Annotated in this window: 217 protein-coding genes and 2 pseudogenes (2 of these 219 only partly in view); 62 read left to right on the forward strand and 157 right to left on the reverse strand. The window is 65.1% G+C overall.

The annotated features are described in order from the left end of the window. The 10 genes from WJ542_RS12215 to uriH form a co-directional block, all read right to left on the reverse strand. Positions 1 to 315, reverse strand: partial view of a DoxX family protein gene (locus tag WJ542_RS12215; RefSeq protein ID WP_411189541.1) — the 5' portion only. The gene continues 207 nt to the left of window position 1, outside the view; the window shows 315 of its 522 coding nt (coding positions 1-315); its start codon is at positions 313 to 315; its stop codon lies beyond the left edge, outside the window. 266 nt (positions 316 to 581) lie between these two features. Continuing rightward, positions 582 to 968, reverse strand: a complete 387-nt coding sequence (locus tag WJ542_RS12220) for a potassium channel family protein (RefSeq protein WP_411189542.1) — start codon at positions 966 to 968, stop codon at positions 582 to 584. Between the two features lie 4 nt (positions 969 to 972). Further along, positions 973 to 1,770, reverse strand: coding sequence for a c-type cytochrome (locus tag WJ542_RS12225; RefSeq protein WP_411189543.1), 798 nt, complete (start codon positions 1,768 to 1,770; stop codon positions 973 to 975). Beyond that, positions 1,767 to 3,389: a b(o/a)3-type cytochrome-c oxidase subunit 1 gene (locus WJ542_RS12230; protein WP_411189544.1), complete on the reverse strand. Its 1,623-nt coding sequence runs from the start codon at positions 3,387 to 3,389 to the stop codon at positions 1,767 to 1,769. The genes WJ542_RS12225 and WJ542_RS12230 overlap by 4 nt, the downstream gene beginning before the upstream one ends. After that, a complete protein-coding gene (locus WJ542_RS12235; RefSeq protein WP_411189545.1) occupies positions 3,379 to 3,948 on the reverse strand; it encodes a cupredoxin domain-containing protein in 570 nt (189 codons plus the stop codon). The genes WJ542_RS12230 and WJ542_RS12235 overlap by 11 nt, the downstream gene beginning before the upstream one ends. A 17-nt stretch (positions 3,949 to 3,965) precedes the next feature. After that, a complete protein-coding gene (locus WJ542_RS12240) occupies positions 3,966 to 4,157 on the reverse strand; it encodes a hypothetical protein (RefSeq protein ID WP_411189546.1) in 192 nt (63 codons plus the stop codon). Positions 4,158 to 4,164: 7 nt separating this feature from the next. Continuing rightward, positions 4,165 to 5,478 (reverse strand): c-type cytochrome, encoded by a 1,314-nt coding sequence (locus WJ542_RS12245; RefSeq protein WP_411189547.1) that lies wholly within the window; start codon positions 5,476 to 5,478, stop codon positions 4,165 to 4,167. 13 nt (positions 5,479 to 5,491) lie between these two features. Then, on the reverse strand, positions 5,492 to 6,103 hold the full coding sequence (locus tag WJ542_RS12250) for a c-type cytochrome (protein ID WP_411190540.1): 612 nt from the start codon (positions 6,101 to 6,103) through the stop codon (positions 5,492 to 5,494). A 402-nt stretch (positions 6,104 to 6,505) separates the two neighbouring features. Continuing rightward, positions 6,506 to 7,936, reverse strand: a complete 1,431-nt coding sequence (uriT, locus tag WJ542_RS12255) for a uridine transporter UriT (RefSeq protein WP_411189548.1) — start codon at positions 7,934 to 7,936, stop codon at positions 6,506 to 6,508. After that, on the reverse strand, positions 7,933 to 8,889 hold the full coding sequence (uriH, locus tag WJ542_RS12260) for a uridine-preferring nucleoside hydrolase UriH (RefSeq protein ID WP_411189549.1): 957 nt from the start codon (positions 8,887 to 8,889) through the stop codon (positions 7,933 to 7,935). Before uriH ends, uriT begins: the two co-directional genes overlap by 4 nt. 189 nt (positions 8,890 to 9,078) lie before the next feature. On the opposite strand from uriH, the gene WJ542_RS12265 reads away from it, so the two are divergent. Then, a complete protein-coding gene (locus tag WJ542_RS12265) occupies positions 9,079 to 10,161 on the forward strand; it encodes a LacI family DNA-binding transcriptional regulator (RefSeq protein WP_411189550.1) in 1,083 nt (360 codons plus the stop codon). Between the two features lie 39 nt (positions 10,162 to 10,200). On the opposite strand, the gene zigA is transcribed toward WJ542_RS12265, so the two are convergent. Next, entirely contained in the window at positions 10,201 to 11,421 is a 1,221-nt protein-coding gene (zigA, locus tag WJ542_RS12270) for a zinc metallochaperone GTPase ZigA (protein ID WP_411189551.1), read from the reverse strand. Positions 11,422 to 11,755: 334 nt separating this feature from the next. On the opposite strand from zigA, the gene zwf reads away from it, so the two are divergent. Together zwf and WJ542_RS12280 are read left to right on the forward strand one after the other, a co-directional pair. After that, complete coding sequence (gene zwf, locus WJ542_RS12275; protein ID WP_411189552.1) at positions 11,756 to 13,399, forward strand: glucose-6-phosphate dehydrogenase; 1,644 nt, start codon at positions 11,756 to 11,758, stop codon at positions 13,397 to 13,399. Positions 13,400 to 13,503: 104 nt separating this feature from the next. Beyond that, positions 13,504 to 14,286 (forward strand): ROK family protein, encoded by a 783-nt coding sequence (locus WJ542_RS12280; RefSeq protein ID WP_411190541.1) that lies wholly within the window; start codon positions 13,504 to 13,506, stop codon positions 14,284 to 14,286. A gap of 36 nt (positions 14,287 to 14,322) precedes the next feature. On the opposite strand, the gene WJ542_RS12285 is transcribed toward WJ542_RS12280, so the two are convergent. Both WJ542_RS12285 and WJ542_RS12290 read right to left on the reverse strand, forming a co-directional pair. Next, the gene (locus WJ542_RS12285) at positions 14,323 to 14,667 is read right to left on the reverse strand and encodes a DUF1634 domain-containing protein (RefSeq protein WP_411189553.1); all 345 of its coding nucleotides are present in this window, start codon (positions 14,665 to 14,667) and stop codon (positions 14,323 to 14,325) included. Between the two features lie 10 nt (positions 14,668 to 14,677). Next, the gene (locus tag WJ542_RS12290; RefSeq protein ID WP_411189554.1) at positions 14,678 to 15,466 is read right to left on the reverse strand and encodes a sulfite exporter TauE/SafE family protein; all 789 of its coding nucleotides are present in this window, start codon (positions 15,464 to 15,466) and stop codon (positions 14,678 to 14,680) included. A gap of 316 nt (positions 15,467 to 15,782) precedes the next feature. Here WJ542_RS12290 and WJ542_RS12295 point away from each other — a divergent pair, with 316 nt between their 5' ends. From WJ542_RS12295 to cobA, 4 genes are all read left to right on the forward strand, one after another. Beyond that, the gene (locus tag WJ542_RS12295) at positions 15,783 to 16,568 is read left to right on the forward strand and encodes a GntR family transcriptional regulator (RefSeq protein WP_411189555.1); all 786 of its coding nucleotides are present in this window, start codon (positions 15,783 to 15,785) and stop codon (positions 16,566 to 16,568) included. Between the two features lie 31 nt (positions 16,569 to 16,599). Then, the gene (locus tag WJ542_RS12300; RefSeq protein WP_411189556.1) at positions 16,600 to 17,580 is read left to right on the forward strand and encodes a LysR family transcriptional regulator; all 981 of its coding nucleotides are present in this window, start codon (positions 16,600 to 16,602) and stop codon (positions 17,578 to 17,580) included. 265 nt (positions 17,581 to 17,845) lie between these two features. Then, on the forward strand, positions 17,846 to 18,178 hold the full coding sequence (locus WJ542_RS12305; RefSeq protein WP_411190542.1) for a DUF4148 domain-containing protein: 333 nt from the start codon (positions 17,846 to 17,848) through the stop codon (positions 18,176 to 18,178). Beyond that, entirely contained in the window at positions 18,178 to 18,900 is a 723-nt protein-coding gene (cobA, locus tag WJ542_RS12310; protein ID WP_411189557.1) for a uroporphyrinogen-III C-methyltransferase, read from the forward strand. The genes WJ542_RS12305 and cobA overlap by 1 nt, the downstream gene beginning before the upstream one ends. 42 nt (positions 18,901 to 18,942) lie before the next feature. On the opposite strand, the gene WJ542_RS12315 is transcribed toward cobA, so the two are convergent. The 5 genes from WJ542_RS12315 to WJ542_RS12335 all read right to left on the reverse strand — a co-directional run bounded on the left by WJ542_RS12315 (position 18,943) and on the right by WJ542_RS12335 (position 23,693). Continuing rightward, entirely contained in the window at positions 18,943 to 19,464 is a 522-nt protein-coding gene (locus WJ542_RS12315; RefSeq protein ID WP_411189558.1) for a DUF934 domain-containing protein, read from the reverse strand. Positions 19,465 to 19,497: 33 nt separating this feature from the next. Continuing rightward, a complete protein-coding gene (locus WJ542_RS12320; protein WP_411189559.1) occupies positions 19,498 to 21,177 on the reverse strand; it encodes a nitrite/sulfite reductase in 1,680 nt (559 codons plus the stop codon). Positions 21,178 to 21,229: 52 nt separating this feature from the next. Further along, the gene (locus tag WJ542_RS12325) at positions 21,230 to 22,264 is read right to left on the reverse strand and encodes a substrate-binding domain-containing protein (protein ID WP_411189560.1); all 1,035 of its coding nucleotides are present in this window, start codon (positions 22,262 to 22,264) and stop codon (positions 21,230 to 21,232) included. 24 nt (positions 22,265 to 22,288) lie between these two features. Beyond that, complete coding sequence (locus WJ542_RS12330) at positions 22,289 to 22,855, reverse strand: DsrE family protein (protein WP_411189561.1); 567 nt, start codon at positions 22,853 to 22,855, stop codon at positions 22,289 to 22,291. Between the two features lie 67 nt (positions 22,856 to 22,922). Then, positions 22,923 to 23,693: a ferredoxin--NADP reductase gene (locus WJ542_RS12335; RefSeq protein ID WP_411189562.1), complete on the reverse strand. Its 771-nt coding sequence runs from the start codon at positions 23,691 to 23,693 to the stop codon at positions 22,923 to 22,925. 302 nt (positions 23,694 to 23,995) lie between these two features. On the opposite strand from WJ542_RS12335, the gene WJ542_RS12340 reads away from it, so the two are divergent. Next, positions 23,996 to 25,156 carry a TQO small subunit DoxD gene (locus WJ542_RS12340; RefSeq protein ID WP_411189563.1) on the forward strand — a complete coding sequence of 387 codons (1,161 nt, stop codon included), beginning with the start codon at positions 23,996 to 23,998 and terminating at the stop codon, positions 25,154 to 25,156. Between the two features lie 54 nt (positions 25,157 to 25,210). Here the strand turns inward: WJ542_RS12340 and WJ542_RS12345 are convergent, their stop codons facing one another. The 19 genes and pseudogenes from WJ542_RS12345 to WJ542_RS12435 form a co-directional block, all read right to left on the reverse strand. After that, positions 25,211 to 26,191 (reverse strand): hypothetical protein, encoded by a 981-nt coding sequence (locus tag WJ542_RS12345; RefSeq protein ID WP_411189564.1) that lies wholly within the window; start codon positions 26,189 to 26,191, stop codon positions 25,211 to 25,213. A gap of 211 nt (positions 26,192 to 26,402) precedes the next feature. Next, positions 26,403 to 26,525: pseudogene (locus tag WJ542_RS12350) on the reverse strand (class A beta-lactamase); the annotation flags it as partial. A 248-nt stretch (positions 26,526 to 26,773) separates the two neighbouring features. Then, a complete protein-coding gene (locus WJ542_RS12355; protein WP_411189565.1) occupies positions 26,774 to 26,965 on the reverse strand; it encodes a hypothetical protein in 192 nt (63 codons plus the stop codon). 99 nt (positions 26,966 to 27,064) lie between these two features. After that, complete coding sequence (locus WJ542_RS12360) at positions 27,065 to 28,072, reverse strand: LacI family DNA-binding transcriptional regulator (protein WP_411189566.1); 1,008 nt, start codon at positions 28,070 to 28,072, stop codon at positions 27,065 to 27,067. Between the two features lie 32 nt (positions 28,073 to 28,104). Beyond that, positions 28,105 to 29,202, reverse strand: a complete 1,098-nt coding sequence (locus tag WJ542_RS12365; protein WP_411189567.1) for an ABC transporter ATP-binding protein — start codon at positions 29,200 to 29,202, stop codon at positions 28,105 to 28,107. Positions 29,203 to 29,215: 13 nt separating this feature from the next. After that, positions 29,216 to 30,133, reverse strand: coding sequence for a carbohydrate ABC transporter permease (locus tag WJ542_RS12370; protein ID WP_411189568.1), 918 nt, complete (start codon positions 30,131 to 30,133; stop codon positions 29,216 to 29,218). Beyond that, on the reverse strand, positions 30,130 to 31,065 hold the full coding sequence (locus WJ542_RS12375; protein ID WP_411189569.1) for a carbohydrate ABC transporter permease: 936 nt from the start codon (positions 31,063 to 31,065) through the stop codon (positions 30,130 to 30,132). The genes WJ542_RS12370 and WJ542_RS12375 overlap by 4 nt, the downstream gene beginning before the upstream one ends. Positions 31,066 to 31,073: 8 nt before the next feature. Beyond that, a complete protein-coding gene (locus tag WJ542_RS12380; RefSeq protein WP_411189570.1) occupies positions 31,074 to 32,315 on the reverse strand; it encodes an ABC transporter substrate-binding protein in 1,242 nt (413 codons plus the stop codon). Between the two features lie 110 nt (positions 32,316 to 32,425). Beyond that, on the reverse strand, positions 32,426 to 33,838 hold the full coding sequence (locus WJ542_RS12385) for a GH1 family beta-glucosidase (protein WP_411189571.1): 1,413 nt from the start codon (positions 33,836 to 33,838) through the stop codon (positions 32,426 to 32,428). Between the two features lie 262 nt (positions 33,839 to 34,100). Next, on the reverse strand, positions 34,101 to 35,777 hold the full coding sequence (locus WJ542_RS12390; protein ID WP_411189572.1) for a SulP family inorganic anion transporter: 1,677 nt from the start codon (positions 35,775 to 35,777) through the stop codon (positions 34,101 to 34,103). A gap of 182 nt (positions 35,778 to 35,959) precedes the next feature. Beyond that, on the reverse strand, positions 35,960 to 37,672 hold the full coding sequence (locus WJ542_RS12395) for a SpoVR family protein (protein ID WP_411189573.1): 1,713 nt from the start codon (positions 37,670 to 37,672) through the stop codon (positions 35,960 to 35,962). Next, positions 37,669 to 38,937, reverse strand: a complete 1,269-nt coding sequence (locus WJ542_RS12400) for a YeaH/YhbH family protein (protein WP_027793789.1) — start codon at positions 38,935 to 38,937, stop codon at positions 37,669 to 37,671. The genes WJ542_RS12395 and WJ542_RS12400 overlap by 4 nt, the downstream gene beginning before the upstream one ends. A gap of 186 nt (positions 38,938 to 39,123) precedes the next feature. Next, positions 39,124 to 41,046, reverse strand: a complete 1,923-nt coding sequence (locus WJ542_RS12405; RefSeq protein WP_411189574.1) for a PrkA family serine protein kinase — start codon at positions 41,044 to 41,046, stop codon at positions 39,124 to 39,126. 510 nt (positions 41,047 to 41,556) lie between these two features. Then, positions 41,557 to 42,318, reverse strand: coding sequence for a 2-keto-4-pentenoate hydratase (locus WJ542_RS12410; RefSeq protein ID WP_411189575.1), 762 nt, complete (start codon positions 42,316 to 42,318; stop codon positions 41,557 to 41,559). A gap of 360 nt (positions 42,319 to 42,678) precedes the next feature. Continuing rightward, positions 42,679 to 44,496 carry a methyl-accepting chemotaxis protein gene (locus tag WJ542_RS12415; protein WP_411189576.1) on the reverse strand — a complete coding sequence of 606 codons (1,818 nt, stop codon included), beginning with the start codon at positions 44,494 to 44,496 and terminating at the stop codon, positions 42,679 to 42,681. A gap of 215 nt (positions 44,497 to 44,711) precedes the next feature. After that, entirely contained in the window at positions 44,712 to 45,752 is a 1,041-nt protein-coding gene (locus WJ542_RS12420) for a LacI family DNA-binding transcriptional regulator (RefSeq protein WP_411189577.1), read from the reverse strand. Positions 45,753 to 45,987: 235 nt separating this feature from the next. Beyond that, a pseudogene (locus WJ542_RS12425) lies at positions 45,988 to 46,305 on the reverse strand (ATP-binding cassette domain-containing protein); the annotation flags it as partial. Positions 46,306 to 46,573: 268 nt separating this feature from the next. After that, a complete protein-coding gene (gene corA, locus WJ542_RS12430; RefSeq protein WP_411189578.1) occupies positions 46,574 to 47,551 on the reverse strand; it encodes a magnesium/cobalt transporter CorA in 978 nt (325 codons plus the stop codon). 128 nt (positions 47,552 to 47,679) lie between these two features. Further along, positions 47,680 to 48,129: a hypothetical protein gene (locus WJ542_RS12435; RefSeq protein WP_411189579.1), complete on the reverse strand. Its 450-nt coding sequence runs from the start codon at positions 48,127 to 48,129 to the stop codon at positions 47,680 to 47,682. 196 nt (positions 48,130 to 48,325) lie between these two features. Between WJ542_RS12435 and cydX the strand changes: the two genes are divergently transcribed. Beyond that, on the forward strand, positions 48,326 to 48,484 hold the full coding sequence (gene cydX / locus WJ542_RS12440; protein ID WP_411189580.1) for a cytochrome bd-I oxidase subunit CydX: 159 nt from the start codon (positions 48,326 to 48,328) through the stop codon (positions 48,482 to 48,484). Continuing rightward, a complete protein-coding gene (locus WJ542_RS12445) occupies positions 48,481 to 49,074 on the forward strand; it encodes a P-loop nucleotide/nucleoside kinase family protein (protein ID WP_411189581.1) in 594 nt (197 codons plus the stop codon). Before cydX ends, WJ542_RS12445 begins: the two co-directional genes overlap by 4 nt. Positions 49,075 to 49,152: 78 nt before the next feature. On the opposite strand, the gene WJ542_RS12450 is transcribed toward WJ542_RS12445, so the two are convergent. Both WJ542_RS12450 and WJ542_RS12455 read right to left on the reverse strand, forming a co-directional pair. Further along, the gene (locus tag WJ542_RS12450) at positions 49,153 to 50,265 is read right to left on the reverse strand and encodes a saccharopine dehydrogenase family protein (RefSeq protein ID WP_411189582.1); all 1,113 of its coding nucleotides are present in this window, start codon (positions 50,263 to 50,265) and stop codon (positions 49,153 to 49,155) included. Between the two features lie 201 nt (positions 50,266 to 50,466). Further along, complete coding sequence (locus WJ542_RS12455) at positions 50,467 to 50,931, reverse strand: Lrp/AsnC family transcriptional regulator (protein ID WP_411189583.1); 465 nt, start codon at positions 50,929 to 50,931, stop codon at positions 50,467 to 50,469. 264 nt (positions 50,932 to 51,195) lie between these two features. On the opposite strand from WJ542_RS12455, the gene WJ542_RS12460 reads away from it, so the two are divergent. Both WJ542_RS12460 and WJ542_RS12465 read left to right on the forward strand, forming a co-directional pair. Continuing rightward, positions 51,196 to 51,726: a Spy/CpxP family protein refolding chaperone gene (locus WJ542_RS12460; protein WP_411189584.1), complete on the forward strand. Its 531-nt coding sequence runs from the start codon at positions 51,196 to 51,198 to the stop codon at positions 51,724 to 51,726. A gap of 105 nt (positions 51,727 to 51,831) precedes the next feature. Further along, positions 51,832 to 52,266, forward strand: coding sequence for a PGDYG domain-containing protein (locus tag WJ542_RS12465; RefSeq protein ID WP_411189585.1), 435 nt, complete (start codon positions 51,832 to 51,834; stop codon positions 52,264 to 52,266). 61 nt (positions 52,267 to 52,327) lie between these two features. Here WJ542_RS12465 and WJ542_RS12470 read toward each other — a convergent pair whose 3' ends face one another. The 6 genes from WJ542_RS12470 to WJ542_RS12495 form a co-directional block, all read right to left on the reverse strand. Beyond that, positions 52,328 to 52,693: a DUF3022 domain-containing protein gene (locus WJ542_RS12470; protein WP_411189586.1), complete on the reverse strand. Its 366-nt coding sequence runs from the start codon at positions 52,691 to 52,693 to the stop codon at positions 52,328 to 52,330. A gap of 57 nt (positions 52,694 to 52,750) precedes the next feature. Then, entirely contained in the window at positions 52,751 to 53,560 is an 810-nt protein-coding gene (locus WJ542_RS12475) for a YhfC family intramembrane metalloprotease (protein ID WP_411189587.1), read from the reverse strand. A 127-nt stretch (positions 53,561 to 53,687) separates the two neighbouring features. Continuing rightward, complete coding sequence (locus tag WJ542_RS12480) at positions 53,688 to 54,749, reverse strand: LacI family DNA-binding transcriptional regulator (RefSeq protein WP_411189588.1); 1,062 nt, start codon at positions 54,747 to 54,749, stop codon at positions 53,688 to 53,690. Then, positions 54,746 to 55,711 carry an NAD(P)-dependent oxidoreductase gene (locus WJ542_RS12485; RefSeq protein ID WP_411189589.1) on the reverse strand — a complete coding sequence of 322 codons (966 nt, stop codon included), beginning with the start codon at positions 55,709 to 55,711 and terminating at the stop codon, positions 54,746 to 54,748. The genes WJ542_RS12480 and WJ542_RS12485 overlap by 4 nt, the downstream gene beginning before the upstream one ends. Positions 55,712 to 55,738: 27 nt before the next feature. Further along, a complete protein-coding gene (locus WJ542_RS12490) occupies positions 55,739 to 56,725 on the reverse strand; it encodes a sugar kinase (protein WP_411189590.1) in 987 nt (328 codons plus the stop codon). A 166-nt stretch (positions 56,726 to 56,891) separates the two neighbouring features. After that, on the reverse strand, positions 56,892 to 57,818 hold the full coding sequence (locus WJ542_RS12495; RefSeq protein ID WP_411189591.1) for a LysR substrate-binding domain-containing protein: 927 nt from the start codon (positions 57,816 to 57,818) through the stop codon (positions 56,892 to 56,894). A 124-nt stretch (positions 57,819 to 57,942) separates the two neighbouring features. Between WJ542_RS12495 and WJ542_RS12500 the strand changes: the two genes are divergently transcribed. The 5 genes from WJ542_RS12500 (at position 57,943) to WJ542_RS12520 (ending at position 62,798) form a co-directional block, all read left to right on the forward strand. Further along, positions 57,943 to 59,016: a YeiH family protein gene (locus WJ542_RS12500; protein WP_411189592.1), complete on the forward strand. Its 1,074-nt coding sequence runs from the start codon at positions 57,943 to 57,945 to the stop codon at positions 59,014 to 59,016. A gap of 109 nt (positions 59,017 to 59,125) precedes the next feature. Next, a complete protein-coding gene (locus tag WJ542_RS12505) occupies positions 59,126 to 59,863 on the forward strand; it encodes a glutathione S-transferase (RefSeq protein WP_411189593.1) in 738 nt (245 codons plus the stop codon). Between the two features lie 134 nt (positions 59,864 to 59,997). After that, positions 59,998 to 61,743 carry a ClcB-like voltage-gated chloride channel protein gene (locus tag WJ542_RS12510; protein WP_411190543.1) on the forward strand — a complete coding sequence of 582 codons (1,746 nt, stop codon included), beginning with the start codon at positions 59,998 to 60,000 and terminating at the stop codon, positions 61,741 to 61,743. A 390-nt stretch (positions 61,744 to 62,133) separates the two neighbouring features. Further along, positions 62,134 to 62,394: a hypothetical protein gene (locus WJ542_RS12515; RefSeq protein WP_411189594.1), complete on the forward strand. Its 261-nt coding sequence runs from the start codon at positions 62,134 to 62,136 to the stop codon at positions 62,392 to 62,394. 173 nt (positions 62,395 to 62,567) lie between these two features. Then, a complete protein-coding gene (locus WJ542_RS12520) occupies positions 62,568 to 62,798 on the forward strand; it encodes a DUF2795 domain-containing protein (protein WP_411189595.1) in 231 nt (76 codons plus the stop codon). Between the two features lie 20 nt (positions 62,799 to 62,818). Here WJ542_RS12520 and WJ542_RS12525 read toward each other — a convergent pair whose 3' ends face one another. Further along, positions 62,819 to 63,436: a TetR/AcrR family transcriptional regulator gene (locus WJ542_RS12525; protein WP_411189596.1), complete on the reverse strand. Its 618-nt coding sequence runs from the start codon at positions 63,434 to 63,436 to the stop codon at positions 62,819 to 62,821. A 253-nt stretch (positions 63,437 to 63,689) separates the two neighbouring features. Here WJ542_RS12525 and WJ542_RS12530 point away from each other — a divergent pair, with 253 nt between their 5' ends. From WJ542_RS12530 to WJ542_RS12540, 3 genes are all read left to right on the forward strand, one after another. Continuing rightward, entirely contained in the window at positions 63,690 to 64,823 is a 1,134-nt protein-coding gene (locus WJ542_RS12530) for an efflux RND transporter periplasmic adaptor subunit (RefSeq protein ID WP_411190545.1), read from the forward strand. Then, positions 64,820 to 67,948, forward strand: a complete 3,129-nt coding sequence (locus tag WJ542_RS12535) for an efflux RND transporter permease subunit (protein ID WP_411189597.1) — start codon at positions 64,820 to 64,822, stop codon at positions 67,946 to 67,948. The genes WJ542_RS12530 and WJ542_RS12535 overlap by 4 nt, the downstream gene beginning before the upstream one ends. Positions 67,949 to 68,043: 95 nt before the next feature. Continuing rightward, positions 68,044 to 69,543 (forward strand): efflux transporter outer membrane subunit, encoded by a 1,500-nt coding sequence (locus tag WJ542_RS12540; protein ID WP_411190546.1) that lies wholly within the window; start codon positions 68,044 to 68,046, stop codon positions 69,541 to 69,543. 94 nt (positions 69,544 to 69,637) lie between these two features. Here the strand turns inward: WJ542_RS12540 and WJ542_RS12545 are convergent, their stop codons facing one another. Further along, positions 69,638 to 72,154, reverse strand: coding sequence for a penicillin-binding protein 1A (locus WJ542_RS12545; protein WP_411189598.1), 2,517 nt, complete (start codon positions 72,152 to 72,154; stop codon positions 69,638 to 69,640). A 626-nt stretch (positions 72,155 to 72,780) separates the two neighbouring features. Here WJ542_RS12545 and WJ542_RS12550 point away from each other — a divergent pair. The 6 genes from WJ542_RS12550 (at position 72,781) to WJ542_RS12575 (ending at position 78,273) form a co-directional block, all read left to right on the forward strand. Next, entirely contained in the window at positions 72,781 to 73,443 is a 663-nt protein-coding gene (locus tag WJ542_RS12550) for a hypothetical protein (protein ID WP_411189599.1), read from the forward strand. A gap of 387 nt (positions 73,444 to 73,830) precedes the next feature. Then, complete coding sequence (locus WJ542_RS12555; protein ID WP_411189600.1) at positions 73,831 to 74,511, forward strand: PspA/IM30 family protein; 681 nt, start codon at positions 73,831 to 73,833, stop codon at positions 74,509 to 74,511. Positions 74,512 to 74,624: 113 nt separating this feature from the next. Then, a complete protein-coding gene (locus tag WJ542_RS12560; protein ID WP_411189601.1) occupies positions 74,625 to 75,794 on the forward strand; it encodes a tetratricopeptide repeat protein in 1,170 nt (389 codons plus the stop codon). 125 nt (positions 75,795 to 75,919) lie between these two features. Beyond that, the gene (locus WJ542_RS12565) at positions 75,920 to 77,407 is read left to right on the forward strand and encodes a flavin-containing monooxygenase (protein ID WP_411189602.1); all 1,488 of its coding nucleotides are present in this window, start codon (positions 75,920 to 75,922) and stop codon (positions 77,405 to 77,407) included. Between the two features lie 175 nt (positions 77,408 to 77,582). Then, positions 77,583 to 77,948, forward strand: coding sequence for a type II toxin-antitoxin system RelE/ParE family toxin (locus WJ542_RS12570; protein WP_411189603.1), 366 nt, complete (start codon positions 77,583 to 77,585; stop codon positions 77,946 to 77,948). Next, on the forward strand, positions 77,941 to 78,273 hold the full coding sequence (locus tag WJ542_RS12575; protein WP_411189604.1) for a helix-turn-helix domain-containing protein: 333 nt from the start codon (positions 77,941 to 77,943) through the stop codon (positions 78,271 to 78,273). Before WJ542_RS12570 ends, WJ542_RS12575 begins: the two co-directional genes overlap by 8 nt. Positions 78,274 to 78,303: 30 nt before the next feature. Here the strand turns inward: WJ542_RS12575 and WJ542_RS12580 are convergent, their stop codons facing one another. Further along, positions 78,304 to 78,477: a hypothetical protein gene (locus WJ542_RS12580; RefSeq protein WP_411189605.1), complete on the reverse strand. Its 174-nt coding sequence runs from the start codon at positions 78,475 to 78,477 to the stop codon at positions 78,304 to 78,306. A 122-nt stretch (positions 78,478 to 78,599) separates the two neighbouring features. Here WJ542_RS12580 and WJ542_RS12585 point away from each other — a divergent pair, with 122 nt between their 5' ends. After that, on the forward strand, positions 78,600 to 80,018 hold the full coding sequence (locus WJ542_RS12585) for a methyl-accepting chemotaxis protein (RefSeq protein WP_411189606.1): 1,419 nt from the start codon (positions 78,600 to 78,602) through the stop codon (positions 80,016 to 80,018). Positions 80,019 to 80,114: 96 nt separating this feature from the next. On the opposite strand, the gene WJ542_RS12590 is transcribed toward WJ542_RS12585, so the two are convergent. From WJ542_RS12590 to WJ542_RS12605, 4 genes are all read right to left on the reverse strand, one after another. Then, complete coding sequence (locus WJ542_RS12590; RefSeq protein WP_411189607.1) at positions 80,115 to 80,933, reverse strand: ABC transporter permease subunit; 819 nt, start codon at positions 80,931 to 80,933, stop codon at positions 80,115 to 80,117. Continuing rightward, complete coding sequence (locus WJ542_RS12595) at positions 80,930 to 81,862, reverse strand: ABC transporter permease subunit (protein WP_411189608.1); 933 nt, start codon at positions 81,860 to 81,862, stop codon at positions 80,930 to 80,932. The genes WJ542_RS12590 and WJ542_RS12595 overlap by 4 nt, the downstream gene beginning before the upstream one ends. After that, entirely contained in the window at positions 81,859 to 83,019 is a 1,161-nt protein-coding gene (locus WJ542_RS12600; RefSeq protein ID WP_411189609.1) for an ABC transporter ATP-binding protein, read from the reverse strand. Before WJ542_RS12600 ends, WJ542_RS12595 begins: the two co-directional genes overlap by 4 nt. A gap of 102 nt (positions 83,020 to 83,121) precedes the next feature. Further along, positions 83,122 to 84,222 (reverse strand): polyamine ABC transporter substrate-binding protein, encoded by a 1,101-nt coding sequence (locus WJ542_RS12605; RefSeq protein WP_411189610.1) that lies wholly within the window; start codon positions 84,220 to 84,222, stop codon positions 83,122 to 83,124. A gap of 452 nt (positions 84,223 to 84,674) precedes the next feature. On the opposite strand from WJ542_RS12605, the gene WJ542_RS12610 reads away from it, so the two are divergent. After that, positions 84,675 to 84,884 carry a DUF1289 domain-containing protein gene (locus WJ542_RS12610; RefSeq protein ID WP_411189611.1) on the forward strand — a complete coding sequence of 70 codons (210 nt, stop codon included), beginning with the start codon at positions 84,675 to 84,677 and terminating at the stop codon, positions 84,882 to 84,884. 133 nt (positions 84,885 to 85,017) lie between these two features. Here the strand turns inward: WJ542_RS12610 and WJ542_RS12615 are convergent, their stop codons facing one another. Together WJ542_RS12615 and WJ542_RS12620 are read right to left on the reverse strand one after the other, a co-directional pair. Next, a complete protein-coding gene (locus WJ542_RS12615) occupies positions 85,018 to 86,208 on the reverse strand; it encodes an NAD(P)H-dependent flavin oxidoreductase (protein WP_411189612.1) in 1,191 nt (396 codons plus the stop codon). A 167-nt stretch (positions 86,209 to 86,375) separates the two neighbouring features. Next, positions 86,376 to 87,809: an aldehyde dehydrogenase family protein gene (locus tag WJ542_RS12620; protein ID WP_411189613.1), complete on the reverse strand. Its 1,434-nt coding sequence runs from the start codon at positions 87,807 to 87,809 to the stop codon at positions 86,376 to 86,378. A gap of 230 nt (positions 87,810 to 88,039) precedes the next feature. Here WJ542_RS12620 and WJ542_RS12625 point away from each other — a divergent pair, with 230 nt between their 5' ends. Then, complete coding sequence (locus tag WJ542_RS12625; protein WP_411189614.1) at positions 88,040 to 88,780, forward strand: PA3715 family protein; 741 nt, start codon at positions 88,040 to 88,042, stop codon at positions 88,778 to 88,780. Between the two features lie 86 nt (positions 88,781 to 88,866). On the opposite strand, the gene WJ542_RS12630 is transcribed toward WJ542_RS12625, so the two are convergent. Together WJ542_RS12630 and WJ542_RS12635 are read right to left on the reverse strand one after the other, a co-directional pair. Further along, positions 88,867 to 90,459: an ABC-F family ATPase gene (locus tag WJ542_RS12630; protein ID WP_411189615.1), complete on the reverse strand. Its 1,593-nt coding sequence runs from the start codon at positions 90,457 to 90,459 to the stop codon at positions 88,867 to 88,869. Between the two features lie 209 nt (positions 90,460 to 90,668). After that, entirely contained in the window at positions 90,669 to 91,574 is a 906-nt protein-coding gene (locus tag WJ542_RS12635; RefSeq protein WP_411189616.1) for an NAD(P)-dependent oxidoreductase, read from the reverse strand. A 122-nt stretch (positions 91,575 to 91,696) separates the two neighbouring features. Between WJ542_RS12635 and WJ542_RS12640 the strand changes: the two genes are divergently transcribed. Beyond that, complete coding sequence (locus WJ542_RS12640) at positions 91,697 to 91,906, forward strand: dodecin (protein WP_027793744.1); 210 nt, start codon at positions 91,697 to 91,699, stop codon at positions 91,904 to 91,906. A 116-nt stretch (positions 91,907 to 92,022) separates the two neighbouring features. Here the strand turns inward: WJ542_RS12640 and WJ542_RS12645 are convergent, their stop codons facing one another. From WJ542_RS12645 to WJ542_RS12660, 4 genes are all read right to left on the reverse strand, one after another. Then, entirely contained in the window at positions 92,023 to 93,108 is a 1,086-nt protein-coding gene (locus WJ542_RS12645) for a BMP family ABC transporter substrate-binding protein (protein ID WP_411189617.1), read from the reverse strand. A gap of 48 nt (positions 93,109 to 93,156) precedes the next feature. Continuing rightward, positions 93,157 to 94,086, reverse strand: coding sequence for an ABC transporter permease (locus WJ542_RS12650; protein ID WP_411189618.1), 930 nt, complete (start codon positions 94,084 to 94,086; stop codon positions 93,157 to 93,159). A gap of 30 nt (positions 94,087 to 94,116) precedes the next feature. Next, on the reverse strand, positions 94,117 to 95,223 hold the full coding sequence (locus tag WJ542_RS12655) for an ABC transporter permease (RefSeq protein WP_411189619.1): 1,107 nt from the start codon (positions 95,221 to 95,223) through the stop codon (positions 94,117 to 94,119). 62 nt (positions 95,224 to 95,285) lie between these two features. Then, positions 95,286 to 96,929, reverse strand: coding sequence for an ABC transporter ATP-binding protein (locus tag WJ542_RS12660; RefSeq protein WP_411189620.1), 1,644 nt, complete (start codon positions 96,927 to 96,929; stop codon positions 95,286 to 95,288). Between the two features lie 270 nt (positions 96,930 to 97,199). Here WJ542_RS12660 and WJ542_RS12665 point away from each other — a divergent pair, with 270 nt between their 5' ends. Next, positions 97,200 to 98,132 carry a LysR substrate-binding domain-containing protein gene (locus WJ542_RS12665; protein WP_411189621.1) on the forward strand — a complete coding sequence of 311 codons (933 nt, stop codon included), beginning with the start codon at positions 97,200 to 97,202 and terminating at the stop codon, positions 98,130 to 98,132. A 75-nt stretch (positions 98,133 to 98,207) separates the two neighbouring features. Here WJ542_RS12665 and WJ542_RS12670 read toward each other — a convergent pair whose 3' ends face one another. Further along, the gene (locus WJ542_RS12670) at positions 98,208 to 99,614 is read right to left on the reverse strand and encodes an 8-oxoguanine deaminase (protein WP_411189622.1); all 1,407 of its coding nucleotides are present in this window, start codon (positions 99,612 to 99,614) and stop codon (positions 98,208 to 98,210) included. 578 nt (positions 99,615 to 100,192) lie between these two features. On the opposite strand from WJ542_RS12670, the gene uraH reads away from it, so the two are divergent. Together uraH and WJ542_RS12680 are read left to right on the forward strand one after the other, a co-directional pair. Then, a complete protein-coding gene (gene uraH / locus WJ542_RS12675; protein ID WP_411189623.1) occupies positions 100,193 to 100,546 on the forward strand; it encodes a hydroxyisourate hydrolase in 354 nt (117 codons plus the stop codon). Positions 100,547 to 100,687: 141 nt separating this feature from the next. Beyond that, a complete protein-coding gene (locus tag WJ542_RS12680; protein WP_411189624.1) occupies positions 100,688 to 101,881 on the forward strand; it encodes a urate hydroxylase PuuD in 1,194 nt (397 codons plus the stop codon). Between the two features lie 443 nt (positions 101,882 to 102,324). Here WJ542_RS12680 and WJ542_RS12685 read toward each other — a convergent pair whose 3' ends face one another. The 12 genes from WJ542_RS12685 to WJ542_RS12740 all read right to left on the reverse strand — a co-directional run bounded on the left by WJ542_RS12685 (position 102,325) and on the right by WJ542_RS12740 (position 114,100). After that, a complete protein-coding gene (locus WJ542_RS12685; RefSeq protein WP_411189625.1) occupies positions 102,325 to 102,849 on the reverse strand; it encodes an ureidoglycolate lyase in 525 nt (174 codons plus the stop codon). A gap of 20 nt (positions 102,850 to 102,869) precedes the next feature. Continuing rightward, the gene (gene alc / locus WJ542_RS12690) at positions 102,870 to 103,880 is read right to left on the reverse strand and encodes an allantoicase (protein WP_411189626.1); all 1,011 of its coding nucleotides are present in this window, start codon (positions 103,878 to 103,880) and stop codon (positions 102,870 to 102,872) included. An 80-nt stretch (positions 103,881 to 103,960) separates the two neighbouring features. Next, a complete protein-coding gene (gene uraD / locus WJ542_RS12695; RefSeq protein ID WP_411189627.1) occupies positions 103,961 to 104,482 on the reverse strand; it encodes a 2-oxo-4-hydroxy-4-carboxy-5-ureidoimidazoline decarboxylase in 522 nt (173 codons plus the stop codon). Next, positions 104,479 to 105,438 carry an allantoinase PuuE gene (gene puuE, locus WJ542_RS12700; RefSeq protein WP_411189628.1) on the reverse strand — a complete coding sequence of 320 codons (960 nt, stop codon included), beginning with the start codon at positions 105,436 to 105,438 and terminating at the stop codon, positions 104,479 to 104,481. The genes uraD and puuE overlap by 4 nt, the downstream gene beginning before the upstream one ends. Positions 105,439 to 105,707: 269 nt before the next feature. After that, positions 105,708 to 106,499, reverse strand: a complete 792-nt coding sequence (locus WJ542_RS12705; RefSeq protein WP_411189629.1) for an aspartate/glutamate racemase family protein — start codon at positions 106,497 to 106,499, stop codon at positions 105,708 to 105,710. A 30-nt stretch (positions 106,500 to 106,529) separates the two neighbouring features. Beyond that, positions 106,530 to 108,035, reverse strand: coding sequence for an NCS1 family nucleobase:cation symporter-1 (locus WJ542_RS12710; RefSeq protein WP_411189630.1), 1,506 nt, complete (start codon positions 108,033 to 108,035; stop codon positions 106,530 to 106,532). 263 nt (positions 108,036 to 108,298) lie between these two features. Beyond that, on the reverse strand, positions 108,299 to 109,021 hold the full coding sequence (locus tag WJ542_RS12715) for a GntR family transcriptional regulator (RefSeq protein WP_411189631.1): 723 nt from the start codon (positions 109,019 to 109,021) through the stop codon (positions 108,299 to 108,301). A 306-nt stretch (positions 109,022 to 109,327) separates the two neighbouring features. Continuing rightward, entirely contained in the window at positions 109,328 to 110,254 is a 927-nt protein-coding gene (gene ldcA / locus WJ542_RS12720) for a muramoyltetrapeptide carboxypeptidase (RefSeq protein WP_411189632.1), read from the reverse strand. After that, positions 110,251 to 110,886, reverse strand: coding sequence for a tRNA adenosine(34) deaminase TadA (tadA, locus tag WJ542_RS12725; protein WP_411190547.1), 636 nt, complete (start codon positions 110,884 to 110,886; stop codon positions 110,251 to 110,253). Before tadA ends, ldcA begins: the two co-directional genes overlap by 4 nt. Positions 110,887 to 110,911: 25 nt before the next feature. Continuing rightward, positions 110,912 to 111,310, reverse strand: a complete 399-nt coding sequence (locus WJ542_RS12730) for a DnaJ family domain-containing protein (protein WP_411189633.1) — start codon at positions 111,308 to 111,310, stop codon at positions 110,912 to 110,914. 150 nt (positions 111,311 to 111,460) lie between these two features. Further along, positions 111,461 to 112,657 carry an amino acid aminotransferase gene (locus WJ542_RS12735; protein ID WP_411189634.1) on the reverse strand — a complete coding sequence of 399 codons (1,197 nt, stop codon included), beginning with the start codon at positions 112,655 to 112,657 and terminating at the stop codon, positions 111,461 to 111,463. Positions 112,658 to 112,714: 57 nt separating this feature from the next. Continuing rightward, positions 112,715 to 114,100, reverse strand: a complete 1,386-nt coding sequence (locus tag WJ542_RS12740; protein ID WP_411189635.1) for an amino acid permease — start codon at positions 114,098 to 114,100, stop codon at positions 112,715 to 112,717. A 242-nt stretch (positions 114,101 to 114,342) separates the two neighbouring features. Here WJ542_RS12740 and WJ542_RS12745 point away from each other — a divergent pair, with 242 nt between their 5' ends. Next, positions 114,343 to 114,816, forward strand: a complete 474-nt coding sequence (locus WJ542_RS12745; protein WP_411189636.1) for an Lrp/AsnC family transcriptional regulator — start codon at positions 114,343 to 114,345, stop codon at positions 114,814 to 114,816. A 128-nt stretch (positions 114,817 to 114,944) separates the two neighbouring features. Here the strand turns inward: WJ542_RS12745 and WJ542_RS12750 are convergent, their stop codons facing one another. The 6 genes from WJ542_RS12750 to WJ542_RS12775 all read right to left on the reverse strand — a co-directional run bounded on the left by WJ542_RS12750 (position 114,945) and on the right by WJ542_RS12775 (position 119,688). After that, a complete protein-coding gene (locus tag WJ542_RS12750; RefSeq protein ID WP_411189637.1) occupies positions 114,945 to 115,526 on the reverse strand; it encodes a 2'-5' RNA ligase family protein in 582 nt (193 codons plus the stop codon). Positions 115,527 to 115,598: 72 nt separating this feature from the next. Beyond that, positions 115,599 to 115,946: an RcnB family protein gene (locus WJ542_RS12755; RefSeq protein WP_411189638.1), complete on the reverse strand. Its 348-nt coding sequence runs from the start codon at positions 115,944 to 115,946 to the stop codon at positions 115,599 to 115,601. Between the two features lie 147 nt (positions 115,947 to 116,093). Continuing rightward, positions 116,094 to 117,638, reverse strand: a complete 1,545-nt coding sequence (locus WJ542_RS12760; RefSeq protein ID WP_411189639.1) for a methyl-accepting chemotaxis protein — start codon at positions 117,636 to 117,638, stop codon at positions 116,094 to 116,096. Positions 117,639 to 118,110: 472 nt separating this feature from the next. Next, entirely contained in the window at positions 118,111 to 118,299 is a 189-nt protein-coding gene (locus tag WJ542_RS12765) for a ribbon-helix-helix protein, CopG family (protein WP_411189640.1), read from the reverse strand. 125 nt (positions 118,300 to 118,424) lie between these two features. After that, positions 118,425 to 119,123: a fused MFS/spermidine synthase gene (locus tag WJ542_RS12770; protein ID WP_411189641.1), complete on the reverse strand. Its 699-nt coding sequence runs from the start codon at positions 119,121 to 119,123 to the stop codon at positions 118,425 to 118,427. 166 nt (positions 119,124 to 119,289) lie between these two features. Then, a complete protein-coding gene (locus tag WJ542_RS12775) occupies positions 119,290 to 119,688 on the reverse strand; it encodes a hypothetical protein (RefSeq protein WP_411189642.1) in 399 nt (132 codons plus the stop codon). 331 nt (positions 119,689 to 120,019) lie between these two features. On the opposite strand from WJ542_RS12775, the gene WJ542_RS12780 reads away from it, so the two are divergent. From WJ542_RS12780 to WJ542_RS12810, 7 genes are read left to right on the forward strand one after another with little or no spacing between them, the layout of a single operon-like run. Next, on the forward strand, positions 120,020 to 120,847 hold the full coding sequence (locus WJ542_RS12780) for a fused MFS/spermidine synthase (RefSeq protein ID WP_411189643.1): 828 nt from the start codon (positions 120,020 to 120,022) through the stop codon (positions 120,845 to 120,847). Between the two features lie 21 nt (positions 120,848 to 120,868). After that, positions 120,869 to 122,875: a hydrogenase 4 subunit B gene (gene hyfB, locus WJ542_RS12785; protein WP_411189644.1), complete on the forward strand. Its 2,007-nt coding sequence runs from the start codon at positions 120,869 to 120,871 to the stop codon at positions 122,873 to 122,875. Next, positions 122,872 to 123,822, forward strand: coding sequence for a respiratory chain complex I subunit 1 family protein (locus WJ542_RS12790; protein ID WP_411189645.1), 951 nt, complete (start codon positions 122,872 to 122,874; stop codon positions 123,820 to 123,822). The genes hyfB and WJ542_RS12790 overlap by 4 nt, the downstream gene beginning before the upstream one ends. Beyond that, the gene (locus tag WJ542_RS12795) at positions 123,823 to 124,482 is read left to right on the forward strand and encodes a formate hydrogenlyase (protein WP_411189646.1); all 660 of its coding nucleotides are present in this window, start codon (positions 123,823 to 123,825) and stop codon (positions 124,480 to 124,482) included. Further along, positions 124,475 to 125,935, forward strand: coding sequence for a hydrogenase 4 subunit F (locus WJ542_RS12800; RefSeq protein WP_411190548.1), 1,461 nt, complete (start codon positions 124,475 to 124,477; stop codon positions 125,933 to 125,935). The genes WJ542_RS12795 and WJ542_RS12800 overlap by 8 nt, the downstream gene beginning before the upstream one ends. A gap of 3 nt (positions 125,936 to 125,938) precedes the next feature. Beyond that, positions 125,939 to 127,504, forward strand: a complete 1,566-nt coding sequence (locus tag WJ542_RS12805) for a hydrogenase large subunit (protein WP_411189647.1) — start codon at positions 125,939 to 125,941, stop codon at positions 127,502 to 127,504. Continuing rightward, the gene (locus tag WJ542_RS12810) at positions 127,501 to 128,037 is read left to right on the forward strand and encodes an NADH-quinone oxidoreductase subunit B family protein (RefSeq protein ID WP_411189648.1); all 537 of its coding nucleotides are present in this window, start codon (positions 127,501 to 127,503) and stop codon (positions 128,035 to 128,037) included. Before WJ542_RS12805 ends, WJ542_RS12810 begins: the two co-directional genes overlap by 4 nt. A gap of 84 nt (positions 128,038 to 128,121) precedes the next feature. On the opposite strand, the gene WJ542_RS12815 is transcribed toward WJ542_RS12810, so the two are convergent. The 8 genes from WJ542_RS12815 to WJ542_RS12850 are packed head-to-tail and all read right to left on the reverse strand — an operon-like array spanning position 128,122 to position 136,489. Continuing rightward, positions 128,122 to 128,772, reverse strand: coding sequence for a nucleotidyltransferase family protein (locus WJ542_RS12815; RefSeq protein WP_411189649.1), 651 nt, complete (start codon positions 128,770 to 128,772; stop codon positions 128,122 to 128,124). Further along, positions 128,772 to 129,854 (reverse strand): XdhC family protein, encoded by a 1,083-nt coding sequence (locus WJ542_RS12820; protein WP_411189650.1) that lies wholly within the window; start codon positions 129,852 to 129,854, stop codon positions 128,772 to 128,774. The genes WJ542_RS12815 and WJ542_RS12820 overlap by 1 nt, the downstream gene beginning before the upstream one ends. After that, positions 129,851 to 131,053 carry a vWA domain-containing protein gene (locus tag WJ542_RS12825; protein ID WP_411189651.1) on the reverse strand — a complete coding sequence of 401 codons (1,203 nt, stop codon included), beginning with the start codon at positions 131,051 to 131,053 and terminating at the stop codon, positions 129,851 to 129,853. The genes WJ542_RS12820 and WJ542_RS12825 overlap by 4 nt, the downstream gene beginning before the upstream one ends. Further along, positions 131,047 to 131,943: an AAA family ATPase gene (locus tag WJ542_RS12830; protein WP_411189652.1), complete on the reverse strand. Its 897-nt coding sequence runs from the start codon at positions 131,941 to 131,943 to the stop codon at positions 131,047 to 131,049. The genes WJ542_RS12825 and WJ542_RS12830 overlap by 7 nt, the downstream gene beginning before the upstream one ends. 8 nt (positions 131,944 to 131,951) lie before the next feature. Beyond that, entirely contained in the window at positions 131,952 to 132,611 is a 660-nt protein-coding gene (locus WJ542_RS12835; RefSeq protein ID WP_411189653.1) for an SRPBCC family protein, read from the reverse strand. A gap of 21 nt (positions 132,612 to 132,632) precedes the next feature. Further along, complete coding sequence (locus WJ542_RS12840) at positions 132,633 to 135,044, reverse strand: aerobic carbon-monoxide dehydrogenase large subunit (RefSeq protein WP_411189654.1); 2,412 nt, start codon at positions 135,042 to 135,044, stop codon at positions 132,633 to 132,635. Positions 135,045 to 135,061: 17 nt separating this feature from the next. Continuing rightward, complete coding sequence (locus WJ542_RS12845) at positions 135,062 to 135,592, reverse strand: (2Fe-2S)-binding protein (protein ID WP_411189655.1); 531 nt, start codon at positions 135,590 to 135,592, stop codon at positions 135,062 to 135,064. A gap of 18 nt (positions 135,593 to 135,610) precedes the next feature. After that, positions 135,611 to 136,489, reverse strand: coding sequence for an FAD binding domain-containing protein (locus WJ542_RS12850; protein ID WP_411189656.1), 879 nt, complete (start codon positions 136,487 to 136,489; stop codon positions 135,611 to 135,613). Between the two features lie 203 nt (positions 136,490 to 136,692). Here WJ542_RS12850 and WJ542_RS12855 point away from each other — a divergent pair, with 203 nt between their 5' ends. Continuing rightward, the gene (locus tag WJ542_RS12855; protein ID WP_411189657.1) at positions 136,693 to 137,496 is read left to right on the forward strand and encodes a LytTR family transcriptional regulator DNA-binding domain-containing protein; all 804 of its coding nucleotides are present in this window, start codon (positions 136,693 to 136,695) and stop codon (positions 137,494 to 137,496) included. Positions 137,497 to 137,888: 392 nt separating this feature from the next. Here WJ542_RS12855 and WJ542_RS12860 read toward each other — a convergent pair whose 3' ends face one another. From WJ542_RS12860 to WJ542_RS12945, 18 genes are all read right to left on the reverse strand, one after another. Further along, a complete protein-coding gene (locus WJ542_RS12860) occupies positions 137,889 to 138,809 on the reverse strand; it encodes a nucleotidyl transferase AbiEii/AbiGii toxin family protein (protein WP_411190550.1) in 921 nt (306 codons plus the stop codon). Then, positions 138,806 to 139,543, reverse strand: coding sequence for a type IV toxin-antitoxin system AbiEi family antitoxin domain-containing protein (locus tag WJ542_RS12865; protein ID WP_411189658.1), 738 nt, complete (start codon positions 139,541 to 139,543; stop codon positions 138,806 to 138,808). The genes WJ542_RS12860 and WJ542_RS12865 overlap by 4 nt, the downstream gene beginning before the upstream one ends. A gap of 94 nt (positions 139,544 to 139,637) precedes the next feature. Next, positions 139,638 to 139,898, reverse strand: coding sequence for a DUF2274 domain-containing protein (locus tag WJ542_RS12870; RefSeq protein ID WP_411189659.1), 261 nt, complete (start codon positions 139,896 to 139,898; stop codon positions 139,638 to 139,640). Beyond that, complete coding sequence (locus tag WJ542_RS12875; RefSeq protein ID WP_411189660.1) at positions 139,895 to 141,178, reverse strand: TraB/TrbI/VirB10 family type IV secretion system protein; 1,284 nt, start codon at positions 141,176 to 141,178, stop codon at positions 139,895 to 139,897. The genes WJ542_RS12870 and WJ542_RS12875 overlap by 4 nt, the downstream gene beginning before the upstream one ends. 2 nt (positions 141,179 to 141,180) lie before the next feature. Continuing rightward, positions 141,181 to 142,170, reverse strand: coding sequence for a P-type conjugative transfer protein TrbG (gene trbG / locus WJ542_RS12880; protein ID WP_411189661.1), 990 nt, complete (start codon positions 142,168 to 142,170; stop codon positions 141,181 to 141,183). Next, the gene (gene trbF, locus WJ542_RS12885; protein ID WP_411189662.1) at positions 142,167 to 142,871 is read right to left on the reverse strand and encodes a conjugal transfer protein TrbF; all 705 of its coding nucleotides are present in this window, start codon (positions 142,869 to 142,871) and stop codon (positions 142,167 to 142,169) included. Before trbF ends, trbG begins: the two co-directional genes overlap by 4 nt. A 12-nt stretch (positions 142,872 to 142,883) precedes the next feature. Further along, positions 142,884 to 144,248, reverse strand: coding sequence for a P-type conjugative transfer protein TrbL (trbL, locus tag WJ542_RS12890; RefSeq protein ID WP_411189663.1), 1,365 nt, complete (start codon positions 144,246 to 144,248; stop codon positions 142,884 to 142,886). Beyond that, entirely contained in the window at positions 144,245 to 144,538 is a 294-nt protein-coding gene (locus WJ542_RS12895; protein ID WP_411189664.1) for an EexN family lipoprotein, read from the reverse strand. The genes trbL and WJ542_RS12895 overlap by 4 nt, the downstream gene beginning before the upstream one ends. Positions 144,539 to 144,549: 11 nt before the next feature. Then, entirely contained in the window at positions 144,550 to 145,278 is a 729-nt protein-coding gene (gene trbJ, locus WJ542_RS12900; protein ID WP_411189665.1) for a P-type conjugative transfer protein TrbJ, read from the reverse strand. After that, positions 145,275 to 147,725: a conjugal transfer protein TrbE gene (trbE, locus tag WJ542_RS12905; protein WP_411189666.1), complete on the reverse strand. Its 2,451-nt coding sequence runs from the start codon at positions 147,723 to 147,725 to the stop codon at positions 145,275 to 145,277. Before trbE ends, trbJ begins: the two co-directional genes overlap by 4 nt. A gap of 15 nt (positions 147,726 to 147,740) precedes the next feature. Then, the gene (locus tag WJ542_RS12910; RefSeq protein WP_411189667.1) at positions 147,741 to 148,004 is read right to left on the reverse strand and encodes a VirB3 family type IV secretion system protein; all 264 of its coding nucleotides are present in this window, start codon (positions 148,002 to 148,004) and stop codon (positions 147,741 to 147,743) included. Further along, positions 148,001 to 148,384 (reverse strand): TrbC/VirB2 family type IV secretion system protein, encoded by a 384-nt coding sequence (locus WJ542_RS12915; protein ID WP_134972227.1) that lies wholly within the window; start codon positions 148,382 to 148,384, stop codon positions 148,001 to 148,003. The genes WJ542_RS12910 and WJ542_RS12915 overlap by 4 nt, the downstream gene beginning before the upstream one ends. Continuing rightward, entirely contained in the window at positions 148,381 to 149,409 is a 1,029-nt protein-coding gene (gene trbB / locus WJ542_RS12920) for a P-type conjugative transfer ATPase TrbB (protein ID WP_411189668.1), read from the reverse strand. The genes WJ542_RS12915 and trbB overlap by 4 nt, the downstream gene beginning before the upstream one ends. Beyond that, positions 149,406 to 149,870: a CopG family transcriptional regulator gene (locus WJ542_RS12925; protein WP_411189669.1), complete on the reverse strand. Its 465-nt coding sequence runs from the start codon at positions 149,868 to 149,870 to the stop codon at positions 149,406 to 149,408. The genes trbB and WJ542_RS12925 overlap by 4 nt, the downstream gene beginning before the upstream one ends. Then, positions 149,867 to 151,870 carry a conjugal transfer protein TraG gene (locus WJ542_RS12930; protein WP_411189670.1) on the reverse strand — a complete coding sequence of 668 codons (2,004 nt, stop codon included), beginning with the start codon at positions 151,868 to 151,870 and terminating at the stop codon, positions 149,867 to 149,869. Before WJ542_RS12930 ends, WJ542_RS12925 begins: the two co-directional genes overlap by 4 nt. Positions 151,871 to 152,092: 222 nt before the next feature. Continuing rightward, on the reverse strand, positions 152,093 to 152,341 hold the full coding sequence (locus WJ542_RS12935; RefSeq protein ID WP_411189671.1) for an EexN family lipoprotein: 249 nt from the start codon (positions 152,339 to 152,341) through the stop codon (positions 152,093 to 152,095). Then, positions 152,338 to 153,282 (reverse strand): LysR family transcriptional regulator, encoded by a 945-nt coding sequence (locus WJ542_RS12940; protein WP_411190551.1) that lies wholly within the window; start codon positions 153,280 to 153,282, stop codon positions 152,338 to 152,340. Before WJ542_RS12940 ends, WJ542_RS12935 begins: the two co-directional genes overlap by 4 nt. 41 nt (positions 153,283 to 153,323) lie before the next feature. Continuing rightward, positions 153,324 to 154,316, reverse strand: coding sequence for an aldo/keto reductase (locus tag WJ542_RS12945; RefSeq protein WP_411189672.1), 993 nt, complete (start codon positions 154,314 to 154,316; stop codon positions 153,324 to 153,326). A 219-nt stretch (positions 154,317 to 154,535) separates the two neighbouring features. Here WJ542_RS12945 and WJ542_RS12950 point away from each other — a divergent pair, with 219 nt between their 5' ends. After that, positions 154,536 to 155,489: an AraC family transcriptional regulator gene (locus WJ542_RS12950; protein WP_411189673.1), complete on the forward strand. Its 954-nt coding sequence runs from the start codon at positions 154,536 to 154,538 to the stop codon at positions 155,487 to 155,489. Between the two features lie 47 nt (positions 155,490 to 155,536). Here WJ542_RS12950 and WJ542_RS12955 read toward each other — a convergent pair whose 3' ends face one another. From WJ542_RS12955 to WJ542_RS13015, 13 genes are all read right to left on the reverse strand, one after another. Next, on the reverse strand, positions 155,537 to 156,145 hold the full coding sequence (locus tag WJ542_RS12955) for a nuclear transport factor 2 family protein (RefSeq protein WP_411189674.1): 609 nt from the start codon (positions 156,143 to 156,145) through the stop codon (positions 155,537 to 155,539). Between the two features lie 51 nt (positions 156,146 to 156,196). Further along, the gene (locus tag WJ542_RS12960; RefSeq protein WP_411189675.1) at positions 156,197 to 156,964 is read right to left on the reverse strand and encodes an SDR family NAD(P)-dependent oxidoreductase; all 768 of its coding nucleotides are present in this window, start codon (positions 156,962 to 156,964) and stop codon (positions 156,197 to 156,199) included. 185 nt (positions 156,965 to 157,149) lie between these two features. Then, positions 157,150 to 158,136, reverse strand: coding sequence for an oxidoreductase (locus WJ542_RS12965; protein WP_411189676.1), 987 nt, complete (start codon positions 158,134 to 158,136; stop codon positions 157,150 to 157,152). A gap of 115 nt (positions 158,137 to 158,251) precedes the next feature. Continuing rightward, positions 158,252 to 160,207, reverse strand: a complete 1,956-nt coding sequence (locus WJ542_RS12970; RefSeq protein ID WP_411189677.1) for a DUF3363 domain-containing protein — start codon at positions 160,205 to 160,207, stop codon at positions 158,252 to 158,254. Continuing rightward, positions 160,204 to 160,647: a hypothetical protein gene (locus WJ542_RS12975; protein ID WP_411189678.1), complete on the reverse strand. Its 444-nt coding sequence runs from the start codon at positions 160,645 to 160,647 to the stop codon at positions 160,204 to 160,206. The genes WJ542_RS12970 and WJ542_RS12975 overlap by 4 nt, the downstream gene beginning before the upstream one ends. Further along, on the reverse strand, positions 160,644 to 161,231 hold the full coding sequence (locus WJ542_RS12980; protein ID WP_411189679.1) for a S26 family signal peptidase: 588 nt from the start codon (positions 161,229 to 161,231) through the stop codon (positions 160,644 to 160,646). The genes WJ542_RS12975 and WJ542_RS12980 overlap by 4 nt, the downstream gene beginning before the upstream one ends. Beyond that, positions 161,228 to 161,761 carry a DUF2840 domain-containing protein gene (locus WJ542_RS12985; protein ID WP_411189680.1) on the reverse strand — a complete coding sequence of 178 codons (534 nt, stop codon included), beginning with the start codon at positions 161,759 to 161,761 and terminating at the stop codon, positions 161,228 to 161,230. The genes WJ542_RS12980 and WJ542_RS12985 overlap by 4 nt, the downstream gene beginning before the upstream one ends. Beyond that, a complete protein-coding gene (locus WJ542_RS12990) occupies positions 161,758 to 162,009 on the reverse strand; it encodes a chromosome partitioning protein ParB (RefSeq protein ID WP_411189681.1) in 252 nt (83 codons plus the stop codon). The genes WJ542_RS12985 and WJ542_RS12990 overlap by 4 nt, the downstream gene beginning before the upstream one ends. Next, complete coding sequence (parA, locus tag WJ542_RS12995; protein WP_411190552.1) at positions 162,006 to 162,644, reverse strand: ParA family partition ATPase; 639 nt, start codon at positions 162,642 to 162,644, stop codon at positions 162,006 to 162,008. Before parA ends, WJ542_RS12990 begins: the two co-directional genes overlap by 4 nt. Positions 162,645 to 162,867: 223 nt before the next feature. Continuing rightward, positions 162,868 to 163,734, reverse strand: coding sequence for a replication initiator protein A (locus tag WJ542_RS13000; RefSeq protein WP_411189682.1), 867 nt, complete (start codon positions 163,732 to 163,734; stop codon positions 162,868 to 162,870). 14 nt (positions 163,735 to 163,748) lie between these two features. Beyond that, positions 163,749 to 164,030 carry a helix-turn-helix domain-containing protein gene (locus tag WJ542_RS13005; protein ID WP_411189683.1) on the reverse strand — a complete coding sequence of 94 codons (282 nt, stop codon included), beginning with the start codon at positions 164,028 to 164,030 and terminating at the stop codon, positions 163,749 to 163,751. Positions 164,031 to 164,155: 125 nt separating this feature from the next. Beyond that, entirely contained in the window at positions 164,156 to 164,911 is a 756-nt protein-coding gene (locus tag WJ542_RS13010) for a DUF2285 domain-containing protein (protein ID WP_411189684.1), read from the reverse strand. Between the two features lie 327 nt (positions 164,912 to 165,238). Next, entirely contained in the window at positions 165,239 to 165,589 is a 351-nt protein-coding gene (locus WJ542_RS13015; RefSeq protein ID WP_411189685.1) for a DUF2958 domain-containing protein, read from the reverse strand. A gap of 318 nt (positions 165,590 to 165,907) precedes the next feature. Here WJ542_RS13015 and WJ542_RS13020 point away from each other — a divergent pair, with 318 nt between their 5' ends. Both WJ542_RS13020 and WJ542_RS13025 read left to right on the forward strand, forming a co-directional pair. After that, entirely contained in the window at positions 165,908 to 166,216 is a 309-nt protein-coding gene (locus WJ542_RS13020; protein WP_411189686.1) for a helix-turn-helix domain-containing protein, read from the forward strand. Next, positions 166,185 to 166,949 (forward strand): hypothetical protein, encoded by a 765-nt coding sequence (locus WJ542_RS13025; protein WP_411189687.1) that lies wholly within the window; start codon positions 166,185 to 166,187, stop codon positions 166,947 to 166,949. Before WJ542_RS13020 ends, WJ542_RS13025 begins: the two co-directional genes overlap by 32 nt. A 112-nt stretch (positions 166,950 to 167,061) precedes the next feature. Here WJ542_RS13025 and WJ542_RS13030 read toward each other — a convergent pair whose 3' ends face one another. After that, positions 167,062 to 167,376: a DUF736 domain-containing protein gene (locus tag WJ542_RS13030; protein WP_411189688.1), complete on the reverse strand. Its 315-nt coding sequence runs from the start codon at positions 167,374 to 167,376 to the stop codon at positions 167,062 to 167,064. 189 nt (positions 167,377 to 167,565) lie between these two features. Between WJ542_RS13030 and WJ542_RS13035 the strand changes: the two genes are divergently transcribed. Next, complete coding sequence (locus WJ542_RS13035) at positions 167,566 to 167,901, forward strand: hypothetical protein (RefSeq protein ID WP_411189689.1); 336 nt, start codon at positions 167,566 to 167,568, stop codon at positions 167,899 to 167,901. Between the two features lie 178 nt (positions 167,902 to 168,079). Here the strand turns inward: WJ542_RS13035 and WJ542_RS13040 are convergent, their stop codons facing one another. The 4 genes from WJ542_RS13040 to WJ542_RS13055 form a co-directional block, all read right to left on the reverse strand. After that, entirely contained in the window at positions 168,080 to 169,183 is a 1,104-nt protein-coding gene (locus tag WJ542_RS13040) for a hypothetical protein (RefSeq protein WP_411189690.1), read from the reverse strand. Positions 169,184 to 169,413: 230 nt separating this feature from the next. Beyond that, positions 169,414 to 171,459 carry a ParB/RepB/Spo0J family partition protein gene (locus WJ542_RS13045; RefSeq protein WP_411189691.1) on the reverse strand — a complete coding sequence of 682 codons (2,046 nt, stop codon included), beginning with the start codon at positions 171,457 to 171,459 and terminating at the stop codon, positions 169,414 to 169,416. Between the two features lie 80 nt (positions 171,460 to 171,539). After that, positions 171,540 to 172,367 (reverse strand): DUF932 domain-containing protein, encoded by an 828-nt coding sequence (locus WJ542_RS13050; RefSeq protein ID WP_411189692.1) that lies wholly within the window; start codon positions 172,365 to 172,367, stop codon positions 171,540 to 171,542. A 566-nt stretch (positions 172,368 to 172,933) separates the two neighbouring features. After that, complete coding sequence (locus WJ542_RS13055; RefSeq protein WP_411189693.1) at positions 172,934 to 173,281, reverse strand: DUF2958 domain-containing protein; 348 nt, start codon at positions 173,279 to 173,281, stop codon at positions 172,934 to 172,936. A 372-nt stretch (positions 173,282 to 173,653) separates the two neighbouring features. Here WJ542_RS13055 and WJ542_RS13060 point away from each other — a divergent pair, with 372 nt between their 5' ends. From WJ542_RS13060 to arsH, 6 genes are read left to right on the forward strand one after another with little or no spacing between them, the layout of a single operon-like run. Next, positions 173,654 to 173,983 carry an ArsR/SmtB family transcription factor gene (locus tag WJ542_RS13060; RefSeq protein WP_411189694.1) on the forward strand — a complete coding sequence of 110 codons (330 nt, stop codon included), beginning with the start codon at positions 173,654 to 173,656 and terminating at the stop codon, positions 173,981 to 173,983. 12 nt (positions 173,984 to 173,995) lie between these two features. Further along, on the forward strand, positions 173,996 to 174,424 hold the full coding sequence (locus WJ542_RS13065; RefSeq protein WP_411189695.1) for an ArsI/CadI family heavy metal resistance metalloenzyme: 429 nt from the start codon (positions 173,996 to 173,998) through the stop codon (positions 174,422 to 174,424). Between the two features lie 12 nt (positions 174,425 to 174,436). Then, complete coding sequence (locus WJ542_RS13070; RefSeq protein ID WP_411189696.1) at positions 174,437 to 174,934, forward strand: arsenate reductase ArsC; 498 nt, start codon at positions 174,437 to 174,439, stop codon at positions 174,932 to 174,934. Between the two features lie 8 nt (positions 174,935 to 174,942). Further along, complete coding sequence (gene arsB / locus WJ542_RS13075) at positions 174,943 to 176,013, forward strand: ACR3 family arsenite efflux transporter (RefSeq protein WP_411189697.1); 1,071 nt, start codon at positions 174,943 to 174,945, stop codon at positions 176,011 to 176,013. Positions 176,014 to 176,029: 16 nt separating this feature from the next. Then, positions 176,030 to 176,452, forward strand: a complete 423-nt coding sequence (arsC, locus tag WJ542_RS13080; RefSeq protein ID WP_411189698.1) for an arsenate reductase (glutaredoxin) — start codon at positions 176,030 to 176,032, stop codon at positions 176,450 to 176,452. Continuing rightward, on the forward strand, positions 176,445 to 177,167 hold the full coding sequence (gene arsH / locus WJ542_RS13085; protein ID WP_411190553.1) for an arsenical resistance protein ArsH: 723 nt from the start codon (positions 176,445 to 176,447) through the stop codon (positions 177,165 to 177,167). Before arsC ends, arsH begins: the two co-directional genes overlap by 8 nt. Here arsH and WJ542_RS13090 read toward each other — a convergent pair. Beyond that, positions 177,152 to 177,340 carry a hypothetical protein gene (locus WJ542_RS13090; protein WP_411189699.1) on the reverse strand — a complete coding sequence of 63 codons (189 nt, stop codon included), beginning with the start codon at positions 177,338 to 177,340 and terminating at the stop codon, positions 177,152 to 177,154. The genes arsH and WJ542_RS13090 overlap by 16 nt on opposite strands. A gap of 258 nt (positions 177,341 to 177,598) precedes the next feature. Further along, on the reverse strand, positions 177,599 to 178,063 hold the full coding sequence (locus tag WJ542_RS13095) for a hypothetical protein (RefSeq protein ID WP_411189700.1): 465 nt from the start codon (positions 178,061 to 178,063) through the stop codon (positions 177,599 to 177,601). A gap of 93 nt (positions 178,064 to 178,156) precedes the next feature. Here WJ542_RS13095 and WJ542_RS13100 point away from each other — a divergent pair, with 93 nt between their 5' ends. The 4 genes from WJ542_RS13100 to WJ542_RS13115 all read left to right on the forward strand — a co-directional run bounded on the left by WJ542_RS13100 (position 178,157) and on the right by WJ542_RS13115 (position 181,161). Further along, the gene (locus tag WJ542_RS13100; RefSeq protein WP_411188275.1) at positions 178,157 to 178,690 is read left to right on the forward strand and encodes a DUF6431 domain-containing protein; all 534 of its coding nucleotides are present in this window, start codon (positions 178,157 to 178,159) and stop codon (positions 178,688 to 178,690) included. Positions 178,691 to 178,819: 129 nt separating this feature from the next. Continuing rightward, positions 178,820 to 180,142, forward strand: coding sequence for a DDE-type integrase/transposase/recombinase (locus WJ542_RS13105; RefSeq protein WP_411188276.1), 1,323 nt, complete (start codon positions 178,820 to 178,822; stop codon positions 180,140 to 180,142). Positions 180,143 to 180,145: 3 nt separating this feature from the next. Beyond that, positions 180,146 to 180,940, forward strand: a complete 795-nt coding sequence (locus tag WJ542_RS13110) for an ExeA family protein (RefSeq protein WP_411188277.1) — start codon at positions 180,146 to 180,148, stop codon at positions 180,938 to 180,940. Then, positions 180,937 to 181,161, forward strand: coding sequence for a hypothetical protein (locus WJ542_RS13115; RefSeq protein WP_411188278.1), 225 nt, complete (start codon positions 180,937 to 180,939; stop codon positions 181,159 to 181,161). Before WJ542_RS13110 ends, WJ542_RS13115 begins: the two co-directional genes overlap by 4 nt. Before the next feature lie 169 nt (positions 181,162 to 181,330). On the opposite strand, the gene WJ542_RS13120 is transcribed toward WJ542_RS13115, so the two are convergent. The 6 genes from WJ542_RS13120 to WJ542_RS13145 form a co-directional block, all read right to left on the reverse strand. Further along, entirely contained in the window at positions 181,331 to 183,502 is a 2,172-nt protein-coding gene (locus WJ542_RS13120) for an AAA family ATPase (RefSeq protein WP_411189701.1), read from the reverse strand. A 115-nt stretch (positions 183,503 to 183,617) separates the two neighbouring features. After that, positions 183,618 to 186,761 carry a sacsin N-terminal ATP-binding-like domain-containing protein gene (locus WJ542_RS13125; protein ID WP_411189702.1) on the reverse strand — a complete coding sequence of 1,048 codons (3,144 nt, stop codon included), beginning with the start codon at positions 186,759 to 186,761 and terminating at the stop codon, positions 183,618 to 183,620. A 12-nt stretch (positions 186,762 to 186,773) separates the two neighbouring features. Further along, positions 186,774 to 189,497, reverse strand: a complete 2,724-nt coding sequence (locus tag WJ542_RS13130; RefSeq protein ID WP_411189703.1) for a DEAD/DEAH box helicase — start codon at positions 189,495 to 189,497, stop codon at positions 186,774 to 186,776. Further along, complete coding sequence (locus WJ542_RS13135) at positions 189,494 to 191,179, reverse strand: site-specific DNA-methyltransferase (RefSeq protein ID WP_411189704.1); 1,686 nt, start codon at positions 191,177 to 191,179, stop codon at positions 189,494 to 189,496. The genes WJ542_RS13130 and WJ542_RS13135 overlap by 4 nt, the downstream gene beginning before the upstream one ends. Continuing rightward, complete coding sequence (locus tag WJ542_RS13140; RefSeq protein WP_411189705.1) at positions 191,176 to 192,015, reverse strand: abortive infection family protein; 840 nt, start codon at positions 192,013 to 192,015, stop codon at positions 191,176 to 191,178. The genes WJ542_RS13135 and WJ542_RS13140 overlap by 4 nt, the downstream gene beginning before the upstream one ends. Then, positions 192,012 to 195,086 carry an SNF2-related protein gene (locus tag WJ542_RS13145; RefSeq protein ID WP_411189706.1) on the reverse strand — a complete coding sequence of 1,025 codons (3,075 nt, stop codon included), beginning with the start codon at positions 195,084 to 195,086 and terminating at the stop codon, positions 192,012 to 192,014. Before WJ542_RS13145 ends, WJ542_RS13140 begins: the two co-directional genes overlap by 4 nt. Before the next feature lie 196 nt (positions 195,087 to 195,282). Between WJ542_RS13145 and WJ542_RS13150 the strand changes: the two genes are divergently transcribed. Then, positions 195,283 to 195,651 (forward strand): helix-turn-helix transcriptional regulator, encoded by a 369-nt coding sequence (locus tag WJ542_RS13150; RefSeq protein WP_411190554.1) that lies wholly within the window; start codon positions 195,283 to 195,285, stop codon positions 195,649 to 195,651. A gap of 16 nt (positions 195,652 to 195,667) precedes the next feature. Here the strand turns inward: WJ542_RS13150 and WJ542_RS13155 are convergent, their stop codons facing one another. The 6 genes from WJ542_RS13155 to guaB all read right to left on the reverse strand — a co-directional run bounded on the left by WJ542_RS13155 (position 195,668) and on the right by guaB (position 201,940). Continuing rightward, positions 195,668 to 196,192 (reverse strand): helix-turn-helix transcriptional regulator, encoded by a 525-nt coding sequence (locus tag WJ542_RS13155; protein ID WP_411189707.1) that lies wholly within the window; start codon positions 196,190 to 196,192, stop codon positions 195,668 to 195,670. Between the two features lie 4 nt (positions 196,193 to 196,196). Then, entirely contained in the window at positions 196,197 to 196,508 is a 312-nt protein-coding gene (locus tag WJ542_RS13160) for a hypothetical protein (RefSeq protein ID WP_411189708.1), read from the reverse strand. Between the two features lie 21 nt (positions 196,509 to 196,529). Beyond that, positions 196,530 to 197,786, reverse strand: a complete 1,257-nt coding sequence (locus WJ542_RS13165) for a tyrosine-type recombinase/integrase (protein ID WP_411189709.1) — start codon at positions 197,784 to 197,786, stop codon at positions 196,530 to 196,532. A 310-nt stretch (positions 197,787 to 198,096) separates the two neighbouring features. Then, complete coding sequence (gene guaA, locus WJ542_RS13170; RefSeq protein WP_411189710.1) at positions 198,097 to 199,680, reverse strand: glutamine-hydrolyzing GMP synthase; 1,584 nt, start codon at positions 199,678 to 199,680, stop codon at positions 198,097 to 198,099. A 121-nt stretch (positions 199,681 to 199,801) separates the two neighbouring features. After that, positions 199,802 to 200,473 carry a hypothetical protein gene (locus tag WJ542_RS13175; RefSeq protein WP_411189711.1) on the reverse strand — a complete coding sequence of 224 codons (672 nt, stop codon included), beginning with the start codon at positions 200,471 to 200,473 and terminating at the stop codon, positions 199,802 to 199,804. A gap of 6 nt (positions 200,474 to 200,479) precedes the next feature. After that, positions 200,480 to 201,940, reverse strand: a complete 1,461-nt coding sequence (gene guaB / locus WJ542_RS13180) for an IMP dehydrogenase (protein WP_411189712.1) — start codon at positions 201,938 to 201,940, stop codon at positions 200,480 to 200,482. 286 nt (positions 201,941 to 202,226) lie between these two features. Between guaB and WJ542_RS13185 the strand changes: the two genes are divergently transcribed. Further along, entirely contained in the window at positions 202,227 to 203,264 is a 1,038-nt protein-coding gene (locus tag WJ542_RS13185; protein ID WP_411189713.1) for a DMT family transporter, read from the forward strand. Between the two features lie 15 nt (positions 203,265 to 203,279). Here WJ542_RS13185 and WJ542_RS13190 read toward each other — a convergent pair whose 3' ends face one another. After that, positions 203,280 to 203,612, reverse strand: coding sequence for an RnfH family protein (locus tag WJ542_RS13190; RefSeq protein WP_411190555.1), 333 nt, complete (start codon positions 203,610 to 203,612; stop codon positions 203,280 to 203,282). Next, positions 203,612 to 204,049 carry a type II toxin-antitoxin system RatA family toxin gene (locus WJ542_RS13195; RefSeq protein WP_411189714.1) on the reverse strand — a complete coding sequence of 146 codons (438 nt, stop codon included), beginning with the start codon at positions 204,047 to 204,049 and terminating at the stop codon, positions 203,612 to 203,614. Before WJ542_RS13195 ends, WJ542_RS13190 begins: the two co-directional genes overlap by 1 nt. 116 nt (positions 204,050 to 204,165) lie before the next feature. On the opposite strand from WJ542_RS13195, the gene smpB reads away from it, so the two are divergent. Then, the gene (smpB, locus tag WJ542_RS13200; protein WP_411189715.1) at positions 204,166 to 204,612 is read left to right on the forward strand and encodes an SsrA-binding protein SmpB; all 447 of its coding nucleotides are present in this window, start codon (positions 204,166 to 204,168) and stop codon (positions 204,610 to 204,612) included. 1 nt (position 204,613) lies between these two features. On the opposite strand, the gene WJ542_RS13205 is transcribed toward smpB, so the two are convergent. The 3 genes from WJ542_RS13205 to ppsA form a co-directional block, all read right to left on the reverse strand. Then, the gene (locus tag WJ542_RS13205) at positions 204,614 to 205,555 is read right to left on the reverse strand and encodes an SPFH domain-containing protein (RefSeq protein WP_411189716.1); all 942 of its coding nucleotides are present in this window, start codon (positions 205,553 to 205,555) and stop codon (positions 204,614 to 204,616) included. Between the two features lie 84 nt (positions 205,556 to 205,639). Next, entirely contained in the window at positions 205,640 to 206,101 is a 462-nt protein-coding gene (locus WJ542_RS13210; protein WP_411189717.1) for an NfeD family protein, read from the reverse strand. A 141-nt stretch (positions 206,102 to 206,242) separates the two neighbouring features. Further along, positions 206,243 to 208,642: a phosphoenolpyruvate synthase gene (ppsA, locus tag WJ542_RS13215; RefSeq protein WP_411189718.1), complete on the reverse strand. Its 2,400-nt coding sequence runs from the start codon at positions 208,640 to 208,642 to the stop codon at positions 206,243 to 206,245. 423 nt (positions 208,643 to 209,065) lie between these two features. Here ppsA and ppsR point away from each other — a divergent pair, with 423 nt between their 5' ends. Further along, positions 209,066 to 209,881: a posphoenolpyruvate synthetase regulatory kinase/phosphorylase PpsR gene (gene ppsR / locus WJ542_RS13220; RefSeq protein ID WP_411189719.1), complete on the forward strand. Its 816-nt coding sequence runs from the start codon at positions 209,066 to 209,068 to the stop codon at positions 209,879 to 209,881. 89 nt (positions 209,882 to 209,970) lie between these two features. Here the strand turns inward: ppsR and WJ542_RS13225 are convergent, their stop codons facing one another. The 15 genes from WJ542_RS13225 to rpsB form a co-directional block, all read right to left on the reverse strand. After that, the gene (locus WJ542_RS13225) at positions 209,971 to 210,756 is read right to left on the reverse strand and encodes a TrmH family RNA methyltransferase (RefSeq protein ID WP_411189720.1); all 786 of its coding nucleotides are present in this window, start codon (positions 210,754 to 210,756) and stop codon (positions 209,971 to 209,973) included. A 2-nt stretch (positions 210,757 to 210,758) separates the two neighbouring features. Continuing rightward, on the reverse strand, positions 210,759 to 211,511 hold the full coding sequence (gene rnhB / locus WJ542_RS13230) for a ribonuclease HII (protein WP_411189721.1): 753 nt from the start codon (positions 211,509 to 211,511) through the stop codon (positions 210,759 to 210,761). Next, positions 211,508 to 212,677 (reverse strand): lipid-A-disaccharide synthase, encoded by a 1,170-nt coding sequence (gene lpxB / locus WJ542_RS13235; protein WP_411189722.1) that lies wholly within the window; start codon positions 212,675 to 212,677, stop codon positions 211,508 to 211,510. Before lpxB ends, rnhB begins: the two co-directional genes overlap by 4 nt. 3 nt (positions 212,678 to 212,680) lie before the next feature. Continuing rightward, positions 212,681 to 213,469: an acyl-ACP--UDP-N-acetylglucosamine O-acyltransferase gene (gene lpxA / locus WJ542_RS13240; protein WP_411189723.1), complete on the reverse strand. Its 789-nt coding sequence runs from the start codon at positions 213,467 to 213,469 to the stop codon at positions 212,681 to 212,683. A 71-nt stretch (positions 213,470 to 213,540) separates the two neighbouring features. After that, the gene (fabZ, locus tag WJ542_RS13245) at positions 213,541 to 214,005 is read right to left on the reverse strand and encodes a 3-hydroxyacyl-ACP dehydratase FabZ (protein ID WP_027793623.1); all 465 of its coding nucleotides are present in this window, start codon (positions 214,003 to 214,005) and stop codon (positions 213,541 to 213,543) included. A gap of 175 nt (positions 214,006 to 214,180) precedes the next feature. Next, the gene (gene lpxD, locus WJ542_RS13250; protein ID WP_411189724.1) at positions 214,181 to 215,269 is read right to left on the reverse strand and encodes a UDP-3-O-(3-hydroxymyristoyl)glucosamine N-acyltransferase; all 1,089 of its coding nucleotides are present in this window, start codon (positions 215,267 to 215,269) and stop codon (positions 214,181 to 214,183) included. 32 nt (positions 215,270 to 215,301) lie between these two features. Beyond that, positions 215,302 to 215,883, reverse strand: coding sequence for an OmpH/Skp family outer membrane protein (locus WJ542_RS13255; protein ID WP_411189725.1), 582 nt, complete (start codon positions 215,881 to 215,883; stop codon positions 215,302 to 215,304). Between the two features lie 219 nt (positions 215,884 to 216,102). Further along, positions 216,103 to 217,491 carry an RIP metalloprotease RseP gene (gene rseP, locus WJ542_RS13260; protein ID WP_411189726.1) on the reverse strand — a complete coding sequence of 463 codons (1,389 nt, stop codon included), beginning with the start codon at positions 217,489 to 217,491 and terminating at the stop codon, positions 216,103 to 216,105. A 52-nt stretch (positions 217,492 to 217,543) separates the two neighbouring features. Continuing rightward, entirely contained in the window at positions 217,544 to 218,725 is a 1,182-nt protein-coding gene (locus WJ542_RS13265) for a 1-deoxy-D-xylulose-5-phosphate reductoisomerase (RefSeq protein WP_411189727.1), read from the reverse strand. A 10-nt stretch (positions 218,726 to 218,735) separates the two neighbouring features. Beyond that, positions 218,736 to 219,545, reverse strand: coding sequence for a phosphatidate cytidylyltransferase (locus WJ542_RS13270; protein WP_411189728.1), 810 nt, complete (start codon positions 219,543 to 219,545; stop codon positions 218,736 to 218,738). Next, the gene (gene uppS, locus WJ542_RS13275) at positions 219,539 to 220,327 is read right to left on the reverse strand and encodes a polyprenyl diphosphate synthase (protein ID WP_411189729.1); all 789 of its coding nucleotides are present in this window, start codon (positions 220,325 to 220,327) and stop codon (positions 219,539 to 219,541) included. Before uppS ends, WJ542_RS13270 begins: the two co-directional genes overlap by 7 nt. Before the next feature lie 64 nt (positions 220,328 to 220,391). Next, complete coding sequence (gene frr, locus WJ542_RS13280; protein ID WP_027793616.1) at positions 220,392 to 220,952, reverse strand: ribosome recycling factor; 561 nt, start codon at positions 220,950 to 220,952, stop codon at positions 220,392 to 220,394. 96 nt (positions 220,953 to 221,048) lie between these two features. Beyond that, positions 221,049 to 221,765 (reverse strand): UMP kinase, encoded by a 717-nt coding sequence (pyrH, locus tag WJ542_RS13285; protein WP_233863188.1) that lies wholly within the window; start codon positions 221,763 to 221,765, stop codon positions 221,049 to 221,051. Between the two features lie 231 nt (positions 221,766 to 221,996). Next, entirely contained in the window at positions 221,997 to 222,878 is an 882-nt protein-coding gene (tsf, locus tag WJ542_RS13290; RefSeq protein WP_411189730.1) for a translation elongation factor Ts, read from the reverse strand. A 211-nt stretch (positions 222,879 to 223,089) separates the two neighbouring features. Next, the gene (rpsB, locus tag WJ542_RS13295; RefSeq protein WP_411189731.1) at positions 223,090 to 223,845 is read right to left on the reverse strand and encodes a 30S ribosomal protein S2; all 756 of its coding nucleotides are present in this window, start codon (positions 223,843 to 223,845) and stop codon (positions 223,090 to 223,092) included. A 405-nt stretch (positions 223,846 to 224,250) separates the two neighbouring features. Here rpsB and map point away from each other — a divergent pair, with 405 nt between their 5' ends. Both map and WJ542_RS13305 read left to right on the forward strand, forming a co-directional pair. Beyond that, the gene (gene map / locus WJ542_RS13300) at positions 224,251 to 225,072 is read left to right on the forward strand and encodes a type I methionyl aminopeptidase (protein WP_411189732.1); all 822 of its coding nucleotides are present in this window, start codon (positions 224,251 to 224,253) and stop codon (positions 225,070 to 225,072) included. A gap of 132 nt (positions 225,073 to 225,204) precedes the next feature. Then, positions 225,205 to 225,207 carry the beginning of a [protein-PII] uridylyltransferase gene (locus WJ542_RS13305; protein ID WP_411189733.1) on the forward strand. Its footprint extends 2,577 nt past the window's final position, so the window shows 3 of its 2,580 coding nt (coding positions 1-3); the start codon lies at positions 225,205 to 225,207; its stop codon lies beyond the right edge, outside the window.

Raw genomic sequence — 225,207 nt, forward strand, 5'->3', positions numbered from 1 at the left:
GACGGTGAGCGTCGCAACCAGCAGCACCACGAGCATCGGCACCGCCACCAGCGGAACGGCAAAGCCGGCCAGCATCATCAGTCCTCCGAACAGTTCGATGACAATGGTTGCCCACGCCATGAAGTGCGGAGCCGGCACGCCGAGCGCATGCAGGATCGTTGCGAAGTGATCAGGATGCTTCACGATCTTCGCGTAGCCGTGCGCCATGAAACCGTAGCCGGTCAAGACTCGTATCGGCAAAGGAGAAAACCGCTGGAATCGGGACGCGAGGTACAACGGATCGACCAGACGGACGATCGAAGGGATCGTTTTCAAGCGCGACTCCCATAGTGCGGGCCGCAGGCTGCGGACAGGATAGGCACCCGGCACGAGCGGTGCGATCCGGGCGAGACACCTGTTAATTCGTGGCGAGCCGCTTTCCGGTTACAACCGGGCGCACTATTTTTGTAACGGCAATCGGGATGACTGACTGCGTGCCCGCGCCGCTGCCCTGCCGCCACGCGTCACGGGTAATCCGAAAACCGCGAGTATCCGGGCAGTCCTGCGCCGGCACGCACGCCGAACGGCAGACGTCCCGTACTTCAGCGCGACAACAGGCCGGCGCGTTGCGCTGCGACCTGAATGCCATACACGGTCGAGCCGGCGATGACGCCCGTCGTCAGGACGCCCAGCATCCCCAGCAAGACCGCGATGATACGGCCGGCGGTAGTGGTCGGCACGACATCCCCGTAGCCGATCGTCAGCGCCGTGACCGCGCAGAAATAGAGCGTTTCTCCCGGTGGCGACGGCGTACGCGTGATCGTGTTGACGGCGCCGCCGACGTAATACATCGCGCTCGACAACGAGCCGAAGATCAGCAGCAGAATGACCAGAAGGCTGCGCAGATGCCAAAGGACCCTGGCAATTTCGGCAACGGCAATACCCGGCGAGATCTTGACGTGAAGGTCGTCTTCGGATCCCTTGTCCATGGAATCAGTGCGTGAGGCCTGCGTACCATGACGCCGCCTCGGCCATCTCCTCGGGCGTCATGTTCTGCGCGATGTTGCGCATCTGGCCGGAGATATCGTTATGCCGCGCGCCCGAGGCAAACGCTTGCAGTTGCGCCTGCGTATAGACCGACGGCAAGCCGTCCAGCCGCGGGCTGCCCGCCTTGGTGTCGATCCCGCCATGGCACACGGCGCATGCAGGGATGTTGCGCAGCGGCGCGCCCTGCGCGACGATCCCGGGCGCGTCCCCCAGATCCGGCCCATGGGGAAGCCGTGGCCCCGGCAACGACGCATAGTAGGCCGCGAGATCGCGCATGTCCTGGTCGCTCAGGTTCGCCGCCATGGGCGACATCACGGCATTCTGGCGGGCTCCGCTCTGGAAGTCCTGCAACTGCTTGTAGATCACGAGCGCGTTCTGGCCTGCGAGATTCGGCGTGTTCGCCCCGCTCACGCCGCGCTCGCCATGACACATCGTGCAGCGCAAAGCGAGCGTCGCGCCGCGGCCGATCGAAAGCGGCGTCGCCCCATCGAGCATCTGCGGCGTGACGGCCACCTTGCTCAACTGCACCTTGGGCGCGACCGGCGTGCCGCCGGCGAGCCAGCTCTGCGGCACCCCCGCGGCGCTGCAGATCGCGTTCCAGATGCCCTGAAACTGCGCGTCAGGCTGCGCCGAGGGAAGCCAGACGAAGCCGACCGCCACCGAGAACACGAACACCGCGGCCGTGCCTCCGACACTCGCCCGGAACCACGGATTGCGCCAGGAGAACAGGCGTTCCTCGTTCATGGCCGCGCTCCTATCGGAATCACGGGCACATCGTTGCCTCTCGCGATCAGTTGGGCGATGGGATAGCCGTAATTGAGCACCGTGAGCGCGACCATCAGCGTGAGCCACAGCGCGAAGCTGTTCAGCGCCACCGGCAAGGTGTGCGGCTCGTGCACCGCCGTGCTGAAGCGGTATTCCTCGGGCGCCGCCGGCTCGCCGCGATGCCCCTGGATCAGGATAACGAAGAACACGATGGCGGAGGCCACCAGGATGAAACCACCGATTGCCGACAAGACGACCGGGAACGCTTGCGCGGCGATGGCCGGATCCGTGTAGTCGTAATAGGCCATGCGCCGCGGCATGCCGAGAATGCCGACCCAATGCCACGGAAACGTCAGCACGATCATGCCGACGAACCACAGCCATAGCTGCAGCCGCATGAGCTTCCAGTTCTTCATCGCGCGGCCCGTGATCTGCGGCCACAGGTCGTAGGCAATGGCGAAGTACATGATGACGATCGCACCCGCGTAAATCAGGTGGAAGTGCCCGGTGATCCACTGCGTGTTGTGGACGGTCTCGTCGAGCTGATAGCTCATGTTGATGAGGCCGCCCGCACCGCCGAAGCCGAGCATCACGAACGACAGCGCGAGCGCCAGCATCTGCGGATTGTCCCAGGGCAGCGCGCCGAGCCAGCCGAAGGCGCCCTTGCCACCGCGCAGGCGCGCGGCGATTTCCACGGAGGCGCAGATCGTGAACACCGTGAGCAGCGTGGGCACCGCCACGAGCGCTGTGAACACGGACTGCAGGAACTTGAAGCCCGAGCCCACCTGCGGATCGGCAAAGAGGTGGTGCATGCCGATCGGCATCGCCACGACGAGAAAGAGGATGAACGAGATGCGCGCCATCGCGTCGCTGTAGAGCCGTCCGCCGATCGCGCGCGGCACGATCGTGTAGTACGCGATATAGGCTGGCATCAGCCAGAAGTAGACGATGGCGTGCAGCGTCCACGAGAAGAACACGCGCGCGAGGCCCGCGTCGATCGTCGTGCGCCAGCCGAAGGCGGCGGGCAGGATCTGGAACAGGATTTCGATGGCGGCGCCCACCGCCGTCCAGCCCCACAGCAGCGAACCCGCGACGCTCGCGAACATCGGCAGCGGCACGGGCTTGCCGGGATTGTCGCGCTTCCAGGCGGCCAGATTCACCGACATCAGCGCCACCCAGATCCACGAGCCCACCACCACGAGCACGACGCCGAGGTAATAGAACACGTTGCCGACCATCGGCGGATAGAACGTGTAGAGCACCGAAGCGAGTCCCAGCGCCACCGTGACCGAGGCCATCACCGCCCCCGCCGCCACGAGCACGAAGCCCGCCCAGGCCCAGTTCGCGCCAACCAGCGCGCGCTTGAGCGAGAGCTCGGTCACGGCGTAGCCGAAACCCATCGCGATGAGCGTCGGAAACACGTAGCCCATCACGGTGCCGTGCTCGGTCACCGAGCGATAGTAGATCTCGGGATCGCGCAGCCACGGATGCAGCGGGCTGCGCACGTACATCTGCCAGGCACCGAGCAACAGGGCCACCCCGAATACGGCAAATGCCAGCCAGAAGTGCGAGAGCACGAGTCGCTTGTTATTTAACACAGCTAAGTCTCCGCGAGGTGGCCGCCATCTGCATGAACGCGTCCCTGTCGATGACCTTCACGTGCGCCCACATCCCCTGGTGCCCGGTGCCGCAGTACTCGTGGCACGGCATCAGGTGGTCGCCGGGCGACGCGAAGGTGGTGCGGAAGGTGGAGATATAGCCGGGCTCCACCATCGAATTGATATTGGTCTGCGTGACGAGAAAACCATGCACCACGTCGGCGCTCGTCGCGCGAAACGTGATCGGCACGCCGGCGGGCACGAGCAGGCATTGCGGCGTGAACGAGTACTGCTGCGCGACGATGCGCACCGTCACCGATCCGTCGGGCTCCACCGCGCTGCCGAGATTGCTCTCGATGAATTCGCCCGATACGTTGAGCGTTTCCGGCTGGATCGTCTCCACGCGCGAAGGCGGCATCATCGACCAGTGCAGTCCCGTGAAGATCACCACCGCGACCGTGCTCGCGATCAGCAGCGACGCAACCAGCGCCCAGCGCCGTTCGACGGTGGCGGCGACTTCTTCGGAACCGTGCGGATCGGGAACGGTGGAGTTCGACATGGAGCCGTATGCCTCGGTTATTGGATGACGCCGCGCGGCAGGAATACGAGGAAGTAGAACGCGTACCAGAGCCCGATCACGATTGCGGTGGCGATGCCGGCCACCGCAATCGCGCCGCGCGGTCCCTGCCGCACGATATCGTCCACGCGCTCCGGTTCGCCGCGCCGTGCCGGATCGTTCGGATCTTCAGGGACGGGGGAATTGATCATCGTGGCCTCAGAAGAGCGGCGCCGAGCGCAGGGTGTTGACTTCCTGCACGGTGACCGGCGTACCGTGATTGCCCCAGGCGGTGCGGATATACGTAACCACGGCGGCGACCTCGACGTCTGAAAGCGACTGCGCAAACGGCGGCATGCCGTACGGCGTCGGGTTCTTCATCGTGCCCGGCGCGTAGCCGCCGTTGAGCACCATCCGGATCGGGTTGACCGACGAAGTCATCTGGATCGACTGGTTGTTCGCGAGCGGCGGGAAATTCGGCGGCTTGCCCCGCCCGTTGTCCGCGTGGCACACCGCGCATTGCGCGCCATAGATTTTTTGACCCAGCGGCGCGAGACTGTTTTTCGCCTCGGTGGTGGTCGCGCTCGGCTGCGCCGTGTCGACTTCGCCGGAATGGGCCGGCAGCGCCTTGAGGTAGACGGCCACCGCCCGCACGTCCTCTTCCGTGAGGTACTGGAAGCTGTCGTAGACAACTTCGGCCATCGGTCCGTAGACCGCGCCGCGATTCGACACGCCGGCGTGCAGCAGGCCGACGATGTCGTCGATGCTCCAGTCGCCAAGGCCCGCTTCCTTGTTCGACGTGAGCGACGGCGCATACCAGTCCTGCATCGGAATCAGGCCGCCCTGGAACTCCTTGGACTTCATATTGCCGCCGAGCGCGTTGATTTCGGTGTGGCACATCGTGCAGTGGCCGAGGCCCTGGACCAGATAGGCACCGCGATTCCATTCGACCGATTGCGTCGGGTCCGGACGGTACTCGCCCGCCCTGAAGAACAGCGTGCGCCAGCCCAGCAGCAACTGCCGCTGGTTGAACGGAAAGCGCAGTTCGTGCGGACGGTTCGGTTGATGGATCGGCGGTGTGGATTGCAGGTAGGCGTAGATCGCATCCGAGTCGGCGCGCGTGACCCGCGTGTAGGCCGTATAAGGCATCGCCGGGTAAAGCAGCGAGCCGTCGCGCGATTTGCCTTCGTGCAGCATGCGGTAGAACTCGTCGGCGGTCCACGCGCCGATGCCGTCTGCCTTGTCGGAGGAAATGTTGGGCGAATAGAGCGTGCCGAAAGGCGTGGCCATGGCGCGGCCGCCGCCAAAGAGCTTGCCGCCGGGGATCGTGTGGCAGGCGATGCAGTCGCCCGCGCGGGCGAGGTACTCGCCGCGCGCAGTCACCTGGGTGTCGTTGCTCGCCGGCGCGGGCGTCTGGGCCTGGGCTTCGGCGCGCGGCATGCCGGACAGCATCAGGACACCGCAGAGCACAACCAGCGCGCCGCACGCCTTGCGGAGGGAAAGCTCGATGCGATTGAGGGTTGCGAGGCACATGGTTGGACCTCGCTCATTCGGGGACGCTGCCGCACGCGAGCGGTAGCGTCGAGGAGCCTGCCGGAGCGGGCGTCGGATTCGTGGGCGCGGGCTGCGAGGCGAGCCACGCGGCGATCGCCGTGATGTCGCGGTCGGACAGGCGCGTGGCGATCTCGTGCATGCAATCGGGGCTCGCCGTGCTGCGCGTGCCATAGCGGAACGCGCCCAGTTGCGCACTGATGTAATCGGCGTGCAGGCCCAGCAAGCCCGGTATCGCGGGCTCCCGGCCCGTCAACGCCGCACCGTGGCAGCTCGTGCAGGCGGGCACGCCGTGCGCCGCTTCGCCGCCGGCCGCAAGCGCCTTGCCGCGTTCGAGCATCGCTGCGTCCACCTTGGCCGTGGCCGGCTGCGGATACGGGGGATGCTCGCTCGCGAAATAGTCGGCGATCTGGTGGAGATAGGCGTCGGGCAGATACGCCAGCAGATAGTTCATGGGCGGATACTTGCGCCGCCCGTCACGGAATGCGATCAGCTGGTTGTAGAGGTAGCCTGCCGGCTTGCCGGCCAGGCGGGGGAAATAGTCGTTGTCGGTACCCTCGCCGTGCGCGCCATGACAGGCTGCGCAACCCATCACGCGAGCCTGCATCGTATCGGGCGCCGCCCCGGTGGCCCCGGCAGCATCGGCGGCCCATGCCGCGCAGCCGAACGGGCTGCAAAGCGGTAGGCCAAGCGCAAGCAACACGGCAATGAACCAGGCAATGCGATGTGTCACCGGCGTCCTCGTTCGGTTTATTGTCGCAGTCTGTCGTCGGAGTGGGCGCTCGCGATGTGCGTCATCGCCATGCGCGCAACGTCATACAGCCGGCACCGCTCGGCGTCCTATAACACTAGCGCCTGAATAATACGTTTTCAAGATGCCAGGTTGCCGCGCACCGGCTCGCAACGAATGAAAACATCGTGGCGACGGCGGCATTCGTCGGCGCGGGTACTGGCGAGACGGGTCGGCAGCGCGCTTCAGAGAGCGCCTCACCCCACCCCGGCTCGCGCACTAGACGGCATTTTGCTCGATCTCGCCGGAAAGCGGACGCGGAATGGCGAACGAAGCTACCAGGGCTGCGCCCGTGATCGCGGCGCCAAGCAGCATGCCCGAAGAATAGCCCGCCGTCGAGGTAGCAGGTGCGTTGACTGCCACCTGAATGGCCGGCAGCGCCGCAAAACTCAAGCCGGCGCCAAGATTGAAAGCGCCTGCGTTGAGTCCCGGCAGGAAGCCGGGGTTTTGCGGCGGCGAGAGAACGATGCCCAATCCATTGAGCATGATGTTGGCCGTGCCGGCGTACATGATCCCGAGCAGCACGGTCATCGCGATCAACACCGCAAGGGAGTGCACGCCGGCGAACGCCATCACGACCAGCGCTACGACGCTCCCGGCCAGCCCGAGCCGCAGTATCCGGCGATAGCCCAAGGTCGGCGCAAACCGCCCCGCAAGCGGCCCCATGGCCCATCCGACCAGCGCGTACGGGACGAGAAACGCGAGCGACGTCACGGCCGGCGCCATGCCAAAGCCTGCGTTGGCATTCTGCGCGATCGAGGGCACCAGCCCGTTTGCCACCGCGAATACGCCGGTCATCGTCAGCAGCGTCGTCAGCAGAAGCGCCCACGTCTCCCGGCGTCGCAGCAGCGGCGTCGGAATGAGCGGTTCGGCCACGCGGTTCTCGACACTCCAGAAGACGGCGAACGCGGCGATGGCAACACAGAAAGAGAGGCCGACCAGAAGCCAGTTCGCCGACGCGAGCTTGCCCGCTTCGTTGAGCCCGAGCAGCAGCGCAGCCAGGGTGATCACCAGCGGGAAGACGCCCTTCCAGTCCATTCGCACCCCTTGCGATGGCCGCGACTCCACGCCCCACGCCATGAGCATGAGCACCGCAATGACCGTGACGACCGCAATAGTCAGGAATACAGATCGAAAACCGAAGGCGCCGGCAAGCCAGCCCCCGGCGATCGCGTCGACGCCGGCGATGCCGCCGTTCACGGCCGTGAGGACGCCCATCGCCACGCCGTATTTGCGCGGGTCGTCGATCTCGGCGCGCAGCATCAGCAGGCAGATGGGCACCACCGGCCCCGTGACGCCCTGGATGATGCGGCCGGCAAAAAGCGTCTCCACGTTCGTCGCCAGTGCCGCGACAATGCTGCCCACCAGCATCACGAGCAGCATGCCCAGCAGGACGCGCTTGCGTCCGACGATGTCGCTGAGCCGGGGCAGAAACAACGAGAAGAGCGCCGCAACGGCGAAGAACAGCGTCTGCGAAAGACCGATCGTTGCTTCGTCGGTCCGCAACTCATGCGCCATGGTCACGAGGACGGGACTGAGCATGCTCGCGTTGAGCTGGAATGCGATGCACGCAGCCAGCAGGGCCGCCGTCAGTCCGGCAATGCGCGCCGGGCGGCCAGCCGCTACGCTCGAAGAGGGCCGGGTGTTCATGCCGCGGCTCCTTCGGGCTCGCCGATGCGCTCCAGCGCGTCGATCACGAGCCCCCAGAAACGGTCGCTATCCAGTTCCATCGCCGCCCACGTTTTGCAGTCCTCAGGAGCGGCGCGCCGGAAGTCGGCGACCGTCATGCCGGTCGTGAACTCCCCCCGCAGTTCGATGGCGATCGGCACGCGCACGGCACGCACGATGGTCGGGTCGATCACGTGCGCGACCGCGCAGGGATCGTGCACCGGCGGGCTGTCGAACCCCATCACGTCCGAATAGGTTTGCCCGAAGTATTCGAGCAGCTCGCCCACGAAGCGCGCCGGCGTCGTGCCGATCGCCGCGATGCGCTGCGCGACGGCCGGCGTGGCCAGCGCCTGATGGGTGGCGTCGAGTCCGACCATGACCACCTTCCAGCCGGCGCGAAAGACGATGTCGGCCGCCTCCGGGTCGATGAAGACGTTGAACTCCGCAACCGGGCTCCAGTTGCCGGCGTGCACCGCGCCGCCCATCAGCACCACCTGCTTCACCCGCTCGACGATGCGCGGCTCCTTGCGCACCGCGAGAGCGATGTTGGTGAGCGCCCCGGTCGGGACGAGGGTGATCGTGCCGGGCTCGCTCGCCATCACCGTCTCCACGATCAGGTCCACCGCGTGGCGCGGATCGAGCGCAAAAGCCGGCGCGGGCAGTTGCGGGCCGTCCATGCCCGTCTCCCCGTGGATGCTGGGCGCCGTTTCCACCTCGCGCACCAGCGGCCGGTCGGCGCCGGCGGCAAACGGCACGCCCACGATGCCCGCCATGCGCGCCACGCCGAGAGCATTGCGCGTCACCTTCTCCAGCGTCTGATTGCCGGCGACGGTCGTGACCGCCGCCAGATGGATGCTCGGGTTGCCATGAGCCAGCATGATGGCGATCGCGTCGTCATGCCCCGGATCGCAGTCGAGGATAATCGTCTCAGCCATGTCGTTTCCTTTTCGATGTACCGTGTGCCGATGTACGTCAAGCGCTTGACATCGTAGACGTAAAGCGCTTGACGTGAAACACTCGCAAACCCCAATCGGTTATGATTAGCCCATGTCTCACACGTTCGAATGGCTCTTGCGGAGGGCCGAACCTCAGCCTCAACCCCCTGCTTTTTCGCTAACGATCTCATGAAACGTCAGCCCGATGCGCCAGGCTCGCGCGGCGCGGCAGTGCGCAAACCGCCCACGCCAGCCTTGGCGGATAGTGCCCGGCGTGTGACCGCCGCCATGGTCGCCCGCCGGGCGGGAACGAGCGTCGCCACGGTCTCGCTCGTGATCAACGGCAAGGCGCAAGGACGGGTCTCGGACGAGAACGCTGCGCGTGTCCTGGAAGCGGTGCGGGAGCTTGGCTATGTAGTCGACGGCACGGCCAGCGCACTGGCGCGCGGGACCAGCAACATCGTTGCGATGCTCGCGCCCGATCTGTGCAATCCGTTCTTCGGCCAGGTGATCCAGGGCATTCAGGAGGAGTTGGGAGATCGCTTTCAGCTCCTGCTTTCCGCCGCGTCGCGCGGCGCGTTGCCCACCAGCGAGGACATCCTGCGGCTCTCCGCATTGCGGCCGGCCGGCCTGCTGGCTTACGCGCCGGCGCCCAGGTTCATGGACCGGTTTCCCGCGGGAACGCCTGTGGTGCTCCTCGATGCGCCGGGCATGGAGAAGCGCGCAGTCACGGTGAACTACGACATTGGTCCCGGCATCGAGGAACTCGTCAGCCACCTGGCGGCGCGCGGCCACAGGAAGATTGGCTATCTCGACAGCACCACGCCCTCCACCACTTACGTTCTACGCCGGAAGCGGTTGCAGGAAGCGGCCGAACAGAAAGGCATGACCGTGGCCGGCGGCGAAGACACGCGCAGCGGTCCCGACCTTCGCGCCGCAGCGCTCGCGTTTCGCCGTGCGCTGCCCGGGTGGCGCGCCGCGGGAGTCACCGCCGTCGTCGCCTGTGCCGACACGCTCGCGCACGGCGTGCTGGCCGCATGCGCCCAGGAAGGGATCCGCGTGCCCGACGATCTCGCGGTGGCAGGCTTCGACGATCTCCCCGCCTCGTCCGTGACCTCGCCTACCCTCACCAGCGTGGCGCTGCCTGGCGACGCGCTTGGGCGCGCCGCCGCGCACCGGCTCATCGCCTTGATCGACGGAGAGAGCCCGCGGACCTTGCCGCCTGGCATCCTGCGCGCGGCCCTCGTTCAGCGGGATTCCACGGGAAAGTAACCGGCGGCATGCGGGCGATAATTGCACCCGCCAGTTGGCTCACGCCGCCCCCGCCTCCTCCGGCATACGTGCGCCCCATGCCGGGAAGGGATCGGCAAAACCGCCCCACGCCTGCGGCCCTTCGGCCATCTCGGCATCGGTGAGCAGGCATGCGTCCAGACGCTGACGCATCGCGCGCTCGTCCATCTCGACGCCGATCAGTACCAGTTCCTGGCGCGCGTCGCCGACATTCGGATCCCAGTTGCCCTCGATGAAGGCAAGCGACTCGGGATCGGCCGGCCAGTGCGATTTCGGCACCGCCGCCCACCATAGTCCGGCCATGCCGTGGCGGCAGACCGCCCCCGCCTGCGACCACGAACCCGCGTGAGCCGGCCGGCTCGCGAGCCAGAAAAAGCCCTTCGAGCGCACCACGCCCGGCCATTCGCTGTTCACGAGATCCCAGAACCGCCGCGGATGCATCGGGCGCCGCGCGCGCCACACAAAGCTACGGATACCGTATTGTTCGGTCTCCGGCGTATGTTCGCCGCGCAATTCCCTGAGCCACCCGGGCGACTTCGAGGCTTCTTCGAAGTCGAACAGCTTCGTGTCGAGCACGCGATGCAGCGGCACCTGGCCGAATGCCGAAATCTCGATGCGCGCACGCGGGTTGAGACCGTGCAGGATGGCCATCAACCGGTCGCGGCCGGTCTCGTCGATCAGGTCGATCTTGTTCAGGACAATTACGTCGCAGAATTCGATCTGCTCGATCAGCAAGTCGACGACCGTGCGGTGGTCCTCGTCGCCGAGCGATTCGCCGCGCGCGTGCAGGCTGTCCTGCGAGCTGTAGTCGCGCAGGAAGTTGAACCCGTCGACTACCGTGACCATCGTGTCGAGCCGCGCGACCTCGGAGAGACTCTGGCCGCTTTCGTCGGCGAACGTGAATGTCTCGGCCACGGGTAGCGGCTCCGAAATGCCCGTCGACTCGATCACGAGCTGATCGAAACGCCCCTCCTTCGCGAGACGATTGACCTCGAGCAGCAAATCCTCGCGCAGCGTGCAGCAAATGCAGCCGTTGCTCATCTCGACGAGCTTCTCGTCGGTGCGCGACAGTTGCGCGCCGCCGTCGCGGACCAGCGCGGCGTCGATGTTCACCTCGCTCATGTCGTTGACGATGACCGCAACACGCCGCCCTTCCCGGTTGTTCAGGATGTGGTTCAGCAGCGTGGTCTTGCCCGCGCCCAGAAAACCGGAAAGGACCGTCACCGGCAGTCGTGCATCCATGGAATGACTCCTCGCGTATCAGGGGGTGTCGATAGCGGCCATGGCTTGTGTCGCGCCGGGTGCCGTACCGCATCGTCTAAAATGTTATGTTATAACATTTCTAGTCTCAGAGAAATCGCCGAAGCGGGCCATCAAGGTGTCATCGTCACGGCCGGGAACCCGGCCACAGGACCTGCCCTGAATCGCTCGACGGAGCAAAGGTGGTTCTGGTAGCGTAAATTACTTGTGCTTCACGGCTTGCGACGCGGCGCAGCTAATGACAACACTGCGGACCCACTGCGTCGCGGCACAGCGCTTGCTACCTGGGAACATTTCGGTTAACTGCAGAGCCATCATGCCGCCCAACCTGCCCCCCCGCGATTCCTCCCCGCCGCCGGCCAGCACCAAAGTGGCCTCGCATCCCCAAGGCTTGCCCGCCTCGCCGGCCGGCAAGCATCCGGCGCCGCCCTGCACGCTCGTGATCTTCGGCGCAGGCGGCGATCTGACCCAGCGCCTGCTCATGCCGGCGCTGTACAACCTCGCCGTGGATGGTCTGCTCGACGACGGCATGCAGATCATTGGCGTCAATCACGGCGACCGCTCGACGCAAGCATGGTGCGAGGATCTGCATGGTGCGCTGCAAAAGTTTGCCGCCGACAAGGCCAGCACCTTTCACGCCGGCAAGCTCGACGACAACGCGTGGAACTGGGTCGCACAGCGTCTAACCTACATGGCAGGCGATTTCGAGGACGACGGCGCGTACCAGCGGCTTGCCCAGCAGATCGGACAACAGCACAGCGGCGAGGGGCAAGGCAAGGGGCAAAGCACGGCGCAAGGCAACGTCGTGTTCTACCTCGCGGTGGGCGCGCGCTTCTTCAAGCCGATCGTCGAACGCCTCGGCAAGGCCGGTTTGCTGAAGGAAGACAATGGCGGAGACGGTCCGTTCCGCCGCGTCGTGATCGAAAAGCCGTTCGGCACCGACCTCGCTTCGGCGCGCGATCTGAACGAACATCTCCTGAGCTTTGCGAAGGAATCGCAGATCTATCGCATCGACCACTTTCTCGGCAAGGATACCGTGCAGAGCATTCTGGCCGTGCGCTTCGCCAACGCGCTGTTCGAGCCGGTCTGGCGGCGCGAGTACATCGACAGCGTGCAGATCACGGCAGCGGAAGTGATCGGCGTGGAGGGGCGCGGCAGCTTTTACGAGCAAACGGGTGCGTTCCGCGACATGGTGCCGAATCATCTGTTCCAGTTGCTTGGCATGGTGGCAATGGAGCCGCCCAATTCATTCTCGGCCGAAGCCGTGCGCGACAAGAAGGCAGAAATCTTCGACGCGCTCAAGCCGCTCGCACCGGAAGACGTGGTCTTCGGGCAATACGAAAAAGGGCCCGCGGGCGTGGGCTATCGCAACGAGCCCAACGTCGCGAAGGACAGCCGGACCGAAACCTATGCCGCCGCCCGCGTGCAGATCGACAACTGGCGCTGGGCAGGGGTACCGTTTTATCTGCGTACCGGCAAGCGGCTGGACGTGCGGCGCACGGAGATTTCGGTGCAGTTGAAGAGCGTGCCGTTCCGGCTCTTCCGCGATACGCCTGTGGACGCCCTGACGCCCAATGTCATGACGCTGCGTATCGATCCGTCGCACGGCACGAGCTTCGATTTCAACGTCAAGACCCCGGGGCCGGTCATGCAGATCGGTGCAGTGCGATCGTCGTTCGACTACGACGATTTCTTTCGCGAGCCTGCCAACGTCGGTTACGAAACGCTCCTGTACGACTGCATGCTGGGCGACGAGACGCTCTTTCAGCGCGCCGACAGCATCGAAGCAACGTGGGCCGCCGTGGACGACGTGCTGCATCCGAAGCATGGCAGCGCGATTCCCTTGCACGGTTACGCCGCGGGGAGCGCGGGCCCCGCCGAAGCGGATGCGCTGCTGGCGCGCGACGGTCGTGCATGGCGTGCGCCGACCCCGGCCGAACCAGACACGAAGTCAGGATAACGAACCAGATAAAGGGCTTTGCGGTGCAAAAACCAACAACGGAGGACCCCGTGGCCAGGACCCGCAGCGAGACGAGCAATACGAAAAAGCGCCCGACCGGCAAGGTGTCGCGCTCGACGGACATCGAAAACATACTCTCTATCGACGTAGGTGGAACCGGACTGAAAGCGGCCATCATCGACGCGCAGGGCGCCATGCGCAGCGCGCGCGTGCGCGTGGCAACGCCCCATCCCTGCACGCCGGCCCAGCTCGTCGACACGCTCTGCACGCTGGTCGAGCCGTTGGTCAAGCAATATTCCCCGACTCACGTATCGATCGGCTTTCCTGGTTTCGTGCGCAACAATCACGTGCTAACGGCCCCGCATCTGGGCACGGAAGGCTGGAGCGACGTGCCGCTTGCGCAGATGCTCGGCAAGCGTCTTGGCAATCCGTCCGTGCGCATGATCAACGACGCGGAAATGCAGGGCCTCGCCGCGATCGAAGGGCATGGCCTCGAATTCGTGCTGACGCTAGGCACGGGAGCCGGCACGGCCATGTTTCGGGACGGCGAACTGATGCCGCATCTCGAACTGGCGCATCATCCGGTCAGCAAGAATCACGCGTACGACGAGTACATCGGCGATGCCGCGCGCCGCAAGGCCGGCAACAAGCGCTGGAACCGCCGCGTGGAGAAGATCGTCGGCATACTCGACTCGCTCGTGCACTACGACAAGCTGTGGATAGGCGGCGGCAACGCGGCACGCCTCACGTTCGACTTGCCGCCGAATGTGGCCGTCGTGCCGAACGAAAGAGGCATAGAAGGCGGCGCGCGCTTGTGGCATCCCCTTTCGGTGCGCGAGACGCGACAGCTCCCGGAAGCGACGCAGCGCACCGGGATTTTCAAGTGATGGCTGCCGTGCCCGCTGCACTCGCAGCCGAAGGCCCTACCCCGCGAGCGGCCCGAGCCTGACACCCGCAACGCAGCCCGCGGCCACGATGAGCAGCACCAGCGCGGCAATCCACGCGAAACGATATTCGCGCCCGGCCAGATAAACGGCGAGCATCAGCACGAGCCTCGCAACGGGCAGCAGAATGACGATGCAGACGCCCGCCGTCATGGCGGCGCTGCCCGCTCGCATGGCGGGTTCCAATCCCGAGGCGCGCAGCGCGATACCCATCGCCATCACGAACGAACCTGCCCACGTTCCGTATTGAAGCAGCGCGGCCAGCAGCCGCTCGAGCCTGACGCCGCCGGCCAGCACTTCGTTTTTCGGGCGAACCTGGATCATTGCGCGAATTTCAGAATAGGTGGAGGTGGCAGCCCTGCAAGAACATCTGAAGAGCGACCAGAACGAGCACCGCGACGAAAAAGTGCCGCAAACGCTGGCTCGATATTTTCATCAGCACACGTGCGCCGAGCACTGCGCCCGCAACGGACCCCAGCGCAATCGGCGCGGCGACCGACGAAACAATTTCGCCGCGCAGAAAATACGCGCACGCGCTTGCGGCGGCGGTCACGCCAATCATGAAGTTGGACGTTGCCGTGGACACCTTGATAGGCAAGCGCAATGCCACATCCATCGCAGGAATCTTCAGGACGCCGCTGCCGATGCCCAGCAGCGCGGAAACGAGGCCCGCCACGACCATCAGCGAGAGCGCCCACGGCACGCGTCCAACGGCATAGCGAATCTCGCGTCCTGTTAGCGGGTCGGGATAGCTGCCGTCGAGCGCCGGGTGGGCGGACGCGATGTGCTCAGCCAGATCGGTCGGAGCCGTGCTCCGCTCGACCCGCTTCGCGAACATCTGCCACGCGGAGATCAGCATGATGCCCGCGAACAGAAAGTCGAGCGCCCTCACCGGCACCACGTCGGCGAGCAGCACGCCGGTCAATGCGCCGAGCGTCGTGCCGCTTTCCAGCAACACGGCGAGACGCACGTTGGTCAGGCGGGCGCGCAGATACGACGCCGCGCTTCCGCTCGAACAGGCAATCACGGAGACGAGGCTAGCGCCCACTGCCGCGTGCATGTCCATATGGCCGAACACGGTCAACGCCGGCACGATGAAGAGGCCGCTTGCCATGCCGAGCATGCCGCCCAGCGCGCTGGAGCCTAACGCGACGGCAAAGAGCCAGAAGGTGAATTCGATGGTGTTCTACCGCAGGAAGTGACGAGCTGGAAAACGGCGCGCTGCTCTTTGCCGAAGGGAAACACCGTGCCATGCAATACATGTCATATCATGTCATAACAAGTTAATCGAGTCAACCTGCCGACCCCAAAACCAGCCCCAGGCAAACCCCGAGTCGGGGTCCGGACAGACCGCCGGGAACGCCAGCGGAGCCACGGCGTATAATCGCCCTGCCCCACGCCCGCACAAGCCATCGATCGCTGCCTTGCTCTCCCCGACCATGACGTCCAGCTCCCCCGCCTTCGAAATCGATTCGCCGGTTCCGCTCTACGTACAGGTCAAGAACGCACTGCGCACGGGCATACTCGACGGCGACTATCTGCCGATGAGCCGCATGCCCTCGGAGAGCGAGCTGCAGGCGATGTTCGAAGTCAGCCGCATCACTATCCGCCAGGCGCTGGGCGACCTGCAAAGAGAAGGACTGATCTTCAAGGTCCACGGCAAAGGTTCGTTCGTCTCGCAACCGAAGGCGTTTCAGGACGTCACGTCGCTGCAGGGATTTGCCGAAGCGATGTCCGTCACCGGCCAGGAGATCATCAATCGCGTCGTGCAATTCCGCTTTGTGCCGGCGTCGGCCCATGTGGCGGAGAAACTTGGCCTGGAGGCACAGACTCCCGTGGCGGAAATCCATCGCGTGCGGCTGCTCGAACGCCGGCCTGTCTCCTATGAAATCACGTTTGTCCCGGAAGCCATCGGCAAACGCCTGCAACGCGCCGATCTCGCGAGCCGCGACATTTTTCTGATTCTGGAAAACGACTGCGGCATTGCGCTGGGCGGCGCGGACTTGAGCATCGATGCCGTTGCAGCCGAGAGCGCGATCGCTCGCGCGCTGGAAATCAAAACAAACGCGCCGCTGCTACGCATCGAGCGGCTAACGCAAGACAGCGACGGTAAGCCGCTCGATTTCGAATACCTGTATTTCCGCGGCGGCAACTTCCAATACCGGATGCGCGTCGAGCGCCGACGCCCCGCCGCCCCGCGCAAGCGCGCGAAGCGGGCGGGCTGAGCGCCTGGGCAGATCCTGAGCGAACCCTGACATGAACTTCACCCACCTCCTTGCGTTCTACGAAGTCGCCCGCGTCGGCAGCATCAGCGCCGGCGCCGAACGGCTGCACGTGAGTCAGCCGGCCGTGACGCGCGAGATACGCGAGCTGGAAGACCGCGTCGGCCTGATCCTGTTCGATCGCCTGCCGCGCGGCGTCGCCCTGACCGAAGCCGGCAAGACGCTGTTCGATTACGCCGATCGCATCTTTACGCTTGCCGACGGCGCGGAAAGCCAGTTGCGAGAACTGGCGGGGCTCGGCGCCGGCCACATGAAGATCGGTGCGAGCGCGACGCTAGGCGTGTACTTCGTGCCCGATGTCCTCGCACGCTTCAATGCGGCCTGGCCGCGCGTGGCGATCGACCTCACGGTAACGAACACGGAGCGCGTCGAAGCCGGGCTGCGCGACCTCACGTTTACGCTCGGGTTCGTCGAAGGGCCGTTTGACGACACGCTCCTGCACGCCCGGCGCATCGGCTCCGACGAAATCGCGGTCGTGGCGGCCGCCGGGCATCCTCGCGCGGGTGCGCGCCTCACCGCCAACGAACTGGTCGATCAGGTGGTCCTCATGCGGGAGCCCGGTTCGGGAACGCGGGCAATCGTCGAGGAAGCGTATGCCCGCGCGGGGCTGCGCATCGAGCCGCTCATGTCGGTAAGCGACACGGAGGCCATCAAGCGCATGCTGCTTGCCCAGCATGCGCTCGCCTATGTATCGGTTCTGAGCATCAGCAACGAGCTGCGCCGCGGCGAACTGACGATCATCGAGGTCGAGGATCTGCGCATCGAACGGCCGCTCCATATGGTCTGGAACAAGGGACGCTCGCTTTCGCCAAGCAATCAGGCGCTGTTCGATCTCGTCGTCGAGACGACGACTCAAAGCCAGCCGGGCGCGAAGCCCAAACCGGAAGCGCAGACGCCGAAGCGGACCCGCACCGGCAAAACGGCGGCGATGAAGTCCGGCCAGGAAGCGACCTGAGCGCATCCGTGCGCCGCATCGGCAACCGAAATCCTCTGCACGGCTGAGCAATGACCGGCGGAATGGGCGCCCGGACGCGCTCCGCTTTGCCATAACCTGGCAACATGGCGCGCATCGCAAGTTGGTATTTTTCGCGCCCAGCCTTCCTGATTACTCTTTGTACATCGGCTCCGCACTTCAACGCTCTACACGATCTGCGAAATGCGAAGCGAGCCGACGGAAACGCCTCTTTCGCTGTTTCCGCCCATTGACCGACAAGGAGCCCATCATGAAGACGCTTGCCAAGTTGACGATTGCCCTCTGCGCCCTCTCCACCCCACTGCTGACGTTCGCCCAAAGCGCCGAGCCCGTGACGCGCGCCGAAGTGCGCGCGGAACTCGTTCGCATGGAAAAGGCCGGCTACAACCCGAATACCAACGGCGACAACTACCCGCAGGACGTGCAGACCGTGGAAGCCAGGATCGCCGCACAGGATGCGCAAAGCGCGGTGGGCGGCGTCTCGATGTCGGGAACGTCGGCGGCTGGCGCACCGGCAAAGCACACGCGGACGGCCTGCGTCGGCCCGGTCAGCTTCTGCAACGTCTTCGCCGGCAACTGATGGGCAAGGTCTATCTGATCGGCGCGGGGCCAGGGGCGGCCGACCTCATCACGGTGCGAGGCGCACGCCTGCTGGCCGTGGCTGATGTCGTGCTGCACGACGCGCTAGTCGAGCCGGCCATGCTCGATCATGCAGGTCTGCAAACGAAGCGGATGGCTGTCGGCAAACGTTGCGGCCAGCATTCGACCGCCCAGGCCGAAATCGACCGGTTGATCGTCGACGCGGCGCGTGAGCACGACGTGGTCGTGCGTCTCAAAGGCGGGGACCCGATGCTGTTCGGCCGCGCCGACGAAGAGATGCGCGCTCTCGAAGCAGCAGGCATCGAATACGAAGTTGTGCCAGGCATCACGGCGGCGCTTGCGGGCGCCGCCGCGTTGCGTCGTCCGCTGACGCTGCGTGGCGTAGTGCGCAGCGTGGCGCTTGCCACCTGCAGCCGCGCGGCGGATTCCGCCGAATTCCCCCAATCTGTCAAAGCCGATTCGCTGGTGTTCTACATGGGCCGCAACAGCGCGGCCGATATCGCCCGCCAATTGATAGCCGAAGGTCGCAGCGGCGATACGCCGGTGGCTGTCGTCGAGGCTTGCAGCACGCCGCGCGAGCGCATGCTGACGCTCACGCTAGCCGGTCTCGCGGAAGGTGCGGCAAGCGCATGGTTCGATCGGACGCAACCCTCGCTGCTGATGATCGGCAGGGCGTTTGCCCCGCGTAGCGACAAGGTCTAGCAGCGCGCCTTTCTTGCGCGCGCTCCCGTTTCCTTTCACTGGCTATTGTGGATGCCGTCTGCGGAACAGCGGCGAAGGCTCGTCGAACGCGCCCTGATACTGCACCGTGAACTCCGTGAACGCCTTGAGCGCGTCGTGGAGGTCCTTGTCGGCGCGCAGCGCATACGCATCGAAGCCGCAGCGCTCGTAGAAGCGCAACTGGTCGCGCAGCACATCGCCAATCGCGCGCAGCTCGCCCTGGTAGCCATAGCGTTCGCGCAGCAGACGCGCCGTCGAATAACCGCGGCCGTCACGGAACACCGGGAAATCCACTGCGATCAGAGCCACCTCGTCGAAATCGCCCGCGATATCGGCCGGTTCGCTCTCCGGCGCAAGCCACACGCCGAGCTCGTCCCGGCTGCGCGAGGCCACCAGCGCGTCGCGCTGCGCCTGCCACAGCGCGAGCGGCACGATGATCTGGCCCGCAGGCAGCGCCGCCACTTCGGGCAGTGCGCCGTCTTCGGCCGCGCGCACGACCTGCCAGCCGTCTTCAACGATCTCGCGATTCCTGATGATCAAAGCCATTTGCTTAACTCTCGTCTCTCGTTGCGTGCGGGTTCAGGCGTGCGCCGGCTGGCGCGAGGCGTACACGCGTTCCTTGAACGGTGCGATGCCGATGCGGTCGTACGTGTCGATAAAGCGCTCGCCTTCGAGCCGGTGCTCGACGAACGTATCGATCACCTTCTGCACGACGTCCGGCATCTCTTCGGCCGAAAACGACGGCCCGATCACACGGCCCAGGCGCGCGCCATTGGCGCCATTGCCCTGCTCGCCGCCCAGCGACACCTGATACCACTCCGCACCGTCCTTGTCCACGCCCAGCACGCCGATGTTGCCGACGTGATGGTGCCCGCACGAGTTCATGCAGCCCGAGATATTGAACGACAGGTCGCCCAGGTCGTGGACGAAGTCGAGATTATCGAAACGCGCCTGGATCGCCAGCGCAATGGGGATCGACTTCGCGTTCGCGAGCGAGCAGAAGTCGCCGCCCGGGCACGCGATGATGTCGGTCAGAAGGCCGATGTTCGCCGTCGCGAAGCCCTGCGCCTTCGCCTTTTCCCACAGCGCATAGAGGTCGCGCTTCTTCACGTCCGCGAGAATCAGGTTCTGCTCGTGCGAGACGCGGATCTGGCCGAACGAATACGCGTCGGCCCAGTCGGCCACGGCTTCCATCTGTGCGTCGGTGGCATCGCCCGGCGCGATGTCGCGCGGCTTGAGCGAGAGCGTCACCGAGGCATAGCCCGGCACGCGGTGCGGACGCACGTTGCGCTCCACCCAGCGCGCGAACGCGCGGGTTTCGAGCAGATGCTTTTCGTACGACGTATCGGTATCGGGCAGCTTTTCGTAGGCGGGCGGCACGAAGTGCTGCGACACGCGCTCCACTTCGGCCTGCGTGAGCGTCGAGGGGCCGTCCTTCAGGTGCTGCCACTCCTCTTCCACCTGCTCGGCGAATTTCGCCGGCGAGAGCGCCTTCACGAGAATCTTGATGCGCGCCTTGTAGAGGTTGTCGCGGCGGCCGTAGCGGTTGTACACGCGCAGCACGGCTTCGCAGTAGGTCAGCAGGTGCTGCCACGGCAGGTCGCGCTTGATGATCGCACCGACGATGGGCGTGCGGCCGAGGCCGCCGCCCGCGAGGATGCTCGCGACAATTTCGCCGTCGACGTTACGCTCCAGGTAGACGCCCAGGTCGTGGATCTGCACGGCCGCGCGGTCTTCCTTCGAGCCCGAGACGGCGATCTTGAACTTGCGCGGCAGCCAGGCGAATTCGGGGTGGAACGTCGACCACTGGCGCAGGATCTCGGCCCAGGGGCGCGGATCGACGACCTCGTCGGGCGCCACGCCCGCGAACTGGTCGGCGGTGATGTTACGGATGCAGTTGCCCGAGGTCTGGATGCCGTGCATCTGCACCGAAGCGAGTTTGGCGAGGATTTCGGGCGTCTCCTCGAGCTGGATCCAGTTGTACTGGATGTTCGAGCGCGTGGAGAAGTGGCCGTAGCCGCGGTCGTGCTCGCGCGCGATGCGGCCGAGCATGCGCAACTGGTCGCTGCGCAGATTGCCGTACGGAATCGCGATGCGGTGCATGTACGCGTGGCGCTGCATGTACAGGCCGTTCTGCAGGCGCAGCGGGCGGAACTCTTCTTCGCTCAATTCGCCCGAGAGGCGCCGGCGAACCTGGTCGCGGTACTGCGCGACGCGTTCGTCGACGATGGTCTGGTCGTACTGATCGTATTGGTACATCGTTCGCTCCATCAATGCCGTGTCGCGCACGAGTGCGCGACACGGTCTTTCCTTACTCCGGTGCCTGTGTTCCGGCACGCGCCTGATCTGCGCCGCCCGTATAGGACTTGAAGCCGTATTGCTCGAAAATCTTCAGCCCCTGCGGCGACCGGATGAACGCCAGCCATCGCTGCGCCGCCTGCGGATGCGGTGCATGGGTCGCCACGCCGCCCGCATAGATCGCCGTCGTGTTCTGCGCATCCGGAATGTCGACGTGCGTAATCGCATGGCCGGCCTGCTCCTGGAACATTGCTTCGGATTGCCAGGTCACGCCCGCCTGCACCTTGCCCTGCATGATCCACAGCGGCGTCTGCCGGTGATGGATATGCGTAAGAAGCGTCGTGCCGTCGCTCACCTTCGTCGTGTAGACGCTGGTCACCAGCGCATCGCCGCCGGCCTTCGCGAGCGAAGCCTTGATCTGCCGTGCGATGCCTTCGAACTCGGGGTTCGGCATCGCGAGCCGCACGTCCGGCTTGCCCAGATCGGCGAGGCCCGTGATGTGCGCCGGGTTGTCCTTCGGCACCATGATCGTCAGCGTGTTGGTGACATAGGGCACCGCTGGCGCCTTGACGTTGCCCGCGTCGATTTGCTTCTGCACTGCTTTCAGGCCAGCGAGATACACGTCGGGTTTCACGGTCCACGTCATGTTGCCGACCGTCACCGTGCCGCCGTTCTCCATCTGCTTCACGAGCAGGCCCGGCGGAATCGTTTCCCAGTACACTTGGCCGCGATACTCGGGATACTTCTCTTCGAACGCGTGCACGAGCGGCGCCATCGCGAAGAAGTAGTTGCCGCCGACGAAGAGCGCCAGCGCGGGATGCAGCGGATCGCCATGGAAGTCGGCGAGATTGTCGGCGTCGGGCTCGGTGAACGCCAGGCCGCGCTGGGTCGCGTCGTCGTTTTCACCGTGTTGCCACGGCGGCGACACGCTCACGGACGTGGCCGGCGCGCCGGTATCGGCAGCATGGGCCAGCGGTGCGCCGAATGTCCCGACTGCACCGAGCGCGGCGACGACAGCCGCGCGGAGGATCGTATTGATTGAAAGCATGATCGGCATCCGTAACGTCGAAGGTCAAAGCGGCATCAGGGCGTAACCCTGGGACTCGAGCGTCGTGACCGTCGTCAGCGCGGAGAGCGCGAGCGTGACGTCGGACGCGATCGAGTCGTAGCTGAAGTGATGCTCGGCAACGGCCTGTCCGCACACGGCCACCGTCACGCCGGCCTTCTTCAGTTCCGCGATCAGCGGCAGGTTCGGATTCGCGATGCCGTATGCCGCGCGGTAATGCGCGTCGTCGAGCACGAGCGGCGTCGCGGCGCCGGATGCGACCGCCACGAACTTCAGATGCGAGAGCGGCACGCCGGCAGCCGCATAGAGATTGACGGTCCTCGCCACGCGGTCCAGCGCCGGATTGACGGTATCCGGCGACTTCGAACCCTGCGTGAGCGAGAACACGATCTTGTAGGTGTGGTCCGCCTCCGGCTTGAATGCCGAATCGGGAAGGAAATGGATCGGGCCGTAGCCCTGAATCGTGGGCGTGGTCCAGAAACCTTGCGGTTCGGCCTGTTGTGCATGCGCCTGGAACGACATCGCCGTGGCGGCGATCAGCGTGGCGGCGGCGAGTGACTGGATGATTTTCATGGCGAATCCCGTTGATTGAAGCTGGTAAGAGTGACTGCGCAGTTCAGAACGCAACTCAGGGTACAGATCAGGATGCAAACGCGCGCTCGACGACAAAATGCCCCGGCGAGGCCTGGCTGCCTTCTTCGAACCCGCGTGCTTCGAGCAACGCCCGCGTGTCCTTCAGCATCTGCGCACTACCGCACAGCATCAGCCGGTCGCTTTCCGGCGAAAACGGCGCGACGCCGAGATCGTCGAACAGCTTGCCCGACGCGATCAGGTCGGTGATGCGCCCGCGGTTCCGAAAATCCTCGCGCGTGACGCTCGGGTAGTAGATGAGCTTGTCGCGCACAGATTCGCCGAGGAACTCGTGCTGCGGCAGCGCCTCGGTAATGTGCTCGCGATACGCGAGTTCGCGGACGTAACGGCACGTATGCGTCAGCACGATGCGCTCGAAGCGCTCGTAGACCGACGGGTCGCGAATCACGCTCAGGAAGGGGGCGAGGCCCGTACCCGTCGAAAGCATCCACAGCGTCTTGCCGGGCAGCAGGTTGTCGACGATCAGCGTGCCGCTCGGGCGCTTGCCGATGAGGATCGGGTCGCCTTCCTTCAGATGCTGCAGGCGCGAGGTCAACGGGCCGTTCGGCACCTTGATGCTGAAGAACTCGAGATCCTCTTCGTAATTGGCGCTGGCGATGCTGTACGCCCGCATGAGCGGCCGGCCCTCGACTTCCATACCGACCATCGTGAACTGGCCATTTTCAAAACGAAACGCCGTGTTGCGCGTGCAGGTAAAGCTGAAAAGCGTATCGGTCCAATGCTTCACGGAGAGGACGGTTTGTTGTTCGACGTTGCTCATGATCGTGGGATTCCTTGCACTGGGTGGCGAAAGGTCGTGTGACCGCATGAACCGCAGTGTAGGGAACCGATGGCGCCCCGAAAAATACAATGATGGCATCCTGGCCATGACTTCCACGCATGGCAGGCTAATCGTAAGAATATGGGACCGGATACCAAAAAGGCATCCCGAGCATGCCATCAAGATATTTTTATGCTTCGCCCCCGGCCGATATGCTGTCGTTACCGGCTCGAGCAAGGGCCGACGCCCCTGACTAAGGGGAATACCTTCATAACCCGCGTTACTGCCTCACGGATATCGCCATGAATTCCATTGCCTATGAAAGAGCCTCCGGAAAGACCGGACCGGCAAGCCATGCTGAGCCGGGGCTAAACGAGTACGCGGCGCGCGCTGCCGGACTCGCACTGATTTCGGTTCGCGTGATCCAGGGGTTCATCTACTGGGGCGGCGGCTCGCGCCGCTTCATCTATGCGCCGAGCAAGCTGAACCCGAATGCCACGCACTGGATGGCCAACAAGTTCCAGACGGCCATGCCCGGCGCGATACTCGGCATGAGCCACGTGATCAGCTATATGCTGCATCACTTCGTACTGCTTTACGCCGGGGTGATCCTGTTCAGCGCGGCCGAGCTGATTGTCGGCCTGATGCTGATCACGGGGTTCTACACGCGGGCCGCCGCGCTGGCCTCGATGGGATTTTCCGTGCTGCTGATGCTGATGTTCGGCTGGCAGGGAGCGACCTGCATCGACGAATGGACCATGGCCGCCTGCAACCTCGCCATGGGCGCGACGCTGTTTCTCGGCGGGGGCGGCGCCTACGCGCTCGACAATGTCCTGCTGCGCAACAAGCCGCAGCGCGCGAATAGCGGCCTCTTCCGCTGGGCCTCGGGCTCCCTGCCCTTGCCACTGACCGACATCAGTTTCCGCAAGCTCGCGCTCATCGTGCTGGCCTTCGTGGTGGTGTTCGACGTCGGCACCTATAACTACTATCGCGGTTCGGTGTTCTCGCCATTCCATAGCGGCCCCGTGAGCCCCACCGCGCATCACGTGACGCTCAGCGATGCGACGCTCGACGCCGAAGGCAAGCTGCATTTCCACGCCACGCTCGATGCCGGTACGCCCGAGGCGCCGCTTCACATCGTGCGCGCCGCGCTGCTCGACGCGAACAATGCGCCGATCGTGCAGTGGGATGCCGAAGCGCTTTCGCACCTGCCGAAGTCCGCTTTCGAGAACGACTACGCGTACAACCGCTTCGGTCCTGGCCCCTTCGGTCTGCGTGCGCCCATGGGTGCGGCCTCGTACATCACGATGATGCTGCCGGCCGCAAACGCCGGAAACGCCGCCGACGTGGCAAAGGCGGTACGCGTGACCTTGACGGACGTCGATGGCCGTACTTTCTCCGCGCCGCTCCAGCACGTTGCGGATGCAAGCATCGGAGCACCGGGCGCTGCTTCCGGACATTGAAGCGACGCCGTTACGCCCGGTCTTGTCCCCTGCCGGTCCGCGACGCGAAATGAACTAGCGTCGCGGACCGAAGCCATTCGACGCGTTGCCCGCCACTCCGTAGCCGGCGCCGCTGCCGGACCCGGTGCCCCCCGTCGAAGACTGGGTATTACTGCGCTCATCGGTATCGCGCTTCGGGTCGCCCGGCCGCGGCGGCCAGATGCCATTGCCGTTGCTCTTGCGCTGCACGATAAAGCGCGCCTTGGGTGGGATGTCGCTAGCCGCATGTTTCACCGGCGGAGGCGGCGGATCGACAACCAGCGCCGATCTCTCGCCATACACGTAGGTCGACTCCAGGCCGAGCGCCACATTCACCCCCGAACTGCATCCGGTCTGGATTACCACGGCCTCCTGCGAAAACGCGCCCATCGTCCCGCCTCCGGCCGAGACTTCGCCTCCCACCGTGAGCGGAGCGCATTGCTGGGCGTCGAAGTCAACACCGCCATCGGGTACCACCACGTCCACCAGCGTCGCCCCGCCGACGGTCATGCTTGCGAGCTTGCCGGGCGCGAGGGTGCCGCCCTGCCCGTCGCCGATCTTCACGAAGTCGACGCGAACCTCGAAGCCAGTCAAGCGACTCGCATCGGGAGGCAGCGTCACCTTGTACGCCCCGCTGCGTGGCCCGTCGTCGATACCGGCGAAGCTGCCGCCTCGCGTCACGATGCGAAAGCCGATGCCCGCGAGGTTGGTGGCATAGACGTCGCCAAGGCCCGAGGTCACGTCGAGCGGAGCAAGCACACGCAGTTCGCGCTGGTTGTCCGTGCCGGTACATGTAAATGGCAGGTCGCGCACGGCCGCCGCCTGAGCCGAGCCCAGCAGCACCCCGTCCGGCGTCCCCTTCGGCACGGCAATACGCACCGGCGATAACAACAGTTCGAGCGTGCCATCCTCGCCAGTCGACCTGCACGCGGCGTGCGCGAACGACGCGCAGCAACTGCCGATCAGCAGCCCCGCGAATGTCAGCCATCGTATAGCCTGACGCGCACCCCGCTCCATATGCCCTTGCCGCCGTTCTGGAAGTCGTTGAACTGTACAGGCCGATTCTACGAAGCATCGGCTTCAATAAGCCAACAGGCGCATTACGGCGCGTGTTCGTGTCTTTACGGATTGTTACAGGAGGACAGGAATCAGGACGGTGGTACGGCTTCGCGCCATGCAACATCGGCGATACGGGGCACGCACGCCGCACGCGCACGCAACGCCGCGCTCAACCGAATGCCGCCACCGCGATACGCGCGGCCGACGCGATCACATCGTCCTTCGCCCTCGCGTCGGCGCGAGTCTGCGTGTAGTAGACGACCAGCACGATCGGCGCACGCGACGGCAGCCAGCAACAGGGATCGACGTTGCGAAGAGTAGGTCATGTCGTGCGTCTCGAGGTGGATGGAATGCGAAGGAATGCGAAGCCGCCGGCCAGCGAGGCAGCAATATCCCGACTTTACGTTCACCTGACAAGCAACGATAATTGTCCTCTGACGAAAGATTTTCTTATCATGAACATGGGCCCGTTGCGGGATCTGCACGCTTCGACGACCGTAGTGAAACGGGCCGGCGACGCCGGTCCGCTTTGCCGCGCCGTTATCCGGGCGGCGCAACCACTACGTACCGAACCTGCGTGCCGACGTACTGCGGCTGATACCACGTCGGGCCGCACTGCTCGTACGTCACGCTCGTGCGGGCCATGCCCCTGAACGCGAGCGCCGCAGGCGAGGCCAGCACCAGCGATACGATCAGTCCGAGCGCAATCGCCCGTCGAGTACGCTTCATCATTCGGCCTCCTCGCACGGAGGCTTGCTGGCCGGCGTCATTTCGATTTTTTTCGCGCCGGCCCACGGATCGTCGCTGCCATACGAGTCATATCTCCACGTATCAGGCCGCGCGCGCCACCGACGCGCGCATCGTGACGGTCACCGGGAACGTCCGCTCGATCAGCCAGTCCGCGCCGTAGCACTGGTTGATGAGCCAGCGCACCGCATTGCGCGTGAGCTCGGCGGTGGGAATGTGCACCGAAGTAAGCGCGGGCGCCATATAGGCCGCCGAATAGTCGTCGTCATAGCCGATCACCGAAACGTCGCGCGGCACGGCCAGCCCCGCCTGCTGCAGCCGCGCGAGCGCGCTCATGGCCATCGTGTCGTTCGCGCAGAAGAGCGCCGTGAAGCGCCGCTTCGTGTCGAGCAAGGTCTGGGCGGCGACATAACCGCCCTCGGGCGAGAAGTCCGATTCGATATGCGTGACCGTTTCGCGCGCAATGCCATGCCGTTCGAGCTCGGCAAAAAAGCCGGCGAGACGCGCCACGTTGTCCGACGAAGACGCGGGCCCGCCGATCACGGCAATGTCGCGGTGCCCGTGCTCGACGAGCGTGCGGGCCGCAAGCGCGCCGCCCCTCATGTGATCGGCACAGAACGACGCCTCGGGCATCTGTTCGAAGGCTCGATTCAGGAACGCCATGCGCGGATGCAGGCCATGCAGCATCGCGAGGTCCTCGTCGTGCAGGTCGTGGCTGATCACGACCACGCCGTCGCAATCGCGGCCAATCAGAAAGCGCACCGCTTCGATCGCCTGCTCGCGCGGCGACGCCTCTCCGCATCCGGTCGCCACCACCACGTGGCGGCGCACGGCGCGCAGCTCCGTATCGGTCTCTTTGAGGATCGTGCCGTAATACGAGCCGAAGAACGTCGGCACGAAAATGCCGATGATGCCGAGCGACTGCGTGGCCATCGCGCGGCCTATCGACGAGGGCCGAAAGCCGAGCTGATCGATCGCGGCCTGCACGCGCGCCGCCGCGTCGGCCGACACCGGACCCTTGCCCGATATGGCCCGCGACGCCGTAGAAAGGCCCACGCCCGCCAGTGCCGCCACGTCTTTCAAGGTCGCCACGTCTTGTCCCCTCAGTATTTTTTTGCGTCCGCTCAGAGCCTCGCACCCGTCTCCTCGTCGAACAGCGACACGTGCGCGCCATCCAGGCTGAACGGTACCGCGGTGCCGCTCACGAGCGGCGTCTTGTCCTGATCGATCGACGCGATCTGGATGCCATGATAATCGAGCCAGAGAACGCGGTGATTGCCCATCGGCTCGACCAGCGTGAGACGCCCTTCCGAGGCGGTTTCGCCCGCCCGCACGGCGCCCGCCGCGCGTACGTCCTCGGGCCGCACACCCAGCACGCAGGCACGGCCGAAATCGGGCGCGCCGCGGAACGCATAGTGCGTCACGTCCAGCGCGAGATGCGGCGTGCGGAACCACAGCTTGCCCTCGCCGGCCTCCAGCGTGCCCTGCAGGAGATTCATGGGCGGCGTGCCGAGGAAGGTCGCCACGAACAGATTGTCGGGCCGCGCGTAGACCTCGGCGGGCGTGCCGAACTGCTGGATCACGCCGCCTTTCATGACGGCCATGCGGGTGGCGAGCGTCATCGCTTCCACCTGGTCGTGCGTCACGTAGATCATTGTCGCGCCCAATTGCTGGTGCAGTTGCTTGAGCTCGCGGCGCAGTTCCGTGCGCAGCTTGGCGTCGAGGTTCGAGAGCGGTTCGTCGAAGAGGAATACGTCGGCCTCGCGCACGAGCGCCCGGCCGATCGCCACGCGCTGGCGCTGACCTCCCGAAAGCTGCGCGGGCTTGCGCGTGAGCAAAGGTCCGAGCTGCAGCATGTCGGCCGCACGCTTCACGCGGCGCTCGATCTCGTCCTTCGGTGTGCCGTTGATTCGCAATGCGAATGAAAGATTGCGCTCCACGTTCATGGTCGGATAGAGCGCGTACGACTGAAACACGAGTGCCACGCCACGGTCCTTCGGGTCGGCCCACGTCATGTCCTCGCCGCCGATCTCGATACTGCCGTCGGCCACCTCGATCAGCCCCGCGATGCTGTGCAGCAGCGTGGACTTGCCGCAACCCGAGGGGCCGAGCAGTACCACGAATTCACCGGCGCGCACGTCAAGATCGAGGTCGTCGATCACCGTGTTCGCGCCCAGATCGATGCGCAGGTTGCGCACCGCTACGTTAGCCAGATTCGCCATTGCCTGTCCCCTCTTACCCCTTTACGGCACCTGACGCGATGCCGCGCACGAACCAGCGTCCCGACACGAAGTAGATCGCGAGCGGCACGAGCGACGTGAGAATGGTCGCCGCCATGTTCACGTTGTAGAGGCGCTCGCCGGTGGTCGTGTTGATGATGTTGTTCAGTTGCACGGTCATCGGCAGGTTCTTCTCGCCCGCGAACACGAGGCCGAGAATGAAGTCGTTCCAGATACCCGTGACCTGCATGATGATCGCGACGACGATGATCGGCACCGACATCGGCAACATCAGTTGAACGAAAATACGCCAGAAGCCGCCGCCGTCGATACGCGCCGCCTTGAACAACTCCTGCGGCAGCGACGCGTAGTAGTTGCGGAACAGCAGCGTCATGACGGGCATGCCGAAAATCGTATGGATCACGACAATGCCGGGAAGCGAGCTGAACAGATGCACGAAGGCCAGCACGCGCACGAGCGGATAGACCATCACCTGCACGGGGATGAACGCGCCCGCGAGCAGGATGCCGAACAGCAGGCCCGCGCCGCGCGGCTTCCAGAACGAGAGCGCGTAGCCGTTCACCGCGCCCACGGCGATCGAAAGGATCGTGCTGGGCACGACGATGCGCACCGAGTTCCAGAAGCCCACGCGGATGCCGCCGCAGTCGAGCCCCGTGCACGCCGTGGCCCAGGCGTCGCGCCAGGGGGCGAGCGTGAAATGCACGGGCAGCGCGATCAGGTTGCCGAGGCGAATCTCGTCCATCGGCTTCACCGACGTCACGAGCATCACGTAGAGCGGCAACAGGAAAAACAACGCGGCCGTGAAAAGAAACGCATAGATGCCCACGCGCGCCGGCGTGAAGCGCGAGCGCCGTTTGGGATTACGCTTCGCTGGCTTGGGCGGAGTCAGCGTATGGCCCGATAGCGTGCTCATCGGCGTGCCTCCCTCAGGGCGAAGCGGCTGCGCGCATAGAAGACCGGCGCGAGGATCGCCAGCACCGTAGCCAGCAGAACGATCGACGCCGCCGAAGCGAGGCCGATGTTGGCGCGATTGAACAGATAGTCCATGATGAACTTGGCCGGCACTTCGCTCGCCGTGCCGGGCCCGCCCTGGGTCATTGCAACGACTGCGTCGTAGAGCTTCACGACCATCACGAAGAGCAGCACGAACGCCGTCGAGAGCGACGCCTTGAGCATGGGCACGACGATGCTCGCATAGACTCTCCAGCGCGGAATGCCGTCGAGGCGCGCGGCTTTCCAGATCTCGTCGTCGATGCCGCGCAGACCGGCCAGCATAAGCGCCATCACGAGACCGGACGCCTGCCACACCGTCGCGATCACGAGCGTGTAGATCGCAAAGCGCTGCGAAACGATCCAGTCGAACTGCGCGTGCACGAAGCCCAGGTGATGAAGGACGGCTTGCACGCCGAGTTCGGGATTGAGGATCCACTGCCAGACGAGCCCCGTCGCCACGAACGACATCGCGTACGGATACAGGAACACCGTGCGCAACGCGCCTTCGGCCACGACGCGCTGATCGATGAAGATCGCCAGCAGAAGCCCGATCGCGAGGCACGCGGCGACGAAGCACACCCCGTAGATCGCGAGGTTCTGCAGCGAGACGATCCAGCGGTCGTTTTCGAAGAGGCGCACGTACTGCGTCGCGCCCGCGAACGTGTTCGTGGGCAGCGAGCGCGAATAGCTCATCGAAACACGCGCGGTCCAGAGGATCGTGCCCAGATACGCGAACACGACCGTCGCGGCCATGGGCACGAGCGCGATCCATGCGGCGAGCGACAGGCGCCGCCGCGCGAGCGAGTGTGACTTCGCCTGGCGGCGCGCATGGGTGAGCTTGAGCGCGTACATGAGCCGGTCTAGCTCTTGATCGCCGTGGCGAAAGCCTTCTGCGCGTCCTCGGCCGACTGGTTCTTGTTCCAGAAGTTCGTGATGACGTCCTGCAGCGCGCCTTGCACGTCGGGCGAGATCAGCATTTCCGGGTTCGGCAGTTGCCGCGACTTGTCCTTCATGATCGCCATGCCCTCCTTCGCGCAGATATCGAAGCCCGATTCGTCGACGTCCGGGCGGATCGGAATCGCACCCTTACGCTGGTTGAAGGCCGCCTGCGCGGGCGGCGAGGTCATGACCGTCGCCAGCAGTTGCTGTGCCTGGATCTGCTCCGGGTTGTCCGTCTTCGGGAACACGAACACGTCGCCCGCCACCATATAGGGCGACTTCGGCCCGAAGCCCGGGAAGCAGCCGAAGTCCTTGCCGGCCACCTGCTTCGCCGCGGAGAACTCGCCCTTCGCCCAGTCGCCCATGATCTGCATGCCCGCCTTGCCCGAAATCACGAGCGCCGTCGCATCGTTCCAGTTGCGGTTGGGCGAGCCCGGGTCGACATAGTTGTGCAGCCGCTTGAACGTGGCAAGCACGTTGCGGAACTCGGGCGAGTTGACGGCGTTGACGTCGCGGTCGCGATAAACCTTCAGGTACAGATCGCGGTTCATGTCGGCGAAGATCGCGTCGAAGGTGATCTTCTCCTGCCACGCCTGGCCGCCCAGTGCGAGCGGGATGAGGCCTGCCGCCTTCAGCTTGTCGAGGTCGGCGAAAAGCTGGTCGAAGTTCTGCGGCTCGCCCTGGATGCCGGCCTTGGCGAAGGCCGGCTTCGAGTAGAAGAACCAGTCCTGCATGTGAATGTCGACCGGCGCCGCGTAGAAGTGCCCGTTCACCTTGATCGCGTTGAGAATGGACGGCGGGAAGATCGCGTTCCAGTTCTCCTTGGCCGCGACCGTATCGACGTTGTTAAGGAGTCCCTGGTCGATGAGGTCGTGGAACTGCTTGGACGTGTTGAACTGCGCGGCCGTGGGCGGATCGCCGCCGACGATGCGGTTGATCGCCGTGGAGCGCGCCTGGTCGGCGCCGGCAATGGCGTTGTCGACCCACTGGCCGCCCGCCTGGTCGTAGGCGAGCGCGAACTGTTTGATAGCGGCCGACTCGCCGCCCGAGGTCCACCAGTGAATCACGTTGGCCTTGAGCGGTTCGGCGGCATGGGCCGCGAGGGCCCCGGCCAGCGTCAGTGCAGCCACTATGCCGCGCAGGACAGGTACGTTGTGCTTCATTGTGTCTCCTCCGGTCGTTCCGGGTTATTTTGCCGGGTTGATCTGCCTAAGCGATGACTCCGTTGCCGCATTGCCACGGCGAGGCGCATTGCACGCCTCGCCCCGGCGCGCTAATCGGTGCCGCGCGAACGTCGAGCCTCGATGAAGCGTGCGATCAGTTCGGCGCTGCGCTTGGGCGTGCGCTTTTGCGTGTCGTAGTCCACATGCACGACGCCAAAGCGCCGCTCGTAGCCGAACGCCCATTCGAAGTTGTCGAGCAGCGACCAGACGAAGTAGCCGCGCACGTCCACGCCGGCCTTGATCGCCGCATCGACGGCGGCGAGGTGCCGCTTCAGGAAGGCAATGCGCTGCGGATCCTCGACCTGGCCGTCGATCACGCAGTCGTTTGACGCCATGCCGTTCTCGGTGATGTAGATGGGCGGCAGGCCCTCGTAGTCGCGATCAAAGCCGATCAAGAGGTCGCGCAGCCCATCCGGGTGCACCTCCCAGCCCATCTGCGTGCGCTCGACGCCTTCGAGCGGCACTTCGACGAAACCGTGCGCGCCGTCGCTCTTCACGTTGGTGCGGAAATAATAGTTGATGCCGAGGAAGTCGAGCGGCGCCGCGATCGTGCGCATGTCGCCTTCGAGCACGAGCGGCTCGGTGCCCGGCCACAGTTCGAACAGGTCCTGCGGATAAGCGCCCTTGAGGAGCGGGTCGAGAATCCACGCGTTGTGCTGCACCTCGAACAGATGGGCGGCGCGCACGTCGGCGGCAGCAAGCGAATCGGGCGTGCCGCGGCCCACGTTGGCGACGATGCCCTTCGCCGAGCCCGGATCGTTCGCGCGCAGCACGGGAATCGCAAGGCCATGCCCGAGCAGCAGATGATGCATGGCCTGAGTGGCGTAGCGGCCGTTCGCGAGGCCCGGCGCGTGATGGCCGTTGCCGTAGCCCAGATACGCGGAGCACCACGGTTCGTTGAGCGTCATCCAGCCGTCGACGAGGCCCTTGAGTTCGCGGCTCATGAGGTCGGCGTAATCGGCGAAGCGGAACGCGGTGTCGCGGTTGAGCCAGCCGCCGCGATCCTCCAGATGCTGCGGCAGATCCCAGTGGTAAAGCGTCGCGAAGGTGCGGATGCCCTTCTTCTTCAGGCGCTCCAGCAGCTTTTTGTAGAACGCGATGCCTTTGGCGTTCGGGTGGCCTGCAGCATCCATCACGCGCGGCCAGGCGATCGAAAAACGATAGGCCTCGAAGTTGAGCTTCGACAGCAGATCGAAATCCTCTTCCCAGCGATGGTAATGATCGCAGGCCACCGCGCCCGTGTCGCCCGCGAGCACCTTGCCCGGCGTGGCGCTGAAGGTGTCCCAGATCGACGGCAGGCGGCCGTCTTCGCTGGCGGCACCTTCGATCTGGTACGACGCGGTCGCCGCGCCGAGCAGGAAGTCGCGGCGCCAGAGCGCCGAGTCGGCCGGGGGGGTAAAGGGATCGTCGTCCAGCGTGGCCGCGAGGGCGGATGGCGGCGAAGCGGCGGTGTCGTAGGTCACGAAAGCTCCTGCGCGTAAGGGTCGGCCGGGCGCGCGCGGCGGCCGGAACGGGAATGACAGGCAGTGGGCGGAAGCGGAGTGGAAGCGCTTCCACACGCTTCTGGCGCACGATAGCAGCCGCGAAATCGGCAGGACAATCAGGGTTTGTCTGGAGCGCTCCGCGCAAGCCAGAGGAAGGCTATGCGCGGCGAGTCGGGAGAGGCGGACGGCCTTGCACCGCCCGCTTCGCACAGGGCGCGAGGTTTTCCGCCTCGCTGGCTGCTCAGGTCTCCGTATGAATCCCGAGATCCGGGCGCACGGCAGCCAGCGCCTCGTGCAGTGTCGGATAGAGGTTCTGCGCCCCCACGACAGGCGTGATGCCGTGCCGGTCCATGTCGGCACGCAAATAACGGTTCACGCGCCCGAACACGACCTTGACGCCACGCTGTGCGAGGGTCGTGCACAGCGTGTTGACCGAGCGCCCTGCCGAGTAGTCGAGATCGGTGATCGCCCCCGCATCCACAACGACGCAGTGCACGGGCGCCGGCGCGCTGTCGACGAGGTGCTCCACTTCGTCGACGAACAGATGGTCGTTCGCATAGAAGAGATCGGCGCCGAAGCGATAGACGATCAATCCGGGCGCGGTCTGCATGCCGGGCTGCGACGGCTCGGGTTGCCAGCGGCCGCCGTTGCTGGAGGCGAGCACCATTGTGTGCGGACGGTAGCTGTGGCGCACGTGCCGCAGCAGCGAGAGCCCGATCGCGATCAGGATGCCGTTCTCCACGCCGATCACCACTACGGCGAGCGCCGTCGTGACAGCGAGCCGGAATTCTCCGGGACTCTCGCGGCGAATGTCGAACAACTGACCTACGTGCACGAGCCCCACCGCGATCGTGAAGACGATCGCGGCGAGCACGCAGTGCGGCAGGTACTGGAGCCAGCGGCTCGCGAACAGCAGCACGAGCAGCACGACGAGCGCGAACACGAGCTGCGCGAACTGGCTGCGCGCGCCCGCCGAATCGCCCATGGCGGTCTGCGTGGGGCTGCCGTTCACGACGAAGGCACCAGAGAGGCCGGCGGTCACGTTTGCGGCGGCGAGGCCGAGCAGGTTCGCGTCCTCGTCGGCGGTCTCGCCGTATTTCGTGGCGAATGCGCGGCTCGTGGCGGCACTCTGCGCAACGATGATGACGAAGCACGAGGCCGAGATCTGCAGCAGGTCAACCATCTGGAACCAGCCGACGGCGGGAAAGTGGAACGGCGGCAGCCCCGCCGCCACCGGCCCCATGATGGAGATGCCGTGAGCGGCGAAGTTCAGCGCGGCGCTGCACGCAATGCTCGCGACCACGGCGACGAGCGGTACGGGCCAGCGTGGCCGCAGACGCTTGAATACGAGGATGACCGCGACGACGAGCACCGCGAGGCCGAGCGTCGGCCAGTTGATGTGGGTGAGCTGCGTTGCGATCTGCCCTACCTGCTGCACGGTGCGCCGCGAGGTCACCGCAATGCCCAGCATGTCGCCGAGCATGGCGATGCCCACCTGTACGCCCACGCCCGTGAGAAAGCCCACGAGCACCGTGCGGGAGAGAAAGTCGGCAAGGAAGCCGAGGCGGAACACGCGTGCGATCAGCAGCATCAGTGCGGTGAGCAAGGCCGTCATGCCTGCGAGCGCAACGTATTCGGCGCTGGACGGCGTGGCCATCGTCGCGAGGCGGCTCGAAAAGATCGTGGCCGTGGCCGAATCGGCAGCCACGACCAGGTGGCGCGACGAGCCGAACAACGCGAACGCGACGAGCGGCAGAAAACCCGTATAGAGGCCGGTGACGGCCGGCATGCCCGCGATGCGCGCGTAGCCCAACAGTTGGGGAATGTTCATCGAGGCGAGCTGCACGCCCGCCAGAGAATCGCGCAGTGCCGAGGCGCGCGTGACCGGCCGCACGGCCTTGAACGGTTCAAATGCCATGACGTCTTCCTTTCGATGCCCGCATCCGCTTAAGCTCCTTCGTTGATAGGTATAACCGCGTATGGTAGCGCGCGCACGCAGTCGGGCGCCGAAACCGCTGCACGCGCAATGAAAAAGGCCAGCCCGCAGGCTGGCCTCGAACTGCATGACAAGCGATCAAGGACGCGAAACGGCGCGCCCGCCTATACCCTCACCGGAGGCGGCATATAACGGCACTCGTAGCGCTTGCGCACGGTGCCGTTCTCGTCGACGCTTTCCAGATACACGTCGAACTGCCAGAGCCGCGCCATGTGGCGCAGCACTTCGTCCGTGTCGCCCGACAGATGGCGGTTGTCGCTCATGAAGTGCCGCAGCGTGAGGCTGCGGTCGCCGCGCGTGTTGACCGACCACACCTGGATGTTCGGCTCGCGATGATGCATGTCGTACTGCCGCGAGAGCGCCTGGCGTACGTATTGATAGCCGCTGTCGTCGTGGATCGCCGACACTTCGAGCGCATCGCGCATGTCGTCGTCGAGCACCGAGAAGAGCCGCATTTCGCGGATCAGATGCGGCGAGAGATACTGCGCGACGAAGCTCTCGTCCTTGAAGTTGCGCATCGCATAGTGCAGCGCCTTGAGCCAGGGGCTGCCGGCGAGTTCCGGGAACCACTTGCGGTCTTCGTCGGTGGGGTTCTCGCAGATGCGCCGTATGTCGCTCATCATCGAAAAGCCCAGAGCGTACGGATTGATGCCGCTGTAATACGGTTTCGTCACCGGCGGCTGATAGACCACGTTGCTGTGCGAGTGCAGGAACTCCATCATGAAGCCATCTTCCAGCTTGCCCTGCGTGTAGAGCGTGTTGAGCAGCGTGTAATGCCAGAAGGTGGCCCAACCCTCGTTCATCACCTGGGTCTGCCGTTGCGGATAGAAGTACTGACCGATCTTGCGCACGATGCGGATCACCTCGCGCTCCCATGGGGCGAGCAGCGGTGCGTTCTTCTCGGCGAAGTACAGCAGGTTTTCCTGCGGCTCGGGCGGGAAGCGCTCCTCCACTTCCTCTGCAAGCGGCTCGTGCCTCGCAGGCAGTGTGCGCCACAGCTCGTTGACCTGTGATTGCAGATACGCCTCGCGCTCGCGGCGCAGCGCCGCCTCGCGCTCGAGCGAGAGCTTCTGCGGCCGCTTGTAGCGGTCCACGCCGTAGTTCATGAGCGCATGGCACGAGTCGAGCAGCTCCTCCACGCGATCGAGCCCATAGCGCTCCTCGCATTCGGCGATGTAGTTCTTCGCGTAGACGAGGTAGTCGATGATTGCGTGCGCATCGGTCCAGAGGCGGAACAGGTAGTTGCCCTTGAAGAACGAGTTGTGCCCGTAAGCCGCATGCGCGATGACGAGCGCCTGCATCGTCATCGTGTTCTCTTCCATGAGGTACGCGATGCAGGGATTCGAGTTGATGACGATCTCGTACGCCAGTCCCATCTGGCCCCGGCGATAGCTTTTCTCGGTGGAGAGAAAATGCTTGCCGAACGACCAGTGGCGATAGTTCACCGGCATGCCGACAGACGCATAGGCGTCCATCATCTGCTCGGCGCTGATCAGTTCGAGCTGGATCGGATAGACATCCAGTTCATATTGCTCCGCAACATGGGAAATGTGGGTGTCGTACTCCTCGATCAGCTCGAAGGTCCAGTCGGATGGGCACGGCAGAGGCCGTCTGTCGGCTACGTTCATAGGCGCTTCCCAAGGCTTGCGGAGACCGGGCCCGGTCTCGTGACCCGGCTCGGCAACATGACCCCGTTCTTTGGCGGCGGGCTTCGCGGCGTCCTGCTGCACGCCGTGGTGCCCTTTATGGTGACCGCCCGTCTTCCGGCGCTCCGGCTGATAGCCGCGCGCCTCGTTGTGCAGATGGCGTGTGGTCATGATTGCTCCACCTGCTTTTCGAAAAGCTCCCGGAATACCGGGTAGATATCTGCCGCGGTGTCGACTTTCTTCATCGCAAGCTGCGGCTCGGTGAGCGCCAGTTGCGCATATTCGAGCCAGAGGTTCTGCTCCTCCGGCGTCACCTGGATATACGCAAAATAGCGCACCTTGGGCAGGATGTCATCCGCAAGAAGCTTGCGGCACTTCGGCGAGTCGTCGGTCCAGTTGTCGCCGTCCGAGGCCTGGGCGCCATAGATGTTCCAGTCGGTGGGCGAATAACGGTCCTCGATCACCTGCTTCATCAGCTCCAGCGCGCTCGACACCACCGTGCCGCCGCTTTCCGTGGAGTGGAAGAAGGTGTCCTCGTCCACCTCCTCGGCACGCGTGTGATGGCGGATGAACACCACCTCGATCTTCTCATAATTGCGCTTGAGGAACAGGTACAGCAGGATGAAGAAGCGCTTGGAAAGATCCTTGCGCTGCTCGTCCATGGAGCCCGATACATCCATCAGACAAAACATGACCGCCTGGCTCGACGGCTGCGGCTGCTTCACGCGGTTCACGTAACGCAGGTCGAACGGGTCGATGAAGGGAATGCGCCAGATGCGGCCCTTCAGATGATGGATTTCCTCCTCCAGCACGCGGATCTCTTCGCGCCGGTCGGCCGGGTCCGCCTTGAGCGCCTCCAGTTGCTCTTCGAGCTCGTGCAGCTCGTTGACGAGCGGCGCGCCGAGCGCGATGCGGCGCCCTAGCGCGCTGCGCAGCGACCGTACGACGTCGATGTTGTTGGGCGTGCCCTCGGCGGCCCAGCCGGCGCGGATGCTCTTCCACGTCGGCACGGCCATGAGGTGGGTTTTCACGAGACGCGGCAGTTCGAGGTCGTCGAAGAAGTACTGCATGAACTCTTCGCGCGACAGCTCGAACACGAAGTCGTCCTGACCTTCGCCCTCGTTGCTCGCCTGGCTGCCGCCGCCACCGCCGCCACCCTGCGGGCGCGGAATGCGGTCGCCGCGGATGTAGTCCTCATTGCCCGGGTGGACCATCTCGCGCCGGCCGCCCGGGCCGTGGCGGAACGACGGCTCGGCAATGTCCTTGCGCGGAATCGTGATGCTCTGGTTCTTCTGTATATCCTTGATGCTGCGGTCACGCACCGCTTCCGAAACGGCGTGACGAATATAGTTTTTCACGCGGCGCAAGAAGCGCTCGCGGTTTGCAATGCTCTTGTTCTTTCCGGCTAGCCTGCGGTCGATGATTTGATGAAGCACATCCAGTCTCCCGCTCCAGTTTCGAATGGGCGAGGCGCCTGGCCGCGCTGCTATGCGGCCATGTTAGCGGCGCCGGCCGTCTTCTTCGCGCTTACGGCCATGCGGTCCGCGCCCCACCGGGAGTCCGTGCGCGCCGCCGCCTTGCTGCGGGAGCGGCGGCGCGAGCGGACGGTAACGCCTCGTCGATCATGACGACTTGCGCACGCGCAGGTACCAGTCGCACAGCAAACGCACCTGCTTCGGCGTGTAGCCCTTCGCGACCATGCGGTTGACGAAGTCTTCGTGCTTGCGCTGTTCTTCCGCCGACCCTTTCGCATTGAACGAGATGACCGGCAAAAGTTCTTCCGTATTCGAGAACATCTTCTTTTCGATCACCACGCGCAGTTTCTCGTAGCTGATCCACGCCGGGTTCTTGCCGGCGTTGGCCGCGCGTGCGCGCAGCACGAAATTGACGATCTCGTTGCGGAAGTCCTTGGGGTTGCTGATGCCCGCGGGCTTCTCGATCTTCTCCAGCTCGGCGTTGAGCGCCGCGCGATCGAAGCTTTCGCCCGTATCGTGGTCGCGGAACTCCTGGTCCTGAATCCAGAAGTCGGCGTACGTGACGTAGCGGTCGAAAATGTTCTGCCCATACTCCGAATAGGATTCGAGGTAAGCGGTCTGAATCTCCTTGCCGATGAACTCGGCATAACGCGACGCGAGAACGTCCTTCACGAAGGACAGATACTTCTGCTCGGTTTCCGGCGGGAACTGCTCGCGCTCGATCTGTTGTTCGAGCACGTACATCAGGTGCACCGGGTTCGCGGCTACTTCGGTCGAATCGAAGTTGAACACGCGCGAGAGAATCTTGAACGCGAAGCGCGTGGAGACCCCGTTCATGCCTTCGTCGACGCCGGCGAAATCACGGTACTCCTGATACGACTTCGCCTTCGGATCGGTGTCCTTGAGATTCTCGCCGTCGTAGACCTGCATCTTCGAAAAGAGGCTCGAATTCTCCGGCTCCTGCAGGCGCGTGAGCACGGACATCTGCGCCATCATCTTGAGCGTGCCGGGCGCGCACACGGCGTCGGCCAGCGACGAGTTGCGCAGCAGCTTCTCGTAGATCTTCATCTCTTCCGAATAGCGCAGGCAGTAAGGCACCTTCACCACGAAAATCCGGTCGAGCAGCGCCTCGTTGTTGCGGTTGTTGCGGAACGCCTTCCACTCCGACTCGTTCGAGTGCGCGAGGATGATGCCGTTGAACGGGATCGCGCCGAATCCTTCGGTGCCCTTGAAATTGCCTTCCTGGGTCGCCGTGAGCAGCGGGTGCAGCACCTTGATCGGCGCCTTGAACATTTCGACGAATTCGAGCAGGCCCTGGTTCGCGAGGCACAGGCCGCCGGAATAGCTGTAGGCGTCGGCGTCGTCCTGCGCGTACTGTTCGAGCTTGCGGATATCGACCTTGCCGACGAGCGACGAGATGTCCTGATTGTTCTCGTCGCCAGGCTCGGTCTTCGCGATGCCGATCTGACGCAGGATCGAAGGATAGCGGCGCACCACGCGGAACTTCCGGATGTCGCCGTTGTATTCGTGCAGGCGCTTGACGGCCCACGGGCTCAGGATGCTGCGCAGGTAGCGGCGCGGAATGCCATATTGCTCTTCGAGAATCGGGCCGTCTTCGTCGTAGTCGAAGAGGCCGAGCGGCGATTCGTTCACGGGCGATCCCTTGATCGCATAGAACGGCACGCGCTCCATGAGCTGCTTCAGACGTTCGGCGATGGAGGACTTGCCGCCGCCCACCGGTCCGAGCAGGTAGAGAATCTGCTTCTTTTCTTCAAGCCCCTGCGCCGCATGGCGGAAGTACGCGACCACCTGCTCGATCACGTCCTCCATGCCATAGAATTCGCGAAATGCGGGATATACCTTGATGACCTTGTTCGCGAAGATACGCGACAGGCGCGGGTCGTTTCTTGTATCGATCTGTTCGGGTTCGCCGATTGCAGCCAGCATGCGTTCGCCAGCCGTGGCATACGCACTGGGATCTTCCTTGCAGAGCGCGAGATACTCCTCAAGCGAGAATTCTTCCTCTCGCGTTTTTTCGAAGCGGTTCGCGAAGCTGCTGTAGATATCCATGCTACCTCCTCGCTAGATCTGCGACCGATGTCGTGCGCGGCGCGCTCATCGGAAACGACATCGCTCGAATTCATCCTAAACCCTTTTGGTTTTTTTTTCACACAGAAATCGCACCAGATGCGGGGCGGCGAATTCCGGCTTGGAGCCCGGTCAGGTCCGTCTTACAATGATCTTCCCGACCTTTGCAAAATCCGGACCGGCAACGCGTCCGGTCAGCGAGACCGGCAGCAGGCGCGCAATGCCCTGCTCTCCGGACTGTTGTCCGTGCACATCACCCTCTATTTTTTTCCATTCTTGCGTGTCGAACCTGCCGGCGTTAGCACGGTGCCACGCATTGCGTGACAAGTCGTGGCGACCTTGCGCGCCCCTCCCGGCAGTAGTGGCTTCGCCCTGCGCGAGCTGGCAAAAATGACAGCTCGCGTCAGCAGGCCAAGCATCCCGCGCGCATGAAAAAAAGCCGCCGCGCAGAGCGCCGACGGCTTCAGGTTCAACATCGCGGTCTTCGCGTTCTCAGACGAACTCGATCTCCACTTCGCCAATCCCGTCGATGTGGCCATGCAGCAGGCCGGGCCGGTCGATGCGATGTGCGCCGACATAGGTGCCCGTGGTCACGGTCCATGCGGGTTCGATCGTAATGCCCATGGCCGCGCAATGGTTGACGAACCACACGAGCAGTTCGCGCGGATCGCCGGCCGGATTGCCGGGCGCTTCGGGCACGAGCGACTCGCCGTCGAACGACAGTTCGAGCTCGGGTGCAACGAAGTCCAATGCGCGAGCGAGCGTGGCATAGGGTTGGGCATGACCGGTCACGAGCGCGCCGTTGTTCTGCGCGTCGGCGAGTTGCGCGAGCGGCGCGACGTTGGGCCACTCGGCGTAGCGGCTGTCGACGACCTCGATGGCCGGCAGGATCTGTCCGACCCGCGCGAGCACCTCGTCGCGCGCGTAGGCTTCGCCGCGCGGCGCGATCGGCTCGGCAAAACGGAACGCGATCTCCAGTTCCACCAGCACGCGGAAAAACGCCTGGCGTTCGAGGCGCACGGGCGAGGCGTACACGAGCGGAGCCGGGATCGGTGCGCCCGAAGCGGGAGCGCCGGGCGCCTTCGCGCCGATCTTCCAGCCGCCCGTCACGGTGCCGAGGCCCGCGATCACGGCCTGCTGGATCGCATAGGCCGTGGCCGCGTCGGGCGGCAGGCGCTCGGGCGCCACCGTTTCGATCATTTGATGCTGGCGGCGCGCATTCACGAGGCGCTGCGCGAGATCGTCATGCGTCATGTCTGGGTCCTCTTGCGCTGTCTCGCGAGGCCGGGGTGCCGGCGCGGCGGACGGTCGTTGCGGATCGTTGGGGGTTCCAGGTCGTTTTGCGTACGGGCTCTCTACGGGACCGCGCGTCGAAAGCGCCGGCGAACTCGGGCATGGCGCGCGCCGGAAAAGATTTCGCCTGCCGACGCACAAGCGCGCAGTGTACCCCGGCGCACTCGCCGCGTTCGTGACACCGTCCATCAATTTACCGTAACCGCAAGCGCGCACCGTGTGCGTCACCCCTTATGGAACGAAAAACGCCGCTGCGGGCGCAGCGGCGTGCAGTAGCATTTCACAAGTCGAGCCCGGTTGCCGCCCTGGCGCTCCGGGTTTCTAGAAAGTCTCCCAATCGCCGTCGCTGCCGGCAGTGACCGGCGTTCCCGTCGCCGCCGGCGCCACGGCGGCCGAGGCGGCGCGCACCGCGGGCCGCACGGGCCGTTCAGCCAGGCGCGCCGCGGGTTTCGATACGGCGGAAGCCGCGGGAAGCGTCGGGCGCGCCGGCGCGGCGGCTACGATCTGGACAGCCGGTCTCCGCACGGCCGTCGCCGCAGGTGCCGCGCTGCGGGCCGCAGCCGGCTTCGCCGGCGCGCCGAAGCCGGCGCCGTGGCCCGCTTCGTCGAGACTGAACACGGCGACGGCCGCGCGCAGCCGGCTCGCCTGGTCTTCGAGCGACTGCGCGGCGGCCGCGGCCTCCTCGACGAGCGCGGCGTTCTGCTGCGTCACCTCGTCCATCTGGGTCACGGCGCGCGCCACCTGGTCGATGCCGCTCGACTGCTCCTGCGAGGCGGCCGCGATCTCGCCCATGATGTCGGTCACGCGCTGCACGGCCGCGATGATCTCGCCCATCGTGCGGCCGGCCTCGTCCACGAGCGCCGAGCCGGTCTGCACGCGCTCGACCGAGGTGTCGATGAGTGCCTTGATCTCCTTGGCCGCCGCCGACGAGCGCTGCGCGAGGCTGCGCACCTCGCCCGCGACCACGGCGAAGCCGCGCCCCTCCTCGCCCGCGCGCGCCGCTTCCACGGCCGCGTTCAGCGCGAGGATGTTGGTCTGGAAAGCAATGCCTTCGATGATCGTGATGATTTCGGCGATCTTCGCCGAGCTCTGGTTGATGTCGCCCATCGTGCCCACCACCTGGCTCACGACGCTATTGCCCTTGTTGGCGATTTCGGAGGCGTTGGCCGCGAGCGCGCTGGCCTGGCGGGCGTTGTCGGCGTTCTGTTTCACGGTGCCCGTGAGCTGCTCCATGCTCGAGGCGGTCTCCTGCAGCGCCGAAGCCTGTTCCTCGGTCCGCGACGAGAGGTCGATGTTGCCTGCCGCGATCTGGCGCGTCGCGGTGGCGATCGATTCGGTGCCCTCGCGCACGCTGCGCACCGTGTCGATCAGGCTACGCTGCATCTTCGAGACGCCGCCCAGCAGATCGCCCATTTCGTCGCGCCGGCCCACGGTCACGGAGCGCCGCAGGTCGCCGCCGGCAATCGCCTCGAAATGGCCGAGCGCCTCGGCCAGCGGCTCGCCAATCGCACGGCGCAGCGCGAAGAACGAGAACGCCGCCGCGCCAATGCCCACGATCAGCGCCACGACGCTCGCGATGCGCAGTTCCTGATGCGCCGCATGGGCGTCCTCGTAGCCCTGCTGCGCCTGCGTGCTCTGCAGCTTGTCGAGCTCCTCGTCGGCCCTGGCAAGGTCGTCGTAGGCGGCCTGAAGGCCTTTCGCGCCCGCGACGAGTTTGCCCGGGTCGCCGCCCGAGATGATCGCCGCGAACGCATCCGCGGCCTGGTGCAGCGTGTCGCGCCGCGCGCTCACCTCCTGCGCGAGCCGGTCTTCCTCCGCGTCGCGCGGGAGGGCGAGATACTTTTTCCACCAGTCGTCGGAAATACCGCGCATCATGCGCGCGCGCTCCAGCGTAGGGGCGACTTCGGGCGTGCCGATCTCGAAGCCCGCGCGGTCGAGCACGAGTCGCTCGCGCGCGGCGTAAAGCTCGGCCATGTTGATGGCACGGGCGCTCGGCATCTGATTGGCGTAGGTGTCGAGGTACGCTTCGTTGGCCCGTCTGAGGCCCAGCAGCCCCAGTACGCTGATGACGGCGACGAGCGTCGCCAGAAATATCATCGTCAGACCGATGCGCGCCTTGATACTGATGCCCTTGTTCATGACCCTCCCCGTGCATACCGTGATGGCGGATGCTTGATCGCCAATATTCGAGCCCATGCTCTAGATATCGTTTACGGCAAACGTTTGAGGGGACTTGAAAAAAGTAAATGGTCTGAGGATAACGCCCTGGCTCGCGAGGAAAAATTACAAAATGCCGACGCAGGGGACTCCGGCATCGAGGGCATCCGACTGCCGGGGCCCCGGGGCGAACGGCTTCAGGCCGCCAGCGACGGCACGGTCGCCGTGCCGCTCGGTGGCGCAGTGGACTCGCGGGCAATCAGCCGTGGCGCCATGACGCGGCGGCGTCCCGGGCCCGGCTGCGCCAGCGCCCCGCCGGCGATCCGCTCGATCAGCGTAAGCGCGGCGAGCTCGCCCAGCGCCCGCACCGACTGGCCGACGGTCGAGAGCGTGGGCCAGGTGAAGTGGCCGAACTGAATGTCGTCGAAACCGATGATCGAGCAGTCGCCGGGTACCGAAAGGCCGCGCTCGGCGGCGGCGCGCAATGCCCCGATGCCCATCATGTCGTTGCACGCGAAGATCGCCGTCGGCCGCGCACCGTCGAGCAGACGGGCCGCCGCGCGATAGCCGCCGGTGCCCGAGAAGTCGCTCTCGACGATCGCGCCCGGCGAGACCTCGATGCCCCGCTCGGCCATCGCGCGCAAAAAGCCGTGCACGCGCATCGCGCTCACGGCCGTCGTCACCGGGCCCGTAATGCAGCCGATGCGCGAATGCCCAAGCTCGATCAGGTGGCGCGTTGCGAGCCACGCCCCGCGCTCGTGATCGATCTGCACGAGATCGGCGGTAAGCCCCTCGATATTGCGGTCCACCACCACGAGCGGCTCGCGCGCATGGGCGAGCGTGCTGGCAAGCACGGCGTCGTCGCCCGCCGAAGCAACGATCAGCCCGTCGATGCGCTTTTCCTGCAGCACGCGCAGGTAGTTGCGTTGCTTGTCCGGGTCGTCGTCCGAATTGCAGAAGAACACGCAATAGCCCTTCTTCGCGCAACCGTCCTCGACCCCGCGCGCGAGCTCCGCGAAATACGGGTTCGTGCCGTTTGGCACGAGCAGCCCGACGGTCGCCGTCGCGCGCGCCTTGAGCGAACGCGCCACGGCCGAAGGCACGTAGTCCAGTTCGCGGATCGCGCGCTCCACCTTGGCCCGCACGTCGGCCGACACAGGCCGCGAATTGTTGACTACATGCGACACCGTCGTGAACGACACCCCCGCCACGGCGGCCACATCCTTGATCGTCGCCATTTTTTCTGTTGCTCCTGCCTGGTTCACAGCTAGTTGCAGCCGCTTTGCGTTCCTGCGCCCGTGTTGCGGCGACGAGCGCCGCAATGCGGCTAAGACCCTCGGCGGCCCGCCCCCGAGCGGACCGCTTCCTCTCAATTCATTGTTATGTCCTGCGCCTGCTTTTGCGGCTGCGGTACGTGTCGAGCCGCGGATTCGCCGCCCGGTTGCCCGCGCAACGGTCGATTCGTCATGGTGTTACCGAAAGCGTGGGCAGCAGGTTCAGCGCCTGCATCACCATGCGCACGCCCAGCGCCTCGGCCTCGCGGCGGCTCGCGGGGGCATAGGGACGGCCCGGCAGGGTCATGCTGCCCGTACTCGGGGACGTGAGGCCGCCAATGATCTTCGAAAGCGTGCTCTTGCCCGCGCCGTTCTCGCCCGTCAGCGCCAATACCTCGCCCGCATGGAGGGCGAGGCTGACGTCGGCGAGCACCGGCTGCTCATAGGTTTTGCCGACGCCCGTCACCGCGAACACCTCGTGGGCGGCGGGAATCACGTCGGGGGCACTTGCATCCATCACGATCCTGTAGTCGCGAGCCTCGCCGCGCGTGGCAAGGTCCGGCAGGCGGCGCGGCGCCCGCTGTCTGCCGGGACCGCGCCGCCGGCATGCGCGGCGTCCGTGTGGCGCAACGAAATCGCAGGGCCAGGCCTCACCCGCCCGGCGGGTCGATTCGCTGCCATCACCTTACGAATAACGGCCGTCCGGCGCGTTTCTTGAGCGCCTGCTTCATTGCGCGCCCGGGCGAGCTTCCCGCCGTGCCGGCGGCGCTGCGCCCACCGCGTGCTCAGAGCCAGCCCGCGCGGCGGAACAGGAAATACAGCATCACGTCGATGGCCGCCATGACGCCGAGGCAGACCGGGTAGCCGTAGCGGTAATGTAGCTCCGGAATCTCCTGGAAATTCATTCCGTAGATACCCGCAATCATCGTCGGCACGGCGAAGAGCGCGGCGAACGAGCCGAGGCGCTTGGTCACCTCGCTTTCCGCGAGCGAGATCATGCCGAGATTCACCTGGATCGCGGTGACGATCATTTCGCGGCGCGCGTCGACGAGGTTGGAGACGCGCACGAGATGGTCGTAGACGTCGCGGTAGTACGCCTGCATGCCCGCGCAGATCGGCGGAATACGCCCGCCCACGAGCTTGCCCACGGCTTCCACGAGCGGCGAAACGTGATGCTGGAGGATCACGAGACGGCGCTTGAGCGAGTAGAGATCCTCGATAATGCTGCGCGAGGCGGCGACACCGTTCTTCTCGAAGATGCGGTCCTCCAGTTCCTCGATCTCGCCCGAGAGCGCGTCCAGCACCGGCATGTAGCGGTCCACCACGCTGTCGATGAGCGCATAGACCACGAAACCCGCGCCCTCCCTGAGCAGTTCCGGCTCGCGCTCGCAGCGTGCGCGCACGTCCTGGAAGCCTTGCTGCGTGCGATGGCGGACCGAAAGCACGAAATTCTGCCCGGCGAACACGTTGACCTGGCCCATGACCAGCTCGCCGTCCTCGCCTGCCTCGATGGTGTGGAACACGGCGAACAGCGTGTCGCCATACTCCTCGATCTTGGGCCGCTGGTTGCCGTTCATGACGTCTTCGATCGCGAGCGCGTGCAGGTCGAACTCCTCCTTCATCGCGTCCATCTCGCCGGCGTCGGGATCCTTGAGGGCAACCCAGACGAAGCATTCGGTGCGGACGAGATAGTCGCTGACGTCTTTCAGCGGGATATCGCCCAGTTTTCTGCCGCCCTCGTAGGCGGCGCAGTTGATCAGCATGTCGTATTCGTCCTGACGGCGGCGTTCGTTGTGGCGCGGCGCTCAGGCGCCACGCTCCTGCGCCGGATTGACCTCTGGGCGACCGCCGGGGTTCCCCCGCACACGGCATGCCGCAAAGCGCGCAGGTGCTACTGTGCCACCCGGCGGATCAGAATGCGGTGATCCTTGCCAAACGCGACACTCGCGCGGTTCGTGTAGCGGGGATCGACCGCGAAGCGAATCTCCACCAGGGGATCGAACTGGGTGCTCACGCCGATCCGGTGAACCCCAGGACTCAGGTAGAACACCACATGCTCGCCGTTCATCAGGTCCGTGACACGCTGGCCGTCGACGTAGACGGGCGCGTCGCGGAACCGGACGATCACGTTGCTGGTGCGCTCGCGCCGCACGTCCACCGCCACGAGCCCGACGCCAGGCTGCGTGTACGCCGGCAGCAGGATGCGCTCGACGGGAACGGCCTTGAACGGCATGGGCGGCTCGGGTGTTTCGGCGCAGCCGCCGAGCGCCGCGAAAACAAGCGTGACACCGGCGGCAAGCGCGGGCACTCTGGACCAGGCATGGAACGCACGCGACGGCATGGAAGCTTCCCCTGTTTGTGTCGTTGTGGCTTTGGCTTGACCTGGCTTTGATTCGCTACGTCTTCAATGCATGCTGCATTGCAGCGACCTCGCCCATGCCGCCGCTTTCATGCATGGTATATGCTTCGAGTGGCTGATGGCAGCCGTCCGCGGTTCCTCATGACGGTTTTGCTCTCGCCAACAGGAGACGAAAACGATGTGGTACTTCTCGTGGATCCTCGGCATCGGCGTGGCGCTTGGTTTCGGCATCATCAATGCGATGTGGCTCGACGCCAACAGCAAGCTTACGAGCGAACTCAAAAACGGCCCCCATGACGACGCAGCGGCCGGCGAGGCCCCGATCCGCGGCACGTGACACGGCTCGCCTTCTTCTGCGGGCACGCGGGCACCGGCAAAACCACGCTCGCGAAACGCCTGATCGGTCCGCTTCGCCACGCCACTGGCGAGCCATTCTGCCTGCTCGACAAGGACACGTTGTACGGCCGCACCGGCGCTGCCGCCATGACGGCGCTCACCGGCAACCCCAACGACCGCGACAGCCCTCTTTTCCTGCAGCATCTGCGCGACCCGGAGTACCTGGGGCTCGTCGATACCGCGCGTGAAAACCTCGAACTCGGCGTAAGCGTGCTCGCCGTGGGCCCGCTTTCGCGCGAGATCCGCGAACGGCGTCTGTTCGACCGCGCGTGGCTAGGTATCGCGCCTGACGTGGCGCTGACGGTAATCTGGGTGCAAATCGGAGAGGAAACGGCGAGGCGCCGCATCGTCGCACGCGCGCATCCGGGCGACGCCTACAAGCTCGCGCATTGGGACGACTACCGGCAGCGCCGTTTCGTGCCATCGGCTGCGCAGCTCGAAGGTGTCGTCGTGTTCGACAACACCGCCCCCGCCGAAGCCGACTTCGACGCCTTGCTCCAGCACCTGGCAAAAGAAACGCCGCCGGCCTGACACCGACGGCGCGCACGGCCCTCTTCGTTTATCTCGTGTTTTCCTGGCGGGTTCGCCGCCCGGCTGCATCAGGCGACATCAGGCCGCGGCGGCCTGCGCAAGCGTGCGCGCATCGAGCGCCGCGCCCTCGTACACCTGCCCGAAACGGTTGGAGAGGAACTGCTCCAGCGACACCTGCTCCTGGCGCACGAAGCCCTTTTGCGGCAACTGCTTTTCGCGGAACATGTCGAGCACCGCGCACATCGCGCCCGCCGTGGTGATCTGGATCGCGCTCATCGGCACGCCACACACGGTCTTCGCGAAGATCTTGCGCGTGAACACCTCCTGCACGAGCTGGCCGTCGCGCATGCCGGTCACGGTCATGAAGATCAGCACGACATCCTGCTCGGTGGCCGGCACGGCGCGGCGCAGGATGGACTTGAGCGTGTCGCGGTCGGTGGCGAGGCGCAGGTCTTCCAGCAGGAACTGCACGAGTTCGCGATGGCCCGGATAGCGCACCGACTTGTAATCGAGCGACTCGACCCGGCCCGCGAGCGTTTCGCACAGCGTGCCCAGACCGCCCGACGTATTGAACGCCTCGTACTCCACGCCGTCGAGCGAAAAATGCTCTAGACCCTCGAGCGGCTGGACCCATTGCGCGCGCCCGTCGCGGATCGCTTCGCAGGGCTGGCAATACTCGTTGATGAGCCCGTCCACGCTCCACGTGAGGTTGTACTTGAGCGCATTGGTGGGGAACTGCGGCAGCGCGCCCACGCGCATCTTGACCTCGCGGATCTCGCTGAAGCGGCTCGCAAGCGCATGCGCGACAATGCCGATGAAGCCGGGAGCGAGGCCGCATTGCGGCATGAAGACGTGGTCGGCGCCCTCAGCGAGCGTGCGGATGGCGTGGGTGGCGCGCACGTCCTCGGTAAGGTCGAAATAATGCACGCCCGCGCCCTTCGCCGCCGACGCGACATTCACCGCAAGGTAGTACGGCAGCGCATTGACGAGCACGTCGAAGCCGGACAGCGCACCGCGCAGCGCGGCGGCGTCCGCCGAGTCCACGCGCTCGACGGGAATGCCGTTGGCGGCGAGCTTTTCGAGCGCCCGGGCATCGCGGTCGAACGCGACCACCTCGTAATCCCCGGTCTCGCGCAGCATGTGAGCAATGGTGTGGCCGATCAGGCCGGCGCCTGCAATCGCGACTTTCATCTTGCATCTCCTTGATCTTATGGTCCGGAGGGCCGGCGGCGCCCTTTGCATAAAGTCTAGGGGGGTGCAAAAACGGTTGATAGACACAAAATGCTGCGTTCCGACCATCAATTTCGACGATTCGACGATCTGGTTCGTCATTTCGTCGAAACCGGCTCCCGGCGCGCCCATCGTGCGTGGCGACGGCTCTGACCCAATGCCCTATCCCATGACCGAACCGCGGTCGATCTTGCGAGCGAGAACAATGGAGGTCGTGGTGCGCTCTACGCCCGGCATGCCGCCGATCTGGTCGAGCAGGTCATTGAGACGATCGGGCGTTTCGGCGCGTACCCATGCGACGTAGTCGTACTCGCCGCTCACCGCGCAGAGGAGCTGCACCTCCGGCATGCGGCCAAGGCGTTTTTGCACGTCGGGACCATGCCGGGGAGCGATGATGAGGCCTACCCACGCCTGCAGGCTCGCGTCGAGCACGTCCTGGCCAAGCCGCACGCCATACCCGGCAATCACCTGCGAGCGCTCGAGCCGCGCGATGCGCGCGAGCACCGTCGTGCGCGCCACGCCCAGCCGGCGCGCGAGGTTCGCGACGCTCTCGCGCGCATTCTCCTGCAGCAGCGCGACGAGGTTGCGGTCGAGGTCGTCGAGTTGGTCGAGGCGCGGGGGTCTCATCGATGAAATGTCTCTCGTGTTCGAACAATGGCATGATTATCGCCCGCGGCGGGACCCCGCCGGCATCCGTAACGAGACGTGCAACGCGCAGCGAACGCCGTACCGCGCCGTTTGTTTCGGCGTATTCCGGACGGTTTCGGCGCGTTTCACTTGTAAGCAGTTGTCGCACAACAGCCGCAATGCAGCGTTAACGTGGTACTAATATCGGCTGCAACCGATACGGCACTGCGCCCTACTCGCTACGAAACGATCCAAGGAGCAACAATGAAGAAAGCTTTCGTCGTCCTTGCTGCCGCGCTCTCGATGAGCGGCGCCTTCGCGCAAACCGCCGCCTCGTCGGCCACACCGTCCTCGGCAGCCGTCGAGGCGCGCGCCGCGCAGCACGAGCAACGCATCGAGGACCGCATCGACTACCTGCACTCGGCGCTGAAAATCACGCCCGAGCAGGAGCCGCTGTGGAAGACCTTCGCCGACCAGATGCGCGCTAACGGCTCGACCATGGCCGATCTCTACAAGCAGCGCGTGGAAGGCGAAAACACGCGTAACGCGCTCGACGACATGAAGCAGTACGCACAGATCACGCAAGCCCACGCGGACGACATGCAGAAGCTCGTGACGGCATTCGAGCCGCTCTACAACAGCTTCTCGGCCGACCAGAAGACGCTTGCCGACAAGACCTTCCGCCACGGCGCACCGGCCGGCGGCAAGGGCCCGGTCCATCCGAAGCACAAGAGCAAGCCGAAGGCCGCGCCGGCCAGCGACGCCGCAGCGGCCAGCGCGCCGGCAGCAAACTAAGGCGTGCATCGCGGCTAGAATCGAGGTACGCTCTTCGACCGCGCGACGGCCGGGCACCCTTGCCCGGCCGTCGTTGCTTGCGCAACCCGATTCACGAAAGAGCCCATGATTGAACTGACCCAACTCGACCTGAGCGGCGACGCCGCCGCCCGGCGCGTCGTCAAGGACGAAACCGTCGCCGTCGCGTTTGCCGCAGAACCCGGCGAACTCATGAGCCTCGAAGGTCCCAACCGCTATGCGCGCGGCGACGCGATCGTCACCGGCGCAACCGGCGAGCGCTGGGTGGTCTCGCGCGAGCGCTTCGACGCGAAGTACTTCCCCGCTAACGCCGCTCTGGTGCACGGCGAGCCCGGCGACTACCGCAACCGCCCTGCCGTCGTGCTGGCAAAACACATGAACGAGCCATTCACGATCCGGCGCTCGGACGGCGGCGACCGTCTTGCCGGCGCGGCCGGCGACTGGGTCATGCAGTACGCGCCCGGCGACTACGGCGTCGTGAAAGCCGAGCGTTTCGCCAAGGTCTATCGCTTTACCGACTGAAGGCCGCTTGAGGGTGGCCGTTGGATGCGCCCTGGGGAAGCGCCCGGGTACCGCCAGCGTTTCAGGCAAACTCTTCGTCCAGCTCCAGCGTCACTTCGCGCGACACGCTCTCGCCTTTGGCATGCTGCTCTTCGAGCGAGCCTATCGTCGCCTCCACATAAGCCCTCAGTACCGCAAAGCTGCGCGCGCGCTGGCGCGCAGGCAAGGCGCGATAGCGCGCGAGCGCCGCGGGCGCGATCGCAATCGTGAGGGTCATGCGGCGGGCCACCGAAGCGAAACGCATCGCTACCCAGTGCACGGTCAAGAGCGGCGCGCCATGGTCGGCGGCCTGCTCGGCAAAGCGCGTCTGCTCGGGGAACAGGTCGGCGATCACACGGGCGAGTTCCTCGAAGTCGGGGCTCGCGCATTCGAACAGATAGGCTTCCATCGATGCCAGTAAAAGAACGGGAAAAAGCAGGATAAAAACGCGTAAGCCGAATCCGGCTTACGCCATGGACGCCGCCACGCGCTTCGAACGGCACACGCGCCACAACACGATGGCGACAGCGATCGCGAGCACCGCATAAGTGCCGTCCACCACCAGCAGCGCAAGCATGCGTGCCTGATACATCGCAGCCGGCATATCGATCAGCGCGTGAACCACGATGGTCAACGGCAGGATACCCCGCCACCCGGCCCGCACGCCGCGCCACATGAGTACGGAAAAACCGATCTGGAACACGAACGCCGCCGTGCGTTCGACGGCGAACACGCCCGCGAACATCGGAGAAAGATTCGCGAGGATCAGGTGCACGCGCAGCACGGCGTCCATCGTGAGATTGCCGAGATGCTCGTCGAGCTCGCCGCGATTGGCCAGCACCGCGAAAACGATCCACTGCAGTTGCACGAGCACGCCGACGAGCCAGGCCTCCGCACCGCCATGACCGATGCCATAAGCAAGGCCCGTGCTGTCCGCCGGCGCCGTGGCCGCGCGGTTCGTGCGGCGCGCGAGCATCCGCATCGCGATGTAGCGCCCCACCTCCTCGCAGACGCCCGCCACGAACGCCCCGTACACGACGAAGACGACCGGATCGGCCAGCCACTGCGCGGTCGCGGGATTGTCGTGCAGCACATAGCCGTTGAGCCCGCGCTCGATCACCGTTGCGAACAGCGCGAACACCGCAATGCCCGAGATCGTGTCGCGCCAGTCGAGCGCGTACGGCCGGGAGAGCCGCCGATAAAGCAGCACGGGCAAGGCGGCGACGAAGAGCGTCGCCAGCGCGAGGCACAGCAAGGTGATCGGGGCTACGGTCATGGAGATCCTGATGACGTCCGGCGCGCGCCACTCGCACGCCGCAGCCCGAATGATCGCAGATAACGGTAGGGGCGCGTAGCCTCGCGCGGCGGGCGCGACGCAAACGATCCCGCCGGGAGTCTTGCCGCTACGCCCTCATGCCGCGCGTGGACTCGCGCACCACGAGCTCGCCTTCGAACACGGCGGCACGCGTCGCGGCCGCCGTGCCCTCGATGCGCTCGTGCAGGAACTCCACGGCGCGATAGCCGATCTCGCGCGTGGGTTGACGGATCGTCGTGATGCCGGCGAGTTCGGCCCAGTCGGGATCGTCGATCGCGACGAGCGCGACGTGCTGCTGCCATTGCGGGCCGAGCCGTGCCTTCAGATGCAGCGCGACACGCAATGCCACGGGCGCATTTGCCGCGAAGAGCGCGCAACGCGCCCCGCGCCGGGCGGCTTCGTCGAGGTCAGCGTCAAGCGCGGCGAGAGCCGCGTCGGCGCCGGCGGCATCGTGAAGATCGAGCACGCGGGTCGTACCGCGCACCCCTTGCGCACCACCGACCGAACTGCCCACCGCCTCGCGAAACGCCGCCACGCGCTCGCGCCGCGAGCTCACGTGCTCGAACGGCTGCACGACGAACACGATCTCGTCGTAACCCTGTTCGAGCAGATGCCCGACGCCAAGACGCGCCGCCGCCGCGTTGTCGAGCCCGACCACGTCGGCATCGAGCCCGTCCACGGTCCGGTCGATCAGGACCGCCGGAATGCCGCCGTTGCCCACGGGCTTGAGCATCGCCTCGCGCACGCCGAGCGCGTTGACGATCACGCCCTCCACGCGATACGTCGTAAGGAGCTGCAGATAGCGCTGCTCCATGTCCGCTTCGTTCGCCGCGTGGCAGATGAGCGGCATGTAGCCGAGCGCATGACACGCCGCTTCCACGCCTTGCAGCACCTCGACCGAATACGGATTCGCGAGATCGGCGAGCAACAGGCCGATCAGGCGATTGCGCCCGCGCTTGAGACCGCGCGCCATCTGGTTCGGCCGGTAGTCGAGCCGTTCGATCGCAGCCTCGATGCGCGCGCGCAGATCCGGCGAGAGCACCGCGTGCTCGCCGTTCAGATAGCGCGAAATGCTGGTCTTGCCGGTACCCGCTTCGCGAGCGACGTCGCTGATGGTCGCGCGCCGCGCGGCCGTATCCGGGCCGCTCATCGCGTCAGCACCTCGCGGTTGACGATGTTGCGATCGAGCGTGCCCGCGAGCGCGGCGACGAGGTTCTCGGCGGCGCAGCGCGCCATGGCGTGACGCGTCTCGTGCGTGGCCGAGCCGATGTGCGGCAGCGCCACGACGTTGGGTATGCGCAAAAGCGGCGACGCCGGGTCGAGCGGCTCCTGCTCGAATACGTCGAGACCCGCACCGTGGATCGTGCCCGCTTCGAGCGCGGCGATGAGCGCCGCTTCGTCCACGGTCGCGCCGCGCGAAGCGTTGATGAAAATCGCGCCGGGCTTCATCTTCGCGAGTTGCGCCGCGCCGATCAGGCGACGCGTCTCGGGCGTGAGCGGCACCTGCAGGCAGACGAAGTCCGAGGCCCCGAGCAGTTCGTCGAGCCCGACACGGCGCGCGCCATAGTCGCGTTCCGCCGCCGGATTCGGGCTACGGTTCGTGTACAGCACCTTCATGTCGAAGCCGAGCGCCGCACGCCGCGCCACCGCGCCGCCAATGCGCCCGAGCCCCACGATGCCGAGCGTCTTGCCCTGCACTTCCACGCCGTATTGCGCGGGGCCGACGCTCGATTTCCACTGGCCCGCCTTGACCCAGTCGGCCAGCTCCACGACGCGGCGCGCGCTCGCGAGTATGAGCGCGAATACGGTGTCGGCCGTCGATTCGGTCAGCACGTCGGGCGTATGCGCGAGCACGATGCCGCGCCGCGTGAGATCGGCCACGTCGAACTGGTCATAGCCGACCGAGATCGTCGAGAGCGCACGCACGCGCGAGCCTTCGAGCATCGCCGGCGTGATCTTCACGCTTGCGCCGATCGCGCCGTCGGCATCGGCGAGCGCTTTGACGAGAGCGCCCGGTGTATCGGAATCCACGAAGACGACCTGCGCGTGCTCGCGCAGATAGTCGGTCACGTCGGCAGGCAAAGTCTTGTAGGCAACAATAGTCGGTGTCATGTTGGTCATTTCCCTATCGCTTTTGCTTCACGCCGCGCCTGCGGACGCGATGGCGGCCGATGCGTCCTGCGCTTCGAGCGCGTCGAGTTGCGCGCGTCGCGGCAGCCCTTCCGAATCGCCGATCACCTGCACGGCGAGCGCGCCAATACGGTTGCCGCGCGCGACAGCCTGCGCCAGCGGGCGGCCCTCCAGCAGCGCGCTGATCACTCCCACCGCGAAGCCGTCGCCGGCACCCACCGTGTCCACCACGCGCGCCACCGGCTGGGCCTTCACGAGGCCGTGCGCGCCTTCCGACGTGCGGTACCAGGCGCCCTGCGCGCCGAGCTTCACGACCACGCCACGCGCCCCGCGCGCCAGGTAGAAGCGCGCGATGGTGTCCGGATCGTCGGAACCCGTCAGCACGCGCCCCTCGCTCACGCCCGGCAGTACCCAATCCGCGTAGGCCGCCAGCTCGTTGAGCGTGCTCGTCATTTCCTCGCGCGTGTTCCAGAGCGTGGGACGCAGATTCGGATCGAAGGTGATCGTGCGGCCGGCCGCGCGCATCTCGCGGGCGAGCTTGAATGCCAGCTCGCGCGACGTCGACGAGATCGCGGGCGCCACGCCGCTCAGGTGCAGATGCCGTGCGCCCAGCACGTAGTCACGCTGGAAATCGTAAGGCGAAAGCCGGCTCGCGGCCGACCCGCGGCGGAAATACTCGACAGCCGGATCGCTGCCGTCGTCGTTCTTCGACTTCAGTTGAAAGCCGGTGGGAAAACGCGTATCGACGCTCACACAGCGTGCGTTAATGCCCTCTTCTTCGAGAACGTCGCGCACGAACTGGCCAAACGAATCGGCCCCCACGCGGCTCACCCAGCCCACCCTGAAGCCGAGCCGCGCGAGACCGGTTGCGACGTTCAGTTCCGCGCCCGCTGCGCGCTTCGTGAAGTGCGAGACCTGCGCGAGCGGGCCTGCCTCGGCGGCAACGAACATCGCCATCGCTTCGCCGTAGGTGACGACGTCGAGAGAATCGGCCATGAAAGGTTTTCCTGATCTTGATGCGGGATGAAAACGAGGCGCCTTTCTTTTGGAACCGGTTCCATTTCCGGCCTCAAAAAAAGCGCCTGCGCGCCCTATTAGTCTGAGCATAGTGCGCCGCCCGGCACCGCCACGCCATTCTGGTTAGCCCTGGGCCTGCAGTCCATCACGCGTCCTGCTCGCCGGGCGGCCCGGCAAAACACTCGTCGAGAAAACGTTGCGCCACGCGCGAAGCGGCCCCGGCATGAGGAACGAGAATCGAAAAGCGCCGCGCGAGCGGCTCCGGCCCAAGCGGGATCTGGCATAGCGCGCCGTCTTCGTGTCGCATCGACATGGCGGAAACGAAGCCGATGCCCATGCCCGCGCGCACGGCCTCCTTTACTCCCTCGACCCCGGCGATCTCGAGCGCGATGCGCATTGGCACGGCCGCGCGCGCGAACGCGCGCTCGACGATCTGGCGCACGCCCGAACCCTCTTCGCGCAGGACGAGCGGGTATTCGCCCAGTGCGGCAAGCGCGATGCGCCCCCCGTCCTGCCCGGCGGCCCGGTCGAGCATCCGCCGGACGAGCGGATGCGTGCGCGGCGCGATCGCCACGATCTCGTCCTCGTGCCACGGCTTGACGACGGTGTCGGCCGGCAATGGCTCGCCGACCGGCCCTTCGATCAACGCGATGTCGAACGCGCCCAGCATGCCGACGACATCGGACGTGTTGCCGCTCGCGGTTTCGATCCTGACATCGGGATAGCGCCGATGAAACGCCGCCATCAGATACGGCAACAGATAGCTCGCGGGCGTCGTGCTCGCGCCGATGCGCAGCGTGCCGCGCTCCAGGCCGCGCAGCGCGTCGCGAAACGCGTAGGCTTCGCGCCAGGTGTCGCGCAGGCGTGCGGCATAGGCGGCGAGTTGCTCGCCCGTCGGCGTGAGGCGCACGCCGCGGCCGTCGCGCTGATAAAGCGCCTCGCCGAACTCCTCTTGCAACAGACGCAACTGGCCCGATACCGCGGGTTGCGAGAGATGCAGCGTCTCGGCCGCCCGGCTGATGTTGCGGTGATCGGCAACGGCGGCAAAAGTTATCAGTTGCTCCGGGGTCATGGCGATTAAATATCGGATTGGCTTATATTTTACTTCGCAAATCACGATTTTTCATATCGATATATCTAAATTAGGATTGGCGCACTCGTTCGTTACCCGTTCGCTACCCGATACAGAGCCGATCATGCCTGCCACATCGTCAACGACCCTTGCGCATCGGCCTTTGTCCACTCGCGGCCAGCTCAACGGCGTGCTGTTCGTCGCGTTGTTCGCCGCCGCCGTCACGCGGCTGGCCGCCCTGCCCGCCATTGCCAATCTGGGCCTGAGCCCGCTGATCGTCGGCATCGTCGGCGGCGCGATCTACGGCAACGCATTGCGCGATGGCATGCCCGAAAGCTGGGCCGCCGGCGTCAACTTCTCGGCGCGCAAGCTGCTGCGCATCGCCGTCGCGTTCTTCGGCCTGCGCGTGAGCCTGCAGGAGATCGCCCAGGTGGGCTTGCCGGGACTCGTCGAGTCGGTCGTGATCGTCGTCAGCACGCTCGTCGTCGGCACCTGGGCCGGCATGAAGATCATGAAGCTCGACCGCGACACGGCACTCCTCACCGCCGCCGGCAGTGCGATCTGCGGCGCGGCCGCCGTGCTCGCCTTCGAGTCGGCGCTGCAGTCGAAGCCGCACAAGAGCGCCATGGCCGTGGGCAGCGTCGTGCTGTTCGGCACGCTCTCGATGTTCCTCTACCCGGTGCTCTATCGCGCGGGCTGGCTCCATCTCGACACCCTCGGGGCCGGTCTCTTCTTCGGCGGCACGATCCACGAGGTCGCGCAGGTCGTGGGCGCGGCGAGCAACGTGAGCCCCGAAGCCACGCACATCGCCACCATCGTCAAGATGACCCGCGTGATGCTGCTCGTGCCGGTGCTGCTCGTGATCGGCCTGTGGGTCAACCGGTCGGCGCGCGGCGCGCATGGCGCGCACCATGGCGAAGGCGCCCGCAAGCTGGCGGTGCCGTGGTTCGCACTCGGCTTTCTCGCGTGCGTGGTCGCGAATTCGCTGCACATGCTGCCGGCTGCGGTCACGCACACGGTCAACGGGCTCGACACCTTCGCGCTGACCATGGCGATGACGGCGCTCGGCATCGAGACGCGCGTTTCGCAGATCCGCCAGGCCGGGCCGCGCGCCCTGACCACCGGATTCATTCTTTATGTCTGGCTGATTGGCGGCGGCCTTGCGATCACCTGGGGGGTGGAACGCCTCTTTGCTTGATCCCGGAAGTACGTCCTGGCACGTCTCGCACGGGCGCGCGCCATGCGAGCGATACTGTCGAGCGCGGCCCGGTCCGCGGGCCGGGCGCGTCATGGCAAAGGGGCAACCGATGGCATACGAACTGTATTACTGGGACGGCCTGCAGGGCCGGGGCGAATTCGTGCGGCTCGCGCTGGAAGAGGCGCAGGTCGAATACGTGGATGTGGCACGCGGCACGAAAGCGGAAGGGTACGGCATCGGCGCGATGATGGCGACGCTCGATAGCCGCACGGTGCCGTATCCGCCGTTCGCGCCGCCGTTTCTGAAGGACGGCGACCTGATCGTGCCGCAAACGGCGAACATCCTGTTCTATCTCGGGCCGAAGCTCGGGCTCGCGCCGCGAGACGAAGGACTGCGATACGTCGCGAACGGCCTGCAGCTCACGATCGCCGATCTCGTGACCGAGGTGCACGACACGCATCACCCGATCGCAAGCGGCCTCTACTACGAGGATCAGAAGGCCGAAGCGAAGCGGCGCACCGCCGACTTCCTCGCACACCGCATGCCGAAATTTCTCGGCTACTTCGAGCGCGTGCTCGCGCAGAATCCGGCCGGGCCGAAGCATCTGGTCGGCAAAACGCTCACCTACGTCGATCTCTCGATCTTCCAGATCGTCGAGGGGCTGCGCTACGCGTTTCCCAAGGCAACGAAGCATCTGGGCGGCCACTTCCCGCATGTCGTGGCGTTGCACGACGCGGTGGCCGTGCGCCCGAACATCGCGGCCTATCTCGACTCGCCGCGCCGCCTCGCGCTCAACGAAACCGGCATCTTCCGGCATTACCCGGAACTCGACCACGCCGCGCGCTGACCCGCGAGCACGCCGGACACCCGGCGCGCATCCCGCTCCCCCCCGCTGCCCCACCCGCAGCGCCGCTTTTTCTCGCCGCGCGCAATGCTATGCTTGCGCACGGCGACGCTCCCCCTAACAACGACCTGCCCGCTGTGCTGTCATTCCTGCTGAAACTGCGCACCCGCGCCCGCGATCTCTTCCGTCTGTCAGACGCTCACACGATGCTCGTGTGGGCGGTCATCGTCGGCATGGCGGGCGCGTGTGCGACCGTCTTGTTCCGCAAAGGCATCGCCCTGTTGCAGATCGTGTTTTCCGGCAGCCACGGCAGCCTCGTGGAGATGGCCCGGAATCTGCCCTGGCATACGCGCCTCTGGCTGCCGGCCGCGGGCGGCTTCGTCGCTGGCTGCCTGCTGCTCGTCGCGAGGCGCAAGACGCCCGGCGACGGCAACCATCCCATCCACACCGACTACGTCGAGGCCGTCGCGATCGGCAGCGGCGTGATGCCGGTCGGCAAAAGCCTCTGGCGCAGCCTCTCCTCGCTCTTCACGATCGCGAGCGGCGGCTCGATCGGCCGTGAAGGCCCGATGGTGCAACTCGCCGCGCTCGCGGCCTCGCTGATCGGCCGCTGGGTCCACTTCGATCCGCAACGCCTGCGCCTCCTCGTCGCATGCGGCGCGGCAGCCGGTATCACCTCCGCGTACAACGCGCCGATCGCCGGCGCCTTCTTCGTCACCGAAATCGTGCTCGGGTCGATCGCCATGGAGAGCTTCGGGCCGCTCGTCGTCTCCTCCGTCGTGGCGAACATCACCATGCGCGAATTCGCGGGCTACCGGCCGCCGTACGAAATGCCCGTGTTTCCGCCCGTGACGGGCCTCGAAGTCCTGCTCTTCGTTGCGCTCGGCCTGCTGTGCGGCCTGCTCGCGCCGCAGTTCCTGGGCCTGCTCGATGTCACGAAGTCGGGCTTCGCGCGCCTGAAGGTGCCGCTGCCGGTGAAGCTCGCGCTGGGCGGGCTCGTCTGCGGCATCCTTTCGGTCTGGACGCCCGAGGTCTGGGGCAACGGCTACAGCGTCGTCAACTCGGTCCTCCATTCGCCGTGGACCTGGACGGCGCTCGCCACCGTGCTCGTCTTCAAGCTCATCGCGACGGCCGCGACCGTCGGCTCGGGCGCGGTAGGCGGCGTGTTCACGCCGACGCTCTTCATGGGCGCCGTGCTCGGCTGTCTCTTCGGCCAGGGCATGCATGCGCTGTGGCCGCACGGCACGTCGGCGCCGTTCGCCTACGCGATGGTGGGGATGGGCGCGTTCCTCACGGGCGCGACCCAGGCCCCGCTGATGGCGATTCTCATGATCTTCGAGATGACGCTCAGCTACGAGGTCGTGCTGCCGCTCATGCTCTCGTGCGTGGTGGCGTACTTCGTCGCACGCGCGACGGGCAAGGCGTCGATGTACGAGATCACGCTGCATCGCAACCGTGAAGAAGAGGAACGCATGCGGCTGCGTGCAACGCAAATGCGCTCGCTGATCCAGCCCGCCAACACGGTCGTGGGCGTCAACGCCACCGTGCCCGAGATGACGCGCGTGTTCCTCGAATATCCGGTGAAATACCTTTATGTCACCGACGACGCGGGACGTTTCCTCGGCGCCGTGGCGCTTGCCGACATCACGTCGGACCTGCTGCAAAAGCGCGACACCGCGAACAAATGCGCGGCCGACTACGTGCAAATGCCCTTCCATGCGCTCACGCCCGACATGTCGCTCGCGGCCGGTCTGCAGCACTTCATGGCCTTTCGCGGCGAGCGGCTGCCGGTGATCGAGAGCGCGCAGCAGCCCACGCTTGCCGGCGTCGTCTACAAGACCTCGCTTCTCGACGCCTATCAGCGGCTCTCGCCCGATCGCTGACGCGCAGCTCCGATCAGGGACCGTTCAATCCGTGGGGCGCGAACAACTGGCTCAATGGCTATATGCAGGACCGCCCCTCCTGGCCCGTGGACCCGCTTCGACGGGCTGCGCGCGGGCGGCTGAAGCGGCGCTGCCGGAGCGTGTGCCGCTGCCCTGAAAACGCGCAGAAAAAATAGCACGCGCGTTCGAGACGCATAGGCCTATTTCCTGCCATTATGGATATATCGCATGCCTTCCCGCGCAGCCGCACGGCAGCAGCCGCCGCACCCGCGCGAAGCCGATGCGGCGCGCCGTTCCAGCGTGAGCGGCGCGGCTGCCGCGCAGCGCCCGTCCGGGCGCGGCACGGCGCTTGCTGCGGCCCCCCGGCCGCATGAGAGAGGAGGTCGAGCGATGAAAACCTCGACAGTGATGGCCACCGTGATGCTCTCGGCGTCCTGCTTCGCCGCACCGGCGCATACAGCACGGGAAACCTTGGCCGATTACGGCGGCGCCGCACCCCAACTGCGCCTCAACGACGCCCCGGTCGCCCCGCCTGCCCCCGATGTGCCCGTCCCCACGGTGAGCGACGCGCAGCACTGGCAATACATCACGCTGCCGAAGTCGCGACAGCTCGACAAAACGCTCACGCCGGAACTGCATCTCCAGACCTAGGCCTGAACCTGGATCTGGCGGACACGCAGCGGGAGCCTGCGCGAAGAATTGGCTATGCTGGCGTCGCGGCGCGCTGTCGTGCCGTGCCCCTGTCGTAACCGATCTAGCTGCTTTGCCGGCCGTCCGCCTGTCACTCCGGACCCGCGCCGGCCGCGGCGCAAAGGACGCACTGCATGCCTGCCACTCCCATTCCCGAAGAACCGATCGATCTGCAATTGACCGATGTGCTGCGCGAGGTTCGCTGGCCAGCCAACAAGGACAACCTCGTGGACGCCGCGCGCGACGCGGGCGCGAGCAACGAAGTGCTCGCGATTCTCGACGGCATGCCGGAACAGGACTACCACGACGTCGATTCGGTCACGCGGCTGATCGGCAGCAACTACAGCCCGGGGCTCGGCAACTGACGCCCGCCGTGCGGCGTGGCTCAGGCGTCGCGTCCGAACACCACGCGCGCAAAGAATTGGCTCAACACCGCCTCGACCACGCACGGTGTGACGTGTTGCGGATCGGCCGTGGAGAGAAACTGCACGCCGTCGCACAGCCCGATCAGACCGATCACGAGCAGATCGGGCTCGAGCGGCATCGGCGTGCCGGCGCGAGCCGAAAATTCCTTGATGTATTCGGCGAGATGGTCGCGCTTTTCCTTCAGGAACGCCGTAAAGCGGGCACGAAAGCGGGCGTCGCGCGCAGCCAGCAGCTTCGCCTCCACCCACAGCAGAAACGTCTTGTTCTCCTGCGCCATGCGGCTGTAGTAGGCCGTCACGCTCGCCTCCATCTCTTCGCGCGAGGTCTCGGTTTCGAAGATCGCGCGCAGGTCGGCCTGCATCGCCTCGTGATCGCGCCGCAGCAGTTCCACGAGCAGCTCGGCCTTGCTTCCGAAGTTCGAATAGAACGCCCCGCGCGTATAACCGGCCGCCAACGCGATGTCTTCCACGCTCGCGCCCACGAAGCCTTTTTTCGTGAAGATGGCGTGCGCCGCGTCGAGCAGGCGCTCGCGCGTCTGGTCACGGCTTTGTTCGCGGGTCAGTCGGATGCGGTTCATGGCGGGAGTCTAGCACTGAAACATTCCTCCAATTCAACTTTGGATTCAGATACATTACTGTATTAGAATCCAGTTCGTCATCTGCAGTCGATATCTGGCACGCATGCTGTAACTGAATCCCGTGTGCGCGAGCGCGAAGCGGGTCCGGCCTCGCCCGCATCATGCGGTGCGCCGCGCCAGTCCCGTATCTCGCCCGCGCCCCTGGCAAATCGAGGTCCATGTGAATCGTCGCGGTCGTGGCGCATCGGGCAGGATGCGCATGCAGTCCAGTGGGTCATCCGGGCGCTGGCGTCGCCTCGCCGGTCTCCTCTCGCTATGCGGCGCCGCCGCGCTCGCGGCCTGCGGCAAGGAAGCCCCGCCGCCCGAGGCGCCGCGCCCCGTCGTCTCCATGACCGTCCATCCCGATGGAGCCGGCCCACAGGCCAGCTATCCCGGCGATATCGAAGCCCGCTATTCGACGCCGCTCTCCTTCCGCGTGGCCGGCAAGATCGTCGAGCGCAGCGTGCGTCTCGGCGACACCGTCAAACCGGGCCAGGTCGTCGCGCGCCTCGATCCGTCCGACTTCGAGAAAAACGCGGCCAGCGCCGCCGCGCAACTCGCGGCCGCCCAGCACAACTACGCCTACGCGAAGCAGCAGCTCGATCGCGATACGGCCCAGGCCGCCGCCAATCTCATTGCCCGCGCGCAGTTCGAGCAGACGCAGAACGCTTACGCCTCGGCTGTGGCGCAGCGCGATCAGGCGCAACAGCAGCTCGCGCTCGCCGAGGACCAGCGCCGCTACGCGCAGCTCGTCGCCGATCACGCGGGTGTCATTACCGCCGAAAACGCCGACACGGGCCAGAACGTGCAATCCGGCCAGGCCGTCTATCAGCTCGCGTGGTCGGGTGACGTAGACGTGGTTTGCGATCTGCCCGAAACCGCCGTCGCCGGCCTCGCCGTCGGCGAGAACGCCCAGGTGAGCCTGCCGGCGCTGCCCGACCGGCCGTACACGGCGCAGATCCGCGAGATCGCCGCCGCTGCCGATCCGCAGAGCCGCACCTGGCGCGTGAAACTCACACTGGCCAATCCGGACGCTTCCGTGCGCCTCGGCATGACGGCCAACGTCGCGATCGCGGCAAGCCGGGCGGCCACGGGCGGCACCTTCACGATACCGGCCACCGCGCTCTTTCACGACGGCGACGCACCGGCGCTCTGGATCGTCCATCAGCCCGACAACGTGCTGCAACTGCACCGCGTGGCGGTCTCGCGCTACGACGCCCGCACGATTACCGTGACGAGCGGCCTCGCCGATGGCGACCGGATCGTGCTGCAAGGCGTCCACACCGTCACCTCGGGCGAGAAAGTGCACCCGGTGCCGCCGCTCCATCCCGAGGATTTCGCGTCATGAGCCGGGTTCCAGCCTCCGATCACGAGGAGGGACGCTTCAACCTGTCGGCGTGGGCGTTGCGGCATCAGGCCCTGGTGATTTTCGTCATCGCGCTCGCGACGATCTTCGGCGCCCTCTCCTACACACATCTTTCGCAGTCCGAAGATCCGCCGTTCACGTTCCGCGTGATGGTGATCCAGACCTTCTGGCCCGGCGCGACCGCACGCCAGGTCGAGGACCAGGTGACCACGCGCATCGGCCGCAAGCTGCAGGAAACGCCTTATATCGACTTCCTGCGCAGCTATTCGCGTCCCGGCGAGTCGCTCGTGTTCTTCACGATGAAGGACTCGGCGCCCGTGAGCGAGGTACAGCCCACCTGGTACCAGGTGCGCAAGAAAGTGGGCGACATCGCCGCGACGCTGCCGCCCGGCGTGCAGGGACCATTCTTCAACGACGAGTTCGGCGACGTCTACACGAACATCTACGCGCTCGAAGGCGACGGCTTCTCCCCGGCGCAGTTGCACGACTACGCCGACAAGCTGCGCGAAGAGCTGCTGCGTGTGCCCGACGTCGGCAAGGTCGATTACTTCGGCGACCCGAATCAGCGCATTTACATCGAGATCCCGAACACGCAACTCACGCGCCTCGGCATTTCGCCCACGCAGCTCGGTCAGATCATCGGCGCGCAGAACAGCGTCTCGCCCGCGGGCACGCTGACCACGGCCGACGACCGCGTCTTCGTGCGCCCGAGCGGGCAGTACGAGAACTTGCAGGCGCTGGCCGATACGCTGATCCGCGTGAACGGCCATAGCTTCCGCCTGGGCGACATCGCCACGATCCGGCGCGGCTACGACGACCCGCCCGCCACGCAGATGCGCTTCGAAGGCAACGCCGTGCTCGGCATCGGTCTCACGATGCAGCCCGGCGGCGACGTGATCCGCCTCGGCAAGGCGCTCGACGCGCGCGTCGCGCAACTGCGCGCCGGGCTGCCTGCGGGCCTGAGGCTTGTCGAGGTGTCGAGCATGCCGCACGCGGTCTCGCATTCGGTGGACGACTTCGTCGAGGCGGTCGCCGAAGCCGTCGGCATCGTGCTGCTCGTGAGCCTCGTCTCGCTGGGCGTGCGCACCGGCATGGTGGTCGTCATCACGATCCCCATCGTGCTCGCCGTGACTGCGCTCGTGATGTATCTCTTCGACATCGGCCTGCACAAGGTCTCGCTCGGCACGCTCGTGCTCGCGCTCGGCCTGCTCGTGGACGACGCCATCATCTCGGTCGAAATGATGGCCGTGAAGCTCGCCCAAGGCTGGAGCCGCACGCGCGCCGCCGCCTTCGCGTACACGAGCACCGCTTTCCCGATGCTCACGGGCACGCTCGTCACCGTCGCGGGTTTTTTGCCCATCGTGCTCGCGAAGTCGAGCACCGGCGAATATACGCGCTCGATCTTCCAGGTCTCCGCGATCGCGCTGATCGCCTCGTGGTTCGCGGCCGTCGTGCTGATCCCGCTGCTCGGCTACCGGCTGCTGCCCGAGCGCGAGCGCGCAGCCCACGAGCCCGACGGGCACGAACACGATATTTACGACACGCGTTTCTATCACCGGCTGCGGCGCTGGATCGGCTGGTGCATCCAGTATCGCTTCGTCGTGCTCGCGCTCACGATCGCGCTGTTCCTGGTCGCCCTCCTCGGCTTCACGCTCGTGCCGCAGCAGTTCTTCCCGAGCTCCGACCGGCCCGAACTGCTCATGGATGTGCGCCTGCCCGAGGGCGCCTCGTTCGACGCCACGCTGCGCGAAACCCGCCGCCTCGAAGCCGCGCTCAAGGGCCGCGCCGAAATCGATCATGCGATCGACTTCGTCGGCACCGGCGCACCGCGCTTCTATCTGCCGCTCGACCAGCAGTTGCAGCAGCCGAACTTCGCGCAGTTCGTCATCACGGCGAAGTCGATCAAGGACCGCGAAAAGCTCGCCACGTGGCTCGAAACGAAGCTGCGCAACGACTTCCCCGCCGTGCGCACGCGCCTTTCGCGCCTGGAGAACGGACCGCCCGTGGGCTATCCCGTGCAGTTCCGCGTGAGCGGCGACGACATCGCCACGGTGCGCGCTATCGCGGAGCGCGTCGCCGCGACGATGCGCGACGATGCGCGCACCGACAACGTCAACTTCGACTGGGACGAGCCCGCCGAACGGTCGCTGCATTTCGAGATCGACCAGCAAAAGGCGCGCGCGCTGAACGTCTCGTCGGAAGACGTCGCCAACTTCCTGCAGATGACGCTCTCGGGCTACACCGTCACGCAGTACCGCGAGCGCGACAAGCTCATCAGCGTCGATCTGCGCGCGCCCACGGCCGAGCGCGTCGATCCCGCCCACCTGCTGACGCTCGCCATGCCGACGCCCAACGGACCGGTGCCGCTCGGCTCGCTCGGTCATCTCGCGAACGACCTCGAATACGGCGTGATCTGGTCGCGCGACCGGCAGCCCACCATCACCGTGCAGTCCGACGTGAAGGCCGGTGCGCAAGGCATCGACGTGACGCACGAGGTCGAGAAGCAGCTCGCGCCGATCCGCGCTTCGCTGCCCACGGGCTATCGCATCGAGGTAGGCGGCTCCGTGGAGGAAAGCGCAAAAGGCCAGGCGTCGATCTTCGTGCAGTTGCCTATCCTCGCCATCGCCGTGCTCACGCTGTTGATGATCCAGTTGCAGAGCCTCTCGCGCGTGATGATGGTCGTGCTGACCGCGCCGCTCGGACTGATCGGCGTCGTGCTCACGCTGCTGCTGTTTCACGAACCGTTCGGCTTCGTCGCGATGCTCGGCGTGATTGCGATGTTCGGCATCATCATGCGCAACTCGGTGATCCTCGTGGATCAGATCGAGCAGGACATCCGCGAAGGACACAAGCGCTTCGACGCCATCGTCGGCGCGACGGTGCGGCGGTTCCGGCCCATCACGCTGACGGCAGCGGCCGCCGTGCTCGCGCTGATCCCGCTGTTGAGCTCGAACTTCTTCGGGCCGATGGCCAGCGCACTGATGGGCGGGATCACAAGCGCGACCGTGCTCACCCTGTTCTATCTCCCGGCGCTTTATGCCGCCGCGTTCCGCGTGCGCAGCAGCGAGACCGGTGAAGCGGGCTCCGACGTGGAGAATGCATCATGAGTGCCCCGAACCCGTTAGTCATGCCAATCGATTGCAACGCGGCACCGCATCCTGAGTCGCGCAAGCGGCGCCCGGCACTGCGTGCCGGCGTAGGAATGACCGCGCTCGCCGCACTGAGTCTGGCCGGCTGCGCATGGGGGCCGAGCGGCGCGGCGCCCGCGATGCCGCAACCCGCCCACTACGGTGCGGATCCCCAGCCGGCGCAGACGGTTGCCGCGCAAGGCGTGGCGCAACAGTTCGTCGAGGGCGCGCAGTCGGTGCCGCAATGGTGGACGCTGTACCGCTCCGACGCGCTGGATGCCCTCGTCGAGGAAGGACTGCGCAACAGCCCGAACCTTGCCGCCGCCGACCACAGCCTGCAGGCCGCACGGGAGCAACTGCGCGGCCAGATCGGCAGTTCGATGCTGCCCACCGTCGACGCGCTCGGCACGGCGCAGCGCCAGCGCGTGCCCGGCATCCCGCCGCTCGGCATCGACAAGCTTCAGTACGACATCTTCGCGGGCGTCGTCGAGGTGCGCTATTCGTTCGACCTGTTCGGCGCGACGCGGCTAAGCAACGCCGCGCAGGCCTCGCGCGTGAACGTGCAGGCATTCCAGTTCGAAGCGGCGCAACGCGCGCTCGCCGCGAACATTGTCGCGGCGGCGCTCGGCGCGGCTATGCTGCACGCCGAAATCGACACGACCGAACAACTGGTCGCGCTCGCCAATGCGCAAGCCGACGATACGGCGAAGCGTTACGCGCTCGGCGCGGTCTCGCATACCGACCTGCTGAACGCGCAGCAAAGCGCAGCCTCGATCGCGACCAACCTGCCGGTGCTGCGCCAGCAACTGAGCACGACCCGCCACGCGCTCGCTGTCCTGCTCGGCCGCACGCCCGACGCGGCACCGCCCGACCTCGACCTCGCGAGCCTCACGCTGCCCGCGCAGGTGCCGGTACTGGTGCCGTCCGATCTGCTGAAGTCGCGCCCCGACATCGAGGCCGCCGACGCGACGCTCAGGGCCGCCGCCGCTGACGTGGGCGCCGCGACCGCGCAGATGTTCCCGAGCATCACGCTTTCGGCAGGCCTCGGCCAGGCGGGGTTCTCGTGGCCCATGGCGACGTCGGGCGTCGGCGCGCTGTGGGCCATCGGCGCCTCGCTCACGCAGCCGATCTTCCATGGCGGCGAGCTCGTCGCGCAGCGGCGCGCGGCGCTGCAGACGTACGACGCCGCCAACGCCTCGTACCGCCAGACGGTGCTCGCGGCATTCCAGAACGTCGCCGATCAGTTGGCCTCGCTCGAACACGATGCGCAAGCGCTCGACTCGGCCAGCGCTTCCGCGCACGCCTCGGAGGGTGTGTACGACGAAACGAACGCGCGCTACCGCCTTGGCGCGGTACCTTACTACGCCGTGCGGCAGAGCGAACAGCAATGGCGCAATGCGCGCCTCGACGAGATCCGCTATCGCGGGCAGCGGCTTTCGGATACGGCGGCACTGTTCCAGGCGATGGGCAATCCGCCGACAGCGACCGCGGCGAATACGGCCACCGCCACGCGGGCTTCCACGCAGCCGGCCGCGAAGTCGGACGCGCCGCCGCCCACGCCTCCAGAGGATTAAGGCCGGCCGGCGGCGCGACATGACGTGCCGCCCAAAGCAACACGGCGCGCCCATCGGGGCGCGCCGTGCCGTCAACCGCCGAACCGCAATATCACTACTTGTTCGACTCGAACAGATTCATGATCTGCTGCTTCTCGCTCGAGCTCACATCGGGCGGCGTCATCCCGCCCGCGCCCACGCCGCCCACGGCATCGCTCGCGTTGCTCGCACCGCCCGGCGCGCCGGCCGAATCGAGGCCGATGCTCGCCACGAAACCGCTGCCCGGCGTCATGTCGCTGTAGTACAGCTCGTCGCCGATCGTCGTCAGGCCCTCGGGCATCGACGGCTCCTGCTGCGGCACGCCTTGCAGCGCCCGGCCCATGTAGTCCACCCAGATCGGCAGCGCAAGCTGCGCGCCGAATTCGCGGCTGCCGAGACTCTTCGGCTGGTCGTAGCCCATCCACGCCACGGCCACGAGCGAGCGCTGATAGCCCGCGAACCAGCCGTCCTTCGCGTCGTTGGTCGTACCGGTCTTGCCCTGCAGGTCGTCGCGATGCAGGACGTTGGTGCCCGCGCCCGTGCCCGACGTCGCCACCGAATGCAGCAGGCTGTTCATGACGTACGCGTTGCGCGCCGGGATCGTCTGCGGGGCGTTCTGGCCCGCGACGAGCGGCTGCGCGCGCAGGATCGGCTGGCCGCGCGCGTCGTCGACTTCGGCGATCAGATACGGGTTGATGCGATAGCCGCCGTTGGCGAACACGCTATAGGCGCTCGCCGACTGCAGCGGCGTGACGAGACCCGCGCCAAGCGCCATCGGCAGATACGGCGGCGTCTTGTCCGCGTCGAAACCGAAACGCTGCGTCACGTAGTCCTGTGCGTACTTCGTGCCGATGTACGACAGAATGCGGATCGACACGAGATTCTTCGACTTTTCGAGCGCGAGACGCATCGGCATCGGACCGTCGGGCTGATCGTCGTCCTTCGGCTCCCACGCGTCGCCGCCCGGCGTGCTCGGCGGGAAGTAGAGCGGCGCATCGTTGATGATGGTCGCCGGTCCGAGACCCTTCTCCAGCGAAGCCGAATAGATGAACGGCTTGAAGCTCGAACCGGGCTGGCGCCACGCCTGCGTCACGTGGTTGAACTTGTTCTTGTTGAAGTCGAACCCGCCGATCAGCGCGCGGATGGCGCCGTCCTGCGGCGTGAGCGAAACGAGCGCGCCTTCCACCTGCGGCAGTTGCGTAATCTCCCAGTCGCCCTTCGCGTTCGCGACCACGCGCACGATCGAACCCTCGCGGATGCGCAGCGCCTGCGACGCGCGCGGCGACAGCGCGGCCGCCACGAAGCGCAAGCCGTCGCCGCTCACCGTGACCGTGGTGCCGTCGAGCAACTGGGCCTTGACGGCCTTCGGGTTCGCTTCGGTCACGACCGCGGCGACGATCTCGCCGTTGTCGGGGTGGTCGGTGAGCGCGTCCTCGATGGCCTGGTCGCGGTCGTCGCCTTCGGGCGGCAGTTGCACGAAACCCTCCGGCCCGCGATAGCCGTGGCGGCGCTCGTAGGCCATCACGCCCTTGCGCACCGCGTCGTAGGCCGCTTCCTGGTCTGCCGAATCGATCGTGGTCGTCACCGTGAGGCCGCGCGTATAGGTCTCGTCCTTGTACTGCGCGTACATCATCTGGCGCACCATTTCGGCGATGTACTCGGCGTGCACGCTGTACTCGTTGCCGGCCGTCCTCGTGCGCAGCGGTTCCTTGATCGCTTCGTCGTACTGATCCTGGGTGATGTAGCCAAGATCGAGCATGCGCTTGAGGATGTATTCCTGGCGGATCTTCGCGCGGTGCGGATTGACGATCGGGTTATACGCCGACGGCGCCTTCGGCAGGCCTGCGAGCATCGCCGCTTCGGCAACCGTGATGTCCTTCAGGTTCTTGCCGAAGTACACGCGCGCCGCCGCGGAAAAGCCGTAGGCGCGCTCGCCCAGATAGATCTGGTTCATATACAGCTCGAGGATCTGATCCTTCGTGAGCGCCCGCTCGATCTTGTACGCAAGCAGCATTTCGTAGATCTTGCGCGTATAGGTCTTCTCGCTGGAGAGGAAGAAGTTGCGCGCCACCTGCATCGTGATCGTGCTCGCGCCCTGCGAGGCGCCGCCATGCATCAGGTCGGCAAAACCCGCGCGCAGGATGCCGATGAAGTCCACGCCGCCGTGCTCGTAGAAGCGGTAGTCCTCGATTGCGAGAACGGCTTTCTTCTGTATGTCGGGGATGTCCTGGAAGCGCACGAGTTGCCGGCGCTCCTCGCCGAACTCGCCGATCAGCACGTGGTCGGCCGTATAGATGCGCAGCGGCACCTTCGGCTGATAGTTCGTGAGCGCATCGAGCGACGGCAGTTGCGGCTCCATCACGACGAGCCCGTAGCCGACGATCAGCGCGCCGACGACGAGCAGCGTCGCGATCAGGCCGAAGAACCCCAGCACGATCGAGCCCAAGATCGAGCGGCGCCGCCGGCCGCCGTCGCGCGGCGCGTCGCGGCGGTCCGGCTGGTCCGGCCCGCGCGGCGGGGATCCGTTGTTGAAGGAAGGTTCCCGATCGTCGCTCGGGAAATGCGGGGAAGACGGTCGTTTAATGATAGGCATGACTGGAATGATTGGCGCGTCTGCCGCGCACCCGGCTGCGCGCGGCTTGCGCGCGCAAGGATCGTGATCATGGCGTCATGGCGCCAATTCGGCATGCGGCAGGACCGGCTCACGCCGGCCGTCGCAACGCGACCGGCAACGCCCCCGTCCGGTCGCGCGACGCGCGGTGCAGCGCACCATCGCGCAGGGTAACAGCGCATTCTAAAGAATTCCGCGCACGCCCGGACGGGGATTTTTTGTAAAAAATTCTCAAAGGACGCTTTCGAACGGCTTTCCCTACGCGGCCTACCCCGCTTTCCCGCACAAAAGACGGCTCTTTGCGCCAATTGCAACGTCCTTCGCAGAAGTTGTCGCGTCGGCGCGGCAAGGCACGTCAGAAAGCGGAAACGAGCGCGACGCGACCGGAATATTCTTGCGCGGCGCCGCGCTGCCGCGTGCGCATGCAGTCGTTGCGCATCCGCCGCTTGGCCGTATGATGGATGAACTGCTGCACGCCCCGCCCGGCCCGATACGCCCCGATACGCGATACGCGGCCGTCATCGAATAGTCACGCGCGAGCGGCCGGATGGCCGCCGCCCGGACGGGACCCGAGGTCAACCGTTGCCGACCCCTACAGCCAGCCGATCATGAACAAGCCCAGCGAACGCATCGTCGTCTTCGTCACGCCCGCGCAAAAGCGCGCCATCGCGGCCACGGCCGACGAACTCGGCATCAGCGTCAGCGAACTGATGCGCCGGGCCGTGATCGCTTTCAGCGCCACCAGCGACCAGGTGAAGGCCGCGAGCATCGTGGATCGCCTGAACGCACCGCGCGAACCCGATGCGCTTGCGCAAGTGCTGCGCCGGGCGGCGAAGCCGCAGCGCCAGAGCCGCGGCAGCCCTCTGCGCCTCGCTCCCGCTCCGACGGCGGCCGATGCCGAGGCGCTTGCCATACGCGAAGACACGGAAGCCGCTGCGCAGGACGACGCGGCGCACGATGCCGGCGCGCTGCGCCATGCTGCGAATGGCGCCTCGCCCGAGGAATTCGTGGAAGCCTCCGCTGTAGCAGCCGCGGACGCCCAGATCGGCAACGCCGCGCGCGAAATTGGCCAGGCCATCGCGCGCCTCGCCGCCGAAGCGGAGGATGCCGAAGCACCGCTTGCCGGCGCCGCCGGCCTCGAAGAGGTCGAACCGATGCAATCGCTGGGCGGCCCGTCGCCGTTCGCGCGCACGACCCATCCGCACGGCGACGCCGACGCTCGCCACGACGGACAAAACGGCGGCGCACCCGAAGACGGCAAGTTTGCGTGACCTCGCGTGACGAACGCAACGAGCGCAACAAAGCGTCCCGCTCCGGCCTGAGCCTGCGCGGAGCCGCCGGCCCTTTAAGTCCCTTTTAAGCGACCCCTGGTGTAATATCCGCGAGCGATGGCGCCGGGCGGCGCTTGCGGGAGTACAGGCAATGACTTCGCCCGTTTCGATTGCCCACTTGCAATCGGCAAAGGCGCCCCGATTTGCGCGCTGCATGCCCGGTGTGCGCAAAGCGGCGTAAGCTGGAAACAGCGCTGAAACAGGCACTGGAAGCAGCACGGACCACGACCGCAGGCGACTGCGAATCGGCCCCACGCCGCTCGACGCAAAACGCGCATGCGTGCATCTCGGCCCATCGCGGCCGATCTCAATTCACGGAGGTAATTCATGTCGCTTTTTGACTCCATTTCGCGCACGCTCAAGGGCCTCTTGAACGACGCCGCCGATTCGGTGCAAGACCCGTCGCGCGACGCCCGCCAGATCGTGCGCGAACTCGACGACAGCATCGCGAAAGCGGAGAACGCGCTCGTCGAGATCCAGGCACAGGTCGCGACGCAGCAAAGCAAGCGCGACGTGGCCGCCGACAAGGCGAAGAAATACGAAGACGGCGCGAAGCGCGCGCTGCAGTCGGGCGACGAAGCGCTTGCACGCGAGGCGCTCGGCGCCCAGAGCACGGCCGAAGCGGAGCGCGACGCGCTCGCCGCGGAACTCGCGAAGCTCGAACCGTCGGTCGATCAACTGAAGCAGCAGATCGACGACATGCGCCAGCGCCGCAACGACCTGAACGCGCGCTCGAACATCCTGCAGGCGAAGCAGCAGATCGCCCAGGCGAAGGACGTCGCCGCCACGGCGCTTGGCGGCATCGGCGGGAAGAATCTCTCCGCCGACTTCGACAAGCTCGAGGACAAGGTCTCGCTCTCCAACGCCCGCTCCGACGCGCGCCTGAACTCGGCCGACACCGCAAGCGGCAAGGCGCTCGAGGACAAGCTCGCGGCGCTGAACAAGGGTCCTTCGGTGGACGAGCGCCTCGAAGCGCTGAAAAAGCAGTTGAACACGCCGGCGCAATAACGCGCCAGCGTGGCCGGAAGCGGCCGCGCGTCATGCTCGTGCAACTCACGCGCGCGCCGCATCCTCGTTCCGATCGTCATGGAGACGGGCGTCCAATCCGCCCGGCTTGCAACATGAAAAAGTATTTCGTCGCTGCCCTCGCCTCGCTTGCGCTCGTGAGCGGCGCCGCCTTCGCGGTGCCGAGCGCCCAGCAGATCGATTCCGCCATCTCGCAGGGCGACTGGCAACGCGCGGATGCGGGCCTCGTCGAGGTCCTGCAGGCGCACCCGAACAACGCACATGCGCATTACCTCTATGCGCAGGTGCTCGACCGCGAAGGCCGCTACGCCGACGCGCTCACCCAGGTCGAGCAGGCGAAGTCGCTCGACCCGCAGTTGCGTTTCACCACGCCGCAGCACTACGCCCAGGTCGAAGCGAAGATCCGCGCCGATGCCGCGCGTGCCAGCACGACCACGAGCAGCCGCGCCGACAATGCTTTCGCGCAGCCGGCCCAGGCGGTCGCGCCGGTGCCGCAGCGTCATGGTCCGGGCATGGGCGCGTGGATCGGCATTGCTATCTTGCTGGTCGGCATCGCGCTCGTGCTGCGCTGGACGTTGCGGCGCGCGAAGTCGAACGAAGACGCGAAAGCCGGCGGCGATCGCCGCGATCAACTCAAGCGCGCAACCGACCTGCTCAACGCGGTGCGCTCGCTGAAGCTCGACGTACGGCTCTCGACGGCGCCGGGCCATGACTTGCTCGAAAAAGAAGTCGAAGGACTCGAAACGCAGTTGCGCGGCCTCGTCGAAACGCTCTCGAACAGCACCACTCCGGTAGCGCCATATCAGGTCGAGGATCTCGGACGCCAGTTCGAAAGCCTCAAGGCGCGCGCCGAAGGCCGACCCGACCCGAACGCCCAGCCTGCCGCTGCCTCGCCCTACGGCTATGGGAGCGACTCGCCCTATGCGCGCGAAGCCGATGCCGCCTTCGGCCGTCAGCCGCAGATGCCGTATCCGCCTCAACAACCGCCGCAAGTCATCGTGCAGCAGGGCGGCGGCGGGATGGGCGGCATGGGCGGGTTGCTGACCGGCGTGCTGCTGGGCGAAGCGTTGAACCAGGGCCGTGACCGCGTGATCGAGCGCGACGTCTACGTGGACGACGATGGCCGCAGAATCCCGCGCGATGACAGCGGAAACGGCGGCGGCAACGGCGTGGACCTCGGTCAGGGTTCCAATGACTGGGACGACGGTTCCGGCGGCGGCGTCGACCTCGGCAGCAATGACTCGGATGACTGGGGCAACTCTTGAGCGCTGGATGCACCCACTCCGTCTAAAAGCGCACGACAGAGTTCACAACAACGGGCTCCTCGCGGGGCCCGTTTTTCATCGAAGCGCGGCGCGCATTGCACACCGCCCTCGCAAGGAAGCCGCACATGGCAACTCAGGCTGACACGGCGCCGCGTATCGCCATCGTCGGCAGCGGCTTTGCCGGAATCGGCATGGCGATCCGCCTGCGGCGCATGGGCCTCGACTCGTTCACGATCTACGAAGCGGCCGCGGACCTCGGCGGCACCTGGCGCGATAACGCGTACCCGGGCGTCGCCTGCGATATTCCTTCGCACCTCTACTCATTTTCTTTCGAGCCCAATCCCAACTGGACGCGTGCGTTCGCACCCCAGCGGGAAATTCTCGATTATCTGCGCCACTGTGCTCGCAAATACGACGTCGAGCGATTCATCGAATATCGTTCGCACGTGAGGGCCGCGCGCTTCGACGAAACGGATGGCGTGTGGAACATCGAGATCGACCAGCACGGCTCGACGCACACCATCGTGGCGGATCTGCTGATTGCTGCGAATGGCGCGCTTTCGCGCCCTGCGCTGCCCGATCTCGCCGGACTCGAACGTTTCGAGGGCACGCTCTTTCATTCGGCGCGCTGGGACCACGGCTACGACCTCGAAGGCAAGCGCGTAGGCGTGATCGGCACCGGCGCAAGCACGATCCAGTTCGTACCGCATATCCAGCCTCATGTGGCGCAGCTCGCGGTGTTCCAGCGCACCGCGCCGTGGATCATGCCGCGGCGCGATCACGCGATCGGCGAGCGCAAGCGCGCGCTCTACCGCCGCGTGCCGTTCGCGCAGCGCGTGGCGCGTGCCGCCGTGTACTGCCAGCACGAAACGCGGGCGCTCGGCTTCATTGTCAATCTGCGGCTGCTCGAAGCACCCATGAAGTTCGCGCGCGGCTATCTCGCGCGCAAGATCGAAGACTCCGCCCTGCGCGCGAAGCTCGCACCGGACTATCTGCTCGGCTGCAAGCGCGTGCTGCTCTCGTCCGACTACTATCCGGCAATTGCGCAGCCCAACGTCGAGCTCGTCACCGACGCGATCCGCGAAGTGGTCGCCGACGGCATCGTCACGGCGGACGGCACGCACCGCCCGTTCGACGCGATCATCTGCGGCACCGGCTTTCAGGTCAACGACGTCGATGCGCCCTTTCGCGTGACCGGCGCGGACGGCGCGGATCTCGGCGAAGCGTGGCGGCGCGACGGGCCGGAGGCCTACCTTGGCGCGACCGTCGCGGGCTTTCCCAATCTCTTTCTGATCGTCGGTCCCAATACCGGACTTGGACACAACTCGATGATCTACATGATCGAGTCGCAGGTGCGCTATATCGCCGACTGCATCCGCGCGCTGCAACGCCGCGGCGCGCGAACGATGAGCGTGCGGCCCGAAGTCCAGCGCGCGTTCAACGACACGCTGCAGCGGATGCTCACGCGCACCGTCTGGCAATCGGGTTGCCACAGTTGGTATCAAACGCGGCGTGGCAAGAACACGTCGCTATGGCCGGGCTTCACCTTCGATTTCCGGCGCAGGACGCGGCGTGTGCGCGAAAGCGATTATGAGTTTGGGGGGAGCGTGTAGGTCGGCTACTGCGCTAGCCGCTATGCATCCGAGGATGCGCACCTCGGCAGAAGATTTCTTGATCTGCCCACGGTAGAAGGTAAGGCATCCCGCCCGCACTTCACGCGAAATGGGACCATTAGCCCCTGGTAACGTAAGCCTGCCTTGGGCCGCGTACTCGCCCAAGCCGCAGGCGATGAGCCGCCCGAAACATAGCAAATTTGCTAATATTATGTTTTGGACGATCACCTATTATTCAGCCCGGGTGCGGGATGAAGTTGCAGACCTCCCTGCTGGTATCCTCGCCAGCTATCTGCGCCTTCTAGAGACAATGGAAGTCCACGGCGCGAACCTGCGCATGCCGCACTCTCGATCTATGGGTGAAGGCCTGTTCGAACTGCGACCGCGTGGACCGGAGGGTATCGGACGAGTCTTCTATTGCACCCAGGTGGGCAAGCAGATCGTGGTGCTGCACTCCTTCGTCAAGAAGACGCAGGAAACGCCTGCCGGCGAACTGCGCGTCGCCCGCAAACGTATGATGGAGGTACGAAACCATGGCTAAAACTCGACCGGTACCGGCAGCCGAAGATCGCTATCACCCCGTTCCCCACGACAAGGCATTCCGCGACCGGCTAGTGGCAAAACCCGGCGTGAAGGCAGCATACGAAGCGCTCGAAGAAGAATTCACTGCGCTTGACGCCTTGCTCACCGCTCGCAGGGAGGCGGGGCTTACGCAGGCCCAGATCGCCGAGCGCATGGGCACCACGGCTTCGGCAATTTCGCGGCTCGAAGCATCGCTATCGAGCGAAAGGCACTCGCCGTCGTTGTCGACGCTGAGAAAGTACGCGGCTGCATGCGGGAAGAAGCTCGTTATTTCCTTTGCCTGAGCCGCGCGCTGCAGTCAGGCATCCCCATCACTATCCGCCCCCAAGCAGCCTCAACAGCCCCCATAAAAACCGGCACACCATCAAAATCAGTTCCCACAGCAGCACCAGTTGCTGCCAGAGCGACGCGACGGCGCCCTCGCCCAGCATGCGTTCGATCATCAGACTCCCACGGCGGGCCTCGGGCGGCCCGCGTTCCTCGATCATAGCGTCCGTCACCGGCACGCGCTCAAGTCCAAACATTACTGGCCGTTAATCATCACGGAGAGCCCGGCGTTCGCACAGCAGACCGGGCCCGAGCGATCAGGGTGATCGAAAGGAGACATTCGATGTCACGTTTGCGGTTTCGTCTGCGCGGTGCAAACCGGGCGGGCAAGTCAGCCGGTATCATCGGCGATATCGCGGCGCATGCAGGCCGCCTCGGCATGGAAATCTGCGACGTGTCCGGCCACGTCGACGAAGTCGCAGCCCGCGTCCAGCATCAGGCGGCCGTCTGCCACGCGCTGCGCGAGTCGGCCGCGCATACGCTGGCCGGCAATCACCAGATCGCCGCCGCGGCCCGCGCGATGCGCGAGGTCAGCACCGGCACGGCGGCCACCGTGCAGTCTTCCCAGCAGACCATCGACGCGTCGCTTGCCGACATCCACGGTCTCGTGGAGGGCGTCACCATCATCGAGAGCCAGATCGGCGCGCTCAAGACTGCCCTCGCGCACGTCTCGAAGGTTTCGGAAGAAATCTCGCTGATCGCGCGCCAGACCCAACTGCTCGCCCTGAATGCCGCCATCGAGGCTGCGCGCGCGGGAGAATCGGGCAAGAGCTTCGCTGTCGTGGCTTCCGAAGTGAAAAATCTCTCCGCGAAAACGGCGCAAGCCACCGGACAGATCGAACAGACGCTAGCGCAGCTCACGCAGCAAACCGAGCGGCTCATCGTCGAAGGCGCAGCGAACACCGAGCGCGCGCATCGCGTACGTTCAGGTACGCACACGATCGGTGAAGCCGTGCGAAGCACTGGCGCAGCGATCACGCAGCTCGACGACCACGCCGGTCAGATCGCCCAGTTGACCGGCGAGATCGAGGCGAAATGCGACGGACTCGAGGCGCAGGTGCAACAGATGGCGGACGGCGTGGAAGATTCGAGCCGCAATTTCGCCCAGGCGAAGGATCAGTTGGGGCGCCTGCTCGACGTCTCGGAAACGCTGATCGAGCTGAGCGCCGAAACCGGCGTCGAGACCGAAGACACGCGCTTCATCACGGCCGTGCAGCGTGCGGCCTCGCAGGTCGGCAAGCTGTTCGAGTCGGCCCTCGCGCGCGGCGACATCGGCGAAGCCGACCTCTTCGACAGCACCTATGTGCCCGTGCCGAATACCAGCCCGCAGCAGCACGTCACGCGCTTTGCGGCCTTCACCGACCGCGTACTGCCGGCGCTCATCGAGCCGTTGCTCGCCTTCGACGAGCGCGTGGCGTTTTGCGTGGCGATCGATCCACGCGGCTACATCCCGACGCACAACCGCAAGTTCTCCCAGCCGCAGGGCAACGACCCCGTCTGGAACGCCGCCCATTGCCGCAACCGGCGTATTTTCAGCGACCGCGCCGGGGTGGGCGCCGGCTCGCATACCAAGCCGTTTCTCTTGCAAACCTACCGCCGCGACATGGGCGGCGGCCAGTTTGCGCTGATGAAGGACGCCTCCGCCCCGATCTTCGTCAACGGCCGGCATTGGGGCGGCTTCCGCATGGGCTATCGGCTCTGAGGCGGATGCGGGGCGTTTTTCGCGGCAACGAAAGAAAACGGCGCGCGGCAGAACCTGCCCGCGCGCCGTTTCGCGGCACCGGAGAAGCGCCGATGCTCAGACGGCCATCGCCATGCGCTTGCGCTCGGCGCGCTGCATGAAGTAGTTGCCGAAAATCACACCGATCGTCACGACCGCGATGAACAGCGTGGCGAGGGCGTTCATCTCCGGATTCAGGCCAAGCCGCACGCGCGAGAACACCACGAGCGGCAGCGTCGTCGAGCCGGGGCCCGAGAGGAAGGCCGAGAGCACGAGGTCGTCGATCGAGAGCGTGAACGAGAGCAGCCAGCCGGCGGCGAGCGCCTGCGAGATCAGCGGCAGCGTGATGGCGAAGAACACCTTGAGCGGCGTCGCGCCGAGATCGAGCGCAGCCTCTTCGAGCGAGGGATTGAGATCCTTCACGCGCGACTGCACGATGATCGCGACGTACGAGATACACAACATCACGTGGCCGATCCAGATCGTGAACACGCCGCGTCCGGCCGGCCAGCCGAGAAGCTTGCCCATTTCCACGAAGAGCAGCAGGAGCGAGATGCCCTGGATCACCTCGGGAATCACGAGCGGCGCGTTGATCATGCCCGTGTACAGCGTGAAACCGCGAAAGCGCCCCATGCGCGCGAGCACATAGCCCGCCCACGTGCCGATCGCGACCGAGGCGAACGCCGTCATCAAACCGATCTTGAGCGAGAGCCACGCGGCCGTGATGAGCTCGTCGTCGGACAGCAGCGCCTGATACCACTTCGTCGAGAAGCGCGTCCAGACCGTCACGAGCTGCGACTCGTTGAACGAGTAGACGACCAGGCTGATGATCGGGATGTAGAGGAACGCAAAGCCGATCCCCAGCGCGATGCACTGCAGAATGCGATTGGGTTTCATCGGCCGCGGCCCTCCAGTTCCTTGGCCTGGTAGTGCTGGAACAGCGCCATCGGCACGAGCAGCAGCAGCACCATCGCACAGGTCACGGCAGAGGCCATCGGCCAGTCGGCGTTGTCGAAGAACTCGTTCCACATGACGCGGCCGATCATCAGCGTGTTCGCGCCGCCCAGCAATTCCGGAATCACGTACTCGCCCACCGCCGGGATGAACACGAGCAGACAGCCCGCGATCACGCCGTTCTTCGAAAGCGGCAGCGTGATCTCGAGGAACGCGCGCCACGGTTTCGCGCCGAGGTCGTAGGCGGCTTCGAGCAGCGTCAGGTCCATCTTCACGAGGTGCGCATAGAGCGGCATCACGAGGAACGGCAGATACGAATAGACCATGCCGATATAAACGGCCGTGTTCGTGTGATAGAGCTCGATGGGCGTATGGATGAGCCCGACCGACATCAGGAAATTATTGAGCAGTCCGTTGTTCTTGAGAATGCCGATCCAGGCGTACACGCGAATCAGGAACGAGGTCCAGAACGGCAGCATCACGCCCATCATGAGGATGTTGCGCGTGGCCGGATTCGAGCGCGCGATGTAATACGCCATCGGATAGCCGATCAGCAGGCACAGCAGCGTCGAAATCGCCGCCACGACCACCGAGTTCACATAGGTCGCGAAGTACAGGCTGTCCTGGAACAGGAACGCGTAGTGCGACAGGTCGAGCGCGACGTGCAGCACGCCGTCGGCAAACGACGTGAGTTCCGTATAGGGCGGAATGCCGAGCTGCTGGTCCGCGAAGCTGATCTTCACGACCAAGATGAACGGCACGAGGAAGAACAGCACGAGCCAGAAGAACGGCCCCGCCACGACGGCTGTGCTGCCGGTCAGATTGAAGCGCCTGACCGGCCAGCTCGCAATTTTCCTGAGCGCCGCGTTCATGACGTCAGCACCACGCCGGCCGACGCGCTCCAGCGCACATACACTTCGTCGCCCCACCCCGGCGACTCGATTTCGGAGATCGCGAGGCTCGATACGTTCGCGACCACGGTCTTGCCCGAGTCGAGCTTGACGTGATAGAGCGAGTAGCCGCCCATGTACGCGACGTTCATGATCACGCCGTGGCCCCAGTTGAACGCGCCCTCGGGCGGCTTGCGCGTGAGCGCGATGCGCTCGGGCCGCACCGAAATCGTGACGGGCATGCCGAGCGGCCCGCTGATGCCATGGCTCACGTAGAGACGCGTGGAGAGGTCCGACGACTCGACATAGACGTGATCCGGTTCGTCCTCGACGACGTTGCCGTCGAACAGATTGGTCGAGCCGATGAACTCCGCCGAGAAGCGCGTGTTCGGATACTCGTACACCTCGTTCGGCGTGCCGAGCTGGATGATCTCGCCCTCGCTCATCACGGCGAGTCGCCCCGCCATCGTCATCGCCTCTTCCTGGTCGTGCGTGACCATGATGCAGGTGACGCCGACCTTGTCGAGAATGTTGACGAGTTCGATCTGCGTGCGCTGGCGAATCTGCTTGTCGAGCGCCGACATCGGTTCGTCGAGCAGGAGCAGCTTCGGGCGCTTGACGAGCGAGCGCGCGAGCGCGACCCGCTGCTGCTGGCCGCCCGAGAGCTGATGCGGCTTGCGCTTCGCATAGCGCGACATCTGCACGAGTTCGAGCGCCGTGGCCACGCGCTCCTGCAGTTCGGCCTTCTTCACGCCTTCCTGGCGCAGCCCGAAGCCGACGTTCGACTCGACCGTCATGTGCGGGAACAGCGCGTAGGACTGGAACATCATGTTGACCGGCCGGCGATACGGCGGCAACGCGGCGAGGTCCTCGCCATCGATCAGGATCTTGCCCGACGTGACGGTTTCGAGGCCGGCCAGCATGCGCAGCAGCGTGGACTTGCCGCAGCCCGAGCTGCCGAGCAGCGCGAACAGCTCGCCCTTCTTGACCGACAGGTTGACGCCCTTGACGGCCGCCGTTTCGCCGAACTTCTTGACGACGTCGATCACCTGCACGAAGTTGTCTGCGGCGGCGGTCGACGCGGAAAAGCCCGAAGGCGGCACGCCGGTGGTTGCCGGTGCGCTCGACTGGTCACTCATGATTCTCTCTGCCCTGCCTGGTCGATGGACGGGGTTGACGAACAAAGCCCCCGGCAACCTGCCGAGGGCTCGGGGTAACGCATCAGTCCTGCGCCGCCTGCTTTAGCGGCCCGACTTGAACTCGGTCCACAGGCGCGTCTGCAGGCGCTGAATCTCAGGCGGCAGCGGCTTGAGCAGGAACAGCGTCTTCAGGACCTCGGGCGGCGGATAGACCGCCGGGTCGTTCGCGATGTCCTTGCTCACGTATTTGCGCGCTTCCGCATTGGCACTCGGGTAATAGACGGCATTCGTGATCGCCGCGTGTACCTGCGGCGTTTCGATGTAGTTGATCCACTCGAGGGCCGCTTCCTTGTCCGGCGCGTCCTTCGGGATCGCCATCACGTCGAACCAGATCGGCGCGCCGCCCTTCGGAATGTAGTACTCGATCTGGTACGGCTTCTTCGCGTCCATCGCGCGGTGCTTGGCGATCACGACGTCGCCCGACCAGCCGTAGGCGAAGCAGATGTCGCCGCCCGCGAGGTCGTTGATATAGCCCGACGAGTTGAACTGCGTGATGTACGGACGGATCTTCTTCATCATCGCGAGCGCGGCGCGATAGTCGTCCGGGTTCGTCGACATCGGATCCTTGCCGATATAGTGCAGCGCGGCCGCGAACATCTGGTCCGGCGCGTCGAGCACCGAGACGCCGCAGGTTTTCAGCTTCGAGAGGTACTCGGGCTTGAAGAGGATGTCCCAGTTGTCGAGCGGCACGTTCTTGCCGAGCAGTTGCTGCGCCTTCGTCACGTTGTACGCGAGGCCGGTCGTGCCGTACGCCCAGGGCACCACGAACTTGTTGCCCGGATCCGCGCCGGCGATCAGCGACATCAGTTGCGGATCGAGATATTTGAGGTTGGGGAGCTTCGACTTGTCGAGCGGCGCGAAGATGCCGGCGGCAATCTGCTTGCCCGCATAGTTGCTGGTCGGCACGACGATGTCGTAGCCCGAGTTGCCCGCGAGGAGCTTGGCCTGCAGCGTGTCGTCGCTGTCGTAGTTGTCGTACTTGACCTTGATGCCGGTCTGCTTCGTGAAGTTCGGAATCGTGTCGGAGGCGATGTAATCGGACCAGTTGTAGACGTTCAGTTGCGTGTCTTTCGCCACCGACGCCACCCACGGCGCCGCGCAAAGCACCAGCGCGGCCAGTCGTGCCACCACCTTTTTCTTCATTCCGTTCTCCGTCCTCGCCGGTCCCTGCCGGCCGCCTGCTTCGTGTCATGCCGCACGTGGGGCGGCTCCCCTAAGCTTCCCGAAACCTACCACCAATCATGTCGGACGACAAAAAAAACGCCAGCCTGTCGCACAAACGGGACAGGCCGGGCCGATGTTGTCCGATGACAAATCGCGCGCAATTTTAGCCGGTTCTGCGCGCGTGTCTACCAAAAAAACCGTGCGTGCTGTTTCCGTGCGACGCCTGCCGCCACAAGCCGCCGCCGGGCGGCCGGGGCGAGTGTCCGGGCGCCGGATCGATGCGCGCCGGATCGTTTTCCCTGACAAAACCTTACAACGTCTGCGGAGGTCTGTCGGAACGACGGGATGGGCTGTCGGATGGGATAACATAGCGAGGTTTTTTATCCGCGGACGGCGCGATTGGCTGCCGCTCGCGCCCCAAGGCTCCATCGATGGCATCCAATCTCCACGACCTCCCCGACAGCCCGTGCATCGGTGTGTGCTCGACCCTCTTCGACGAAGTCTGCAAAGGCTGCGGACGCACGGCCATGGAAGTCTCCAACTGGGTCTTCCTGACCGACGAGGAAAAGCGCGCGGTCTGGACGCGCATCGAGCGCGAAGGCACCGCCATGCGCTTCCACAAGGACCCGGACCGGGCCTGATTTCCTTGCGCCATAAAGAAGAACGCCGGCTCGCGACGAACCGGCGTCTTCCGGATTGACCCTACAACTCAAACCACTGTTTATCAGACCGGCGAATTGCCGATCCGGCGTTCCATCGCGACGTTGCTGCCCGTCAACTCAGGGCAAAAGCCGCCCGGTGCGCAACCGCCGGCCGCGCCACGCCGGTCAGAAGCAGTTCCAGAAGATCCCTTACGCTGCGGATCGCGTTCCCAAACGGTAACGCTTCACGGCCGCGAAAGAAGAGCCCATTCGCAATATCGCCGCGCAAAGCCGCGGCAAGACGCGTATCGATACAGAAGTGCCCGAATTTTTCGATGCCGTCGCGCAAGCCGCACACGGACAAGCATTCGAGCCCCGTGGGGCATGCCAGCTTGAGCGAGCCGATCTTCGCGCGCACGCGCGACTCGTTGCGCAGGTAGCGCTGGAGCCACGGTGTCGTCACCGCGCGCGCGGGCAAGCCCGTTACGCTCACGAATTCGACGATGTCCTCGGGTTTCGCATCCGCGAGCACGCGCTTGAAGTCGGGATGCGCGTCGCCCTCTTCCGTCACGGCGAACGGCGTGCCCACCTGGACACCGTTCGCGCCGGCCTCGAGCCACCTGCGCACGGCCTCGTGGCTATTCACGCCGCCCGCCACGATCAGCGGCACGTCTGCCCGGCCGATGCCGAGCGACGCGTACACGCCTTCGAGTTCGGCGAAGATAGCCTCGAACGAAAAGCGCTCGCTGCCCATGTCGCCGATGTCGGTCACCCCCAGGTGGCCGCCCGCATGCGCCGGATGCTCGATGACGATGGCATCGGGCAGGCGGCCTTTCTTCATCCACTTCTTGAGCACGAGCGCGACGCCGCGCGCGTCGGACAGGATCGGGACCAGCGCGATATCGACGCCCTGCGTGAGGTCCGGCAGATCGAGAGGCAGGCCGGCGCCCATCACGATCGCATCGGCGCCCTGCTCGCAGGCGACGCGGACGTAGTCCGCGTGGGCGCTGACCGCTTTCATGACATTGACCGCAATCATGCCGTTACCGCCGCTCAGCTTGCGCGCCGCGGCGATCTCGCGGGCCAGCGCGGTGAGGTTCGCGCGCGCGAGCGTATCGTGGTCGGGATGGGCCCGGCAGGCTTCGATCAGATCGGCGTGATGGTGGCGCAGATCGATGCTGGCGATGGTGCCGAGCGCGCCTTCGCGGGCGACGCTGCCCGCAAGGCGATGCGCCGAGATGCCGACCCCCATGCCGCCCTGTACGACAGGCAAAAGCCGGCGGCCTCGAATCGTGAGTGGCGCGAACGAATGAGCTGGAAACATGGTGACCTGCGTTGTTGGTTACAAACCATCAATAGTCGCGCGCCGCCGACAGACGAGCTTGCGCCATATCAATAAAAAATGCGGTCATCCGCCAAGGTGACCGCATTCATGACATCAATCAACGCACCGCGCGAAACTATTTGCGGCGCCGCCAAAATCTGCTGGACTCAGGCTTTCAGTGCCTTGAACTGCATCGACTTGTATTCGAGATATTCTTCGAGCCCGTACACGCCATTTTCGCGGCCGTGTCCCGACTGCTTGAAGCCGCCAAACGGCGCCGCCATGTTCCACGTGCCGCCGTTGATGTCGATCTGACCGGTGCGAATGCGCCGCGCCACGCGCATGGCGCGCTCGTCGCTGCCCGCCCAGACCGCGCCGCCGAGTCCGTAGAGCGAATCGTTGGCGATGGCCACGGCGTCGTCTTCGTTCTTTGCCGTGAGGATCGTAAGCACCGGTCCGAAAATTTCCTCCTGCGCGATGGCCGCGTCGCGCGGCACGCGACCGAACACGGTGGGCTTCACGAAGAAGCCCTTCGTCACTCCATCGGGCAAGCCCGTGCCGCCCGTTACGAGGTCGGCGCCGTCGTCGATGCCGCGCTCGATGTAGTGCTGCACGCGCTCCTGCTGGACCTTCGAGGCGAGCGGGCCGAGCTTCGCCTTCTCGTCGCGCGGATCGCCCACGGTGTAGGCCTCGACGGCTTCTTTCGCAAGCGCGCGCGCTTCCTCGTAGCGCGACTCGGGCACGATCATGCGCGTGTGCGCCGAGCAGGTTTGCCCCGAATTCAGGAAGCACGCGCCCACGGTACCCTTCACCGCCGCCGCGAGGTCGGCGTCGTCGAGCACGACCGAGGCCGACTTGCCGCCCAATTCGAGCGCCACGCGCTTGACCGTCGCAGAAGCCACCTCGGAGACGCGCTTGCCCGCGCGCGTCGAGCCCGTGAACGAAACCATGTCGACCTGCGGGTGGCGCGCCATCAGCTCGCCGACCACCGGGCCGTAGCCGGTCACGAGGTTGAACACCCCGGCGGGCAGGCCCGCTTCGTCGATCGCTTCGGCAAGCACGAAAGCATTGAGCGGCGCGATCTCGGACGGCTTGAGCACGACGGTGCAGCCAGCGGCGAGCGCGGCCGCGACCTTGAGCGTGATCTGGTTGAGCGGATAGTTCCACGGCGTGATGGCCGCGACCACGCCCACCGGCTCGCGCACGACGAGCGAGTTGCCCACGCGCTCCTCGTACTGGAACTCGCTTGCGAGCTTCGCGTAAGCACCCCAGTTATAGACGGGGCCGCCCACCTGGATCGCACGCGCGAGCTTGAGCGGCATGCCCACTTCGCCTGCGATGAGTTGCGCGAGCTGGTCGGTGCGGGCTTTGAGGTTGTCGGCGATCTTTTGCAGAATCGCGCCGCGCTCCACGGCGGGCGTTGCGGCCCAGCCGTCGAAGGCGGCGCGCGCGGCCGCGATGGCGGCTTCGGCATCGGCTTCGTCGCCTTCGGGAATGCGGCCCATGACGGCCTCGGTGCCCGAATCGTAAACGTCGATCGTGCCCTTGCCGTGCGGCGCGACCCATTGGCCGTTGATATAGAGCTGGTCGAACTGGTTCATGCGTGTGTCTCCTGTCTGTCGACGGCGGCTTGCGCTTTGGCGCTTACTGCCGTCTCATGCAACGCTCCGTGTCGGGGCGTCCTGGCGTCAATCTTCGCGACTTGCGACCCGGACGCGGCGGTCCCACATTCTAGCGTGGTTGACGCATACGGAAGGTATTGCGCAGATTCGAATGCCCGTTCTGGTCGCACCCTTATACTGACGCCCTCAGTCACCCACTTTCGAGCTTCATGAAACGCACCCTGTTCTGCCTCGTTGCTGGCCTTGCGCCGCTGTTCGCCCACGCCGGCTGCGAGAACAACCTCCAGAAGTGGACCGCGCAACTGCATCCGGGCCGCACGCTCGATGCGGATCACGCAGCGTGCAAGGTCTGGCCCGCCAATGAGGCGCTGACGATCGCAGCATTGCCGTTGCCGCAGAAAGACAACAGCGACGACGAAGGCACCGACGACCTCGAAGTCCTGGTCGCCGACACGGCAACAGGCGCGATCGTCGCGCATCAGTTCCAGCAGTCGGCAATTTCCTATGACGCCGTTCGATTTTCCGGTCTGGCGCTCGACACGGCGCGCTATCAACTTACGCCGCAGAACCGCGCATTCGGTGTGCGCGTGACGCACGAAGGCCCATCGCGCATCGCTCCGTTCGAGCAAACGGCACTGAGTCTGTACGTGGTCGACGGTCAAAGCCTGCGTACGGTCCTCGATCGTCTGATCGTGGAAAACTCGGGCGGCGATTGGGACGGCAACTGCGCCGGCACGTTCAACAATACGACGCGCACACTCGACCTCGGTCCCGCAGGCAAAGAAGGCTACGCGGCGCTGAAGGGCACGGAGAAGTCCTCCGATACCGTCAACACGGTCCGCAACGGCGATTGCAAGGACGACACGAAGGCGGCAAAACGCACGAGCTTCACGCTGGAGTACCGCAATGGCAAATACGACCTGCCCAAGGACATGCAGTACACCGACTGAACGTCCCGCGCCGCGCTCCAAAAAAAACGGGCGACGCTTGATGCGTCGCCCCGTTTTCATTTCACGCTTCGATCAGAGATCGGAACTCAATGCAGCCCCTGGCTCGCAAGGAAGTCCTCGTAGTTGCCGCTGTAATCGTTGATCTTGCCGTCGGTCTTGACCTCGATGATGCGATTGGCCAGGCCGTTCACGAACTCGCGGTCGTGCGACACGAAAACCAGCGTGCCTTCGAATTTTTCGAGCGCGATCTGCAGCGACTCGATCGATTCCATGTCCATGTGGTTGGTCGGCTCGTCCATCAGCAGCACGTTGTGGCGGCCCAGCATCAGCTTGCCCCAGATCATGCGGCCCTTCTCGCCCCCCGAAAGCACCTTCACCGATTTCTTGATGTCGTCGGCATTGAAGAGCAGACGGCCCAGCGTGCCGCGCACGGACTGTTCGTCGTCGCCTTCCTGACGGTACTGGTCGATCCAGTCCATCAGCGTGACGTCGGCCGGAAACTCTTCGTACGTATCCTGCGGCATGTAGCCGATGTTCGCGTTTTCTGCCCACTTCACCGTGCCGTTATCGACCGCGAGGTTGCCGAGCAGCGAGCGCAGCAGCGTCGTCTTGCCCGCGCCGTTCTCGCCGATGATCGCGATGCGCTCGCCCGGCTGCACGCTGAGGCTGAACTTGTTGAAGATGCGGCGCTCGTACGTTTTCGTGATCTCTTCCGCCACCACGACGATGTTGTGCAGCTTCTTCTCGAACTCGAAACGGATGAACGGGTTCTGGCGCGACGAGGGCTTGAATTCCTCGATCTTGATCTTGTCGATCATCTTCAGACGGCTGGTGGCCTGGCGCGCCTTCGACTTGTTCGCCGAGAAGCGGCGCACGAAGTCCTGCAGGTCGGCCACGCGCTCCTTCGCCTTCGCGTTCGCCGCGGCCTGGCGCTCGCGCGCCTGCGCCGAAGCGAGCATGTAGTCGTCGTAGTTGCCCGGGTAGACCTTCAGCGTGCCGTAGTCCATGTCCGCCATGTGCGTGCAGACCTGGTTCAGGAAGTGTCGATCGTGGGAAATGATGATCATGGTCGAGTTGTACTCGTTCAGAACATCTTCCAGCCAGCGGATCGAGTTGATGTCGAGGTTGTTGGTCGGCTCGTCGAGCAGCAGCACGTCCGGCTTCGAGAATAGCGCCTGCGCGAGCAGCACGCGCAGCTTCCAGCCCGGCGCCACGGCGCTCATCGAGCCTTGATGGAATTCCGTGCCGATGCCGATGCCGAGCAGCAGCTCGCCCGCCCGCGCCTCGGCCGTATAGCCGTCGTACTCGGCGAACTTCGTCTCCAGCTCGGCGGCATGCATGTAGTCGTCGTCGGTCGCCTCGGGGTTCGCGTAGATCGCGTCGCGTTCGGTCATCGCGGCCCACATTTCGGTGTGGCCCATCATGACGACGTCGAGCACGCGCACGTCTTCATACGCGAACTGGTCCTGGCGCAGCTTGCCCAGACGCACGTTCGGCTCCAGGATGACGTTGCCCGAGCTCTGCTCGAGGTCGCTGCCCAGGATCTTCATGAACGTGGACTTGCCGCAACCGTTCGCGCCGATCAGGCCATAGCGGTTGCCTTCGCCGAATTTGACCGAGATGTTCTCGAACAAGGGCTTCGGCCCGAATTGCATGGTGATGTTGGCGGTAGAGAGCACAGCGCGTCCCGGAAAGTAGAGCGAGAAAAACCTGTAATTTTATCAGGTTATGTCAGTTCGCGGGCGAGTGCCAGCCGGCGCGGGAGCACGGCCGGCGGCGGCTCGGAGCGTGGCCCGGGGTCGGATCGCGTCCGGCCGCTCGTGCCCCTCGCCCGTCACTGCGGCATGCTGCCCCCTTCGGGGGTGGGGCCAGCCTAAGCGCTAAAGCGCTAAGGCTGGCCGACACGTGGCGTCTGCAACACGTCGATGAAACCCGAGAAGTCGGCCTCCCCGAGCCCCATTGCCGCGCTGAGCCGCAGGAGTTGCTGGACCGTGCCGGAAACCGGCATCGGTGTGCCGGTTTGCTGGGCAGCGGCGGCCACCGTATCCACGTCCTTCTGGAACGTCTTCAGCGCGCCGATCGGTGCGAGCCCGTCCTGCGTCATGCGCGGCACGAAGGTACGCAGCAGGACCGAGTCGGCCCAGCCGCCCGCGAGCGCCTCGGGCAGCTTCGCGGCGTCGATGCCGCTGCGCCGCGCGAGGCTCACGGCCTCGGCAATGGCGGCCACCGTCGCCGTGACGATCGCCTGATTGCAAAGCTTGGTCGTCTGGCCCGTGCCCACGGCGCCCATGTGGGTCACGCGCGCCGCGTAGGCGGCGAGGATCGGCGCCACGGCCGCGACGTCGGCCTCCGCGCCGCCCGCCATGATCGCGAGGGTGCCGGCCTGGGCACCGCCCACGCCGCCGGAAACCGGCGCGTCGACCCAGCCCACGCCGAGCGCCGCCGCCCGCGCCGCAAGCGCGCGCGTGGCCTCCGGCGGAATGCTCGAATGATCGACGATGCGGCGCACACGCGGGCGCCCGGCCGGGCCAGCGCGCTCGTCGAGCAGCCCGCCCGGGCCGAACACCACGGATTCGACCGCCGCGGCGTCGGCCACGCACAGCAGCACGACGTCGGCGACCTGCGCCATCTCGCGCGGCGTGGCCGCGACCCGCGCGCCGTCGGCAGCCAGCGCCTCGGCCTTCGCGGGCGTCCGGTTCCAGACCCGCACCGCGTGGCCCGCGCGCAGCAGATGGCGGATCATCGGCGCGCCCATCAGCCCCGGTCCGCAAAATCCCAGTTCCTGCCTGTCCATCGTTTCGCTGTCTCCTCTGCTTCGCTGGCCGCTTGCCTGCGCGCCGGAGCGCCATGATACCGGCCCGCGATTGCCTATACTCGACTGATACCCACCTTAACCCGCCGCGAGGAGACACCGCGATGAACGACCACGTCTACAAGCAGATCGAACTCACCGGATCGTCCACGGAATCGAGCGACGACGCCGTTCGTTGCGCGATCGCGCGCGCCTCGAAGACGCTGCGCCACCTGCACTGGTTCGAGGTGACGGAGACGCGCGGCCTCATCGAGGACGACAAGATCACGCGCTGGCAGGTCACGATCAAGGTGGGGCTGCGCATCGACGATTGATGCACGTCGCGCCCGGCTGCCCTCGCACGACAGACATCCGCCCGATACAGACAAAGCGGCCGCGCAAGCCCGAAGGCTTTGCGCGGCCGCGCGGTGCCTGCCGACGTCCGCAGAACTTACTTCGGCAGCGAACCGTCCACGCCTTCCACGTACCAGTTCAGGCGTTGCAATTCCGGGTCGGTCAGCGCCTTGCCGGCCGGCACCTTGACGGCGCCCGTCTGGTCCTTGATCGGGCCCGTGAAGACATCCCACTTGCCGCTTGCGATCGCCTCGCGCTTCGCGGCGACGGCCTTCACGGCGTCGGCGGAGAGTTCGGTCGTGTTCACATCGCCCAGATCGACAGCCTTCTGCGGAATGCCCCACCACACCGGGTCGTTCTTCCACTTGCCGTCCAGCACCTGCTGGATCGCGGCCACGTAGTACACGCCCCAGTTGCCCTCCACCGAGCCCAGATGCGCATGCGGACCGAATTTCGCCATGTTCGAGTCCCAGCCGAACGCGTGGACGTGCTTCTCTTCAGCCGTCGCGAGCGTCGCGCTCGAATCGGTGTTCTGCAGCAGCACGTCGGCGCCCTGGCCGATCAGCGTCTCGGCCGCCTGCTTCTCCTTGCCCGGATCGAACCAACTGTTGATCCAGATGACCTTCGTGTGGACCTTCGGATTCACCGAGCGCGCGCCGAGCGTATACGCGTTGATGTTGCGCACCACCTCGGGAATCGGCACCGAAGCCACGAAGCCGAGCGTGTTCGTCTTCGTCGCATAGCCGGCCGCGACGCCCGCGAGATAGGCGCCCTGGTACATACGCACGTCATAGGTGCCGAAGTTCGGCGCCTTCTTGTAGCCCGTCGCGTGCAGGAACACGGTGTCGGGGAAGTCCTTCGCCACCTTCAGCTCGAAGTCCTGATAGCCGAAGCTCGAACCGAAGATGATCTTGTTGCCCTTGCTCGCCAGATCGCGGAACACGCGCTCGGAGTCGGCCGACTCGGGCACGTTCTCGATACGCGTGATCTTGATCTTGTCGCCGAACTTCGCCTCGGCCATCTTGGAGCCCTGATCGTGCGCGTAGGTCCAGCCGGCATCGCCCGGATTGCCGAGATAGACGAACGCGACGCCCGGCACGTCGGCGGCCTGCGCCGGCGCGACGAGCGTCGCCGTGGCGCACGCGGCGGCGACGGCAAAGGCGGTCAGGATGGTTTTTTGCATCGTGGATCTCCTGTCGTGGATGGGAAAACTAGGGTTATGCGGCCCCGCCTAGGCGGCCCCGAAGAACGGCTTGCCGAGCGAAGCCGGCGCATTGAGCCGGATCGTGTTCGGATTGCGAGAAATAAGCACGAGCACGACGATGGTCGCCACGTACGGCAGCATCGCGAGAAACTGCGTCGGCACCGGCACGCCCACGGCCTGCGCATAGAACTGCAGGCCCGTGACCGCGCCGAACAGCAGCGCGCCGATCAGCAGGCGTCCCGGCCGCCACGTCGCGAACACGACGAGCGCGAGTGCGATCCAGCCGCGGCCGGCCGTGATCTGCTCTTGCCAGAGGTGCAGTTGCACGATCGAGTAGTAGCCGCCGGCGAGCCCCGACATGGCGCCGCCGAAGAGCGTCGCGCCGTAGCGCACGCCGATCACCGGAAAACCCACCGAGTGGGCGACCTGCGGCGACTCGCCGACCGAGCGCAGCACGAGCCCCGCGCGCGTGCGATAGAGGAACCAGCCGACGACGGCAAACATGAGGAATGCGAGGTAATCGACGGGCGTGTTGCTGAAGAGCGCGGGACCGAGCACGGGCAGATGCGAGAGCCCGGGAATCGGCCATGCGGCGATGGTCGCCGCATTGGCGGCCGAACTATAAGGTTTGCCGACATACGCCGAGAGCCCGACGCCGAAGATCGTGAGCGAGAGCCCGGTGGCGACCTGGTTCGCGAGCATCGTCAGCGTGAGAAAGCCGAAGAGCAGCGCCATCGCCATGCCCGCCGCGATCCCGGCGATAAGACCGAGCCACGGATTGCCCGTGATCGTCGTAACGGCGTAGCCGGAAACGGCGCCCATCAGCATCATCCCCTCTACGCCGAGGTTGAGCACACCCGACTTTTCGGTGACGAGTTCGCCCACGCCCGCGAACATGAGCGGGATGGCGGCGGTGACGGCGCTCGATGCGAGCGAACTGGCTTGCTGGATATCCATGTTGTTTTGCTTGAATCCGGAAATCGGGAGTCAGTGGCCCGCCGCGACCGCATGACGGCGGCGCACGCGGTAGTTCACGAAGAGATCGGCGCCGAGCAGGCAGAACAGCAGCAGCCCCTGGAACACGCCCGAAAGCGCCTGCGGCAACTGCAACGAAGTCTGCACCGCCTCGCCGCCGAGATAGAGCAGCGCCATCAGGAGGCTGGCCAGCGCGATACCCAGCGGATGCAGGCGCCCGACGAACGCCACGATGATGGCCGTGAAGCCGTAGCCCGGCGACCACGTTGCCTGGAGCTGGCCGATCGGGCCCGCGATCTCGCCCATGCCAGCCAGTCCCGCGAGACCGCCGGAGAGCAGGAGCGAGATCCAGATCGTCTTCTTCTCCGAGAAGCCGGCATAGCGTGCGGCGAGCGGCGCGAGCCCGCCCACGTTCATGCGGTAGCCCGCGAAGCTGCGGCGCATGAAGAGCCAGACGAGCGGAATGGCCACGAGCGTGAGGAAGATCGACGCGTTCAGGCGCGTGCCGCGCAGCCAGTGGATGCGCCAGTCGCCGCCGAAGGTCGGATAGAGCGCGTCGCCGCTGAACATCTCCGAAAGCGGAAAGTTCATGCCGTTCGGATCGCGCCACGGGCCGCTCACGAGCCAGATCAGGAGCTGCGTGGCGACGTAGGTGAGCATCAGGCTCGTGAGGATTTCATTCGTGTTGAAGCGGCTCTTGAGCCAGGCGGGAATCGCGGCCCAGGCCATGCCGCCCAGCACGCCGGCGAGCATCATGAGGAACAGGATCCACCAGCCCGTGGACTGGTCGAAGTAGATCGCCACGCCGCTCGCCGCAATGCCGCCCAGCACCATCTGCCCTTCCGCGCCGATGTTCCAGATGTTCGCGCGGTAGCCGGCCGCGAGGCCGAGCGCAATGAGGCACAGCGGCGAGGCCTTGAGCAGCAGTTCGGACCAGCCGTTGACGCTCGACAGCGGCTCGATGAAGAAGGCGACCATGGCCTGCACGGGATCGCGCCCGACGAGGCCGAAGATCAGGAAGCCGATCGCGAGCGTGAGCAGCGCGGCGATCAGCGGCACGGCAATGCGCACCGTGCGGGACGGCGCCGTTCGGGCTTCGAGTCGGTACGGAAAAATCATGATGGTGGGGTCGATCCGGGTAGCGTGGTTCGGGGTTGCCGATATGCGACGAGCCGCGCGCGTCAGGCGTGGGCCGCGGGTCCTGGCGCGGCCTCGGGCGGCGGCCCGCCGCCGCCTGCTTGAGCCGCGCGTTCGCCGAAGAGCCCCGCCATCCAGCGCCCGATCTCCTCGGCATTGGTCTCGCCGGTGAGCCGCGCGGGCGAGAGCCGCCCGCCCGCGAGCACCGCGATGCGGTCGCAGATGTCGAAGAGTTCTTCCAGTTCCTCGGAGATCACGAGGATCGCCACGCCGCGCGCCGAAAGATCGAGGAGCTGCTGCCGGATGAAGGCAGCCGCGCCGACGTCCACGCCCCATGTGGGCTGAGCGACCACGAGCAGCTTCGGCGCCTGCAGGATCTCGCGGCCGACGATGAACTTCTGCAGATTCCCGCCCGAGAGGCTTTGGGCAAGCGCGTCGGGACCGCCGCAGCGCACGTCGAACGCGCCGATGCAGCGCTCGGCGAACGCTCGCATCGCGCCCGTCTTGAGCCACCCGGAACGCACCATGCCCTCGCGATACGCAGTGAGCAAGGCGTTCTCCGAGAGCGACATGGCCGGCACCGCGCCGCGCCCCAGACGCTCCTCGGGCACGAACGCGAAGCCGAGCGCACGCCGCGCGGCTGCGGAGAGCCGGCCCGCGGGCTTGCCGCAAATCGTCACGGCGTCGGCGGCCACGCCGTGGCGCGCGGTCTGCGCCTCGCCCGAGAGCGCGGCGAGCAGCTCCGCCTGGCCGTTGCCCGACACGCCCGCAATGCCGAAGATCTCGCCCGCATGCACGCCGAACGACACATCGGTCAGCGAGGTGCCGAACGGATCGTCGCTCGGCATCGAGAGATGCTTCACGTCCAGCAGCACTTCGCCCGGCTGATGCGTGCGGCGCGTGTAGTCGGGCAACTCGTGTCCCACCATCAGTCGCGCAAGCGACGCATGGGTCTCTTCGCGCGGCGTCACATTGCCCGTCACCTTGCCACCGCGCAACACCGTGGCCGTGTCGCAGAGCTCCTGGATTTCGTCGAGCTTGTGGCTGATGTACAGAATGCTGCAACCCTCCGCCGCGAGCCGGCGCAGCGTGCCGAACAGCTTGCGCACGGCCTGCGGCGTGAGCACCGAGGTCGGCTCGTCCATGATCAGGAGGCGCGGGTTCTGCAGCAGGCAGCGCACGATCTCCACGCGCTGGCGTTCGCCCACCGTGAGGCTGTGGACGTGACGCTGCGGGTCGACGTCGAGTCCGTATTGCGCCGAGACCTCGCGGATGCGCTTGCCGAGCGTCTTCAGGTCGAACGGCTCGTCGAGCGAGAGCGCGATGTTTTCGCCGACCGTCAGCGTCTCGAAGAGCGAGAAGTGCTGGAACACCATGCCGATGCCGAGCTTGCGCGCGGCCGCCGGGCTCGCGATCTCGACGAGTTGCCCTTCCCAGCGGATCTCGCCGGCGTCCGGGCGCACCGCGCCGTAGACGATCTTCATGAGCGTGCTCTTGCCCGCGCCATTCTCGCCAAGCAGCGCGTGAATCTCGCCGGGCGCGACCGTGAGCGTGACGTCGTCGTTGGCGCGCACGGCCGGGTACTGCTTCGTGATGCCCGAGAGCGCGAGACGCGGCACCGGCGTGCCCGCGCCCGCCGTTTGCCCCGTGCTGTGCCGCGCAGTTTGCCCAGTAGAAGATTCGCCCATCGAGGTTCCGTCGTAGTACGTTATGGGTGTTACGTGTTCCGCATTCGTGCCAGGCACTGCGGACCTGCCTTGTTGCACCGCATCAGCGGCACTGCGCGGGGTGACGATAACCCGTAAGCCGCGCGTGAGTCGAGCCGCCAAAAATCCGTCTGAGCCGCGCCACACGGCGCTTCTCGGGAAAGCCTCCCTTGACGGCCCCCTCAGTTCATATTAAAAACCATATACCCACAAAGCCCGACGATCAGCCAGAACATATAATCCGGAGAGTTCATGAGTCAGCAACGCGAGGCGATCGACACGTATCTATTGCGCGTCTTGCACACCCTCTTGATGGAGCGCAGCGTCACGCGCGCAGCCGTCAAGCTCAATCAGTCGCAGCCCGCGATCAGCGCGGCGCTGCGCCGCCTGCGCGACATCACCGGCGACCCGCTGCTGGTGCGCGGCAAGTCCGGCATGGTGCCCACCGAATACGGGCTGCGCCTGCTCGAACCGGTGCAGAACGCGCTGCGCGAAATCGAGCGCATCCGCTTCCAGCAGCACAATTTCGATCCCGCGACGTCGATCCGCTGCTACCGCATCGGCTGCCCCGACTACCTGAACGTCCTGTTCGTGCCGACCGTGGTGGAGCGCTTCCGCCAGGCCGCGCCCAACGCGACGCTCGAATTCCACTCGCTCGGCCCCGCCTTCGACTATGAACTCGCGCTCGAAGAAGGCAAGCTCGACATCGTCATCGGCAACTGGCCCGAGCCGCCCGAGCAGTTGCACCTCTCGAACCTGTTCGTCGACCAGATCGTCTGCCTGATGAACAGCACGCACCCGTTCGCCAAGCGCGGCGGGCTCACGCTCGACCAGTACCTGAACGCGCCGCACCTGGCGCCCACGCCCTACTCGGTCGGCCAGCGCGGCGCCATCGACGTCCATCTCGCGCGCGAGCGCCTCAAGCGCCACGTGGTCGTCACGCTGCCGTACTTCAATCTGGCGCCCTACGTGCTCGTCAAGTCGGACCTCGTGTTCACGACCACGCGCCTCTTCGCCGATCACTACGCGCGCTTCCTGCCGCTCACGGTCGTCCCCGCGCCGCTCGATTTCCCGCCGATGCAGTACTACCAGTTGTGGCACGAACGCTGTCATTACTCCGACGAAGTACGCTGGTTGCGCAGCCTCGTCGCCGAAGCGACGAAGACGCTGATCGACAAACCCTGACCTTCGCGCGGCCGGGCAGCCACGCCGCCCGCCGCCTGCTTTTTTGCGGCCCGGCTGTGCGGCCCGGCTTTAGGCCTACCGTGCCGACTGAACGAGCTGCGCCGCGAGCCAGTTGTGCCGCTCGATGACGGGTCCGAGTTCGACCGTCTGCAGCATGCCCTCCTTCACGACGACCCGCCCGCCGATCACCGAAAGCGCGACCTGCGACGGCGCGCAGAACACGAGCGCCGCCACGGGATCGTGCAGCGCGCCGGCGAACTGCGGCTGGCGCAGGTCGAACGCGACAAAGTCCGCCGCCATGCCCGGTGCCAGCGCGCCGATATCGTCGCGGCCGAGCACCTGGGCGCCGCCTAGCGTCGCGATTTCGAGCGCTTCGCGCGCCGTCATCGCATCGGGCCCGAAGCCCACGCGCGCGAGCAGCATCGCCTGGCGGGCCTCCGCCATCATCTGCGCGCCGTCGTTCGACGCCGAGCCGTCCACGCCGAGCCCCACCGGCACGCCGGCGAGCCGCATCTTCCTGACGGGCGCGATGCCCGAAGCGAGCCGCATGTTCGAGCACGGGCAATGCGCGACGCCCGTGCCGGTGCGCCCGAAGAGGCCGATGCCGTGCTCGTCGAGCTGCACGCAGTGCGCGTGCCAGACGTCGCGGCCCACCCAGCCCAAATCCTCGGCATACTCGGCCGGTGTCATGCCGAACTTCTCGCGGCTGTAGGCAATGTCGTTGACGTTCTCCGCGAGATGCGTGTGCAGGGAAACGCCGTAGTGGCGCGCCAGCGTCGCCGATTCGCGCATCAGGTCGCGGCTCACCGAGAACGGCGAGCACGGCGCCACCACGACGCGCAGCATCGCGTAGCGGCCCTCGTCGTGATACGTCTCGATGAGGCGCTGGGTGTCGGCCAGAATCGCGTCCTCGGTCTCGACGACCGAATCGGGCGGCAGGCCGCCGTCCTTCTGGCCGACGCTCATGCTGCCGCGGCTCGCGTGAAAACGCATGCCGATCTGCTGCGCGGCGCGGATGCTGTCGTCGAGACGGCTGCCGTTCGGATAGATGTAGAGGTGATCGCTCGAAGTCGTGCAGCCCGAAAGCAGTAGTTCGGCCATGGCCGTGAGCGTCGAGACCTCGATCATCTCGGGCGTGAGGTTCGCCCAGACCTTGTAGAGATTCGTGAGCCAGCCGAAAAGCTCGGCGTCCTGCGCGGCGGGCACGGCGCGCGTGAGGCTCTGGTACATGTGGTGGTGCGTGTTGACGAGTCCCGGCATCACGAGATGCCCGCTCAGGTCGAGCACTTCGTCGGCGGTGGCGGGCAGTTCGTCCGCCGCGCCGACCGCGACGATCCGGTTGTCCTCCACGTAGAGGCCGCCGCCGCGGATCTCGCGCCGCGCGCCATCCATCGTCACCAGCACATCGGCGTTCCTGACCAGCAGCGTCCTGCCGCGGCTTTTCTCGAGTGTGCGTTCCATCGTGTCTGTTCGCTCCGTCATTCGTACGTATCCGTGCCGCGGTGCAAGTTCTGCCCGCGGCATGTGAATCAGACGTCCGTGCCGCACACGCCAGCGATTCCGGGTGCCCGGGTGCCGACGCGTCCCGAACATGGACGCCGCTGGCCCGGTTACCCGGCATCATCGCCGTCTTCGGGACGCGCAGCACGCGCTGCGCATGTCCGCTACCTTCCCTGGCCAAAATTTCGCTGACAATTCACGCAGGCGCGATACCCGGATTCAGCGCAGCCATATAAAGGTCGAATTTTGGCGCCGGTACGATGACCGGGAGCGGTTTTTTGCGCCGCAAAACCAGGGCGAACCCTCCCCCGGTGCCGGCCGGAAACGCTGCTGCGGCGCGGCTCTCATGCTGCGGGCATTATCTTTCTTATCGGTCATGCGCTGAAGCCTCGATCGTTCTTAAAATGCGGTCACGGCGCTCGCTTCGATCCGCCGACGGGTATGTAGCCACTGCTGATGTGGAGCCTCGATCCGCCGCCATGCTGCATGGGATGGGATCGGATCGGGCTACCGCTGAAATTTCGCGCATTTATCACAAGCAAGACACAAGGAAACTGCGAATGGGCAAGCTCACTACCCATGTGCTCGACACGGCCAACGGCCGTCCCGGCTCGGGCATCAAGGTCGAACTCTTTGCGCTCTCGGGCGATACGCGCCGCGCGCTGAAAACCGTCACGACGAACCATGACGGCCGTTGCGACGAGCCGCTGCTCGAAGGTGCCTCGCTCGCCACGGGCGAATACGAACTCGTGTTCCACGCGGGCGACTACTTCGCCTCGCTCGGCACGAAGGTGCCGGAGCCGCGCTTCGTCGACCGCGTGGTGCTGCGCTTCGGCATTGCCGACACGGCCGCCCACTACCACGTGCCGCTGCTCGTCTCGCCGTGGTCGTACAGCACGTACCGCGGCAGCTGAAGCCCGGCGACGCCCGCAAACCCAACAATAATTCCCGGACATCAAGGACCGGCGGCGCCTGGGTAAAGGCGCCGGACCCCGCAGTCCGCGCGTAGCGCCCTGGGGCTTACGCGCGCAACGATTCAGGAGTGGAGGAGTTTCATGGAAGGCTTTATCACCGACTGGCTGAACCTCGCATTGCGCTGGTTCCACGTCATCGCCGCGATCGCATGGATCGGCGAATCGTTCTACTTCGTCGCGCTCGACAACAGCCTCAAACCGCCTACGGACCCGAACCAGCGCCGTCGCGGCGTGTTTGGCGAGCTGTGGCACGTGCACGGCGGCGGCTTCTACAACATGCAGAAGTACACTGTCGCGCCGCCCGAAATGCCCGACGACCTGCACTGGTCGAAGTGGCCGTCGTACACGACGTGGCTCTCCGGCGCGTCGCTCTTCACGGTGCTCTACCTGTTCGCGCCGAACACCTATCTGATCGACAAGACCGTGCTCGACATGGGCCCGGTCGTCGCGGTCTTCTCGGCGCTTGGCTTCCTCGCCGCGGGCTGGATCGTCTACGACTCGCTGTGCCGCCTGCTCGGCACGAAAGACAAGCTGCTCGGCGTGTGCGTGGGCATCTACGTGGTGATCGCCGCGTACCTCGCCTGCCACATCTTCTCGGGCCGCGCCGCGTATCTGATCATGGGTGCGATGCTCGCCACGATCATGTCGGCGAACGTGTTCTTCGTCATCATCCCCGGCCAGCGCAAGATGGTCGACGCGATGCTCAAGGGCCAGGAACCGAACCCGATCTACGGCAAGCGCGGCAAGCAGCGTTCGGTGCACAACACCTACTTCACGCTGCCGGTGGTATTCGCGATGCTGTCGAACCACTACGCGATGACCTATGCGCACGAGTACAACTGGGCCATTCTCGTCGTGATCATGCTGGCCGGCGCGCTGATCCGCCAGTTCTTCGTGATGCGCCACCGCGGCCACGTGCTCTGGTATCTGCCGCTCGGCGGCGTCGCGCTGATGTTCGTCGCGCTCGTCTGGACGCTGCCGCGCCCGGTCGTGCCGCAGGCCGAAGCCGCGAACGCCCCGACGCTGAAGGTCGGCGACATCCAGCCGATCCTGCAGGCCCGCTGCGCGGCGTGCCACTCGGCACACCCGACGTTGATGGGCGCGGCGCCCGCAGGCGTGATGTTCGATACGCCGGACGAGATTTCGCAGAACGCCCAGCGCATTTACCAGCAAGCCGTGCAGATGAAGGCGATGCCGCTGGGCAATGTCACGCATATGACCGATGACGAGCGGCAGAAGCTTGCTGCGTGGTTTGACGGTGGTGCGCAGAAGTAAAGACCGTACGCGGCACGTGAGATGTCCCTCGCGCGCCGTGCGGAAATCGAAGGCCCGAAGCGCATCGCGCTTCGGGCTTTTTTGTTGTGTCGGCCTCGACCGCTTTGCCCGATCCACGTACCGGTGTTGCGTCGGCCGCCGTATTCTGGTCGGCACCCGTGCTGTTGACGCTATCTCATTACGCGGCACATAGCACGGCATATTGATGAGCCCGGTTTCGCACAGGTCAGGCTCACTACATCGGCTTGCAATCTGAGCGGGGCAAGCACGGTTTCGTAACGCGCCTGAGTCAGAGCGCGACGGTTCGAATAAAGAGTATCCGCCGCGCACTGCTACGAATCGCGGTTAAGAAGCGGGAAGTACACGCCTCAAATGCAAAAAAGCCACGGCCTGGTGAGCCGTGGCTTGATTTTTCATTGCGCTCTTCGCGCAACACGCGGACTTCAGCCCTGTGCGGCGCGCATCGCCTCTTCAGTCAGCCAGAGCGACTCCGGCAGATCCTGCTCGTTGAGATTGAGCCCATCGCCGCCGCGATCGACGACGATAAAGTCGCTCACCTCGTCGAGTGCGATCAGCGGATGGTGCCAGACGCCCTTCGCGTAATTCACGCCCTGCCAGCCGTGCGAAACGAACGCGCGAATCTTCGAGACATCGAGGTCGCCCGCCGGCGCCACGACCACGAGATACGGCCGGTCGTTGAGCGGCACGAACGCCTGGCTGCCAAGCGGATGGCGTTCCAGCATCTTCACTTCGAACGGCAGCACGCGCGGCTGCCCCCGGAACAGATTGACGAGCGTGCGCCCACCCTCGTCCGTCACGTCCACCTCCGCCAGATCGTGATAGCGGATCGTCGTACCGAGGTTGATCGGAATCTGTTTCGCGCCTTCGAGTTCGATCACATCGCCAAACGGTGCGAACGTTTCGCGCGTGAGCGGCTCGATGGCCAGCGTCGTTCTGGTGTCGCTCATGATGGCCTCGCTGCCGGCGTTCAAGCCAGCGTGCCCCACAAACGCAGGCGCGACACGCCGCCGTCGGGGATGATGTTCAGGCGCACGTGCGTGACCGGGCCAATCGCAGCCAGTTCGCTTTCGAAGTAATGCTGGTTATCCATCTGCAGCTTCTGCTCGCCGAGCAGCACCGGCCAGAACATGGCCTGGGTGACGAGCGAGCTGTCCGTGCCGCCCGTCACGCGCGCGGCCTGGATCGAGCAGCGGTCCGGATAGTTGCCCTTGAAGTGGCACGTATCGACTTCGATCTTCTTGATGATGCCCGGCTGCGCGAGCGCGATGATCGCCCAGTCGTTGCCCGGCTCGCGGCGGCGGCGCGTTTCCCAGCCGTCGCCCATGTTCACGCCGCGGCCCGGCATCAGGATGTTTGAAGCGACGCCGAAGTGCTGGTTGTTCGCCGCGACCACGTACGCGCCGTTCTCCATCGCTGCGAGGTCGAAGAGCTCGGTGCGGCTCGCGCCGTTCCAGTCCATTTGGGGCTGGCCGTAGACGCGCAGGCGCGCGATGCCGCCGTCGGGATAGATGTTCACGCGCAGGTGCGTGTACGGCTTGTCGCTCGCGACTTCGACGTAGTGGTGGCTGTTGCCGTTGAGCGACGTGGACGGCACGATCTCGGTCCACTGCGTGGCAGCGCCCGGCGCACCTTCCGGCACGTAGGCGCCTTCCACCGAAGCCGCAGGCGGATAATTGCCCGTGAAGTGGCTGGTGTCGAGGTCGAGGCCCTTGATCACGCCCGGGCGCGCGAGCTTGACGACGCACCAGTCGTAACCCGTCGTGCGCTTGCGGCGCGTTTCCCAGCCGTCCATCCACTTGCCGTGGTCGTCGTACTTGCCGGGGATGAAGACGGCCGGCTCCGGATTGAGCATGCGCTCCTTCGGTGCGAAGAAGTCATCGCTCGCCTCGAGCGCCTGCGCGCCCAGACGCGGGTCCGCGAGGTTCACATAGCGGCGCGTGAATTCCGGCGCGTTCGGGTCGAGAGTCGGGAGTGCCATCTTTGTCTTCCTTCGTGTCTATTCTGTGATACGGAAAAGGCGCTGCACCCGTCGAACGGGTCGACGGGCGCGCGCGGTGTTCATGCGTCGATCAGCTCGTCGAGCCTGAAACGCGCAATGCGGTAGATCTGGTCGAGGCTCGCGCGCAGTTCGTCCGCGCGGCTGTTGCTCACGCGCGATTCGAAGTTCGCGATGATGCCGTGGCGGTCGTAGCCGCGCACCGCCAGGATGAACGGGAATCCGAACTTCTCGCGATACGCGCGGTTAAGCGACTGCAGCTTGTCGAACTCTTCCTGCGTGCACTGATTCAGTCCGGCGCCGCTTTGCTCGCGCGTCGATTCGGCGGTGAGCTCGCCGCGCACCGCCGCCTTGCCCGCGAGCTCCGGGTGAGCGGTGATAAGCGCAAGCTGCTTCGCTTCGCCCGCGGTCTCCACCGCACCCGACATCGTACGATGCAACACCTCGATGCTCGCATACGGGCGCTGGCCCGCGGCTACCTCGGCCACCCAGGGCGAATGTTCGAAGATGCCGGAAAGCGCAGCCACGAAGGCTTCGGTCGAGGCGTTGTTCAACTGGTCGAGGGTGTAGTGCATTGCCTTCATGCGGCGGCCCCGCGGTGATCGTTGTGCTGCGGTTGATAGGGATGGTGTTCGCGCCAGTGGCGCGCGATGTCGACACGGCGGCTGACCCACACGCGATCGTGCTTTTCGATGTGATCGAGGAAGCGCTGCAGCGCACGGAATCGCCCCGGGCGGCCGAGCAGCCGGCAATGCATGCCGATCGACAACATCTTCGGCGCTTCGGCGCCTTCTTCGTAGAGCACGTCGAACGCGTCGCGCAAGTACGTGAAGAAGTGATCCGCCGTGTTGAAGCCTTGCGGCGAGGCGAAGCGCATGTCGTTCGTGTCGAGCGTGTACGGCACGATCAGTTGCGGCGCGGTCTTGCCGCCCGTGACTTCCACGTCCATCCAGAACGGCAGGTCGTCGCCGTAGTAGTCCGAATCGTAGAGGAAACCGCCGTACTCCGCGACGAGGCGGTGCGTGTTCGGGCTGTCGCGGCCCGTGTACCAGCCGAGCGGACGCTCGCCCGTTACGCGCTCGATCGCTTCCATGCCGAGCTTCATGTGCTCGGCTTCCAGTTCGGGCGAAACGTCCTGGTAGTGGATCCAGCGATAGCCATGGCACGCGATCTCATGGCCGAGTTCGACGAACGCGCGGGCGGCCTCCGGGTGGCGTTCGATCGCCATGCCGACGCCGAACACCGTAAGCGGCAAGCCGCGCTTCTCGAACTCGCGCAGGATGCGCCAGACGCCGGCGCGCGAGCCGTACTCGTAGATCGACTCCATGCTCATATGGCGCGCCGGATACGCGGCGGCGCCGACGATCTCGGAGAGGAACTGCTCGGACGCACGGTCACCGTGCAGAACGCAGTTTTCGCCGCCCTCTTCATAGTTGAGCACGAACTGCACCGCGACGCGGGCTTTGCCCGGCCAGTTGGCCTGAACCGGGTGCCGGCCATAGCCGATCAGATCGCGAGGATATTGGGGATCGAGTGCCATGCTGGACGAATCAATCGAAAGGTGGTGGATGAGCTTGTCCGACGAAACCTGAAGCGGCAAAAAGCGTCGACGGAAAGCGGGGGCATCGAACGTGCCGCGAACGCGGTGCACGGGTGCGGCGGGACGCCGTTGCGGCCCGCTTTCAGGATCGGCCCAGTGTATCCAAATCATCCCGGCGCGCCCATACGCACGTTCAGATAGTACGGGTCAAGCGAGGTGTATGACTGGCGCCGCCCCCCGCTTGCCCTGCCTCTGGGCTCGTTGCGCGTTTACCCGTAGCGCAGCGGCCGCGCGGGCGGCGGGGAGCCCGCATCGCCCGACGCCCCGGCGCCCGGACTAAACCGCGCAAAGTCGCCGTCGTAGCGCTTCGCAAGCGGTCGCGCGAAGTCGCCGCGCTTGGCCGTCGCAAGGCGCAGCGCGACGAGCGCCTCGACCCATTTCACGGCCGCCGTCACGCCGTCCACCACCGGCACGGCCAGCGCGTCCTCCACTTGCGCGCAGAGGCTCGTCATGCCCGCGCAGCCGAGCACGATCGCATCGGCGCCGTCTTCGTCGAGCGCGCGGCGGCACTCGTCGACAATCGCGCGCCGCGCCGCCGAGCCCGGCTCGTCGAGTTCGAGCACGGCCACGTCGATCGCCCGCACGTTGCGGCAGAAACGCGTCATGCCGTAGCGTTCGGCGAGATGCCAGGCCATCGCGCGGGTGCGCGAGAGCGTGGTCACGACCGAAAAGCCCGGCGCCAGCACGCTCGCCGCGTGCATGGCAGCCTCGGCGATGCCTACTACGGGCCCGCGTGCGAGCTCGCGCGCCGCGTACAGGCCGGGATCGCCGAAGCATGCGATCACGTAACCGTCGAAGCCCTCGCGCTCGCCCGCCTCCACTTCGGCGAGCAGACCCGGCGTCGCGAGCGCCTCGTCGTAATAGCCTTCGATCGACGGCGGGCCCATCGTCGGGCTCACCGCCACCACCTCCGTCCCTGCCGCGACCACGGCGCGGGCGCACTCGCCCATTGCAGCGGTCATCCGCTCGGTCGTGTTCGGGTTGATCAGTTTGATACGCATGTCGCCTCCTGCTCTTGCCATGTTCTGGGGTCAACCACGTGCACGCGCACCGAGCGTGAGCGCACGATAAAACAACGCGCCGAGGGCTGCGCCGATGAACCACGAGAAGTTCGCCGCGCCGCCGAGGGTCGGCACCATGACGCAAAGGATCGCGATCAGCGCCGCGGGCAGCAGCGCCATCACGGCACGGCGGTTCACGCCGTTGCGATACCAGTAGGCGCCCGACGGCGAAACGGTATAGAGCTCGTCGACGGCCAGACGGCCGCGCTTCACCAGATAGAAATCAACCATCAGGACACCATACAAAGGTCCGATGAAGGCGCCGAGTACATCGAGCGTGTAGTGAATCACGGCCGGGTTGTTGAACAGATTCCACGGCGTGATGAAAATCGACGCTACGGCCGCCAGCATGCCGCCCGCGCGCCAGCTGATCAGGCGCGGCGCAACGTTGGAGAAGTCGAACGCGGGCGAAACGAAGTTCGCGACGATGTTGATGCCGATGGTGGCGATCGTGAACGTGAGCGCGCCGAGAATCACGGCAGTCGGATGATCGATGCGGCCGACCGTTTCGACCGGATCGGTAATCAGTTGTCCGAATACGGGCAGCGTGGCGGAGGTCGTGATGACCGTCACGAGCGAGAACGCAAGGAAGTTGACGGGCAGCCCCCAGAAGTTGCCGCGGTGCACGCTCCTGAGCGATTTGCCATAGCGCGAGAAATCGCCGAAATTCAGCATCGGCCCGGAGAAGTACGAGACCACGAGCGAGATCGCCGTGATCATCACGGGCACGACTTCGGCGCCGTGATACTTCACGCCACCGAGATTCAGGCCGATATTGTGCCAGCCCGCGCGATACACCATGTAGCCCGCCAGCGCGAACATCACGACATAGACGGCCGGCCCCGCGAAGTCGATGAACTTCTTGATGGTCTCCATGCCGTTCCAGAACACGAGGGCCTGCAGCACCCAGAGCGTCATGAAGCCGGCCCAGCCCATGGACGAAAGACCGAACATGCCGTGCTTGTGCACGTCGGCATAGGGTAAAAGCTGGGGAAAGAACTTGAGTACGACGATCACGAGCGCGCTCGACGCCAGATAAGTCTGGATTCCGTACCATGCCACCGCGATCAGGCCGCGGATGACGGCGGGAATATTCGCGCCCAGCACACCGAAGGTTGCGCGGCACGCGACCGGATAAGGCACGCCGTGGCGCTGGCTGGGACGCGAGATCAGGTTGCAGAGCACATTGACGATCGAGATGCCGATGATGAGCACGACCAGCACCTGCCAGCTCGTCAGACCGAGCGCGAAGAGACTGCCCGCGAACACGTAGCCGCCGACGCTGTGCACGTCGGACATCCAGAACGCGAAGATGTTGTAGGCGCCCCAGGTCTGCTCGCGCAGCGGCGCGAGGTCTTCGTTGTAGAGCCTCTCGCTGTAGCCGTCCGGCAGACGGGCCGTGTCCGTCTCGCTGCTCTCGCTCTGGTCGTAGGTGGGCATTGCGGAACTACCGGGTGATGCACTGAACTGAGCCATGACTCGCTCCTGGGGATGAATACGCCGACGGAAAATCTGCTCGAACACGCACGGCAGGAGCGTCGCGCCCGCTGCCGGATGGCCTGCCGGGTCCGCCGGGTCCACGCACGGTGGCGGTCGCCGCGATTGCGCGCCCTCTTTCACCTGTGCCACCCTGCCATCCCGGCGCCCGCGCATAGGCGCGCGCCGCCACCTTCATCCCTGATCCCGTGCGGCGAGGCGTCTTGCGCGCTCGCCGCACGTCACTGCAATCCCGTCCCGCCTCAACGTCCCAAAGCCGGCGCCTCGCGCGCGCCGAATACGTCCTGCAGGTCCACCGCCACGCCGGCTGGCCGGTCGAGCATGCGCAACTCGACACCCTGCAGGTGGCGCGTCATCAACTCGGCGGCCTCTTTGGCCTGTCCGCTTTCCAGCGCCGCGACGATCTCCTCGTGGTCGTCGAACGAACACGGGCTGCGCCCGGGCGACTCGTAGAGCGCCGAAATGAGCGTCGAACGCGCCACCAGTCCGTTCAGGCAGTCGCACAGCACCGTGTTGCCGGTGAGCGTGGCGAGCTCCGTATGGAATTCGCCGGAAAGACGAATCCAGGTCGGGAAGTCGCGCGCTTCGAACGCCTTGCGCTCGCGCCGGATCGACTCGCCGATGCTCTTCAGCCGACGGTTGCCGTGCTGCGCGGTGCAGATGCGCTCGACGACGGCCAACTCGATGATCCGCCGCATTTCGAACACCTCGTGGACCTCCTGAAGCGACGGACTCGCGACGAACGCACCGCGATTGGGTTCCAGGTCCACGAGATGGTCGGTGGCGAGGAGCGCCAGCGCCTGGCGTATCGGCCCTCGCTTCACGCCGAATACTTCGCATAACTGAGCTTCTGTCAACTTGGCGCCGGGCGGGAGGCGGTGTTCCAGAATCGCGGCGCGGATGCGCGCGGCGATCGCCTCGGGTTTGGTGCCAGTCGTCTCGGCGTCCATATCGCTCTTTCGCATGTCTCTCGCCTTTATGGTTGCTATCCTAGTTTGGACATAAAGATTGTCAACAATTTTATCGACGAACCTCGGGAAATTACCCAGGCGCCACCTACTCCGGCTTGCCCATTTCCGGTGATTCCCGCATCAATATTGGGAATTATGCACATACATAGTGATCTCATCCCCTTCATCGGCTCAATTTATTGTCAACAATTTAGAGTCTTCAGAGTCTCATGAACATCCGTGAGCACGGATTTAGAACGACCGTTAGTTGCATGTTTGTCCGTAAAAAAAGCGCCCGGAGGCGCCTGTCGTGCTTTCGTTTCAGCCAAGATGCGGATACCCGCTCACGGCCAGCTCGAAACCGTGCGCAGTCACGTGCAGATCCGCTTGCGCACCGACTGGCAGCGTCACCATATCCGGAACGTGCCCGAACGGCAGACCGGAGATCACCGGAATGCCGACCACGGAGCGCACCTGCTCGACCATCTCCTTCAGGTCGTAGCCGTTGTCGTAGTCGAACGGCTTGCCGGCCGAAAATTCGCCTAGCACCAGCGCCTGCTGCCGCGCGAGGATGCCCGAAAGGTGCAGTTGGTAAATCATTCGCTCGATGCGGAAAGGCTGTTCATTGACATCCTCGATGAACAGGATGCCCCCGTCCACCGGCGGCAGATACGGCGTGCCGATCAGCGAAGTCAGCACCGCCAGATTGCCGCCCCAGAGCGTGCCCGAGACGTCCGCGGTGTGCGCCTGCGGAGCGTTCACCTTGAGCGTGAATTCGGGCTGCGAGAGTGCGTCCCAGAAGTGGCGCATCGTAAAGGCGCTCAGCTCGTCGGCACCGAAATCGCTCACCAGCATCGGGCCGCCGAAAGTGGTCAACCCCGCGCGCGCAAGCAGCGCGAGCTGGATCGCCGTGAAGTCGCTATGTCCGCAAAATGCGATCGGCTGCCCGGCGAGGCGCCGCTGCAGGCCGTCGTAGTCGAGCCCGTGCAGAATCCGCACGGCGCCGTAGCCGCCGCGCACCGCAAGCGCGATGTCCGGCAACGCGCGCGACGGATCGGCGAAGCGATTGAGCTCGGCGGCACGCTGGCCGTCGGTGCCCGCGAAGCGCTGGTAGCGCCGCTCGGTCGCCTGGATACCCTCCACGCGGTGTCCTTCGGCGTGCAGGCGCGCCAGCGCCCGGTGAACCGCCGCGGGATCCTGCGGATAGCCCGACGGTGCAATCAGTTCGATGGTGCGATGCGTGGTCATAGGGATCGTGATGAGGTGTCGTCTTCGCAGCCGGCCGGGTCTTGCGTCGGCTGAGCCTCGCCTGCCGCCGCCGCGCGCCTTGCCCGGCTCGCCCGGCGGCGCTCCGCGAAGAAAGAACGCAGCGCGTCGGCGCATTCGGTTTCGAGCACGCCACCCACCACGCTCGTATGGTGGTTGAGCTGCGGGTTCGCAAATGCGTCGACGACACTGCCGCACGCGCCCGTCTTCGGGTCATGGGCGCCGTACACCACGCGCGCGATCCGCGCGTGCATGATCGCGCCGGCGCACATCAGGCACGGTTCCAGGGTCACATAGAGCTCGCAGCCCGGCAATCGGTAATTTCCCAACGCGCCGGCCCCGGCGCGCAGCACGGCCATTTCGGCGTGCGCCGAGGGATCGTGCGCACCGATCGGGTGGTTGAATCCTGTCGCGATCACCTCGTCGCCGCGCACCAGTACGGCGCCGACCGGGACTTCGCCGGCCGCGCGGGCCGCTTCGGCGGCGGACTGCGCGAGCCGCATGAAACGGCGGTCGCGGTCGGTGACGGGATCTAGATGGGCCGCGGCGGCCGCCGCTGCGGTGTCGCCGGATTCGGGCGTGCCGGCGGCCGCGCCGGTCGCGTCGCCAGACAGGCCGGGAAACGCGCTCACGGTGTGCTCACTGCGCGCTGGCGGCGGCCTCGTCGACCGCCGCGCGTTCGGAGAGCCGTTCGGCAATGCGGCGGCGGTATTCGTGCGGCACGACCATCGGGCCGCCGCGCAGCGATTCGAGCGCCATGTCGAGCGCGAGCAGGCGCGCCCGCAGGCGGCATTGCGCCGCCTTGTCGCTCACCCTGGCGAGTTCCGCCTCGAGATCGCGCAGCGCGCGCAGTTGTTCCACCGCCGGCGGCACGAACCCGGCGTTCTTCAGGATGCGGTTCGCAACCCGAACTTCCTCGGGCACGAGCAGGTCGTCGTCGAGTTCCAGGGGCGACCCCGAGCCCGGCAGATCGGCGAAGTCGCCGCGCTTTGCGGCGGCGGCAATCCGTTGTTCGACGAGGGCATCAAGCAATTTCATCGGCAATCCACTACGTTGCGGCTCACGCATTCTATCAGGGTAAGACCTGGAAGACCGTCCGCTTCTGTCGTGGCCGTCATCGGTGCCCAACGGCTTGACAAGCGCCCGAATCAATGCTGGATGAATCGCCGAAACCCGGAATCGTCCCACTCAGTGCGCGAGGACCTTTGCGATCGCGTCCACCACGATCCCCACGTTTTTCTCGTTCAGACCTGCCACGCACATGCGACCGGAACGCAGGATGTAGACACCGAGTTCCTCACGCAGCCGATCGACCTGCTCCGCGGAAAGCCCCGTGTACGTGAACATGCCGCGCTGGCGGACGTAGCGTTCGAGCGCCTCGCCGCTCACATGCGCGCGCAGGCCGTCGTGGATCGCGACGCGCATGCGGGCGATGCGCTCGCACATCGCCGCCAGCTCGGTCTCCCACGATGCCTTCAGCGCGGGCGTGGTCAGCACGCGCGTGACGATCTTCGCGCCGTGGGTCGGCGGATTGCTGTAGTTCGAACGCACCGCGCCCGTCAGTTGACCGAGCACGCGATCGGCCGCCGCCGCGTCTTCGCAGATCACGTGCAGACCACCGCAGCGCTCGCCGTAGAGCGAGAAGTTCTTCGAGAACGAGTTCGCCACCAGCGCAGGCACGCCGCGGCGCGCAATCTCGCGCACGGCGAACGCGTCCGCGTCCAGGCCCGCGCCGAAGCCCTGATACGCCATGTCGAGGAACGGCAGCAGATCGCGCTTTTGCAGCACGTCGATCAGTTGCGTCCACTGGGCCTCGTCGAGGTCGACGCCCGTCGGGTTATGGCAGCACGCGTGCAGCAGCACCACGCTCTTCGGCGGCAGCGCGTCGATGGCCGACAGCATGGCCTCGAACTTCAGGCCGCCCGTCGCCTCGTCGTAGTACGGGTAGGTGTTCACCGTGAAACCCGCGCGCTCGAAGATGAAGCGATGGTTTTCCCACGTGGGATCGCTCACCCAGACGTGGCTGGTCGGGAAATAGCGCTTGATGAAGTCCGCGCCCACCTTGAGCGCGCCCGAACCGCCCAGCGTCTGCACCGTCGCGATCCGGCCGGCCGCGCGCGACGGGCACTGCGCGCCGAACACCAGCGCCTGCACCGCGTCGCGGTACTGCGCGAAGCCCGCCATCGGCAGATACGGCTTCGGACCCGGCTCTTCGAGAAGCGCGGCCTCGGCCGCGTGGACGGCCTGCATCACCGGCAGGCGCCCCTCGTCGTCGAAGTAGATGCCGATGCTCAGATTGACCTTGTTCTGGCGCGGATCCTTCTGGAAGTTCTCGTTGAGCGAGAGGATCGGGTCGCCGGGATAGGCGTCGATGTGTTCGAACATGATGTTTGCGAGAGGCTGTAAAGGGCGGTTCTGGACGAAAAATTGGGCCGGATGTCCTCAGCGCGCCGTGATGCCGCCTTGCAGCGCCGGCGCCGCATTGCGCTTCCACAGGCGATAGGCCACGCCGAGCACGACCAGCCACACCGGAATCAGGTACACCGAAAGACGCAGATCCGGGATCAGATACATTACAACGAGAACGCCTGCGAGGAACGCGAGACACACATAATTCGTAAGCGGATAGCCGAGGCTTTTGAACGACGTGGTCTGATGCGCGCGCGCCTTCTCGCGGCGAAACTTCAGGTGAATGAGGCTGATCATGGCCCAGTTGATGATGAGCGCCGACACCACGAGCCCCATCAACAGCTCGAACGCCTTGCCCGGCATGAAATAGTTGACCGCCACACAAACGAGCGTCGACACCGCCGAAACGCCGAGCGCCACGAGCGGAATGCCGCGCCGGTTCACCTTGAGCAGCGACTTCGGCGCATTGCCCTGCTGCGCGAGGCCGTAGAGCATGCGGCTGTTGCAGTACACGCCGCTGTTGTAGACCGACAGTGCGGCCGTGAGCACGACGAGGTTGAGCACGTTGGCGACGATATCGCTGTTCATCGCGTGGAAGATCAGCACGAACGGGCTGCCGCCGGTCACCACCTTCTGCCACGGGTAGAGCGAGAGCAGCACCCCGAGCGCGCCCACGTAGAAAATCAGGATCCGGTAGATCACCTGATTGGTCGCGCGCGGAATGGTGTGCGAGGGATCGTCGGCTTCGGCGGCGGTGATGCCGACCAGTTCGAGACCGCCGAACGAGAACATCACGACGGCCATCGACATCACGAGGCCGCTCACGCCGTGCGGGAAGAAGCCGCCGTGCTGCCAGAGGTTGGCGATGCCGGCCTCGGGACCCGCGTGGCCAGACACGAGCAGCCAGCCGCCGAACACGATCATGCCGACGATCGCGAGCACCTTGACGATGGCGAACCAGAATTCGAGCTCGCCGTACGACTTGACGCTAGAGAGATTGATGCCGTTGATGATGACGAAGAACGCGAGCGCCGAAACCCAGGTAGGCAAATTCGGCCACCAGTAATGCATGTAGATGCCGACGGCGGAGAGCTCCGCCATGCTCACGAGGATGTAGAGCACCCAGTAGTTCCAGCCCGAGAGAAAGCCGGCGAAGGGGCCAAAGTACTTGTCGGCGAAGTAGCTGAACGAACCGGCGACGGGTTCGTCCACGACCATCTCGCCGAGCTGGCGCATGATGAAGAACGCGATGATGCCGGCGATGCCATAGCCGAGCAGCACTGAGGGGCCGGCCGTCTGGATCGTCTGCGCGATGCCGAGGAACAGGCCCGTGCCGATCGCCCCGCCCAGCGCGATTAGCTGGATGTGGCGATTCTTGAGGCCGCGCCTTAGCTGGCCGCTCTTGTCGTTTGAAACCATGTCTCTTCCTGTCTACTTTTTGCCGCGAGGCGATCTCATGAAACCGGCCCTTCCCGCGAAATAAAATTGCGCGTGCAACGAACGGCGCCAAACAACCGGCCGCTATACACGCCGGGCCTGACGGACTCATCAGGTGCGCCCAGTGTATAGCCGGTCTCGAAAAATAGGATTGCATCTGGCACGCTGGCAAACCCTGATTGGTACAATTTCCTCTCCCGACGACCACCGATCAGGCAAGAAAAGTGCACAGCCCCGCTCTGGACCCCATCGATCTGCGTCTGCTCGCCGCGCTGCAGGAAAACGGCCGCGCCTCGAACCTCGACCTTGCGCAGGCCATCAAGCTCTCTCCCGCCCAGACTTTGCGGCGGCACCGGCGGCTCGAAGAACTCGGCGTAATTCGCCGCTACGAGACGCGCCTCGACGCCGAGAGCCTGGGCTTCGGCGTGGTGGCGTTCATTCAGGTGACGATGGAACGCGGCCATATGCGCGAGCTGGTCAAGTTCAAGGAGCTCGTGGCGAAGCTGCCGCAGGTGCAGGAGTGCTACTCCGTGACCGGTGACATCGACTACGTGCTGAAGGTGGTGGCGCGCAATCTCAAGGCGCTGTCCGAATTCCTGCTCGATACGCTGATGCGCGCGCCGGGCGTGAACAGCGTGCAGTCGATCGTGTGCCTGGACGAACTCAAGGGGACAAGTGCGATGCCGCTGGAGGAGTAATACCGAACTGCTACTTCGAACGCACGACTACCTCCCGAAAGACCAAGGTTTAATCGTACAGTTTGAGCCCAAAGACCGCAATATCGACGCATCGCGGTCCTGCCTACCCGACAGATGCGGGTAACGCATCAGGCCTTCAGCGGCCAGCGCCCTATTATGTCGTAACGCGTCTTGCCAAGCCAGCTATGGATCAGGACAAATTCGCGCACGGTCCACGTGATCGGTTCGACCGTGCGCAGACCGTACCTGTCTTTGTCGTACAGCAACGTGAGGTGGGGCGTGAAACGCGCGCGCGAAACACGCAAAGCCGCCCTTCTGAGAGCGTCTCCAAGTTTTTGCTGAAAATCGATCAATTCGTCCAGCCCGGCGCTCCCCGTCAGCACCAAAGGCTGATGGCCCGGCCGCCCGTTGAAACTGGAAATCCGGTCAAACGTCACGTCGAATGGCGGCACTTCGAGACTTGTCGCCGCGATGCATGCCCGCGCAACGATAACCTCCGGCATATGCGCAAAGTCGCCCAGATGGTGCAGCGAGACGTGCAGGCGTCCGGTGTGCAGCAGCCCCGCCTCGACATGCATCTCGGACCGCCACCGTCCGGCCCGCTCGGCAATGCATGCAGCGGTGTCCGGATCGGGCATTACGGCAAAGAACAGGCGATGCGCCGGCGTCGGCGGGAGTGCTTCGAGTCCAGGTAGAGAAAGCTGGGTCACGGCAGCACAGGGGCACGGCCGGTAGGGTCACGGCCGTTGCGCCCCGGCCTCACCGTTGAAGCTCAGTCCCGCTCAATGCGACGCGAGGACACTGGCGATCACGCCGGTCGCCACGGCGGCCAGCACGTAGTCGCCATTCACGCCGACCCAGTGGTAGCCGCGCGGCGGAGCGGAGAGACCATGCTCGCGCCAGTCGTCCACCTCGTAGTTGCGATCGCGGTATTCAGCCGGAACGCGCTCGCCCTTGTGCCAGTCCTGATGAGGAATCGGGCCGCCCGGGCGGTCGACAGAGGCATCGCGCATGGGCTGGCGCGGCCCATGCGAGGCACCGCCGTCATGGTGCTGCGGTTCGGCAAACACCGCACCGGACGCGGCCAGCATGGAAACCATCAACAGCGAAGCGACGAACTTTGAACGCATTGTTTCCCCCTTGAAAGAAATGAGTTGCAGCACACCTGTTTGACATACTAACGACCGACTATAACAGGTATGCGACACGATGAACGACCTCCTTGACGCGCCGAAAAGCGCGCGGCCGGAACGACGCGACGCACGCTGCGCTCACTGTCACCGGAAGACGCTCACCGCTTCGACGAGCCGCACCGCCTGCTGCTTGAGGCTGTCCGATGCGGCCGTGCTTTGTTCCACCAGAGCGGCATTTTGCTGCGTGATGGTGTCGAGATCGCTCACCGCGTGATCGATCTGGGTCGCCCCGCTGCTTTGCTCTTCCGTTGCCGAACGGATCTCCGCGATCATCGCGGATACGCGCTTCACCTGAGCCACGATATCGTCCATGGTCTTGCCGGCTTCGTCCACGAGACTCGAACCGGTTTCGACCTTTTCGACGCTGGTGGAAATCAGATGCTTGATCTCCTTGGCCGCATTCGCGCTGCGCTGGGCCAATGCGCGAACTTCCCCGGCCACAACGGCGAACCCCCTGCCCTGCTCCCCTGCGCGGGCCGCCTCGACGGCGGCATTCAAGGCCAGGATGTTGGTCTGAAACGCGATGCCGTCGATCACGCCGATGATGTCCGCAATCTTGTGCGAACTCGCGGTGATTTCGTTCATCGTGCTAACGATTTCCGATACGGCCTGCCCGCCCCTCGCCGCCGCGTCGCTCGCCGAGCCGGCCAGCGTATTCGCCTGAAGCGCGGTTTCCGCATTGCTTTTCACCGTCGCCGTCATCTGTGCCATGGACGACGCCGTCTGCTGGACGTTCGAAGCGGCCTGCTCCGTACGCCTGCTGAGGTCGTTGTTGCCTTGCGCGATCTCGTTGATGGCGCGCTGAACCGTGATGACCTGTTCGCTCACGTCGTCGATAAGCCAGCGAAACATCAAGCCGAGCTGGCTGATCGTGCGCAGGGTCATGCCGATCTCGTCGACGCGGTCGATATGCACGGCTTTCTGGCTTTCGCCCGATGCTACCCGCAAGGCCTGAGCAAGCACCTGCTCCAGCGGCCGGGAAATCTGTCTCTCGAGCCACAACGAGACCAGAAAGCAGCCGAACGAGACGCTCCCCGCGAAAGCTGCGAGCGACATGCCCCTCAGCCCGGCAAACGCTGCCGCGGCCACGACGATCGGTAGCGCCACCAGCAGTGCAGACCGGATGCGCCAGCGCACCGGCAGCGTCTTGAGCATCGAAGTCCATCCCAGCAGGCCGGTACGAACAATCAGGCCTTTGTGGAAGCCCCGTTTGCCCGCCTTGTGCTCGCGGAACTGGCCGTAAAGCTTCTCCGCTGCGTCGATTTCGTCGCGTGACGGCTTGGTCCGCACGGACATGTAGCCGGACGTCTGACCGTTGCGAACGACAGGAATGGCATTGGCCCGCACCCAGTAATGATCGCCGTTCTTGCGGCGGTTCTTGACGAGGGCCGTCCACGGCTCTCCGCCCTTGAGCGTGGCCCACATGTCGGCGAACGCCTCCTGTGGCATGTCCGGGTGCCGGACGATGTTATGGGGCTGGCCCTGAATTTCGTCCTGAGAGAAGCCGCTCGCGTGAATGAATGCGGCGTTCGCGTAGTTGACGTAGCTCTGCGTGTCCGTCGTCGACATCAACGTCGCATTGTCCGGAATCTCGAACTCGCGATGTGTGACGGGTTGATTGTTGCGCATGACCTTCCCCCCGAAAAGTTAGATGCGTAACGCATTGGCGATCTGCGCTGAAAGCCTCAGAGAACAGAAATGATGTCCCCGCAACGATCCCGTTCCTGTATATCGTCCTTGATTGAATGTTCTTTAGCCCGACCCGGGTTTATCCCTTCATGCATCGGGCATCGGGCATAATTAAATAGATAGGACAACATAGGATTTTGATCGGTGCAACTTTCCAGGAAAAAAGTTGCCTGAGTCAGGTATCTCAGCGAGGCGGCAGCGCCAATGCCATTTGCGCTGCCGCGGACGCGCCGAATGGTCAGGGGACGAACGACGTCGTCCTGCACGCGCGCGATTCCGGGCGCCCTGGTGCGGTTACACCGGGGAACGGTAGCTTGATGTTGGAGCGAGGAATTGGACTATCGGAGCAGGCGGGCGCCCGCCCGGAGCTTCGGGGGCGAGGCCGCCCAAGGTGGCCGGCCCGTTACGCGATTTACCGGCGCAGGCGCGTGCCGACGGAACTCTTCGTCTTGTAGGTCACGCCGTGCTGCGCGAGATATTCGCGGATCAACTGACGAACGACCTGTGAAGGTGTCAGATCCTGAGCCGCACACAGTTCTTCGAATGCGGCCTTTTTGGCGGGATCGATCAGAATCGTCAGTCGTGCGCTTTTGGTTTCCATCACGCGAGTGCTTGCCGTCCAGATATGTTAATCAAATTATAATCGAAACCGAAGGCGGGTAGTTTGCGAGTCGCTGGGCTGCATACGGCCCAGCGCAGAGGTCGCAGTCCTGGGCCCGGCGCGCGCTATCGGAACCGGGAATTCGGCGCCGGCGGGAGCATATCATACCGTCCCCAGTCGAATGGTCTGCCGCGCTCGAGCGCGGCAATCACCGCGAGCATGTCCACCTGATGAAGCGGCGCCAGCGTACCCGCGCGCTGCAGCAGATCCCTTCCGGACGGCCATTCCCGTACGCCCTTCCACGCGAAGACGACCACGTTGTAATCGCTGCCCTGCGCCGGAGCCAAGGCCAGCGAACGGCCGAACACGCGCCTGAGCGCGCGCAGGTAGTCATGAAAGCCGGGCTCGTCCGTCACCAGATTCATCACCATGACGCCGTCGTCGCTCAGGCGTCGCCGGCAGTCCTCGTAAAATTCGTCCGTGCCGAGGCTCGCGGGCATGCCTTCGGCCGTGAAGCCGTCGACCAGCAGCACGTCTGGCCGGTGCCCCGGCTCGCCGACATAATCGGCGCCGTCCGCGCACACCACGCTGAAACGCCCGTCGTCCGGCGGCAGCCGGAATACGTCGCGCAACGCGATCACCTCCGGATTGATTTCGACGGCGGCAATGACGGTCGCGGGCAGATAGCGATAGCAGTACCTGACAAGCGACCCGCCGCCGAGGCCGATCATCGAAATACGGCGCGGCGACGGCTGGAACAGCAGAAAGCCCATCATCGTGCGCGTATAACCCAGCGCGAGCGCGCAGGGATCGCGGCGCAGCATCGTGCTCTGGACAGCGGCGGCATCGAAAAACAGGGAGACGACCTGGTCGTTCTCGACGATCAGCGGCCTGTCGAACGTTCCCCGGTTGTGCGCTCCGGCCGCAGCGTTCCTCGCGCTCGTGCCCCGTCGACTCCGGAAATCTTCAGCGCATCTCCGTCCGCGCCCGTTATGCCGCATCCTCGCCTGCCCTGACGAGGAAGTCGCACAGTTGCGAATCCCAGTTGGCATCCCGCACGGAAATCATCGCAGTTTCGATACAGGCAAATTGCCGATCGAAACGCATGGCGCGTAGCCGCTGAACCGGCAAAGCGCGGCCAAAGAACAGGCCGGCCTCGTCGAGCAGCAGGCAGGGTTTGCCCCGGTAGCGCGCGGCCATGACCGAAAGCGCGTCCTGAACGTGACGAGCCGACTCGGCCGGATAGACGAACACGACGTTGACGCCGGCGGCCCCCAGCCAGTCGCCGGGCGCGGCAAAACGGTGGAGCATCTGGAATCCGCGCCCGCCTGCCCGGCCAACGCCTACGGCCACGAGACCTCGCTCGCCAGCCGCGTCGCGCAGCCGCAACGGCCTGCTCTCGTGCGTCAGCAACGGAACATCGAAGTCGATCATCAGAAACCCTTCCCCGCTACCTCGTCCACCCAAGGCCACGTTCCCGCGGCCGCCCCGAAAATCTTATTTAATGTTAATCGTATGTGCGTTGCATGTAAACGCCGGAAAGGTCGTGCGAGGCGCTCCGAGGTGCCTGTGTTTGCGCATCGGTCGCATCTGGAAACGCCGGAACAGTTCTGATAGCATGTTAATGTCGTTAACATGTAGTGTTAACCATATGCGTTCCGGCCAGGAGCGTGACACCAAGCGTTTGCAGTAATTCGTGCATAGTGGGGAGATTCCTGAGTTGCCATCCGAACAGAGCCACTTGAGCCTGCTCTTTGCGGAATTGCTCGGCCGCCATCCGGGGACGCCCGTCGTGCACGAGGGGCCGCGCACGCGCTCGCTGTGCTTCGGCCTGTTCGGGGTGCAGACTGCCATGCGTAAAAGCGATCCGTTCGCGCTGCATCTGCCCTATACGCGGGCCATGATGGCGTTTCAGTTGTTCCAGCCGGATCCGGCGCATATTGTCATCGTGGGCCTGGGCGGCGGGTCGCTCTCCAAGTACTGCCATCGCAGGTTTCCCGAGGCCCTCGTCACGACCATCGAGATCGACGAGCGCGTCATCGCGCTGCGCGACCAGTTCCAGATTCCCGACGATTCAGAGCGGTTCCGCGTCGTCCACGCCGACGCCACCGTGCATCTCGCCGGCCTGCGCAACGCCGCCGATGCCATCCTGCTGGACGGCTTCGACGCTTTCGGCCTGCCGGCCAGCCTGTCGAGCGAGCGCTTCTACGACGACTGCCACGCCGCCTTGCGCGACCAGGGCGTGCTGGTCGCCAACCTCCTCGAACGCGGTGCATATGCGACGGCCTGTCTCGAGCGGATCGGCCGCACTTTCGCGGCACGGCCGCTCTGGACACACGCGCGGCGCGACGGAAACCCGATCGCCATCGCGACAAAGCACGCGCCGCCCCCGGACTGGCCGACGCTGCACGCCCGGGCACGCGACCTCGTCCTGTCGGGCGAACTCGACCTCGGCACGCACGCGAAAAACATGGAGCGGAACCATCGCGGCGCTGCGACCCCCGACTCACCCGCGACCGTGGACCCGGTGTCCGCGGCGCACGACTGAGACCGCGGGAGATCCGGCCCGATGGAACCTCGCCTCGTGATCCAGCTCGTGCTGTACGTCGTTGCCGGCTGGCTGGCGATTGGCGTCGTAGGACTCGTGTATCTGCGCCGCACACGGGTGGTGGCACATGGCCTCTTCCCCGCGGGCGCTCTGCTCGGCGGGCTGCTGTTCGGACTCGGCCTCTTCGGCATGTGCGCGCCGACGCAAGCGCTTATCCTGCCGGTCGGCTTGCCGGGTTTGCCGGTCCATCTGCGGATCGACGCGCTCTCGGCTTACTTTCTCGCCGTACTCGGGATGGTGAGCGCCGGCTTGAGCGCGTTTTCGGCCGGCTATTTCCGCAAGGGCGAGGGCACGCCGCCCGGCCTGCTTTGCTTCGAATATCACGTCTGCCTCGCAAGCCTCGCCCTCGTTCTCCTCGCCGACGACGCCTACGGCTTCCTCGTCGCCTGGGAAACGCTGACGATCTCCGCCACGTTCCTCGTCATGAGCAACCACCGCATCGCGGAAATTCGCGGCGCGGCGTTTCTCTACTTCCTGATCTCGCATGTCGGCGCATTGGCGCTGCTGCTGTCGTTCGGACTGCTACAGGGTCATACCGGCGACTATACGTTTGCCGCCATGCGCGCGCAGCATCTCGCCCCCCTCCAGGCGTCGGTCGCCTTTCTGCTCGCGCTGGCCGGTTTCGGCGCGAAGGCCGGCATTTTTCCCTTGCACGTCTGGCTGCCCGAAGCCCATCCCGCCGCGCCCTCGCCCGTATCGGCGCTCATGAGCGGCTTCGTCCTGAAGGCCGGCCTCTACGGCATGCTGCGCACGGTCTTCGACCTGCTGCATCTGCAGATTGCCTGGTGGGGCGTGCTGCTGCTCGCGCTCGGTCTTTTCACGGCGCTCTTCGGCGTGGTGTTCAGCGCGATCCAGTCGGATATGAAGCGGTTGCTCGCGTATTCGTCGATCGACAATATCGGCCTGATGTTCGTGAGCCTCGGGCTCGCCGTTCTGTTCCGCGCCTTCGGCATGAACGGCCTCGCCGCGCTGGCGATGACCGCCCTGCTCTATCAGATCGCGAGCCACGCGGCATTCAAGAGCCTCCTGTTCGTCGGCACGGGCGCGGTGCTGCACGCCACGGGCGAGCGCAATCTCGGCCGCCTCGGCGGCCTGATTCACCGGATGCCGTGGACCGCCTGGACGATGCTCGCCGGTGCGCTGGCCAGCGCCGGATTGCCGCCGCTCTCGGGCTTCGTCTCCGAATGGCTGCTGCTGCAGAGCTTCCTCTTCACTCCCGGCCTGCCGAACACGTTCCTCAACATGGCCATCCCGCTCATCGCCGCGTTGATCGCGCTCGTCGCGGCGCTGGCGGGCTACACCATGGTCAAGTTCTTCGGCATCGTCTTTCTCGGCCAGCCGCGCGAAGCCACGCTGGCCCGCGCCCGCGACGCCGGCGTCTGGGAACGCGCGGCGTTCGTCTGGTTCGTGGCGGTCACCGTGCTGCTCGGCCTGCTGCCGGTCCCGATCGTCCGCGCGCTGACCCCGGTCGTGCGGCAACTGGCCGGCGCCGACCTCGGCGCGGCCATCGCGAGCGGCTGGCTGCTGCTCGCCCCCACCGGCATCGATCGCGCGAGCTATATGCCCGTCGTCTTCCTTGCCTTCTTCGTGGGTTGCTGCGGGCTCGCGTTCGTACTCGTGCGCCGCTTCTATCACGGGCGGCTGCGCCGCGCGGCACCCTGGGCCTGCGGCAATCCGTTCGTGAACGCGCGCATGCAGGACACGGCCGAAGGTTTCGGGCAGCCGATCCGCGAGATCTTCTCGCCGTTCTTCAGGATCGAGCGGCACGTGCCGTCTCCGTTCGACAGCCAGCCGACTTACCGCGTAGCCATCGCCGACCGCACGCGGGCCTGGATCTACGAGCCGCTCACGCGCGCCGTCAAGGCGCTCGGCGCGCTCGTAGGGCGGCTGCAGGCCGGCCCCATTGCCGTCTACCTGACGTACAGCTTTCTCACGCTGATCGTCCTGCTCGTCCTGGTGCGCCGATGATCACGCTGTCCGGAGCGCTCTCGCAGGGGCTCGAAATTCTGGTGGCGCTCGCCGCCGCGCCGCTGTTGTCCGGCTGGGTCGGGATCTGCCGTGCGCGGCTCCAGGGCAGGCGCGGGCCCAGCCTCTGGCAGCCGTACCGCACGCTGCACAAGCTCTTCAACAAGGAGTCGGTCGTCGCCGTGCACGCGAGCCCGCTCACGCGTCTCGCGCCTTATGTCGTCTGGGGCTGCATGACGCTGGCCTGCGCGATCGTGCCCACGCTCTCGACCGACCTGCCGCTCTCGCCGGCAGCCGATGCCATCGCGCTCGTGGGTCTGTTCGCGCTGGCGCGCGTCACGATTTCGCTAGCCGCCATGGATACCGGCACCGCATTCGGCTCGCTCGGCGCGCGGCGCGAGATGCTGGTGGGCTTCCTCGCCGAGCCCGCGTTGCTCATGGTGCTGTTCTCCGCCTCGCTGATCACGCAGTCCACCGGACTCACGCACATCGTCGACACGCTCAGCCACGGCGAGCTCGCCCTCTACCCGAGCCTCGCTTTCGCGGGCATTGCGTTCGCGATGGTGTCGCTGGCGGAAAACGCGCGCCTGCCCGTCGACAACCCCGCCACGCACCTCGAGCTGACGATGATCCACGAAACGCTGATCCTCGAATACTCCGGCCGCCATCTCGCGCTGATCGAATGGGCGTCGAGCCTGAAGCTGTTCGCCTACTCGTGCATCGGCCTCGCGCTGTTCGTGCCGTGGGGTATTGCCGAAGCGGGCAATCCGTCCGCGCTGCTGCTCGCCGTGCCCGCACTGTTCGCAAAGCTGTTCGCGGGCGGCGCGCTGCTCGCGCTCGTCGAGACGCTCAACGCGAAAATGCGGCTCTTCCGCGTGCCGGAGTTCCTCGCGACGGCGTACCTGCTCGCCGTGATCGGCATGCTCGTCCATTTCCTGCTGGGGGCATGAATGCACGGGCTCGCCACGCAGATCGTCAACTTCCTCGCCGCAATCCTGCTGCTCATCTCGTTCGCGATGCTGAGCCAGCGCCGGATTCTCGCGCTGATCCATCTCTATACGCTGCAGGGCTTCACGCTCGTCCTCGCCAACCTCGTGCTCGGCTTCGTCACCGCCGACACGCACCTCTACGTTTCCGCGGCGCTCACGCTCGTGCTCAAGGTGGGGCTGATTCCCTGGATCCTCTATCGCCTCGTGCAGCGCCTGAAAATCACGGGCGACGTCGAATCGCTGCTCAACATTCCCGCCACCCTGCTCACGGGCATCGTGCTCGTGGTCGTCGCATTCAACGTGGCGTTGCCGGTGACGCAGTTCGCTTCGTCGGTCGCGCGCGGCACGCTCGGCATCGCCCTCGCCTGCGTGCTGCTGTCGTTCATGATGATGATCACGCGCGCGACGGCGATTCCCCAGGTGATCGCCTTCCTTTCGATGGAAAACGCGCTTTTCTTCGCGGCGGCCGCCGCCACCAACGGTATGCCGATGATCGTCGAGCTCGGCGTCGGGCTCGACGTGCTCGTGGGCATGCTGATCCTGGGCGTGTTCATGTTCCAGATCCGGGAGCGATTCGACAGCCTGGACATCCATCACCTCGTAGAGCGTCATGATGAGTAGTGCCTGGATTCTCGCGGCGGTGCTCGGCCTGCCGCTCGCCGCGAGCGCGAGCCTCGCGTTTGCGGGCGCGCGCCGCGCCGCGCCGGACCTGAACACCGCCTTCAGCCTCCTGACGCTGGCCGCCGCGCTCCTGCTCGTCCAGCGCACGATGGCGCACGGCGCCGCCTTCGTGTTCGGCCAGGCGTTTTTCGTCGACCCGTTCAACGTTTTTCTGGTTACGCTGACCGCATTCATCGGCTGGACGACAGCGCTCTTCTCGAAGCCGTATATGCGCGTCGAGCGCGACCGCGGCCGCATGAGCGCGAACCGCATGAGGCTCTACCACGCCATGTACCAGTTGTTCGTGTTCGCGATGCTGCTCGCGCTGCTGACGAACAACATGGGCGTCCTCTGGGTGGCGATGGAGGCCGCAACGCTCGCGACCGTGCTGCTGGTGTCGGTCTATCGCACGGCGGCCAGCTACGATGCGGCGTGGAAGTACTTCATTCTCTGCGGTGTCGGCATCGCGCAGGCGCTGTTCGGCACGATCCTCCTGTATCTGGCCGCCAGCCGCGTGCTGGGCGGCGGCAACGCGTTGCTGCTGACCAGCCTGAACGCCGCGAAGGCGAGCCTCGATCCCACCATCGTCTCGCTCGCGTTCGTGTTTCTGCTGATCGGCTACGGCACGAAGGCCGGCCTCGTGCCGATGCACAGTTGGCTGCCCGACGCCCACGCCGAAGGCCCGACGCCGATTTCCGCCGTCCTGTCCGGCCTGCTGCTCAACGTGGCGCTCTACGCGGTGCTGCGCTGCAAGGTGCTCGCCGACGGCGCGCTGCAGAACGGCCTGCCGGGACATCTGCTCGTGGGCTTCGGGCTCGTCTCGGTGCTCGTCGCGACGTTCTCGCTGTTCCGGCAGACGGATGCGAAGCGCCTTTTCTCGTTCTCCTCGATCGAGCACATGGGCATGATGACCTTCGCTTTCGGGCTGGGCGGCCCCATCGCCACGTTCGCGGGCCTCCTGCACATGACGGTTCACGCGCTCGTCAAATCGGCGATTTTCTTCACCGTGGGGCATGCCGCGCAGAAAGCCGGCACCCAGGCCATCGACGGCATTCGCGGGCTCGTGCGCGTGAGTCCCCTGGTGGGCTGGGGCCTGATGCTCGGCACGCTCGCGATTCTCGGCATGCCGCCATTCGGCGTCTTCGCGAGCGAATTCCTGATTCTCACCACGGCAATGCATGCGCTGCCGTGGGCCGCGCCGCTTCTGATGCTGGCGCTGGCCGTCGCGTTCGCCGTCATTTTCAGGCACGCGCAAGGCATGGTGTTCGGCGACGCCACGGCGCGCCGGCTCGAACACCGGCCGGCACTGCTGCCGGTATTCGTTCATCTGGCCATCGGGCTCATGCTCGGTCTCTACCTTCCCCCCTGGCTCGCCGCATGGTATCGCGCAGCCGGGGCCGTGCTTGCAGGATGATTCATGGGGATCGACGCATTCCACTCCTTACCCGGCCTCACCCGCCTTGCCACGTTCGGGGAGGCGCCGGCCACGCTCGTTGCGCACGTGGATGTCGCGGCCTGGGTCCGCGTTGCCGCCGCGGTCGACGAAGGCGGGGGGCGCCTGATCACGCTGTGGGGCGCCGAAGACCCCGGCGGCACCTTCATCGTATGCGCCGCCTATGCCGTGGACGACGGCCTGCTGTGGGTCCGGCTACCGCTCGGCAAGACGCCGTCCTGGGCCTGCGAGTACCCGGACCTCTCCGCCCTCTTTCCGTACGCGGCCCGCATGCAGCGCGCCGTCTACGATCTGACCGGCCTGCGCGCGTGCGGCGCCGGCGACGTGCGCCCCTGGCTGAACCACGGCAACTGGCCCGCCGATTACTTCCCGTTGCGCAAGTCCGCAACCGGCACGGAGCGCTTCGCGTCGCAGGAAGCCGACTACGCGTTCACGCGGGTCGCCGGCGACGGCGTGCATGAAATCGCGGTAGGACCGATTCACGCCGGCATCATCGAGCCCGGACACTTCCGCTTCTCCGTGGTCGGCGAAAAAGTGCTGCGGCTCGAAGAGCGGCTCGGCTATACGCATCGCGGCATCGAGCGCCTGTTCGAGTGTACGCCGGCGCTCGCTGGCCATCGCCTGGCAAGCCGGATCGCCGGCGACAGCAGCGTCGCATTTGCGTGGGCGTATTGCATGGCGCTCGAACGCGCGCTCGACACGACGATTCCGCCGCGCGCGCAATGGCTGCGCGCGCTGCTGCTGGAGCGCGAGCGCGTCGCCAACCATCTCGGCGATCTTGGCGCGCTCGGCAACGATGCGGGCTTCGCATTCGGGCTCGCGCAGTTTTCGCGGATGAAGGAAGACTGGCTGCGCCTGAACGAGCGTACCTTCGGCCACCGCTACCTCTTCGACGCGATCGAGCCCGGCGGCCTCGCGCGCGATCTCGACCACGAACAGGCGGGCGCGATCCTCGCGCAGTGCGACCGCATCGAGCGCGAGGTCCGCTCGATGCGGCGCATTTACGACGATCACGCCGGCATGCAGGACCGCTTCGCGAAGACCGGCATTCTCACGCCGGCGATGGCCGCTCAACTCGGCGTACGCGGTTTCGCCGCGCGCGCGAGCGGCGGCGCGATGGACCTGCGGGTCGATCACGCGCAAGTTCCCTACCGCGAAATCGGTGCGCGCCACCTCGGCGACGAGCGCGGCGACGTGGCGGCCCGCGTGGCGCTGCGCTTTCGCGAGATCGACGAATCGTTACGCCAGATCCGCGCGATCCTCACCAGCGTGCCGCGCGGCGGCATCGCCGTGCAACCCGATATCCGCCGCCCGCCGTCGTATGGAACGGGATGGATCGAAGGCTGGCGCGGCGACGTGCTCGTTGCGCTCGAAACCGGCGAGGACGGCATGCTCGCGCGCTGTCATTGCCACGATCCGTCCTGGCAGAACTGGCCGGCTCTCGAAGTCGCGATCATCGGCAATATCGTCGCGGATTTCCCGCTGATCAATAAGTCGTTCAATCTCTGTTACGCGGGGCACGACCTGTGACGTGGCAACTTCTCAAGCGGATCGCCGGTACGCGCGCGCCTGCCGAACTCATTCCTCCGGGCGGTGACGACTGGCGCACGGAGTCTCAACGGCTGCATCAGCAGATTCTCGACGTGCTCGGCCGCGCACTGTGCATCCGGCAGATCGATGCGGGATCATGCAACGGCTGCGAGCTCGAAATTCACGCGCTCAACAACCCGTACTACAACATCGAGGGGTTGGGGATCCGCTTCGTCGCGAGTCCCCGGCATGCCGACATGCTCCTCGTGACGGGTCCTCTTGTTGTGAACATGCGCGAGGCGGTACGGCTGGCGTACGAGGCAACGCCCGAGCCAAAGCTGGTGGTTGCCGCCGGAGAGTGCGCATGCACGGGCGGTATCTTCAAGGACAGCTATGCGGTCTGCGGGCCGCTTTCGGAGCTGCTTCCCGTCGATGTCCACATTCCCGGCTGCCCGCCGCCGCCCGTCGATCTCTTGAGAGGCATTCTGGCGGCACTGCGAAGCCGGCGCGATGACCCGGTTTCCCCTGATTGAGCATCGTCTCCGTCAATAGTCGCCGCCGTTGGCCGCCACTCGAACGCTGTCGCGCGAGCGGCATCGCTGACGCTCAGAACGACGTCATGATGCCTGTGAACACGCCCGTTTGACCGTGACCGTAATCGGGGTTTCCACTCGCGCGACAATGCTCGAATAATCGGCGGGCGTATCCATGTCGATGCAAAAGCGGTCGTGCGCCGCCTCGTGAAGAAAGACCTCGTCGCCGTGCTCGGCGATCAGCTTGCGGCAACCCGGATTCACGTGGCCGCTCACGACCTCGGGGGCATAACTCGCTGCAAACAGAACCGGATTGCCGCGCGCGCCCTTGAACATCGGCACCAGAATCGATCCGCGCGGCATCGACGCGTAAGCGCCGACCAGTTCGCGATAATCGGCGGCCTCCAGCAACACCTGGTCGGCGAGACAAATCATCACGGCGTCGCACGGCGCCTGCAAAGCAGCGACGCCGGACGCGACCGAGGTCATCTGCCCTTCCTGGTAGCGCGGGTTGCTCTGAAAGCGCACGTCGAGGCCGTCAAGCGCTTCGAATACGGCGCGCCCATGGAATCCCGTCACCACGACCACCTCCTGCGGCTGCGCGGCAACGACGGCGCGCACCACGCGCCGCACAGCGGGCTCGCCTCCCACCGGCAAGAGCAGCTTGTGGCGCCCCTCCATACGCGTGGACAGGCCCGCCGCGAGCACGACGGCCGAAAACTTCACTGTATTCATCATCCCTCCGCGGGCCGATCGCCGGGGTTTGCCTCGTGCTCTGGCGCAGCGGCCAGATAGCGCGCCGGCGCGCGCTCGAATTCGGCCTTGCAGCAGTCGCAGCAGAAATACACCTTGCGGCCACCATAAACGACGACGTGTTTCGCCGTCGCGATCTCGACGCTCATGCCGCACACCGGATTCACATAGCGTCCCGCCTCGGCCGCCGGCGCCTCAGGAATCTCGCACGGCGGCAGCGGCGGCACGGCCTCCGTGGCGACGGTGGCCTGCGGAACGGCCGCTTGCGCGGCCGCCACCGCGTCTTCCCGTTCGTGCCGCAAAGCAACGAGTCCCGCCACGGCCCCCAGTGCGATTTCCTGCGGCGTATGCGCGTGGATCGCCGGTCCAGCCGGCGCGTGCAACGCCGCGAGCCGGCCTTCGTCGACGCCGCGCGCGCACATCGCTTCGCGCAGCCGCTCGGCCTTGCGGCGGCTCGCGATCAGGAGCACGGCCCCGGCGCCGCTGCGCAGCGCGGCTTCGAGCGCGTCCTCGTCGCCGTCGCCTTGCGTCGCGATCAGCGCGAACGACGCGCCGGCGCGGTCGAGGGCCGCGGCGTCGAAACGCGGACCGCCCGCGCGCGCGGCATCGGTCGCCAGCGACGCGCGCAAGCCCATGCGCCGCGCCAGCACGCAGGCTTCGTGCGCCGTCGGCGTTGTGCCGAACACGATCACGAGCGGCGCCGGCACGGTCGGCTGGATGAAGAGTTCCATCGCGCCGTTGCTCGCGCACGGCATGGCGTGGGCCTCGACTTCGGGATCGGGTGGCGTGGGCTCGTTGCTGATGCGGACCCGCCGCGGCTGACCGAAGCGGATCGCCTGCCGCGCGGCCTCGATCACGATCGCCTGCGAGCACCCGCCGCCGATCCAGCCATGCAGCGTGCCGTCGCTTTCCACGAGCGCCTGCGCGCCCACCTGGGTCGAGGCCGGCGGCGCCACGCGGATCACGGTTGCGACGGCAAACGGCACCCCCGCATCGGTCAATTGTTGTTCGAGCTGCAGCAGGCTGACTGCGGCCGGGACGGTATCGACGGTTTCGGCATTCATTGCAACGCACCGAGAATTTGCGGAAACAGGCGTTCGAGGCTCGCGAGATCGCGCGCCCCCGCGAACAGATCGAGGTGCGGCAGCGCGGCCTGCATGCCCGCGCTGACCGGCTCGAATCCCGGCCGCCCGGCGAGCGGATTGAGCCACACGAGCGAATGACAGCGGCGCCGGATCGCGGCCAGCGCGTCGCCCAGTTGCGCCGGATCGCCCGCGTCGTAGCCGTCGCTGACGATCACCACCGCCGTGCGCGAATGCAGGAGGCTCGAAGCGTAGTAGCGGTTGAATCCGGCAAGGCTCTCGCCGATGCGCGTGCCGCCGGCCCAGCCCTCGGAGATCAGATGCAGGCGCTCCTGCGCGCGCCGCGGATCGGGATCGCGCAGCGCCTCGTCGATGCAGACGAGCCGCGTGTGGAAAATGAAGCTGCGCACGTCGCGCAGACGACCGCTCAGCACGCGCGCGAGACGCAGCAGGAAGAAACTGTAGAGGTTCATCGAGCGGCTCACGTCGAGCATCAGCACGATGCGCGGGCGCTGCCGCCGCAAGCGCCGCCAGCCGAGCTCCGCCGGCAGGCCGCCGCGCGACACGCTGCGGCGCAAGGTCCAGCGCAGGTCGATGGCCCGCCCCTGGTTCGCGCGCTGCTCGCGGCGCGTTTCGATTCCGCGCAGGCGCTGCGCGAAGCGGCGAATCGCGGCATCGATGGCAAAGAGTTCAGCGTGATCGTTGAGGTGGCGGAAATCCGCGCCGGCAAGCGATTCGGCTTCGGTGGCTCCCTCATCGGCCGTGGCGCCCTCGCCCGGCGCGCCGGCGCCGCGACCCGCGAGCGACAGGGGCGTGCCCTCGCTCGCGTCCGGCAGTCCCTCGCCCGCCTCGTCGCGCGCGAGCGGCCCCGCGCCCCCTGCCCGTGTTTCGACCAGCTTGCGCCGGTTCGGTGTCCTGAACCAGGCGTCGAACAGATCGTCGAAGCGCCGCCAGTCTTCCGCACGCGAGCACAGCAGCGCGCGCAGGCTCCAGCGCAGCAGATCGCTGTCGAACTGGCCCATGCGATTCGCGATCTCCATCGACGCCGCCACGTCCGCGCTCGTCACGCAGAACGCGTTCGCGCGCAGCCAGCCCGCGAAACCGGCATAGCGCGCGACGAGCCTGTCGGCAAGATCGGGAGCGTCGGTCGGCGCGGCGGCGCGTTCGGTTCCGGTCAACATGACGCCACCAGTTTTTCGACGACCGGTCTCGTGAGCGCGGCCTGATCCTCGCGCGTCTTTACGAGCGCCGCGAGCGAATCCATGACGCGCTCGATGCCGCCCTCGTCGAGCGCGCTCACGCCGAGGCGCAGCAGCGCGGCCGCCCAGTCCAGCGTCTCCGCGAGGCCGGGCTTGCGGCGCAGCGCCAGTTGCCGCACCGCGTGCGCGAACTCGACCACCTGGCGCGCGAGCGCTTCGGGCACCTCGGGCACCCGGGTCCGCACGATCAGCAGTTCGCGCTGGAACGACGGATAGTCGACGTACTGATAGAGGCAGCGGCGGCGCAACGCATCCGAGATCTCGCGCGTGCCGTTCGAAGTCAGGATGACGTAAGGACGTTCGATCGCGCGAATCACCCCCAGCTCGGGAATCGAGATCTGGAAGTCCGAAAGAACTTCGAGCAGATACGCTTCGAAGGCTTCGTCGGTGCGGTCGATCTCGTCGATGAGCAGCACGGGCGCGGGCGTGGTCGTGATGGCTTCGAGCAGCGGGCGCTTGAGCAGGTAGCGTTCGGAAAAGACATCCTGTTCCTTGTCGCGCAGCGGTCGCGCGTCCTGCTCGAACAGCTTGATCGCCAGCAGTTGATGCGCGTAGTTCCACTCGTACAGCGCCGTGTGCGCATCGAGCCCTTCGTAGCATTGCAGCCGGATCAGCGACACCGCGAGCAGGCGCGCCAGCGCCTTCGCCACTTCGGTCTTGCCAACGCCCGCCTCGCCTTCCAGCAGCAGCGGCAGGCGCATTTCCAGCGTCAGCAACAGCGCCGCCGCGAAGCTGCGCTCGGCAATGTAGCCATGGCTCGCGAGCTTCGCCTGCAGCGCGACGACGTCGGGCATGCGATCGGTGGGCGTCATGACGTGCCTCAGCGGCCGTGGGCCTCGTGCGAGAAGAGGCCGCGCAGCCAGTCGCGGAACATGGCCCAGACGAACGCGATGCCGTTGAGCTCGGCAGGAGGCGCGGCAGTCGTGGGGTTCGTGGCACTCGTGGCACCCGTAGCGCTCACGGCCGCGAGCATGTTCGCCTCGCCTTCCGCCAACGCAGGCGGCACCGCCTGCGCCGCCTGCGCATTCATCGCATCGAGCCGCGCCGCGAAGTTCGCCACGAACTGCTTGAGCAGTTGTTCCGAGACCGGTCCCATCAGCCGGCCGCCAATCGCGGCGGCCTTGCCGCTCATCGTCACCTCGCTCCGGCCGGTCAGCTCGCTCGCCTCGCCGCTTGCCCGCACGGCCGCCACGAGATCCATCGCCGCCGCCGAGCCGCCCGTCGAGTCCGTACCCTTGCCGCTCAAATGCAGGCTGCGCGCCGCCGCATCGAGCGCGAGCACTTCGATATCGCCCTTGAACGCCATCGTCGCGGGCCCCAGCTTGACCGTGATCGTTCCTTTGTAGTGCGTAGCATCCACGCGCTCCGTGATCTTCGCGCCCGGCATGCAGCCCGCCACGGCTTCGATGTCCTGCATGAGCTGCCACGCGCTGTCCGCGTTCGCAGCGAGTGGAAACACCTTGTCGAGTACGACTTTCATCGCGCGCTCCTTCCGCAACGCTCAGGCCCGGGTCAGGCCAAGCTCGCGGCTTTGCTGCCACACGCGGTACGCGTTGTGCGGCATGTTCATATGCGTGACGCCGAGATGCGCGAACGCATCGACGACGGCCGACGTGAAGCATGGAATCGAGCCCACGTGCGGCGATTCGGCTACGCCCTTCGCCCCGATGGGATGATGCGGCGAAGGCGTCACCGTGAAGTCGGTGTCCCAATGGGGCGTTTCCACGGCCGTCGGCACGAAATAGTCGAGCAGCGTCGCGCCGAGCAGGTTGCCCGACTCGTCATAGGGCAGTTCCTGGCCGAGCGCGACCGCGAAGCCTTCGGTCAGGCCGCCGTGAATCTGCCCCTCGATGATCATCGGGTTGATTCGCGTGCCGCAATCGTCCAGCGCGTAGAAACGCCGCACGCGGATTTCGCCGGTGTAGCGGTTCACGTCGAGGACGCAGACGTACGCGCCGAACGGAAACGTGAAGTTCGGCGGGTCGTAGTAGTCGACGGCTTCGAGGCCCATTTCCAGCCCTTCCGGCACGTTGTTATACGCCGCCCAGGCCACTTCCTTCACCGTCTTGAACTGTTCCGGCGACCCCTTCAGCACGAAGCGGTCGAGATCGAATTCCACGTCGTCGGGGCTCGCTTCGAGCAGGTGCGCCGCGATCCGGCGCGCCTTCTCGCGGATCTTGCGCGAGGCGCGCGCCACCGCCGCGCCGGCCACCGGCGTGGAGCGCGAGCCGTAGGTGCCGAGCCCGTACGGCGCGGTAGACGTGTCGCCCTCCTCCACGGCGATCTGCGACGCGGGAATACCGGCCTCGGACGCGATGATCTGCGCGTAGGTGGTCTGGTGCCCCTGGCCCTGCGTGATGGTGCCCATCCGCGCGATCGCCGAACCGTCCGGATGCACGCGAATCTCGCACGAGTCGAACATGCCCACGCCGAGAATGTCGCACATCTTCGACGGCCCGGCCCCGACGATTTCCGTGAAATTCACGACGCCGATGCCCATGAGCCATTCGGCGTCGGGATCGGCCCGGCGCTGCGCCTGCTCCGCGCGCAGCGCGTCGTAATCGACGGCGGCGAGCACCTTTCTGAGCGCCGTATCGTAGTCGCCCGAATCGTATTCGAGGCCGAGCGGCGTGGTGTACGGAAACTGGTCCTTGCGGATGAAGTTGCGCAGACGGATCTCGGCCTTGTCGATGCCAAGCTTCTGCGCGAGCACGTCTACCATCCGCTCGATCAGGTACACCGCCTCGGTCACGCGAAACGAGCAGCGATACGCCACGCCGCCCGGGAACTTGTTTGTATACACGCCGTCGACCGAAACGAACGCATTCGGAATCGCGTACGAACCCGTGCAGACGTGGAACATGCCGGCGGGCCACTTCGTCGGGTCGGCGCACGCGTCGAACGCGCCGTGATCGGCCACCACGTTCACGCGCAGCGCCTTGATGCGGCCGTCCTTGTCGGCCGCGAGCTCGCCCGTCATGTGATAGTCGCGCGCGAACGCCGTGCTGGAGAGGTTCTCGTTGCGCGATTCGATCCACTTCACGGGGCGCCCAAGCACGATCGATGCGACGATCGACGTCACGTAGCCCGGATACACGCCCACCTTGTTGCCGAACCCGCCGCCGATATCGGGAGAAATGATGCGGATCTTCGATTCCGGGATCGAGGAAAGCAGCCCGACCACGGTGCGCACAACGTGCGGCGCCTGCGACGTGATGTAGACGGTGAGATCGCCGCGCACCTTGTCGAACGAGGCGACGCACCCGCAGGTTTCGAGCGGACACGGATGCACGCGCGGATACAGGAGATCCTGCTTCACCGTGACCTCGGCATTCTCGAACATGCGGTCGGTCCTGTCCCGGTCGCCCATCGTCCACGTGAAGATGTGGTTAGGATGCCTGCGCGCTCCATGCGCGCCGGTATCCTTGTCGCGAATGTCCTCGCGAATCACGGGCGCATCGGGTTCGAGCGCCTTCAGCGGATCGACGAGCGCGGGCAACTCCTCGTACTCCACGTCCACGAGCTCGGCCGCGTCGGCGGCGACGTAGCGGTCGTCGGCCACGACGAACGCGACCTCCTGGTTCTGGAAGCAGACCTTTTCGTCGGCGAGCACGGCCTGCACGTCGCCCGCGAGTGTCGGCATCCAGTGCAGCTTGAGCGGCTTGAGATCGTCGGCGGTGAGCACGGCGTGCACGCCGGGATGCGCGAGCGCGCGCGACTTGTCGATGTGCTTCACGCGCGCGTGCGCATAGGGACTTCGCACCATGACGCCGAACAGCATGCCCGGCATCTTGATGTCGTCGACATAGGTGCCCTTGCCCTGGATGAAGCGCGGATCCTCGCGGCGCTTGCGCGAACAGCCCATGCCTTCGAGCGCGGCGAGACGTTCGAGATTGGCGTCGAAATTGCCCATGACGTTTCTCCCTGTGCTCAGTGCGCGTGCGCCGCGTCCGCCTCGATGAGCGGATGCGACGTTTCGGCCGCTTCGCCGCGCAGCTTGCGCGCGGCGTATTGCACGGCCTTCACGATGTTCTGGTATCCCGTGCAGCGGCACAGATTCCCCGCCATCCAGTAGCGGATCTCCGCTTCCGTGGGATCGGGGTTCTCCTGGAGCAGGCGATACGCGCGCATCAGCATGCCCGGCGTGCAGAATCCGCACTGCAGGCCATGCTCCTGCATGAAACCTTCCTGCAGCGCGTGCAACGTGCCGCCCTCGGCGAGCCCTTCGACCGTGCGGACCGCCGCGCCCTGCGCCTGCACCGTCAGCAGCGTGCACGACTTCACGGACATGCCGTTGAAGTCGACCGTGCAGGCGCCGCAATGCGAGGTCTCGCAGCCAATATGCGGCCCGGTGTGCTGGCATTTTTCGCGCAGCGTATGAATCAGCAGCTCGCGCGGCTCGACGACGACATCCACTTCGCTGCCGTTGAGGCTGAACGACACCATCGTTTTTTTGGCCATGTCGTGTTCTCCCAGGCTTTAAGGACGAGCCGGGCCGGTCGCCCGTTCGTATGCCATATTGAGTGCCCTGCGCGTCATCTCGCCCGCCATCGCCCGTTTGTAGTCGGCGTCGCCGCGCAGGTCCGGCACCGGATTGCATGCCGCCATGGCAAGCCGCGCCGCTTCGTCCAGGGCGCGCGGGTCGAACCGCTTGCCGAGCAGCGCCTGCTCGGCATCCCTTGCACGGATCACGGTGTCGCCGACATTCGTCAGAGCAATGCGCACGTGCTCGACGTTGCCGCCCGCCAGCCGCATCGTGACGGCCGCCGCCGCCGTCGCAAAGTCGCCCGTCTTGCGCTTGAGCTTCGCATAGCAATAGCCGGTGGCGGGCGAAGGCACCGGAATGCGGATCGCGGTCATGATCTCGCCGGGCGCGAGCAACGTCTCGTAGGTGCCGACGAAAAAGCCGTCGGCCGGCACCGTGCGCTCGCCGGCTGCGCCCTGCAGCACGAACGCCGCGTCGAGCGCGATCATCAGCGCCGGATGATCGTTGCCGGGGTCGCCGTGCGAAAGATCGCCGCCCAGCGTGCCGCGATAGCGCACCTGCGGATCGGCGATCTGCCGCGCCCCCTCGACGAGCAACGGGCAGCGGGTCTGCAGCACGGTGGACCAGATCAGTTCGTTTTCGGTCGTCATCGCGCCGATCCACAGCGTGCCGCTTTCCTCGCGGATGCCCTTGAGCTCGGCCAGCTTGCCCAGGTCGATCAGGTGATCGGGCTGCGCGAAGCGCAGCTTCATCATCGGCAGCAGGCTGTGGCCGCCCGCGAGGACTTTCGCCGTCTCGCCGTACTCGCCGAGCAGCGCAACCGCCTCGGGCAGCGTCTGCGGCGCGTGGTATTCGAAGGGTCGGGGAATCACGCCAGTCTCCTTGTTTTCGTCCTCCGGTTAATTAGCATTTCACAATGCAATGCAGCAATTCAACGCGATTTCGCCAACGGCGGCCAGACTGCGCCGGCCGCCGGAAAACTTGCGTGAAACGGGGAAAGGACTTAAAACAGAGGCACCGCACCGGCGTCGCGTACGCCGCGCAAACGCCGCGAGCGCCTCAGGGAGAACCCTGGATGAAACCGTTCGAGCACGTCACGCCGGCCACCGACGCACGCCGCGCCGAAACCTTCCAGCACCGGCTGGAGCAGTTCAATCCGGGCGTGGTCTGGCTGGACGCGAACGGGCGCGTCAGCGCGTTCAACGATGTCGCGCTGCAGATTCTCGGGCCGGCCGGCGAGCAGTCGCTCGGCGTGGCTCAGGACAGGCTGTTCGGTATTGACGTCGTCCAGTTGCACCCCGCGAAAAGCCGCGACAAGCTGCGTTTCCTGCTCCAGTCGCGCGACGCGGGCGGCTGCCCGGTGAAGTCGCCGCCGCCGGTGGCGATGATGATCAACATTCCTGACCGGATTCTGATGATCAAGGTGTCGAGCATGTCGGACATGAACGGCGCGTGCGGCACCTGCATGATCTTCTACGACCTGACCGACATCACGACCGAGCCGTCGGCCGAAACGCTCGCCGGCACGCCGACGCCGCCGCGGCGGCTCTTCAAGATTCCGGTGTACCGCAAGAACCGCGTTATCCTGATCGACCTGAAGGACATCGTGCGCTTCCAGGGCGACGGCCATTACACGACGATCGTCACGAAAGACGACCGCTATCTCTCGAACCTGTCGCTCGCGGATCTGGAGCTGCGTCTCGACAGCAGCACCTTCCTGCGCGTGCACCGGAGCCACATCGTGAGCTTGCCCTACGCGGTCGAGCTCGTGAAAGCCGAGGACAGCGTGAACCTCGTGATGAACGATGGCGAGCGCAGCGTCGTGCCGGTGAGCCGGTCGCGGGCGGCGCAGTTGAAAGAGCTGCTTGGCGTGGTGTGAAGCGGGAGTGATTAAGTTAAGGATTCCTCAAACGTATACCGTCAGCCGATACCGTTGAACCGGCGTGACGGTACCGGACAAGACCGTCCGAGGGGGAAACGTCAATACTGTGCACGATGCCGACGTTTCCTCCAGGCGCTGCCTGGATCACAGCAGACCATACCGAACAATACCCCCCGTTTTTTAACGGAAAAACAGGGGGAGCGCACTATTGGAACGACTTGGGAACGGGTTAGATCACTCCCACTCGATCATCAACGAGTCACGCAAGTCCGCGTGATTAAAGGAATTGGCTTTGATCGACATGGGCCTTTACCGTCGCTTTTACCGTCAGAAAAACACGTCCTTTGCTGACGCGGGTTTGCGCGGCATCGGCTCATCATCAACCAGCTCTAGGATAGCGCAGCCAGCCGCGCAGCGAGCAAGTCGGCCTGCTCGGCGAACCTCCTCGCATCGGTCTTCTGCAACTGCGCCAGGTTGTGCAGCTTCCAGCGGATGCCCGGCAGTTGTTCGAGGTGCGCGATGCCCAGCAGCGACCACTCCGGCGCGCCGGCGGCCAGCGACAGCAGGAAGCGTCGCTCGTTGTCGTCCAAGCCTTGCTGGAGTTCGCGCATCATGCGTTCTCGCGCAGCGAGCAGCGCATCGAGAGGTATGGGTTCCGCCGTCATGCCTTGGAAGTTGTGCTCGTAGTCATGCCGAATGTCCCGCAGCGGCGTGAACAGCACCTCATGGATCGGCCGGTTGCTGCTGGACAGATAGACCACGAACGCGCGCCGGATGCCGGGCGTGATGCCCTCGTGCGCAAAGAGTTGCATCACGTCGAACAGGTCGCGCGGGTGCTGACGATCCAACGCCGCTACCAGCTTGCCGCCATACACGTCCTCCAGCGACACCACCGGGATCTCCAGATCGGCCAGCAAAGTGTCGCGTGCGGTCGGCGTGAGCGAAGCGCGACGCACCGGCTGCACCGTGCCGCGCATGACGAAGTTGACTTCGACCTTGACCTGGATCGAACCGTTGCGCACCAGCAGCTTCGTCTCCCCTGCCGCGGCCGCTGGCGCGTGCGTCTGGAACCCTCGCTTCTTCAACCGCTCGGCGGCTTGCCTGACAGCCTCGTTGATGCGCGTCAGCGCCTCGTCGCGCGGCAGCGTGTGATTGGGAAAGACCAGATCGAGGTCCACCGACAAACGCGGCATGTCGCGCACGAACAGATTGATCGCGGTGCCGCCCTTCAATGCGAACGTGTCGTCCACGAACACCAGCGGCGCCACCTGCGTCAGCAGGCGCGCGGTATCGAGATAGGTCTGGTTCATGGCTTGAGCACCAACAAGCCATCGGCCGATCGGGACACCCAAGGCCGATCGCTGCCCGTCGGCAGCGTGGCCGGATCGAGCTTCGCCGCCCAAGGCAACGACGCCTCGCGGCCGAGTTGCAGACATAGCCGCACGGTCTTGACGTTCGTGCAGTGCTGCAACAGCTCACGCAGCACGTCGGCGCGCAGGCTGTACGCGCTTTCGACGAGTTCGCGGGCTTCCTGCAAAGGCTGACGCACGCCGACTTCGCTCAACAGTTCCAACAAGGCGCGCTCCGGCGCCGACACCTGCGGCGCTCCGCTGCGCTTCTCGAACGGGCCAACATGCAGCAAGGCGACCGGCTGCTCGTCGAACAGGCGCTTGCGGTGGTACTCGGCCGGGAAGCGTTCGGTGAACCATTCCGGCAGACGGGCCGCCGTCCAGCCATACAGATGCAGCACGGGCTGTTGCGACACGTACTGGCGCACGCCGTACCAGTCCAGCGCCGACTTGCCGCCGACGTGCAGCCCCTCGAACCGGCGCTGCAACAGCAACAGACTCGGGTGGAGCGCCAGAGTGTCGTTCGGGCGGCCGTACACCCCGCGGGCCAGGCGCGTGAGCCAGCCTGCCCGGACGTAGTGGACGGCCAGGTCGGCAGAGATGCCCAGCGCCGCCAAGTCCTCCGAGGTCAGCGGCGTTCCCGGTGCCAGCCGGGTGTAGAGGGCATTTAGCTTACTTGGATTAGTCGTAGCCATGCTACGACTTTTACAACTTTTCCAAGCGCAAGTCAATTTGGGATGATGTCTCCAGTCGTAGCCTAGATACGACAATGACAACATATCCAAAGGCTCACGCCTTGGGAACAGCCGCGCGGGAAGCCGGTCGAGTGTCGTCTCCCCTGCCCCGCCTGAACCCCCGATCCCCCGCGATGAACGCCTCCAGCATGTGCGGGATCAGCGTCGTCGCATCGACCGCTTCGCCGTAGGTTTGCGCGTGCATGGCCGCGTAGCGGTCGAGGTCGGCCTTGAGCGTGGCCGGACACGCGAACGTCAGCTTCACGTTCTCGGTTTTCGGCAGCGGCCCCAGCCGCAGCCTGCGCGCCGTGCTCATCGTGAAGTCCCCCGGTTGAAGAACAGCGGCTGGTATGGCCGCAGCACCAGGTCGCGGTTGACGATGATGCGCACCGGCAGACCGGGCCGCTCGGTCAGCGTCGGCTGGATGTTGAGGTTGCGCCGGGTCATCTCCTGCCCGACCTGATTTACGCTGTCCTGCAAGCTGTCGCGGCCGGCGACGATGACGCGATCGCCATTGCGGTTCTCCGGCGCGGCCAACTCGGCACCGATGCCCAGCAGCGTCGTCAGCGCCGCGCCGGCAAAGATGCGATCCCAATGCCAATCGACGCCATCCTCCAGGCCGGCGTAGCCGGCCGGGTCGGTGCCGGCCAGGTTGTCGAGCGTGAGCGAAGAAGTGTCCGGCAGGATGATGCGGTTCCACACCACCTGCACGCGGCTCTGCCCGTAGGCGACCTGGCTGTTGTATTTGCCGAAGATGCGCGACCCCTGCGGGATCAGCAGATAGCGGCCCGTCGCCGTGTCGTACACCGGCTCCGTCACCGTGCCGATCACGTCGCCCGGCAGGTCGGACTTGATGCCCGTTACCAGCGCCGCCGCGATCACCGTGCCAGCCATCACCTGATACGGCGAGGTCGGCATTTGCAGGTTGCCGGAATTACGGGTTTCCGTGGTTCCGGCTTTCTGGAACGCCTCTTTCTGGTCTTGCCGGTTCTGCACGGTGGTCGGGTCGGCGGGCTGCTGCGCCGCCGTCGAGGCCGGCCCGGCGGCCTGCGGGTCGAAGCCCACCAAGCCGGATGCCGGTGCGATCGAAGCGGTCTGCGCGGGCGCAGCCGCGGCGCGCTGGTTGCTGGAACGGAAGAACACAGATGAACCCGCCGCCGCTTCCGCCTCCTTGCGCAGTGCGTCGCGTTCGGCCGCCGCCGCATCTTGGCCGGGCGGCGTGTAGCTGGCCACCACCGGCGGCTGCGACTTGACGATGGCCGGGCCGAGGTCGCCCGGCAGCGGCGGCCCCAACTCCGGCACCTTCGGCGGCAGCTTGGAGTAGTCGGCGGGAAGCCGGTTGAGTTCTTCGGACTTCGACACGCGATCGACGTTGTAAAGCTCGGTCGCATCGTTGTTGCCGCGCGGGTGCTTCGGCTGCAACGACCACAGGGTTGCGCCCAGCACGGCGATGCCGAGGCCACCCGTCAACAACGCCAGCGTGCGCCGGTTGAGGCGCGTCACCGGGCGCGGCTGCGCACGTAGCGCCACGTTCTCCGGCGCGACTTTCGGCGCGGCATCGGGAATGGGCACGTCCGGGGTTTCGTCCTGGCTCATGGTCAGTTCCCCCGCGTGCCATCCGTGCGCTCGATGCGCACCACGTCGCCCTTGTCGCCGCCGAGACGTAGTTCGGCCGCGCCGAACAGCCGATCCACGATGTAGTACGGCGAGCGGAAGCGGTAGTTGACGAGCTGGCCGTCACCCTGCGCGCCGATGACGAACAGCGGCGGCAGTTCGCCTTGGGCGATGCCGGGCGGGAACTGGATATAGACCTTCTCGCCGTCGTCGAAGGCGCGCAGCGGCTTCCACGGTGGACTGCTGCCGCTGACCGCGTAGCGGAAACGGATCTTCTCCAACGACAGGCCGGCGTCGATCGGCGCGGCGGCTTGCGCCGCCCGATCCTGACGCTGCAAAGCAAGCATCTGATCCTTCGGATACTCCCACGACACCGACGCCATCCATGCCTTGTCCGTCGAGGTCAGCTCGATCAGGTAGGTGCGCCGGCTGGTGGTGATGACCAGGTTCGTCTTGAGGCCCGAACGGATCGGCTTCACCAGCACGTTTACGCGCAGCGCGTCGCCAGCGCCGCTGGACGTGTCGCCGACGATCCAGCGCACCGTGTCGCCGGCGGCGACCGTCACCAGTTCCTCGCCGGGCTGGAGCGAAATCACGGTCACGCGCCCCGGTGCGGCATAGACCTGATACAGCGCGCCATCGGTGAAGGGCCAGACCTGGATCGCGTTGACGTAGCCCTCACGCGTGGGCGCGATGCGTGCCTCGGCGTTGGCACGCGACACGCGCACGGTTTCGTCGGCGGGTTCCGGCGCGGGCCTGGCTTCGTCCATCTCCGGCAGAGGCTTCATCTGCGCCGGCATCGGCAGCACCTTCGGCACCTCCACCACTTCGACGGGCTTGGGCGGCTCCGGTAGTGGCTGTGCCTGCACCGGCTCATCGAGCGAGATGCGCGGCGGCGGCTTGCCCTGCGAGGCGCAGCCCGACAGGGCCGCCACGGTCAGCGCGAATGCGTAAAAGCGGAAAGACGGGTTCATGGCTTGGCTCCTTCGGACGCATCGAGTTCGCGGCTCCACGACAGGCCGTTGACGTAGATGCCCAGCGGGTTCTTGCGCAGCCGCTGCTCGGTGCGCGGGGTTTGCAGGACGATGGACACCACGGCGTTCCAGCGCTCGGTGCCGGTGGGTGCGCCGTTGACGAACCGCTGCTCCGTCCAGCGCACGTTGAACGACGAATCGCTGGCGCGGACGACGCTGGTGATCTGCACCGTCACCGATTCCCTGCCGACACGAGCGAAGGGATCGTTCTTGCTGGCGTAGTCGTTGAGCACGACGGCGCCCTTGTCCGTGGTGTAGTCGTAGGCGTCGAGCCAGTTCTGCCGCACCACGATCGGGTCGATGGAAAGCGAGCGAACCAGCGTGATGAAGTGCGCGAGGTGGAAAGCGATCTGCGCATCGGCCGGCCGGTACGGCGTGGCGGCTTCGCCGACCGCGCGCACTTCGCCGGTCTTGTCCACCTCCACCACGTAGGGCGTGACGAAAGACTGCGCCGAGCGCCACACCAAGCCGCCGGCCATCAGCAGCGCGAGCGCGAGACAGCCGAAGGCCATGAAGCGCCAGTTCTTCGCCTGCACGCGGGCCGAGCCGATGCGCTCGTCCCACGCTTGCGCAGCGGCTTGATACGGAGTGGCAGGCTGCGGCGTGTCGGCGTAGCGCACCTGCGGTCGCTTGAATCGCATGACTCGTTCTCCTCAAGAATCGGAATCGCCCAGGCTTGGGCCTTGTGCAGAGCCGCCGCCGTCCCCGCCGCGCAGCGTGTGCGCGGTCGTGGTCGCCGCGTGGGCGATCTGCTGGCGACGATGCAGGCGCTTGGCCCAGGCGGGTTGCTCTTGATCGGCGGCGGCCGAGGCCGAGCCGGTGCTGGATGCGCCCGCTTGGGTGGACGCGCCGGCCGCCGCGCCACTCTCGCCACGGAATGCACCGGCCACCCGCTCGCCGAATGCACGCGCGCCGGCGGCGACTCTCTGCCCGGCGGCTTGCGCGCCCGCCCGTGCGACGTTGCCCACGCCTGCGGCGGCATCCTTGAAGCCGCCGCCCGCCGCAGCGGAACCGGCTTGGAACGCCGACCGGGCGCTGCCGGCCGTCGAAGCGGCAGCCCGTGCGCCGCTGCCGATGGCACTGGCCGCAGCCGGCGCCATGCGCGCGCCAGCAGCCACGGCACCGCCCACGCCGGTTGCCGCAGCGCCGATAGCGACGGCGGTTCCGGCGGCGCCCAATGCCGCGCCGGCCATCGCGCCAGCGCCGAGCTGCGGCGCGCCGGACACGAGGCCGGTGGCAATGCCCGGCCCGTAGATGCCGAGCGCGAGCATGGCGAGCGAAGCCAGCATCACGACCAGCGCATGGTCGATGGACGGCTCGGCGGGCATCGTCGGGAACTCCGCGAACAGGCCCGTGCCGATGCCGACGATGACGGCCAGCACCAGTACCTTGATGCCGGACGACACCACATTGCCAAGCACCTTTTCGGCGAGGAACGCGGTCTTGTTCCAGAGCGCGAACGGCACCAGCACAAAGCCGGCCAGCGTGGTCAGCTTGAACTCGATCAACGTGATGAAAAGCTGTACCGCGAGCACGAAGAAACAGACGATGACGGTCAGCCAGGCGAGGAACATCACGACGATGGGCGTGATGTTGATGAACACCTCGGGAAAGCCCGCCATGTCGCTGATCTGTTCGAGGATCGGCATACCGGCGTCGATGCCGGTCTTGGCGAGATGCCCCGGCTGCAGGAACGTCTCCATGCTCACGGCCGAACCGGTGGCCGTCAGGCCCAGGCCGGCGAACGACCGGAACACGATGCCGGCCAGCATGTTGAAGTTGCCGATGATGTAGGCGAAGGCGCCGACGTAGAGCACCTTGCGAATGAGCTTCGCCATCACGTCTTCGCCCTGGCCGGTGGCGTGGCCGAGCGCCCAATACAGGCCGGCCAGTGTCATGTCGATCGCCACCAGCGTTGCGGTCAGGAATCCGACTTCGCCGCGCAGCAGGCCGAAACCGGAGTCGATGTAGGCGGAAAAGACGTTGAGGAAATGGTCGATGATCGAAACGTCGTTCATGGCCGCTGCTCCATCGTCGTGTCGGGGCCGTCGAAACTGGCCGGGATCGGCGGCAGATCGGCGAGCGTCTGGTATTCGTCCGGGCCGGCCTGCCCTGAGAGGAAGCGCCGCAGGTCGGCTTGGCCGACCTGCGCGCAGAACGCGCCGTCACGTTCGCCTCGCCGGCACTGCGCACGCAGCGCGTGCAGCCGCGTCGGGTCGGCGGCCAGCGCATCGACCGACGAAGCCTGCGGCCGGTCGCAGCCGGCCAGCAGGCACGCGAAGGCGAACAGGACGGGCGCGCGTTTCATGGCCGTGCCCGTCAGTTGCCGTAGAAGTTCACCGGCTGCGGCGTGTACGCCGTGCCGGTGCCGAGGAAGCGCCGCGTGACTTCGCGGCCGCGCTCGACGGCGGCTGCCTGCCGCGCCAGCTCCAGCGATACCGCGCGCCCCTGCGTGAGCTGGAGCTGCTGCGTCTGGATGGACTGCTTGGCTTGTAAGGCGAGAAGCTGATTCGTCGCCTGCATGGCCTGCAAGGCGCCCGTGGCCGACTGGCTCTGGCCGACCAGATCGGTCAGCACGCTCTCGTCTTGGGTCACGTTCTGCGACACCTGCGCCTGCATCCGCATCGCGGTCTGCAAGCCTTCGAGCGTGTTCTGCCAACGCTGGTGCGCATCCTGGTACATCTGATTGCCGCTGACGGTCGCGGCGTACTGCTCCGGGTACAGGCGTGCGAATTGCTGGTCCATGCTCTGCACCTGGAACGCCAGCCCTTGCGCCTGTGCGATGAGCTGCTGGGTGGTCGCCAGGTTCGTGCGCAACTGGTTGACGACGTTGAACGGCAGACTCTCCAGGTTGCGCGCCTGATTTATCAGCGACTGCGCTTGGTTCTGGAGTTGCCGGACCTGGTTGTTGATCTGCTCCAGCGTGCGAACCGCAGTCAGCGTGTTCTGCACGAGGTTGGTCGCATCGATGACGGCCCATTGCGCGTGCGCGGTGGGCATGACGCCGATGAGTGCAGCAACAGCGAGGGCGAGAAGGCGAATCCTCATGGCGAAATCTCCTGTGTTTGGGGAGCGAGGAAGGACGCGGCTGATGGCGCGGACGGCAGCAAATCGGCCGCCCAATCGAGGCCGCGGTGGCGCAGCCAGGCGCCGGCGAAGGCCGGCGCTCCGGCGTCGGTCAGCACGTCGTCGATGGCGCGCTGGTCTTGGGGCGTCGAGGCACCCGCGAACGCGAGCGCGACCGGCCCCAGGTCGAGGTCGAACAGGCGATTGCCCGCGCGGGATTGGTAGTAGTAGTCGCGCTTGGGCTGCGCGGTGGCGACGATCTCGATTTGCCGGCTGTTGAGGCCGAAGCCTTCGTAAATCACGCGAATCTGCGGTTCGGTCGCCTGCGGGTTCGGCAGGAAGATGCGGCTGGCGCAGCTCTCGATGATCGCCGGCGCGATGGTCGAATCCTTGATGTCGGCGAGCGACTGCGTGGCGAAGATGACGCTGACGTTCTTCTTGCGCAGCGTCTTGAGCCACTGGCGAATGCGCGCCGCGAACACCGGGTCATCGAGGAACAGCCAGGATTCGTCGAGGATCAGCAGCGTCGGCGCGCCGTCGAACCGCTCATCGAAGCGCGCGAACAGATAGCCCAGCACGGCCAGCACCGCGGCCTTGCTGTGCATCAGCTCCTCCATCTCGAAGCACTGCACATTGGCCGAGCCGAGCCGATCGCGGTCGGCATCGAGCAGCTTGCCGTGTGCGCCACCGAGCACGTAAGGCGCGAGCGCCTGGCGCAGCGCGTTCGATTGCAGCAGCACAGACAGGCCCGTGAGCGTGCGCTGTTCGAGCGGCGCGCCGGCGAGGCTGCCAAGCGCCGACCACACGGCCGCCTTCTCGTCGGGGCCGATGGCGACGCCTTCGTGCGACAAGCGGCCTTCGACCCATTCCGCTGCCCAGGTGCGATAACCCTCGTGGTCGATGCGCGCGAGCGGCTGGAACGCGATCGCGCCATCGGCGCCGAGGTCGTAGTGTTCGCCGCGCAGGCCCAGCGCCGTCGCGCGCATCGAGCGGCCCATGTCGAACGCAAAGATGCGCGAGCCGGGGTAACGCCGGAACTGCATCGCCAGTGTGGCGAGCAGGACGGACTTGCCCATGCCGGTCGGGCCGGCGATCAGCGTGTGCCCCACGTCGCCGATGTGCGTCACCAGCCGGAACGGCGTGGCGCCTTCGGTGCGCGTGACGATCAACGGCGGGCCGTCGAGGTGGTCGTTCTTCTCCGGCCCGGCCCACACCGCCGACACCGGCATCAGATGCGCCAGGTTCAGCGTGGAAACGATGGGCTGACGCACGTTGGCGTAGGCGTTGCCGGGAATCGACGACAGCCACGCCTCCACGGAGTTGAGGGTTTCAGGGACGGTCACGAAGCCCCGGCCCTGAATCGCGCGCTCCACCATGCGCAGCTTCTCGTCGGCCGTGTCGGCGTCGGCATCGAGCACCGTCACGGTCGCGGTGACGAAGCCGAAGGCAACTTGATCGCTGCCCAGCTCCTGCATCGCGGCGTCGGCGTCGGCCGCCTTGTTGCTGGCGTCGGTATCGACGAGCGGCGATTCCTGCTGGAAGATCGTTTCGCGCAGCAGGGCCAGGACGTTCTTGCGCTTGGCGAACCACTGGCGGCGCAGGCGGCCGAGTTCCTTTTCGGCTTCGGCCTTGTCCATGCAGAGAAAGCGCGTGCTCCAGCGGTAGGCGAAACCCAGCCGGTTGAGGTCGTCCAGAATGCCCGGCCAGGTCGTAGTCGGGAATCCGCGCACGGTCACGACGCGCAGGTGTGCGTCGCCCAGCATTGGCGCGAGGCCGCCGATCAGCGGCATGTCGGCCAGCAGCGCGTCGAGGTGGAACGGCACGGCCGGCACGCCGACGCGATAGCGCCGCGTCGAGACGGTTGCGTGCAGATAGGTCAGCGTTTCGGCGTCATCGAGCCAGTCGATTTCCGGCATCACGCCGTCGAGCAAGTCGAAGATGCGGCCGGTTTCCGCGACGAATGCGGTCAGGCGTTCGTGCCAGTCCACACCAACGGTCGGCGTGTTCTCGTACAGCAGCTTGGCCGCGCGGGCGCGGGATTCCTCCGGCGGCAGGTATTGCAGCGTCAGGTGGTAGCCGCTCTCGAAGTGGTTGCCCGATTCCTCGAAGGTGGCGCGGCGTTCTTCGTCCACCAGCCACGACAGCGGCTCGGGAAACGCCGAATGCGGATAGTCCGCGGCCGGCCGGCGCTCGGCTTCGACGAACAGCGCCCAACCGGCGCCGAGCCGGCGCAGCGCGTTGTTCAGGCGCGCGGTGGTGGCGATCAGCTCGCCTTGCGTCGCGCTGTCGAGATCGGGGCCGCGGAACTGCGCCGTGCGCTGGAACGAACCATCCTTGTTCAGCACGACGCCGGGCGCGACCAGGCCGGCCCACGGCAGCCAATCGGCGAGCAAGGCCGGACGCTGGCGGTATTCGGCGAGGTTGAGCATCGCGGTGTCCTCCCGTCACACGTCCAGCAGCGGCTTGTGCTTGAGGTGCTTGGCGAACACCTGCATGAACTGCGGATCGACGCGCGCACCCCACACCGCCAGCGAATGGCCCACGATCCAGAGCACGACGCCGGGAATCCAGAGTTGCAGGCCCAAGCCGACGGCGGCGGCCAGCGTGCCGTTGGCAATCGCCACCGTGCGCGGCGCGCCGCCCAGCAGGATCGGCTCGGTGAGCGAGCGATGCAGCGGCACCTCGAAGCCCGGCAGGTCGGTGCTCATACGACGGCACCGCCGGAGAAGCTGAAGAACGAAAGGAAGAAGCTCGACGCCGCGAACGCGATGGACAGACCGAACACGATCTGGATGAGCTTGCGGAAGCCGCCCGACGTGTCGCCGAACGCCAGCGCGAGGCCGGTGGCGATGATGATGATGACGGCGACGATGCGCGCGACCGGCCCTTGGATCGACTCCAGGATGGATTCGAGCGGGCCTTCCCAGGGCATGGAGGAACCGGCTGCCCTTGCCGTGCCGGCCGTCATCAGCATGACGGCCGCAGACAGCAGGCCGTGGTGCGCCGGCCCGGCCAAGCGGCGCAGGCGCGCAAGGAACGAAGCCGGATTTACGGAAAAGCGGAAAGCAGTGGCGTGCATCTGCGTCATGGCAGTTCTCCAAGGTGGTTGGGGGACGGGAAAGACAGCGGCAGCTCCGGATGCGGCGATGGCTCCAGCGCGTCCGCGAGGCGGTAGCCCACGCCGTCGAAGCCGAGGACGCGGGCGATGCTTTCGATGCGACGGCGCCGGCCGCGGCCGGCGATGTGGATGACGACGTTGACCGCTTCGGCGACCAGCGCCCGCGGCGGGTTCACCGCGACTTCAAGGATCAGTTGCTCCAGGCGCAGCAGCGCGCCCGGTGCGGAACCGGCGTGGATCGTGGCGATGCCGCCGGGATGGCCGGTGCCCCACACCTTGATGAGATCCAGCGCCTCGCCGCCGCGTACCTCGCCGACGATCACGCGGTCGGGACGCAGGCGCATCGTGGCGCGTACCAGCTCGGTCATCGACACGACGCCGGCGCGCGTGCGCAGCGGAACGTGGTCGCGTGCCGTGCATTGCAGTTCGATGGTGTCTTCGAGCACGAGCACGCGATCGCCAGTGGCGGCGATCTCGGCGAGCAAAGCATTGGCGAGCGTGGTCTTGCCGGTGCTGGTGCCGCCGGCGATGAGGATGTTCTGACGCTCGCGTATTGCGTCGCGCAGGAACGCGGCCTGCTCGACGCTCATCATTCCATCGGTGACGTAGCGATCCAGCGGAATGACGCCAACAGCGCGCTTGCGCAGCGCGAAGGCCGGCCCTGGTGCGGCCGGCGGCAGGATGCCCTCGAAGCGTTCGCCGGTTTCCGGCAGCTCGGCGGTCAAGAGCGGCTGACCGCGATGCACTTCCGCGCCGACGTGCGCAGCGACCAAGCGGATGATGCGTTCGCCATCTTCCTCGGACAGCTCTGCGCCCATCGGGGCGCGCCCCGACGACAGGCGATCGACCCAAAGCGTGCGGTCGGGGTTGAGCATGATTTCCACCACGTCGGGGTCGTCGAGCGCGGCGGCGATCAGCGGCCCCATCGCCGTGCGCAACATGCGGATGCGCCGGTCGAGCGAGGTGGTGGCGAAGGATTGCGGCTGCGCGCTCATGTGGCACGCTCCTGCGCTTCGGCCAGCGCCGCCGCGTCGTCCAGTCGCGCGGTGTCGGGGCTTAGTTCCTCCACCACGTCGCGCACAAGACTGCGCCCCCGCATCAGGTGGCGGCCGAGTTGTTCGACGAACTGCTCGAAGCGCGCCTTGCCCTGCGCGCGTGCCGCGTCCTGGTGGGCTTCGGGAACCGGCGTGCTGACCGTCAGGAAGTAGCGGACGAATAGCGCCAGCGTCTCGATTTCGATGTTCTGGTCACGCTCCAGCTTCTCGAACTGGCGCGTCAGCCGGTCGAGCCGCTTGGCGATGGCGGCCTCGCGCTGGTCGCCCGCATCGGGTGACAGCCACGATGAAAGCGCCGCCGCGACGATGGACGACTTCGATACGCCTTTCTTCGCGGCCAGTTCGTCGAGGCGCTTGGCGTGCTCGTGCGGAATGAACAGGTTGAGGCGGTACTGGCTCATAGCTCGATCCCGTCCTGTTGGTCGAGGGACGCCAGCCGAGCCGTGCGTTGCATGGCCGGATCGAGTTGGCGAGGAAGCGGCAACGGCAGGTCGTCGTCATCGAGCAGCGCCAGGTCGTTGTCGGCGGGCTCTTGTTCGGGGTCGTAGGCGGCGACTTCGGATAGCTCCGGCTGCCGGCGCGGGCCGCCGTCATCCGTGTTGCCCGTGTCGATGGCAGCAAGGCCCACGGTCGCGGGCACGGCTGGAACGGCAGGAATAGCCAGCCCGCTCCAGTCGTCCGGCCGCAGGGGCGGTGCGTCGGCATAGCGCCCGGCGGCAAGCGCCGGTGGCGGCAACACGCGGCGCTTGAAATTGGCGTCGGCGTAGTAGCGCAGTTTCTTCGCGCGGATCGGTGCCACGCTGGACACCATCACCACGGCGTCGTCCGGCGGAAGCTGCATCACTTCGCCCGGCGTCAGCAGCGGACGCGCGGTTTCCTGGCGCGACACCATCAGGTGGCCCAGCCACGGCGCGAGCCGGTGGCCGGCGTAGTTGCGCTGCGCGCGCAGCTCGGTCGCGGTGCCGAGCGTTTCGGAGATGCGCTTGGCAGTGCGTTCGTCGTTGGTGGCGAACGTCACGCGCACATGGCAGTTGTCAAGGATGGAGTGGTTCTGGCCGTAGGCTTTGTCGATCTGGTTGAGCGACTGCGCGATGAGGAAACTGCGGATGCCGTAGCCGGCCATGAACGCCAGCGCCGTCTCGAAGAAGTCGAGCCGACCCAAGGCGGGGAACTCGTCGAGCATCAACAGCAGCTTGTGACGGCGTGCGATGCCGTCGCTGCCGTCGAGCGATTCGGCCAGGCGTCGGCCGATCTGGTTGAGGATCAGGCGCACCAGCGGCTTCGTGCGGCTGATGTCCGACGGCGGCACGACCAGGTACAGCGAGACGGGATGCTCGGACGCGATCAGGTCGGCGATGCGCCAGTCGCAACGCGACGTGACTTCAGCCACCGTGGGATCGCGGTACAGGCCGAGGAACGACATGGCGGTGGACAGCACGCCCGACCGCTCGTTGTCCGACTTGTTCAACACCTCGCGCGCCGCTGACGCGACGACGGGATGCGGCACGTCGTCCAGGTGGCGCGTCGTCATCATCCGGTGCAGCGTCAGCTCGAACGGGCACGCGGGATCACTGAGGAAATTGGCGACGCCGCGCAGTGTCTTGTCCTCGCCCGCGTACAGCACATGCAAGATGGCGCCGACCAGCAGCGCGTGCGAAGTCTTCTCCCAATGATTGCGGCGTTCGAGCGCACCTTCTGGATCGACCAGAATGTCCGCGATGTTCTGTACGTCGCGCACTTCATGCACGCCGCGCCGCACCTCCAGCAGCGGGTTGTATGCCGCCGACTTTGCATCGGTCGGGTTGAACAGCAGGCAGTGCGAGAAGCGCGAACGCCAGCCGGCGGTGATCTGCCAGTTCTCGCCTTTGATGTCGTGGACGACGGTGGACGCCGGCCAGCTCAACAATGTCGGCACCACCAGGCCGACGCCCTTGCCGGAGCGCGTGGGGGCGAAGGTCAGGACGTGTTCCGGGCCTTCGTGCCGCAGATATTGGCCGCGGTGCAGTCCAAGGAACACGCCGGCCGGCCTGTCGAGGCCGGCCTTGCGAATGTCAGCGGCTATGGCCCAACGTGCCGAGCCGTAGGTCGTGACCAGCTTCGATTGCCGCGAGCGCCACACCGATAGGACGATGGCAACCGCCACGGCCACGAGTCCGCTACCGCCAGCTATCGCACCACCGATGTTGAAAATGCGAGGCGCGTAGGCATCGTAGGCGAACCACCACGGGAACAGTTGCCAAGGGTGATAGACCGGCATTCCGAAGCAATCGAACCAGGGCGAGCCAAGGCGTAGCTGGTAGCCCAGGGCGGCTGCTGTCCATTGTGTGGCTGCCCACACGCCGGCGAACACGATGCCGAATACCACGGCGATCTGCCCGAACAGCACTCCTTGACCTTGCATCTCGGCCTCCGATCTCTCCTGTGCGACACGCGGCACAAGGGCGTGCCGTACACACGAGGATCGGAGTCAGGTCGAGGGTCGGTCAAAGACCGTTATCGGAAGAAATATCGCGGAAAAAGCAAGATTTCGCGCAGGGGCGAACGATGGGAAAACGCCGCGAGCGGCGGCGCACTACGGCGTATTGAGTTAGGAAATCGAAGTTTCGTGCGAATCGGTAACGATTCAGAACTTCGGCTGTTCCTTCGGCGGGGTGTACGGCGTCTTACCGTCACCGAAGAAGCGCCGATTCGTCGCCTCGGCGACGCGATTGCAGAGTTCGTCGCCCAGCTTGGCGCGATCCGTCTTGCACTGCTCGCGCAACTCTTTCAACCGTGCTGGATTGGCTGCAAGAGCCTCCACCGTCTCGGTTGGGGGAGCCTTGCCGCAGGCGGTCAGCGCCACGGCGAGCGTAAACAATGTGATCCTGTTCACGATTCGATTTCCTCCGAAGCATCGAGGTCAGGTAGTGCAGCAGGCTTCTTCGCAAGAGGCAACTCAATGGCGCTTATCCTTTCGACAAAGCGAGCCAGTGCCTCGGTTGGCTCGTTGTCCAAGCGCAGCAGATACGTGGTCAATATTGGCATTCGGCCAGCTAGAGGCCGAGCTACCACGCCTGGTTCGCGGCTGTTGGCGATTTGCGAGGCGCCAGCCAATCCCAAAGCGAAGCCAGCGGCAACCAGAGCCATCATCAGATCGGTGGAAACCACTCGTTCGGCGATCAACGGCTCTTGGTCGGCCTTCCGCAGCACGCGCTCTATCTGGCGCACATAGCCTTCGCACATTTGCGGATCTCCAAGAACCAACGGATAACGCAGCAGTTCCTCCAGAGGGATACGCTTGTATTTCAGCAGAGGATGACGAGCAGGAACCGCCACCACCAGGGGATCGGTCCAGACGGATTCGGCAATGATGCCATCGCCGACTTCATCCGACCGTGCGAACCCTACGTCGTACAAGTCTTCGTGCAATCCCTTGATCTGCTGTGCTAATGGAACTTCGGACAGGCGTATCTCGATCTCCGGCTCCTCTTGGCGGCACAACGCCAGGAAAGTCGAGAAGCGCGACGGCGGGATGCCGTCCGAAAGCGCAACACGCAACTGACCATGAAAGCCGTTGGCGGCAGCCCTCACACTGTCGCGCGCCTGCTGCAACACGGTGAACACGCGCGGCACATGCTCCAGGAATAAGGTACCTGCACGAGTCAGGCGAGTACTGCGCGTGGTGCGCACAAAGAGCTGGACGCCAAGGTCTTCTTCCAGCTCCTTGATCGCGCGCGATAGCGGCGACTGTTCAATGTGCAGTCGCTCCGCGGCTCGCGCGAAATGCAATTCTTCGGCGACCGCAAGGAAGCAGCGTAGATGACGTAGCTCCATCACGATGCCTCCTTGGTGTAGGTAATTGTCCGGAAGTGTATTTATCGATTCAGATTCGTCATTTCCGCAGCGAAGTAGCGGTCGCCTTCAATCTGCGACGACGCAACGGATTCGATGGCCTTGAGTTCGTCTGTTCCGAGGGAAATTGCCGCTGCCTGAATGTTTTCGTCCAGGCGTGATTGCTTGGTGGTTCCGGGGATCGGAACAATCCACGGCCGTTGCGTGAGCACCCATGCCACCGCCAGTTGCGCGGGCGTGACGCCCTTGCCAGCCGCGATCTGTTTCAGCGTTTCCACCAGCGCCATGTTCTTGCGCATCGCGTCGGGCTGGAACCGCGGCAGCGCGCTGCGGAAGTCGTTGCTGTCGAACTTGCTATCCGGCGTCATCGAACCCGTCAGGAAACCACGCCCCAAGGGGCTGTAGGCGACGAAACCGATACCCAGCTCTTCCAGCACCGATAACAGTTCATGTTCCGGCTCGCGTGCCCACAGCGAATATTCCGTTTCCAGCGCCGCCACCGGATGAACTGCATGTGCGCGACGGATCGTATCGATACCCGCCTCGGACAGACCGAAATATCGAACCTTACCTGCCTTGACCAGATCACCCACAGCACCAGCAACATCTTCGATGGGAACGGAGGGATCGACTCGGTGCTGATAGAAAAGGTCGATGTGGTCCGTGCGCAGGCGCTTGAGCGCAGCATCCGCAGTCGCTTTGATGTGATCGGGACGACTATTCAGGCCAAGCGGAACTGGCCCTCCGTTGGGGTCGAGGTCAAACCCGAACTTGGTGGCGATCGTCACCTGATCCCGCACGGGTTCCAGTGCTTCACCGACTAATTCTTCGTTGATCTTCGGGCCATAGACCTCGGCGGTGTCGAACAACGTCACGCCACGCTCCACGGCGTAGCGAATGAGCGCAATCATCTCGCCCTTGTCTTTCGCTTCGCCATAAACCGAATTCATCCCCATGCAACCGAGGCCGATTTCGGAAACGGTCAGGCCGCTACGGCCAAGTGCTCGCATTTTCATCTTGAACTCCAGTCATCAAATCAGGTGGTGTTGCGCCCGTGCAAAGTTGGCCGATCGCAGAGGAATCCAACGGAATGTCGTGTTCCCCCGGCTGCGCCTTCACGACATCCCGGAGTGGCATCAAAGACCCATCGGCCTACCAAGACTTAAACAGTCTACGAGCCAAATCTAGAATCATTAATACTTGTTAGTGCCAAAAATCTGCGCAATAATCCCAAAATGCGAGTCGATCCTTTATCTGAAATCCTCACGCTGGTTCGGGCCAGACACATCTTGTCAGGCGACTTTTGGGCCGGTGGGGCGTGGGCAATCCGCTTCCCGGTGCCGGATGCTGCGAAGTTCGCTGCAATCGTGGAAGGCGCCTGCTGGCTGAGACTGGAAGGGCTGGACTTGCCCCCCGTGCGCCTGGAGACGGGCGACGTCATTCTGTTGAATGGACGCCATGCATTGATCATGTCCAGCGAGTTGGACATCGAACCCACGCCCTCGGAGACCGTGTTTGCCGACGTGGAAGCCGATGGCATCGCGAAGTGGAACGGGGCCGACGAGTTCTACAACATCGGTGGGCACCTCGAACTGGACGATACCTGCGCGAATCTGTTGCTCGACGCCCTGCCGCCGCTGATTCATTTGCATGCGAATGCCACCGGGGCATCGGCACTGCAATGGATGCTCCATCAACTGATTGGCGAGATGACCACGGAGCGCCCCGGCACCATGCTGGCTTCCTCCCAACTCGCCCAACTGATGCTGGTGCACATCCTTCGCGGCCATCTCGACGCCGAAGGCGCAACGCCTCCGGGTTGGTTACAGGCACTACGAGATAAGCGCATTACAACCGTACTCCGACTTATGCACGGCGACCCGTCTCATCCGTGGGTACTGGAAGACCTCGCAAAAGCAGCAGCCATGTCGAGAACTAACTTCGCGCTTCGCTTCAAGGAACTGGTCGGTGTCGCCCCACTGACTTATCTTGCCCAATGGCGTATGCGTCTCGCCGTGCGTGCCCTGATCGAAAAAGACGATCCACTTTCGGATCTGGCTCTGTCGCTGGGCTATACGTCAGAGAGTGCATTCAGCAATGCTTTCAAGCGTATCGTTGGGATTGCCCCCAAACGCTATCGCTCCCAGGCGATCAAAGAAGCCGCTGCACAACAGCGGCAAGCGAACTAGGCTGTTGGGGCGGCAACGGTGTTGAGCGTACCGTGATTTTCTATAAATCAGGGCGTGGACGGGCGGCTATCCGTCCAGTCGATGATGAGCTTGCGTTCGGCGAATAGCCAATGACCATCCTTGCGAACGATGGTGTCGTAGTAACGAATGCCCATCACCAACAACATTCGCTTTCCGTTCTCGGTCCAGAAGTGGTGCGCGAGCGTATAGCTCTCGTTGGTTGCATGGTCACCATTGATCTGAACCGTGCTCTGGCCGTTGACGTGCATGGTCACGGCATATTTCTTCAGCGCGTCGCCAATGCCGGTTTCGATCTCCTTTCGACCGTGCAGCACCTGCGCCGGCTTGCTGTCTTTGCCGGGTTCCGACATATAGACTTCGACCACACCGTCATCCGTGAACAGCGCCGCCTGTGCAGCCGGCAATTTGCGATCGGCGTCATGTGCCCACGCGTCAATCAGTTCGCGGATAGCCAGGCGATCGGCTGCCTCGCCGGTAAGAGTTGTCTTGCTCATGGCATTTCCTTGCAAAGAGGCTTGAAAGCCGGAATCGTCAGTCGGCCCGGCAAACGACGGTGCCGCCGCCGCGCTCCAGACAAGCAGTACGAGCACGGCCTTTGACAGAAGGTAACGCCCTGCATGACGTGTATAGAACATCTTGTGATCCACTCTCATTAGTGTGCGAGGATTTCGGGTGGGTCTGCCGTATCACTGAGCCGTGTAGCCGCCATCGACAGGCAGTGCGATGCCGGTGACGAAGCTCGATTTGTCCGATCCGAGCCACAGCACGGCATCGGCGATCTCCGACGGCTCGGCGATTCGGCCGATGGGGTGTGCGGCAACCAGCACCTTGCGCAGTTCGGGATTTTCCTCGGTCATCTTTGCGATAAGCGGGGTATTGACCAGCGCCGGGCACACCACGTTGATGCGAATGCCTTTCGAGGCATAGTCAAGGGCCGCGCTGCGCGTAAGCCCGAGTTCCGCAGTCTTGGAGGTGGAATAGCCCACGTAGCCGGGCTGGCCGATAAGACCCGCACCAGAGGAAATGTTGATGATCGAACCGAAGCCTTGCCGAACCATCTGCACCAGTTCGTGCTTCATCGAATAGAACATGCCTCGCACGTTGACCGCGAGCATGTCCTCGAAAATCTCGTTCGGGTATTCGGCCGTCGGGTAGGTCTGGTTGCCACCGTCGATGCCTGCGCTGTTCACGGCTACGTCTAGTCGGCCGCTCTCGCCGATGGCGACAGCCACCGCGGCTTGCACTGCCGCTTCATTGGTGACATCGCAAATGGCATAGCGCGCTTTTCCCCCTTGGGCTACGATCTCCGAGACGGTATCGCGCAGCGTGTTTTCGCTACGGCCCGCGATCGTAACAGTGGCGCCCTCGGCCGCGAAGGCAAAAGCAGTAGCCTGGCCGATGCCGGTGCCGCCGCCTGTGACAAAAATCGTCTTGCCCTCAAAAAGTCTCGTCATAACGTATTTCCTTCTATGGTGTGAAAGTGACCGACACCAGCTATTCGATAAAGATCATTCAACACGCAGCACGAATGGAGTTGTTCTGATAGGAGCCGTTAACAACCAGAACAGCCATCGAATTTGCGGCATATAGGTTGCCGTTTGTTTATGCAGCAACTGGCAACGTGCCGAATGCTCGATCCTTATAAGTTGTTCTCGGCATCTTCAAGGCTGACTGCGGTTAGCTGCTCGCTTAATGCCCACAGCTTTCGGGCCGTATCGTGGTCGATAGCCCAAGGGTTCACACCTGCAACGATTGGGTGACCTACTCGCGGCTCGGCCACATCGCAATCCTCGCAATACAAGCCACCCATGCCGTCAAGTTGCGGACTGGTTGCACACCAGACACTGGTTGCTGCACCTTGTTGCGGGTTCTTCATTCCTTGAGCAGGATCGACAATGGCATTACCTTCCGCGTCAGCGATGCCAGATGCGATAATTTCCTCTGCGGACATAAAGCGCGCGATGTCGGTCAGAATCCGACCAGGATGAACCGCAAAGGCTCGTACACCCTGATGCGCTCCTCTGCGATCAAGTTCAACGGCGAATAAGACGTTGGCCGTTTTGGATTGCCCATAAGCAACCCAAGGATCGTATTTCAGATGCTCGAAATTCGGATCGTTTAGATCAACTGATGAAAAGTGGTGGCCTTGCGAGGAGACAGCAACCACGCGCGCACCTTGCGCTTTGACGAGCGCCGGCCACAAACGACAGGCCAGTTGGTAATGCCCCAAGTGGTTCGTACTGAACTGTGACTCATACCCGCGAGAATCCCGCGTCAACGGGTTCGCCATGATGCCCGCGCTGTTGACCAGAATATGCACTGCGGAATTACGCGAAAGCACTCTCTTGGCAAAAGCGTCAATCGAAGCCGGATCTTGCAGATCCATCGGTTCGACTGAAACCCCTGATACATGGCGCAAAGCCGCCATCGCTTTGCCTATGTCACGAGCGGGAACGATGACAGTCGCGCCCGCCGTGGCAAGTGCTTCGGCCGTCGGCAGTCCAATGCCGGAATAGCCACCGGTGACAATAGCGGTCTTACCGGCAAGGTTGATCCCACGCAGAACATCGTCTGCGGTTGAGGCGGGGCCGAAGCCGGAGCCAAGAGGTTTTTGCGCTGAAGCCAAGGGAAGCCCTCCTATGAAACTTCAGCTAAGGTACATCGAAGCCGCCGAACACTTAATGCTTATAAGTACCTTTTATTTGCGCAATCGTCCCATTTTTGGCGGATGGGAGATCGAGCTAGAGCTGTGGCCCACGTTGTCGCCCAATCTCCCAAGACACGCCTCCGCCGCGGACCGTCGCGGCGAGCTGCTGCCCCAGCCGCTGTTCGATTACCGGCCTCCAAGGCACCAGCGAGAAGCCCATCCCGTCATCGAGCATGGCGTAGCACCCGCTGGCGAGCATGACGGAGCGCCGGTAGATGCCGGCCACGCGCTGCCCGTCGGCTACGGGCCGATGCTCCAGGCTGGTTTCGGCGGCTATGTCCTGTGCGGCCTTCACCAGCTCGCGCCCGCGCAGCGTCGCCAGCAGGTTTCGCGCGAGAACGACACGCTGCCCGCGATGCTCGGCCAGCCCCTGTTCGGCCAAGAAGTCCGCGCGTTGGCGTAGCGCATCCTTGACCTCGGCCCCAAAGCCCAGGTCGCCCAATCCCTTGCCGCCGATCAACTGCTGGTCGAGCCAGGTGGCACCGACTACACGCGCCTGCCGCTCGATGGGCAGGTGAGATTTCAGTTCCACCGCCACGCCGCCGCCGAGCCGCTGCGCGTCGTATTGGCGGCCTCGTTCGGCCAGGTCGCCGGGGACGCGCCAGACGCCTTCGGCCTCGCGCTCCACGATGCCGGCGCGGCGCAGGGCTTCGAGCCGCCGCACGTGCCCGGCCACGACCTCGTGCGGGTCGCGGCCGGGCATGGCCTGTCCTTGCGCCACGGCCAAGTGATGATCGGTGCGGTACACGCCATCGACGGCCAGCGTGGCGATGTTGCGGTCGGCAGCGCGCACGTCGGCCGCACCTTTGACTTCCACCACGGCGCCGGTCGGGTACTGCTCCAGCTCGGCGCGCGGCGGCAACGTGATGTAGTGCGCCTTGCCGTCTGTGCCATCGACGATCAGATAGCCTTTGTCGTACAGCTCGTCAGCCAGCCCCTTGCCGGCGACGCGGCCGACGATGGCACGGCCATCCTCGCCGGGCTGGAACACGGCCAGTTCGCGCTGCTTGCCGCTCATGGCACGTTGCATGGTGCGGATGATGTCGCCGCGCTCGCCCATCGCCTGCAGCGTCGGCTCAGCCTCGGCATGGATAGCCCATGTGCCGGCCTGCTGCTCGGTCGCCAGGCCCATACGCTGCAAGCGTTGCAGGCGGCCGATCAGCGCCTGCCGCTGACGTTGCAGCCGGGGTTCGACGAAGCGTTCGACGCGCACCAGGCCATCGTCGCCGGCCTCGCGCTGCAAGGTGCGATCCAGACCCGTCCACCGCTCTTGATCGACTTCGCGCTGCATGGCGCGCTGCATCTCCAGCTCGGTACGTGGCCCCATCCATTCCGTAGCCAGTTCCGACGCCCGGCGTCGCATCCCCTCGGCGATGTAGTCGCGGGAAATGATGAGGTCTTTGCCGGTGTCATCCTTACCGCGTAGGACGACATGTGTGTGCGGGTTGTCGGTGTTCCAGTGATCGACCGCAACCCATTCCAACCGCGTGCCCAAGTCGGCCTCCATGCGCGCCATCAGGTGCCGGGTGTAGGTGCGCAGGTCGTCGAGCTGTTCGGCATCCTCCGGCGAGACGATGAACCGGAACTGATGCCGGTCGCCTTCGCCGCGCTCCTTGAACGCTTCGAGGTCGGCATCATCGGTCATCGGCCCGTAGGCATGGCCCGGCCCGCCTTGGCGATCGACGCCTTCGCGCTCGATGTAGCGCAAGTGCGCGGCGGTCGAGCGCGGCCCCGCCTGCGCCAGATTGACCAGCCTTGCCTTGATCATGACGCGCCGGGCGTTGGCCCCAAGTCCTCGGCCCGCGAAGCGCGCGGCAACGTGGCCGCGGCCCAACCGGGAACCGGGGCGCTGGCCGACCTTGCCCGCCGCCTTGCCGAGCTTGGCGCCGGCCTTGTTGGCTTGGCGCAGCACCTTGTTGACGAAGGCATCGCCACGCTGCTTGGGCGCACCAGGTCGAACGCGGAAACGGTCGTCGTCACGCTGGCTCATGGCGTGGCTCCATCCAAGACCAGCGCAGTCCAGCGGACGAAGCACGCGCTTTCGTCAACGCCGATGCGGCGTTGCGCACCTTCGCGGCACGCTGCCGCCCCGTGGCGCGTGCCGCGCTCCCCCCATGTGCAGACAAGGTTTTCGAGCGGCCATGTGCCGCGAGCTTTTATCTTGCCTTCCGCCTTTGCCCTACGCTGACGCTTCAGGCATCGGCGGCCCGGCGGCGCAGTGCTGCTTGCAGCCTGCGCGCCGGGGAACGCCGCCACGGCCATCAGCCGGGCGCGTTCAAGGCAAGATGCCTGCACGGGGGAAAGCGTCGCCGGATGTTGCGCGACGTGCAACGCGGATGCGCTTGCACGACACGCGCGACGACACGGCGACGGCAAGCAGGACGACACGCCGGATGGCACGATGAAGCGCAGCGAATCGGCGGCCATCATCGGCGTGTCTCCAGCCAGACCGGATGCGCGACACCGATCACGGTGGATGCGTTGACCGGGCCGAAATAGCGACTGTCGAACGACGCCGGATTGGTCACGCTCAACAGGAACAGTTCGCCCGCTTCGAGGCGGCGGCACTGTTGCCAGGATGGCAGCGGCCGGCCCAGCCGGTCGGTACGCAGCACGGCGGCCGAAGGCACGCCGTCGATGCGGACGATGCCGCCCGCGATGCACACCTCCTGCGGCGCAATCGCACCCACGCGCTTGAGCAGCGGTACGCGCACCGGCAGGTAGCCGCGTTGCGCTGCGAGCGTACCGGCTTCGGCTGGCAGCGGCACCAGCACGATGCTGTCCACGGACAACGGACGTGGCAGCGAGGTGGTACGCGGATCGAACGGGTCGATGCGATACCAGCCGACCGCTACGCTGTCGGACGGGTTGTAGGTCAGGCGCGGCAGCGGCGACACGAAGGACGCCCAGGCCAGCGCAGCGAAGCCGATGGCCGCCAGTGTCGCCACGACGATGCGAGCGCGCCCGCGCGAGCGAGGACGCGGCGGGACGACAGGTGCGGGAATGGTCCTCATGGCAGCGCCTTCCCGGCCAACCAAGCGGCGTGCCGCTCGGCGGTGTACGGCGGCAACGGCAAGCGCGCAGCGAGCCGGTTGCCGAGCGTGCGCCAGTACGCGGGCGACGCATCGGCGGGCGCGATGCCTTGCGCCTCGATGGCGTCGAGTTGCGCCAGCACGGCGCGCACGGCGGGTTCGCCTTCGGCGTGCAACAGCAGGCGCGCGCACGGCAGTACGCCGGGGATGCGCTGCGCCGCGTCCAGTGGCGTGCAAGCCTGCATCACCATGAGCTGCCAGCGGATCGTGCCGTAATCGTTGGCGTGCCAGCGGATGCGGCAGAACATGGCGCCCGGCAGGAACACGGCGACGCGCCGCCAGCGGTCGAGCAGGATGATGCGCGCCGGCTCGCCGAAGCGCAGATACACGTCGATGCGCTGCTCGATATAGGCGAGCGAGACGCGCGTCAGCGGTGCGATGCCGGCTTGGCCGGCGAACACCGCAAGCGATGGCGGCGGCGCAGCCGTGGCCGCCAGAGCGGATGCGTTCATGGGGTTTTCTCCGGGAACTCGCGTTCGAGCAGTGCGCGTAGCAGTTCGGCCACCGTCACGCCCTGCGTGAACGCAGACACCTTGATGCGCGCCCGCATCGCGGGCGTGATGTCGAGGGTCAGGCGCGCGGTGTAGCGGTCGCCCTTGTTGAGCGCATCGGCGTCGCCCTGGCGAATCCACGCTTCGGCGTGCGGATTCGCCGGCGGACGTGCGCCGATGCCGATGCGTTTGCCGTTGCGCTGGCTCATGTCGGCCACCGCAGCAGCTCGTCGGTGAGTGCGGTGATCTCGCGCGCGGCGGCGCTGTCCGGTGCCGTCTCGCGTGCGAGCCGGCCAGCGGCCACGCTGTCAGCGAACACGATGCGCTGATGCACTTCCGAGCGCAGCACCGGCAGCGGTTGCTCGGCGAGCGCGCCGCGTGCCTCGCGGCCGATGATGGTGGTGCTGATGCGCCGGTTGACGACGAACGCCGCGCGCAGCGCAGGCCGGAACACCTGCGCCTCGCGGATCAGCGCGACCATCTCCGACGACGCCCACAAGTCGTAGGGGCTGGGCTGCACGGGAATCAGCACGCGCTCTGCCGCCAGCAGCGCGGAGCGCGCCAAAGCGGCGATGCGCGGCGGGCCGTCGATGACGACGTGATCGGCGCGGCGGGCCAGCTCCGGCGCCTCCTGGTGCAGCGTCTCGCGGGCGAGGCCCACGGCGCTGAACAGCCGTGGCAAGCCTTGCTGGCTTCTGCGCTGCGTCCAGTCCAGCGCCGAGCCTTGCGGGTCGGCATCCAGCAGGATGACCGACTGCCCGCGCATCGCCAGTTCGCCGGCGACGTGCGTGGCGAGCGTGGTCTTGCCGACGCCGCCTTTCTGGTTGAGCAGCGCAACGATCATGGCGCGGCCCTCGCGGTTGGAAGGCCGGCCGGAGCGTGCCGTTTCGTGGTTGTCCACCGAAACGGCGCGCTCTTACCAAGAGTTAGGTTTCTTGAGTTAGGAGAGTTAGAGACTGCCGAAACCCGCGCCGCTATTGGCTTTGCGGCGATTTCGCACGCCTGATAGCACGATAGGAACACGCCCGATAGCACGAGTCCGGGCACGCCTGATAGCACGAGGCCATTCACAGCTTGTCCCGCAGTTGTCCCCGTGCCGTGTGCAGCACGGGCCGGAAGGTCAGCAGTTCGGCGTTGCTGCCCGGCATCCGCTCGATGCCGAGCACGTAGCCGGGCAACGATTGCCGCGCGACCAGCGCGCGCAAGTCGCAGGCGAAGTCGTAGGGCTTCGCCGTGCTGCCCGACTTGCGGTGCAGGTGCCGGAAGTCGAATTGCCAGCCGCCGGGCTGCTTGCCGCCGTGCTTGCGCACCAGCCGGTACAGCCACCGCTCGATGCCGCCGGTGAGACGGAAGTACGCCGGGTCGATGGTCAGCACCAGCGCGGCGTCGAGCACGCCGGCATAGAACCAGTCCGGCAGGATCAGCTCGATGCCCAGCGGCGTGCCGCGGGCGTCGGCCAGTTCCTTCCACTCGTTGATCCACGAGAAGCGATGCAGACGCCGCCCGGTCGTTTCGCGGATGGAAGTCGCCACGGTCGTCGATTGCAGCCGGTCGAGCGCCGCCTTGAGGCGCTGGTAGTCGCGCAGCGACACGCCGCGCCCGATGAAGCGCAGGATCTCGTAGGGCGTGGCGTGCATCAGGCGCGACGGCCGCAGGCCCGCGTCGCGCGCTTCCACGATCTGCGAAGCCGCCCATATCAGCACGTCCGCATCCCAAATCGTGGCGATGCCGTGTTCCTGCGTGCCCTCTACGCGGATCGTGACGTTCCCGCTGCGGAAGTCGATCGGCGCCGTGCGCCGCGACTTCGCCAGCGAGAAGAACGGAAAGGCCATCAAGTCCTGGCTGTCGCGCGGCGCCAAGCCGTCGCCCGGCAGCGCGCGGAACAGGTCGAGCTGTTCCCGCTCCCGCGATGGGCTGGACGTGACGACGGCCACCGGCGAGCCACCGATCAGCGCGCACGGCTGTCGGCCGAGTGATGCTCGGCATATTCGGGGTCGGACGTGGCCTCGAAACTGTGCTGGTCGGCCCAGGTATCGAGGTCGGCCACCGCGTACATGACGCGGCGGCCGAACTTGCGGAACTTCGGCCCGCCGCCGATCACGCGCTGTTTTTCGAGCGTGCGCGGCGACAGCCGCAGGTACTCGGCGGCTTCGTCGTTGGTGAGGTAGCGTTGGGGTTGTGCGGGCGTGGTGACGGCAGCGGCAGCAGGCCGCAAGGGTGCGGGTCGCATCGAGTGAACCTCCATCGGTGAGAAGCGCCGGCGGCACCAGCGCAGCCGGATGGAGGCAGTCTCAAGATAGCGATGCGTTGCGCAGAGGGTCGTTTTGCAGCGAAGGCAAAGCGACCCTCTCCACGTCATTCGATCTGTGCAAGGCGGCGGTAGCCGCCGCGCATCAGCGATCGGCCGCGACGCACGAGGCGGCGCACGCGCGAGCGCAGGCCGCCGTCTGCATACCAGCCGGCGGCCACGGCTTCGGTGCCGAACAGCCCTTCGGCGGTTTCGCGCAAGGACGCACCCGCGAGGGTCGCGTCGAGCGCCTGCAAGGTGTGCAGTTCCAGCAGCGCGGCGGGTGTGGGCCGCGAGCGGGCCGCTGCCGCAGGCACGGCCGCGTCCACCATCGCCAGCTTGTCCAGTTCAGCCGTGATCGTGCGGTAGCTCGCGCAAGCCGCGGCGCACGCGCGGACGGCGTAGAGGTAGGCCATGCCATCGGCCAGGCCCGGCGCGAGGGCGAGCCGCACGCAGCAGCCGGGCCAGTGTGCGGTCAGCACGAGGCGCTTGCCATCGTGGATCAGGTGCTTGCGGCCGGGGATGCGCCAAAACTCGAAGGCATTGGCCTCCGGCGGCGGGTCGGCATCCGGGTAGAGTTGGAGCACGCCGTCGTGATCGGGGAACCAGGCCGGATGTGCGTCGCGCGCATCCAGCACCGGGTCTTCCAGCAGGCGCAGGCCCCAAGCCTGCGCCGCCTCTGGCTGTCGGCGACGGTGCAGCCAGTCGCGCCGGTAGTCGGGATGCCGGCGCAGGTACTCCCAGGCCAGCGCAGGGCCATCGAGATGCAGCACGTACAGGTACGCGGCGGTGGGATACCAAGTGTCGGTGCTTCGATCAGCCATGACGCGGCCTCCTGTTCAACAGGAACGTCGCCACGGGCGTTGAAAACGGGAGCTATGGCATCAGCAACATCAAAGCGCCATCAAAGTAGACGTAGACTCAAACTGTAATGAGGGGTGTCAAGACCGAATAGCTCCGAAGCCTTGCATAAGTCGTCCGAGTGCGACGACTGCGCAGCACGAGAATGGCGCGCAGCATCGGGTACCCTGCCGCAAGTCGCGTCGTGCATCATGTCTTTTTCGGTCATGCCCGCACCCGCTTGGTGCAAGAGTTCCGATTAAGACCGTCGCCGTCTTGTGCCAGATCGAGAACGACACAATGCGCCCCAATTAGTCGGGAATGGAACCATCGCGCTGCGCGAGTAGCACGTATTCCGATAGCGGCCGCGCGGCGTGGAAATACACGTCGCGCTGGATGGGCTGGTGCTGCGGCCCGACGATGCCGGCCAGGTCGGACAGCTTGACCGTCCCCAGCGCCGGCATTCCGATGCCGATGTCGATCAGCCCCCAAGCGGTATCGCCATCCGCGGGGTCAAGCGCGGCCAGCAGCCAGGCCGCGTGCGCGTCCGGGGTGAACAATCGCACGACCGGCAACGGGTCGATGCCTTGACCGGCCGCGCGTGCCTCGCCGACGGCGAGCAGTTGCGCGCGCTGTTCGACGGTGACGAGCGGCTGGGTCATGGCCGGAAATCCCACGAAACCGACGATGCACGGATGCGCTTTGCCGACAAGACGCGGAAGCGTCGAAGCGGATGCGTGTTTTCGTGCGGAAGCACGAAGGCGCAAGCTGTCGAATCCGTACAAGCACGGAAACGCAGAAGCGGCATTGTGCGGGTCAGGAAAGACACGGATGCGGTTCCCCGATTCTGTCGGAATCTGCCGATGCGGATTTCCGTAAAGACACGAATACGGAAATCAACATCGCCAAATGAACACTATAGATTGTAGTCCTATAGGGCGCAATCGGCTGTCATCTTGGTTTTCTCAGGGAAACCATCGGTGGCGGCTAAGCACTCATTGGCAAAGGCGATCAGGACGGTCAGGAAAGCGCGCGGCTTGAGCCAGGAAGCGTTCTCCGACGTGTCCAGCCGCACCTACATGAGTTCGCTGGAGCGCGACCAGAAAAGCCCGACCATGCACAAGCTAACCGAGCTGTGCGAGGTCATGGAAGTGCATCCGCTCACGCTGCTGACATTAGCCTACGCCGGCGACAGCGCTCGCAAGACTGACGAACTTCTGTCGCAGGTGCGACAGGAGCTAGAAGTCATCGCGCAAAGTGGCGTACAACCTCGTCAGAAGAACCGTTGAAAAAACACTGTTGATGAGCCTACCCCTTGTAGATACGTTTTCCCCTCCCTACGAAGCTTGGGAAACGAGAGATGCCACGCTTGAAGAAATCCAGGCAGCAGGAAATTTCCACCTGCGTGTCAAAGTTGGGTTGATAGCATCCATCGCTAATGCTTACGACGCTGCCACTTACATGGCAAAGGTCGGCGCTGACAATGGTCTTGAAAACTATATCGACGGTGTTTTGGACAACAACGCCGCATACAAATCTTGGGGGCAAGCTATGCCATCCAAGACACCCAGCGAACTTTCCAAGTATCAGAAGTCTTACCCGCACTGCGATTTCGAGCAGGTTTCCGCAGAGATAGAAGCGGTCGGCCATGTGCTCAGCGAAGGCCAATGCCTTTTCCACGCAGGGTTGTGGCCCGGTGGTAATCGTGTGGTTGCAGATCGTCCACTTTCCACCTCATTTTGTCCCCAAGTTGCTTTGCGCAACGCAGACCACAGGGGCAAAGGATATGACGCGGGACGGATTGACTTGCTCGTGTTAAGAGCGACCACCCCGAGTACCAAGGTCTTCGCTTACAAGCGGAAAGGCACAAATCTCGGCCATGAAAAGGAAGCCGTGTTTGCCGCCGGCGCAGAAATGTCGTTGAGATCGACTGCCTTGATTAATACAGACTATCCGGCTGGCAAGTATGGATTCCCTGACAAGCGAATATCCGTTTGCGTTCTTGCCGTCGATATTTCGTAGTCAGCTTTAGCCGACAAATGTCTAAAAGAGGTTGAAGGCAGCAACGCTGCGTGACGTGCTGCGTCAGCAGCACGGCGCCCCGTCGCAATGAGCGGGGCGCCGTGGGCGGCCGTCAGGCCGCCTGTGGCTTGCTGCGCGACCAGATCAGGTCGTGCGTGCCGTTCTCGCTTTCGATCAGGCGGGCATAGACCGTTGCCGGGAACGAAGGATCGTCGAGGGTCACGGACAGGTAATCCCGCCCGGCCTCGCTGGTCTTCTTCCACGCCGCGCCGATGTCGTGGCCGGCCGCCTGAAGGCGGAAGTCGGGGGCGTTCTCCTTGTCGCCCTTGTCGTTGGGAACCAGCTTGACCTTGACATTGAGCGTCAGGGTGCGGAGCGTGCCGGTGAAGCCGTCTTTCTCTGCGGTGAAGGTGCCGATGTTAGCCATGATGTTTTCTCCTTTCGGGTTGAACAAGGTCGCGCCAGTGCGTCCTTGTTGTGAACCGGCCGACGGGGGATGGGCGGGTCGCACCGCTTGCGGTCGAAACGCAGTGGAGAACCTGGAAGCGAAAAGAATTTGTCCCGAGAGGAAGCCGCGTAGCGGCGGGGAAATTGTTTTCGCTGGAAGGTTGCGGCCATGAAGCCCAAGGCGCAGCCGTGCCCTCGCCAGGATTCACGACAAGCCAAGGACGCAGTGGCCGCCCGCTCCCGAAAGGAGATATGGCCGACCTCGGCATCCGCGCATGACGGCTGCACTGGCTCGTGCCCTGACGCGGGCAAGGCCAACACCAACGACAAAGACGAGAATGCCCCTGCCGCCGCAGGCGGCCTCGTGCGTGAAGCGCGGCGTGGAAGCTCCATAGGCAAGGCCGAACGGCGTGTCGGTGAACCGTCCTTCGTGACGAACAGGCGAACCGCCAGCGTCGAGGACGGCACGTTTTCGCACAACCTGTCGCAGCAAGCCGGGGCGTAGCCCCACAAGCCCCGCCTATTGCGCCGGTGGTAGTTGGTCTGAGCCTTCATGGCAAGCGAAGCGCCGCAGGCGTGAGGGATTAAAGCCGAATGGCCGTGACGACGAAGACGGCACGGGGCGTAGCCCGAAAGCCCGACGGCGGTAACGCCGTCACGCCCCCGGATGGAAAGATGTCAGGCTAGATGCCGTTTCCATTCAACCAACTTGCTTCAAGTCTGGCGGAAAAGGTTTCGTAATCCTCATCAAAAACCTTGTGCCCTCTAAAGATCCCAGACTTAAAGAACGCCAAAATATCTTCTTTTGATTTATTGATCTGAAAATCACCAATCCCAGCAACTTTAGAGATATAGACTGAGCATATCTCACCAATAATCGCGAGTACGCTCGCGGCAATTTCGCCTCGGCGATTGAAGTCTTTGTGTATATCCGATGGAATATCTGCCGAATGAACCACACGGTTTCGTATTGAGTTCAAAAGCCTTAGTCGATCCATTTCATCCTTACATGGTTCGCTCGACAGGAACCCTTGGGCAGTCAGAAAACACCGAAGCTTCATCAATGCTGATGGCGTGAAAATTCCAGAAACTCTTGGCAAGGCATCGCCTGCAATTGGCGAATCCCCAAGATCACTGCGAATGACTGCTTCAACTTTTTTTCGCACTCCATCAATGGCCGCACGCTCGTCTTTGCTATAGCCCTGCCCTTCGCTCTTGAACCACCTGGTTGAAATGGAATCTAGCGAAGCACTTGCGTAGCATATTTTCCCAATCATGTCGTTTGTCGAGTTGGAATTAACCATTGCCCATAGAATAGGAAACAAGTCTTCTCGCTGAAGCGAACCCATATCAGGCGAACTAGAGCCAAGGGTGAGAAAGTAATTTCGACCAACAACCGGCTCGCCGTACCAACCCCCTTCAAGACCACTCAATTCCGTATTTTGAAAAACTCGGCGACCTGTTAAGAACGACAACAGCAGGCAAAGATCACCAACCTCAGAGGGATCAATAGAACTACTGGATTGCGGAACGGTATCGCTTGTCGAATAAACTCGTCGGACGGTTGCCGTCTTTGATATTTTCCCAACTTTAGCCGAGGTTTTTGAGACGATGGGATTGCCCTGCGGGCTCCACGTAAAACCAGTAGTGGCGCGACGTGATAATTTGGACGCAGATAGGATATTCGTTTGAGATATTTTTATCTCAAACAAGCCGAAGCGAATCGTTCCCGGCCTGTCGAAGCCATGATCGAAATTGTATAGAGCAAGAGATTTTGAGTATTTCATGCGTTTCGGTGCGGCAACGAAGACATGCAATCTTACGACTGCAATCCTTGGAGCTGGAGCCGGTTTTTCCGTGCCGCGAGCAAAGCACTTTGTACGTTCGCCTCGTCGCCGCTTGGCCGAAGGCGGCGACGGGGCGATTTTGCTGTGGACGCTGAAACCGGGCGCGGCAGACCTGCCGCGCCCGGTTCGGGAAAAGCCCCGGCGCAACGCGTCGGGGCCATGCTGCGGAATCACGCGGCCAGCGCGTGGGCCTCCACCTCGTCGGCGGCATCTTCCAGCGCGTCGTCATCGCTCGCCGCATCCGGTACGCCTTCCGGCTCCGTGTGGTGCCCGGGCTGGAACACGGCAGGCATCCAGCCGCTTCCCTCGGCCAGCCGTTCGGCTTCGCTGGCAATGTCGCCCTTCTTGAGCTTCGACAGGCGGGTGACGTGATCCGGGGCGTACTGGCCGACCGCTTCCAGAATCGCGGCTTTCGGTACGTGCTGGAAATAGCCCTCGGCGGTCGGCTTCCACCATGCGGCCATGTCCAGCCCCACGGCTTGCGCCAGTTCCGCGCCGGGCTGGCGCTGCGTGGTGCGCGGTGTCACCACGTCCACCGTGGCCGCGACGCAGACGGCCAGCAGTCGCACCAGCTCGTCTTGCGACTTGGCCAGCAGCACGGCGAACAGTTCGGCGCTGTCCTCCGGCAAGGCTTCGCCCGTGACTTCCTGCAAGGTGCGCAGCGCCACGGCGGCAGACGATTCCGACACGTCCGGGGCGAGGCTTTCCAGCCGGTCTTTCACGGTCAGGCGCACGCCGAGCGGCAGGCCGTTGCGATAGGCGTTGGGCTGCAAGACGGTCTGCACCATGCCATGCACCAGCGCGGCCAGCGCGACGTGCGGATGCTGCGCGACTTCGATTTGCAGCGCCGCCGTGCGGTGGGCGCTCAACCGCTGCGCCAGCCGGTCTGAGACATTCGCGGCCTTGGGCGCTTCGTCGGCATCGCCTTCGTCCTCGTTCGTGGCTCCGCCTTCCGCGAAACCCTGCCGCAGCCGGTGCAGCGTGCGCAGCGCCTTCGCCTCGGCCTCGCGCAGCAGCCCGCGATAGATCACGGTTTCGCCTTCGCGGTCGATGGTGACGACGGCACCGGCCACCGCGCGCACGTCCGGCGCATAGTCCTGCAAGGCGTCCTCGATGGCTTGCAGTTCCCCGGCCACCTGTTCGCGCCGTTCTTCCAGCATCGCCACCTTGTCCTCGTCCTCGGCGTCGTAGGCTTCTTCCAGCGTCGTGTCGATCTTGTCGAGACGGCCTTGCAGCGAAGCGATGCGGCGGGCTTCGCGTGCGCTCGGCTCGCGGCGCCGGCGCGGCGCATTCTGGAACGCCTGCCGGTCGGCATGGCTCATCTGCGGCACGGCTTCGACCCACGCCCAACCCTCGGCGCGCACTTCCTCGGCCTGCGCATCCAGCTTGCCGCGCACCAGCGTTTCCAGCAGTGCGGCGTCGGTCAGGTAGGTTCCGGCATCGCCTTCCGCGAACAGGTCGCGGCGGATGCCGCCGCCTGCTTCGGTGTAGGCGTCCAGCCCGACGAAACGCACCAGCGGATGACTGGCGCTGATTTCGCGCTCGGTCAGGCGCTCACGCAGCGCGGACGCGCCCCGTTGCCATTCCGGCGCAGCGTAGAACGCGGCTTCCTGCGCGTCGTGGTCGTCGGTGATGGTCAAAGCCATCAACTGCTCCAGCGTCACGCCACCGGCGCGGTAGTCGGCCAGCAGGCGCGGCGAGACGTTGGCGAGCTTCAAGCGGCGCTGCACCACCAGCGGGGACACGCCGAAGTCGGCGGCAATGTCCTCGATGGGGCGGCCTTCCTTCACCAGCGCGGCGAACGCCTCGAACTGGTCGGCGGGGTGCATCTGCTCGCGCAGCAGGTTTTCCGCGAGGCTGACAGTACGTGCCGAGGCATCGGGCACCAGCAGGCACGGCACTTCGTAGTCGGCGGGGATGCGCTTCTTCTTCGCCAGCAGCTTCATCGCGGTCAGGCGGCGGTCGCCGGCAACGACTTCGTACTGCTCACCATCGGCGGCGGCAATCACGATGAGGTTTTGCAGCAGGCCGACACGGGAAATGCTCGCGGCCAGTTCGGGGATGGACAGGCGCGGCGTCGTGCGGGCATTGCGCTTGGAGCGGCGCGGCTGCAACTGCGAGAGCGCAACCAAGATCAGGTTCTTGGTCGGGTCGGCGGCTTCCAGCGGCGCGGCGGTTTCGATGGCATGGATTTCGGCTTTGGTAACGGCGTTCATGGTGATAACTCCAATCAGTTGAGGGATGCAGCGCGGAGAAAAGCGGCAAGGGCTGCTGCCTGCCCCTGCCGCCGTGGGGTTCAGGCTTTCAACTGGCGCAGGCCATCGGCCAGCAGCCACAGGGCGCGGTTCAGGCGCAGGTCTTGGTCGATGCCCTGCACGGGGCGGGTGGTCTGGCGGCGACCGTTGGCGCTGCGACCGTGCAAGCCGCCGTGCAAGAGGTTTTCCTGCGTGCGGTTGAACACGCTCCACAGGTCGCGGCGGTCGTCGTCGAGACGGCGCGGCGCGAGCACCTGCGTTTCGGTGACGGGTGCAGGCTTGTCGGGGGCGTCGTACTTCAACGCCAGCGCGGCGCGGGCGAACACCTCGGCCTCGCCGCTGTCCAGCGTCACGGCCTGCATGGCATCGCGGGATTCCTGCGCCCGGTCGAAGCCGTGCAAGACTTCGTAGGCGCCTTCGATGACGTGTCCGGCCACGTCGCCCTTGTGCGGCACGCGCACGTCGGCCACGGTGTCACCGCATACCAATCCGTTCTTGCAAACGAACCGGAACATGCCGGCGAGCATCTGATAGCTGCTCGTCCCGTCATGGGAGTTCAGCAGGATGATTTCGTTGGCCTCGCGGCCGTTGATCTGGCTGGCGTGGCGCAGCCGGATCATGTGCTTGGTGTAGTCGCGGCGGTCGTCCTGCCGCACGCGGGTCTGCGTCACCATGAAAGGCTCGAAGCCTTCGCTGCGGAGTTCGCGCAGCACGGTCGCGGTGGGGATGTAGCTGTACCGTTCCGAGCGGCTTTCGTGCGGGGCATCCGCGAAGATGGAAGGCGCTACGGCGCGAATCTGGTCATCCGACAAGGGATGTTCCGAGCGCAGCACCGGGGAGCGGGATGCGAAGCGGGAAGCAAGTTGCATGGTCGTTCTCCTGACAAGGGTTGCTGTCGAAAAAGCCACCACCGGATTCCTAGATTCGGAGCCCGCCTTTCGGCTTCTCCGGTGGGGTCGGCGCGGAGACCTGGGCCGGCCTCGTTGCCACCGTCTTTCCTGAGTTCATCGCCCGCGACGGTCAGGAGCGCGCGGACGGGGACCGTCAAGGAGACAAGCGCAGGGTTGGTGCGGCCCGCAGGCGCAGCCGAGGACACGGCCCTGCGCGCCTTGACGGCACACGGCCGCGGGCTACAGTCGCGGACAAGGTGATGAAGTCAGGAAAGGCGGATCGACAGGCAACGGCCGCTGCGTTGGCGCAGACCCCACGCAAGCGAAGCGCGCAGGCCCGGATCTCGGAGCCGGGCCGAAGGCCGCGCCGGCGCAGCCGGGGCGGCGGGCTTGCAGGGGCGCCAAGCGCAGCGCGGCGGGGATAGCCCGCAGGGCTTTCCCCTGGAGTGCAAGCGGTAGCGCGCAGCGCCGCAGGCGCGAAGGCATCGGCAGCGGACGCAGCAGAAAAAAAGCGCGTCGCCCCGAAGGGCGACGCGCTGGTGAGGTCACACGACGATCCGTCCGGCGTGCCGCGCTTCGCGCGCGTAGGCGCTCAAGCGTTTCTCCGCGCGAAAGTGCAAGTCGCGCTCGATCGGCAGGCCGAGCTTGCCTCGGACCGTCGCCAACTCCTGCAAGCTGACCCAGCCGAGTTCGGGCATCCCCAGGCCCAAGTCGCACAGACCAAAGGCGTGGTCATGATCGTCCGGGTCGATTTCGGTCAACAGCCAGGTCGCGCCGGCGTCCGGCGTGAACAGCTTGACCACGGGGGCCGGATCAAAGTCTTGGTTCTGGAGTGATTCGCGGCCGTTGGCCAGCAGCAGGAAGCGGTGTTCGTCGGTGATGAGTGCGCTCATGGCGATCTCCGGTAGCACGGGCGGAATTGCCCGAAACCGTTGCCAGCACGGCGCAGCACAGCAGTCAGGGGGCGAAGCCGGCCGCCAGGACGCCAGCGCCACCGGCGCGCCGCCCTTGACGGCGAGAACGCCGTGATACGGTGAAGGGAACAGCAAGACCGCCCATCCCTCTCCAACGTGGGCACGGACAGGCAAGCGGAGCGCGCAGGCCCGCCAGGGCCGGAGGCGTCAGGGATCAAAGCCGGATGGCCGCGACTCGACACGAGGCGCGGGGCGCAGCCCGCGAGCCCGCCGGCGGTACGCCGGGACGCCCAACGGTCGTTTTCGTCGCTTCCTTGCGCATTGGTTCAATAATTGTTGTATTATTGAACCATGAACGAAGATCAAGCTGTTTCCGCCCTGAGCGCCTTAGCCCACACCCAGCGGCTGCGCGTGTTCCGCGCCTTGGTCGTCGCCGGCCCGGGTGGACTGATGCCAAGCGTCATGGCCGACCAACTCGACGTGGCCCGCAACGCCTTGTCCTTCCACTTGAAGGAACTGGCCCACGCCGGCCTCGTCACGGTCGAACAGCAGGGCCGCAACCTGATCTATCGCGCCGAGTACGCCCACATGAATGGCCTGATCGGCTACCTGACCGAGCACTGCTGCCAAGGCGGGGTGTGCGAGGTCAACGCCTCGCCCCGCGCCTGCACCACCTGCTGAAAGGAACCTCCCATGAAGCGTTTTCACGTCCACCTGCACGTCGATGACCTGAACCGCAGCATCGGCTTCTATTCGCAAATGTTCGCCGCGCAGCCGACGCGCATCGAGAGCGACTACGCGAAGTGGATGCTCGAAGACCCGCCGGTGAACTTCGCCATCTCCACGCGCGGCAGCCAGCCCGGCATCGACCACCTGGGCATCCAAACCGACGACGCCGACGAGCTGGCCGCCTTGAAGGCGCGGGCGCAGGCGGCCGACATGACGCTGCTCGACGAAGGCACCACGACCTGCTGCTACGCGCGCAGCGAGAAGCACTGGATCACCGACCCGCAGGGCGTGGCCTGGGAGCACTTCCACACGCTCGGCGACATTCCCGTTTTCCACGAAGCGACGCCGCTGGCCACGGCCTGCTGCGCGCCTGCATCCCGTTCCTGCTGCTGACGCGAGCCTCCCGTGACCACCGAAACCACCTATAACGCGCTGTTCATCTGTACGGGCAATTCGGCCCGTTCGATCCTCGCCGAAGGCATCCTCAACCACTTGGGCCAAGGCCGCTTCCACGCCTATTCGGCGGGTAGCCACCCGAAGGGCGAGGTGCATCCGCTGGCACTCGCCACGCTGGAGCGCCTGCACTTGCCGACAACGGGCTACCGCAGCAAGAGCTGGGATGAGTTCGTGACGCCGGACGCGCCGGTGTTCGACTTCATCTTTACCGTCTGCGACAACGCCGCCGGCGAAGCCTGCCCGTTCTGGCCCGGCAAGCCGGTGTCGGCCCATTGGGGCGTGCCCGATCCGGCGGCCGTCGAAGGCAGCGAGGAACAGCAGCGCAAGGCGTTCATGGACGCCGCCGTGACGCTGCGCCGGCGCATCGAGCTGTTCCTGTCGTTGCCGCTCCCGCGCCTCGATGCCATGTCCTTGCAGCGCGAGCTGCGCGCCATCGGTCAGCAGTGAGGGCGCGCATGGCCGCACAGGCGGAAACCGTCGCGCCGGCGGGCGCGATGAGCACCTTCGAGCGATACCTGACGGTTTGGGTGTTGTTGTGCATCGTCGCCGGCATCGCGCTGGGTCAGCTTGCGCCGGGCGTGTTCCAGGCCGTCGGCCGCATGGAAGTGGCCCAGGTCAACCTGCCGGTCGGCGCGCTGATTTGGGTCATGGTAATCCCGATGCTCCTCAAGGTGGATTTCGGCGCGCTCGGCCAGGTGCGCCAGCACTGGCGCGGCATTGGCGTGACCCTGTTCGTGAATTGGGCGGTCAAACCGTTCTCGATGGCGCTGCTGGCTTGGGTCTTCATTCGCCACATCTTCGCGGGATGGCTGCCGGCCGAACAACTGGACAGCTATGTGGCCGGCCTGATCCTGCTGGCCGCTGCGCCCTGTACGGCAATGGTGTTCGTCTGGAGCCGGCTGACTGGCGGCGATCCGATCTTCACGCTGTCGCAGGTGGCCTTGAACGACACCATCATGGTGTTCGCCTTCGCGCCCATCGTTGGCCTGCTGCTGGGCTTGTCGTCGATCACGGTGCCGTGGGCCACACTGCTAACCTCGGTGGTGCTCTACATCGTCATCCCGGTCATCGTCGCGCAGCTCTGGCGCCGCGCGCTGCTGCGCCGAGGCCAGGCCACGTTCGAGGCCGCGCTGGCGCGTATCGGCCCGCTGTCGATCGCGGCGCTGCTGCTGACGCTGGTGCTGCTGTTCGCCTTCCAGGGCCAAGCCATCCTGCAACAGCCGCTGGTCATCGTCCTGCTGGCCGTACCGATCCTGATTCAAGTGTTCTTCAATTCCGGCTTGGCCTACTGGCTCAACCGCCGCGCCGGCGAACAGCACAACATCGCCTGTCCCTCGGCACTGATCGGCGCGAGCAACTTCTTCGAGTTAGCGGTGGCCGCGGCCATCAGCTTGTTCGGTTTCCATTCCGGCGCTGCCTTGGCTACGGTGGTTGGCGTGCTGATTGAAGTGCCGGTCATGCTGCTGGTGGTGCGCGTGGTGAACCGCTCGCGCGGCTGGTACGAGCGCCGCACGACCACTTCGTAATCTTCACAGGGCATCCATGAGCACCATCACGATCTACCACAACCCCGCCTGCGGCACCTCGCGTAACGTGCTGGGCCTGATCCGCAATAGCGGCGAGGAACCCACGATCATCGAATACCTCAAGACACCGCCCGCGCGGGAAACGCTGGTCAAGCTGCTGGCCGACGCCGGCCTGAGCGTGCGCGACGTGCTGCGCGAAAAAGGTACACCCTACGCGGAGCTGGGCCTTGCCGACCCGAAATGGTCGGATGACCAGTTGCTCGATTTCATCGGGCAACACCCCATCCTGATGAATCGCCCCATCGTCGTCACGCCGCTGGTCACGCGCCTGTGCCGGCCATCGGAAGCAGTGCTTGACCTGCTGCCGCAACCGCAGCGCGGCGCGTTCAACAAGGAAGACGGCGAGCCGGTCGTGGATGCGGAAGGCCACCGTGTCTGAATCCCGCCTCGATCTGCCGAACATCGACGCCGCCATGTTCCAGGCGCCCGACATAGAACGGCTGCTGGCTGTCGAGCGGGCCATGCACGCGCCGCGCTTCCTGCTGCTCTACGGCTCGCTGCGCGACCGCTCGTATAGCCGGCTGGTCGCTGAGGAAGCCGCCCGCATCCTGCGGGCGCTGGGTGGCGAGACACGGCTGTTCAACCCGTCGGGTCTGCCGCTGGTGGACGACGCCAGCGAGGATCACCCGAAGGTCAAGGAACTGCGCGAGCTGGCGCAATGGGCCGAAGGCATGGTGTGGAGTTCACCGGAACGCCACGGCGCGATGACCGGCCTGATGAAGACACAAATCGACTGGATTCCGCTGTCGGTCGGCGCGGTGCGCCCGACCCAAGGCAAGACGCTGGCGGTGATGCAGGTGTCGGGTGGCTCGCAATCCTTCAACGCGGTGAACCAGATGCGCGTGCTGGGCCGCTGGATGCGGATGCTGACCATCCCGAACCAGTCCTCGGTCGCCAAGGCATATCAGGAGTTCGACGAGGCCGGACACATGAAGCCCTCGGCCTACTACGACCGCGTGGTGGACGTGATGGAAGAACTGATGAAGTTCACGCTGCTGACGCGCGGCGCGGCCCCGTATCTGGTGGATCGGTACAACGAGCGCAAGGAAAGCGCCGAGGCGTTGAGCCGGCGCGTCAGTCAGGCCGCGATCTGACCGATGCTGGGCCGACCGGCTATCGCTTGCGCTTCTTGGGAAGCATCGACCGGCTTCGGCACGGCGCCTTTGACCAGCATCGCCGCCTTGTTCTTCGGCCGCGAGGACGCAAGCGCCAATGGCGCGCAGCCCTTGACGGCGAGAACGCCGTGGCACGGTGAAGGGAACAGCAAGACCGCCCCACTGCCCTGCCCCTTGGCAAGCGGAGCGCGCAGGCCCGCGAGGGCCGAAGGCGTCAGGGATCAAAGCCGGATGGCCGCGACTCGGCACGAGGCGCGGGGCGCAGCCCGCGAGCCCGACGGCGGAACGCCGGGACGCACTGCCGATGCGATGAGGTCGAAGCGTAGGGAGCCGTCTTCGAGGAACGCCTTAGGAGCCACAGAGTGGCCTTCCTGGGCGAGCGCGAGGTTCATCGCCGATATCTTGGGTGGCTACTTCTTGCTCCGGCGGACGTTGATGCCCTTCACCCACGTCTCCAACGCCTCAATGTCCTTCTTCAACTCGTCGGGTGCAGGCACGGGTGCCCGCGCCGCCGCCGCGTGGTCGTGTCCGGTGAGCCATGCCGAGGACTTGGTCATCCCTTCCTTGACGGTCTTGCAGTCCTCGTCGGTGATGTCGGAGAGAGGGGCGAGCCGTTGGGTTTCGACGCTGGGTCTGAACCGCTCGACGATGCCGCCCAACAGAACCTCCTCTACCGCACGCTCCCACGCCTCGCGCAGGAGGCCGTAGAGTTCCTTGGCTTCCCGTTCGTAGGCGTCCTGTTCGCCGTTACGGTGCTTCTTCTCTACGGCTTGCCACGCGTTCTTGAGTGTTACGGCTCGGGCTATTTGAGTTTGGGCGGGGGGTATTTGTCTCGCGTTCGTCCAGGGCGATTTCCTGAATTTCAGCGTGAGCATCGTGCGATGCGGTGGACATGAGATAGGCCGGTACTCCTCTGTTATCGTGAGACGGCTCTCACACCAGCCCACGAACGCAGAACAGCCCGGCCTATGCTTCGGATCGTACATTCCTTTCTCACGCTCGAACAGCATCTTCGCTCCATCGTCACCACGCCCCAGTCCTATCATCCCGGCCGCTGCCCGCACTGCGGCCGCACGTGCCTGTGGGCGCACGGCTTCTATGAACGCAAGGCCGACCGAAGCGTCACCGGCGCGCTCAATCCGGTGCCCGTGCCACGCTATTGCTGTGCCGCCTGCCGACGTACCTGTTCGCGCCTGCCGCTGTGCATCTGCCCGCTGCGCTGGTACGGCTGGGCGTTGCAGCAACTCGTGCTCTGCCTGATCCTCTCTGGCCTGTCGCTGCGCCGCATCGCAGCCCTGGTCGGCATCGATCGCCACACCGTGCGCCGCTGGTGGCGATGGCTCATGCGCTGCAGTGAGGACTTTGCCTTCGCCCTGCGAAGCCGCTTGCCCGAACTGGGCCGCGCAGCCGACACGGCGACCTTCTGGCGCCCCTGCTTCGCGCTCATGTCGCTGTCGCGTGCGATGGCCTGGCTTGATCTGGATGGCCTCGATGTCCCGTGATCGGCTGAACGCAATTCCACACGAGACGCACTGCCGGACGCGGTAACGGGCAACCCACAGGGTCTGCCCACTGCCGCCTGCACGGCATCAGGCGTTTCATGAGGTCTCTTCCACTTCAACGGAGACTTCATGAACGACATCGACCCCGTGGCGCTGTTCCGGCTGTCCGTGCTCGGCCCCATCGTGAGCCGCGAGCGACTCGAACGCGGCGAGCTGCTACAGCTGTTGCGTCAGCTCGCCCTCAAGGAGTACGCGATCCCGGGCTCGCGCCGGCGTCACATCAGCGAGCGCACGTTGCAGACGTGGTACTACGCCTGGCGACGCGAAGGCATCGCAGGGCTCGCCATCCGGCCGCGCACCGACACGGGTCGCTCGAAGCTGCCCGAGGTCGTGCAGGCTGCGGTGCTCGCCGCCAAACGCGAGAACCCCAGCCGCTCGGTGCGCCAGATCCGGCTGTTGCTGGAGGCCACCGGCATCGTGGCGCGCGGCACACTCTCACGCTGCGCCGTGCACCGCCTGCTCAAGTCTCACGACCTCTCGCGTATCGCCAGCCCTACAGTCGTTGCCCAGGAGAAGCGCAGCTTCGTGGCCGAGTACGCTGGCTCCATCTGGTACGGTGACGTCATGCACGGCCCGACGTTCTCGTTTGGCGGGGCGCGCCGCAAGACCTATCTCGTCTCGCTCATGGACGATGCCTCGCGCCTCGTTGCACACAGCGCCTTCTGTCTGTCCGAGACGGCCCTCGAGATCGAGGGCGTGCTCAAGCAGGCGCTCTTGCGTCGCGGAATTCCAAAGATGCTCGTCGTCGATAACGGCGCGGCCTATCGCGCCGCGAGCCTGCAGACCATCTGCGCAGACCTGGGCGTGCGTCTCGTGCATTGCCAGCCTTACCAGCCCACAAGCAAGGGCAAGCTCGAACGCTGGCACCGTACCGTACGCGAGCAGTTCCTCTCCGAACTGGACACCACACACATCCGCGAGCTGACTGACCTGAACGCGCGGCTGTGGGCGTGGCTCGAACAGGTCTACCACTGCGAGCCACACAGCGCGCTGGGCGAGAACGTGACGCCGCTCTCGCGCTACCGGCAGGACCTGCCGCGCATCCGCGCGCTCGGCTCGCTTGCCCCCAGGCTCGATGAGCTGTTCCTGCACCGCGTCGAGCGACGCGTGCGCCGCGACGGCACCGTCTCGTACGAAGGCGCCGTCTTCGAGGTGCCCTATGAACTCAGCGGCCACTACGTCGTGCTCGTCGTCGATCCGCACGCCGGTACGGTCGTGCGTGTCCAGAGCAGGCAGGGCGCTCCACTGGGCGCGGCCACCGCGCTTGATGCGCTGGCCAACAGCCGGCGCCGGCGCAGCAGGACGCCCGCCGTTGCCGCGACTGCAGCGCCCGCTGCCACAGCCAACCTCATCGAACTCGTCCATCAACATCATTACCGTCGCGAGGACTGACACATGTACCGCCAACACTTCGGCCTGCGTTGCGCGCCGCTGGACACCGACGGCACCGATCTGTGGGACGATGGCGCGCTCGCGCGCCTGTCCGAACGCTTCCAGTGGCTGCTCGACAGCCCCGGCATCGGCCTGCTCACCGGGGAGCCCGGCGTGGGCAAGACCGCCATGCTGCGCCACCTCACGCGCAACCTCAATCCGCACCGCTACCAGACCATCTATCTGTCCGAGACCGAGTTCGGGCGCATCGACCTGTACCGCTCGCTGGCCCGCGAACTCGGGCTCGAACCCAGCTACCGGCGCGCGGACCTGTGGCGCGACATCAAGCAGCGCATCACCGAGCTGGCCAACGGCAAGCAGGTCCTGCCGGTGTGGATCATCGATGAGGCGCAGAACCTGCCGCCGGAGTTCTTCCGCGACTTCCCCTCGTTCCTGAACTTCGCCTTCGACGCCCGCAGTCTCATCACCGTGTGGCTTGCCGGCCATCCGGAGCTGGCCCCGATGCTCGAGCGCAACGCTTACGCCGCGCTCTACAGCCGCATCCAGACCCGCGTGCAACTGCAGCCCGTCACCGAGCACGCCCGCTTCGCACAGCTCATCGCCCACGCGCTCAAGGCCGCCGGCTGCAACCACACGCTGATCTCCGAAACCGGGCTCGAACTGCTGCGCCAGGCTTCGCGCGGATTGCCGCGCAATGCCGGGCGTATCCTGCGCACCGCCATGCAGCTGGCTGTGCCCAAAGGGCTGAACCATCTGCCCGACGAGCTGTTGCAGCAGGCGATTGGGGAAATGCGATGAGCCGCCGCCCTCAGCAGCCAGGTCAGTCACGCACACCGTCCACGCGTATCGGGCCACGACCGCCGCCGCTACCCGCGCTCACCGACGAGGCGGCGGCCCAGATCCAGCAACTGTTGTGCGACTGGCTGCTGTGGTTCAGCAGCGCATACGCAGAGCAGATCCAGCGCAGCAGGCAACCATGGTCCGCCCCGGTGCGGCATCACATCGACGATCCGTTCTGAGCGACGGCCCCGGGCGAGCATCCCGGGGCCGTTGCTCTTGCAGCGCGCGACAACATTGCGCCGGGTGTCGATCTACGTCTCGCGTTCGACTGCGGTTCATTCATTCTCGCTGAGCGCGAGACATCCGCCACTGTCTCAACGCCAAATATCTCGCACTACAGAATACCGTTTAGATCGCGACGGAACACTTGAGGAACCCAATCTTGTCCTTCACGCGCATCGCAAGCCAAGGCAATTCCTCGCGGCACACGCCTGCGCCGTTGACCTGTCTGCGGACGTGCTGGTCGAGAGGCTGAACGTCCGTCTGCGCGGCAAATTGCTTGAGTGCCAGCAGGAAGACGACATCGTGCGTAAAGACGATGACCTGTCTTCGCTTTGATTCCTCCACCAGCCGTCGCGCGACGGCGCTCCGCCACTGGAAGTCGAGCGAAGACACGGGGTCGTCGAACACGATGCCGGAGGGGTCGTCGGCGGTGCTAAGTTCGGCGAAGAAAGCCGCTATGGAAATGCACCGCTGTTCCCCCTCGCTCACGACCTTGGGAACGTCGATGGTCGGGTTTCTGGTGAGGACGAGCTTGTGATAGAATACGCCTTCCACGCCGCCTTGCTCTTTTAGCTCGACTTCGACGTGGTTGAATTCCAATGCCTTCAACTCGTCCTTGAAGCTCTTCTTGAGGCTTTCTGAGACGACCGCCTTCGTCACGGCGGAGCTTTTCTGCGTGATGGCGTTCGGCTTGGTCTCGTCGATGCATTGGGCGTAGGCGGCGATTTTCTTCTTGTTCTCAATTTCATCAAGAAGCGTCTTCTCGTGCTTGCCGAGCAAGACCCGCGCGCGCAATTCCTGCGCCTCGTCGGTCATCTTTTTCTTGGCGTCGGCGGCTCCGGCCTCGCGCAGCGACTTGAGGCGAGCGTCGATTTCATCGCCGATGGATTTGGCTTGGGTCGAAGATGCCGCGAGCGCTTGAAAGTCTTCGCCGAGGTCTTTGTTCTCGGCGAGCGCCGCAACGATAGCGGCGCGGCGCTTCTCGCTCTGGGATATGGCGGCGCTGATGGCTTCGGCCTTGGCCTCATGCTCCAGGCGCAGTTCCTTGAGGGTTTCTTCGACCGCATCCGTGGACGTCTTGAGATTGGCAAAAGCGTTGCGCCTGCGCGTGAATTCGTCGCGTATCTGCCGAAGCTCCTTCTCCGTCGTCGAGACCACGAATTCCTCGAAGTGCTTGAGCCGGTGGGCGGCGGCATGGTCGAGGTCTTGCTGGCAAAGGACGCATTTCGCGCCACCCTCCGTGACGGGAAAGCCTTGACCCTGATACGCCTGTTGCTCCGAGAACAGCCGCGCCGCCTCCCACATGGCCTTCCACTGCTCGCCGCCGGTTCCGGCAAGCAAACCTTGCGGAAACGTCGCTTCGCGCAACCGCTTCGCTTCCTCGCTTTTGCGGCGTCCTTCCTTCCGCGTGTCGAACACTGCGGTCACTTCCGCGTCCGCCAGCGCCGTTTCCACCCCGCGCAGATGGTCGGCAAGCGCGCGGACGCGGTTCGCGCGGAGGGTCAGTTGCGCGACGAGCTTCTGCGGATCGTTGGCTTGCAGGTCTTGGAGGGCCTTTTCCAGAAAGGCAAGCCGCTCCTGTTCCTCGGGCTTGAGGCGCGCAATGGTCTGCACGTCCTCCGGCTTGGTAAACAGGGTGATGCCGTTCACCAGCTTCGCCGCCGCCGTTCCCTGCGGAATCTGCGCGATGGCGCCCGCCAGGGCATTGGTGTTCAACGCGCGTTGCTCGGTTTCCAGTTTTGCGCGAACGGCCTTGCAGGCGCGGACGAGCTTATCGAAAAGGTCGAGGCCGAAGGGCAGAAAGGCCACGTCCGTCCGCTCATTCAAATAAACGGCGGCGCATTGCGTGTCGAAGATGCTCACGCGGGAGACGAACTCATCCGCGTCGCCGCCCGTCCACTCGCGGGCGGCGATATCGGTTCCGACCTTGTATTTGATGGCGACAGTCGGTTTGGGCGGAGCCGCGCCGGTTATCACGACGTTGCCGAGAATCGTCTCCTGCCCGCGCGCGCGGCAGGCTTGCTTGAGGATGCGAATGTATCCGGTCTTTCCCGCACCATTATCGCCGTAGACGATGGTGAGGCCGGAGGCGAACTTGAGGGTCTGGTTCTCGGCAAGGGCGTTGACGCCCTTGTGATGGAAGATGGAGTCCAGCGAAACCGCCTGCGCCGCTCCCCCGCGCTCCGGCACGTGTTCCTTGGCAAGCGGTTGCGCCGCAACCTTCTCCGTCAACCCATGTTCGCCCTTGCAAATCGCCGTCAGGGCGTCGATGTCCTCTGCGCCCAGATCGCCGTTCATGACAAGACGGCGGAGCGCGTCGCGTTGCCATGTCGGACGGTCTGCCGACCATGTTTGAATCTCTTGAAGGACGTTTGCCATTGTTCTTCTGTAGCTCCCGGAGTCTTGCCGTCCGCTATCGGACGCCCTGCGCCAGCGCGCCGTTTACGGCCCCTTCGGGTGCGGGCGGAAGACTTTCTTCCGCTTCCAGCACGGCCTTGAGGTCTACGATGTGCGTCTTGCTGAAATACACAGTCACGTCCTTCTCTGCCAGAACCACGGGCAACTCGTTCCCCTCGATGGCCTGAAATTCGTCTCGCGTCGTCTCTTTCGAGCCGTTCACGAACCGATACATGGCGGAATGGTTCGGGCAGAGCGCCAGATAGTTCTGGGGGTGACGTTTGCGTAGCTCCGGCAGGAATTCCACGACCTCGAAGTATTCGCGCCCGTCGTCGAGCTTGAAAGGCAAAGGCCCTTTGCATATCTGGCAGGTCATTTCGCCGTCGGCATTGCGGTAGTGCTCGCGCAGATACGTGTCGGCCTGTTCCTTGACTTCCTCCTTGTCGATGGAAACCGAACGCTCGCGGACTTCGGATTCCTTGTCGGGGGCCTTCAATGCCTGTTCGCGCACGTTCTTCGAGCGCCGCTCGGGATTGGCGAGCGGGCGGTCGGGGATGGGAGCCTTATTGCTGGCGTCGAGCGCGGCAAGAATCCTCTCCTGCTCGGACTCGGGCAATTCATTGAAGCGCTTGGCGCGTTCGGCAGCGGCGGCGTCGCTGAATCCGAGGCTCTTTGCGGCGGCTTCCTTTTGAAGCGCCTGGGCCGACGCCCGTATCGCCGTTTCGCCGAACTGGACGGCCTTGAGCCACGCATAGCCGGAATCGAAGGGGAAGCCCTTCGGAAGCAATTCGCGCGAGGCGTCGGCTGGGCGAACAAAAACGCCGTCGCCCTGCGGAATCCAGCTTGCCGCGCGAAGCGCATGGACGAGACGAGATGCGGCGGCGCGGGCACCGTTCGACTTGTTCATCTGATAGGTCGCTTGCAGATAGCTGGGATAGGACGGGAAGTTCGTCAGCGTCCGCCAGACGAGGCGCGAAAGACCGAGCGACGGCGTCTTCAACAATTCCACGAGGTGCGGAATGAAGTAATCCCGATTGATGTAGGTCGAGGCGCGGCTTCCGGCGACCATCAAGAGGTAATTCCATTCGGGATTCTTCTCGCAGGTGGTCTCGTTCACCCGCAGTACGCCCCTGGCACCTGCGGCGCGCGCGAATTTTCCAAGCCGCTCCACTTCCACACCGCAGTTGCGGTAGCTGCCGTGGAGGGCTTCCAGGCGCACCTCCGGCGAAAGCGCCCCGTAGTACGAGGACAGGTTGGTATCCGCATACGGCTGGTCGAGGTAGATGTCCTCAGGCCGATACCACTTCTCGTCCTCGCCTTGGAAGATGTAGAACGCGCCGAACAGCTTTGCCTTATCAGGTTGCTTCTCGACAAGCGCCACGAAGCGCTTGAGGTCTTCCGCGTAGGTGGCATCGTCCGGCAGTTCCGCTTCCTTGGTGTAACGGCTCTTGAGGATGATTTCGACTTCCTCGGCCTCGCCGATTTCACGAACGCCGACGAGCGTCAGAAGATTCTTCGCGTTCTCCTGCTGGTTCTTGCTGGTGCCCGACGTGTAGACGGCCTTATCGGCAACAGCGACACTCTTGCCGGCGCCGTCGCCGGAGAAGAAGGCACGGTTGCCCTTGCTAAGCGTCCCGTCGGCAAGGCGCACGATGCGAAGAGACTTGAGCCGATGGGCTTCGTCTTTCGCCTCGGCGTGAAGCAAGGCGTAAAACTCCTGCATCCAGAGAGGCGGCTTTTCCTGCAACCACGACAAGAATCCCTCGTCCGGCTCGGTACGGAAGAAGGCATCTTCGTTCACCTTGTCGCAAAGGGCTTCAACGAATTCTTCGAGGCCCCACTCGCGGATGCCCAGCCCCGAGAGGAAATTGTCGATGCGGCTGCTTCTCTGCGTCGCGCCGACCGCCCAAAGCGGCGGATCGTCGTCGTAGTCCACAAGGAATTCGATGTCCTCTTCCGAGAGCAAGGACTTGAGGGAAGCTCTTGCCTGAATGAGACGGTTCGCGGGCGCGTGTCCGCGCGCGTGGGTCGGTGTCAGCGGATGCGCCTTCATTTCGTCCACGATGGCGGCGCGGATGCCCTGATAGCGCGGTGGAATCTGGTCTTGCGGATTCGGGAGCACCGAAAGGAAGTCCGGCGTCAGGAGGCCAAGCTCCTTGATACGGTGCAGGGATTGACCGGCAAGCGCGGCAAGTTGCTCGAAGAGCGGAAGATTGGCCTTCGTCTCCTTGATGCTGGCACGGCTCAACTCGGGCACGAAAGGCCCATGCAGATGAAAGCGCAAGCCGGATGATTCCTTCACAGCCGGAAAGAACACGGCGACGCTCCCCGGCTCGGCGGGAATAATCTTCACTTGTCCGGCAAGCGGCCTTCCCTGCTGGAAGCGTGGAACGCCAGGAAGGAAGTCCAAAGGAAAAGCGACGGCGACGCGCTGCTTCTCAAGGCCGAGAACGGCCTCGTCGAACTTGAGGAAGTGTGAACTGGCGGCGGTCTTGCCGCCAAGCTCTTTCAGGACTTCAAAGTGAAAGTCCGAATGCTTGTAACGGCGCACCGCGCCCGTCGTCTCCGCGTCGATGCGCCAGTTGACCGATTGGAGGCTGGACAGGAAGAGAAGAGTCTTCTCGTCCAGTTCCTTCAAACCGGCGGCGATTTCCGCATGGGCGTCAGCCTTCGGCTTCTTGGCATTGTCGAAAGGAAACTCGAACCGCGTCCGTTGAGCAAGCGACGCGGCGGGAGCAATCGGCTCGGGAAGAATCAACTGGACGATGCGGAAGGCGAAGTCGCCGGAGTAAATCGACGGGGCTGCCGTATAGACGAAGACGGACTTGAAGCCGACGCCGAACTTGCCGATTTTGTCCTGGGCCTGCGCCTTCGTGCTGTCGTGGAGGCCGGTAATCGACTTCACGTCCTCAAGCGTGAACACGCGCCCGTCATGCTCGCAGACGAGGCGGTCGGGCGTAAGCGTGAAGGACACTTCCGTAGCGCCCGCGTCCTCGGCGTTTTGCAGAAGCTCGTAGACGAAGTGCGCGCGGTCGGGATAGAAGTCCTCGAAGATATCGAGGTTGATTTCCCCGCGATTGGCGTCGAGGCCGTCGATGAACTTGCGGCGGCGCTCAATCAGTCGCTGAAAGTCTGCGCTGTGCTTTTGTCCACCCGTCATCGTGGGCCTCCCTCATGAAGTGGCGTACTTGGCCACGAGTCCGTCGAGCGTGGAATTGGCGCGTATCTGGTCGTCGGGAATGAGGAGGTAGACCCAAGGCTTCGTGCCGCCGCCAGGCGCGTGTTCCGTCGCGGTCTTGCACCACTTGGTCGCGGCGGCGGCTTTGGCCTTGACGGTCGCGTCGTCGAGTTCGTTCTGCGCCTTCACTTCGCAGATGAGCATGTTCGTCTTGGTCTCGACGACGAAGTCCGGCTCGTAGGCTTCGCCCGAGCGATAGTCGATGCGGAACTGGTTACGCCCCGGCTTTATCCACTTCTCCGTGCTCGGGTCGGCCTCGACGACGACGGCAAGGCGGCGTTCGGGGTCGGTATCGAACTTTTGAAGCGTGTAACAACACTTCGAGAAGCCGCCGAAGACGTGCTTGCGGGTGTCGGAGAGCGGTGCTACGGCCTGCTTGAAGTCGCGGACGCGCTGTCCGGCGGGCACGTTCATCGGCTGGGCTTGGAGAAGCATGAAACCCCGCGTGACGGTGACTTCGTAGTCGTCCTCGCCAAGCGGCGTCTCGCGATAGTGGTTCATCATTTGCGCAAAGATGAAATCCGCAAGGTGGCGTCCGTGCCGGAGCAGGACGTTTTCCACCTCGGCGTCGTTCGCGAGATAGGACTTCACGCGCGCGACGACTTGCCCCGCCAGCTTGTAGAGCAAGCCAGCGTGGGCGTCGTAGTCAATCTCGTTGCGCTCGATGAGGTAGCGCAAGAGATAGTCTTCCGCGCGGCCCTCGCGCGGATCGTCGATGGCGCGGGCGAGATAGACCCGCGCCTGGGTGCGCAGGTCTTCGATGACAATGCCGTCCTCAATCGGGCGCAGATTGACGGACGCGAGGTTGTCGAGGTCAAAGTCCTCGAAGGTGAACGTCACCTGCTTCTTGGGCAGGACGACGATTTGCGGGATGGAAATGGTGCGGTCGGCAACAGTGACGGCGACGGTCTGCACGATTTGGTCGATGCGCGGCGCTTCGATGATGCCTTCGAGCGTGCCCTGAACGGGTCGAACCAACTCGCGCACTTCGTCGGCAATCTGCTTCTGCACCTCCGCGCCGCGCAACGCCTCGGCGCTTCCGAGTTTGCGCTCGTAGCGTTTGATGACTTCGAGCGTGATTTCGGCGGCCTTCGCCTCCGTCGGCGACTTGAATACGAAGGCGTCGCACTCTTCCTTGGCAAAGCCGGGGATTTCCGGTTGCACACCCGTCACAATCATTTCGACGACGGAAGGCGCTGTCACAAGGGTCGCGCCCGTTACGGAAATATCCCCGCCTTCCCCGATTTCGACAGTCTTCATGACGATGGAGCCGGGCTCGCGGGCCTTGGCGATGATGTCGTCGAAACGCTCGTGGGCGATGACGGTGAGCCGGTCAACGGCGGCAAACTCCTCGTTGCCGCCCTTGGACACGCGCTTTCCGAAGGGCAGACGGAGGCCGCGCCCCAGGGTCTGCTCGGTCAGGATTTCGGACGCGGAGGCGCGGAGCGGAACGATGGTATAGAGGTTCGTCACGTCCCAGCCTTCCTTGAGCTTGTTGACGTGGATGACGACGTCCGTACGTGCGTCCTTTTCGAGCGCCACCAGACGCGCGGTCGCGTCTTCGCTCTCTTCGCCGCGGAGGGCGGAATGCACTTCCGCCACCTTGTCCTTGAAGCGGCCCTTGAAGAAGTCCTCGGATTCGATGAAGTCGCGCAAGCGCTTGGCTTCGGTCGTATCCGCCGCAACGACGAGGATGAATGGATGCACCTTGGGCGCTCCGGTCGTGCGGTGATAGCGGTCGAGTTCCACGGCGACGTGGTCGTGGTGGTGGACGGCGTCTTCGAGCTTGATGCGCTCAAGTTCCTTGTCGCCCACGGATTTCGGGTCGAAGTCCTTGCGGGTAGCGACGGCGGGTTCCTTGACGAAGCCGTCCGCCATAGCCTGCCCGAGCGTGTAGCTGTAGATGACGTTCTTGAACGGCACGGGCCGCGCGCCCACGGTCTTCGGCGTCGCCGTCAGTTCCAGACCGAGAATGGGCTTGAGGCCGTCGATGGCGGCGGCACCCGCGCTCGCGCGGTAGCGGTGCGCTTCATCCATCAGCAAGACGAGGTCGTCGAGCTTGGAGAGGTAGGCGTAATAGCTCTCGCCGATCGTCTCTTGAAGCCGCTTCATCTTCGGCTTGCCGCGCGGGCTTTCTTCCTTGTTGATTTTATCGACGTTGAAGATGTTGATATGAACGTCGGAGCCGAAGATGTCGGTCGAGCGTCCGGTCTCGTACCGCACGCCGACGCCGCTTTCATAGTTGTCGCCGGTGATGATGAGCGGCAGATTCGCCGCGAATTCGGCAATGCCCTTGAAGACGTACTTCGGGCTGTCGGGCGAGAAGTCGGCAATCAGCTTTTCGTAGATGGTCGTGTTCGGCGCGAGCACGAAGAAATGGCGGCTCTTGCCCGTGAGGTACAGATAGGAAATGAACGCGCCCATGAGGCGGGTCTTGCCCACGCCCGTCGCAAGGGCGAAGCAGAGCGACGGAAACTCGTGCTCGAAGTCCGTGACGGAGGGATAGAGGTCGCGGATGGCGGCGAGCGCGGCGGCGGGGTCGCCACCCTTTTCGAGCGCAATCCTGCTGGCAACGTCGGCGAGGATTTCCAGCGAGTCCACCTGCGGCTTGCGAAGCGAAAGCCGCTGGCTGATGGTGCGGACGGTACGGTCAGTCACTTCCCGCCCTCCTGGCTGAACAGGTCATCCTGCGAAGTGCCATTGCGCTTCTTGCGCGTCTTGGGAGGTTGGGCGGGGTCGTCGGCTCCCTGCGCTTCGCGCGGGGCTTCGGGCAGGTTAGCCACGTTGAGGCTGTAATCGTCGTGACCCCACTCGCACTTGCGAAGCACGGCTTGGGGGATTTTCCTGATAGTGAGATTTGGAAAGGAGTCCGCATTGGCGCGGAATGCCTTACAGCACACCAGCAAGGTGCGCTCGTCGCCGACGGCCTCGGAAATCGCTGAAAGCTGGTCGTGCGTTAGGCTCTGCGTGGTGACGTAGATAAAGTCCGTCTCCGAAGACCGGCCCTGCATCCAATAGTGCGTCTCGTCGGGCTGATAGACAAAGCCCATCAGCTTGCACACGGCCTGCGAGAGCTTCGCCGCGTCGAACTCCTTGGAGATTACCCAATTCCCCCACGAGTCTTTCTCAAGGAGCGAGGGTGCCAGGCGGTAGTAACGGAACCCACCGCCGCCTTTCCATTCGACGGCCTCTGTGACGCCGCCGGCGTCCGTGCCGTCGATGACCTTTTTCAAACGGGGAGCAATGTGCGTTCCGCAGTGCTCTCCGAGTTCCACCATGACCCACCGCCGCCCCATCTTGTGCGCAACGGCTCCTGTTGTGCCGGAACCGGCAAAGGAGTCGAGAACGAGGTCGCCAGGGTCGGTTGCAATGTGAATGATTCGACGAAGCAACCGTTCGGGCTTCGGCGTAGGGAAAGGATCATCCTTCCCGAAGAGGTAGTGCATTTCCTTCTTGGCTTCGTCCGTATGACCGACTTCATCATGAGGCCACCATGTCCACGGCACGAACCCTTCGACCTCATCGAGATAACGGATGACATTGGGCTGGCTGTTGTTGTCTTTGCCGAAATAGATACGGCCTTCGGCTCGGAGCTTAAGAAATTCCGGCTCAATCATTGACCAGCATCGGCCTTCAGGCGGCTCGTGAACCGCGCCGCCAGGGGCGACAATCTTGTACATCTGATTCGGCCGATACCCCTGCGCGGTCATCGGAATGGGCCGCCAACGACCGCGCTTGTCATCATTTACGTTCTTGTAGACCTTTGCCTGCTCTTCGGTGATTGGCACAAGATTGCGGACGGCCTTGAACAGATTGGGATTTTTGGCATACACGAGGACGTAGTCATGGGCGTCGCCAATCGCCTCGCGATTCTCCCTTGAGTAGCGTTTCTGCCAAACATTGGATGCGATGAAAGAGCCGCGGCCTAGAATCTCATCTAGCAGCACCTTGAGGTAATGCGCTTCATTGTCGTCAATGGTTATCCAGAGCGAGCCGTCTTCGGTGAGAAGCTTGGCGAGAATTTCGAGTCGGTCACGCATGAGCGACAGCCAGATCGAATGTTCGACGCCGTCGTCGTAGTGCTGGAAGGCGCTTCCGGTGTTATACGGCGGGTCGATGAATACGCACTTCACCTTCCCCGTGTACTCCTGCTCAAGCGCCTTGAGCGCGAGCAGGTTGTCGCCTTGGATGAGGACGTTGTCGAAGATGTCGTGGTCAGTGAAGAGCACCTTGGCGTGATGAGACTTCTCCGCGTCTTCCAGAAGGATGCGCGGCTCAAGGCGCAGACGCTCGTCCTTGCCAATCCATGTCAGTTCCAGACGTTGCTTTCGGTTGCTCATGATGCGGGTCGCTGATTCTTCTTCTGTTGATATTCAAACGATTCCAAAAGGAATTCGCAGAGGGTGAAAGCCGCATTGACCGCGAGCTTCGCGTGGTGGGGGGCCGGGTTGTAGCGGCGAGCGTGGCGGTCGCTGGCCTTGTTGGCAACCTCGAACAATCCGGCAACTTGCCGTTGGAGACCCTCCAGAATTGTCTTGATGTAGTTCTCAAGGGAGTCGCCCTTGGGGTCGAGGTGCAAGGGCGCAGCGACGGCTTTGTAGAGGGCGCGGATATCGCCCTCGCTTTCGTTGAAGGCGATGGCGGTCTTGCGCAAAAGCTGTTTCAGGAACTCTTCGACGAGCGTATAGGCGTTGGCGATCGCGCCCGCCGCGTCGCCGTTGGCGATTTTGTGTCGCGCCTTCTCGACGTGCTCCTGTATGGATTCTTCCGTGAGGCGAACAAGCGTCGGGGCATGGACGATTGCGGCGGTGAGCGAGTCGGACGTGAAGTGCCCGTTCTCGTAGCGGAAGCCGTCGCGCTCCATGCGGCGCAACAGGCTGTTGACGGTCGCTCGCAGCTTGTCGTTCGGCGCGGCATCCTGGGCGCGTCGTAAGTCCTCGATAATTTCTTCGTAGGTGACGAGGAGCTTGCGCGTGTCGGCGGGCGACGAGAAGTCGATGTTGGCGTAATAGGTCTCGACCGAGCTTCGGCGCTGGCCCCCGACCGACGGTTCGTAGCCGGCCTTAGGTGACAGGCCGCCCGCCTCGAAGAACATATCTATCTCGCGCAAGGTGGAGCCGACGAGCACTTCGCGGAACTCATTGCGCGTCGCCTTACTGATGAACTCCCTGCTCATGTCACCTCCCACCGGATGGTGAACAGCGGCGCGAGAGACGGGTCGAGCAGCAGGCTCGCCTGAATCTTGTCGAGCATGGCTTCGACTTCCTCGCGGATTTTCTCGCGGCGGTCGAAGAACTCGCGTTTCAGCTTGTCGCGCTTGGCTTCAAGCCCGTTGATGCGCTTCTTCTCGGCGAGCTTTTCCGCCATAGGCAGGATCGAGCCGCGCATGGCCTTCTTGGCTTCCTTGACTTCCGCTTCGACGGTCTTGATTTCCGTCTCGAAGGCGCGTTCCAAGTCTTCGGCGTAGTGGTCGAGGTTTTCGCTTTCCACGTCGAGCCATTCGGCGTTCTGCTTTTCCGCCTCGTCCAGAAGCTCCTTGCGGCGTACGGCTTCACAGCCCTGCAAGGCGTCCTCGGGCGGGGTGCCGACGGGCGGCTCGTTCTGCGCGGGTACGCGGAACAGGCGCTCGAAGGTTTCGGGGTGGACGGCCTCGCCGTCGTCGGTGACGGCAGCCATGACCAGATGCTCGCGCGTGATGGCCTTGGTCACGATGCTGAACTTGCCGATGCGCGCCCATCCGGCCTTGCCGCGCAGAGGCTCCACATCGGTCAGGCGACCGCCGCGATAGCTTGAAAGGTCGAAACGCAGGCACGAGGCCGCGTCGAAGCGGCGCTCCTTCGCCTTCTTCACCACGTCGGTCGCCAAGGTGCCTTCCATCAGGCGGAAGAACCGCCAGCCCTTTTCGTCGGCGAGTGGCCATTCGGTCGTATAGGTTTCGCCGCGATAGTCGAAGCGGCGCTCGTCGTTCGCGTGGAAGCGCGCCTCGGGAATCTCCGCCCGCGCGACGTAGAGAAGCTGCTTCTCGAAGTCGGAAAGCTGGTTGCGGATTTCGTCCTTGCGGGTCTTGAGACGGTCGATGACCCTCTCGTCCACGGATTCCAAAAGCCGCTTGCGCGCGTCGAGTATCTGCTCGTCGATTTGCGCTTTCAGGTCGTCTTGCAACTTGTCGAAGGCGGCGTCGATTTCGGTTTCGGTGCGCGCGCTCTGCACGATTTGGAAGATGCGGCGCTCGATGTCCACGCCGCGCTCGATGACGCCCAGCACTTCGTCGCTCGCGCCGAAGACGCCCTTGAACAAATTGAACTTCTGGTCGAGAAGCTGGTGGATGCGCTGTTCGGCGTGGTTCTTGAGGTTGAGGAAGTTGACAACGGTGACGTCAATCTTCTGCCCGTAGCGGTGACAGCGCCCGATGCGCTGTTCCACCCGTTGCGGATTCCAAGGCAGGTCGAAGTTGACCAGGAGAGAGCAAAATTGAAGGTTGATACCCTCCGCGCCGGATTCCGTGGCAATCAGGATGGTCTTGCAGTCGCGGAAGGCTTCGACGATGGCGGCCTTCATGTCTGCCGTCTTGGAGCCGGAGACGGCGTCGGTGCCTTTGTTCTGCGCGAGCCAGTTCTGATAGATGGACTTGCTCTGCGGGTCGGCGTTCGAGCCGTTCAGAAGCACGATGTCGTCGGCATAGCCCTTCTCGGCGAGAAGCGCCACAAGATAGGTCTGCGTCCGCACGGATTCGGTGAAGATGACGGCCTTGCGCTGTCCGCCTTTCTTCACGATTTCGGCGAGGACTTGCGGGAGCGCCTTGATGAGCGCATTGCCCTTCTCGTTCTGCCCGATGGAGAGCGCCAGCTTGCGGTAGCTCTCAAGCTCGGCGATTTCCGCTTTCAGCTTCTCGGGGTCAATCGGGGGCGCTTCCTGTGCCTCGCCGTTGCCGTTGTCGTCGAACTCTTCGGCCTCTTCGTCGATGACATCGTAGTCCGCGACGGTCTCGACGGTCGGCGTCTCCATCTGCTTGAGACGGTCGATGATTTTCTTGAGCGTGTCGGCAATGGCGAAGGTGGACGAACCCAAAATCTTGCGCACGACCATCGTGACAAGCTGGTTCGGCTTGTTGCCGAAGGCAATGGTGTCCTTCCGTTGCAGATAGGCCGACACGTCAGCGTAGAGCTTCAATTCGTCTTGCGAGGGCGCGTATTCCATCGTGAGCGGACTGCGCTCGGTGTAGCGGATGAGGCCCGCCTGTTGCACCTGACGGCGGAGGGTGCGCTTGCAAATCGGTTCCAACCGCTTGCGCAGGAAGATGTGCCCGTTGCGCGCCCCCGCGCCCACGACGTACTGGCTGCGGAACGAGTCCTCGTCGCCGAAGTGGTGCTCGTCGAGCACGGAGACGAGGCCGTAGAGTTCCATCAGCGAGTTCTGCAACGGCGTCGCCGTCAGCAGAATCTTGAAGAACGGGCGCGTGGCGTCGCGGAGTTTCTTGGCGCGCGCGGCCCCATCCTTCCGGTAGACATTGCGCAGGCGGTGGGCCTCGTCGAACACGACGAGATCCCACTGACCGGAGCGAATCTCGTTGTCCTTGAGTGCCGCGAATTCGTAGGACGTGATGACGACGTGGTCGGGATGTGCGAAGGGTTTGGCGATGCCCTTCTTGCGCAGGTCGTTGTAGCTCTTGCGCTCGACGATGACGGAGGGGAGAGAGAACTTGTCGTAAAGCTCCTGGCTCCACTGCTTGCGCAAGGAGGCGGGCACGACAAGCAGGATGCGGCGCTTGCGCTCGGCCCAGCGCTGGGCAATGACAAGGCTCGCCTCGATGGTCTTGCCGAGGCCGACTTCGTCGGCGAGCAAGACGCCCTTGGACAGAGGCGACGCCAGCGCGAAGAGCGCGGCGTCCACCTGATGCGGGTTCATGTCCACGCGGGCGGTCGAGAGGGATTGCGCCAGCGCATCCTCCCCCGTGCCTTCCAGCGTGATGCGGTGGGCGAAGAACGTGCCCTGTTGTGGGGAGTAGTGCGCGTTGGGGAGCGTGGTCTCGGCGGACGGCTCCGGCGCTACGTCCGCGCCGTCATTGGCGGCGATGTCGGTGGCGCTCTGGTTCTTGAGCCAGAGCGTAATCGTGGCGCGGTCGAACCGCCACGAGCCGCCGACCTTCATGCCGGGAATCTTCGCGGCGGCGACGAGCTTGTACACCGTCTTTTCGTTGATTTTCAGGAGGTCAGCCACCTCCCGAATCGTGAGAATATTTTCCGACATGGTTGGGACTATACCCTATCCCGAGCCATGCATGGAGAAAATCAGAGAAAATTAGAGAACTTGGCGGGAAGACGATTCGAGTCAATAACTTAGCTCATGTTTCGCCCCCCCGCGCCCTGTCATTCGCTGCTCTACGCCACAGCGAGTTGTCCCGATAGGTGCCGAACCTCACCATGCCTCCATGCACAAGGTACTCATGGAGCCCGTCGTGGAAACCCTGCCCCCGCCTGCCCTCGATGCCAGCCGCCCCCTGCCACTGCCAGGGACGGAAGCCTACGAGGCGCTGCCACAGTTTCCGAAGAGCCCCCTTCCTTTCCGGCGCACCATCCGCCGGCAAGAACTGCGGCTGATCGTCCCCCTGGCTGAAACGACGATCTATGAAATGGAGCGCCGCGGCGAGTTCCCGCGTCGCTTCAACCTGACGCCGCGCTGCGTCGTGTGGGACTTGGCCGAAGTGGAAACGTGGATCGAGCAGCGCAAGCAAGCGCCTCGCGGCCGTGTCTCCAAGCCGGATGTCTATCAACGAAAAACCCGCCCTGTTCGGGCGGGTTCGAGTGAGGAATGACGCCGGGCAACGGCGCTCATCCAACCAAGGCTTGCAGTTCCTTGGACGCCGAGCGCGGCAATCGCTGGCCTTCCTTCGCCACGTTGACCTGCAAAGCCACCCGCGCCACGTCCAGCACGTCCTTGGCCAGCGCGTAGCTGCCCTTGGCCTGCAACCAGGTCAGCACGTCCGCCAAGTGCCAGATCGAGGCGCTGCCCTCATGCAACGGCGCTGGGAAGCTGCCTGGATGGGCCAGCATCAGCTTGCGCATGTTCTGCCGCGACACGCCCACGATCTCGGCCACGTCGGTCAGGCCAACCAAATCCGGCGCCACCTCGATGAGCTTGGCCGACGGCGCCGCACGGCGCACGTCCGCCAATGCGCTGCGCACGGCGGCGCCGGCGTCGGCCGCTTCGCGGGTGAACTCCAGCGCCAAGCGCCCCGGCTGCCCGATGCCGACCAAGGCATCGTCGCAGCCGGCTTCGCCCAGGCGCCCGACCAGCGCATCCGCGTCGCGGTCGTCGTCGGCGAGCTGGTACTTCAGGGTGAAGGTGTATTCCATCGCGCTACTCCTTGGCATCGCCGTCAGCCTCGCGCTGCTTGCGGTGCGTCGTGCAGTTGTCCACGACGCGCCGCAAGGCACGTGCGTGGTTGCCGGGGTTCTTCGGCGTGCTCCATACGCTGGTGATGCAGAACTCGCCGCAGCGGCATTCCTCGTCGTTGTACGGGCAATAAATCCGCCCCCAGGCGTGGCTGCCGCCGACTTCGACATGCCAGCCCTGCCCTTCGGCGTGCCTGAGAGCTTCCTCGACGACCTCTTTTTTCGGATGAGGGGAACGAGCGGTCTCCAGTATGAGGATGATCGGCAAGGTTGTCAAGTGACAACCTTGCCGCCGTTTTTAGGCTACCGCGCTCAATGCCGGCACCACCACGTTCTTCGGCAACAGCGTTGGCACGTAGGTCTGCCCGCCGCCCCAGGCATCGACGAGGTTGGCCCACTCTTGCAGCATGTGACGCCGCTGCTCGGCGTACTCAGCCTTGTTGTAGACCGAGCGCGAGGAACGGCCGTCCTCGTGCGCCAGGCACTTCTCGATCCAGTCGCGGTTGAAGCCGATTTCGTTCAACAGCGTCGAGCCGGTACGGCGCAGGTCGTGGACGGTGAACGGTTGCAGCGGCAGCCCCTTGGTCTTTGCCGCCTCCGCGATGAGTTGCGTGACCCGATTCAAGGTCGCATTGGACATGAACCGCTCGGCGTCGTAACGAGAGGGAAAAACGAACCTTGAGCCGGCCGCGCAGGTGTGCAGCGTCACGAAGATGTCGAGCGCCTGGCGCGACAGATAGACCACGTGCGGGTTGCGCCCCTTCATCCGCTGCTTCGGGATCGTCCAGGTCTTGCTCTCGAAATCGACCTCATCCCAAGTGGCTTGGATCAGTTCGCTCTTTCGCACCAGCGTCAGCAGGATCAGGCGCAGCGCGAGCTTGATGGTTGGATAAGTTGCCACCGACTCCATCTGTTGCACGAACAGTCGGATTTCCAGCGGCGACAAGGCGCGGTCCTTCGGGACGAAGGTGGCGATCGACGCCGCGCCCACGCTGTTGGCGGGGTTGTCCACCTTTTCGCCGTGGGCGATGGCGTAGACATAGACCTGCTTCACGATGTCCCGAATCTGGACCGCGGTGGCGGGCGCCCCGCGTTCCTTGACCTTGTTGCACAAGGCTCGCAGGTCTTCGGCCTGGATCTCGGTCAGCAGGCGATTCTGGAAGACCGGCAGGATGTCCCGGTCGATGATGTGCTTGCGCATGGCGCGCGTGCTATCGGCCAACCTTGCGTTGGCCAGCCAGGTGTCCATCGCCGTGCCGAAGGTCTTGATGGCGACTACCCGGCGCTTCTCGCGCTGCTTTTCGAGCGCAGGCGAGGTGCCCTTGAGCACGGCTTTGCGCGCGTCCAAGAGCAGTTCGCGCGCCATCGCCAGCGAGATGCCGCCGGGGCCGTAGCGCCCGAGCGTCAGCGTCTCGCGGCGGCCGTTGAGGCGATAGTCGTAGCGGAAGGTGACAGTGCCGCCAGGCGATACCGTCACGTACATTCCGTCCCGGTCAGAAGCCTTATAAATCTTGGACTTAGGCTTCAGATTTCGTAGTGCAGCGTCAGTAAGCATCGAGGTTTCCTCCGGCTTGTGACGGCTTTACCGTCAGGTTTTACCGTCAAGGACCTGGAGACCCGCTGATGCCCGGAAAGCCGCATAAAACAAGCATTCCCGAGAAGGCTTTTACCGTCAAAGACGGTAAAAGTCTGAATAGTGAACGAGAGCGTCTTAATCCGGCCTCGATTTTTACCGTCAGCTCTACCGCCAACTTTTTCTGCTGGCCGGCGATAGCCACCGATAGCTGCTGTGACGTATTTATTTCTAAATCAATACGTTACGTCAGTTTTTCGATAGCTGGCGATAGTCCTCGAAGGACGTAAATTCACTCCCACTCAATCGTCGCCGGCGGCTTCCCCGAAATGTCGTACACCACCCGATTGATCCCGCGCACCTCATTGATGATGCGGTTCGACACATGCCCCAGCAGTTCATGCGGCAGATGCGCCCAGTGCGCGGTCATGAAGTCCAGCGTCTGCACGGCGCGCAACGCAACAACGTACTCGTAAGTACGTCCATCGCCCATCACGCCCACGCTCTTCACCGGCAGAAACACCGCGAACGCCTGGCTCGTCAGTTCGTACCACGACTTGCCCGTTTCCTTATCGACGGTATTGCGCAGCGTCTCGATGAAGATCGCATCGGCGCGGCGCAGCAGATCGGCGAACTCGCGCTTCACTTCGCCAAGAATCCGCACGCCGAGGCCCGGGCCCGGGAACGGGTGGCGATACACCATCTCGTGCGGCAAGCCGAGCTTCACACCCAGTTCGCGGACTTCGTCCTTGAACAGCTCGCGCAGCGGCTCGAGCAGCTTGAGGTTCAACGTCTCCGGCAGGCCGCCCACGTTGTGGTGGCTCTTGATCGTGTGCGCCGCGTTCTTGCCCTTGCCCGCCGATTCGATCACGTCCGGATAGATCGTGCCCTGAGCGAGCCACCTGGCGTCGGTGAGCTTGCCCGCTTCGGCCTGGAAAACCTCCACAAATTCCGCACCGATGATCTTGCGCTTCGCTTCCGGATCGGTCACGCCCGCGAGCTTCGAAAGGAATGCTTCGCTTGCATCGACGTGGATCACCTTGACGCCCAGATTGCCCGCGAACATCGACATCACCTGCTCGGCCTCATTCAGGCGCAGCAAGCCGTGATCGACGAACACGCAGGTCAACTGGTCGCCGATCGCACGGTGCAGCAGCGCCGCCGCCACCGATGAATCGACACCGCCCGAGAGACCCAGGATGACGTGTTCGTTGCCAACCTGCTTGCGGATCGTCTCGACGGCTTCGTCGATGTAGTGGCCCATCTCCCAATCGGCCTTCGCGCCGCAGATGCCAAGCACGAAGCGCTCGAGCATGGCGCGGCCCTGCACCGTGTGCGTGACTTCGGGGTGCCATTGCAGGCCGTAGAAATGACGCGCCTCGTCGGCCATCGCCGCGATCGGGCACGATTCGGTCGAGGCCATCAGCTTGAAGCCTTCCGGCATTTCGGTGACCTTGTCGCCGTGGCTCATCCAGACCTTGAGCATGCCGTGGCCTTCCGGCGTCTGAAAGTCCTGGATGCCTTCCAGCAGGCTCGTGTGATTGCGGGCACGCACTTCGGCATAGCCGAATTCGCGCAGGTGGCCGTTGTCGACCTTGCCGCCCAGTTGCTCGGCCATCGTCTGCATGCCGTAGCAAATGCCGAGCACCGGTACGCCCAGTTCGAACACGGCTTGCGGCGCGCGCGGCGTGTCCGAGGTGGTGACCGAGTTCGGGCCACCCGAGAGAATGACGCCCTTTGGCGCGAATTCGCGAATGAAGGCGGCGTCGACGTCGTACGGATGCACTTCCGAATAGACGTGGGCTTCGCGCACGCGGCGCGCGATGAGCTGGGTGACTTGCGAACCGAAGTCGAGGATCAGGATTTTGTCGTGCATGGCAGCGGACGAGACCTAAAAAGAACGGATACGAAAAGCCACGCGTTTTTCACGCGCGGCATGAATTGATTTCAAACGCAAGGCGGCTGGGACGACCGGCTGGTTGAACGCCTCGCGCCGTTCAACCATGGAGCGGCGGCCTCGGCGCGGCGGCAGCTTCGTCGCGGGCGGCGAGACGCGCCTGGTCGGGATCGGCCGCGGCAGGCGGCTCAGCGTAGTGCGCCTGCGCCGCCGGTTCGCGCGGTACCCGCTCGGCGGCGGTGGGGACCGCCGCCGACGTCGCGCCCGCGGCGAACACCGGCTCCGCGTAGGTTGCCGGCTCCGGATGCGGCTCGCGTTTCGCCGCATTGCGCGCTTCGCGCTGCGCCACGGCAGCCTCGGTCGCCAGCGCCCTGTCGCGCCGCCGGACCGCGCCGGCAAGCCGCGCGACACTGAAACCGATCAGGATCAGCCAGACACCCACGCCACCGGCCACCAGTTGACCGAAGCCCGTGAGCCGCGGCGTATGCAGCCCGATCAGCCAGACCAGCATCAGCACGCCGGCGATCCAGTTGACGTGGCCCGCCGCCCGGCCGACCGGCGCGGTCATTGCGCCGTCGAACGCCGCGCGCGCCACGAGCCACGCGAAACCCAGCAGCACCACGCCGAACACCTGCCCGACGAGCGCCGGCTGCGGCTGCACCAGTTGCAGCGCGTCGTACAGCGAGGCCCACGGAGTCAGCAGGAACAGCACTCCAAAGCCCAGCAGCATCAACGCATCGACAATCAGGACAACACGCAGCAATGGCTTCATCGGCGATCAGTCCACGTGGTAGTTGGGGGCTTCCTTGGTGATCTGCACGTCATGCACGTGAGATTCGTGCAGGCCGGCGCCGGTGATCTGCACGAATTCCGCCTTCGTATGCAGTTCGTCGATCGTGCGGCAGCCGCAGTAGCCCATCGAAGCGCGCACGCCACCGATCAACTGGAACAGGATGGCGTTGATAGGACCCTTGTAGGCGACGCGGCCTTCGATGCCTTCCGGCACCAGCTTGTCGATATTCGCCGAGTTGTCCTGGAAGTAGCGGTCCGCAGCGCCGTCCTTCATCGCGCCGACCGAGCCCATGCCGCGGTACGACTTGTACTGGCGGCCCTGGAAGAGGAACACGTCGCCCGGCGACTCTTCGGTGCCCGCGAACATGCTGCCCATCATCACGGCGTTCGCGCCGGCTGCCAGCGCCTTCGAGACGTCGCCCGAGTAGCGCACGCCGCCGTCGGCGATGCACGGCACGCCAGTGCCCTTGAGCGCCTCCGAGACGTTGGAAATCGCGCTGATCTGCGGCACGCCCACGCCCGCCACGATACGCGTCGTGCAGATCGAGCCGGGACCGATGCCGACCTTCACGCCGTCCGCGCCGTACTCGACGAGCGCGCGCGCCGCATCGGCCGTGGCGATGTTGCCGCCGATCACCTCGACGTGCGGGAAGTTCTTCTTGACCCAGCGAACGCGCTCGAGCACGCCCTTGCTGTGGCCGTGCGCGGTATCGACGACGATCACATCCACGCCGGCCTGCACCAGCAGTTCGACGCGCTCTTCGTTGTCCGGACCGACGCCGACGGCCGCGCCCGCGCGCAGCTTGCCGTGCTCGTCCTTGCAGGCGGCCGGGTGCTCGGTCTGCTTGGTAATGTCCTTCACGGTCATCAGGCCGCGCAGTTCGAACGCGTCGTTGACGACGAGCACGCGCTCGAGGCGGTGGCTGTGCATGAGCGCCTTGGCCTCGGTGAGCGGGGTGCCTTCCTTGACGGTGACGAGGCGCTCGCGCGGCGTCATGATCGAGCGCACCGGCTCGTCCAGACGCGTTTCGAAACGCAGGTCGCGGTTCGTGACGATGCCGATCAGTTGCGCGCCTTCCACCACGGGGAAGCCGGAGATGCCATGCTGCTGCGACAGCGCGATCACGTCGCGCACCTTCATCTGCGGCGGAATCGTGATCGGATCGCGCACCACGCCCGACTCGAAACGCTTCACCTTCGCCACTTCGCGCGCCTGCTCGGCCGGCGTGAGATTTTTGTGGATGATGCCGACGCCGCCCTGCTGCGCCATCGCGATCGCGAGACGACCTTCCGTGACCGTATCCATGGCGGCCGAAACGAGCGGAATGTTCAGGGAGATATTGCGGGTCAGCCGGGTCTTCAGGCTGGTATCGCGCGGGAGAACGTCGGAAAAGGCGGGGACGAGGAGCACGTCATCGAACGTGAGTGCTTTCTGGATCAGACGCATGGCAAATCCTATAGGCGCAAAAGCAGATTATACGGGATAGCGCCCTGGAAATCATCAGTATCAACAGTAGGTTAGCGCCGATTTCAGCAAAATCGACCGGGCTCGCAGGACGGGATTCCGGCGTCGATCGATCCGCCCCTTTAACCTTCTGCGCGACCCGGCCGACTCGCGTCGGCATCCGCATTCCGCCGATGGCGAACGGGTCCTGCTGCAGGATTGAACAAGACATCGGGGCGCCGTACCGGTTAAGCTCGCGGCCAGTCAGATCGAAGCGGAGCTTTTGAACATGCAGCGTGGTGTGTTGTACGGCGTGCTCGCCGGTGCGTTATGGGGAACCGTCTTCGTGGTGCCCCGCCAACTGCCGGAATTCTCGCCGCTGCTCCTGAGCGCGGGGCGCTACGTGATGTATGGCCTCGTCTCGCTGGCCGCGCTGCTGCCGATGCTGCGCCGCGTGTGGCCGCGCATCACGCGCGCCGACCTCGTCGCGCTCGTGAAGCTCGCGCTGATGGGCAACCTGCTCTACTACCTCTTTCTCGCCACGGCGATCCATCTCGTCGGCATCGCGCCCGCCTCGCTGATCGTCGGCGTGCTGCCCGTGACGGTCACGCTGCTTGGCCGGCGCGATCACGGCGCCGTACCGCTCGCGCGCCTCGTCTGGCCGCTCGCGATGATCGCGGCCGGCATCGTCTGCATCAACGTTGACGTTTTCACGGCCGCGAGCAGCGGCAGCGCCGGCACGCTCACGAAAATCGCGGGCATTGGCTGCGCCGTGGGCGCACTCGTCTGCTGGACGTGGTTCGCCGTCGAAAATGCCCGCTACCTGCATCGCAACGCGCATTTCAGCGGCAACGAATGGTCGGTCCTGTGGGGCGTCGTGACGGGCGCGCTCGGCGGCGTACTGTGGCTCGCGATCCTCGCGCTGCCGGCCGGCATGGTCCAGGAGAGCGTCACGGCAACGCGCTGGACGACGTTCTGGCAACTGAACCTCGTGCTCGCGATCGGCGCGTCGTGGCTCGGCAACGGGCTCTGGAACGCGGCGGCGAAACGCCTGCCGCTCACGCTCTCGGGCCAGATGATCGTGTTCGAGACGCTGTTCGCCCTGCTCTATGGCTTCATCTACGATCACCGGCTGCCGCGCGTGCTCGAAATCGCGGCCATCGTGCTGCTCGTGGCCGGCGTCAGTTGGTCGGTACGCCAGCATTCGGGCGACCCGGAAGACACGGCGCACGGTGACGGCATCGTGCCGGAAGGCGACCTGCCGGGCATCGGCAGCGAGGGACCAAGCCATGGCCGCAACGAGCGTCGCAAGACCGCGGCGCAATAAAGGGGTAGCGAAGGGTCAGCGCGAGTCCTTGGGCAGCCACTTGCGCCCTTCGATCGACCCCGACTTGCGGGTCTTGTCCACGCGCCGCTGGCGCGCGGCCTTCGGATCCACGATCAGCGGCCGATAAATCTCCACGCGGTCGTGATCGGCCAGCACCGCGTCGAGCGGCTTGATCTTGCCGTAAATGCCGACCTTGAGCTTCGAGAAGTCGATTTCCGGGTGCCGTTCGAGGATCCCGCTGGCGTCGATGGCCTGCTGGACCGTCGCGCCCGGCGCCAGTTCGACGGAAACGAGCGTCTGTGCGTCGGGCAGCGCGTAGCAGACGTCGATAGAGAGCTTCGCGGCCATCATGCCTTGCCGTAGCGCTGGTCCGCGCGCTTCACGAACGAATCGACGAAAGTGTTCGCGATATGGTGGAACACCGGCCCGATGAGCTTTTCCAGAATAATGTTTGTGAACTCGTAGTGCAACGCGAACTCGATCTTGCAGGCATCCGCGCGCAGCGGCGTGAAGCGCCAGTAGCCCGTGAACTTGCGAAACGGCCCGTCGGCGAACTCCATGTCGATGCGCTCCGGGCGCTTTTGCGTGTTACGCGTGGCGAAGTGCTGCTTGATGCCCTTGAAGTGGATGTCGATCTTCGCCTCCATGCCGTTTTCGTCCTGGCGGCGGACCTCGACGCCACCGCACCACGGCAGGAAGTTGGGGTAGTCGGCCACGTCCGTGACGAGGTCGAACATCTGCTCCGCCGAATGGCGAATCAACACGGTTTTCTGGACATCCGCCATAGGGTGGCAACGCGTGGCAAAGGTGGGAATAGCGTTCGCTGGCCGGCTTTGCTGATTCGCGGGCCCGCTTTGCTAAAATTGCAATTTTAAACGAGTTGGGCCTTTTCCATTTTCCTATGAGCATCATCGACAACAGAAAAGCGTTCTTCGACTACTTCATCGAAGAGCGCCACGAGGCAGGGCTCGTGCTCGAGGGATGGGAGGTCAAGGCCCTGCGCGCGGGACGCGGCCAGATCAAGGAAGGCTACGTCGTGATCAAGGAAGGCGAGCTGTTCCTGATCGGCACGCACATCAGCCCGCTGCCCGAGGCATCGACGCACATCCATCCCGACCCGGTCCGCACGCGCAAGCTGCTCCTGCACCGCGACCAGATCGACAAGCTGATCGGCAAGGTCGAGCAGCGCGGCTATACGCTCGTGCCGCTGAACTTCCATTACAAGGACGGCCGGGTGAAGTGCGAAATCGGCCTCGCGAAGGGCAAGAAGCAGCACGACAAGCGCGAGACCGAAAAGAAACGCGACTGGGAGCGCGAAAAGGCGCGGCTGATGCGCACGCCCACCTGAGTCAGCCACCCTTCACCTGCTGCTCGCGCATGCCGCTGCGATTCACGATGGTCAGCGCCGAAGCGATCATCGTGGAGAGGTCGCCCATGTCGCCCGGCACGATCAGCGTATTGCCCTGCTTCGCGAGATTCGCGAACGCGTTGACGTACTGTTCCGCGACCTTCAGGTTGACGGCGTCCATGCCGCCCTGGGTCTGGATCGACGAACCGATCTTCTGGATCGCCTGAGCGTTGGCCTCGGCCACCGCGAGAATCGCCGCTGCCTGACCCTGCGCCTGATTGATCGCGGCCTGCTTCTCGCCCTCCGACTTCTGGATCGCCGCCTCGCGCGCGCCCGAGGCGAGATTGATCTGCTCCTGCTTGCGGCCTTCCGAAGCGGCAATCAGCGCGCGCTTCTCGCGCTCCGCGGTGATCTGCGCCTGCATGGCGTGGAGGATTTCCTTGGGCGGCGTAAGATCCTTGATCTCGTAGCGCAGCACCTTGACGCCCCAGTTCGAGGCAGCTTCGTCGAGCGACGAGACGATGCTGTGATTGATGAAATCGCGCTCCTCGAAAGTCTTGTCGAGTTCGAGCTTGCCGATCACCGAGCGCAGCGTAGTCTGCGAAAGCTGCGTGATGGCGAAGACGTAATTGCTCGACCCGTACGACGCCTTCATCGGATCGGTGACCTGGAAATACAGCACGCCGTCCACCTGTAGCTGCGTGTTGTCGCGCGTGATGCAGACCTGGCTCGGCACGTCGAGCGGAATCTCCTTGAGCACGTGCCTGTACGCCACGCGGTCCACGAACGGCAGGACGATCGAGAGCCCCGGCGTCAGCGTGGCGTGATAGCGGCCGAGCCGCTCGAGAACCCACGCGTGCTGTTGCGGCACGATCTTGATCGTCTGGGCGATCAGCACGACAGCGATCACAAACAGAATCACGCCCACGACTGGAACTTGCATGGATGGCCTCCTTTCTCTCGGGTGTATTCGATGCAGAACTCGCGCGTAGAGGCCACGGCAACGTGCCTCGTTGCGCGGAAGAACTCAGGCATGACGCGCCCCGTCGGGCGCCGCGTCGCGGTGCGCGCCGCCGATGAGGCAACTGCCGCGAACAGCCTTGATTTCGTAGAGCCGCGCATCCTCGGGCTCGCCGGGCGCCAGTTCGACGTCCCATTCGGCCCCGCGGTACATCGCGCGTGCGCGGCGGTCATGCCAGGAGGCGACGCTGAGCGATTCGCCGATGTCGAGATTCACGCCGGGATCGCGCGAGGGATCGGTGCCGCGCCGGCGGCGCCCGAAACGCGAGCGCCGCAGCGCGATCACGGCAACCAGCCCGACAACGGCGGCAATGGCCAGCTGGAAGTCGAGCGGCACGCCGAACTCCCAGGCGAGCGCCCCCGCAAGAAAGCCGAGCGCGATCATCAGCAGGTAGAACGTGCCCGTCATCAGTTCGGCGACGATCAGCACGCCCGCGCCGACCCACCAGAACAAACCATGTGGACCCACGTCAGTCTCCCAAAACAAAACACCCCGGCTTGACCGGGGTGTTATAGCACGAAGCTGACACTCTTTTCCGTGCGGCGCCTCAAGGTTGCAGGCGGCCGCGGGTGCTGCCTCCCATTCCGTCGAGGCAGCGATGCACCATGCTTATTTCGCCTGCGACTGCGCCAGCGCCTGCCACGTTTCGATGACCGTGTCCGGGTTCAGCGAGATCGAGGCGATGCCCTCTTCTGCAAGCCACTGGGCGAAGTCCGGATGATCGGACGGGCCCTGGCCGCAGATGCCGACGTACTTGTTCAGGCGGCGGCAGGTGTCGATCGCGCGCTTGAGCATGAACTTCACGGCCGGATCGCGCTCGTCGAAATCGACGGCGAGGAGCTCCATGCCCGAGTCGCGGTCGAGGCCCAGCGTGAGCTGCGTCAGGTCGTTCGAGCCGATCGAGAAGCCGTCGAAGAACTGCAGGAACTCTTCGGCGAGGATCGCGTTCGACGGCACTTCGCACATCATGATGAGGCGCAGATCGTTCACGCCGCGCTTCAGGCCGAACTTCTCCAGCAGGCCCACCACGCGTTCGGCCTGCTTCAGCGTGCGCACGAACGGCACCATGATCTCCACGTTCGCGAGACCCATGTCCTCGCGCACGCGCTTGAGCGCGAGACACTCCATCTCGAAGGCCTGCGCGAAGTCCTCGGCGATGTAACGCGATGCACCGCGGAAGCCGAGCATCGGGTTTTCTTCATCCGGCTCGTAACGCGAACCGCCGATCAGCTTCTTGTACTCGTTCGACTTGAAGTCCGAGAGACGCACAATGACAGGCTTCGGATAGAACGCCGCCGCGATTGTGGCGATACCTTCGGTCAGCTTGTCGACATAGAACGCGCGCGGCGAAGCATGCCCGCGCGCGACGCTCTCGACGGCCTTCTTCAGGTCGGCGTCGACGTTCGGGTACTCGAGAATCGCCTTCGGGTGCACGCCGATGTTGTTGTTGATGATGAACTCGAGACGCGCAAGGCCCACGCCGGCGTTCGGCAACTGCGAGAAGTCGAACGCGAGCTGCGGATTGCCGACGTTCATCATGATCTTGACCGGCACCGGCGGCAACTCGCCACGCTGGACTTCGCTGACTTCGGTTTCGAGCAGACCGTCATAGATGCGCCCTTCGTCGCCTTCCGCGCACGACACGGTCACGAGCGCGCCGTCCTTCAGCACGTCGGTCGCGTCGCCGCAGCCCACCACGGCCGGCACGCCCAGTTCGCGCGCGATGATCGCCGCGTGGCAGGTACGGCCGCCACGGTTCGTGACGATGGCCGAGGCGCGCTTCATCACCGGCTCCCAGTTCGGGTCGGTCATGTCGGCCACCAGCACGTCGCCCGGCTGCACGCGCTCCATTTCGGACGGATCGTGAATCACCTTCACGCGGCCCGCGCCGATCTTCTGGCCGATCGCACGACCGGTGGCGAGCACCTGCGACTGGCCCTTGAGCTTGAACCGCTGCTCGACCTTGCCGTGCGCCTGGCTCTTCACCGTCTCCGGACGCGCCTGGAGAATGAAGATCTTGCCGTCGCGGCCGTCCTTGCCCCACTCGATGTCCATCGGACGCTGGTAGTGCTTTTCGATGATGACCGCGTACTTCGCGAGCTCGATCACGTCTTCGTCGGTAATCGAGAAGCGGTTGCGCTGCTCATGCGTCACGTCGACCGTTTTCACGCGGCCCGGCTCGCCCGGCTGCGTGAATTCCATCTTGATGAGCTTCGAGCCGATCGAGCGGCGGATGATCGGGGCCTTGCCCTGGGCGAGCGTGGTCTTGAAAACGTAGAACTCGTCCGGATTCACCGCGCCCTGCACCACGGTCTCGCCGAGACCATAGCTCGACGTGATGAACACGGCGTCCTTGAAACCCGATTCGGTATCCAGCGTGAACATCACGCCCGCGGCGCCGCAGTCCGAACGGACCATGCGCTGCACACCGGCCGACAGCGCGACTTCGGCGTGCGTGAAGCCCTTGTGGACCCGATACGAGATGGCGCGGTCGTTGTAGAGCGACGCGAACACGTGCTTGAGGCGGTCGAGCACATCCTCGACGCCCACCACGTTCAGGTAGCTTTCCTGCTGGCCGGCGAACGAGGCGTCGGGCAGGTCTTCCGCCGTGGCCGACGAACGCACGGCGAACGAGAGCTCAGCCGGCGAACCGTTCTGGAGCGTTTCGAAGCCCTTGCGGATATCCGCTTCCAGTTGCGGCTGCAGCGGCGCGTCGACGATCCATTGACGGATCTCCTTGCCCGCTTCGGCCAGCGCCTTGACGTCGTCGACGTCGAGCGTTTCCAGACGGGCGGCGATCCGCTCGGTCAGGTTGTTGTGTTTCAGGAAGTCGCGGAAAGCGAGCGCGGTCGTGGCGAAGCCCGTGGGCACTCGCACGCCTGCCTCAGCCAGTTGGCTGATCATTTCGCCGAGCGAGGCGTTCTTGCCGCCCACGATCTCGACATCGGTCATCCGCAACTGCTCGAAAGGCACTACATACGCCTGATCCTTGGCAACGGTGTTAGTCATACAAGCCCCTAAGTGTGAAAAAAATTCACGATTGCGCAAGTGGGCTCGAACGCGGACCGTTCATTGGAAACGGCCTCGCGTCTTGCGCAACCTGTTGGAGAAGCAATCGCCAAGGGCTTCGAAGCTTGCATCCGTTGAAAGGAAAAGCACGAAGATGCGCGCGATTACGTGAAATTAGACGGAATCGCTGCAGGTTGACGCCAGAACGAGCCACGATAGGCTGCGGTTTGACGCGGTTGCACTGCAATTGCTTATCCAACAGGTTGCCGCTATTCTACCGTGCCGACTCCGGAAAATGTGCCAGCCCGCGTTAGTCGGCAGGAATCGCGTTCCCGCCTGGTTTGCCCGAGCCCCACACGGAGGCGCCGGGCGCCCGGCCTGTCTTCAAGCGCCTGTAGCAGCGCACGTACCCAGCTTCAATCGATGCCGCCCACCGTATTCATCGTCTCCGACGGTACCGGGATCACTGCCGAAACCTTCGCGCATTCGATCCTCTCCCAGTTCGACCAGAAATTCCGCCTCGTGCGCGTGCCGTTCATCGATTCGACGGACAAGGCCTATGCCACGGCCGAAAAGATCAACGAAGCCGCCGTGCACGAAGGCCGCCGCCCGATTGTCTTCACGACGCTCGTGGACAGCAACTCGAACGAGATCGTCAAGCGGGCGAATGCGCTCGTGCTGGACATGTTCCAGACCTTCGTCGAACCGCTCGAACAGGAGCTGGAGCTCAAGTCGAGCCACGCGATGGGCCGCGGCCACCAGAACGCCGACACCGACGAATACAAGAACCGCATCGAAGCGATCAACTTCTCGCTTGCGCACGACGACGGCCAGTCGGACCGCAATCTCGCCGACGCCGACGTGATCCTCGTGGGCGTCTCGCGCAGCGGCAAGACGCCCACCAGCCTGTATCTCGCGATGCAGTACGGCGTGAAGGCAGCGAACTATCCGCTGATCCCCGACGATTTCGAGCGCAGCAAGCTGCCCAATTCGCTGCTGCCGCACCGCTCGAAGATCTTCGGCCTCTCGATCGATCCGCAGCGTCTCACAGAAATCCGCAACGAGCGGCGCCCCGGCAGCAAGTACGCGGCGCTGGAAAACTGCCGCTACGAGGTCAACGAGGCGGAAGCGATGATGCGCCGCGAAGGCATCAAGTGGCTGTCGTCGACGCACAAGTCGATCGAGGAAATTGCCACGACGATCCTGCAGGAAATCCGCATCGACAAGCCCTCCTATTGAGGCAGGACTGGAGGCACGGCCGCAAAGCAAAAACGCCTGCATCGAGCAGGCGTTTTTCGTTATGCGAAGGGGAATGAGTCAATGCGCGGTCAATGCGCGCGGCGCTGCTGGCGACACTGTTCGAACAGGCACACTGCCGCCGCTGCGGCGACATTGAGCGATTCCATGCCGCCCGGCTGCGGAATCGTCACACGATGCGCGGCGCTATCGCGCCAGACCTGCGACACCCCTGCCCCTTCATTGCCGAAGATCCACGCGACCGGTCCGGTCAAGTCGCATTCGTCGATCGCCTGTGCGCCGTGCGAATCGGTGATGACGACCGGCACGGCGAGCAGCTCCGCCAACGTGTCCGGCTCGACGTTCTCGAACACCTCCAGCAGGAAATGCGCGCCCATCGCCGAGCGCAGCACCTTCGACGACCAGACATAAGCCGTGCCCGGCGTGCAGAACACCTTGTCGATGCCCGCGGCGGCCGCGCTGCGCAGAATCGAGCCCACATTGCCCGCGTCCTGAACGCCGTCGAGCACGAGGCAGGTGGATTGCACACGGCGCGGCAGCGCGGCCTCCGGCGTCGCGACGAGCAGCAGCATGCCCACCCCGTGCACGACGTTCGAGAGCTGGCCGAAGAGCGCGTCGGGCAAGCTCAGAACGCGGCGTTCTTCGACGCGGGCGACGATCGCCTGCGCCTCCTCGTGCGCGAGCGCGCCGTCGGTGACGATGCAGTATTCGGGCTGGCCGCCGCCGTCGAGCCAGGCACTCGCGAGATGGAAGCCTTCGAGCAGCGCCTGGCCGCTCTTGCGCTGTTGATGCGTCGAGCCGGCCAGCGCCTTCAGGCGCTTGTAGAGCGGATTGTCGCGCGAGGTAATGGCTTTCATGGTCACACCTCGCGATTGAGGTCCGCGAGAACGATGCCATGCAGCGCGTACGCCTCGCGCACCGGCGCGAACGAACGCCGATGATGCTCGCAGGGACCATGCTCGCGCAGTGCGCTCAGGTGCTGCGGCGTGCCGTAGCCGGCGTGCGCATCGAAACCATACGCCGGAAAAGCGTCGTGCAGTTCCAGCAGCATGCGGTCGCGCGTGACCTTCGCGATGATGGAGGCAGCCGAAATACTCGGCACCAGCGCATCGCCGCCAATCACGGCCTCGCTGCGCACCGACAGAACCGGGCAGCGGTTGCCGTCGATCTTCGCAAGTGTCGGCGTCACGGCGAGACCTTCGACGGCGCGCCGCATCGCCAGCATCGTGGCATGCAGGATATTGAGCGTGTCGATCTCCTCGACCGACGCCGCCGCCACACTCCACGCCAGCGAACGTTCGACGATGAGATCGTAGAGCGCGTCGCGCGCCTTCGCCGTGAGCACCTTCGAATCGTCGAGCCCCGCGATGGGGCGCGCCGGATCGAGGATCACGGCGGCCGCCACGACAGGCCCGGCCAGCGGGCCGCGTCCGGCCTCGTCCACGCCGCAAACGACATCCTCGGGCGACTCGAACAGCAAGCCAGCTTGTTGCGCGAGCGCATAGCGCGCCGCACGCTTCTCGGCCGCTTTCGACGGCGCCCCGGCGGCAGCCTTGCCCGCCCCTCCGGTCTTCGGCACTGCCGCTCGGCGCTTGATCGACGCTCCGGTCATGCCCGCCCTCTGCGGCTTTCCACGACACCCGCCACCACCTCCGCCGCACGCTGCGACGTGTTCTGGCGCAGCGCCACATGCATCTCGGTGAAGACTTCCTTCAGCGTGCGCCGGTTCGCCTCGTCGCGCAACTGCGTGAGCGTGGCATCGGCGAGCGCCGACGGCGTCGCGAAGTGCTGCAGGATCTCGGGAACGACGAAGCGGCCCGCGAGAATGTTCGGCAGCCCCACGTACGGCAGATAACCCTGGCGCCGCATGATCTGGCCCGTGAGCCAGGGCACCTTGTACGAGATGACCATCGGCTTCTTGAGCAGCGCCGCTTCGAGCGTCACGGTGCCGCTCTTCACGAGAATGGCGTCGGCGGCCGTCATCGCCCGTTGCGACTGGCCGTCGATGATGGTCAGTGCGAGCCCTTGATGCGCGTTCGCCAGCTCCTGCAATTGCGCATGGATCGCGGGCGTCGCCGCCGGCATCACGAAGCGCACGCCCGGCTCGCGCTGCTGCATGAGTTGCATCGCGTCGAAGAACGTCGGCCCGATCAGGTTGATCTCGGAGCGGCGGCTGCCGGGCAGCACCGCAATGACCGGCCCGCTCTCGGGCAGGCCCAGTGCGCGGCGCGCGCCCGGTACATCGGGTTCGAGCGGAATCTCGTCGGCAAGCGGATGGCCGACATACGACGACGCCACGCCGGCCTTCTCGAGGATCGCAGTCTCGAACGGGAAGACGCAGAGCATGTGATCCACCGACTTCTGGATCTTCTTGATGCGCCCGCCGCGCCAAGCCCAGATCGACGGGCAGACGAAATGGATCGTCGGGATACCGGCCGTGCGCAACGAATGTTCGAGGCCGAAATTGAAGTCCGGCGCATCGACGCCGATGAACGCGTCGGGCGGATCCGCGAGCAGTTGATGCTTGAGTTCGCCGCGAATGCGCAGGATCTCGGGAATGTGCCTCAATGCCTCGACATAGCCGCGCACCGTGAGCTTGTCCATCGGCCAGTGCGCGTCGAAACCGGCTGCCGCCATGCGCGGGCCGCCGATTCCATAGTACTGCGTAGTATCGGGCAGGCGGCCCGTGAGGCCGTTGAGCAGCGAGGCCGCCAGCAGATCGCCGGATGGCTCGCCGGCCACCATCGCCAGCCGCAAGGGACGGGTCGAGATCGCCATCGGTTAGCGGATGATGCCGCGTTGCGACTGCTCGACGAAGTCGATCAGCGCCTGCACGTGGACGTCACCGTCGCCGCCCGCACCCGCCAGTTCCGCGAGCTGGACCTTCGCCTCTTCGAGCGAGAGCCCGTTCTTGTAGAGCGTGCGGTAGGCCGCGCGCAGCGCCGAAATGGCGTCGGCCGAAAAGCCGCGGCGGCGCAAGCCTTCGACGTTGATACCGTGCGGCACGGCCTTGTTGCCGGCCGCGATCACGAACGGCGGCACGTCCTGAACGAGCGCCGAGGCGCCGCCCACCATCGCATGCGCGCCGATGCGCACGTACTGGTGTACGCCCGTCATGCCGCCGACGATCGCGTAGTCCTCGACGATCACATGGCCCGCAAGCTGCGCATTGCTCGACATGATCACGTTGTTGCCAAGACGGCAGTCGTGGCCGACGTGCACATAAGCCATGATCCAGTTGTCGTCGCCGATGATCGTGACACCGGTGTCCTGCACCGTGCCCGTATGCAGCGTCGTGAACTCGCGGATCATGTTGCGATCGCCGATCACGAGCCGCGTGGGCTCGTCCTTGTACTTCATGTCCTGCGGACGGCCGCCGACCGACGCGTAATGGCCGATACGATTGTCAACGCCAATCGTCGTGTGCCCTTCGAGCACGCTGTGCGAGCCGACGACGGTGCGCGCGCCGACGCTCACATGCGCGCCGACGATGGCATACGGCCCGATCTCGGCCGTCTCGTCGATTTGCGCGCCCGGCTCGACGATCGCAGTGGGATGAATCCTGCTCATTCGCCCTCGCTTCGAATTCAGTTGTGTGCGCTCGCGCCGCGTGGCGCGCCCGCACTACGCGCCGCGCGTGATTACGCGGCCGAGTCGTTCTTCTTCACGGTGCACATCAGCTCTGCTTCGCAGGCGACGACGCCGTCCACTTCCGCATGCGCCTTGAACTTCCAGATGCCGCGCATGTAGCGCTCGAACGTGGCGTTCAGGATCAGCTGGTCGCCCGGCTCCACCACGCGCTTGAAGCGCGCCCCGTCGATGCCGACGAAGTAGTAGAGCGTATTCGTGAAGTCCTGCTGCTCTTCCGAGAACGTGAGAAGCGCGGCGGTCTGTGCGAGCGCCTCGAGGATCATCACGCCAGGCATCACCGGGCGCGTGGGGAAATGGCCCGTGAAAAAGGGCTCGTTGACGGTCACGTTCTTCAACGCCTTGATGCTCTTGTGCGGCTCCAGTTCGAGGACCCGGTCGACCATCAGGAACGGGTAGCGATGCGGCAGCAACGTGAGGATCTTGTGGATGTCGAAGTTGAGTTTTTCGATGTTCATGGTGTTTCTGCTCACGCAGGAATAGCGCGAAGATGACTGCAAGTACCGACGCCGACGGCGCGCATTGACGCGCAGTATGCGCCACGCACACGAAATCGGGCATGCGGATCTGCCCGGGGCGCGCGGCTGCCAGTGCGCACCGACGCCCCGGAGGGGTCCTGTTGTCCCTGTTCTTTTACGTGCCTTGCGGCTTTTCGGCGAGCGCGGCCTCGAGCGCCCGGATGCGGTCGCGCAGCTTGTCGATATTGCGCAGGAGCGCAGCGCTCTTGTTCCAGTCGGCATGATCGACGGCCGGGAACGCGCTCGTGTAGATGCCTGCCTTCGTCAGCGACTTCGAGACGCCCGATTTCGCCGTGACGATCACATAGTCGGCGAGCGTCACGTGGCCGGCAATGCCCACGGCGCCGCCAATCATGCAATGCTTGCCGATCGTGGTGCTGCCCGCGATACCGGCGCAACCGGCGATCACGGTGTACGCGCCGATCCGGCAGTTATGCCCGATCTGCACGAGATTATCGATCTTCACGCACGTTTCGATGACCGTATCGGCCATCGCGCCGCGGTCGATGGTCGTGTTCGCGCCAATCTCCACGTCGTCGCCAATCTCGACACCGCCAACCTGCGGAATCTTGACCCAGCTACCCGTGCGCGCCTCGCCGTCGCCCTGGAAATCGGGGGCAAACCCGAACCCGTCGGAACCGATCACGGCGCCCGCGTGCACGATCGCCCGCTCGCCGATACGGCAGCCATGATAGACGGCCACACCCGGATAGAGATGCGAGCCCGCGCCGATCTGCGTGCCACGTCCGACGAATACATTCGCGTCGAGCCGCACGTTCTCGCCGATCGTGGCGCCAGCCTCGACGGTCGCATTCGGACCGATCACGGCAGTCGCGGCCACTTTCGCCGTGGGGTCGACACTCGCACGGGCATGCACGCCGGGCTGAAGCTTCGGCGCGGCGAGGTCGATGAACGCCTGCGCTACGCGCGCGAAATAAGCATACGGGTTGGGTGTGACGATGAAGTTGCGTTCGCCATGCCCAGGGACGTCGCGCGAAGCGAGCTTGCCGAGATCGTCGGGGCTGATGAGCACGGCCCCGGCACGCGTCGTCTCGACCTGCGCGAGATATTTGGGATTAGCGAGGAACGCCAGTTGCTGCGGACCGGCCTGGTCGAGCGGCGCGAGCGAGCCGACGCGCTGCGCCGGATCGCCCATCACTTCACCGCCGAAACGCCCGGCGAGTTCCTCAAGCGTAAAAGCCATGCTTGTGCTGCTCCTGCCTTGTTTTTCTTGCGTCAGTTCGCGCTTGCACCCGACGCCGCTGCGGCCGGCGTCGCCGTAAGAGGGGTCGCCGACGCGAGCGCCTTCAGCACCTGGTCGGTGATGTCGATGCGCGGACTGACATAGACCGCTTCCTGCACGATCAGGTCGTAGTGCTGCTGTTCGGCGATCTGCTTGATCACCTTGTTCGCCTTGTCCAGCACCGCCGCAAGTTCCTCGTTGCGGCGCTGGTTCAGATCTTCGCGGAATTCGCGCTGCTTGCGCTGGAAGTCGCTATCGAGCTGCGACAGATCGCGCTGCTTCTGTGCGCGGTCGTTCGGCGACATTGTCGGACCGTTCTTGTCGAGCGCGTCGGACATCGCCTTCAGGCGTTGCGCCATGTCTTGCAGATCCTTGTCGCGCTTGGCGAATTCGGCTTCGAGCTTGGTCTGCGCGGCCTTCGCCGGGGCAGATTCGCGCAGGATGCGGTCGGAGTTGACCGCCGCGATTCTCGCTTCCTGCGCCTGGGCCGCGCCCGCGCCAAAAGCGAACACCGCCAGCGACAGCGCCATGGCCCCGATCACCCGTCTTGAAAACATACCCGTTAGCAAAGTCATCCTCTCGTTTCTATGGAAACCCGTTTCTGTACAACCCACTACCTGCTGTTCACCGCACCTGCTGTTCTACACCGCTGTTCAACACCGCCGCTCAACACAACTCGCGCGTCTGCGCGGTATCTCCCGAGCCGCGAATGGCATGGTCGCTGCGTGAGCAACCAGTCTTCAGACATCGCTGCATCGGGCCGGGCAACTCGCCCCCGGACGCCGCCCGACACTTTAAAAATGGATTAACCGAGCCAGATCGTTGAACAACGCAATCGCCGACAGCGCGACGATGCAGGCAAGCCCTGCACGCTGCAGCACGAGCTGCCAGCGGTCCGATACGGCTTTGCCCGTTACGGCTTCAACCAGATAATATAACAGATGCCCCCCATCCAATACCGGAATTGGGAGCAGGTTGAGTACGCCCAGGCTAATGCTGACAAGGGCGAGGAAGGACAGAAAGGCCGACGGTCCGAGACGCGCGCTCTTGCCCGCATAGTCGGCAATCGTTACCGGACCCGACAGATTCTTGAGCGAGGCTTCGCCCGTAATCATGCGGCCGAACATGCGCAGCGAGTACGTCGCGATGTCCCACGTGCGCCAGGCGCCCAATTGCAAGCTCTCGAGCGGCCCGTAACGCACGTCCACCGAAGGCGCCTGCACTTCGAGCGCCGCGCCGATACGTCCCACCTCGTCGCCCGTCTCGTCGTCGCGCTGGGGCTGCGGCACCACCGTCAGCGTGACCGCCTGCCCCAGACCCTGGTTCGCCTCGCCGCGCTGCACTTCGAGCCGCAACGGCTTGCCCGCGTGCGACTTCACGTACGTGATGAACGTATTCGCGCTGTCCACCGGGCGGCCGTCGATGGCGAGCAGCCGATCGCCCTTCAGGAGCCCGGCCTGCTCCGCCGCGCTGCCCGGCTCGACACCGCCGACCTGCAATGCGCCGCCACCCGGCTCGAGGCCGAGGCGCGACATGAAGTCGTCGTCGAGATCCTTGCCGGAAAGCTGCGAAAGATCGAGCGGGAAATCGTAAGTGCTGTTGCCGTCGTGCGCGGCCAGCACGACGCGGCCATGATCGAATGCCGCGCTCAGCAGCTTCCAGCGCAGATCCGACCAGGAACGCACGGGCTCGGTGTCGTTGCCGTTTGCATCGCTGACCGAAACGATCTTCTCGCCGCCCTGGAAGCCGGCTTTGGCGGCCGCCGATTGCGCAGGCGGCGCGGCGACGATCGCCGTCGGCTCGTTCACGCCGGTCGCAAAGACCAGCGACAGGAGCGCCACGGCCAGCACGAAATTCGCAATGGGCCCGGCGGCCACGATCGCAATGCGCTTGCCGACCGACTGCCGGTTGAAGGCGTGCGGGAGGTCGCTTGCGGCTACGCTGTCGGGCGATTCGCGCTCGTCGAGCATCTTGACGTAGCCGCCGAGCGGCAATGCCGCGATCGTCCACTCGGTGCCGCTCTTCTTGCTGACCCACTGCAGGAGTGGTCTGCCGAAGCCGATCGAAAAGCGCAGAACCTTCACGCCGCACAAACGCGCGACGCTGTAATGCCCGTACTCATGCGCGACGACCAGCACGCCGATCGCGACGATGAAAGCCACCAGTTCGGTGAGCAGGTTCATATGCGCCTCCTGCGTGGTCCAGTGCGAGTGCGGGCGCGGCCTTGAAGCAACCTCAGGCCGGCACCGGCAGGCTGTCTATGACGGCGTGCGCCGCGCGGCGCGCCGCAGCGTCGGCTGCCATCACGACCTCGAGGTTCGACGCACCCGTGTTGTCGAGCGCGCTCAGCACCGCGTCCACCGTTTGCGCGATCGCCGTGAAACCGATGCGGCGGTTCAGGAACGCTTCCACCGCGACTTCATTCGCTGCGTTGAGCGTCGCACTCGCAACGCCGCCTTCCGCGAGCGCCTTCATGGCGAGCGCGAGGCACGGGAAGCGCTGGTAATCGGGCTTCTCGAACGTGAGCGTCGCGACCTGCGTGAGGTCGAGCTGTGCGACGCCCGAGCCGACGCGATCCGGGAACGCCAACGCGTGCGCGATCGGCGTGCGCATGTCGGGATTGCCCAGTTGCGCGAGCACCGAACCATCGGCGTACGAAACCATCGAATGGATCACGCTCTGCGGATGGATCAGCACGTCGATGCGCTCGCCCGGCAGATCGAACAGATAGTGTGCCTCGATCACTTCGAGGCCCTTGTTCATCATCGTGGCCGAATCGACGGAGATCTTGCGCCCCATCGACCAGTTCGGATGCTTGCAGGCTTCCTCCGGCGTCACGTCGACGAGCGTAGCCGGCTCGCGCGTGCGAAACGGTCCGCCCGAGGCCGTGAGGATGATCTTCGAGACGCCGCCGTGCGGCGACGCTTCGCGCGGCAGGCACTGGAAAATGGCATTGTGCTCACTGTCCACCGGCAGCAGGATCGCGCCGTTGTCGTGCACCGCGTTCATGAAGATGTCGCCCGACATCACGAGCGCTTCCTTGTTCGCGAGCAGGATGCGCTTGCCGGCCTGCGCCGCCGCAAGCGTGGGCGCGAGGCCCGCCGCGCCGACGATCGCCGCCACCACGGTGTCGCAGCCGTCGCTCTTCGAGACGTCGACGAGCGCCTGCGGCCCATACGCGACAACGGTACGGCAGCCGGCTTCACGCAGCTTCCTTTCGACGCGCGCGGCGCTGTCGGCGTCGCCGACCACGGCCACCTCAGGCTCGAAGCGCAGGCATTGTTCGACGAGTTTGTCGCCGTTGCGGTGCGCGGTGAGCGCGTACACCGAGAAGCGTTCCGGATGACGCGCGACGACGTCGAGCGTGCTGTCTCCGATCGAGCCCGTCGACCCGAGTAATGTCAGTCTTTTTTGCATATTCAATTCTCTAGGCGAGCAGCAGCATCGCCAGCGGCAGCACCGGCAGCAGCGCGTCGATGCGGTCGAGCACTCCGCCGTGGCCCGGCAACAGGCCGCTCGAATCCTTCACGCCGGCCTGGCGTTTCAGCATCGACTCGAACAGGTCGCCGACCACGCTGAACGCAACCAGCACGGTAAGCATGAAGAGCGCGCGGCCCGTGCCAGCTTCGAGCGCCAGCGCGGAATACAGCGTCGGCTCGAACGCGTGCAGGGCGATCGCCGCCGCCGACACCACCATCACGGCCGCCCAGCCGCCCACCGCCCCCTCCCAGGTCTTGCCCGGGCTGATGGCGCTGGCGAGCTTGTGGCGCCCAAATGCCTTTCCCGCAAAGTATGCGCCGATATCGGCAAGCCAGACGACGAGCAGGAGCGAGAGCACGAAGGCCACGCCCGCCGCGCGCGCCGCCACGAGCGCATGCCAGCATGCGGCGAAGGTCACGAGGCCCGCGGCGAGCAGGAACACGCGCCAGGCGCCCGCGGCGAGCACCGGCTTGCGCAGCAGCACGTACGGCCCGACAACGATCCAGAACACGCCGGCCGCCTGAAAGAGCGGGCGCGGCGCGTCGAGCCGGGTGCTCGCCGCCACGGCGAATGCGGCGATGACCGCATAGACGATCGATCCCGCGGTGCCGGCCTTGAGCAGCCTCGCCCATTCCCAGGCGCCGAAAACGACCACGACGCCGATCAGCGCGCCGAACGCCGCCACCGGCGCGAACAGCGTGACCGGCAGGAAGACGGCCAGCAGGACGATCGCCGTGATGACACGGGTCTTTAGCATGAAAGCGAGTCGGCGTTCTGGTTCTGGGTTCGAGGCTCGAGCTGCGCGCTCGTACGGCCAAAACGGCGTTCGCGCTCGGCATACGAATCGATCGCTCGGCCGAGAGCGGCGGCATCGAAGTCGGGCCACCAGGTGTCGGTGAAATAGAATTCGGCGTAGGCGAGCTGCCACAGGAGGAAATTGCTGACGCGCTGCTCGCCGCCGGTGCGAATGAAGAGATCGGGCTCCGGCGCGTAGGCCATGGCGAGGTGCTGGCCGAGCGTGTCCTCGGTCACCGACACGGGCTCGCCGCTACGGGCGCTCTCCTCCACCAGCTTGCGCGTGGCCTGCAGGATGTCCCAGCGGCCGCCGTAATTCGCGGCAATCGTCAGGGTAAGGCGCGTGTTGCGCGCCGTTTTGGTCTCGGCGCGGCGGATCAGGTCCTGAATGCGCTCGTTGAACATCGACACGTCACCGACGACACGCAGGCGAATGCCGTTTGCATGCAGACGCCCTACCTCGCGCTCGAGCGCGGTGACGAAAAGCCGCATCAGGAACGACACTTCGTCGGTCGGGCGGCGCCAGTTTTCGGAACTGAACGCGAACAGCGTCAGGTACTCGACGCCCCGCTCGACGCACGCCTCGACGCACGAACGCACGGCGTCGACGCCGCGCGTATGCCCCGCGACGCGCGGCAAGCGGCGCTGGGTCGCCCAACGGCCATTGCCGTCCATGATGATCGCGATGTGGCGCGGCACGGCCGCCACGTCAGGCACGCGAACGGTTGAGCTGGTATAGGTCATGGCCGTCGGACTCAAACTACGATTAGGAAGGAGAAACCCTGGCGGGACTGAAGGCCTCGCGGCCTCAGACCGTCATGATTTCGGCTTCCTTGGTCTGGACGAGCTTGTCGATCTCGGCCACGAAGCGGTCGGTCAGCTTCTGGACGTCGTCGCCGCCGCGGCGCTCGTCGTCTTCCGAGATTTCCTTGTCCTTCACGAGCTTCTTGAGCTGCTCGTTGGCGTCGCGGCGCAGGTTGCGCACCGCGACTTTCGCCGTCTCGCCTTCGTTCTTGACGACCTTCGTGAGCTCCTTGCGGCGCTCTTCGGTCAGCGCAGGCATCGGCACGCGGATGAGGTCGCCGTGCGTGGCCGGGTTCAGGCCCAGATCCGACTCGCGGATCGCCTTTTCGATGATCTGGACCATCTTCTTTTCCCACGGCTGGACGCCGATGGTGCGTGCATCGACGAGCGTCAGGTTGGCCACCTGCGAGATGGGCACGGGCGAGCCGTAGTAGTCGACCTGGATGTGATCGAGCAGACCGGTGTGCGCCCGGCCCGTGCGGATCTTCGCCAGATCACTCTTGAACGCTTCGATCGAGCGCTGCATCTTCTGCTCGGCGCCCTTCTTGATGTCAGCCACAGCCATTTTGAAACCTCCGAAACTTCCTGACGGTACGGGTCCGCTCAAGCCCCGGCATACTCCGGGAGCGGCCCGCAATCGAGCCTCTCGTAGAACGAGAGTTTACACGTGGACGAGCGTACCCTCGTCTTCGCCCTGAACGATGCGCTTGAGCGCGCCCGGCTTGTTGATCGAAAACACGCGGATCGGCAGCTTCTGGTCGCGGCACAATGCGAATGCCGTCGCGTCCATCACCTGCAGATTGCGGCCAATCGCCTCATCGAAGCTGATCGTCGAGTAGCGCGTGGCCGTCGGGTCCTTCTTCGGGTCCGCCGAGTAGACGCCGTCGACCTTGGTCGCCTTCAGCACGACCTCCGCGCCCACTTCCGAGCCGCGCAGCGCAGCGGCCGTATCGGTCGTGAAGAACGGGTTGCCCGTGCCGGCCGCGAAGATCACGACCTTGCCCTCTTCGAGCTGACGGATCGCGCGGGGGCGGATGTACGGCTCGACCACCTGGTCCATGCGCAGCGCCGACTGCACGCGCGCCTCGATGCCCGCATGGCGCATGGCGTCCTGCAGGGCGAGCGCGTTCATCATCGTGGCGAGCATACCCATGTAGTCGGCGGTCGCGCGGTCCATGCCGGCCGCGCCGCCCGCGACGCCGCGGAAGATATTGCCGCCACCGATCACCACCGCGAGCTGCGTGCCGAGCCTCACCACCTCGGCCACATCCGCGACCATTCGTTCGATCGTGGCGCGATTGATGCCAAAGGCATCGTCGCCCATCAGGGCTTCACCGGAGAGTTTGAGCAGGACACGTTTATAGGCGGGTGTGGGCATGGGGTATCCAGATCGCGCGGAAAGGCAATAACTTGAAACTGTAGGGGTGAAATACGGCTTCGGGCAAGCGCCACCAGAAATGGCGGCGACAGAGCGCCACCTCGCGCGGGGCGGGCTGGCTCGCGCTCAGGCGTCGCTGCGCTGCCCGCCGCGGCGGAAAAGCTCCGCCGCGGCTACTGCAATGCTGCTGATACTACGGTGCTGCTGTCCTTACTGTGCTGCGCGCGGACCTTATTGCTGCTTTGCAGCAGCGACTTGCGCGGCCACTTCGGCGGCGAAGTCGTCCTGGCGCTTCTCGATGCCTTCGCCGACCACGAACAGGGTGAACTTCTGGACCGATGAACCGGCGGCCTTCAGCATCTGCTCGATCGTCTGCTTGTCGTTCTTCACGAACGTCTGGTTCAGCAGCGAGACTTCCTTCAGGTACTTCTGGACCGAGCCTTCGACCATCTTCGCGACGATCTCGGCCGGCTTGCCCGATTCGGCAGCCTTCTGCTCGGCAATGCTGCGCTCCTTGGCAATCAGGTCGGCCGGCACGTCGTCCGACGACAGCGAGACCGGCTTCATGGCGGCGATGTGCATCGCCACGTCCTTGCCGACCTGCTCTTCGGCGCCCGTGTACTCGACGAGCACGCCGATGCGCGTGCCGTGCAGGTACGCAGCCAGCTTGTTCGAGGTTTCGAAACGCGAGAAGCGGCGAATGGACAGGTTTTCACCGATCTTGCCGACGAGCGCGAGGCGCACGGCGTCGACGGTCGAACCGTCCAGCGGCAGCGCCGACAGGGCCGCGACGTCAGCCGGGTTCTGCGTGGCAATCAGCTCGGCGACCGTCTTCGCGAAGGCGAGGAAATCGTCGTTCTTCGCGACGAAGTCGGTTTCGCAGTTCAGCTCGACCACGGCGCCCGCGTTGCCGGCGATGAACGAAGCGATCACGCCTTCGGCCGTGACGCGCGATGCCGCCTTGCTCGCCTTGTTGCCGAGCTTCACGCGCAGGAGCTCTTCGGCGCGCGCCATGTCGCCGTCGGCTTCCGTCAGCGCCTTCTTGCATTCCATCATCGGCGCGTCGGTCTTCGCGCGCAGTTCTGCCACCATGCTTGCGGTAATTGCCGCCATCATTCGCTCCTTGAGTCTGTCTGGTACACGCCGACCGCCTTTCGATGCGGCCAGCAGGAATTCGTTTCCGCGAGACATGCTTTTTTACAGTCTCGCCATGCTGCCCGTATGACGCGAATGCCACGAATCGTACGGCGCAGCAGCGAAAGCCGCAGCTTAAAAAAAAGGGGCCTATGGAAAGCCCCCTTTTGTTGCCGCGACACGGGGCAGCTTACGCCTCCGAATTGACCTCGACGAACTCGTCGTCGCCGTCGTTGCCGCGTGCGGCCACGACCACTTCGTTGACCGCGTTCGCACGGCCTTCGAGGATCGCGTCAGCCACGCCTTGCGTGTACAGCGCGACGGCCTTGCTGGCGTCGTCGTTACCCGGGATGACGTAGTCGATGCCTTCCGGCGAGTGGTTCGTATCGACCACGGCGATGACGGGGATGCCCAGCTTGTTGGCTTCCGTCACGGCGATCTTGTGGTAGCCGACGTCGACCACGAAGATCGCGTCCGGAATGCCGCCCATGTCCTTCACGCCGCCGATCGACTTTTGCAGCTTGGCGATTTCGCGTTCGAACAGGAGCGCTTCCTTCTTGCTCATCTTTTCGAGCTCGCCCGCTTCAACGGCCGCTTCCATGTCCTTCAGGCGCTTGATCGAAACCTTCAGCGTCTTGAAGTTGGTCAGCATGCCGCCGAGCCAGCGCGCGTTGACGAACGGCATGCCGGCGCGTTGCGCCTCTTCGGCGATCGTGTCGCGCGATTGACGCTTCGTGCCGACGAACAGGATCGTGCCGCGGTTCGCTGCCAGTTGACGCACGTACTTCAGCGCGTCGTTGTACATCGGCAGCGTCTTTTCGAGATTGATAATGTGAATCTTGTTGCGATGACCGAAGATGAAGGGGGCCATCTTGGGGTTCCAGAAGCGCGTTTGGTGACCGAAGTGGACACCGGCTTCCAGCATTTGACGCATGGTGACTGCCATGTAATTCTCCATGAGGGTTTGGGTCTGAAGCCGGCTGCCGTATCGATTGCGCCCTCTTTCGTCCTTTCTGGCGAAAGGACTCTGGCGCGAACGACACCCTGGATGCACCGGCTCGCGGATTTGCTACGTTTGCTGCCTTCGTTTGCTACCTTCCTGCCACCAACCAAGCCCGCGACAGCGACGAACTGGTGAGCCAACGCCCGATTCCTCCACGTTTTGAAAGAATACAGGGATCGACTTAGCCGATGAGTATAGCATGCGGGCGGCAGCTTGCTCAAGCCAGCTATTACCCTTGGGAATGACTGCCTGGGTAAGACTAACAGTGCCTCGCCCCTTTCAAAAGCCAGCGACGGCCTGGATTAGGTGCGATAATTTCGTATTCGACTGCATTTTCAGGCGCACACCATGGCCATCTCGATCAAGAACGAAGAAGACGTCGCGCAAATGCGCGTCGCCTGCCGGCTGGCGAGCGAAGTGCTCGACTACATCACGCCGTTTGTCGCCGCCGGCGTGACGACCGGCGAGCTCGACCGCCTGTGCCACGAATACATGACGAACGTGCAGGGCACGGTTCCCGCCCCGTTGAACTACCAGCCGCCCGGCTACCCGCCGTACCCGAAGGCCACCTGCATCTCGGTCAACGACGTGATCTGCCACGGCATTCCCGGCGAAAAGACGCTCAAGAACGGCGACGCGCTCAATATCGACATCACCGTCATCAAGAACGGCTATTTCGGCGACACGAGCCGCATGTTCGTGGTCGGCGAAGGCTCGATCCTCGTGAAGCGCCTCGTCCAGACGACCTACGAGTGCATGTGGCTCGGCATCGACCAGGTGCGCCCGGGCGCGCATCTAGGCGACATCGGCCACGCGATCCAGCGCTATGCCGAGGCGCAGGGCTACAGCGTCGTGCGCGAATACTGCGGCCACGGTATCGGCACCGTGTTCCACGAAGACCCGCAGGTGCTGCACTACGGCCGCCCCGGCACGGGCATCGAGCTCGTGCCCGGCATGATCTTCACGGTCGAGCCGATGATCAACGCCGGCCGCCGCGAGATCCGCACGATGCCGGATCAGTGGACCGTCAAGACCAAGGACCGCAGCCTTTCGGCGCAATGGGAGCATACGGTGCTCGTCACCGAAACCGGCTATGACGTGCTGACCGTCTCCGCGGGTACGCCGGCCAGGCCCGCCATCGTTGCTCAAGCGGCAGGCACGGCGGCTTAACCGGCGCCCGCCGGGGGCTCCGCGGGGGCACGCGGCAGTGCCGACGCCCGCAAGGGGCGCCTCGCCCCAGATCCGGCCCGGATGCCGTCCCGGCCGGCCAGTTTCCAACCCGCGCACGGATAACCCGAGCCCATG

It is taken from the genome of Paraburkholderia yinzeri, assembly GCF_046581065.1.
Lineage (GTDB): Bacteria > Pseudomonadota > Gammaproteobacteria > Burkholderiales > Burkholderiaceae > Paraburkholderia.

Excerpts from the sequence above, each read along its gene's own strand:
- WJ542_RS13255 (WP_411189725.1), bottom strand. The coding sequence starts at position 215,883 with ATGACTTTGCTAACGGGTATGTTTTCAAGACGGGTGATCGGGGCCATG.
- WJ542_RS13110 (WP_411188277.1), top strand. The coding sequence starts at position 180,146 with ATGTACCGCCAACACTTCGGCCTGCGTTGCGCGCCGCTGGACACCGAC.
- WJ542_RS12550 (WP_411189599.1), top strand. The coding sequence starts at position 72,781 with ATGAACAAGCCCAGCGAACGCATCGTCGTCTTCGTCACGCCCGCGCAA.
- WJ542_RS13055 (WP_411189693.1), bottom strand. The coding sequence starts at position 173,281 with ATGAGCGCACTCATCACCGACGAACACCGCTTCCTGCTGCTGGCCAAC.
- WJ542_RS13095 (WP_411189700.1), bottom strand. The coding sequence starts at position 178,063 with ATGCTCACGCTGAAATTCAGGAAATCGCCCTGGACGAACGCGAGACAA.
- WJ542_RS12860 (WP_411190550.1), bottom strand. The coding sequence starts at position 138,809 with ATGAACCAGACCTATCTCGATACCGCGCGCCTGCTGACGCAGGTGGCG.
- WJ542_RS13190 (WP_411190555.1), bottom strand. The coding sequence starts at position 203,612 with ATGGCCGCGAAGCTCTCTATCGACGTCTGCTACGCGCTGCCCGACGCA.
- WJ542_RS12790 (WP_411189645.1), top strand. The coding sequence starts at position 122,872 with ATGATCACGCTGTCCGGAGCGCTCTCGCAGGGGCTCGAAATTCTGGTG.
- ppsA (WP_411189718.1), bottom strand. The coding sequence starts at position 208,642 with ATGACTAACACCGTTGCCAAGGATCAGGCGTATGTAGTGCCTTTCGAG.
- WJ542_RS12710 (WP_411189630.1), bottom strand. The coding sequence starts at position 108,035 with ATGGCTCAGTTCAGTGCATCACCCGGTAGTTCCGCAATGCCCACCTAC.
- uraD (WP_411189627.1), bottom strand. The coding sequence starts at position 104,482 with ATGAAGGCAATGCACTACACCCTCGACCAGTTGAACAACGCCTCGACC.
- WJ542_RS12945 (WP_411189672.1), bottom strand. The coding sequence starts at position 154,316 with ATGAAAATGCGAGCACTTGGCCGTAGCGGCCTGACCGTTTCCGAAATC.
- WJ542_RS13040 (WP_411189690.1), bottom strand. The coding sequence starts at position 169,183 with ATGAAATACTCAAAATCTCTTGCTCTATACAATTTCGATCATGGCTTC.
- WJ542_RS12805 (WP_411189647.1), top strand. The coding sequence starts at position 125,939 with ATGGGGATCGACGCATTCCACTCCTTACCCGGCCTCACCCGCCTTGCC.
- WJ542_RS12495 (WP_411189591.1), bottom strand. The coding sequence starts at position 57,818 with ATGACCCCGGAGCAACTGATAACTTTTGCCGCCGTTGCCGATCACCGC.
- WJ542_RS12555 (WP_411189600.1), top strand. The coding sequence starts at position 73,831 with ATGTCGCTTTTTGACTCCATTTCGCGCACGCTCAAGGGCCTCTTGAAC.
- WJ542_RS12395 (WP_411189573.1), bottom strand. The coding sequence starts at position 37,672 with ATGACCACACGCCATCTGCACAACGAGGCGCGCGGCTATCAGCCGGAG.
- WJ542_RS12570 (WP_411189603.1), top strand. The coding sequence starts at position 77,583 with ATGAGCCGCCCGAAACATAGCAAATTTGCTAATATTATGTTTTGGACG.
- WJ542_RS12910 (WP_411189667.1), bottom strand. The coding sequence starts at position 148,004 with ATGAGCACCGACCTGCCGGGCTTCGAGGTGCCGCTGCATCGCTCGCTC.
- trbJ (WP_411189665.1), bottom strand. The coding sequence starts at position 145,278 with ATGAGGATTCGCCTTCTCGCCCTCGCTGTTGCTGCACTCATCGGCGTC.
- WJ542_RS12535 (WP_411189597.1), top strand. The coding sequence starts at position 64,820 with ATGAGCCGGGTTCCAGCCTCCGATCACGAGGAGGGACGCTTCAACCTG.
- WJ542_RS12415 (WP_411189576.1), bottom strand. The coding sequence starts at position 44,496 with ATGAACAAGGGCATCAGTATCAAGGCGCGCATCGGTCTGACGATGATA.
- WJ542_RS12645 (WP_411189617.1), bottom strand. The coding sequence starts at position 93,108 with ATGCAAAAAACCATCCTGACCGCCTTTGCCGTCGCCGCCGCGTGCGCC.
- smpB (WP_411189715.1), top strand. The coding sequence starts at position 204,166 with ATGAGCATCATCGACAACAGAAAAGCGTTCTTCGACTACTTCATCGAA.
- trbE (WP_411189666.1), bottom strand. The coding sequence starts at position 147,725 with ATGCTCAACCTCGCCGAATACCGCCAGCGTCCGGCCTTGCTCGCCGAT.
- WJ542_RS12715 (WP_411189631.1), bottom strand. The coding sequence starts at position 109,021 with ATGCGAAAGAGCGATATGGACGCCGAGACGACTGGCACCAAACCCGAG.
- WJ542_RS12660 (WP_411189620.1), bottom strand. The coding sequence starts at position 96,929 with ATGGGCGAATCTTCTACTGGGCAAACTGCGCGGCACAGCACGGGGCAA.
- WJ542_RS12615 (WP_411189612.1), bottom strand. The coding sequence starts at position 86,208 with ATGTTTCCAGCTCATTCGTTCGCGCCACTCACGATTCGAGGCCGCCGG.
- WJ542_RS13155 (WP_411189707.1), bottom strand. The coding sequence starts at position 196,192 with ATGGAATACACCTTCACCCTGAAGTACCAGCTCGCCGACGACGACCGC.
- WJ542_RS12325 (WP_411189560.1), bottom strand. The coding sequence starts at position 22,264 with ATGCTTTCAATCAATACGATCCTCCGCGCGGCTGTCGTCGCCGCGCTC.
- WJ542_RS12605 (WP_411189610.1), bottom strand. The coding sequence starts at position 84,222 with ATGAAGAAAAAGGTGGTGGCACGACTGGCCGCGCTGGTGCTTTGCGCG.
- WJ542_RS12405 (WP_411189574.1), bottom strand. The coding sequence starts at position 41,046 with ATGGATATCTACAGCAGCTTCGCGAACCGCTTCGAAAAAACGCGAGAG.
- WJ542_RS13225 (WP_411189720.1), bottom strand. The coding sequence starts at position 210,756 with ATGAAAGCCATTACCTCGCGCGACAATCCGCTCTACAAGCGCCTGAAG.
- WJ542_RS12465 (WP_411189585.1), top strand. The coding sequence starts at position 51,832 with ATGATTGAACTGACCCAACTCGACCTGAGCGGCGACGCCGCCGCCCGG.
- ldcA (WP_411189632.1), bottom strand. The coding sequence starts at position 110,254 with ATGACCACGCATCGCACCATCGAACTGATTGCACCGTCGGGCTATCCG.
- WJ542_RS12735 (WP_411189634.1), bottom strand. The coding sequence starts at position 112,657 with ATGTTCGAACACATCGACGCCTATCCCGGCGACCCGATCCTCTCGCTC.
- WJ542_RS12245 (WP_411189547.1), bottom strand. The coding sequence starts at position 5,478 with ATGTGCCTCGCAACCCTCAATCGCATCGAGCTTTCCCTCCGCAAGGCG.
- uraH (WP_411189623.1), top strand. The coding sequence starts at position 100,193 with ATGGGCAAGCTCACTACCCATGTGCTCGACACGGCCAACGGCCGTCCC.
- WJ542_RS12505 (WP_411189593.1), top strand. The coding sequence starts at position 59,126 with ATGGCATACGAACTGTATTACTGGGACGGCCTGCAGGGCCGGGGCGAA.
- WJ542_RS12595 (WP_411189608.1), bottom strand. The coding sequence starts at position 81,862 with ATGAACGCGGCGCTCAGGAAAATTGCGAGCTGGCCGGTCAGGCGCTTC.
- WJ542_RS12525 (WP_411189596.1), bottom strand. The coding sequence starts at position 63,436 with ATGAACCGCATCCGACTGACCCGCGAACAAAGCCGTGACCAGACGCGC.
- WJ542_RS12830 (WP_411189652.1), bottom strand. The coding sequence starts at position 131,943 with ATGACGCCCACCGATCGCATGCCCGACGTCGTCGCGCTGCAGGCGAAG.
- WJ542_RS12755 (WP_411189638.1), bottom strand. The coding sequence starts at position 115,946 with ATGCGTTCAAAGTTCGTCGCTTCGCTGTTGATGGTTTCCATGCTGGCC.
- WJ542_RS13175 (WP_411189711.1), bottom strand. The coding sequence starts at position 200,473 with ATGAAGCCATTGCTGCGTGTTGTCCTGATTGTCGATGCGTTGATGCTG.
- WJ542_RS12460 (WP_411189584.1), top strand. The coding sequence starts at position 51,196 with ATGAAGAAAGCTTTCGTCGTCCTTGCTGCCGCGCTCTCGATGAGCGGC.
- WJ542_RS12225 (WP_411189543.1), bottom strand. The coding sequence starts at position 1,770 with ATGAACGAGGAACGCCTGTTCTCCTGGCGCAATCCGTGGTTCCGGGCG.
- WJ542_RS12590 (WP_411189607.1), bottom strand. The coding sequence starts at position 80,933 with ATGAAACCCAATCGCATTCTGCAGTGCATCGCGCTGGGGATCGGCTTT.
- WJ542_RS12455 (WP_411189583.1), bottom strand. The coding sequence starts at position 50,931 with ATGAGACCCCCGCGCCTCGACCAACTCGACGACCTCGACCGCAACCTC.
- WJ542_RS13120 (WP_411189701.1), bottom strand. The coding sequence starts at position 183,502 with ATGAACGGCGATCTGGGCGCAGAGGACATCGACGCCCTGACGGCGATT.
- tsf (WP_411189730.1), bottom strand. The coding sequence starts at position 222,878 with ATGGCGGCAATTACCGCAAGCATGGTGGCAGAACTGCGCGCGAAGACC.
- WJ542_RS13115 (WP_411188278.1), top strand. The coding sequence starts at position 180,937 with ATGAGCCGCCGCCCTCAGCAGCCAGGTCAGTCACGCACACCGTCCACG.
- WJ542_RS12420 (WP_411189577.1), bottom strand. The coding sequence starts at position 45,752 with ATGGCGACGATCAAGGATGTGGCCGCCGTGGCGGGGGTGTCGTTCACG.
- WJ542_RS12365 (WP_411189567.1), bottom strand. The coding sequence starts at position 29,202 with ATGGCGAATCTGGCTAACGTAGCGGTGCGCAACCTGCGCATCGATCTG.
- WJ542_RS12760 (WP_411189639.1), bottom strand. The coding sequence starts at position 117,638 with ATGCGCAACAATCAACCCGTCACACATCGCGAGTTCGAGATTCCGGAC.
- WJ542_RS13060 (WP_411189694.1), top strand. The coding sequence starts at position 173,654 with ATGAACGAAGATCAAGCTGTTTCCGCCCTGAGCGCCTTAGCCCACACC.
- WJ542_RS12650 (WP_411189618.1), bottom strand. The coding sequence starts at position 94,086 with ATGGATATCCAGCAAGCCAGTTCGCTCGCATCGAGCGCCGTCACCGCC.
- uriH (WP_411189549.1), bottom strand. The coding sequence starts at position 8,889 with ATGGCTGAGACGATTATCCTCGACTGCGATCCGGGGCATGACGACGCG.
- WJ542_RS13185 (WP_411189713.1), top strand. The coding sequence starts at position 202,227 with ATGCAGCGTGGTGTGTTGTACGGCGTGCTCGCCGGTGCGTTATGGGGA.
- WJ542_RS12355 (WP_411189565.1), bottom strand. The coding sequence starts at position 26,965 with ATGATGAAGCGTACTCGACGGGCGATTGCGCTCGGACTGATCGTATCG.
- zwf (WP_411189552.1), top strand. The coding sequence starts at position 11,756 with ATGCCGCCCAACCTGCCCCCCCGCGATTCCTCCCCGCCGCCGGCCAGC.
- cydX (WP_411189580.1), top strand. The coding sequence starts at position 48,326 with ATGTGGTACTTCTCGTGGATCCTCGGCATCGGCGTGGCGCTTGGTTTC.
- parA (WP_411190552.1), bottom strand. The coding sequence starts at position 162,644 with ATGATCGTTGCGCTGCTCAACCAGAAAGGCGGCGTCGGCAAGACCACG.
- WJ542_RS12670 (WP_411189622.1), bottom strand. The coding sequence starts at position 99,614 with ATGACGGAGCGAACAGACACGATGGAACGCACACTCGAGAAAAGCCGC.
- WJ542_RS13030 (WP_411189688.1), bottom strand. The coding sequence starts at position 167,376 with ATGGCTAACATCGGCACCTTCACCGCAGAGAAAGACGGCTTCACCGGC.
- WJ542_RS12600 (WP_411189609.1), bottom strand. The coding sequence starts at position 83,019 with ATGAGTGACCAGTCGAGCGCACCGGCAACCACCGGCGTGCCGCCTTCG.
- WJ542_RS12470 (WP_411189586.1), bottom strand. The coding sequence starts at position 52,693 with ATGGAAGCCTATCTGTTCGAATGCGCGAGCCCCGACTTCGAGGAACTC.
- WJ542_RS12820 (WP_411189650.1), bottom strand. The coding sequence starts at position 129,854 with ATGAATGCCGAAACCGTCGATACCGTCCCGGCCGCAGTCAGCCTGCTG.
- WJ542_RS12220 (WP_411189542.1), bottom strand. The coding sequence starts at position 968 with ATGGACAAGGGATCCGAAGACGACCTTCACGTCAAGATCTCGCCGGGT.
- WJ542_RS12960 (WP_411189675.1), bottom strand. The coding sequence starts at position 156,964 with ATGACGAGACTTTTTGAGGGCAAGACGATTTTTGTCACAGGCGGCGGC.
- WJ542_RS12930 (WP_411189670.1), bottom strand. The coding sequence starts at position 151,870 with ATGCAAGGTCAAGGAGTGCTGTTCGGGCAGATCGCCGTGGTATTCGGC.
- WJ542_RS12235 (WP_411189545.1), bottom strand. The coding sequence starts at position 3,948 with ATGTCGAACTCCACCGTTCCCGATCCGCACGGTTCCGAAGAAGTCGCC.
- frr (WP_027793616.1), bottom strand. The coding sequence starts at position 220,952 with ATGGCTGTGGCTGACATCAAGAAGGGCGCCGAGCAGAAGATGCAGCGC.
- WJ542_RS12835 (WP_411189653.1), bottom strand. The coding sequence starts at position 132,611 with ATGAAAGTCGTACTCGACAAGGTGTTTCCACTCGCTGCGAACGCGGAC.
- WJ542_RS12410 (WP_411189575.1), bottom strand. The coding sequence starts at position 42,318 with ATGACGCATGACGATCTCGCGCAGCGCCTCGTGAATGCGCGCCGCCAG.
- WJ542_RS12545 (WP_411189598.1), bottom strand. The coding sequence starts at position 72,154 with ATGCCTATCATTAAACGACCGTCTTCCCCGCATTTCCCGAGCGACGAT.
- WJ542_RS12975 (WP_411189678.1), bottom strand. The coding sequence starts at position 160,647 with ATGATGGCCGCCGATTCGCTGCGCTTCATCGTGCCATCCGGCGTGTCG.
- uppS (WP_411189729.1), bottom strand. The coding sequence starts at position 220,327 with ATGACCTATACCAGCTCAACCGTTCGCGTGCCTGACGTGGCGGCCGTG.
- WJ542_RS12875 (WP_411189660.1), bottom strand. The coding sequence starts at position 141,178 with ATGAGCCAGGACGAAACCCCGGACGTGCCCATTCCCGATGCCGCGCCG.
- WJ542_RS12565 (WP_411189602.1), top strand. The coding sequence starts at position 75,920 with ATGGCAACTCAGGCTGACACGGCGCCGCGTATCGCCATCGTCGGCAGC.
- WJ542_RS12800 (WP_411190548.1), top strand. The coding sequence starts at position 124,475 with ATGAGTAGTGCCTGGATTCTCGCGGCGGTGCTCGGCCTGCCGCTCGCC.
- WJ542_RS12990 (WP_411189681.1), bottom strand. The coding sequence starts at position 162,009 with ATGAGCCAGCGCAACGGCAAACGCATCGGCATCGGCGCACGTCCGCCG.
- WJ542_RS12855 (WP_411189657.1), top strand. The coding sequence starts at position 136,693 with ATGAAACCGTTCGAGCACGTCACGCCGGCCACCGACGCACGCCGCGCC.
- WJ542_RS13050 (WP_411189692.1), bottom strand. The coding sequence starts at position 172,367 with ATGCAACTTGCTTCCCGCTTCGCATCCCGCTCCCCGGTGCTGCGCTCG.
- guaA (WP_411189710.1), bottom strand. The coding sequence starts at position 199,680 with ATGCACGACAAAATCCTGATCCTCGACTTCGGTTCGCAAGTCACCCAG.
- WJ542_RS12575 (WP_411189604.1), top strand. The coding sequence starts at position 77,941 with ATGGCTAAAACTCGACCGGTACCGGCAGCCGAAGATCGCTATCACCCC.
- WJ542_RS12865 (WP_411189658.1), bottom strand. The coding sequence starts at position 139,543 with ATGGCTACGACTAATCCAAGTAAGCTAAATGCCCTCTACACCCGGCTG.
- pyrH (WP_233863188.1), bottom strand. The coding sequence starts at position 221,765 with ATGCCCACACCCGCCTATAAACGTGTCCTGCTCAAACTCTCCGGTGAA.
- WJ542_RS12500 (WP_411189592.1), top strand. The coding sequence starts at position 57,943 with ATGCCTGCCACATCGTCAACGACCCTTGCGCATCGGCCTTTGTCCACT.
- trbG (WP_411189661.1), bottom strand. The coding sequence starts at position 142,170 with ATGAACCCGTCTTTCCGCTTTTACGCATTCGCGCTGACCGTGGCGGCC.
- WJ542_RS13205 (WP_411189716.1), bottom strand. The coding sequence starts at position 205,555 with ATGCAAGTTCCAGTCGTGGGCGTGATTCTGTTTGTGATCGCTGTCGTG.
- WJ542_RS12475 (WP_411189587.1), bottom strand. The coding sequence starts at position 53,560 with ATGACCGTAGCCCCGATCACCTTGCTGTGCCTCGCGCTGGCGACGCTC.
- WJ542_RS13100 (WP_411188275.1), top strand. The coding sequence starts at position 178,157 with ATGCTTCGGATCGTACATTCCTTTCTCACGCTCGAACAGCATCTTCGC.
- WJ542_RS12640 (WP_027793744.1), top strand. The coding sequence starts at position 91,697 with ATGAACGACCACGTCTACAAGCAGATCGAACTCACCGGATCGTCCACG.
- WJ542_RS13165 (WP_411189709.1), bottom strand. The coding sequence starts at position 197,786 with ATGCTTACTGACGCTGCACTACGAAATCTGAAGCCTAAGTCCAAGATT.
- WJ542_RS13105 (WP_411188276.1), top strand. The coding sequence starts at position 178,820 with ATGAACGACATCGACCCCGTGGCGCTGTTCCGGCTGTCCGTGCTCGGC.
- WJ542_RS12515 (WP_411189594.1), top strand. The coding sequence starts at position 62,134 with ATGAAAACCTCGACAGTGATGGCCACCGTGATGCTCTCGGCGTCCTGC.
- WJ542_RS12870 (WP_411189659.1), bottom strand. The coding sequence starts at position 139,898 with ATGAGCACGGCGCGCAGGCTGCGGCTGGGGCCGCTGCCGAAAACCGAG.
- WJ542_RS12970 (WP_411189677.1), bottom strand. The coding sequence starts at position 160,207 with ATGAGCCAGCGTGACGACGACCGTTTCCGCGTTCGACCTGGTGCGCCC.
- lpxA (WP_411189723.1), bottom strand. The coding sequence starts at position 213,469 with ATGAGCAGGATTCATCCCACTGCGATCGTCGAGCCGGGCGCGCAAATC.
- WJ542_RS12315 (WP_411189558.1), bottom strand. The coding sequence starts at position 19,464 with ATGGCTTTGATCATCAGGAATCGCGAGATCGTTGAAGACGGCTGGCAG.
- fabZ (WP_027793623.1), bottom strand. The coding sequence starts at position 214,005 with ATGAACATCGAAAAACTCAACTTCGACATCCACAAGATCCTCACGTTG.
- WJ542_RS12980 (WP_411189679.1), bottom strand. The coding sequence starts at position 161,231 with ATGAGGACCATTCCCGCACCTGTCGTCCCGCCGCGTCCTCGCTCGCGC.
- WJ542_RS12340 (WP_411189563.1), top strand. The coding sequence starts at position 23,996 with ATGAATTCCATTGCCTATGAAAGAGCCTCCGGAAAGACCGGACCGGCA.
- lpxB (WP_411189722.1), bottom strand. The coding sequence starts at position 212,677 with ATGGCGATCTCGACCCGTCCCTTGCGGCTGGCGATGGTGGCCGGCGAG.
- WJ542_RS12825 (WP_411189651.1), bottom strand. The coding sequence starts at position 131,053 with ATGTTGACCGGAACCGAACGCGCCGCCGCGCCGACCGACGCTCCCGAT.
- WJ542_RS12240 (WP_411189546.1), bottom strand. The coding sequence starts at position 4,157 with ATGATCAATTCCCCCGTCCCTGAAGATCCGAACGATCCGGCACGGCGC.
- arsB (WP_411189697.1), top strand. The coding sequence starts at position 174,943 with ATGGCCGCACAGGCGGAAACCGTCGCGCCGGCGGGCGCGATGAGCACC.
- WJ542_RS12295 (WP_411189555.1), top strand. The coding sequence starts at position 15,783 with ATGACGTCCAGCTCCCCCGCCTTCGAAATCGATTCGCCGGTTCCGCTC.
- WJ542_RS12370 (WP_411189568.1), bottom strand. The coding sequence starts at position 30,133 with ATGAGCACGCTATCGGGCCATACGCTGACTCCGCCCAAGCCAGCGAAG.
- guaB (WP_411189712.1), bottom strand. The coding sequence starts at position 201,940 with ATGCGTCTGATCCAGAAAGCACTCACGTTCGATGACGTGCTCCTCGTC.
- WJ542_RS12925 (WP_411189669.1), bottom strand. The coding sequence starts at position 149,870 with ATGAGCCAGTACCGCCTCAACCTGTTCATTCCGCACGAGCACGCCAAG.
- WJ542_RS12845 (WP_411189655.1), bottom strand. The coding sequence starts at position 135,592 with ATGGCCAAAAAAACGATGGTGTCGTTCAGCCTCAACGGCAGCGAAGTG.
- map (WP_411189732.1), top strand. The coding sequence starts at position 224,251 with ATGGCCATCTCGATCAAGAACGAAGAAGACGTCGCGCAAATGCGCGTC.
- WJ542_RS12285 (WP_411189553.1), bottom strand. The coding sequence starts at position 14,667 with ATGATCCAGGTTCGCCCGAAAAACGAAGTGCTGGCCGGCGGCGTCAGG.
- trbL (WP_411189663.1), bottom strand. The coding sequence starts at position 144,248 with ATGAACGACGTTTCGATCATCGACCATTTCCTCAACGTCTTTTCCGCC.
- WJ542_RS12955 (WP_411189674.1), bottom strand. The coding sequence starts at position 156,145 with ATGTTCTATACACGTCATGCAGGGCGTTACCTTCTGTCAAAGGCCGTG.
- WJ542_RS12390 (WP_411189572.1), bottom strand. The coding sequence starts at position 35,777 with ATGGCATTTGAACCGTTCAAGGCCGTGCGGCCGGTCACGCGCGCCTCG.
- WJ542_RS12585 (WP_411189606.1), top strand. The coding sequence starts at position 78,600 with ATGTCACGTTTGCGGTTTCGTCTGCGCGGTGCAAACCGGGCGGGCAAG.
- arsC (WP_411189698.1), top strand. The coding sequence starts at position 176,030 with ATGAGCACCATCACGATCTACCACAACCCCGCCTGCGGCACCTCGCGT.
- WJ542_RS12265 (WP_411189550.1), top strand. The coding sequence starts at position 9,079 with ATGAAACGTCAGCCCGATGCGCCAGGCTCGCGCGGCGCGGCAGTGCGC.
- WJ542_RS13265 (WP_411189727.1), bottom strand. The coding sequence starts at position 218,725 with ATGCAAAAAAGACTGACATTACTCGGGTCGACGGGCTCGATCGGAGAC.
- WJ542_RS12655 (WP_411189619.1), bottom strand. The coding sequence starts at position 95,223 with ATGATTTTTCCGTACCGACTCGAAGCCCGAACGGCGCCGTCCCGCACG.
- zigA (WP_411189551.1), bottom strand. The coding sequence starts at position 11,421 with ATGGATGCACGACTGCCGGTGACGGTCCTTTCCGGTTTTCTGGGCGCG.
- WJ542_RS12485 (WP_411189589.1), bottom strand. The coding sequence starts at position 55,711 with ATGACACCGACTATTGTTGCCTACAAGACTTTGCCTGCCGACGTGACC.
- WJ542_RS13035 (WP_411189689.1), top strand. The coding sequence starts at position 167,566 with ATGAAGCCCAAGGCGCAGCCGTGCCCTCGCCAGGATTCACGACAAGCC.
- WJ542_RS12770 (WP_411189641.1), bottom strand. The coding sequence starts at position 119,123 with ATGCTGCGCCGCGATCCCTGCGCGCTCGCGCTGGGTTATACGCGCACG.
- puuE (WP_411189628.1), bottom strand. The coding sequence starts at position 105,438 with ATGGCACTCGATCCCCAATATCCTCGCGATCTGATCGGCTATGGCCGG.
- WJ542_RS12985 (WP_411189680.1), bottom strand. The coding sequence starts at position 161,761 with ATGAACGCATCCGCTCTGGCGGCCACGGCTGCGCCGCCGCCATCGCTT.
- lpxD (WP_411189724.1), bottom strand. The coding sequence starts at position 215,269 with ATGGCTTTTACGCTTGAGGAACTCGCCGGGCGTTTCGGCGGTGAAGTG.
- WJ542_RS12950 (WP_411189673.1), top strand. The coding sequence starts at position 154,536 with ATGCGAGTCGATCCTTTATCTGAAATCCTCACGCTGGTTCGGGCCAGA.
- WJ542_RS13135 (WP_411189704.1), bottom strand. The coding sequence starts at position 191,179 with ATGAGCAACCGAAAGCAACGTCTGGAACTGACATGGATTGGCAAGGAC.
- WJ542_RS12530 (WP_411190545.1), top strand. The coding sequence starts at position 63,690 with ATGCGCATGCAGTCCAGTGGGTCATCCGGGCGCTGGCGTCGCCTCGCC.
- WJ542_RS12730 (WP_411189633.1), bottom strand. The coding sequence starts at position 111,310 with ATGAAATTGCTTGATGCCCTCGTCGAACAACGGATTGCCGCCGCCGCA.
- WJ542_RS13015 (WP_411189685.1), bottom strand. The coding sequence starts at position 165,589 with ATGACCCAGCCGCTCGTCACCGTCGAACAGCGCGCGCAACTGCTCGCC.
- WJ542_RS12620 (WP_411189613.1), bottom strand. The coding sequence starts at position 87,809 with ATGAACCAGTTCGACCAGCTCTATATCAACGGCCAATGGGTCGCGCCG.
- WJ542_RS12685 (WP_411189625.1), bottom strand. The coding sequence starts at position 102,849 with ATGAGCGACACCAGAACGACGCTGGCCATCGAGCCGCTCACGCGCGAA.
- WJ542_RS12320 (WP_411189559.1), bottom strand. The coding sequence starts at position 21,177 with ATGTACCAATACGATCAGTACGACCAGACCATCGTCGACGAACGCGTC.
- WJ542_RS12635 (WP_411189616.1), bottom strand. The coding sequence starts at position 91,574 with ATGGACAGGCAGGAACTGGGATTTTGCGGACCGGGGCTGATGGGCGCG.
- trbB (WP_411189668.1), bottom strand. The coding sequence starts at position 149,409 with ATGAGCGCGCAGCCGCAATCCTTCGCCACCACCTCGCTCGACCGGCGC.
- WJ542_RS12705 (WP_411189629.1), bottom strand. The coding sequence starts at position 106,499 with ATGCGTATCAAACTGATCAACCCGAACACGACCGAGCGGATGACCGCT.
- WJ542_RS12435 (WP_411189579.1), bottom strand. The coding sequence starts at position 48,129 with ATGCCGTCGCGTGCGTTCCATGCCTGGTCCAGAGTGCCCGCGCTTGCC.
- WJ542_RS12540 (WP_411190546.1), top strand. The coding sequence starts at position 68,044 with ATGACCGCGCTCGCCGCACTGAGTCTGGCCGGCTGCGCATGGGGGCCG.
- cobA (WP_411189557.1), top strand. The coding sequence starts at position 18,178 with ATGGGCAAGGTCTATCTGATCGGCGCGGGGCCAGGGGCGGCCGACCTC.
- WJ542_RS13125 (WP_411189702.1), bottom strand. The coding sequence starts at position 186,761 with ATGACGGGTGGACAAAAGCACAGCGCAGACTTTCAGCGACTGATTGAG.
- ppsR (WP_411189719.1), top strand. The coding sequence starts at position 209,066 with ATGCCGCCCACCGTATTCATCGTCTCCGACGGTACCGGGATCACTGCC.
- WJ542_RS13145 (WP_411189706.1), bottom strand. The coding sequence starts at position 195,086 with ATGTCGGAAAATATTCTCACGATTCGGGAGGTGGCTGACCTCCTGAAA.
- WJ542_RS13140 (WP_411189705.1), bottom strand. The coding sequence starts at position 192,015 with ATGAGCAGGGAGTTCATCAGTAAGGCGACGCGCAATGAGTTCCGCGAA.
- hyfB (WP_411189644.1), top strand. The coding sequence starts at position 120,869 with ATGGAACCTCGCCTCGTGATCCAGCTCGTGCTGTACGTCGTTGCCGGC.
- WJ542_RS13195 (WP_411189714.1), bottom strand. The coding sequence starts at position 204,049 with ATGGCGGATGTCCAGAAAACCGTGTTGATTCGCCATTCGGCGGAGCAG.
- WJ542_RS12625 (WP_411189614.1), top strand. The coding sequence starts at position 88,040 with ATGAAACGCACCCTGTTCTGCCTCGTTGCTGGCCTTGCGCCGCTGTTC.
- WJ542_RS12680 (WP_411189624.1), top strand. The coding sequence starts at position 100,688 with ATGGAAGGCTTTATCACCGACTGGCTGAACCTCGCATTGCGCTGGTTC.
- WJ542_RS13270 (WP_411189728.1), bottom strand. The coding sequence starts at position 219,545 with ATGCTAAAGACCCGTGTCATCACGGCGATCGTCCTGCTGGCCGTCTTC.
- trbF (WP_411189662.1), bottom strand. The coding sequence starts at position 142,871 with ATGCGATTCAAGCGACCGCAGGTGCGCTACGCCGACACGCCGCAGCCT.
- WJ542_RS12610 (WP_411189611.1), top strand. The coding sequence starts at position 84,675 with ATGGCATCCAATCTCCACGACCTCCCCGACAGCCCGTGCATCGGTGTG.
- rseP (WP_411189726.1), bottom strand. The coding sequence starts at position 217,491 with ATGAACCTGCTCACCGAACTGGTGGCTTTCATCGTCGCGATCGGCGTG.
- WJ542_RS12520 (WP_411189595.1), top strand. The coding sequence starts at position 62,568 with ATGCCTGCCACTCCCATTCCCGAAGAACCGATCGATCTGCAATTGACC.
- WJ542_RS12940 (WP_411190551.1), bottom strand. The coding sequence starts at position 153,282 with ATGGAGCTACGTCATCTACGCTGCTTCCTTGCGGTCGCCGAAGAATTG.
- alc (WP_411189626.1), bottom strand. The coding sequence starts at position 103,880 with ATGGCACTCCCGACTCTCGACCCGAACGCGCCGGAATTCACGCGCCGC.
- WJ542_RS12840 (WP_411189654.1), bottom strand. The coding sequence starts at position 135,044 with ATGGGCAATTTCGACGCCAATCTCGAACGTCTCGCCGCGCTCGAAGGC.
- WJ542_RS12795 (WP_411189646.1), top strand. The coding sequence starts at position 123,823 with ATGCACGGGCTCGCCACGCAGATCGTCAACTTCCTCGCCGCAATCCTG.
- WJ542_RS12480 (WP_411189588.1), bottom strand. The coding sequence starts at position 54,749 with ATGAGCGGCCCGGATACGGCCGCGCGGCGCGCGACCATCAGCGACGTC.
- WJ542_RS12580 (WP_411189605.1), bottom strand. The coding sequence starts at position 78,477 with ATGATCGAGGAACGCGGGCCGCCCGAGGCCCGCCGTGGGAGTCTGATG.
- WJ542_RS12765 (WP_411189640.1), bottom strand. The coding sequence starts at position 118,299 with ATGGAAACCAAAAGCGCACGACTGACGATTCTGATCGATCCCGCCAAA.
- WJ542_RS13010 (WP_411189684.1), bottom strand. The coding sequence starts at position 164,911 with ATGGCTGATCGAAGCACCGACACTTGGTATCCCACCGCCGCGTACCTG.
- WJ542_RS12250 (WP_411190540.1), bottom strand. The coding sequence starts at position 6,103 with ATGCAGGCTCGCGTGATGGGTTGCGCAGCCTGTCATGGCGCGCACGGC.
- WJ542_RS12740 (WP_411189635.1), bottom strand. The coding sequence starts at position 114,100 with ATGGTTTCAAACGACAAGAGCGGCCAGCTAAGGCGCGGCCTCAAGAAT.
- WJ542_RS12450 (WP_411189582.1), bottom strand. The coding sequence starts at position 50,265 with ATGAAAGTCGCGATTGCAGGCGCCGGCCTGATCGGCCACACCATTGCT.
- WJ542_RS13045 (WP_411189691.1), bottom strand. The coding sequence starts at position 171,459 with ATGAACGCCGTTACCAAAGCCGAAATCCATGCCATCGAAACCGCCGCG.
- rnhB (WP_411189721.1), bottom strand. The coding sequence starts at position 211,511 with ATGACCGGAGCGTCGATCAAGCGCCGAGCGGCAGTGCCGAAGACCGGA.
- rpsB (WP_411189731.1), bottom strand. The coding sequence starts at position 223,845 with ATGGCAGTCACCATGCGTCAAATGCTGGAAGCCGGTGTCCACTTCGGT.
- WJ542_RS13005 (WP_411189683.1), bottom strand. The coding sequence starts at position 164,030 with ATGCGACCCGCACCCTTGCGGCCTGCTGCCGCTGCCGTCACCACGCCC.
- WJ542_RS12330 (WP_411189561.1), bottom strand. The coding sequence starts at position 22,855 with ATGAAAATCATCCAGTCACTCGCCGCCGCCACGCTGATCGCCGCCACG.
- WJ542_RS12345 (WP_411189564.1), bottom strand. The coding sequence starts at position 26,191 with ATGGAGCGGGGTGCGCGTCAGGCTATACGATGGCTGACATTCGCGGGG.
- WJ542_RS12915 (WP_134972227.1), bottom strand. The coding sequence starts at position 148,384 with ATGACGCAGATGCACGCCACTGCTTTCCGCTTTTCCGTAAATCCGGCT.
- WJ542_RS12815 (WP_411189649.1), bottom strand. The coding sequence starts at position 128,772 with ATGAATACAGTGAAGTTTTCGGCCGTCGTGCTCGCGGCGGGCCTGTCC.
- WJ542_RS12335 (WP_411189562.1), bottom strand. The coding sequence starts at position 23,693 with ATGAGCAACGTCGAACAACAAACCGTCCTCTCCGTGAAGCATTGGACC.
- WJ542_RS13150 (WP_411190554.1), top strand. The coding sequence starts at position 195,283 with ATGGAGCCCGTCGTGGAAACCCTGCCCCCGCCTGCCCTCGATGCCAGC.
- WJ542_RS12290 (WP_411189554.1), bottom strand. The coding sequence starts at position 15,466 with ATGCTCGGCATGGCAAGCGGCCTCTTCATCGTGCCGGCGTTGACCGTG.
- WJ542_RS12490 (WP_411189590.1), bottom strand. The coding sequence starts at position 56,725 with ATGGCCGATTCTCTCGACGTCGTCACCTACGGCGAAGCGATGGCGATG.
- corA (WP_411189578.1), bottom strand. The coding sequence starts at position 47,551 with ATGCTGATCAACTGCGCCGCCTACGAGGGCGGCAGAAAACTGGGCGAT.
- WJ542_RS12895 (WP_411189664.1), bottom strand. The coding sequence starts at position 144,538 with ATGAAACGCGCGCCCGTCCTGTTCGCCTTCGCGTGCCTGCTGGCCGGC.
- WJ542_RS12300 (WP_411189556.1), top strand. The coding sequence starts at position 16,600 with ATGAACTTCACCCACCTCCTTGCGTTCTACGAAGTCGCCCGCGTCGGC.
- uriT (WP_411189548.1), bottom strand. The coding sequence starts at position 7,936 with ATGAACACCCGGCCCTCTTCGAGCGTAGCGGCTGGCCGCCCGGCGCGC.
- WJ542_RS12375 (WP_411189569.1), bottom strand. The coding sequence starts at position 31,065 with ATGTACGCGCTCAAGCTCACCCATGCGCGCCGCCAGGCGAAGTCACAC.
- WJ542_RS13065 (WP_411189695.1), top strand. The coding sequence starts at position 173,996 with ATGAAGCGTTTTCACGTCCACCTGCACGTCGATGACCTGAACCGCAGC.
- WJ542_RS12665 (WP_411189621.1), top strand. The coding sequence starts at position 97,200 with ATGAGTCAGCAACGCGAGGCGATCGACACGTATCTATTGCGCGTCTTG.
- WJ542_RS12560 (WP_411189601.1), top strand. The coding sequence starts at position 74,625 with ATGAAAAAGTATTTCGTCGCTGCCCTCGCCTCGCTTGCGCTCGTGAGC.
- WJ542_RS12380 (WP_411189570.1), bottom strand. The coding sequence starts at position 32,315 with ATGAAGCACAACGTACCTGTCCTGCGCGGCATAGTGGCTGCACTGACG.